General features: G+C 57.8%; 199 protein-coding genes, 6 tRNA genes, 1 pseudogene, 1 riboswitch and 2 other annotated features. Of the genes and pseudogenes, 80 read left to right on the top strand and 126 right to left on the bottom strand.

The genetic code is table 11. The features are described 5' to 3' along the window. The first annotated feature begins 964 nt into the window (after positions 1–964). Together H8S45_RS07275 and H8S45_RS07280 are read left to right on the top strand one after the other, a co-directional pair. A complete protein-coding gene (locus H8S45_RS07275) occupies positions 965–1609 on the top strand; it encodes a hypothetical protein (protein ID WP_054326500.1) in 645 nt (214 codons plus the stop codon). Positions 1610–1637: 28 nt separating this feature from the next. Next, positions 1638–1874 (top strand): hypothetical protein, encoded by a 237-nt coding sequence (locus H8S45_RS07280; RefSeq protein ID WP_054326499.1) that lies wholly within the window; start codon positions 1638–1640, stop codon positions 1872–1874. 1004 nt (positions 1875–2878) lie between these two features. Here H8S45_RS07280 and H8S45_RS07285 read toward each other — a convergent pair. The 27 genes from H8S45_RS07285 to H8S45_RS07415 all read right to left on the bottom strand — a co-directional run bounded on the left by H8S45_RS07285 (position 2879) and on the right by H8S45_RS07415 (position 35039). Further along, positions 2879–4369: a PP2C family protein-serine/threonine phosphatase gene (locus H8S45_RS07285; protein WP_054326498.1), complete on the bottom strand. Its 1491-nt coding sequence runs from the start codon at positions 4367–4369 to the stop codon at positions 2879–2881. 15 nt (positions 4370–4384) lie between these two features. After that, positions 4385–6550: an ATP-binding protein gene (locus H8S45_RS16260; RefSeq protein ID WP_054326497.1), complete on the bottom strand. Its 2166-nt coding sequence runs from the start codon at positions 6548–6550 to the stop codon at positions 4385–4387. Positions 6551–6564: 14 nt separating this feature from the next. Then, complete coding sequence (locus tag H8S45_RS07295) at positions 6565–6942, bottom strand: DUF4280 domain-containing protein (RefSeq protein WP_054326496.1); 378 nt, start codon at positions 6940–6942, stop codon at positions 6565–6567. Between the two features lie 11 nt (positions 6943–6953). Beyond that, positions 6954–8270 (bottom strand): DUF4255 domain-containing protein, encoded by a 1317-nt coding sequence (locus H8S45_RS07300; RefSeq protein ID WP_054326495.1) that lies wholly within the window; start codon positions 8268–8270, stop codon positions 6954–6956. A 20-nt stretch (positions 8271–8290) separates the two neighbouring features. After that, entirely contained in the window at positions 8291–10621 is a 2331-nt protein-coding gene (locus H8S45_RS07305; protein ID WP_054326494.1) for an MORN repeat-containing protein, read from the bottom strand. A 47-nt stretch (positions 10622–10668) separates the two neighbouring features. Next, entirely contained in the window at positions 10669–11085 is a 417-nt protein-coding gene (locus tag H8S45_RS07310) for a hypothetical protein (RefSeq protein WP_054326493.1), read from the bottom strand. Positions 11086–11100: 15 nt separating this feature from the next. After that, positions 11101–13683: a HAMP domain-containing protein gene (locus H8S45_RS16740; RefSeq protein ID WP_186949866.1), complete on the bottom strand. Its 2583-nt coding sequence runs from the start codon at positions 13681–13683 to the stop codon at positions 11101–11103. 4 nt (positions 13684–13687) lie between these two features. Then, positions 13688–14416 carry a hypothetical protein gene (locus H8S45_RS07320; RefSeq protein ID WP_147574061.1) on the bottom strand — a complete coding sequence of 243 codons (729 nt, stop codon included), beginning with the start codon at positions 14414–14416 and terminating at the stop codon, positions 13688–13690. 28 nt (positions 14417–14444) lie between these two features. Then, positions 14445–16226 carry an Ig-like domain-containing protein gene (locus H8S45_RS07325; RefSeq protein WP_147574060.1) on the bottom strand — a complete coding sequence of 594 codons (1782 nt, stop codon included), beginning with the start codon at positions 16224–16226 and terminating at the stop codon, positions 14445–14447. Further along, positions 16223–17320, bottom strand: a complete 1098-nt coding sequence (locus H8S45_RS07330) for a hypothetical protein (protein WP_054326486.1) — start codon at positions 17318–17320, stop codon at positions 16223–16225. Before H8S45_RS07330 ends, H8S45_RS07325 begins: the two co-directional genes overlap by 4 nt. A 29-nt stretch (positions 17321–17349) precedes the next feature. Beyond that, complete coding sequence (locus H8S45_RS07335; protein WP_186949868.1) at positions 17350–19407, bottom strand: baseplate J/gp47 family protein; 2058 nt, start codon at positions 19405–19407, stop codon at positions 17350–17352. Between the two features lie 30 nt (positions 19408–19437). Then, positions 19438–22329: a baseplate J/gp47 family protein gene (locus tag H8S45_RS16745; RefSeq protein ID WP_054326484.1), complete on the bottom strand. Its 2892-nt coding sequence runs from the start codon at positions 22327–22329 to the stop codon at positions 19438–19440. Next, complete coding sequence (locus H8S45_RS07345; protein WP_054326483.1) at positions 22326–22745, bottom strand: GPW/gp25 family protein; 420 nt, start codon at positions 22743–22745, stop codon at positions 22326–22328. Before H8S45_RS07345 ends, H8S45_RS16745 begins: the two co-directional genes overlap by 4 nt. A gap of 51 nt (positions 22746–22796) precedes the next feature. Further along, complete coding sequence (locus tag H8S45_RS07350; RefSeq protein WP_054326482.1) at positions 22797–23585, bottom strand: phage baseplate assembly protein V; 789 nt, start codon at positions 23583–23585, stop codon at positions 22797–22799. Next, complete coding sequence (locus H8S45_RS07355; protein ID WP_054326481.1) at positions 23582–24691, bottom strand: phage late control D family protein; 1110 nt, start codon at positions 24689–24691, stop codon at positions 23582–23584. Before H8S45_RS07355 ends, H8S45_RS07350 begins: the two co-directional genes overlap by 4 nt. A gap of 23 nt (positions 24692–24714) precedes the next feature. Continuing rightward, positions 24715–25452, bottom strand: coding sequence for a CIS tube protein (locus tag H8S45_RS07360; protein ID WP_054326480.1), 738 nt, complete (start codon positions 25450–25452; stop codon positions 24715–24717). Between the two features lie 18 nt (positions 25453–25470). Beyond that, on the bottom strand, positions 25471–28731 hold the full coding sequence (locus tag H8S45_RS07365; protein ID WP_186949870.1) for a hypothetical protein: 3261 nt from the start codon (positions 28729–28731) through the stop codon (positions 25471–25473). Next, positions 28731–29186 carry a phage tail protein gene (locus tag H8S45_RS07370; protein WP_054326477.1) on the bottom strand — a complete coding sequence of 152 codons (456 nt, stop codon included), beginning with the start codon at positions 29184–29186 and terminating at the stop codon, positions 28731–28733. Before H8S45_RS07370 ends, H8S45_RS07365 begins: the two co-directional genes overlap by 1 nt. A 1-nt stretch (position 29187) precedes the next feature. Continuing rightward, complete coding sequence (locus tag H8S45_RS07375) at positions 29188–29673, bottom strand: phage tail protein (RefSeq protein WP_054326476.1); 486 nt, start codon at positions 29671–29673, stop codon at positions 29188–29190. A 20-nt stretch (positions 29674–29693) separates the two neighbouring features. Continuing rightward, on the bottom strand, positions 29694–29873 hold the full coding sequence (locus tag H8S45_RS07380) for a DUF6760 family protein (RefSeq protein ID WP_054326475.1): 180 nt from the start codon (positions 29871–29873) through the stop codon (positions 29694–29696). A 5-nt stretch (positions 29874–29878) separates the two neighbouring features. Then, positions 29879–30238: a hypothetical protein gene (locus tag H8S45_RS07385; protein WP_054326474.1), complete on the bottom strand. Its 360-nt coding sequence runs from the start codon at positions 30236–30238 to the stop codon at positions 29879–29881. Positions 30239–30363: 125 nt separating this feature from the next. Then, positions 30364–30843 carry a phage tail protein gene (locus tag H8S45_RS07390; protein ID WP_054326473.1) on the bottom strand — a complete coding sequence of 160 codons (480 nt, stop codon included), beginning with the start codon at positions 30841–30843 and terminating at the stop codon, positions 30364–30366. Positions 30844–30878: 35 nt separating this feature from the next. Next, positions 30879–32651 (bottom strand): phage tail sheath family protein, encoded by a 1773-nt coding sequence (locus tag H8S45_RS07395; RefSeq protein ID WP_107631779.1) that lies wholly within the window; start codon positions 32649–32651, stop codon positions 30879–30881. 166 nt (positions 32652–32817) lie between these two features. Next, a complete protein-coding gene (locus tag H8S45_RS07400; RefSeq protein WP_107631778.1) occupies positions 32818–33213 on the bottom strand; it encodes a hypothetical protein in 396 nt (131 codons plus the stop codon). Further along, on the bottom strand, positions 33200–33619 hold the full coding sequence (locus tag H8S45_RS07405) for a hypothetical protein (RefSeq protein ID WP_054326471.1): 420 nt from the start codon (positions 33617–33619) through the stop codon (positions 33200–33202). The genes H8S45_RS07400 and H8S45_RS07405 overlap by 14 nt, the downstream gene beginning before the upstream one ends. After that, positions 33606–34652 carry a hypothetical protein gene (locus H8S45_RS07410; protein WP_054326470.1) on the bottom strand — a complete coding sequence of 349 codons (1047 nt, stop codon included), beginning with the start codon at positions 34650–34652 and terminating at the stop codon, positions 33606–33608. Before H8S45_RS07410 ends, H8S45_RS07405 begins: the two co-directional genes overlap by 14 nt. 24 nt (positions 34653–34676) lie before the next feature. Then, a complete protein-coding gene (locus H8S45_RS07415) occupies positions 34677–35039 on the bottom strand; it encodes a response regulator (RefSeq protein ID WP_054326469.1) in 363 nt (120 codons plus the stop codon). A 286-nt stretch (positions 35040–35325) separates the two neighbouring features. On the opposite strand from H8S45_RS07415, the gene H8S45_RS07420 reads away from it, so the two are divergent. Further along, positions 35326–38358: an eCIS core domain-containing protein gene (locus tag H8S45_RS07420; protein WP_186949872.1), complete on the top strand. Its 3033-nt coding sequence runs from the start codon at positions 35326–35328 to the stop codon at positions 38356–38358. Between the two features lie 91 nt (positions 38359–38449). Then, positions 38450–38935 carry a hypothetical protein gene (locus H8S45_RS07425; RefSeq protein ID WP_054326464.1) on the top strand — a complete coding sequence of 162 codons (486 nt, stop codon included), beginning with the start codon at positions 38450–38452 and terminating at the stop codon, positions 38933–38935. A 66-nt stretch (positions 38936–39001) separates the two neighbouring features. Here H8S45_RS07425 and H8S45_RS07430 read toward each other — a convergent pair whose 3' ends face one another. Next, positions 39002–39745: a LytR/AlgR family response regulator transcription factor gene (locus H8S45_RS07430; RefSeq protein ID WP_147574053.1), complete on the bottom strand. Its 744-nt coding sequence runs from the start codon at positions 39743–39745 to the stop codon at positions 39002–39004. A 1-nt stretch (position 39746) separates the two neighbouring features. Further along, positions 39747–40460, bottom strand: a complete 714-nt coding sequence (locus H8S45_RS07435) for a LytR/AlgR family response regulator transcription factor (RefSeq protein ID WP_186949874.1) — start codon at positions 40458–40460, stop codon at positions 39747–39749. A 151-nt stretch (positions 40461–40611) separates the two neighbouring features. Here H8S45_RS07435 and H8S45_RS07440 point away from each other — a divergent pair, with 151 nt between their 5' ends. The 7 genes from H8S45_RS07440 (at position 40612) to H8S45_RS07470 (ending at position 50594) form a co-directional block, all read left to right on the top strand. Then, positions 40612–41394 (top strand): response regulator, encoded by a 783-nt coding sequence (locus H8S45_RS07440; protein WP_054326461.1) that lies wholly within the window; start codon positions 40612–40614, stop codon positions 41392–41394. 66 nt (positions 41395–41460) lie between these two features. Then, a complete protein-coding gene (locus H8S45_RS07445) occupies positions 41461–41907 on the top strand; it encodes a LytR/AlgR family response regulator transcription factor (RefSeq protein WP_054326460.1) in 447 nt (148 codons plus the stop codon). Positions 41908–41939: 32 nt separating this feature from the next. Next, complete coding sequence (locus H8S45_RS07450; protein WP_054326459.1) at positions 41940–42245, top strand: STAS domain-containing protein; 306 nt, start codon at positions 41940–41942, stop codon at positions 42243–42245. 94 nt (positions 42246–42339) lie between these two features. Next, the gene (locus H8S45_RS07455) at positions 42340–46605 is read left to right on the top strand and encodes a non-ribosomal peptide synthetase (protein WP_186949876.1); all 4266 of its coding nucleotides are present in this window, start codon (positions 42340–42342) and stop codon (positions 46603–46605) included. Between the two features lie 29 nt (positions 46606–46634). Then, positions 46635–48110, top strand: coding sequence for a PP2C family protein-serine/threonine phosphatase (locus tag H8S45_RS07460; RefSeq protein ID WP_186949878.1), 1476 nt, complete (start codon positions 46635–46637; stop codon positions 48108–48110). Further along, positions 48107–48517 carry an ATP-binding protein gene (locus H8S45_RS07465; protein ID WP_107631769.1) on the top strand — a complete coding sequence of 137 codons (411 nt, stop codon included), beginning with the start codon at positions 48107–48109 and terminating at the stop codon, positions 48515–48517. The genes H8S45_RS07460 and H8S45_RS07465 overlap by 4 nt, the downstream gene beginning before the upstream one ends. Before the next feature lie 157 nt (positions 48518–48674). Next, a complete protein-coding gene (locus tag H8S45_RS07470; RefSeq protein ID WP_159068186.1) occupies positions 48675–50594 on the top strand; it encodes a sensor histidine kinase in 1920 nt (639 codons plus the stop codon). A 65-nt stretch (positions 50595–50659) separates the two neighbouring features. On the opposite strand, the gene rbsK is transcribed toward H8S45_RS07470, so the two are convergent. From rbsK to H8S45_RS07550, 16 genes are all read right to left on the bottom strand, one after another. After that, positions 50660–51676 (bottom strand): ribokinase, encoded by a 1017-nt coding sequence (gene rbsK, locus H8S45_RS07475; RefSeq protein WP_147574050.1) that lies wholly within the window; start codon positions 51674–51676, stop codon positions 50660–50662. Positions 51677–51700: 24 nt separating this feature from the next. Continuing rightward, on the bottom strand, positions 51701–52708 hold the full coding sequence (locus tag H8S45_RS07480) for a Gfo/Idh/MocA family protein (RefSeq protein ID WP_207724472.1): 1008 nt from the start codon (positions 52706–52708) through the stop codon (positions 51701–51703). A 43-nt stretch (positions 52709–52751) separates the two neighbouring features. Continuing rightward, on the bottom strand, positions 52752–53633 hold the full coding sequence (locus H8S45_RS07485; RefSeq protein ID WP_243182413.1) for a sugar phosphate isomerase/epimerase family protein: 882 nt from the start codon (positions 53631–53633) through the stop codon (positions 52752–52754). A gap of 14 nt (positions 53634–53647) precedes the next feature. After that, positions 53648–54595 (bottom strand): Gfo/Idh/MocA family protein, encoded by a 948-nt coding sequence (locus tag H8S45_RS07490; RefSeq protein WP_054326452.1) that lies wholly within the window; start codon positions 54593–54595, stop codon positions 53648–53650. Continuing rightward, complete coding sequence (locus H8S45_RS07495; protein WP_243182414.1) at positions 54588–55505, bottom strand: dihydrodipicolinate synthase family protein; 918 nt, start codon at positions 55503–55505, stop codon at positions 54588–54590. Before H8S45_RS07495 ends, H8S45_RS07490 begins: the two co-directional genes overlap by 8 nt. A 107-nt stretch (positions 55506–55612) precedes the next feature. Continuing rightward, a complete protein-coding gene (locus tag H8S45_RS07500; protein ID WP_054326450.1) occupies positions 55613–56380 on the bottom strand; it encodes a sugar phosphate isomerase/epimerase family protein in 768 nt (255 codons plus the stop codon). Positions 56381–56570: 190 nt separating this feature from the next. Next, complete coding sequence (locus H8S45_RS07505) at positions 56571–57605, bottom strand: TRAP transporter substrate-binding protein (RefSeq protein ID WP_054326449.1); 1035 nt, start codon at positions 57603–57605, stop codon at positions 56571–56573. Between the two features lie 91 nt (positions 57606–57696). Further along, positions 57697–59013 carry a TRAP transporter large permease gene (locus H8S45_RS07510; protein ID WP_054326448.1) on the bottom strand — a complete coding sequence of 439 codons (1317 nt, stop codon included), beginning with the start codon at positions 59011–59013 and terminating at the stop codon, positions 57697–57699. Positions 59014–59028: 15 nt separating this feature from the next. After that, positions 59029–59523: a TRAP transporter small permease gene (locus tag H8S45_RS07515; protein ID WP_107631763.1), complete on the bottom strand. Its 495-nt coding sequence runs from the start codon at positions 59521–59523 to the stop codon at positions 59029–59031. Positions 59524–59550: 27 nt separating this feature from the next. After that, complete coding sequence (locus tag H8S45_RS07520) at positions 59551–60516, bottom strand: sugar phosphate isomerase/epimerase family protein (RefSeq protein ID WP_054326446.1); 966 nt, start codon at positions 60514–60516, stop codon at positions 59551–59553. 36 nt (positions 60517–60552) lie between these two features. Beyond that, positions 60553–61653: a Gfo/Idh/MocA family protein gene (locus H8S45_RS07525; protein WP_054326445.1), complete on the bottom strand. Its 1101-nt coding sequence runs from the start codon at positions 61651–61653 to the stop codon at positions 60553–60555. A 24-nt stretch (positions 61654–61677) separates the two neighbouring features. Next, positions 61678–62616 carry an ROK family protein gene (locus tag H8S45_RS07530; protein ID WP_107631762.1) on the bottom strand — a complete coding sequence of 313 codons (939 nt, stop codon included), beginning with the start codon at positions 62614–62616 and terminating at the stop codon, positions 61678–61680. A gap of 4 nt (positions 62617–62620) precedes the next feature. Continuing rightward, positions 62621–63187 (bottom strand): SIS domain-containing protein, encoded by a 567-nt coding sequence (locus H8S45_RS07535; RefSeq protein ID WP_054326444.1) that lies wholly within the window; start codon positions 63185–63187, stop codon positions 62621–62623. A 16-nt stretch (positions 63188–63203) separates the two neighbouring features. After that, positions 63204–63647, bottom strand: a complete 444-nt coding sequence (locus H8S45_RS07540) for a cupin domain-containing protein (RefSeq protein ID WP_054326443.1) — start codon at positions 63645–63647, stop codon at positions 63204–63206. A gap of 14 nt (positions 63648–63661) precedes the next feature. Further along, on the bottom strand, positions 63662–64696 hold the full coding sequence (locus tag H8S45_RS07545; protein WP_054326442.1) for a zinc-dependent alcohol dehydrogenase: 1035 nt from the start codon (positions 64694–64696) through the stop codon (positions 63662–63664). Positions 64697–64713: 17 nt separating this feature from the next. Then, a complete protein-coding gene (locus H8S45_RS07550; RefSeq protein ID WP_054326441.1) occupies positions 64714–65547 on the bottom strand; it encodes a sugar phosphate isomerase/epimerase family protein in 834 nt (277 codons plus the stop codon). Between the two features lie 400 nt (positions 65548–65947). Here H8S45_RS07550 and H8S45_RS07555 point away from each other — a divergent pair, with 400 nt between their 5' ends. After that, positions 65948–66859 carry a LysR family transcriptional regulator gene (locus H8S45_RS07555; protein WP_107631760.1) on the top strand — a complete coding sequence of 304 codons (912 nt, stop codon included), beginning with the start codon at positions 65948–65950 and terminating at the stop codon, positions 66857–66859. A gap of 98 nt (positions 66860–66957) precedes the next feature. On the opposite strand, the gene H8S45_RS07560 is transcribed toward H8S45_RS07555, so the two are convergent. The 5 genes from H8S45_RS07560 to H8S45_RS07580 all read right to left on the bottom strand — a co-directional run bounded on the left by H8S45_RS07560 (position 66958) and on the right by H8S45_RS07580 (position 74840). Beyond that, entirely contained in the window at positions 66958–68172 is a 1215-nt protein-coding gene (locus H8S45_RS07560; RefSeq protein ID WP_054326439.1) for an FprA family A-type flavoprotein, read from the bottom strand. Between the two features lie 24 nt (positions 68173–68196). Beyond that, positions 68197–70107, bottom strand: a complete 1911-nt coding sequence (locus H8S45_RS07565) for an acyl-CoA dehydrogenase family protein (protein ID WP_082396848.1) — start codon at positions 70105–70107, stop codon at positions 68197–68199. Between the two features lie 478 nt (positions 70108–70585). Continuing rightward, complete coding sequence (locus H8S45_RS07570) at positions 70586–72328, bottom strand: ABC transporter ATP-binding protein (protein WP_054326438.1); 1743 nt, start codon at positions 72326–72328, stop codon at positions 70586–70588. 1 nt (position 72329) lies between these two features. Next, a complete protein-coding gene (locus tag H8S45_RS07575) occupies positions 72330–74132 on the bottom strand; it encodes an ABC transporter ATP-binding protein (RefSeq protein WP_186949880.1) in 1803 nt (600 codons plus the stop codon). An 81-nt stretch (positions 74133–74213) separates the two neighbouring features. Then, positions 74214–74840 carry a TetR/AcrR family transcriptional regulator gene (locus tag H8S45_RS07580; RefSeq protein WP_054326437.1) on the bottom strand — a complete coding sequence of 209 codons (627 nt, stop codon included), beginning with the start codon at positions 74838–74840 and terminating at the stop codon, positions 74214–74216. Positions 74841–75051: 211 nt separating this feature from the next. Here H8S45_RS07580 and H8S45_RS07585 point away from each other — a divergent pair, with 211 nt between their 5' ends. Beyond that, positions 75052–75297: a heavy-metal-associated domain-containing protein gene (locus H8S45_RS07585; RefSeq protein WP_107631755.1), complete on the top strand. Its 246-nt coding sequence runs from the start codon at positions 75052–75054 to the stop codon at positions 75295–75297. 205 nt (positions 75298–75502) lie between these two features. On the opposite strand, the gene H8S45_RS16575 is transcribed toward H8S45_RS07585, so the two are convergent. Beyond that, positions 75503–75856: a branched-chain amino acid transporter permease gene (locus H8S45_RS16575; RefSeq protein WP_082396847.1), complete on the bottom strand. Its 354-nt coding sequence runs from the start codon at positions 75854–75856 to the stop codon at positions 75503–75505. 138 nt (positions 75857–75994) lie between these two features. On the opposite strand from H8S45_RS16575, the gene H8S45_RS07595 reads away from it, so the two are divergent. The 4 genes from H8S45_RS07595 (at position 75995) to H8S45_RS07610 (ending at position 79498) form a co-directional block, all read left to right on the top strand. Then, positions 75995–76615: a P-loop NTPase family protein gene (locus H8S45_RS07595; RefSeq protein WP_054326436.1), complete on the top strand. Its 621-nt coding sequence runs from the start codon at positions 75995–75997 to the stop codon at positions 76613–76615. Further along, a complete protein-coding gene (locus H8S45_RS07600) occupies positions 76608–77948 on the top strand; it encodes an FtsK/SpoIIIE domain-containing protein (protein WP_054326435.1) in 1341 nt (446 codons plus the stop codon). Before H8S45_RS07595 ends, H8S45_RS07600 begins: the two co-directional genes overlap by 8 nt. Further along, a complete protein-coding gene (locus H8S45_RS07605; RefSeq protein WP_054326434.1) occupies positions 77949–78167 on the top strand; it encodes a helix-turn-helix domain-containing protein in 219 nt (72 codons plus the stop codon). 155 nt (positions 78168–78322) lie between these two features. Further along, positions 78323–79498: a tyrosine-type recombinase/integrase gene (locus H8S45_RS07610; RefSeq protein WP_186949882.1), complete on the top strand. Its 1176-nt coding sequence runs from the start codon at positions 78323–78325 to the stop codon at positions 79496–79498. Between the two features lie 112 nt (positions 79499–79610). Here H8S45_RS07610 and H8S45_RS07615 read toward each other — a convergent pair. From H8S45_RS07615 to H8S45_RS07670, 12 genes are all read right to left on the bottom strand, one after another. Further along, positions 79611–79701 (bottom strand) — tRNA-Ser (locus H8S45_RS07615). A gap of 258 nt (positions 79702–79959) precedes the next feature. Next, on the bottom strand, positions 79960–80586 hold the full coding sequence (locus H8S45_RS07620; protein WP_054326432.1) for a cytidylate kinase-like family protein: 627 nt from the start codon (positions 80584–80586) through the stop codon (positions 79960–79962). 13 nt (positions 80587–80599) lie between these two features. Then, positions 80600–81307, bottom strand: a complete 708-nt coding sequence (locus H8S45_RS07625) for an ABC transporter ATP-binding protein (protein ID WP_054326431.1) — start codon at positions 81305–81307, stop codon at positions 80600–80602. Positions 81308–81322: 15 nt separating this feature from the next. Further along, on the bottom strand, positions 81323–82081 hold the full coding sequence (locus tag H8S45_RS07630) for an ABC transporter ATP-binding protein (protein ID WP_107631714.1): 759 nt from the start codon (positions 82079–82081) through the stop codon (positions 81323–81325). Between the two features lies 1 nt (position 82082). Then, a complete protein-coding gene (locus H8S45_RS07635) occupies positions 82083–83159 on the bottom strand; it encodes a branched-chain amino acid ABC transporter permease (protein WP_054326430.1) in 1077 nt (358 codons plus the stop codon). A gap of 15 nt (positions 83160–83174) precedes the next feature. After that, positions 83175–84056, bottom strand: a complete 882-nt coding sequence (locus tag H8S45_RS07640) for a branched-chain amino acid ABC transporter permease (protein WP_054326506.1) — start codon at positions 84054–84056, stop codon at positions 83175–83177. Positions 84057–84272: 216 nt separating this feature from the next. Continuing rightward, positions 84273–85460: an ABC transporter substrate-binding protein gene (locus tag H8S45_RS07645; protein WP_054326429.1), complete on the bottom strand. Its 1188-nt coding sequence runs from the start codon at positions 85458–85460 to the stop codon at positions 84273–84275. Positions 85461–85832: 372 nt separating this feature from the next. After that, positions 85833–87758 (bottom strand): ABC transporter ATP-binding protein, encoded by a 1926-nt coding sequence (locus tag H8S45_RS07650; RefSeq protein WP_186949884.1) that lies wholly within the window; start codon positions 87756–87758, stop codon positions 85833–85835. Then, a complete protein-coding gene (locus H8S45_RS07655) occupies positions 87758–89488 on the bottom strand; it encodes an ABC transporter ATP-binding protein (protein ID WP_186949886.1) in 1731 nt (576 codons plus the stop codon). Before H8S45_RS07655 ends, H8S45_RS07650 begins: the two co-directional genes overlap by 1 nt. Beyond that, positions 89485–89943: a MarR family winged helix-turn-helix transcriptional regulator gene (locus H8S45_RS07660; protein ID WP_054326427.1), complete on the bottom strand. Its 459-nt coding sequence runs from the start codon at positions 89941–89943 to the stop codon at positions 89485–89487. Before H8S45_RS07660 ends, H8S45_RS07655 begins: the two co-directional genes overlap by 4 nt. A 142-nt stretch (positions 89944–90085) precedes the next feature. Next, positions 90086–90592 carry an HD domain-containing protein gene (locus tag H8S45_RS07665; RefSeq protein WP_054326426.1) on the bottom strand — a complete coding sequence of 169 codons (507 nt, stop codon included), beginning with the start codon at positions 90590–90592 and terminating at the stop codon, positions 90086–90088. Positions 90593–90594: 2 nt separating this feature from the next. Next, a complete protein-coding gene (locus H8S45_RS07670; RefSeq protein WP_054326425.1) occupies positions 90595–90903 on the bottom strand; it encodes an MGMT family protein in 309 nt (102 codons plus the stop codon). A gap of 225 nt (positions 90904–91128) precedes the next feature. Here H8S45_RS07670 and gdhA point away from each other — a divergent pair, with 225 nt between their 5' ends. The 6 genes from gdhA (at position 91129) to H8S45_RS07700 (ending at position 96013) form a co-directional block, all read left to right on the top strand. Further along, entirely contained in the window at positions 91129–92472 is a 1344-nt protein-coding gene (gdhA, locus tag H8S45_RS07675) for an NADP-specific glutamate dehydrogenase (RefSeq protein WP_054326424.1), read from the top strand. A gap of 153 nt (positions 92473–92625) precedes the next feature. Next, positions 92626–93588 (top strand): helix-turn-helix transcriptional regulator, encoded by a 963-nt coding sequence (locus H8S45_RS07680; RefSeq protein WP_054326423.1) that lies wholly within the window; start codon positions 92626–92628, stop codon positions 93586–93588. A 5-nt stretch (positions 93589–93593) separates the two neighbouring features. Beyond that, positions 93594–94283: a zinc ribbon domain-containing protein gene (locus tag H8S45_RS16285; protein WP_054326422.1), complete on the top strand. Its 690-nt coding sequence runs from the start codon at positions 93594–93596 to the stop codon at positions 94281–94283. Then, complete coding sequence (locus H8S45_RS07690) at positions 94283–94633, top strand: VOC family protein (RefSeq protein WP_054326421.1); 351 nt, start codon at positions 94283–94285, stop codon at positions 94631–94633. Before H8S45_RS16285 ends, H8S45_RS07690 begins: the two co-directional genes overlap by 1 nt. Before the next feature lie 115 nt (positions 94634–94748). Next, on the top strand, positions 94749–95588 hold the full coding sequence (locus H8S45_RS07695; protein WP_107631712.1) for an AraC family ligand binding domain-containing protein: 840 nt from the start codon (positions 94749–94751) through the stop codon (positions 95586–95588). 2 nt (positions 95589–95590) lie between these two features. Further along, on the top strand, positions 95591–96013 hold the full coding sequence (locus H8S45_RS07700) for a DUF2000 domain-containing protein (protein WP_054326420.1): 423 nt from the start codon (positions 95591–95593) through the stop codon (positions 96011–96013). A 72-nt stretch (positions 96014–96085) separates the two neighbouring features. Here H8S45_RS07700 and H8S45_RS07705 read toward each other — a convergent pair whose 3' ends face one another. Together H8S45_RS07705 and H8S45_RS07710 are read right to left on the bottom strand one after the other, a co-directional pair. After that, the gene (locus H8S45_RS07705; RefSeq protein ID WP_054326419.1) at positions 96086–96973 is read right to left on the bottom strand and encodes an AraC family transcriptional regulator; all 888 of its coding nucleotides are present in this window, start codon (positions 96971–96973) and stop codon (positions 96086–96088) included. A gap of 96 nt (positions 96974–97069) precedes the next feature. Then, positions 97070–97519: a hypothetical protein gene (locus H8S45_RS07710; RefSeq protein WP_107631710.1), complete on the bottom strand. Its 450-nt coding sequence runs from the start codon at positions 97517–97519 to the stop codon at positions 97070–97072. 236 nt (positions 97520–97755) lie between these two features. On the opposite strand from H8S45_RS07710, the gene H8S45_RS07715 reads away from it, so the two are divergent. The 10 genes from H8S45_RS07715 to ispF all read left to right on the top strand — a co-directional run bounded on the left by H8S45_RS07715 (position 97756) and on the right by ispF (position 106785). Then, positions 97756–98823: a zinc-dependent alcohol dehydrogenase gene (locus H8S45_RS07715; protein WP_054326417.1), complete on the top strand. Its 1068-nt coding sequence runs from the start codon at positions 97756–97758 to the stop codon at positions 98821–98823. A 369-nt stretch (positions 98824–99192) separates the two neighbouring features. Continuing rightward, positions 99193–100044 (top strand): transketolase, encoded by an 852-nt coding sequence (locus H8S45_RS07720; RefSeq protein WP_054326416.1) that lies wholly within the window; start codon positions 99193–99195, stop codon positions 100042–100044. 2 nt (positions 100045–100046) lie between these two features. After that, positions 100047–101000, top strand: coding sequence for a transketolase family protein (locus H8S45_RS07725; protein ID WP_054326415.1), 954 nt, complete (start codon positions 100047–100049; stop codon positions 100998–101000). Between the two features lie 104 nt (positions 101001–101104). After that, a complete protein-coding gene (locus H8S45_RS07730; protein ID WP_054326414.1) occupies positions 101105–102505 on the top strand; it encodes an MFS transporter in 1401 nt (466 codons plus the stop codon). A 40-nt stretch (positions 102506–102545) separates the two neighbouring features. After that, on the top strand, positions 102546–103565 hold the full coding sequence (locus H8S45_RS07735) for a zinc-dependent alcohol dehydrogenase (protein WP_159068179.1): 1020 nt from the start codon (positions 102546–102548) through the stop codon (positions 103563–103565). A 161-nt stretch (positions 103566–103726) separates the two neighbouring features. Beyond that, positions 103727–104467 carry a M23 family metallopeptidase gene (locus H8S45_RS07740; RefSeq protein ID WP_054326411.1) on the top strand — a complete coding sequence of 247 codons (741 nt, stop codon included), beginning with the start codon at positions 103727–103729 and terminating at the stop codon, positions 104465–104467. Then, positions 104468–105019 carry a zinc metalloprotease gene (locus H8S45_RS07745; protein ID WP_107631706.1) on the top strand — a complete coding sequence of 184 codons (552 nt, stop codon included), beginning with the start codon at positions 104468–104470 and terminating at the stop codon, positions 105017–105019. Between the two features lie 46 nt (positions 105020–105065). After that, entirely contained in the window at positions 105066–105545 is a 480-nt protein-coding gene (locus H8S45_RS07750; protein ID WP_054326409.1) for a CarD family transcriptional regulator, read from the top strand. Positions 105546–105592: 47 nt separating this feature from the next. Then, complete coding sequence (gene ispD, locus H8S45_RS07755) at positions 105593–106309, top strand: 2-C-methyl-D-erythritol 4-phosphate cytidylyltransferase (RefSeq protein WP_054326408.1); 717 nt, start codon at positions 105593–105595, stop codon at positions 106307–106309. 2 nt (positions 106310–106311) lie between these two features. Then, complete coding sequence (gene ispF / locus H8S45_RS07760; protein WP_054326407.1) at positions 106312–106785, top strand: 2-C-methyl-D-erythritol 2,4-cyclodiphosphate synthase; 474 nt, start codon at positions 106312–106314, stop codon at positions 106783–106785. A 12-nt stretch (positions 106786–106797) separates the two neighbouring features. Here ispF and H8S45_RS07765 read toward each other — a convergent pair whose 3' ends face one another. From H8S45_RS07765 to H8S45_RS07775, 3 genes are read right to left on the bottom strand one after another with little or no spacing between them, the layout of a single operon-like run. Then, positions 106798–108189: an MATE family efflux transporter gene (locus H8S45_RS07765; RefSeq protein ID WP_147573990.1), complete on the bottom strand. Its 1392-nt coding sequence runs from the start codon at positions 108187–108189 to the stop codon at positions 106798–106800. Then, entirely contained in the window at positions 108186–108950 is a 765-nt protein-coding gene (gene udp / locus H8S45_RS07770) for a uridine phosphorylase (RefSeq protein ID WP_054326406.1), read from the bottom strand. The genes H8S45_RS07765 and udp overlap by 4 nt, the downstream gene beginning before the upstream one ends. After that, entirely contained in the window at positions 108944–109138 is a 195-nt protein-coding gene (locus H8S45_RS07775) for a DUF951 domain-containing protein (RefSeq protein ID WP_107631704.1), read from the bottom strand. The genes udp and H8S45_RS07775 overlap by 7 nt, the downstream gene beginning before the upstream one ends. Before the next feature lie 142 nt (positions 109139–109280). Here H8S45_RS07775 and H8S45_RS07780 point away from each other — a divergent pair, with 142 nt between their 5' ends. Then, positions 109281–110219: a S1 RNA-binding domain-containing protein gene (locus H8S45_RS07780; RefSeq protein ID WP_054326405.1), complete on the top strand. Its 939-nt coding sequence runs from the start codon at positions 109281–109283 to the stop codon at positions 110217–110219. A 43-nt stretch (positions 110220–110262) separates the two neighbouring features. Here the strand turns inward: H8S45_RS07780 and H8S45_RS07785 are convergent, their stop codons facing one another. Next, on the bottom strand, positions 110263–111507 hold the full coding sequence (locus H8S45_RS07785; RefSeq protein WP_054326404.1) for a replication-associated recombination protein A: 1245 nt from the start codon (positions 111505–111507) through the stop codon (positions 110263–110265). Positions 111508–111675: 168 nt separating this feature from the next. On the opposite strand from H8S45_RS07785, the gene hisC reads away from it, so the two are divergent. Then, positions 111676–112731: a histidinol-phosphate transaminase gene (gene hisC / locus H8S45_RS07790; protein WP_186949889.1), complete on the top strand. Its 1056-nt coding sequence runs from the start codon at positions 111676–111678 to the stop codon at positions 112729–112731. A 74-nt stretch (positions 112732–112805) separates the two neighbouring features. On the opposite strand, the gene H8S45_RS07795 is transcribed toward hisC, so the two are convergent. The 6 genes from H8S45_RS07795 to H8S45_RS07820 form a co-directional block, all read right to left on the bottom strand. Continuing rightward, positions 112806–113450 (bottom strand): pentapeptide repeat-containing protein, encoded by a 645-nt coding sequence (locus H8S45_RS07795; RefSeq protein WP_054326402.1) that lies wholly within the window; start codon positions 113448–113450, stop codon positions 112806–112808. Continuing rightward, positions 113447–113713 (bottom strand): metal-sensing transcriptional repressor, encoded by a 267-nt coding sequence (locus H8S45_RS07800; protein ID WP_107631701.1) that lies wholly within the window; start codon positions 113711–113713, stop codon positions 113447–113449. The genes H8S45_RS07795 and H8S45_RS07800 overlap by 4 nt, the downstream gene beginning before the upstream one ends. Continuing rightward, on the bottom strand, positions 113710–116232 hold the full coding sequence (locus tag H8S45_RS07805; protein WP_186949891.1) for a heavy metal translocating P-type ATPase: 2523 nt from the start codon (positions 116230–116232) through the stop codon (positions 113710–113712). Before H8S45_RS07805 ends, H8S45_RS07800 begins: the two co-directional genes overlap by 4 nt. A 208-nt stretch (positions 116233–116440) precedes the next feature. Beyond that, a complete protein-coding gene (locus tag H8S45_RS07810) occupies positions 116441–116872 on the bottom strand; it encodes a hypothetical protein (protein ID WP_186949893.1) in 432 nt (143 codons plus the stop codon). Between the two features lie 89 nt (positions 116873–116961). Further along, on the bottom strand, positions 116962–118176 hold the full coding sequence (locus H8S45_RS07815; RefSeq protein ID WP_186949895.1) for a tyrosine-type recombinase/integrase: 1215 nt from the start codon (positions 118174–118176) through the stop codon (positions 116962–116964). Between the two features lie 58 nt (positions 118177–118234). Beyond that, positions 118235–118420 (bottom strand): helix-turn-helix domain-containing protein, encoded by a 186-nt coding sequence (locus tag H8S45_RS07820; protein WP_107631379.1) that lies wholly within the window; start codon positions 118418–118420, stop codon positions 118235–118237. Positions 118421–118569: 149 nt separating this feature from the next. Between H8S45_RS07820 and H8S45_RS07825 the strand changes: the two genes are divergently transcribed. Further along, complete coding sequence (locus H8S45_RS07825) at positions 118570–119757, top strand: CAP and S-layer homology domain-containing protein (RefSeq protein ID WP_107631380.1); 1188 nt, start codon at positions 118570–118572, stop codon at positions 119755–119757. A gap of 49 nt (positions 119758–119806) precedes the next feature. On the opposite strand, the gene H8S45_RS07830 is transcribed toward H8S45_RS07825, so the two are convergent. The 8 genes from H8S45_RS07830 to H8S45_RS07865 form a co-directional block, all read right to left on the bottom strand. After that, entirely contained in the window at positions 119807–124198 is a 4392-nt protein-coding gene (locus H8S45_RS07830; protein ID WP_186949897.1) for an isopeptide-forming domain-containing fimbrial protein, read from the bottom strand. A gap of 188 nt (positions 124199–124386) precedes the next feature. After that, complete coding sequence (locus tag H8S45_RS07835; RefSeq protein WP_242977881.1) at positions 124387–125268, bottom strand: phosphoadenosine phosphosulfate reductase family protein; 882 nt, start codon at positions 125266–125268, stop codon at positions 124387–124389. A 2-nt stretch (positions 125269–125270) separates the two neighbouring features. Continuing rightward, positions 125271–125462, bottom strand: coding sequence for a hypothetical protein (locus tag H8S45_RS07840; protein ID WP_107631382.1), 192 nt, complete (start codon positions 125460–125462; stop codon positions 125271–125273). 208 nt (positions 125463–125670) lie between these two features. Continuing rightward, entirely contained in the window at positions 125671–126075 is a 405-nt protein-coding gene (locus H8S45_RS16750; RefSeq protein WP_159068136.1) for an RNA polymerase sigma factor, read from the bottom strand. Between the two features lie 301 nt (positions 126076–126376). Further along, positions 126377–126757: a hypothetical protein gene (locus H8S45_RS07850; protein WP_107631384.1), complete on the bottom strand. Its 381-nt coding sequence runs from the start codon at positions 126755–126757 to the stop codon at positions 126377–126379. 3 nt (positions 126758–126760) lie between these two features. Beyond that, the gene (locus tag H8S45_RS07855) at positions 126761–127864 is read right to left on the bottom strand and encodes a DUF4367 domain-containing protein (protein WP_107631385.1); all 1104 of its coding nucleotides are present in this window, start codon (positions 127862–127864) and stop codon (positions 126761–126763) included. Positions 127865–127938: 74 nt separating this feature from the next. After that, on the bottom strand, positions 127939–128433 hold the full coding sequence (locus tag H8S45_RS07860; RefSeq protein ID WP_159068137.1) for an RNA polymerase sigma factor: 495 nt from the start codon (positions 128431–128433) through the stop codon (positions 127939–127941). Between the two features lie 23 nt (positions 128434–128456). Continuing rightward, positions 128457–128810, bottom strand: a complete 354-nt coding sequence (locus tag H8S45_RS07865) for a helix-turn-helix domain-containing protein (RefSeq protein ID WP_107631387.1) — start codon at positions 128808–128810, stop codon at positions 128457–128459. Positions 128811–129352: 542 nt separating this feature from the next. On the opposite strand from H8S45_RS07865, the gene H8S45_RS07870 reads away from it, so the two are divergent. The 3 genes from H8S45_RS07870 to H8S45_RS07880 are packed head-to-tail and all read left to right on the top strand — an operon-like array spanning position 129353 to position 131056. Beyond that, a complete protein-coding gene (locus H8S45_RS07870) occupies positions 129353–129961 on the top strand; it encodes a hypothetical protein (RefSeq protein ID WP_107631388.1) in 609 nt (202 codons plus the stop codon). Between the two features lie 48 nt (positions 129962–130009). After that, positions 130010–130624, top strand: a complete 615-nt coding sequence (locus tag H8S45_RS07875) for a hypothetical protein (protein ID WP_107631389.1) — start codon at positions 130010–130012, stop codon at positions 130622–130624. A 12-nt stretch (positions 130625–130636) separates the two neighbouring features. Next, positions 130637–131056 carry a hypothetical protein gene (locus H8S45_RS07880; RefSeq protein ID WP_159068138.1) on the top strand — a complete coding sequence of 140 codons (420 nt, stop codon included), beginning with the start codon at positions 130637–130639 and terminating at the stop codon, positions 131054–131056. 108 nt (positions 131057–131164) lie between these two features. On the opposite strand, the gene H8S45_RS07885 is transcribed toward H8S45_RS07880, so the two are convergent. The 16 genes from H8S45_RS07885 to H8S45_RS07960 all read right to left on the bottom strand — a co-directional run bounded on the left by H8S45_RS07885 (position 131165) and on the right by H8S45_RS07960 (position 146270). Further along, a complete protein-coding gene (locus tag H8S45_RS07885) occupies positions 131165–132076 on the bottom strand; it encodes a conjugal transfer protein (RefSeq protein ID WP_107631390.1) in 912 nt (303 codons plus the stop codon). Between the two features lie 24 nt (positions 132077–132100). Next, a complete protein-coding gene (locus tag H8S45_RS07890) occupies positions 132101–133099 on the bottom strand; it encodes a bifunctional lytic transglycosylase/C40 family peptidase (protein WP_107631391.1) in 999 nt (332 codons plus the stop codon). Beyond that, positions 133096–135357, bottom strand: a complete 2262-nt coding sequence (locus H8S45_RS16295) for a CD3337/EF1877 family mobilome membrane protein (protein WP_242977883.1) — start codon at positions 135355–135357, stop codon at positions 133096–133098. The genes H8S45_RS07890 and H8S45_RS16295 overlap by 4 nt, the downstream gene beginning before the upstream one ends. Beyond that, a complete protein-coding gene (gene tcpF, locus H8S45_RS07900; protein WP_107631392.1) occupies positions 135354–137801 on the bottom strand; it encodes a conjugal transfer ATPase TcpF in 2448 nt (815 codons plus the stop codon). Before tcpF ends, H8S45_RS16295 begins: the two co-directional genes overlap by 4 nt. Then, a complete protein-coding gene (locus H8S45_RS07905; protein ID WP_107631393.1) occupies positions 137785–138180 on the bottom strand; it encodes a conjugal transfer protein in 396 nt (131 codons plus the stop codon). The genes tcpF and H8S45_RS07905 overlap by 17 nt, the downstream gene beginning before the upstream one ends. 176 nt (positions 138181–138356) lie before the next feature. Next, on the bottom strand, positions 138357–138851 hold the full coding sequence (locus tag H8S45_RS07910; RefSeq protein WP_107631394.1) for an antirestriction protein ArdA: 495 nt from the start codon (positions 138849–138851) through the stop codon (positions 138357–138359). Positions 138852–138914: 63 nt separating this feature from the next. Further along, on the bottom strand, positions 138915–139136 hold the full coding sequence (locus H8S45_RS07915) for a hypothetical protein (RefSeq protein ID WP_107631395.1): 222 nt from the start codon (positions 139134–139136) through the stop codon (positions 138915–138917). A 61-nt stretch (positions 139137–139197) separates the two neighbouring features. Beyond that, positions 139198–139509, bottom strand: a complete 312-nt coding sequence (locus tag H8S45_RS07920; protein WP_107631396.1) for a type II toxin-antitoxin system RelE/ParE family toxin — start codon at positions 139507–139509, stop codon at positions 139198–139200. Next, positions 139499–139759, bottom strand: coding sequence for a type II toxin-antitoxin system Phd/YefM family antitoxin (locus H8S45_RS07925; RefSeq protein ID WP_107631397.1), 261 nt, complete (start codon positions 139757–139759; stop codon positions 139499–139501). Before H8S45_RS07925 ends, H8S45_RS07920 begins: the two co-directional genes overlap by 11 nt. A 59-nt stretch (positions 139760–139818) precedes the next feature. Then, positions 139819–141012 (bottom strand): replication initiation factor domain-containing protein, encoded by a 1194-nt coding sequence (locus tag H8S45_RS07930; RefSeq protein ID WP_107631398.1) that lies wholly within the window; start codon positions 141010–141012, stop codon positions 139819–139821. A 128-nt stretch (positions 141013–141140) separates the two neighbouring features. Beyond that, positions 141141–141317: a hypothetical protein gene (locus H8S45_RS07935; RefSeq protein ID WP_159068139.1), complete on the bottom strand. Its 177-nt coding sequence runs from the start codon at positions 141315–141317 to the stop codon at positions 141141–141143. Then, a complete protein-coding gene (locus H8S45_RS07940) occupies positions 141301–142680 on the bottom strand; it encodes an FtsK/SpoIIIE domain-containing protein (RefSeq protein WP_107631399.1) in 1380 nt (459 codons plus the stop codon). Before H8S45_RS07940 ends, H8S45_RS07935 begins: the two co-directional genes overlap by 17 nt. Positions 142681–142685: 5 nt before the next feature. Beyond that, positions 142686–143084, bottom strand: coding sequence for a YdcP family protein (locus H8S45_RS07945; protein WP_107631400.1), 399 nt, complete (start codon positions 143082–143084; stop codon positions 142686–142688). 19 nt (positions 143085–143103) lie between these two features. After that, positions 143104–143427 (bottom strand): YdcP family protein, encoded by a 324-nt coding sequence (locus H8S45_RS07950; protein ID WP_107632167.1) that lies wholly within the window; start codon positions 143425–143427, stop codon positions 143104–143106. Positions 143428–143462: 35 nt separating this feature from the next. Beyond that, the gene (locus H8S45_RS07955) at positions 143463–144527 is read right to left on the bottom strand and encodes a DNA cytosine methyltransferase (protein ID WP_186949899.1); all 1065 of its coding nucleotides are present in this window, start codon (positions 144525–144527) and stop codon (positions 143463–143465) included. 861 nt (positions 144528–145388) lie between these two features. After that, positions 145389–146270 carry an aldose 1-epimerase family protein gene (locus H8S45_RS07960; RefSeq protein WP_054326399.1) on the bottom strand — a complete coding sequence of 294 codons (882 nt, stop codon included), beginning with the start codon at positions 146268–146270 and terminating at the stop codon, positions 145389–145391. A gap of 748 nt (positions 146271–147018) precedes the next feature. Here H8S45_RS07960 and H8S45_RS07965 point away from each other — a divergent pair. After that, entirely contained in the window at positions 147019–148341 is a 1323-nt protein-coding gene (locus H8S45_RS07965) for a collagen-like protein (RefSeq protein ID WP_242977986.1), read from the top strand. An 87-nt stretch (positions 148342–148428) separates the two neighbouring features. Here H8S45_RS07965 and H8S45_RS07970 read toward each other — a convergent pair whose 3' ends face one another. After that, a complete protein-coding gene (locus H8S45_RS07970) occupies positions 148429–149034 on the bottom strand; it encodes a sugar O-acetyltransferase (protein WP_054326396.1) in 606 nt (201 codons plus the stop codon). Between the two features lie 44 nt (positions 149035–149078). Continuing rightward, the gene (gene metK, locus H8S45_RS07975; RefSeq protein WP_186949904.1) at positions 149079–150263 is read right to left on the bottom strand and encodes a methionine adenosyltransferase; all 1185 of its coding nucleotides are present in this window, start codon (positions 150261–150263) and stop codon (positions 149079–149081) included. 79 nt (positions 150264–150342) lie between these two features. Continuing rightward, positions 150343–150446, bottom strand: a riboswitch (SAM riboswitch). 283 nt (positions 150447–150729) lie between these two features. On the opposite strand from metK, the gene H8S45_RS07980 reads away from it, so the two are divergent. From H8S45_RS07980 to H8S45_RS08000, 5 genes are all read left to right on the top strand, one after another. Next, positions 150730–153693 carry an acyl-CoA dehydratase activase gene (locus H8S45_RS07980; protein WP_082396829.1) on the top strand — a complete coding sequence of 988 codons (2964 nt, stop codon included), beginning with the start codon at positions 150730–150732 and terminating at the stop codon, positions 153691–153693. Beyond that, positions 153668–154936 (top strand): 2-hydroxyacyl-CoA dehydratase, encoded by a 1269-nt coding sequence (locus H8S45_RS07985; protein WP_242977929.1) that lies wholly within the window; start codon positions 153668–153670, stop codon positions 154934–154936. Before H8S45_RS07980 ends, H8S45_RS07985 begins: the two co-directional genes overlap by 26 nt. 173 nt (positions 154937–155109) lie before the next feature. Further along, on the top strand, positions 155110–155355 hold the full coding sequence (locus tag H8S45_RS07990) for a FeoA family protein (RefSeq protein WP_107631696.1): 246 nt from the start codon (positions 155110–155112) through the stop codon (positions 155353–155355). Next, positions 155352–156530, top strand: coding sequence for a FeoB small GTPase domain-containing protein (locus H8S45_RS07995; RefSeq protein WP_186949905.1), 1179 nt, complete (start codon positions 155352–155354; stop codon positions 156528–156530). Before H8S45_RS07990 ends, H8S45_RS07995 begins: the two co-directional genes overlap by 4 nt. Positions 156531–156608: 78 nt before the next feature. Next, a complete protein-coding gene (locus H8S45_RS08000; protein WP_147573986.1) occupies positions 156609–157079 on the top strand; it encodes a low molecular weight protein-tyrosine-phosphatase in 471 nt (156 codons plus the stop codon). A gap of 36 nt (positions 157080–157115) precedes the next feature. Here H8S45_RS08000 and H8S45_RS08005 read toward each other — a convergent pair whose 3' ends face one another. Continuing rightward, positions 157116–157832 carry a FadR/GntR family transcriptional regulator gene (locus H8S45_RS08005; protein ID WP_147573985.1) on the bottom strand — a complete coding sequence of 239 codons (717 nt, stop codon included), beginning with the start codon at positions 157830–157832 and terminating at the stop codon, positions 157116–157118. 259 nt (positions 157833–158091) lie between these two features. On the opposite strand from H8S45_RS08005, the gene ilvD reads away from it, so the two are divergent. After that, a complete protein-coding gene (gene ilvD / locus H8S45_RS08010; protein WP_054326390.1) occupies positions 158092–159807 on the top strand; it encodes a dihydroxy-acid dehydratase in 1716 nt (571 codons plus the stop codon). Between the two features lie 357 nt (positions 159808–160164). Here ilvD and H8S45_RS08015 read toward each other — a convergent pair whose 3' ends face one another. Both H8S45_RS08015 and H8S45_RS08020 read right to left on the bottom strand, forming a co-directional pair. After that, the gene (locus tag H8S45_RS08015; RefSeq protein ID WP_147573984.1) at positions 160165–160827 is read right to left on the bottom strand and encodes a formate/nitrite transporter family protein; all 663 of its coding nucleotides are present in this window, start codon (positions 160825–160827) and stop codon (positions 160165–160167) included. A gap of 89 nt (positions 160828–160916) precedes the next feature. After that, positions 160917–161543 carry a GNAT family N-acetyltransferase gene (locus tag H8S45_RS08020; RefSeq protein WP_107631693.1) on the bottom strand — a complete coding sequence of 209 codons (627 nt, stop codon included), beginning with the start codon at positions 161541–161543 and terminating at the stop codon, positions 160917–160919. An 87-nt stretch (positions 161544–161630) separates the two neighbouring features. Between H8S45_RS08020 and H8S45_RS08025 the strand changes: the two genes are divergently transcribed. From H8S45_RS08025 to H8S45_RS08035, 3 genes are all read left to right on the top strand, one after another. Further along, positions 161631–162437 carry a MerR family transcriptional regulator gene (locus H8S45_RS08025; protein ID WP_054326387.1) on the top strand — a complete coding sequence of 269 codons (807 nt, stop codon included), beginning with the start codon at positions 161631–161633 and terminating at the stop codon, positions 162435–162437. Positions 162438–162701: 264 nt separating this feature from the next. After that, a complete protein-coding gene (locus tag H8S45_RS08030) occupies positions 162702–163226 on the top strand; it encodes an adenine phosphoribosyltransferase (RefSeq protein WP_054326386.1) in 525 nt (174 codons plus the stop codon). 40 nt (positions 163227–163266) lie between these two features. Then, positions 163267–164628, top strand: coding sequence for an NCS2 family permease (locus H8S45_RS08035; RefSeq protein ID WP_054326385.1), 1362 nt, complete (start codon positions 163267–163269; stop codon positions 164626–164628). Positions 164629–164737: 109 nt separating this feature from the next. On the opposite strand, the gene H8S45_RS08040 is transcribed toward H8S45_RS08035, so the two are convergent. Next, positions 164738–166360 (bottom strand): recombinase family protein, encoded by a 1623-nt coding sequence (locus H8S45_RS08040; RefSeq protein ID WP_186949907.1) that lies wholly within the window; start codon positions 166358–166360, stop codon positions 164738–164740. A 426-nt stretch (positions 166361–166786) separates the two neighbouring features. On the opposite strand from H8S45_RS08040, the pseudogene H8S45_RS08045 reads away from it, so the two are divergent. Continuing rightward, positions 166787–167623: pseudogene (locus tag H8S45_RS08045) on the top strand (nucleoside recognition domain-containing protein); the annotation flags it as partial. Positions 167624–167681: 58 nt separating this feature from the next. Here the strand turns inward: H8S45_RS08045 and H8S45_RS08050 are convergent. Further along, complete coding sequence (locus H8S45_RS08050) at positions 167682–167909, bottom strand: helix-turn-helix transcriptional regulator (protein ID WP_054326381.1); 228 nt, start codon at positions 167907–167909, stop codon at positions 167682–167684. 255 nt (positions 167910–168164) lie between these two features. Between H8S45_RS08050 and H8S45_RS08055 the strand changes: the two genes are divergently transcribed. Beyond that, positions 168165–170585, top strand: coding sequence for an ATP-dependent helicase (locus tag H8S45_RS08055; RefSeq protein WP_186949910.1), 2421 nt, complete (start codon positions 168165–168167; stop codon positions 170583–170585). 47 nt (positions 170586–170632) lie between these two features. Here the strand turns inward: H8S45_RS08055 and H8S45_RS08060 are convergent, their stop codons facing one another. After that, positions 170633–170875 (bottom strand): helix-turn-helix domain-containing protein, encoded by a 243-nt coding sequence (locus H8S45_RS08060; RefSeq protein WP_082396823.1) that lies wholly within the window; start codon positions 170873–170875, stop codon positions 170633–170635. 131 nt (positions 170876–171006) lie between these two features. Between H8S45_RS08060 and H8S45_RS08065 the strand changes: the two genes are divergently transcribed. After that, the gene (locus tag H8S45_RS08065; protein WP_147573983.1) at positions 171007–171546 is read left to right on the top strand and encodes a hypothetical protein; all 540 of its coding nucleotides are present in this window, start codon (positions 171007–171009) and stop codon (positions 171544–171546) included. A 33-nt stretch (positions 171547–171579) separates the two neighbouring features. Here H8S45_RS08065 and H8S45_RS08070 read toward each other — a convergent pair whose 3' ends face one another. The 7 genes from H8S45_RS08070 to H8S45_RS08100 form a co-directional block, all read right to left on the bottom strand. After that, the gene (locus H8S45_RS08070; protein ID WP_242977925.1) at positions 171580–172287 is read right to left on the bottom strand and encodes a sigma-70 family RNA polymerase sigma factor; all 708 of its coding nucleotides are present in this window, start codon (positions 172285–172287) and stop codon (positions 171580–171582) included. After that, the gene (spoIIAB, locus tag H8S45_RS08075) at positions 172284–172721 is read right to left on the bottom strand and encodes an anti-sigma F factor (protein ID WP_054326378.1); all 438 of its coding nucleotides are present in this window, start codon (positions 172719–172721) and stop codon (positions 172284–172286) included. Before spoIIAB ends, H8S45_RS08070 begins: the two co-directional genes overlap by 4 nt. Position 172722: 1 nt before the next feature. Continuing rightward, positions 172723–173040, bottom strand: a complete 318-nt coding sequence (locus H8S45_RS08080) for an anti-sigma factor antagonist (RefSeq protein WP_054326377.1) — start codon at positions 173038–173040, stop codon at positions 172723–172725. A gap of 81 nt (positions 173041–173121) precedes the next feature. Continuing rightward, complete coding sequence (locus tag H8S45_RS08085) at positions 173122–174429, bottom strand: bifunctional folylpolyglutamate synthase/dihydrofolate synthase (protein WP_054326376.1); 1308 nt, start codon at positions 174427–174429, stop codon at positions 173122–173124. Further along, entirely contained in the window at positions 174395–175090 is a 696-nt protein-coding gene (locus tag H8S45_RS08090; protein WP_054326375.1) for a CatA-like O-acetyltransferase, read from the bottom strand. The genes H8S45_RS08085 and H8S45_RS08090 overlap by 35 nt, the downstream gene beginning before the upstream one ends. Beyond that, positions 175071–175532, bottom strand: coding sequence for a hypothetical protein (locus H8S45_RS08095; RefSeq protein ID WP_054326374.1), 462 nt, complete (start codon positions 175530–175532; stop codon positions 175071–175073). The genes H8S45_RS08090 and H8S45_RS08095 overlap by 20 nt, the downstream gene beginning before the upstream one ends. A 97-nt stretch (positions 175533–175629) precedes the next feature. After that, the gene (locus tag H8S45_RS08100; RefSeq protein ID WP_054326373.1) at positions 175630–178251 is read right to left on the bottom strand and encodes a valine--tRNA ligase; all 2622 of its coding nucleotides are present in this window, start codon (positions 178249–178251) and stop codon (positions 175630–175632) included. A 52-nt stretch (positions 178252–178303) separates the two neighbouring features. Next, positions 178304–178517, bottom strand: a binding site (T-box leader). Between the two features lie 142 nt (positions 178518–178659). Then, positions 178660–178899, top strand: a binding site (T-box leader). A gap of 66 nt (positions 178900–178965) precedes the next feature. Here H8S45_RS08100 and pheS point away from each other — a divergent pair. From pheS to H8S45_RS08180, 17 genes are all read left to right on the top strand, one after another. Continuing rightward, a complete protein-coding gene (gene pheS / locus H8S45_RS08105; protein WP_107631687.1) occupies positions 178966–179985 on the top strand; it encodes a phenylalanine--tRNA ligase subunit alpha in 1020 nt (339 codons plus the stop codon). A 328-nt stretch (positions 179986–180313) separates the two neighbouring features. Continuing rightward, positions 180314–182722: a phenylalanine--tRNA ligase subunit beta gene (gene pheT / locus H8S45_RS08110; RefSeq protein WP_186949912.1), complete on the top strand. Its 2409-nt coding sequence runs from the start codon at positions 180314–180316 to the stop codon at positions 182720–182722. A gap of 264 nt (positions 182723–182986) precedes the next feature. Beyond that, positions 182987–183232 (top strand): IreB family regulatory phosphoprotein, encoded by a 246-nt coding sequence (locus H8S45_RS08115; RefSeq protein WP_031475480.1) that lies wholly within the window; start codon positions 182987–182989, stop codon positions 183230–183232. 301 nt (positions 183233–183533) lie between these two features. Next, positions 183534–185474, top strand: a complete 1941-nt coding sequence (locus H8S45_RS08120) for a YgiQ family radical SAM protein (protein ID WP_054326372.1) — start codon at positions 183534–183536, stop codon at positions 185472–185474. 63 nt (positions 185475–185537) lie between these two features. Then, entirely contained in the window at positions 185538–185849 is a 312-nt protein-coding gene (locus tag H8S45_RS08125) for a hypothetical protein (RefSeq protein WP_054326371.1), read from the top strand. A 399-nt stretch (positions 185850–186248) separates the two neighbouring features. Continuing rightward, entirely contained in the window at positions 186249–187115 is an 867-nt protein-coding gene (locus H8S45_RS08130; protein WP_054326370.1) for a class I SAM-dependent methyltransferase, read from the top strand. A gap of 78 nt (positions 187116–187193) precedes the next feature. Beyond that, positions 187194–187322: a hypothetical protein gene (locus tag H8S45_RS16580; protein WP_256435195.1), complete on the top strand. Its 129-nt coding sequence runs from the start codon at positions 187194–187196 to the stop codon at positions 187320–187322. A gap of 22 nt (positions 187323–187344) precedes the next feature. Then, complete coding sequence (locus H8S45_RS08135; protein ID WP_054326369.1) at positions 187345–188193, top strand: energy-coupling factor transporter ATPase; 849 nt, start codon at positions 187345–187347, stop codon at positions 188191–188193. A gap of 60 nt (positions 188194–188253) precedes the next feature. After that, the gene (locus H8S45_RS08140) at positions 188254–189123 is read left to right on the top strand and encodes an energy-coupling factor transporter ATPase (protein WP_054326368.1); all 870 of its coding nucleotides are present in this window, start codon (positions 188254–188256) and stop codon (positions 189121–189123) included. Continuing rightward, positions 189123–189935 carry an energy-coupling factor transporter transmembrane component T family protein gene (locus tag H8S45_RS08145; protein ID WP_054326367.1) on the top strand — a complete coding sequence of 271 codons (813 nt, stop codon included), beginning with the start codon at positions 189123–189125 and terminating at the stop codon, positions 189933–189935. Before H8S45_RS08140 ends, H8S45_RS08145 begins: the two co-directional genes overlap by 1 nt. Beyond that, entirely contained in the window at positions 189932–190702 is a 771-nt protein-coding gene (gene truA / locus H8S45_RS08150; protein WP_186949914.1) for a tRNA pseudouridine(38-40) synthase TruA, read from the top strand. Before H8S45_RS08145 ends, truA begins: the two co-directional genes overlap by 4 nt. Positions 190703–190800: 98 nt before the next feature. Further along, positions 190801–192063, top strand: a complete 1263-nt coding sequence (locus H8S45_RS08155; protein WP_186949916.1) for a DUF5711 family protein — start codon at positions 190801–190803, stop codon at positions 192061–192063. After that, positions 192053–192670 carry a CvpA family protein gene (locus H8S45_RS08160; RefSeq protein ID WP_186949918.1) on the top strand — a complete coding sequence of 206 codons (618 nt, stop codon included), beginning with the start codon at positions 192053–192055 and terminating at the stop codon, positions 192668–192670. The genes H8S45_RS08155 and H8S45_RS08160 overlap by 11 nt, the downstream gene beginning before the upstream one ends. A gap of 36 nt (positions 192671–192706) precedes the next feature. Beyond that, positions 192707–195007 (top strand): ATP-dependent Clp protease ATP-binding subunit, encoded by a 2301-nt coding sequence (locus H8S45_RS08165; RefSeq protein WP_186949920.1) that lies wholly within the window; start codon positions 192707–192709, stop codon positions 195005–195007. A gap of 154 nt (positions 195008–195161) precedes the next feature. Beyond that, positions 195162–195716, top strand: a complete 555-nt coding sequence (locus tag H8S45_RS08170; RefSeq protein WP_054326363.1) for a hypothetical protein — start codon at positions 195162–195164, stop codon at positions 195714–195716. Between the two features lie 173 nt (positions 195717–195889). Beyond that, complete coding sequence (locus H8S45_RS08175; RefSeq protein ID WP_054326362.1) at positions 195890–196387, top strand: RNA polymerase sigma factor; 498 nt, start codon at positions 195890–195892, stop codon at positions 196385–196387. A gap of 3 nt (positions 196388–196390) precedes the next feature. Continuing rightward, the gene (locus H8S45_RS08180) at positions 196391–197785 is read left to right on the top strand and encodes a DUF4179 domain-containing protein (protein ID WP_054326361.1); all 1395 of its coding nucleotides are present in this window, start codon (positions 196391–196393) and stop codon (positions 197783–197785) included. A gap of 99 nt (positions 197786–197884) precedes the next feature. On the opposite strand, the gene H8S45_RS08185 is transcribed toward H8S45_RS08180, so the two are convergent. Both H8S45_RS08185 and H8S45_RS08190 read right to left on the bottom strand, forming a co-directional pair. Beyond that, the gene (locus H8S45_RS08185) at positions 197885–199531 is read right to left on the bottom strand and encodes a recombinase family protein (RefSeq protein ID WP_054326360.1); all 1647 of its coding nucleotides are present in this window, start codon (positions 199529–199531) and stop codon (positions 197885–197887) included. A gap of 56 nt (positions 199532–199587) precedes the next feature. Then, the gene (locus H8S45_RS08190; protein ID WP_054326359.1) at positions 199588–199806 is read right to left on the bottom strand and encodes a hypothetical protein; all 219 of its coding nucleotides are present in this window, start codon (positions 199804–199806) and stop codon (positions 199588–199590) included. 319 nt (positions 199807–200125) lie between these two features. Between H8S45_RS08190 and H8S45_RS08195 the strand changes: the two genes are divergently transcribed. The 5 genes from H8S45_RS08195 to H8S45_RS08215 all read left to right on the top strand — a co-directional run bounded on the left by H8S45_RS08195 (position 200126) and on the right by H8S45_RS08215 (position 204100). Next, a complete protein-coding gene (locus tag H8S45_RS08195; protein ID WP_054326358.1) occupies positions 200126–200767 on the top strand; it encodes a TetR/AcrR family transcriptional regulator in 642 nt (213 codons plus the stop codon). Positions 200768–200859: 92 nt separating this feature from the next. Further along, entirely contained in the window at positions 200860–202107 is a 1248-nt protein-coding gene (locus H8S45_RS08200) for an MFS transporter (RefSeq protein ID WP_054326357.1), read from the top strand. A 247-nt stretch (positions 202108–202354) separates the two neighbouring features. Further along, entirely contained in the window at positions 202355–202813 is a 459-nt protein-coding gene (locus tag H8S45_RS08205; RefSeq protein WP_054326356.1) for an RNA polymerase sigma factor, read from the top strand. After that, positions 202785–202988 (top strand): helix-turn-helix domain-containing protein, encoded by a 204-nt coding sequence (locus H8S45_RS08210; RefSeq protein WP_054326355.1) that lies wholly within the window; start codon positions 202785–202787, stop codon positions 202986–202988. Before H8S45_RS08205 ends, H8S45_RS08210 begins: the two co-directional genes overlap by 29 nt. Before the next feature lie 323 nt (positions 202989–203311). After that, a complete protein-coding gene (locus H8S45_RS08215) occupies positions 203312–204100 on the top strand; it encodes a PD-(D/E)XK nuclease domain-containing protein (RefSeq protein ID WP_186949922.1) in 789 nt (262 codons plus the stop codon). A 193-nt stretch (positions 204101–204293) separates the two neighbouring features. On the opposite strand, the gene H8S45_RS08220 is transcribed toward H8S45_RS08215, so the two are convergent. The 9 genes from H8S45_RS08220 to H8S45_RS08260 form a co-directional block, all read right to left on the bottom strand. Next, positions 204294–205328 (bottom strand): galactitol-1-phosphate 5-dehydrogenase, encoded by a 1035-nt coding sequence (locus H8S45_RS08220; protein ID WP_107631678.1) that lies wholly within the window; start codon positions 205326–205328, stop codon positions 204294–204296. Between the two features lie 17 nt (positions 205329–205345). Beyond that, positions 205346–206167, bottom strand: coding sequence for a sugar phosphate isomerase/epimerase family protein (locus tag H8S45_RS08225; protein ID WP_107631677.1), 822 nt, complete (start codon positions 206165–206167; stop codon positions 205346–205348). A gap of 15 nt (positions 206168–206182) precedes the next feature. Beyond that, positions 206183–207163, bottom strand: coding sequence for an ABC transporter permease (locus H8S45_RS08230; protein ID WP_107631676.1), 981 nt, complete (start codon positions 207161–207163; stop codon positions 206183–206185). Positions 207164–207173: 10 nt separating this feature from the next. Further along, positions 207174–208160 (bottom strand): ABC transporter permease, encoded by a 987-nt coding sequence (locus tag H8S45_RS08235; protein ID WP_054326351.1) that lies wholly within the window; start codon positions 208158–208160, stop codon positions 207174–207176. Beyond that, positions 208157–209683, bottom strand: a complete 1527-nt coding sequence (locus tag H8S45_RS08240; protein ID WP_186949924.1) for a sugar ABC transporter ATP-binding protein — start codon at positions 209681–209683, stop codon at positions 208157–208159. The genes H8S45_RS08235 and H8S45_RS08240 overlap by 4 nt, the downstream gene beginning before the upstream one ends. A 76-nt stretch (positions 209684–209759) precedes the next feature. Next, positions 209760–210764: an ABC transporter substrate-binding protein gene (locus H8S45_RS08245; protein WP_082396816.1), complete on the bottom strand. Its 1005-nt coding sequence runs from the start codon at positions 210762–210764 to the stop codon at positions 209760–209762. Positions 210765–210861: 97 nt separating this feature from the next. Continuing rightward, a complete protein-coding gene (locus tag H8S45_RS08250) occupies positions 210862–212460 on the bottom strand; it encodes a response regulator transcription factor (protein WP_186949927.1) in 1599 nt (532 codons plus the stop codon). After that, positions 212457–214196, bottom strand: a complete 1740-nt coding sequence (locus tag H8S45_RS08255) for a cache domain-containing sensor histidine kinase (RefSeq protein WP_054326348.1) — start codon at positions 214194–214196, stop codon at positions 212457–212459. The genes H8S45_RS08250 and H8S45_RS08255 overlap by 4 nt, the downstream gene beginning before the upstream one ends. Before the next feature lie 76 nt (positions 214197–214272). Further along, the gene (locus H8S45_RS08260; protein WP_054326347.1) at positions 214273–215010 is read right to left on the bottom strand and encodes a cyclase family protein; all 738 of its coding nucleotides are present in this window, start codon (positions 215008–215010) and stop codon (positions 214273–214275) included. 227 nt (positions 215011–215237) lie between these two features. On the opposite strand from H8S45_RS08260, the gene H8S45_RS08265 reads away from it, so the two are divergent. From H8S45_RS08265 to H8S45_RS08290, 6 genes are all read left to right on the top strand, one after another. Then, positions 215238–215311 (top strand) — tRNA-Gly (locus H8S45_RS08265). Positions 215312–215344: 33 nt separating this feature from the next. Further along, positions 215345–215421 (top strand) — tRNA-Arg (locus tag H8S45_RS08270). Positions 215422–215448: 27 nt separating this feature from the next. Continuing rightward, positions 215449–215525, top strand: a tRNA-His gene (locus H8S45_RS08275). A gap of 78 nt (positions 215526–215603) precedes the next feature. Then, a tRNA-Gln gene (locus H8S45_RS08280) sits at positions 215604–215678 on the top strand. Between the two features lie 14 nt (positions 215679–215692). Continuing rightward, positions 215693–215768: transfer RNA gene (locus tag H8S45_RS08285), tRNA-Lys, on the top strand. 58 nt (positions 215769–215826) lie between these two features. After that, entirely contained in the window at positions 215827–216159 is a 333-nt protein-coding gene (locus H8S45_RS08290) for a hypothetical protein (protein WP_147574522.1), read from the top strand. Positions 216160–216264: 105 nt separating this feature from the next. Here H8S45_RS08290 and H8S45_RS08295 read toward each other — a convergent pair. Further along, positions 216265–217543: hypothetical protein (locus H8S45_RS08295; RefSeq protein WP_186949929.1), on the bottom strand; the 1279-nt coding region annotated here is incomplete at its 5' end.

Consider the following 217543-nt stretch of genomic DNA (forward strand, 5'->3'; position numbering starts at 1 on the left):
TTACGAGGAGATCGAGCCCTGCCTCCGCGAGCCCCTCAGCGACGGCTGGAAGAGCGTGCATGAGCTCCCCAGACGCGGCCTCTTTATTGATTGACCCTTTCTCTTTTCTTCTTTTTTCTCAATATGCCGCTGTAACTGGCCTTGGCCGACACGGTGGTATACTCCTCATATCCCTCCGTGGATAACAGCAAAAAGGGACGTTCTGCAGAACGTCCCTTTTTAGTTATTATGTCTACTGCCGACCTGCAACCCACATGCTATCATACTTTTCCGACCGTTAGTTACCCTCCTCTCAACTGTTTTATTGATTCTCAGTTAAGGCTCGGTTGTTTTTGAAATTCAGCTTTCCCATAATTACAGATAAGCCGCTTACGAGCTTTATACTGAAATCGGGAAAAAACCTATTATCAATTTTTCCCATATACGGCTACATAGGTATTTTGATCTTCCTCAGCATGCTGATCAATTATATCTGGCAAAGCGCGGAAAAAGGCATGCTCCTTCCGCTGGGCGAAAATCCCTGCGGCTGCCGGCTGCCCCCATACGTCCCTCGCATCTTTGCAAAATCAATATTTCGTCTAATCCTCTCCACCGCGCACAACGGAACGCGCCCGTTTCCCGTCTAACTTTCCCTGCCTATTGTGGGACGGGCGAAAAACGCTATAATTTGTATGATTTTACATAGAAAAACAAAATATCGATTTCGACTTCTTTAACGCCGTAGTGCTGGCTCTGTCGGGCTGCTACAGTGTGCTGGCGGCTCTTTTCGATCCGGATACCGCCATCTCCATATTCGGCACCGCCTACTGGTTCCCCCCAGATCGCTGCAGGGCTTTTTGTTGCCCAGCGGCCGGCCGGACAGTTCTGGTGCATCTTTTTCCTGCGACGCGGTTTCCATCCTGAGTTCTACCGCAGGCTATGTGATCGGGTCCTGGTTTTCCCCTTTGACACCGCGAATCCCGGCATGCTTTGCGTGCGCAACCTGGGCATCATACTGGGGACAGTCTTTGCGGTGCGCTTCCGGACTCCCCGCTTCCAGCACCTGTGGCGCGCCGAAAGGGTACCTTGGACACCGCTGGCCATGACGGTGTTCATGCTGGAGCTGATGATCCTCGCCATGACCACCTATCCCGAGCTAATCTTCTACCGCAGGGGCGAGCATATCAATCTGCTGCACGTATGCGCAGTCAGCGGCGCGGTGCTGTTCATGCTGGTGATTTGCCTGAGTCGGGTAAAGGCCTCTGCGGACCACGCCAAGGAACATGAGGTCCAACTGGCCATGTCCGAACGGTATTACGCCGAACTTACGACCCAGCCGCAGGGAAACCGCATCCGGCTTCACGATTTACGCCACCATGTCAACGTCTTGAGCGGCCTGTGCAGCCAGGGCGATATGGCGGGGAGCGTTTCCTATATCGCGGGAATAGAGCAGTCCATTCCACCCTCCCGCTACCGACACTATTGCCTCAGCGGCGCGGTGAACGCGCTGCAAAAAGCACTGGGAGCGATGGAAAAGCAGCCGCATGCTACCGCGCCTCCGCGGGCGACCGCCGTACCATACAACGAAATGCGGCGGCAATATTGCAAAGTCCCCTTTACGCTGTCATAAAATACAAAGCAAGCAGCGGAGAAACGCTTTGTTTCACGCAGTATCCAAGCAACAGCGGCTGGATGATTACCTCAAGGCGCTGGATATGGCGAGCAAATATATGGACGAACTGTGTCGGGAGGACGCAGGGAGCGACGCACTGCCAGCATGGCTGCGGAGCTACAGCGGCAAACTGGAAGAACTGTTCGGAAGCTATATTGTGGACCCTTACGCCGTGATCGGCGGAAAGATTATTGCGCCCCCTGTGGAGGGATGCGGCGTATGATTACGGCTCCGCCGACTAGTACCGCAGTACTCTGTCCGCCGCCGGGATCGTATTCAGCGACATATACATAGATGCGATTTCACCATCTCCCGCAATCTGGAAGGGTGGGGGACGTGCTGGCCATGGATGTGTGCCTGACCAACGAAAGCGTCATGGATATCGAATACGCGGTTCCCGAAAGCTATCATTCACACAGCTTTGCAGCCGCCGTCTTGCCTGGAACAGTTTTACCACCGAGTTCACCCGACACAGCACCATATAGGGGACCACTGGCTTGCTGATGATATCCATGCCCCCATCTCGTAGGCGGCTTTCATGGAGGCGTCCGGCTCGGCTGTAATGAGGAACACAGGAAGCGTTTCCAGCAGGGCCAATCCTCCTCTTTCAGCCCCCGCAGGGCTTCCAGGCCGTTGTTATCCGGCCTGAACACATGCAGCAGCACCGCGCACGAATGGCCACGCCCCCGCAAGATGGCCTGCAGTCCGGAGCGGCCGTTGTCCGCCTCCTCGCTGGCATACTATTGTGAGAATAAATGCTGCAGTATCCCTCAGTTGATTTCGTCATCGTCAATAATCAGAATGGTATTCATATCAGATGCACACGCAGACAGCTGATTAATACGTTCCATGTAGCGTTTCCTCCTGTTCCAGACATCCAGCACAGGATGGAGCCTTACAGCCGCCGCTCTGCTGGGGACGCGAGGCGTGCTGCACCGGATGTTGAAAAATTTATCGCTGTAAAGTTATTTTTGTTATACCATTACCGTCCGGCAAATTTCAAGCGGGGCCGCCCGCATGGACGGCATATCGGCGCCGGATACGGCGTTACGGCTCAGAAAGTCATCAATCTGCGGGGCGCGGACGCGATCAGTACCGGCGCGTTGCCGCCGTTGTCCCTCCCGCCTGTTATCTCACATGCAAAAGCACCGTCCGACTCCTTTGTCGGGCGGTGCTTTCACACCATAGGAAGGCTTCAAGCCGCAAGGCCCCGCACGCCATATCGGTTCAGCTCAGGAAGCACACAATGGTGATCGTGTCCCGCTCCTTCCCCGGTTTGAAGGTGATGTAATCCGCATTGTCTCGGATGAAGCTGACCGCGTTTCCCGCCGGCTCCGCGTCCGCGGACTCCATCGGATCCACGCCGTCCAGCACCGCCGTTACACGAATATTGACCATCTGCGCATCCGGCGCTACGCCGCACTCCACCATCACATGACTGTCCGGCTCCGCCCTGCGGCAGCAGAGCGCAAACACCTCGTCCACCACGACCGCTTCGCGCGCATAGTGCCGCTTGTCGATGCCGTTATCTTCGAACTGCTTTTTGAGGAACGCGGTCACCTCGCCTGCACACTCCGGCCGTGCGGGTACGTCGCAGTGCGCCAGCTCCTTATCGCCCTTGCAGAACAGCAGGGTAAGCAGGGCAAAGCCGCCGTTGTCCCGTCCGCTGCTACAGTGCGCCAGCGCGTGATCGGCCACAAAGCGCAGCAGTTCGCCGCTGTCCAGATTTTTGCTGCGGCTGGTATTGAGGTCGGCGCGCAGGCGCTGCCCGCCATAGGCCTCGCCCGTCCGGTCAGGCAGGTCGGTCAGCCCCGCTGTGTTCAGGAAGATGCGGTCCCCCTGCTTGAAGCGCAGCTCCTGCGAGCGGTAAGACACGTTCTCGTTCATGCCCAGCGGCGCATAGACCGGCGCCTCCAGCCACTCATAGCGGTCCTCGTTGCGCATGAACAGCGGCTGTTGCTGCCCCGCGTTGACATAGGTAAAGCGCCCGTCCGCCGTGCTGAGCGTGGCCACCAGCGCGTTCAGGCTGAACTGGCTGCCCAGGTCGTACAGCTGGGTGTTCACGTCCGCCATCGTTTCCTCCAGCGAGCGCCCCTGCCGCAGGCGGCTGCGGATGGTCGTCTGTGCGATGACCATGAACAGCGCTTCCGCCACGCCGCCGCCCGGCGTCTGCCCCAGCACGATGCACAGCAGGCCGGGATCGATAAAGAAATAGTCGTAAAAGCGGCAGTCCCGCCCCATGCCCTGCTCGATCAGGCCGCTCACCTCAAAGTGCGCGCGGCTGGGGATATCGGGCAGCACCTGCGGCAGGGCGGACGCGCAGATCTCCTCCGCCATGCTGCGGCGCGCGCGCTCCTCAGCCTCCTGTGCGGCCGAGCGGCAGGCCTGTTCCAGCCGGTCATCCTCCCGCTCGGCCAGTCGCTGCACAGCCTGCGCCAGCGCGCCGACTGCACCGCCGCGTCCGGTCAGATCGGGCGGGAGCGCGTCCTCCTCGTCCGCGGCGCATCGTTCGACCGCTTCGCGCAGGTCGTCCAAACCGTCGTCCGCCCCGTCCCGCAGCAGACGCAGAGCCCACGCCGCCAGCACAGCGCCCACAGCCGCCATTCCGACACAGGCCGCGACCAACCCTGCAGACGGCCGCACCGCCGCCAGCAGCAGGATATCCACGGTGGTCGCTGCCAGCACGCCAGCCAGTATGTTGCGTTGTTGCTTGTTCATCTTGCATCCTCTCCGTTACGGGGCCTGTTCCCCCTCGTCTGTCAGCAGGTCGGCATACTCGCGCAGCTCCTCCCGCACGACGACGATGTCGTTTTTCTTCATTTCGCCCACCGCGGCGCGCAGCAGGTGCCGCATGCCGATCGGTCTGTCCTCGCCCGCCGCCATGAACGCGGCCGACAGCACGATATTCTTGATATGCCCGCCGGACAGCTCGAACTTCTCCGCCAGAAAGCCCCAGTCGATATCCCCGGCCAGCGGGGTGGCGGAGGGCATCATGCGCCGGTAGATATCCTCGCGCATACGGCGGTCCGGAAAGGGGAAATTCACCACATAGGTGATGCGGCGCATGAACGCCTCGTCGATGTTGCCGATCAGGTTGGTCGCCAGGATGCACACCCCGTCGTACTCCTCGATCTGCTGCAGCAGGTACGCAACCTCGACGTTGGCGTTGCGGTCGTGCGAGTCCTTCACCTCACTGCGCTTGCCGAACAGCGCGTCGCATTCGTCAAAAAACAGGATGCAGTTGGAGTTCTTCGCCTCGGCGAACACCGCCTGCAGGTTTTTCTCGGTCTCGCCGATGTATTTGCTGACGATCTGCGAAATGTTGATCTTGTACATCTCCATGTTGAGCTGGCGCGCGATGATCTGCGCGCACATGGTCTTGCCCGTGCCGGGCGCGCCCGCAAACAGGATGGACAGTCCGCGGCCATAGGCGACCTTTTTTTCAAAACCCCACTGATGATACACGCGGTAGCGGTAGCGGATATGCCCGCAGGCCTGCTGTATCAGCCGCTTCTGCGCGGAGGGCAGCACCACGTCGTCCCAGGTATACGCCGCCGGCACGCGGTGCGCCAGATCGCCCAGCTTATGCACCACCTGCCGGTAGCAGGCGGCATGCAGCCGCGCGCCGTCCAGCAGTTCCTGCCCGTCCAGCGCCGCCATTCCCGCCGCCTGGCGGCAGGCCTGTCGGATCTGCTGTGGGGAGAAATGGAACTTGGCCGCCAGCTCCTCGGCGGTCACGTCGGGCGCCAGGCGGCTGTCCCGCAGGTGGGTGCGGAACAGTTCGAGCCGCTCGCTCTCGGTCAGCGGCGGCAGTTCCAGATCGACGGTCAGCCGCTGCACCCGCGCCCGCACCGGCAGGCGCGACAGCAGGAACAGGCGTTCCCTGCCGGTTTCCATAGCGCAGAGCGCGTCCACTAACTGCTGCGGTGCGGCGATCCGGTCGCCTGCCTCGTTTTCCCGATCCAGATGGTAAAAGCACAGATAGGCGTCCAGCAGGCAGGCCGCGAGCGCGGCCTCCCCGGCGCGCGCGCGCCAGTCCTCCCCTTCCAGATCGGCGAACACGCCGCGCTGCCGGTGCCGCGCCAGCAGGTGCTTGATCTGGAACAGCTTACCGCTGCCCGCCCCGCCGGACAGGCAGAGTACGCAGGGCAGGCGCTCCTCCATCATGCGGTCCAGCCGCCGCGCAACCTCCCCCTGCACGATGAGCGGGCCGTCTGGGCGGCCCGCCGCCCCGTCGAACACCGTCAATCCCTGCCGGCCCGCGATCGTCCCACCGGAAAGGTATTCCAGCGTCAGCGGCTGCAGCACAAGCTCGCCCCGCGCCAGCGCGTCCGGCTCGAACAGGCGGGAAAACCGCCCCTGCCAGGCGAATCGCGCCAGATACTGCTCCATATCGCCGCCCTTAGGCAGGAAAAGCTGCACCGCCAGCGCGACACCCGGGCTTTTGCGGGTCATATCGTCTTGCAAGTAGGCGAGCAGCTTTTCATATTTGCGGTCGAGCACAGCCGCGTACGCCAATATCACGCAGTTCTGCTCGAACGCATCCAGACCGCAGCGCTCGAACAGACGCAGCAGCGGGATATCCGCTCCGCCCTTGCGCCCCAGCCGCAGGGCGATCGCCGCCTGCGCCTCCCCAATCTGAGCGCTCTCCTCCGGCTCCAGTTCCTCCTCCAGCCCCATCTGGGCGGATCGGGCGAGCTGGTGCTCGAACTCCTCGCGCGTCACCACCAGCCCGAGCATGTTTTTCATCTCGCTCGCTGGGCCGAGCCATTGATGGTGCGCGTAAAAATAGTACAGCCGCAGGTCGAGCCACACGAACAGGTCGCGCATCAGCGCCCATTGGCTGTCATACCCCGCGCCGGTCGTCAGGTCGACCGGCCGGATTTCCTCCGCCCGCATCGCGTCTCCTCCTTTTACGGTGTTTTGACCGTCACCGCTGGCGTCATCGTCACCTGAATCACGCCGCCGTACTGGCACATCAGCTTGCTCGCGTTATTGAGCAGTGTTTTACCGCAGACCGCGACGGTCGGCGCGCCGGGCGTCCACGGCGCGACGGTTACCGGTATGCAGGCGCTGGGCGTCAGCACACCCAGCGCAGCGGCGGTCGCCGCCGCGACCGCCGGATTGGCCGGGCAGGAACACATACCGAAGGTCGTGCATTTGTTGTCCATAATGGTCGCCGCGGGCATGCTGCCCATCATGACCGTCTGCTGAGAAACGACCGGCAGCACCATCGGCACGGTGCCGAACGAACAGGTGCATACCGCTGTATTGACGACTGGATTTGCCATGCTTTTTCTCCTTATTCAAACCGCAGGATGACTGCCTGCTCCCCGTCCGTGACGGGCTCAGCGTACTGTATGCTGCCGCCGCAGAACACGGCCAGCCGTGCCGCCTCGCGCAGCATCATGCTGAGGCGGCCCTGCCCGTCCGTGCGATACTGCTGCGCGGGCAGGAGCGCCCTGCCGCGCGTGTGCGCGTGCGCCAACGGCGCGGCCAGACGGCCTTCCTCTCCCTCGACCGCCTGCAGGTGAACCAGCTCGGGCGCCTCTTTCTCCTCAAGCAGGAATACGCCCGGCACGGGCAGCGTGTCCGCCCCGCCCCGGCAGAACAGGCGCAGCGTCTGCGCGCCCTGCTCCGCCTTATCCTGCGCCAGCTTGAGCGGCGCGGACTCGGCCGCCGCCAGCCAGACCGGCTGGTCCGCCAGCGGCTTCCCGCCGCGCGTGACAGTCAGGCGCACCGTGGCCGCGTCCTTGCCAAAGGGATAGCCCAGCCCTGGCTTGAGGTCGGCGCTGCCCTCCCACACCGCATCGGGCTGGATCTCCATGACCAGCTCCTCGGTCTGGAAGCCGCGCAGGCTGACCGACAGGGTATGCCGACCGGCCGGCAGATCGGTCCAGACCCGATAACCGCCCTGCTTTGCCTGCGGCTGGCTGGGCGCGCCATCCACGCGGAACAGCGCGCCGCTGTTTTCGACCGGCGTACCCAAAAATCCGTCCCGCAGCCGCAGCACCGCGCTCACGCGGCGCTGCACTTGGCCCTCGTGCGCCTCCGGATCGATCGCGACCTTGAAATCGGTGACGCGCGCGATGCGGCGCTGCCGACGGGAGGCGATCGTCACGCCGGTGACCATGAGTACGAAAGACAGCTTGTATTCCTTGGAGGTGTTGTTCCAAATCTTGAGCAGCTGTTCGAGCGGCACCTTCTCCACCGCCAGATGGAGCTGCGCGCGCTCCTCCGCGAGCGAGCCGGCCAGGTACCGCTGCGGCACGACCGGATTGTCCCGCAGGGTCTGGATCGCCGCACCGATAATGCGGTGCTGGTCGGCCTGCCGGAGCTGCGCCGGCGCTTTGGAATGGGCGGTCGCCAGATAGCGCAGGGTATACTGCGCCGCCGTGCGGCGCTGGGTGTTCTGGTCCATCTGGTAATAGCCGCTCGTCATGTTCTGATTTTCTTCCTCGATATGATACAGGTACAGCGTTAGCTGGTTGTTCTCGCTCTCATGTGGAGAGCACAGCGCGATTAGCTCGCGGTTGCCCAGCGGCTCGGGGGTCAGGCTGTCGCGCAGCAGCTCCACCACTGCGTTGCCCGCCTCGACGATGGCAGTATAATCAGCCAAGCCCGTTCACTTCCTTTCCGTTATTGTGCGGATGTATCGTACAGCGGAAGCAGCGCCTCCGCCAGCCAGTCCTGCGTGCGCGATACCCAGCCGCCGGTCAGCTCGTTGAGCGTATTGGCCTGCCGGGTGAACACGCCGACCGCCTGATAGAGCGCGGTCTGGCTGTCCGCGCGCGCGGAGAGCGCTTCGTACCATCCCGCCTTGCTGCCCGTACCCATCGCATAGGCGCCCGCCGCGTCCGACGCCGCGGACGCGGCCTGCTCATAGGTGGACCGCGCGCTGTTTACACCGCTATATGCCGCCGTAAGATCGGCCAGCGCCGTTTTAAGCGCCAGCGTGCGCGCGTCGTCCGCCGCGCTGTCAGCACTGTCCGCATCGCCGCCGGCCTGCGCATAAGCGGCGGCCACCAGCGCCAGATCGTTGACCTGTAGCGTCGTCGGGTCGAACAGCACAGACAGCCCGCTCAGGTCGTACAGCGCGGGATCGCCGCCGCCCGCAGCGGCCGCCTCCATCGCAGCCTTGGCCATTTCGGTGGTGCAGACGCTGATCTGACCGTTTAGCTCAGTCTGGCGGCTCTGCAGCGCGGATACCGCGTCCGCACTACCCGTGCCGCTCGCCTGCGCGTTCTGCGCGTCGCGCAGCAGCTCCTGCGTGCGCGTCAGACTGCCCTCGAGCGCGGCGCGCTGCTCCGCGTTCTCCCAATAGTCCAACATCGCCTCGACCGCGCGCGCCGCGTCCGACGCGGTCGCGCAGCCGGAAAACGCGCCGCTCACGTCCGCCTGGCCGTAATACGGGTTTTCCGCGTTCTGCTGCACCGCGCCGGTGCCGTTCATCCGGTCGAGCGACGCCAGGAACGCCTCGAGTTGTGCCTGCTCCTTGGCCGCGGCCTCCGCTTCCGCCGCAGCGTCCGCATCCGACGCGGCTGGCAGGGCGGTGGCCAGCGCCCAGCGCACCAGCACGGCCTGGTCGTTTTTGCGCAGCACCTCGGCGTTGCAGCCGTCCAGCGCATAGACCTCGCTGGCATACGAGCCTGTGGACAGGTTCACGCCGTCGGTCTTGCTGTACTGCCGCGTGCTTACCGCGGGAGCCGGCCATCCATCCAGCGTCACGTTCGCCTGCCCCGGCAGCAGAGCAAAGCGGGATTCGCGCGGCGCGGACAGGTAGACCGTATGCACCGCCGGCTCGCTGTCCGCGGTCTGGTAGCTGCACAGCGCGGACAGGCCGATGGCGGGCGAGCTGATGACAAAGCCGCCGCTTACCTTGTCGTAGTCGGCCGTGCCGCTCTCGCCGAGCGCCTCGCGGAACTCCTCCGCGGTCAGCGTCACCAGCCAGGCGCCGTCCACGGTGCCGTTCGCCATCCGGCCGACATAGGCGGTCTTGCCGCTCTGGGTGTACAGGGTGCCGAAGCCCATGGGGACCGTGCCGTCCGCCTCGCCGTCGTAATACAGCCGTCCCGCCTTGTACCATTGGATTGAGCCGTCGGGCGCGCCGTCCGCAAATACCGCGTCGATCCGCTCGTTTTCCGCCGGATACAGGCTGCCCTCGCCGCTATACAGTCCCTGCGCGAAGCCGCCCTCGTATAGCTTGACGCCCTGCTCGTCGTATGCCGTCCCCTGGCCCTCATACAGGCCGTCCGCGAACGCACCTTTGTACTGCACGCCGCTGTTTGCGTAATACGCCATACCCTCGCCGGACTGTACGCCGCCGGCAAAGCCTCCCTCGTACAGCAGCACGCCGTCCTGATACAGCGTCCCTTCTCCCTCATACAGGCCGTCCGCAAACTCGCCCTCGTACAGCAGGAGCCCCGCCTCATAGGCCGTGCCTTTGCCCTCGCGGCGGCCGTCCGCGAACGCGCCCTCGTAAAGGAGCAGCCCCGCCTCGTCGTATTCCCTGCCCTGGCCCTGCAGCAGGCCGTCCTCCAGCCGTCCCTCATACAGGGGGAGGGTTTTCTCCGCATCCGAATAGACGACCACACGGCCGGTCCAGTTTTCGATGCGGTTGTCCCCCACATAAAAATGCGCGGTAAAGAAATGGCTCAGGAGGAACGGCCACGCCACGAAATACGCCAGCAGCGCCAGCACGATCACGCCGACCGCCAGCGTGAGCAAAAACTTTTTGGAAATGAACAGCCGTCCGGTCTCCACATAATCGCCGCGCGAGGTCGGCTTTTTGGCGATCGCAGCGGCGGACTGCAGCGAGTCCGCCGCCACCTTGGTCGCCTGCCGCGAAAAATTGGTGAGCCGTTTGAGACGCGCCCACAGCCCCACCAGACGGCGGGTGAAAAACGCACGGATCGTACGGAAAAATATCCCGAAAGACCGCAGCAGTTGTGTCAGCAAATGGCTCAGCAAAATGTGTTCCTCCTCAGGCGTGTACCCCTGTTACACGTCATACTCTCTCAGATGCTCAAAACGGAATAATGGACCAGCAGCCACAACGCGGCCAGCGCCAGTACCACCGCCGCCGCAAGCCCTGCCGCCCGCAACAGCAGCCTGCGCCGGTAATCCGGCGGGGTGTAAAGCGTCTGCTCCGGCGAGCGGCGGACATAGCCGTCCGCGCAGATGTACGGCCGCGCGCCCTCGTCCGGCGCGTCCCATGCCGCGTCGTCCTCCAGCTCCTCCGGCTGCCTGCCCGCGCGACGGCGCGCGGCATCGCGTCCCGCTCCGTCGATCGCGCTGTTGGCCCTGCCGGCCAGCCGGCTGATTTCACCGATCAGGCTGGTCTTGCGCCGCAGCTTTGCCGTCTCGCCCGCGGCGCGGTTTTTGACCGTGGATTCGATCTGTTTGCGGATGATGTCAAGCTGTGTCAAGCCCATCGCGCAGCCCTCCCGTCATATTCCATATTCCAGGCTGACCTCCTGCTCCGGCCGGCTGGCCAGCCGGTCAGCCAGATAGAGATAATAGCGCGCCCCGCCATCGCCCGGGTGGTCGTGCACCAGCTCGAGGAAGATGCGCTTGGCGGCGGCAAAATCATGGCTATACAGCGCGAACACACCCTGCGAAAACTGCCGGCCGGTCGTCTCTTTGCCGCGGCGCACGCCGTACGGGTCGCCGTCGAATATCTCGTAAACACGGAGCAGCTCGTCCCCCTGGCGGCTCTTGCCCATATAGCGGCTGCCATAGCCCGCCGCACCGGCGATCACGTTCTCCGTACACAGGATGCCCGCGTCCAGCCGCCCTGCCAAGCCGATCAGGTGGCGCGCGGTGGTAAAGCTGGCGGAGATCGTGGCCGGCTCCATCTGGTTCTCGTCGCCGACGACGCCGATCATCACCTCGCCCACGTCCAGCGCAATACGCAGCGTAACCGTCGGCAGGCCGTCGATCGCGCGCTGCTCGTTGAGCGAGAGCACCTCCTGCTGCACAGCTACCGCCGTGCTGACCGCGTCAGCCTCGCCGCCATCCAGCACCACGTCATAGCCATTGTAGGCGAAGTTGAACACCGTTCCACCCTTGCGCGCCACGATTGCGGCCGTGCGCTCGATCACCTCGTTGATGCTTTCAAACAAGGCGCGTGTGGCGTTGTCGTATACCCGTCCTGGGAACTCGAACCATACCTGCATCGCGGACATGCGCCGCGATGCGAACGTGCGCTTGTCAACCTCCAAAACCGAGTCCTTGCCCAGCAGGGCGAGCACGCGCTCGGGTACGAACCGCAGATAGGCGCGGATCACCCCCGCAAGGTTGTCCTCCTGCCGCTGCATGGCGCGCGCCATGCTGTTGAACGACGCGGCCAGCCCTTCCAGCTCGTCTCCGGTGGAAAGCGAAAGCCGCGCGGCCGTGTTCCCGCCGGACAACCGCTCCATCGCACGGCTGACGCAGCCCAGCCCGCGGCCGACCAACAACAGCACGATCACCGCCGCCGCCCAAAGCAGCGCGATACCCGCCCACAGGCCGGATATGACACGCGCTGTGTTATCCTCCAGCCGCGCGGCCAGCGCGCCGCCCGCCGCTGTCAGGAAAACCGCTTTCCCCTCCCGATACAGGCAGAGGCAGAACGCCTCCCCCTCCTGCGAGAAAGCGCTGCCGTTTAACACAGCCTGCCGCGCCAGCGCTTCGGAAAAGCCCGGCGAAAGCGCCGCCCTGCTCCCCGCCGGCAGCGCGCCGCCGCACACTATCCAGCCGCCCCCGCTCTGTTCGTATACCGCGGCCGTTACCGCCGCATAATCGCCCGAGGACAGGGCGCTCAGGCTGTTCTCGATCTGCGCGGGCAGTTCTTCGTCCGGCGCGCCGCTGTCCGCCGCTATCACCGCGGCGCCTGCCAGCACGCTTTCCACCTCTCGCACCAGATTGCCGCGCACCATCGGCCCGACCATCAGGCCGCCGGCCAGCGTGCCGGCCGCCAGCGCACACACGGCCAGTACGCCGCCCGCGCCGACCGCCAACGGCAGGAAGCTGTGCCGCCGGCCGCACAGCAGGTACCAGACCAGCGCCGTTGCCAGCAGCCAGCCGAGCAGCAGGCCGGCCAGTATCGCAATGCTGGCCGCGTCCGAGCGGTACAGCAGGCCGTTCAGCGAATCCACGCGGCTCTCGGTCACCCGTTCAAGCGTGCGCCCGTCCCGCAGCAGCAGCACGCTGCCATCCCCGCCGAACGACAGACTGTTCAGCCCGTCCAGCGTCGCGCTGCGCCCAAGGTCGAACACCTCCGCGCACGCCGTCCCGGCAAGGTCGCAATAAAACACCTTTAGGCTGGCGCTGTCTATGTAAAAAAGACCCGTGCCAACCTGTGTCAAATATGCCACTATGCAGTTGTCCAGGGAAAAGTCCACGCTCCTCCCGTCCAGCTCGAGCCACCCCGCGCCGCCGAGCGCGGCCGTCGCGTCCGCCAGCACCGCGGCCGCGGACGCGACGCGGGCGGGCAGAAGCTCGCCTTGCTGCAGGCCACTTCCCGCGCCGCAGCGGTATATCTGCGCCATGCCGTCATCCACCAGCACAAACTGCACCGCGCCGTCCTGCTCGCTGAAACCGGACAGGAACGTACCCTGCCCTGTCGCCGCGCCCGTGCAGGGATACACGAGCAGGCGCTCCGCTTCTCCGTCCGTCGGGATGCGGTAAACGGACAGGTTCTGCGATGCGCTGTCCGCCCGCTCATATACGCCGAGCCAAACCGCCCCGTCCGCCGCCGGATACAGGCCCGCGACCGTGCAGTCCACCGCTGAAACCGGCAGCTGTACGGTCCGCTCGCCCGTCCGCCGTCCGTCCAGCGTGCCGGTCGTCAGGCGGAAAGCGTCGTCCGTCCGGCTGACCACCGCGGCCGATCCTTCCCCGGCCGACGCAGCCAGATACCGTTCGGTCCCCCAGCCGTTGACCAGCACGGACAGGCAGTCCGCCGCGAGCGGCTGGAAGAACAGCGCCAGCACAAACGCGGCCAATATGCCGATGATGATGAATGATATCTTGTTTCGTGCCGCACCCACAGTTTTACCTCCGGTTTCGTCTGAACGCCCTCTTTATGTTTTTCCACAGGAACGCAAACCAGCGCTTGAACGCATTTTTTTGATCGAGCGCCTCGTATTCCACAGTAATATCCTCCACCGCCCGATGCCAGCCTGCGTACAGCGGAACGATGGACGGGAAATCCCCCCGTTCCAGCCGGCGGCAGAACGCGCGCTCCGCGTCCCCCTGCCGGAAGCGGGGCGCCAGTATCTTGCGCGCGTGGTCGGAGGCCAGCAGTGCCAGCTCGCGCGCGTTCATCGCCTCCATCGGGTGTATGCGAAAGCGCAGGGCGATGCGTTTTTCCCTCGCGTCCACCCGCACGTTATCCGCCAGCAGCGCCGCACAGCCGACCGCTGGCGGCAGGTCCGCCAACAGCAGCGCCTGGTGCAGGAGCTGCTCGGCAAAGGCCAGCCGGTCGCGCCAAGACCAATCCGCGCCGCGGTAAAAAACCCGATCGATCGGCACGCCGCCGCAGGGCCGGAATACCGCGGTCAGGCTCTCCTCCGCCAGAAAAGCCTCGCAAAAGGCCGGGCAGTCCTTTATCTCGGAGAAAAGCCGCGCATAGATGGGCAGCCACGCCCCCTCATAGATATTGAGCAGGCGCACAGGGGTTTCGCGCTCCGTGATATCCACAGCCTCTGCAAAGGCATAATCGTCTCCCGCCTCCAACACGCGGACGATCTTATACCGCCCGCGCACCATCACCGTTTCCATGCGCGCCCTCCTTTCCCGTTATCCTGCTTTATTCCACGATGACGAACGCGCTCGCCGTCACGCTCTCGTCCACGCCCGCGGTGGCGATGATCTCATAGGTACCCGCCAGTTCGGGCGCCTGATAGATGCCGTTGCGGTCGATCGCGCCGCCATTCTCCTCGCGCACCTGCCAGCGCACGCTTTTATCCTCGCTGCCTACCACGTCGGCCTCGAAGCGCAGCGTGCCGCGGCAGCTCACGCGCGAGAACTCCGGCGTGACGCTGATGCTCACCTTGCGCTGCGCCAGGATACGGCTGGTGTCCCGCTCGGGCTTCTGTGCGAAGTAATGCACGGTCAGGCGGTTGCCGTCCACGCTGTCGTGGAGCCACAGGCCGATGCGCATGGTGCCGCGCTCCGGATAGACCAGCGCCGCGGCCTCCGCCCAGGGCGGCGCGGCCGGCGCGTTCTTACCCTTGAATACCTCGCTGCTGCCGTACAGCAGGACGGTTTCATCGCCGCTCGCCTTGTCCTCAAATTCCACGCTCAGGCGAATATCCACCGCGCCCGGCCCCAGCCCGTGCGCGATCTCGTCCGAATACACGCGGCTGTTGACGCGGATGCCGCCCGGTAGGGTCAGGTCCACCGTGCCGTGCGCGACCGCGTAGTCATACTGCTCCGGAGAGGGGATGCCGAAGTCAAAATGCAGCGCTCCGGTCGCTGCCTGATAGACCGCCTTCACATCCGGCTTCTGCCAGTATTCCAGGCTGCGCACCGAGGTCGTGACCGCCTGCGGCCCGCCTCCCCCGCCGGTCTGCCCTGCCTGACGGCCGAGCGCCTGCCCGAACGGCAGATCAGTCACGCCGCTCAGAAACACGCCGCCCGCGGAGTTGATCAGCTCGAGCTTTGCCAGGTAGATCGGGATATCGCGGCCGAGCAGGCGACGGTCCAGATTGTCTGCCGTGCGCACGCGCGCGTCCAGGTCCGCCTGGTCACTGCACAGATGTACTCCGGCCTCGACCTCGATGTAGTTCTTATACCGGTGGCTGCCCAGCTCGAGATCAAGCTCGCCGCCGGAGGGGAACAGCTTGCTGTCCACATCGCGGAGCTGACGGGCGCGGAGTGTGAAAGCTGCCGTGTATACGCGGCGCTTTTCCTCCGGACTTTCGCTGAATTCCATGCACACACGGCCGTTCTCGCTTTCGACGAACGCGCTCTCGCCGTCCAGCCGGAAATGGACGGGCGGCGTTTTTTCGTTCTTGACCACCAGCATCTGTACCTCGAACTCCTGCCCGCCGCACACGTTGGACGGCACGCTCAGCACGAGCGTCAATTCGTTCGAGGCGTACAGCACGGTCACATTTTCGCGGCCGGCGGCTTCCAGCAGCTCCTGGTAGGCGGGCGACTGGGCGGTCAGGTACACGCGGCAGCCCTCGCGCGTCATATTGAACTGCCGGCTCTCGCCTGTATCTGCACCCACCGCGTTGACCGGCTCGATATCGGTCTCGTCATAGGCCATGCAGAGGTATCCTGTGCTCTGCCCGAGGAGCGACTCCTGCCCCTCGATCATCTGCAGCTTGCGCAGCATGGGTTCTTCGAGCATGATCATGCGCCCCTGATAGTCCAGCGCCATGCCACTCTCAATCAGCAGGGTTGTATCGTCGCTCGCCGCCACGCCGAGGCCGCACACCACGCCCGCGCCGAAGCGCAGCCGGTTGAACAGCTGGGTTTTGCTGCGGTTATAGCGCTGCTCGATCTCAAAATCACGCACGGTCAACAGCTTTCCATAAAAATACCGGTTGCGTTCCATGGGGAAAAAATCAGCATTGCTCATGTTGTCGCTCCTCCGATCGTTGTATCATAATGAATCGTGACGTTTTCGTCTATCACCGCAGGGACATAGCTGCCCACGCGCGAGTTGATGCCCAAGTAGGTATGCCAGTCAAGCTGCACGCACTGCTTAAGCAGCACCAGTTCGAGCGACATTCCCGCTGGGATCAGCCCCTGCATCCGCACCAAAAACCATTCCATCCGGTCGCGGCTGGCAAAGGCGTCCTCGTTCAGCAGGACGAAAAAGCGGTAGGGATCGTCGCCGTACAGCCTGCGGTACAGCACGGGGTTGCGGCACTCTGCCCGATTGGGGTCCACCATGAAATGCTCGATGATGAGCGGCTCCCGTCCGGTCAGGCGGTGTACGCTGCGCCGCACGCCCGCCACGGTGTACAGGGCTTCAAAGTCGTCCAGCGCGGTACGGATGCGCGCGCGCGCGTCCTTTTCCCCCTGTTCCACGCACACCCACTGCGCCAGACAGCCCAGCATCGCATCCGAAGCGCCCGCCGCGTCGAGCTGCCGGGGCAGGGCCTCCACCGCGTCCTCCATATCCTGAAGCATGCTGTTATAAATGGAAAGGTAACGCTGGGTGAAGTCGTCCCCCCGATAGATCGACGGCAGGTAGTCGATCATATGGTCGCCGCCCATGCGCAGGTGCAGCGCCGTGACAGAAGGCGCGCACGCGCCGGTCGCCGTCAGTTCGAAAGCGACCCACAGGTAGCGGCCGGCGCCGGAAAGCCAGCAGTCCGTGCCAGGCGGCTCGGGCGCGCCGTAGCAGCGCCGCAGCAGCGGCAGGGGATCGTCCTCCCCGGGCGCGTCAAAGGCGGCCTGCAGCGCCTCCCACGCGGCCCAGTCCGGCGCGTCCGCGCAGCGGGTATAGATGCGCAGCCCGCAGTCCTGCGGCAGCACGGCGTCCACGATCAGCCGGCTCCAGGCAAAGCCCTTCTCCCCGCTGTCCACGGGCGGCAGGCAGAACGCACCCGCGTGGTGCGGGGGTGGCAGCACCAGCGCGTCGCCCTCGCACGCCACATGGCGGAACAGCCCATTCTGCCACTGCTCGCGGCAGCATAATGTCATAAGATCCTTGATGGCGCTCATGTTTTCCCTCCTTTACGGGAGACCGGCGGCTATATGCGGCCGATCTCCACCTCCGCGCGCCGCAGCACGGCAACCCCGTCCGGTGGCACACGGATATCGCCCGCCGCGGTCTGGTACGCGTCCGGTCCCGCGCCGCGCAGCTCCAGCCTCTGCACCTCCAGCACGCCGGACAGCTTCTGCACCAGTGCCAGCATGTCGCTCCACCGCACCGGTGCGCCGATATCCGCACGCGCGGCCGACAGACGCGCTTCCAGCGCGTCCTCCACCGTGCGGCGGTCCAGCGTGCCGTTGGTACGCAACTGTACCGTGACATCCACGTCCACATACCGCGGGCCGATCGCCTGTGTGCGCACGCCGATCGTCCGGCGCTGCCCCAGCCGACGGGCCACCGCCGCCAGAAAACGCGTGTCCGGCGCGGGCCGCTTCTCCTCTGAGGCCGGAATCACGACCACCGTCACCATCGCGCGCCCGCGCGCGCCCACAGGCGCCTGCGGGTCATAATCCGGCAGCGCCTTGGCCGCCGCGACGCGCAGGCCTGGTGTGCGCCGCGCCTGCTCCTCATAATCGCCGGCAGACAGGCATTTCCCTGTATGGCAAAGCTGCCGCAGCAGCCGCTGCCCCGCCTCGGCCAAGGATTCCGCGTCCCGCCCGCCGCAGGCGGCGGTGTTGCCGGCCGGCTGGCCGCCGTCCTCGAAATACAAGCCCGCGTCCGCCGGTATATTGCCCATGCCGCACTGGGACACCGTCAGATCCATCACCAGCACCGAGCCCTTGCCCGGCACAACCATCGCGCCGTATCGCCCATTGCCGAAAGAAACCGTCTCCCGCACCGGATCGTAGGTGAACGCCCGGTCGCGCGGGCCGCAGGCATACAGGTCATCCACACAGTGCCACACCGCAGGACGGACCGCACCGTCCGGTTCGAGCGTCTGGCACAGCAGGCGGAAGCGCTGCGGCAGCACGGTCTGGCCGTCCAGATTCAGGTACAGTTCCTCCCCCGGCCGGCCCACGGTATCGAACAGCAGATCGTGTACCCGAACCGGATCCAGGCAGACCACTAACACATTGTCCGCCCCATCCATGGCTGCGGCCTGAGCATCAAGCAGCAGGGTACGTCCCTTCGCCACATTCTCCTCCTCATACTGTTCGAGCTGGGTCAGCCCCTGCGCCGTGCGCAGGAACACGGCCAGCTCTGCCGTGCGCGCGAGCGCGTCCTCCAGCGTGACCCGCTGCCCCGCGCCCGCTTCCATGGTGAACCAGTGGCTACGGGCGCGGGTCTGCTGCTGCGCCGCCTGATACCGGCGGTCGGACACGCCGCACAGGCGCGGCTGCTCCTCGCAGCCCGCACGAATGAGCGTCAGCCGCAGCCAGCGCAGGCCGTCCGCATCCGCGGGCCAGTCCACGGGCGCGGCCAAGCGCACATAACCGCTCCGGCTGAACGCATAGGTTTCATCGGAGAGCGGCCGCACCTGCGCCGCCCCCTCAAAGGTCCACGCGATGTCCCGCGGCGGATCCTGCCCCGCGTCGAACGGGTTGCGAGCCGCGCCCTGCGGCGGCGTTACGTCGAACCACAGCCGCAGCGTCCCGCCCGTCTCGCCGGAAAAGCCCAGCCGCAGCGCGCTGCCGCTCTGTCCGCTGAACAGAAAGGGCCGCAGCTCCATGCTGCCGGACAGCAGATCAGCCGCGTCCGTGGCGCGCCCCTCCTGCTCGATCTGCACGCGCTCGAGCGTCGTACGGCGCGCCATAATCGGCTCGAGCAGTTCAAAGCACACCTCCTGCCGGCTGGTCAGGCGGCTGAACGCGGGCCGCGCCTGCGTGTCCGCCGCCTCCAGCGCGCAGACCGCGGGCTGCGGCGGCGTGGGGCACACCCCGGCCAGCGCCAGCAGCCCCCGCCGCAGGGAGGGCGTGAGCTGGTCCATCTGGTATTGCTGCATCTCCTTATACCAGGCCATCAGCTCCAAAAGCGTGATGCCCGGGTCGTGCGCATTGTGGTCGGTCCACTGCGGACACAGCCACGGCAGGCGGCCGACCGCCTCGTGCATGATAGCCTCAAAGCGCTGGTCGTCCAGCTCGCGCGGGATCAGCACAGGCCGTCCCTCCTTTCCTGGTCAGTTTTTCTATCGCACCCGTACATAATGTACACCGCTGCGCACTACTGCATACGGGAAATCCGCATCATGCTCTAATGGGACGAGCCGCGCGCGGCCGTCCTCGTCAAACGCGCCCTCGGCCAGTATCCGGTCGATCGTATGCACGCCCGGCGTATCGCGTACCACGCGCCACAGCTCGTCCGTGCGGATCTGGCTGCCGATCCGGCGCTGCCGCCAGGTATCGCCGATCAGCGTTTCGATCCGGCGAATGATCTCCCGCTGGATCTCCGCCGCGCAGTCTATCTCCTCCAGTTCGACCGCGATGCGCGTGCTCACGGTGATCACGGTCGCCGGACAGACGTGCAGCCTGCCCTCAGCGGTCAGGCAACAACTGCACCGCTCCGCAAGGAAGGCATAGATGCGGTCGCACAGCCGATCGGCGGCGGGTCCGTCGTCCACGCCGGTCACGACCACGGTCACATGCCCGGGCGCGCGGGCGCCCTTTTCGTCCCGTCCGGAAAAGCATTTCACATGCAGCACCTGCGGGAAAGCCTCGAGTACCAGCTCTTCAAAATCGCTCGCGCCTGCCGCGCGGCCGCGGTGGCGCAGGCGCTTGTTGCCGACCGCCTCGATCCGTTCCTGTGGGAAGCGGTCGGTGCCGCCGCCCATCGGCGTGATGTTGACTACACCGCTGATGCGGGGCAGCGCGCCGACCAGCGCGTTCACCCGCCCCGCTGGTACATTGCCGCGCGCGCCGCCGCCGCTGACATAGCGGACGCAGACCGTGCGGTCGCCCGGGGCAGGCACGCGGCCGCGCCGCCCGTCGCCGAAGGACACCGTCCCCGCATACGGGTCAAGCACGAACGCGCGCGCGTCCGGTGCGGCCAGCGCCAAGTCGTCCACCTGCCGCCACCGCACCCAGCAGTGCGTCAGCACGCTGTCCGCCCATTCCAGACGCACGTCCTCGGGCTGTTGCTCAGCGAGGCGCTGCGCATCCGCCAGCGGCAGTGCGCCCGCCTCGTCCACCCATACCTCGCAGGTGGCCACGGGCGTGCGCAGGAGCGTAATCGTCTTGCCCGCGTCATAGGGCGCGGTGTTGAAATACAGAGCCTGCTCCCGCTGAAGCTGCCGCGCCGTGACCGTGTTCAGCCGCACCGCGGCGATGCACGGCTCCGGCCCCTGGAAGCCCGAGCTGCGGCTGACGCGCAGCCAGCAGCCCTCCGCCCCGAACAGGGAAACGCGCGGCAGGCGCTCAGGCAAGTACAGCATCACCTGTCCGGTGTGGTGCAGGTTGCCCGTCAGGTCAACGGCCGCGACCGCCTCGAACCGCTCGCCCGTGCAGCACTCCCAGACCAGCTTGTCGGTCAGCGGCACGCGGCCGACGACCTCGAACAGCAGGGAAAGCGGCATCGCGTGCGGCGAATGGTCAAACCGCAGGTACATGGCGCGCGGCGCCGACTCCATCGGCTCGAGCGCGGGCAGGTGCAGGTCGGTGATGCGGTCCGCGCCCTCGGCTACCGTGCGGCGGCCGTTGTTCTCCGCACCGCACTGTTCTGCGGGTACGAGCGCGTCGTACGCCCAGGACAGTTCGGCTCCACGCACGAACGGCACGATCCAGCGTGCATAATCGGAAAAGCGGTTTTCCACCTCGGCCACGCGGGCGCGGATATACAGGCCCGTCTCGGCGTTGACCTCGCACGGCGCGATGTCGTCCGGCACAGTGAAGCGGGTCTCGAGTACGCCGTCCCGCTTGCAGGAAAATGGATTCCTGTCGCCCTCGGTCTCCAGCCGCCGCCATCCGCCGCCGTTGTAATACTCCCACACCACGGCGGAGATATAGGCGTTGTCCGGCTTGCGCTCGACCGCGCCCCTTTTATCAATGATCGCCTGCGTAAAGTTATAGTGCGGCGGCTGCTCAGGCGGTTCCTCCGCAATCGGCGCGATATCCAGCCGCAGGTTGGCCGTTGCGCCGCGCTTGGTCAGCACCGTGTCCGACCGGATATAGAACAACGCGTATGGCATGGGCCGCTGGCCGAAGCAATAGCCGCCCTCCGGCAGCGCGATGGGCAGGTCGCCGCAAAACAGCGTATCCGCCCGGCAGCGCGCCAGCGGTGCGGAACGCAGGAGGGCGCCCTCGATAGTCAACGCCGCGTCCGGCCGGCCGGTGCAGCAGATGCACCGCCTGCCCGCCTCGTCCGCGTCGATCGACAGGCTGCTGTGCTTTTCCAGCACCAGCCTGCCGTTTTCCGCGCGCACCGTGTCGAACGGCAGGCTTTCACCCGCGTGCATATAGCTCCACTGTAGCGCGGCCAGCTTCTTTGCGCTCTCCTCTTCCAGATAGCGCGCGCTCTGCCGCAGCTCCAGCTCCACCGTACACGGGCAGTCCAGCCGCAGCATGTCCGGCTGGCTGAGCCAGAAGCGGTGGCGCTGCAGGTTATCTCCACAAGGGGTGAAAAACCGCTGCGGCCGCGTCAGGTCGGTCTTTTCCAGCCAGTCCGCCACACCATCCGCATAGTAGATATCCAGCAGGCGCGCTGGGGTGGCCTCGATGGCACGCTCGGTCTCATAAACGATATTGTCGCCCTGTCCGTCCGGCGTGAACACCTGCGTACCCGCCGGCACGGCCACCGGCTCCTCCACCGTTTCATGCACGGTGAACTGCAACGTGCCGGCGGCAGACGCGGGCGCGGGCGGACGGAAGCCGATCAGGTTGAGGAATTCGGTATACAGCTTTTCCGGTACGGAATTCATACGGTCAACCGTCTGCTCGAACATGCGGCAGAACAGCTCGGCCAGCGCCGCGCCCGGGTCGTCCTGCGCGTCCTCAAAGCGCCACTCCGGCGTGTAAGCCGCAGCCAGCGACCGGACCTGCCGCCGCAGAGTGTCCAGCGTGCGCGGGTCCAGCAAGGGGGTGTTCACAGCGCATTACCCCCTTCCGATCCTTCCGTCAGATAAAACGGATAAACATGGTTATAGCGATTGTTGGTGCTGCGCACCGTATAGCTGACCTCTACCACGATCGCGCCGGTCAGCCGGTTCAACTCGCGGCAGGCCACCTCCACGTCCACAATGCGGGGCTCCTGCAGCAAAAGCTGCTCGCGCACCTCATAGGAGATGCTCTGCATCATGGAACTGGAGGCGGCGGCAAAGGTATATTCGATCACGTTGGAACCAAAGCCGGGCCGCATCACGCGCTCGCCCTGCACGGTATTCAGGATGATGCCGATGGCCTCGCGAATATCCTCCTCCTGCCCGACCATAGCGAATTTGCCTGTGCGCGGGTCCACCTGCAGGGGGAATTTCAGGCCCCGTCCCAAAAACTCTTTGCCGTTCACTTGCTTCCACTCCTTTCCGCAGCCCGCGCCGTGCGGGGGGCCCGCCCACTCTCAGTTGATATTGACCATCAGGCCCTTGACGGTCGTGTTGCCGCTGGCCGTCAGCTCAAGCGTGCCGTTCGACTTGACCGCGGCCTGCGAGCCGCCCTCGAGCGTCAGCCCGGCAGAGGCCTTGGCCTCGATGTTCGCGCCCTGCACAGCTACCTTGCTCTCGCCCTTGGCCGTGATGTTGCCGGCCTCCTCTATCGTGAGCGCGGCCTTCCCCGCAGACAGCTCGATCTTTTTCGCCGCCTGTAGGGTGATACCGCCTTCCTTCAGGTCCATCAGCAGAGCGTTTTGGCTCTCCTTGTCCCGTAGTTCGACCTTCTGCGCCTCGTCGTCCAGCACCAGCGTCGCGCCCGAGGGCATGGTCAGCGTGACCTTGTGCTTTTCCTCCTCATCGTGCATCAGCAGTTCAATTCCGGAGGGGGTACGCAGCGCGTAGTCCTGCACCTTTCCGTCCGCGATGGTGTACGGTGGCTTGACCTCGGTCGTCCACAGCCGTCCGATCACAACCGGCCGGTGTGGATCCCCGTCCAGATAATCCAGCAGAACCAGGTCGTCCACCCGTGGGAACCAGAAAAAGCCGTACTCCATGCCGCCCGCCGCCGCCGTCACATAGCACCAGTCGGTTTCCTCGGTGTTTTCCGATCCGACCGGCAGGCATTTAACACGGTTGAATTTCTCCGGATCGGTCACATTGGTCACCTTGGCGAGTGTCGGCCCGCGGCGGTCCATTTCCCGCCGCAGCCCCGCGCCGCTTTCCCGAAAGAGCGAATCCAACTGTTCCACTATGCTCATTTGGTTTTCGCTCCTTTCACCTCAAACGTGGTGGAATACCCCTCGCTGTCAAACCGGTGCTTGACGCGGCTGATAAAATAGCCGCCGTTCGTGCTGCTGTCCAGCCCGTCGATCTCGATATACCGGCCTGGGATAAGCTCGGGGATGCCGATGCACGCCCCCTCGCCCGATACCAGCCCCATCGCAATGCTGTTAAGCCGGTTCTGGGCTATCAGCTCGCACTCCTCCTGGGTGCGGGCGTATTCGCTGTATTCGCGCAGCACGGCCGACTGCAGGGCGGGCGCCAGCTTTGCCGCGGACTGCTCCGCCGCGCCGCCGATCGTGACCGTATCCGCCGTACCCTTGATAGGCTTCTGGTTGACGTCCCGTCCCCAAACCTCGACCCTGCCGACCTGATGCGCCAGCGAAACGCGTTTGGTAAAGCTGCGCAGACCCGCGCCCACCGCCAGCTTGATCAGCGGCTTGGTGTCCGACGCCACGTCGTCAAAAATCAGTTCCCCGTCCACGGCAAACAGACTCGCCCCGTACCGCTGTGCCAGCAGGTTCAAAAAGCTCCAGTCGTCGATCTGCTCCTTGATGATGGGCGTTTTCAGCTTCTGGAAACCGGAGAGCAGCCCGACCGTCGCTCTTTTGGCATAGCCCTTGGCCACGCTTTTGCCCAAAATGTCCTCCACCAGGTTTTTGGCCTGCTGCTGGCCCGCGTACAGCGGCTCGCGCATACTCATCAGGTACCCCAGGCCGTCGATGCCGGTGATCTCAATGCGCGGCCCTTCGTTGCCGTTATACACAAAGGAATACTCGTCGATATAGCCGTAAAAGATCTCCTCCATCTTGACATAGCCGCCCCTGACGGCCAGTTTGGCTCCGGCCTTGACCGACTTGTCAAAGTCGTTCTTCCACTTGCTCGCTTCGGCCTTGTACTGGCTGTCCACGGTGAAAGAGCAGCCGCCCGCGCTTCCGTCCGCGTTCAGCTCCACCTCAAGGTTGAGGATAGGGATCTCGCGGCTGGAATAGGTAGTGCTGCCGATGGTGACCTCCAGGGCGGGCGTTATGAAATTGACGTATTTCTGCTGAAGCGCCTCGTAGGTATAGGTCGCTTTGTCCAAAGCCGTCCGCCTCCTTCCGTCCCTCAGTCGATCGCCGGCAGGACCAGCCGCTCGCCCGAGCGCAGCCTGCGCGGGTTGGCCAGGCCGTTGGCCGACGCGATCGTGCGCCACTGCTCGGGCTGCCCGTATTCCTTGACCGCCATCGCCCACAGGGAGTCCCCCTGCACGACCGTGCGGTACTTGGTGGTGTCCGGCGATTCAAACGGGTGCATTTTTGCGTCTTCCAGCAGGTTGGTCACCTGATGGAACACGCATTCCATCGTCGCCCGCACCGGCATGCCTTTTTCGTTGAATTTGGTAAAGGTCTGCGTACACTGCGCCAAGTATCCGTAAAACTGCAGCGACGACCATTCCAGCTTGAGCGGCGGGATGGAATGGATGGAGGTATCAAAGCGCATCAGGTTGTAGATTTCCTGGGTGTAATCGCGCACGTCAAGCATCTTCGCCGCGGAGGGCAGCAGGCTGTTGCCGGCAAACTTGGCCTTGTCGATCGGCGAGCCGCCCACCTCCGCCCCGGCGGACATGGTATCGAAAAACAACGTAAAGCTCAGCGTTTCGGAGTCGCCAGACGGCACCTGCGATTCCTGCCCGTTCGCGCCGAACGCGTTTTCCTTGGTCATGTTCACGCTGCGCGACTGCACATATTGCTCCGGATTATAGAGTACGGTGATTTTTTTCCCCTTTTCATCGCCTGCTGTCACTGTGATCGTCATTTTTTCCAACGGCATCAGGATATTGGGGTTGGGTACGCCAACGAACATCGTCCGGCTCCTTTCTGCTTATTTTCCGCTGCGCCGCAGCTCGCGCCGCAGCCGCTCCTCGATCATGCGGTACACCTTGTCCGCCGCGCGGCGCAGCTCGCTGTCGCTCAGGCGGGCGGGGGCTGCAGGACGCTGCATTTCCAGCTGCCGGTTCTCTCGGAATATGACCGGCGCGGCTTTCGGCATCGCGCCCGGCGCGGTCCATTCGATCTGCCCCGGCTGCGTCCCCGCCGTCTGCTGCTGCGCCGCTGAAAAGCGGTGCGTGTTCTGGCTGTCCGCGCGGGGCGGCTGCTGCAGGAAGCGCTGCGCCCATTCGGGCAGCGCGCCGGTCTGGGGCGGCGTTTCACGACCCGTTTTCTGCTCCACCGCCTGTATGGGCAGGTAGGACAGCTCGTTTCCGTCCGCCGCCGCGGACTGGACAGACGCAGCCTGCGGCTGTACCAAGGCGTTGGACAGCGGCGCCATCAGGCGCGCCGCCGCGATCTGATTCGCCGGCAGCGTCCGCACCAGCGTGGTCTGTAGCGGCTGTATAGGATGTGCCGGCAGGCGGCTCGCCAGATGGCGCAGTACTGTGCGCGGCCGTTCCACCGTCCGCCCCTGCCTGTGCGCGGCTGTCCTGCGTGACGCGGCCTGCGCCGCGGCCGGCAGCGCCGCTCTCTCAGCCCTGTACATCAGATTGGTATCCGTCTGCAAAACGCCCTCCGCGCCGCCCGTGACAGGTCGCGCAGACCGCCGTTCCTCCGCTTTGCCGCGTCCGTCCGGTATCTGGAAAGGCTCGGCTGCTTCCGCCAGTACGGTATGGGACGCCGCCGTTATATTATTCCGTCCCTCCGTGAGCGCGGCGCGGGTGGATGCGACGGCGGTCCATTCTCCGTCCGCCTCTGCCGATTCCCATACCGTCTGCGCCCGTTCCTTCCGCCATGTCAGCGGCTCAGGCAGATCCATCTCTGTTATTGGCGCCGGCCGCAGGCTGTCAGGCACGGCCTGCGGCGATTTCCCGCCGACCGCTTGTGGTACCGCCTGCGCCGGCCATTCTGCTGTGCGGTTGCTCGACGGTACGGCGGTATTCGCGCCGGCAGGCTTGCGCCCGACGGCTGACGACTCGGCCCGACGGTCTTTTCCGGCTTCCTGTCCAGCTGTCTGTTCGTCTAACGCGAAACGCGCTTCCCTCTGCTTTGCCGCCTGCTGTCCCGACCGGATATGCGGTTTTTCCGGATCTGCCGCAGCTTTCCGATAGAGCAGCGGCTCCGCAGGAAGCGCCGCCGCTTCTGTCGACGTGTCAGGCGTGTGCTGAGCTGCCCTTGCCCGCGGCGTACTGTCCTGTCCCGTGAAATCAGTTTCAGAAGTCGTCTGTGCTTCCCCTGTCTGCATTTCAGGGGGCTGGGCCTTCTCCGGTATCGCAATCTCTGCCGCCTGTTGCGCGACCCACGTCTCTGTTTCCGACTGGGGCGGCGCATCCCTTCCCTGTGATGGGTGCGCGTCGGGAACGGCCATGCTGTGCGGTTCATCCCCTCCGCGCGCAAAACGCCCGTCATCCGTTCCCCGCGAAAGCAGGGGACGTTCCCGTCCCTCTACGCGGTGCAGCAGCGCTTCCTGCGGCAGAGCCGCCTGCGGCGCTTCTGCGCCCGGCAGGGCCTTTTCGGCCGCGGTCAGGTCATGGGCTGCGTATCCTGCCAGCATTGTTTGCAGCGCCGCCACGTCGGATTGCCCTGTCTGGGCCGATCCCCTGTCCGTTTTGAGCGCTTTCCGGCCGGCATCCGGTTCGCCGCGAGCGGCGGTCCGGTTATCTGCATCTGCCGTCGGACCAGCCTGCGCCGGCCTTGCATCCTTTTCTCCAGAAAACACTTCGTATTTCCGTTGCCCCTGCGCTTCGGCGCGGTGCAGCAGCGCTTCCGGCGGCAGAGCCGCCGCGTCGGATTGCACTGCCTGAGCCGCGACCGTACCCGCTTTGAACGGCCTTGCGTCCGACAGAATATCCGCGCCGTCTGCCGCGCGGTGCAGACCCGCGTTTTGCGGCGATGCTGCAGCGGATTGTTCCGTCTGGGCCGCTGCCGTATCCGTTTGACGTGCCGCGCGGGCGGTATCCACAGCGGCATCCGGCTTACCGGATTCCGCAGCTACCCGGCTTTCCTTATGTACCACGCCCGTCCGCGCCGGCTTGCTGTCCATTTTTTCGGACAACGCCGTATGGTCCCGTTCTTCTGTGCCGCCGCCCGCACCGTTTTCTTCCCGCTGCACCGACCGCCGCACGGCCTGTTCGACCGCGCGGTCCAGCCGCTGCACCATCCGGCGCACAGCGCCGCCCGTCTCCTGCGCGGCGGCATGCGGATGGGTCAGCGTCTGCTCTTGTGCAAGCACGCCGCTCGGGATCGCTTCGGCTTCCGCCTGCTCCAGCGCGCGCTGTCTACATAAGCGGAGCTGGTCCGGCAGCAGGATGCTCCCGCCGAGGGGCTGTCCTTTCTCCGCGCCCCTTACCCCTTTGGAGGCGGTAAAGCCCGGATGCTCTGCCTGCCAGCGGGGCGACCAACCTTCCCCTGCTGGGGCGGCTGTGCTCCACGAAACCGGCGTGAGCGGGGTAATCGCCCATCCGGTCTGTCCGTACGCTGCGGTCTGCCGCGCGCGGCCCGCCCCTGCACGGCGCGCCTGCCGCACTGCTGCGGCGGCCTGCATGCCGATGGGCGCGCGGAACGGCTTTCCGGCGGCGGCCGTGCGGCCCGCCTGCGGCGTATCTGTCAATTTACCCTCCGGTCGCGCGGCCTGCCGCGCGTTTTCCGCAGCCGCAACCGCCTGAACGGCAACAGCCAGCGACCTCTCCCGCGTGGACAGGAGGGTATCCGCCGCGTGCGTCTGTGCGGCTCCTGCCGCCCTGTGCCGTGCCGCGCGCGTTTCCTCCCGCGGCAGCTCAAGCCGCACGTTTACATGCGCCTGCGCGGGCGCGGCCTCGCTGACGCGACGCTCGAGCAGGTAGACCCGTTCCAAAATACGCGCCACCGCCTGCGCCTGCCGTTTATCCGCCTGCCGCCGCTCCTTCTTGAGCGTTTCCAGCACAACCTTGAGGTCTACGTCCAGATGCAGCTCCCGCTCCGGCGCATGGGCGAGGACAGGCTCGCCCTCCTCCAGCAGCGCGAGCGGCTCCTCGCGGTACAGTCCGGTCTGCCAGGCGCTGCGGGTGCGGATCTCGTCACCGAACGCAAGCGACAACAGCCCAAATAGAGACAGGCCCAGCCTGTCCCTTTTCGCTACCGCCATATCCGTTTTTGTTACGGCAATTGAATCCATCAGCAGCACCCATTGTATATCAGTTCAATCCGGCTGACCGCCAGCGCGGCCTGGTTGCTGTCCAGCGACGGCCCCACATACTTCTGCAGGTACGCGCCCACGATCGACCAGGTGCGCTGGGGCGTACCGAAGCTGTCCTTGAGGATGACCGTCCCCGCCAGCGGGATGGACATGCCCAGGTTGCACATGTTCATCAGCAGCGAGACCGAGTCCACGCTGGTCACCGTACCCTGCTCGAGTACGAGCACCTGCGGCTTGTTCTGCTTGAAAAAGAACCGCGGGTAATTCAGCCCGCCTTCGTTGAAAATCTCATACTCGACCTCCATATCCAGGCCGGATACCGAGGTGAACTTCCCTTCCAGCACAGCGCCTGTACCAATCAGCATCACCTCAAAATAAGCGCCCGACAAATACGCCATGCCGCAGTACACCTCCTTGCTGGGCGGTTTGGTCATATCATCCCGACTGGGGTGGCTCGTGCGTGATGCGCTCCATGCCGGTGATGGCAAAGGTAAGGCTTTCCGAAAGCACCTCGCTGCGCCCGCCGTCCATCGGCGTCAGCTCGTAGCCGATGGGCAACGCGTCCCTGAGCGACCAGGTCACGCCGCGGTTGCCCTTGTCGTCCAGCGCCACGATGTTGAGCGTGCGCCGCAGCCCCGCGCCCTTCGGCCCTGCCTCCGGCCCTGCGGCCGCGGAGAAAAGCCAGTCCAGAAAGTCGTTATCCCCCACCACGCCCTTGGTCAGCGTGACCGGCTCAAAGCGCGTCAGCACAGGGATATAGTCCTGCACGCCACGGTTGTCGTTACCCGAGCGCGCCTGCACGGTGTCAACCGTCATTTTCACGCCGGAAAAATGCGTGAACGCCGCCACGGCCACGCCGCCGCTCTCCACCTCCACCAGGAAGCGGAAAGCCTTAAAGGGTTCTTGATAGGTGACGCCCATCTTGCTTTCCCTCCCTGCTTTCAGCGGAATTCAAAGGTATTCTGCTCGGTATTACTGAGCTTTTTGTTCACAGCCGAGACCTCCCTGCACCACCGGCGGCGTTCCAGATGGTTCAGGCGCATGACCTCGTCTCGGGACCAGTGCAGGTAGTACGACAGGAACGTCATCTCCTGATATATGCGCTCCTGCGGGTACAGCACCAGTCCTAGCTCAACAAAAAATCCAGCGGCACCTCAACCTCTTGGTTGCAGTGTGGGCAGGTCACCTTGTAAACTGGCAGCTCGGACATATTGATGCGCTGGTACAGATCCTGCAGATAGGCGAGATCCATGGTGAACAGGTTCTCGATCACCCGCGTGTTGATGCTGCTGAGCGTACCCAGCCGCGTGATGACGCGCGAGAGCAGGATGATGGTTAGGTAGCCGGAATTCTGCTGCACGCGTGGGTCGCGCAGGGGCAGGATCTCGTCCGCCGCAGTCGCCAGGCGCATGGTGCCGCGCCGGTGTACGTCGCCGTTCTGGTCCACATAGCCGCGCGGCAGTTCAAACTCAAATTCAGTCTCCATGTAGCTTCTCCTTTCGCTTCAAAGGGGTCGGAAGTGCACGGGCGCTTGACGGGAAGCGGCCTCCCGTGCGCTTCCGGCCGCCCCGGCGGAAAGCCGGGGCGCAGGCCGAAAACAGAGCGCTGCTATCAGATCGTGGAGGGCTCGCCCGCTACGCCGCCCGGCGTGTGCTCGAGGCCCTCATGGCACAACTCGAGCGACTGGATGGCGACCTCGCCGCCCATGCCGTTCAGGTCGGGCACGGTGTAGCCCACCGGCCACGCGTTGATCAGGTTCCAGGACGGGCCGGGGTTGCCCGCGTCGTCGATCAGAGTGATAGTCACGTTGTGGCGTATCATGCCGGTCGGGGGCGCGGTGTTGGTCGGCGCGACCGCGTATACCCAGTCGAGGAAGTCGGAATCATCGGACACGCCCCAGCGCAGGGTGACGTTGCCGAACTTGGTCAGTCCCGCGAGCTTGCGCGGGGTGTTGCGCAGGTCGTCGCCCTCGCGGTATTCGACCGCATCGACCGAGGAACTCATGCCCGAAACCTCGGAAAAGCCCGCGCGGCTGATGCCGTCGATCTCGACCTGGTATCGGAATACTCTATATGGATAGTTGATTGCCATTTATGTTCGTCCTTTCTGCCAACAGTGGGCTTTATTTATTCGCCGGTCGCGGTCTTCTGCGTGATGCGGAAGATCACGAATTCAGCGGGCTTGACCGGCGCGATACCGATCTGGCAGATCAGGCGGCCGTTGTCGATATCATCCTGCGTCATGGTTGTCGGGCCGCACTCCACGAAGAACGCCTGCTCCGGACTGGAGCCGGCCAGCGCGCCGTCGCGCCAGCAGGTCGCAAGGAAGGTCTCGATCGTGCGGGTCACGCGGCTCCACAGCGTTTCGCTGTTGGGCTCGAATACCACCCAGTTGGTGTTCGCCTTGATCGACTCCTCGATGAAGATGAACAGGCGGCGCACGTTGAGGTACTTCCACAGCCCGTTCGAGCTGATCGTGCGCGCCCCCCATACGCGGATGCCCTGGCCGGGCAGCGCGCGGATCAGGTTGACACCGATCGGATTGAGGATATCCTGCTCACCCACGTTGTAATTGCAGGACAGGCCAGTGCAGCCGCGGACGACCTCGTTCGCAGGGGCCTTATGCACGCCGCGGCTGTTGTCGCTGCGGGCGTAGACGCCTGCCATCGCGCCGGAGGGCGGGAAGTAATCCGCGCGTTTGGCGCCCGCGTCAAACATCTGCAGCCATGGATGGTACATCGCTGCGTAGGTCGAGTCGTACATATCGCGGAAGGTAGCCACGTCGTTCGTCTTTTTCAGGTCCATCGGCACGTCGAGGATGGCAAAGCAGCTCTTGCGGTTCTCGCAGAAGCTGATCAGCGCCGCCTGTACCTCGGGCGCGGTCACGCCGGGGATCGCCAGCACGGATACCACGCCGTTCTCCTGGAACGCCTGCAGGCCGGTGCGGCGGCCCGGGCCGTCGTCCGCACCGATGTACGCGTCCGGTGTGACGCTCTGTACCGATCCGTCGCTGCCGCCCTGTAGGGTCAGCACCATTTCGTCCCCCGCGCCGCCGCATAGCTCATACGGCGTGATGCCGGCCGCCTTGGCTGGCGCTGCGGACGCTTCCTTTTTCTCCTTGCCCTCTTCCTTGGCCGCCGGCGCGGGCGCCGCCGCCTTGACCGGCACGACCTCCACGCGGATCAGGTCGCTCTTGGCGGTCTTGACCGGCGCATAGTTAAGCGCCTCGGGCTTGAGGGACAGGTTTTCAAAGACCTCCACCGTATCGTCCAGGCGGGCGGTGATGGTGATTTCGCAGGTACGGATGTACTTGTCCGTGCCGACCTTGGTATCCGCCACGGCCAGCGCGCAAGGCGCGTCCAGGGTGACGACCCTGTCGAGCACGCTCTTGATGGTCGCGTAGGCGGCGGTCTTGCCGTCGAACAGTTCGACCACGTCTCCGGTATTGAACCCGTCCGCGTTCTTGAGCGTCAGGTCCGCGCCGCTCGCCGCGAGCACCTGGGTCTTGGCCTTGCTGGAGGCCGCGACAGTCACGCGCATCTTTTCCGCCCAGGCGCCCGGGTTAGCCGCAGTGATGCGCAGCGCGCCGGTCGTCAGGGCAGCAGCTTTTGCGTCGCCCGGCACGGCGCGCATGATGTAGGCGCGCGCGCCGCCGTTCATGAAGAACTGCTCGACCGCATAAGGCAGATAGCGTGCGTCGCCATAGCCCGCCTTGCTCAGATAGCCGCCGTATATGCGCGTGTAGTCGGCAAAGCTGGTAACCAGCTGCGGCTGGCCGATCGTAGGGCCGCGCTCCGCCAGGCCGACAAAACCCGCCGTGCTGGTGCTGACGCCCTGCATCGGGGTCGCACCCGAGTCATACTCCTCCACATACACACCTGGGGATAAATATTCTGCCATGTTTTTGCTTCACGCCATTGTAGTTGGCTGGGGGCCGGTCGTGAAGCTCCCCTCCTTTCTAAATTGTACTGGGTCTGCTTCTATTATTTTCGCGGACGTTTGAGAAATAAACCAGGCCTCGGGTCGCCCGGTTTATTTCTCAAACCCGATCCCGCACAAAAAACGGTCAGCCGCGGCAGGCGTTCTGGAACGCGCCCCAATAGCGCGCCATCACCGCCGCGCTGTATTCGAGCGCCTCTGCCAGCCGCTCGCGCGCGCTGTAAGGGTCGCCCAAGTCGGCGCGGATGCGGAAAACCGGTGTTTCACCCTGCAGGAACATCGCGCCGCGCGTCAGCGCGCCGTTCGCTTCGCCACAGGCTTCGAGCGCCGCCGCCCATTCGCGCGCGGCCATAGGATAACGGCTGTAGATCAACACCTCGCCCCGCCTGCACCGGCAGGCAAGCTCCCACACCATCACGCCCTCGCGAAAACGGAAGCGCGTCCATACGCCGCTCTGCTCCCACGGCACGCCGCTGTCGCGCAGCAGCGCTTCCAGCAGCCTGCGGCATTCATCCTCCTGCAAAGGAGACACCTCCCTGTCCGGCCAGCCCGTCGGGCGCGGCCGGTGCGGCCTGCACCGCGGGCAGCGCCGCCCAGTCGGGTGGAGCGGACGCCGCGGCGGGCGCCGTTTTGATATCCTTGGGCGCTGTCCGCACCGCGTCGGGCGGCGGTAGCGCCGTGACCGGCTCGATCCGTCTGTCCTGTCCCGCCAGCAGGGCGAGCAGAGCGCTGTTGCCCATCTGTGCGGAGAGCGCCAGCACCATCGCGGCGGGCAGGCGCGTCAGCGGCACGCCTGCCTGCACGGCCTCCAGCGCGATTCGCAGAGTCTGCTGTTCGCTTTGCGCCGCGCGGCGGCGCTGCTTGTCCTCCCGCACCTGCTGGGAATGGTGCGCCGACGTTCTGGCGGCGTTCTGTTCATTCTGCTGCATGGCCGTCCTCCCCGTCCTGCGGTGGCCTGGGCGCGCTGCCGTTCGGCTGATCCGGTGGCTCGGGCGGCGTTTCGGCCTGTTCGACCGCCTGTACCAACTCGTCGGTAAAGCTGGGGGCTTCAAATAAGGTAAGGGCTTCGGTCGCGCGGTCCGCGATCAGCCGCAGCTTGTTGATAAATTCGTTGCGCATCTGTGCTTTTTTGCCGATCATCGCCTGCACGCGCACATAGGCGTTTTGCAATAACTGCCGCTCCCCGTCGTCGCCGCTCTCGCGCAGGCGGGCGCTGTACTGCCCTGCCAGCGCGCGTTCGCGGCTGTCGTCCAGGAACGGGTACATCCTGCGCAGCGCCTGTGCGCCGCCGCCCGCGCCCATATCGCTTTTTCCGGCCGCGAGGTCGGCCATGGATTCCACCATCTGCCGTGCGTCCGCGAGCGTATCGACCACCAAGCCGACCGCGCTGTCCGCAAAGCCGCGGTTGAACACCACGCTGTCCGGCCCGTGTCCGGGGATGACGCGCTGCTGCGAGCCGCCCTCGAACAGGCGGCGCTGCTGCTCCCTGACCGGCTGGGACTGCCCGACCGTACGCTTCAGGCAGGAAACCAGCATCATCTTGCCCGTCCCCGCCATCACCGCGCCGGCCAGCGTGCCGCGCTGGAACGCCGTTTCGGAAAAACGTCGCACCATGTCCTGGTTATCCGACCAGCGCATCTGATACAGGTCTTTAGCGTTGGTCGGGTTGGGCTTCTGCGCGTCCCGCACTGGTCCGGTTTGCTGTTCCGCCCACTGCGGCGGCTGCGCGGCCTGCTCCGTGCGGGTAAAACCGCCGGCGCTCTCCCCAGCCAGCGCCGCCGCGTGGCGGCGGCCAATCTCGTCAAAGGTCTGCCGGAAGTCTTCGGTAATATGGTACAGCGGGTCGCGGTGGGAGAAAAACTCGCTGCCCGCCGCCCAGGCGAGCTGGCGGCGCGTGTCTTTCTCCGTAACCGGCGGCACGGCCGCCTGCGCCTGCCTGCGTTTTACCCAAGCGTGCTGCAAGACCAGCCCTCCCCGTACTTTTCCTCAAAACCGTTCCAGCGCCAGGCGCATGCTGCGCGCCACGTGGCGGAACTCCACCGGCCGCAGGATAAAATCCGCAAAATGCAGGTGCAGCCCCTGTATGGCATACTGCGTGGTATCGTCCATCAGGATGATACGGCAGGCGCGGTCGCGTTCCTGCAGCGCGCGGGCGGCCAAAAAGCCCGCACTGCTGCCGAAACCGATATAGGCGATCTGTATTGCCCCAGGCGCCTGTCGGGACAGCTCCTGCGGCGTGCTGATGCACACCACGGCCGCTGGCAGGCTGCGCAGCCTGCAATACTGTTCGATCCATTCGCACAGCCGGGCCTGTTCCTCCGCCTGTGCGGTGCATACCGCCAGCTTCATTGATGCACGCCCCCACCAGTTGTCGTCTGATATCCTGACCTGTTTTGCGCAGGCTCCCGCCTCCGCTGTTTTGATTGTACCTGAAAAGAAATCCGGTTTTAAGCGATTGCGCACAAACGGCCCGAAAGTGTAACAACATGCAAACCGCCCGTAGATTCCGCTATGCTATAATGACAATAGCATGATACGCCGTTCGGCACGTTTCGACCGTTCCCGCACCGTGCCATGCCACGCGGCGGGAGTACCGCCGCATGAGACCCCATCGACCGAGAAAAGGGTGACGTTTATGCAAACCTATCAGAAGAAAGCCAAGCCTTCCGCTTGCACCGTGCCGCGCAGCCGCCCCGCGGCCGCCCACGCGCCGCAGCAGCCCCCCCTGCGCGGGATGAGCGACCTGTCTCCGGTCGAGCATGCCGGACGGCCGGTTGACCTGCCCGCGGCGATCCAGTCCAAAATGGAGAGCGCTTTCGGCGCGGACCTGTCCGGCGTCAAGCTGTATGAGAGCCAGGCGGTCGCGGATGCGGGTGCGGACGCGCTGGCGCAGGGCAGCCACATCGCCTTTGCGCCCGGCCAGCTCGACCTGGTTTCCATGCGCGGGCAGGCGCTGCTCGGACATGAGCTGAGCCACGTTGTCAGCCAGGCGCGTGGCGAGGTGCGCGGCTCCGGCCTGCTGGAAAACCATGCGCTCGAAGCCCGCGCCGACCGCGAGGGCATGATGGCGGCCATGGGCCAGAGCATCTATCCTGGCGCCACAGCAAGCCCCGGTGCGTCAGCCGCAGTCGCTGCGGCAGGGGCCACAGGACCAGTGCAGGCGCGGCGCAGGCGCAAACGGCAGGATCCTGTCGTTTACGGCCCTGAAAACCGCCCCTCCGCGACCGACCGCCGGCTGGGCGCAAACGACATCGAGGGGGACTCTCTGGGTGGCAACGCGCTGGATGCCGGTCTCGCGGCGACTGACCAATTCAACGAATTCAGCTCGACCGTGGAAACCCTTGCCTCCCAGCGGGATAACGGCAGCTATGTGCTTGGCAGGTTCGGTGCAAAAGCGGGTGCTGTCAATGACAGCGATTTTATGGGGCATGCCGCAGCGATCGGCAGTATAATCGGCACGACGAAAAACACGGTCGATACGGCCAAGGATATCAAGGATACCATCACCGACCAGAATGCAGGGACAGCAGAAAAAGCAGCGTCGCTTACCAGCAGCGTCGCCTCCTGGGGTTCGGACGCGCTCGGCACAGCCAAAAACCTGACCGGTCAGATCATCCAGAACGAGGCGGTAAAAGAGGCCGTCGGCAGCCAGCTCGAAGCGCACGGCAGCTACTTCCAGATGATCGCCGGCACGGCGAATGCGGCAAAGGCCACAATCCACGGCCACGAGGCCACCGGCGACCGCCTGGCCGCCGAGCGGGCGGGCCGCATACTCGCCTCGGATTCCTCGCAGCGCGCCGCTTCCGGCGACGCGGAAAAGATCAAAAACGATAAGCTGCTGCGCAGCATGGCGACCAACGCCCGCAACGCCGCCAAGGTCCGCAAGGCGGAAAGCGTGCAGGAGGGCGTGAACGCCGGCATGGACATCGTCAACGGCGGGCTCGGCCTGATTCCCGGCGTCGGCAATCTTGCTGCGATGGGTGGCTCTGCCGTGAAGACGGTTGTCAACACTGGGATGGAGGCCCATGTGGATCAAAAGCGTAAGGAAGCACGCGAAAAGAACCTGGATAACCTGTCGCTGCGCGCATCGCTGGAGAAAAAGCTCGGCATGCGCGACGACCTGCCGGAAAAGAAAAAGAACGAGATCCGCCACCGCGCCAAGCATATCGCCAACCAGATCACCTCGGGAGAGCGCGGTGCGACGACCAACAAGGTTGCAGGCATGCACAAAACGCAAAATGATGTGACGGCCCTTAACCAGCTATCCTCCCAAGATAACGAGGAAGGTCAGCGCGCCCGCAAAATCGTTAACGTCATGGGGATCGGCACCAATTCCAAGGGCGAGATGCTCGATACCGATGCGGCTTCCGCACAGGTCAACGCGGACTTTGCGCGGGGCGGCTCCGTGGAGGAGCAGATCGGCGCGGCCGACGCACACCAGTTTGAAAAGGAACATACCGTTCAGGCTGAACTCAAGCGGCAACAGGCATCCGCCGAGGCAAAAAAGCAGAAAAAGGCGGCTAAACTGGCAAAAAAGGAGCAGAAAAAAGCCGCACTCGAACACTTTAACAGTCTGTCTGAGGAGAACCGGCAGAACATCCGCGCGGCCAACAAGCGCCGCAAGGAGGAGAAAAAGAATCTGATTAAGGACAAGGGCATCAAGTGGTATGAGTTTCAAAAGAAAAAAGAAGCCCGGCTGGAATACGACATCGCGCACCGCGTAGGCGATGAATACGGCGGACACGACACCTCCGAAAAGGAAGCCCAGCTCAATGAGCTGCGCGAGCAGCGCGCAGCCAGGCAGGCCGGCAAGGAAAATAAAAAACAGTTAAAAGCCGCCCGCAAGGAAGCCCGCAAGGAGGATAAGGCTTACCAGAACCAGCGCGACGAACAGCGCAAGCTGGCCGGTATCAAGTGGTACGAGTTCAAAAAGAAAAAGGAATTCAACAATGAATACGACTACGCCATGGGTACCAAGGAGCGTCCGGACGCCAATGCGCCCGAGGGCAGTGCAACCGCGAATGCCAATAAGCCCTGGTACAAGCGTGCAGGCGATCACATAAAGAACAAATGGTATTCCATGCGCCGTAAGCATCAGCGCGCCCGCGACAGCTTTGTCAATGAAGAGGAGGACTTCAAGCAGCTCAGCGGCTGGCGCAAGGCAAAGCTGATTGTGCAAAACCCGCTAGCCTTTCTGAAATCCAAAACTCAAAAGGGCCGCGCGGCAACCGCCAAACGCAACGCCGAGGCCGCGGCGGACAGTCAGATGCTGGAGCAGCTCATGAATAACCCTGATTCTGTCGGTGAGGACGGCTCGGTTTCGCTGCCGCACAATTCCAATGTATCTGCGGACGCGCTGCAAGCCGCCAAGGCCAACCTGAAGCCAGTGGACGCCTCCCAGCTCTCCACCAGCAACAAGCGCCGCCGCATCACCAGCGGAACGCACGCGATCGATGAGATCCGGCAGGCGCGGGAGCAGGCTGAAAGCAGCGCCGCCCCTGAACAGGCGCCGCCGGAGGCGGCTCCCTCCGACGCATCCGAGCAGTATGACCCGCATATGATGTCTGTTTCCGCTAAGGTGAAGCGGTACAACACACCGGACGGCGTGAAAGCGCCGGTCCGCGAGGAGGAACTTGCGCCCTGGTACCGCAAAAAGGCCAAAAAATAAGCAGGCGGGGCGCTTATCCCGTGATACCGCGCCCTCCTGCGTGCAAACCATGCTATAATAGCACCACCCTCATACCGAAAGGACCTGACTTATGGAACGATCCAAACAGATCATGGATGCGCTCGAAGCGCTGCTGCGCGAGCAGGGCTTTGATGTCCAGCCGGACGGCCGTCTGGACGAACATCCCGGCGTCAACATGCTGATCCCATTGCAGGAGGACGGCACCGAACTGGTATTTGCCGAGCTGCACTTCATCACAGGCCCGCAGGGCTTTGATGTGATTCAGCTCTACACCACGCTGGTGGGCGAGCTGCAGCCGCAGGCCGCGGCCGAGACCGCCAAAGCCATCGCCGTGTGGAATCAGGATCTTCTGCTCGGCGCTTTCGCTTTGCGGGATGACAGACAGCTCTACCACCGCTACTGCCTGACCGTGCCGCGTTCGCTCGCCCCCGGGCAGGCGGCGGCGCTGGCGCTGGACGCGTTTTCGTTCATCCTTGGCCAGATCGCCGAGTACCACGGGGACGCGCTGCTGCTCGCCTCCGGCACCACCTTTGAAGCGCTATGCGCGATGGACTGACCGCGCGCACGCAGGCATGAAAAAGGGAACGGCCCTGCCGGACCGTTCCCCCTCTATCTTTCCCATTCAGAACATACCGGCCGCGCCGCCGTTTTTCCAGTTGCGCAGGAACAGCCAGTCCATGAATTTCCGGCGCGTCGCCGCCGCGTCCGAGGAGCCGATCGGCACCAGGTCGCCGTTATCCATCACAAAATCTCGTTTTTCCATGCGCAAGATGTGTCGCTGGTTGACCAGAAAGCTCCTGTGGCAGCGCAGAAAGCTTTCGCTTGCGATCTCCTCCTCCAGCGCGTTCATGCCGCGCGGGGTCTGGACTACGCGCCCGGCGGTGTGGATAAACGAAGTGTGCCGCCTGATCTCTATGTATAAAATATCCCGCAGCAAAATTTCTATTTCGTCCCATTCCGAGCGCACGTTGATCGTACGGAAATATTCCCGCTTTTCCTGTAGGCACCAGTCCAGCGCCGCGTCCAGATCCCGCTGGGCCACCGGCTTGACCAGATAGTCCGAAGCCTGCAGCTCATAGCTGGCGATACCGTGCTCCACGCTGGTGGTGACGAACAGCAGGGCGCATTCGCTGTCCTGCGCGCGCAGACGGCGGGCGGCCTCCATCCCGTCCGGACCATCCATATAAATATCCATCAGGATGATGTCCCACCGGCCCGGCCGGAACAGGTCGAGGAATGCCGCGCCGCTTTCCAACAGCTCGATCTCCCACGCTACGCCCTTGCGGCGGCCGTAGTTTTTCAGCAGACGCGCCATCTGCAGGCGCTCTTCTTCCAGGTCGTCGCATATGGCGACCGATATCCGCATGTTATCCCTCCTCCGCGCCGCGCGCCCGCCGGTAAACGGCCAGCGCCTCCTGCACCTGCCGGAGCCTGCCGCGCGCGACCGATATCACCCTGTCGTTGCACATGATAAGCTCCCCGCCGGACACCCGTCGGACCGCCCCCAGATGCACCACAAAGCTTTTCTGCACCCGCAGGAAGGGCGGCTGTGGCAGCGACTCCTCCAGCGCGGACAGCGCGCAGTTCACCTGTAGCGCTCCGCCGGCACGGTAGAGGACGCTGCTGCGTCCGGCCGCCTCGGCATAGAACAACTGATACAGCGGGATATGCACGCGCCTGTGCTGCGCGGGAAGGTCGAGCCAGCCCAGCCCTTTCTGCCAAAAGCTGAAGCAGCGTTCCATCGCGGCGTCCAGTCCGCTGTAGGTAACCGGCTTAGGCACAAGCGCGTTCGGATGGCACTGGTATACGTCGATCGCCGTGCGGTCGTCCTCAGCCAGCAACACCAAGCCGCAGTCCGGATACGCCGCGCGCACCGCCTGCAGGCAGGCAATATCCTGCCGGGCAAGCCCTGCGCTGTCCACCAGGAGCAGCGCGCACCCGTCCGCATCCAAGGCGGCGGGCGCCCCGCTTTCCATCGCGAGCTGCAGCTCGACGCAGATTTCCTCCGCCCAGGCGCGCAGGAACGCGCTGACCCTTTGGGCGGTCTTCTCTTCATTCGTATAAACGGCAAATCGTACCATTTTCCCCATGCCGCATTCAACCCCGCTGTTTTTGGTTTTCCCCCTGTTGGGTTTATCTTACCACAGTTTGCACGCGAAGTGGCGATTTCTGTCGTGAACAGGAATTTTTTCTTGTTCCGCGCCCGCACGGCATGCCCAAGGAGAAACGCACATGAATTTTTTAGCGATCGACGACGACCCCCTGTGTCTGGACGACCTCCGTCTCACTTTGGCGGAAGCCGCCCCCGACTGCTGCTGCGCCTGCTTTTCTTCCCCTGCACAGGCGCTGGCGTATGCCCAAACCCATCCGATCGACGCCGCTTTTCTGGATATTGAGATGGGCGATGTGAGCGGGCTGGCGCTGGCCAAGCAGCTCAAGGACCTGCAGCCTGACCTGCACGTCATTTTCGTGACCGGCTATGAAAAATATGCGGTATCCGCCTTTGCCCTGCACGCCAGCGGCTATCTGCTCAAGCCGGTGGATACAGACGAGCTGAAGCGGGAACTGACCTTTTTATACGGCGATATCCCCGCCCCGCATGCCATACGGGTGCAGACCTTCGGCGGGTTTGAGGTATGGGTGAACGGCGCCCCCCTCGCATTCAGCCGCGCCAAGGCCAAGGAACTGTTCGCCTGCCTGATCGACCGCCGCGGCGCGGGGCTGACCACACGGGAGGCGTGCAGCCTGCTGTGGGAGGACGGCGTTTACAATATCGCGCGCAAAAACTATTTCCAGACCATTGTACACGACCTGCGCAGCACGCTCAGGCAGGCCGGCATCGAGCATATCCTGGTCAAAAGCCACAACAGCATCTCTGTCCGCGCCGACGAGTTCGACTGCGACAGCTACCGCTTTCTCGATGGGGAGCCGCAGGCGGTCAACAGCTACCGCCACAACTATCTGCCGAGCTATAGCTGGGCGGAATTTTCCGTAGGCAAAATGGAAGGCCTGTGATTGGCCCGTTGTCCTTTTGTTGTCCTTATCGGAGTATACTGTAAACTGACAAAGGAGGTAAACGCCATGGATATCCCCGCCGCGGTCCGCGGCTCGCCCGTTCCGTTGTGCATGCATGCCAACTCGCCTGTCCGGCAGCGCGGTGGGCGGCCATCCCCGCGGAAAGCAGCCCGCACCATCACGCTGCGCAGCTGCGGTGAAGCGCAGGTGCTTCCTGTCGAACAGATCGTGTACGCGGAGGTGTTCGACCACGAGCTGCATATCCATACCGCAGACGGCAGCACCTATTGCGGCAGGGGACATCTTTCCGCGCTGGAGCAGCGGCTTTCCAGCTGCGATTTTCTGCGCTGCCACCGGAGCTATCTGGTACACCTGCCCTATGTCGCCGGACTGCGCCGGTACCGGATCACCCTGTCCGGCGGCGCAGCGCTCCCCGTAAGCAAGCAAAATTACCTGCTGATCCAACGGGCGCTTGCCGCCTACCGGCTGCGGGCAGGCCGCCCCCATCCCTGACAGATACCATTTGGAAAAGGAGTTATATCATTATGAACATCAGCAAAAGCACCGAAAACGGCCAGACCGTCCTCAAGCTGAATGGGCGCCTGGACACCACCACCGCTCCGGATTTCCAGGATACCCTGCTCGGTGAGATCAAGACCGGCAAGAGCATCCTGCTGGACTTTTCCGAGCTGGCCTACGTCAGCAGCGCTGGACTGCGCTCCCTGCTCACCGGACAGAAGGCGGTCGCCGCGGGCGGCCAGACGATGACCCTGCGCCATGTTTCGGACGAGATCATGGAGGTGTTCGATATGACCGGCTTTTCCGATATCCTGACAATTGAATCCGCCTGACAGCACGCATGCTGTCGGGCTTACTGGCGGCTGTCTGCATCTACGGACAGCCGTTCCGCTATCCGAGTATCGAAAGATTGGAGATTTGGCATCTATGGACATCCACCACAACCGCATCCCATTGACCCGACCGCAGCATCAGATCTGGCTTGCAAGCGAAAGCTGTCCGGACAAGGCGCTGTATACCGAATCCGTACTGCTGACCTTTGACAACGCCCCCGCCCCCGCGCAGCTTGACCGCGCGCTCAACCGCCTGGTGCAGACGACCGAAACCCTCCGCCTCCGCGTGACGCGCGGCAAGGACGGGCCGCTACAGTACGACGCGGGCTACACGCCTTTCGCCTGCCGCGTGATCCCACTTTCCGGCGAGGAGGAGCTTACCGCCGTATTCAATGAGCAGTCGCGCTACTGCTTTGACCTGTACGACAGCGCGCTGTTCAACGCGGTCATCTACACCCTGCCCGGCAAAACCGCGCTGCTGCTGCGCGTACACCATATTGTGGCGGACAGTTACGCCATGGCGGCTGTGTACAGCCGCCTGCTGGCGATTTGCGCTGGCGAGGATCCCCAGCCGTTCGTCTCCTTCCTGTCCCGCGCGGCGGCGGCCGGCGCGGATGTGGAAGAGGAGCGCTTGGCAGACCGCGGCTTCTGGCAGGATTACCTCAGCGGGGCCGAGACCGGCCGACTGCCCCATCCCATGCCCGACCAGTCCGGCCACCGGCTCGTGTGGTCGTCGCACACGGTCGGGAAGGAACGCTCCGACCGGTTGCGCGCCTTTGCCGCGCAGCAGAACGTTACGCCATACTGCATATTTTTCGCCGCGTATGCGGTCTATCTGTCGCGCATGCTGGGTACGGAGGATGTCGTCATCATCACCCCCCGCCTCAACCGCGGCACGGATGAAGACCGTAATGCCGCGGGCATGTACACGCTCGCGGTTCCAGTGCGCCTGCATATCGCGCCGGACGCCAGCTTTGCCGCGCTGTGTCAGGAGGTGCAGGCGCAGAACCGGCTGGCGGCGGCACACAAGGGCTACGGCCTGTCCGAAATCATGGGCGACCTGTCCCGCACGGGCATGGCGGGCGCGCTGTCGCACTTTACTCTATCCTACCAAAACTTTACCCTGCCGCTGCACGGGCTTCCCGTGCGGTGCGCGATGCACTTCGGCGGCGCTATGACCAACCTGCTCACCCTGCACGTCCTTGACTGGAGCGGCATGGGCGATTACCAATTCCGGCTCGACTACCGCGCCTCTTATTACACACCGCATGAGATCACACAGATCGCGCAAATGCTGCGCGCCATTCTCGATCAAGGCATGGGGGACTGCACCCTGCCCTGCCGCTCCATCGAGCTGCTGACCGACGAGGACAAATTCTGCCAGCGCGCGCTGCTCTCCGGTCCAGTGCTGCCGGTTGACCCGAACGATACCATCATCACCCGCTTCCGCGCGCAGGCGGCGCTTCATCCGGACCGGCGCGCCCTGTCCGGCAAAGGCCCCAGCTACACCTTCCGCGAGCTGGACGAGGCCTCTGACCGTGTCGCGCGCAACCTGATCGCCGCCGGTGTGCAGCCGCAGTCCTATGTGGCGTTCCTGCTGCCGCGCACCACTGCGCTGCCCGTGATGCTGCTGGGTATTCTCAAGGCGGGCGCGGCCTATGTGCCGATCGACTGCTCCTATCCCGAAGAACGCATCCGCTTTATCCTGTCGGACAGTAAGGCCGGCCTGCTGGTCACGGAGGCGGACATCACGGGCGCCGGCTGTCCGGTTATTGCGCCCAGCCCGCTGTTTGACCCGCCGCAGCAGCCGGACGCACCGCTGCCCGCGGTCGGCCAAGACTGGCTGTGCTATATCATCTATACCTCGGGTACGACCGGCAAGCCCAAGGGCGTCATGATCGAGCACCGCGGCATCGTCAACTTCATGCAGCCGGACAACAATGAATTCAACCGCGATATCTGCGCGAACGGCAAAGGCATCGTGGCGGTCGGCTCGGTCTGCTTTGATATTTCCATGTTCGAGCTGTTCTCCACCCTGCTCAACGGCATACCCGTCGTATTCGCGGACGAGGAGGGGATGAACAATCCGGATGCGCTCGCGCAGTACATAACGGAGAACGGCGCCAACATCCTGCACTGCACGCCCTCCCGCCTGCTCGCCTATCTGGAGGAGCCCTCGTTCCGCGAGGCCATGCGCAGCGTGGATATCGTGCTCGCGGCCGGCGAGGCCTTTACCCAGCCCCTGCTGGACGCGCTGCACAGGGCCACCCCCGCGCGCCTGTATAACGGCTACGGCCCGACCGAAATCACCATCGGCGCGACGGTCGGCCGCATTCGGGAGCGTATCACCATCGGCTCGACCATCGCCGGGGCGCGCATCTACCTGCTGGATAAGGACCGCCGCATCGTACCGCTCGGCGCAACCGGCGAGATCGCCGTGGCGGGCTACGGCGTGGCGCGCGGCTATCTCGGCCGTCCCGACCTGACCGCGGAACGCTTCATCGAGCTGCGCGACGGTCCGATCAACGATCGGGTATACCTCACCGGCGACTATGGCTATGCCCTGCCCAACGGCAGCCTCGCCTACTGCGGCCGCAACGACGAACAGGTCAAGCTGCGCGGGCTGCGCATCGAGCTGAAGGAGGTCGAGCGCTGCATCGAGTCCTTCCCCTGCATCCGCCAGTGCGCCGCGCTCGTCCGCACGATCGACGGGCGGGAGCACCTCTGCTGCTTCTACTCCGCCGCCGAACCCTGCGATGTGGACGAGCTGAAGCAATACGCCGGCGGCTTCCTGACACGCTACATGGTACCCGACCTGTTCGTGTATCTGCCCGATCTGCCGCATACCTCAAACGGCAAGATCGACAAGCGTGCGCTGGCCAATCAGGCGATCCATGTGGAGCGCACCTACATCCCGCCGCGCAACGCGCGTGAGCGGACCATGTGCCGCATCTTTTCGCAGGTGCTGAACCTGCCCGAAGAAGAGATCGGCGCGACCGACAGCTTCTTCGATTTGGGCGGCACCTCGCTGCAGGCGGCACAGATCGTGCTGCTGGCCAAGCATGAGGGCTTCGAGCTGGAATACGGCCGGGTGTTTGACCATCCCACCGTGCGCGATCTGGTACAGTGCTGCGATCTAGACGGCGGCGACCTGCCCGAGCCTGTCCTTTCGGAAGCGGGCAGCCTGCCCTGCACCCAGCAGGAAGCAGCTCTCCTGCGCGACGCGCTTTGCCGCAACCGCAATTACCGCAAAGGCCTGCACCCGCTCGGCACCGTGCTGCTCACCGGCGCGACCGGCTTTCTCGGCATCCATGTGCTGTACGAGCTGCTCACTACAGGCTATAACAAGATCTACTGTATGGTGCGCCCCAAAAACAACCTGACGCCGGAAAAGCGTCTCAAGGGCTCGCTTTTCTACTATTTCGAAAACAACTTTGCCGAAGCCTTTGGCCACCGTCTGTTCGCGGTGGACGGCGACCTGATGCGCGAGAATATCGCCAGCCTGCCGGACGGCGTCAAGATCGACACGGTCATCCACTGCGCGGCGGACGTCAGCCACTTCGGCGTCGGCAACCGCATCCGCCAGACCAATGTGGACGGCGTGCGCAACGTGATCGCGTTCTGCAAACAGCATGACGCCGCGCTCATCCACATCTCCACGCTCAGCGTGGGCGGCTTTATCGAGCGCGAAATGGCCGAGATCGGCGTATCCCTCAGCGAGCAACGCCTGTGGGTGCGGCAAGACCTGTCCAACGACTACCTGGAAAGCAAATTCACGGCCGAAAAGCTCATCCTGCTCGAAACCGCGAACGGCCTGCGCGCCAAGATCATGCGCGTGGGCAACCTGCAGGGGCGCATCACGGACGGCGAGTTCCAAATGAACCGCGCCACCAACGGCTTTACCAAGCTGCTGCAGTCCATCGTCCGCACCGGACTCTGCCCGCAGTCCATGGCGTGCAGCTGGATCAATTTCTCTCCGGTGGACGCGGTCGCCCGCGCAATCTGCCGTCTGGCGGGCAGCGCGGAGGAATACACCGTGTTCCATATCTTCGACAGCAATGACCTGCCGGTCAGCAAACTGCTCACGCACATTTCCGCGCTTGGCTATCCGGTTCGCGCGGTGGACGACAGGGAGTTCGACGAATTCATGCTGCACGCCGCCGAGGACCCTGCGTTCAACGGCGCGCTGGACGGCTTCCTGACCCGCGTGACCGGCGGTCGCCATCTGATCGAAACGCCCTGCGAAAGCGGCTTCTCCATCCGCGCGCTCGAGCAGGAGGGGTTCCTCTGGCCCGAGATCTCGGACGAATACCTATCCGCATATCTGACCGGACTAGATACACTGGGCGCGTTCCAGTAAAAATCCCCCCATGACAGGAGGAATCATCCATGCAAGTTGAATTTTCCGTGACGCTGCTGTGGTCGCTGGCGAACAATCTGTCCTTTTGGGCGGCGGCTCTGCTCACCAACAGCACGCTGACCCGCCGCCGGAACGCGGGACAGACCTTCCTCGGCTGGGTCCTGTTCGCGGCGCTGCACCTTGTCACATGCGTCGCCAGCTACTCCATCAATATTACGGACGACAACATCAATTTTTTGAGCATGCTGGTGCTCATGCCGGCAGCGGCGGTGGTGCTGTATGCCGACGAACGCGCGGCACGCGTGTTCACCTCGGTCATGGGTACACTGATCGCCAACGTGACCACGTTCTTCTTCTGCGGCACCACGCTTAGCTTTATCGACAATACCCCCAATCCGTACAATATGCGCACGGTCGGCATTTTCCTCTGCATCAAGGCGTTCTGGTTCACGGTGATGTTCTTTGCCTACCGCCGCTTTGTCAGCAAGATCGTGCAGCAGGTCATCTCGGTGCTGGGAAAGCAGCTGAAAAACTATGTACCCATTCCAGTCTACTGCTTTGTCGCGTTTGCGATCGTCAACCGGCTGACCAACACCCTCGGCATCCTGCCCGGCCTACCGGATACCCGTGTATATTTTATCATTTTTTATTTGATTATTTGCTCGGTATTCGTTATCCTGTATTATGAGATCTTTTCCACCGCGCTGTGGTCCTCCCGCGCGCTCAAGACCGAGGCGGAGCTGAACGTTGCCAGCAACATCCAGCGCGATATGCTGCCCAATATCTTCCCCGCCTTTCCGGACCGGAACGAGTTTGACGTTTACGCCACTATGGATCCTGCCAAGGAGGTCGGCGGCGACTTTTACGACTTTTTTATGATCGACCAGACCCATCTTGCCATCGTCATTGCGGATGTGTCGGGCAAGGGCGTGCCGGCCGCGCTGTTCATGGTGATCGCCAAGACCATCATCCGCAACCAGGCGCAGTCCAGCCTGTCGCCGGCGGAGATCTTCACCCGCGCCAACGAGCAGCTTTGCGAAAACAACGGCGAGGGGCTGTTCGTCACCGCCTATCTCGGCATCCTCGACCTGCGCACCGGCGTGCTGACCTATGCTAACGCGGGCCACAACCCGCCCTTGATCCAGCAGGAGGGCGGCCGCTTTGAATGGCTCAGGTTGCGCCCTGGCTTCGTACTCGCCGGCATGGAGGGCATGCGCTATAAGGAATTCCAGGTCACCCTGAAGCCGGGCGACTGCCTGTTCCTGTATACGGACGGTGTGACCGAGGCGACCAACGCCGCGCTTGAGCTGTACGGCGAAAAACGGCTGGAGGCCGCGCTCAACGCCGACGCCGCGAAAGGGCTCGTCCCCGACCAGCTGCTGCCTTACGCCAAATCCCAGGTGGATCTGTTCGTCTCCGGCGCGCCGCAGGCGGATGACATCACCATGCTGGGGCTGCGGTTCTGTGAGTACATGCCGTCCAATTCCAAGGAGGAGACACTATGAAAACGATTACCGTACCAGCACTAACCGAACAGCTCGATACGGTGCTGGAATTTGTACAGGGCGAGCTTGACCAGATCAATTGTTCGACCAAAATCTGCAACCAGATTGCGATCGCGGTAGAGGAAATTTTCGTCAACATCGCCCACTACGCCTACCGGCCCGACGTGGGCGACGCAACCATCCGCTGCCAGGTCAGCACACAGGGCCAGCCGCAGATCACAATTGAATTTCTGGATTCCGGCAAACCCTATGACCCGCTGAAAAACGACGAGCCGGACACCACCCTCCCCGCGGAGGAGCGCCGCATCGGCGGCCTGGGCATCTTCATGGTCAAACGGCTGATGGATACCGTCCAATATGAATACAGGGACGGAAAAAACATCCTGACCCTGCAAAAACTCGTATAGCACTACCGCGAAGCCTCCGCCGGTTTACCGTGCGGAGGCCTCGCCATGTGGGGATGGACCGCATATGCCGCTGCATTCCGCTATTCCCAGCCGAACGCATACGGCGCGCCTGTCCCCCGCGTATTCCTTTATCCTGCTTTTCCGGAGGTATCCCGTCTTGAAAAGAATCGTATTCGCCGTATTGACAACGCTGATTATCCTGACCGCCTTTTCCCCCGTGCTGCTCACCTATGTCTCCCCCATGGAGGACGCCTCCTATAATCTTTCGATCATCGGGGAGGACGGCCAGCCGTGGCAGGGCAACAAGGGCTGGACAGTGTACACCTGTACGGAGGGGGCGGTGAAGGAGCTGACGCCCACTGGCTACGGCGCCTATTATGGGCTGGACTATCCGGGGCAGACGTTCTATTTTTCCCGCCGGCTGACCGAGGAACTCGACAGCCCGACCCTGCGCATCGGCGCAGCAAACCGCACCTTCAGCGTGTTCCTGGACGACGAGCTGATCTACACCGACTGTCCGGAACTGGACAACCGCATCGGCTATCTTACGCTCCCCATGCTGGAGGCGGACCGCTTTGAACCGCTGGTTGTGTCCCTTCCCGCGGGCTATGCGGGAAAAACGCTCACCATCGCGCAGTCCACCTATGCCGTGGGCAGCGACGCCCCCGGCTCGGACGCCGATGTGTTCCCCGCAGATATCACACTCTATTGCGGCTACGCCTATGAAAGCGGGCTGATCGCCCAGACCGCCCGCCATATAATCCCCGCGGCCCTGCTCTTCTCAGCAGGGGTTTTCATGCTGATTATCTTCATTTGGAACGCCTCCTCCGGCCGACTGGACGCCAGCCTGCCGCTGCTTGCACAGCTTTCCTTTGCCCTGATGCTCCGCGAGATCGTGCAGGCGCCGTTCTTTTTCTACTATTTCGGCGTCCTGCCGATCGACCTGACCGCGCTTTGTCTGTATGTGTCGGCCTCCCTGCTGCTCGGCCTGCTCGTCTGCCCGCTTTCCGGCTGGCTGCGCTGGACGATGCTGACCGTCGCGCTGCTGCAGTTCGGCGTCGTCTGCTATAATACGGTCTGCGAATATCAGGGGACGGTGCATGCGCTGCTTTGCGCCAAAGCGACGGTATTCGCCCTTTTGCTGGCCTTTCTTCTGGCGCTACTGGCCTGGCGGCGCGGCTCGGCTTTCCACCGGCAGTTTTGCCTGCTCGTACTGACCGGCGGCGCAATCGCCGCCCTGTTCCTGCTGCTCGGCCCGCGTTTTTTTCCAGAACTACAGCGGGCCGACGGCGCGCAGGCCACCGCGCTTTCCCTGCTGCTCGTCCTGATGCCGCTGTGTTTTGTTGCAGCCCTGATCGCTCTGGCCGTCCAGACTGTCAAAGGCCTGGTGCGCCGCCGGTCGGAGACCTCCATCCTGCTCGCCAAGGAGCAGTTCGCCCGCGCCAGCTACGACACCCTGCGCGCACAGACCGAGCAGACCATGGAGCTGCGCCACGACATGCGCCACCATCTGACCGTGCTGCGCGCCTTGTTGCGAAAGCAGGATTATACGCAGGCGCAGGAATATGTGGACGGCCTCATTTCCCAGAGCAGATCGATTACACCGGTCGTCCGCTGCGGCAATCAAATGCTGGATATCATCCTCAACGGAACGCTGGCGGCGGCCTTGCGCGACAAGGTTCGGGTGGAGGTCGTTCACGCGGCGGCGCCCGCCTCGCTCCCTCTGTCCGACCCCGACCTTGCTTCGCTGGTGATGAACGTGATGGAGAACGCCGTGCATGCCGCGTGCAGCTCGCCGGTCGGCGAGCGCTTCATCCGGCTCGATATCCGCACCAAGGATAATTTCCTCGTTTTCTGCTGCTGCAACAGCGCGCCGCTGTCCGAACCCGCCGCGGGATCGAAAAAGAGCGGTCCGCTCTCTTCCCACGGCTATGGCCTGAAGATTATCGACCGCATTCTCAAGCAGGCTGGCGGTTTCTGCCGGATTGAGACCGGCCGCGGCCAATTCCAGCTCACCTTTGGTCTTCCCTTGCGCTGCCCTGAAAAAACGGCGGCGCATAAAATGCAGCAAGGCTAACGGATAAGGCCGGCAGCTTTTCGCGCGGATGCGTGAAAAACTGCCGGCCTTTCCACTTTCCTCCCCTATTTCGTCGAGGTTCCTGACCGTTCCAGCATGTCCAGTATATTCGTATCGATCCCACGGCAGCCCTTTTCCACGATCAGCGCTTTCACCTCTGTGATTGTCGGCAGGCTTGGCATCGCGCCCATGCGGGATACCGTGATCGCCGCCGTATGGCTGGCAAACGCCAGCGCCTGCCGCTCATCCAGCCCCGCAGTGAGCCCCGTGCAGAACGCGGCGACAAACGAATCCCCCGCCGCGGTCGTGTCGATGATCTTATCCATATGGACGGACGGGGTATAAACCGTGCCGTTTTGGTTGACGCAGACCGAGCCGTTCGCGCCCAGCGTAACGATCAGGTTTTTCACCCCGCGCTGCATAAAATAGCGTGCGGCCCTGTGCATATCCTCCCGATTGATGCCATTGCCAACAGCGATCTGCTGTCCGGACATCAGCGTCGCCTCATGCTCATTGGGGGATAGATAGGTCACATGGCCAAGCAGCGTATCCGACAGCGCCGCAGCGGGCGCTGGGTTGAGCATAACGGGTACGCCGGCCTCATAGGCCCATGCGGCCACGGACTCTACCACCTCCATGGGCAGTTCAAGCTGCAGCATCACAAGGTCATAGTCCGCAACGCGGGCTTTCAGCCAGGCGATCTCCTCCACAGTCAAGGTAAAGTTCGCCCCGGGGCAGACAGTGATCCGGTTTTTTGCGTCGTTTTCGCTCACTTCAAGCGTAATGTGCGCAACCCCCGTCGCCTCGGCCGGATCGGTCAGCACCCTGGAAACATCCACACCCGCAGCAGATGCCGTTTCGAGCAGCGTTTTGCCGAAGCCGTCCCGACCGACCTTGCCGACCATAGCGACCTCCGCCCCCAATCGGGCGCACTGGACCGCCTGATTGCTGCCCTTGCCGCCCGGGGCGGTGGTGAATTTCATGCCGATGATGGTTTCCCCCTCACGCGGCGCACGTTTCGTAGACGCCACCAGATCCATCATGATGCTGCCTACCACCAGAATATGAGGAATTTTTCCCATGTCTTTCTCCTTGTCTCCCGCTTTTCAGAATCGTCCGCCCAGCGTTTCCTTTGCGCCGCTGTATGCCGCCTTGGCATTCATTTCGTCCAGAATCGTCCGTGCCGCGAGCATCTCTTTCAGCGAGGCCCGCGGACGTGCGCTATTTGCATAGTCCGCAAGCGTAGTACGGGCGAAGATCGCGTAATAGGGATCGCTGTCCGTGTTCAACGCGATATGCGCCGGCACCGCACCGAAGGTACGCAGCTCCAAATCGTTGTCCGCAAGGATGTAGTAACCATTTTCAGTCACGATCGTCCAGCGGTTTTCACGCTTGGCACCGTCCGACATGGGATAGGCATAGCCGCTCTCGATCAGCAGGGACGCGCCCGTATCCAGCCGCAGCATGGAGGAGGCATAGGTCTCGATAGCATATTCCGAGGTGTATTGGTAGACCGAGGACAACATCTCCGCGCCTTGGCTGCCAGTCAGGTAGAGCGCCATGTCGATGAAATGCACGCCGAGATTGGTCATACAGCCGCCTCCCGCAGTCTCCTGTGACAGCATCCAGCGCGAGGTCGCAAGGTAGCGCGACGGTGGTCCCGCCACGAATTTGTAGGACATATGCACAATTTTACCGGAAAGATACCGGTTTTTCAAGTCGTTTACCGTGTCGCTGTACCGCCAGACGAATGGAATCGCGCAGAACGCATTTTTGCGCTCGGCGGCATTGTACAGTGTCTCCACCTCGCGGCGGTCAAGCCCTACGGGCTTCTCCATTGTAAACGGGATTCCCGCCTCGATCAGCTCGGAGGCGACCGCATGCATCCGGTAGTGCGGGGCAAAGGCAAAGACGAAGTCCGGCTTCACTTCATGTAGCATCTGCCGGTGATCGGTGTAGGCTGGACAACCGTAGGGCGCGGCAATGCGGGCGGCAATGCCCGCGTCACCATCGCTCACACCCACGACCCAGTTCTCCGGCAAGCCGGGCAGATAGAGCGGTACATGCCAGTGGCTCACGCCCAATAGGGCGATCTTCATGGTTTGATTAATCATAGCACATTCCCTCCAATGCTGTTGGGCATTTTGGAATAAATTTTCACAGCTCGATGCCGCGCAGGTATTCCAGCGACCGCTTCATACCGATGGATGCGTCCGGAATATCATCCGGATGCCACCGGCGCTCATATTCGAGGGACAGCCAGCCGTCATAACCGCGCGCTTTGACCGCGCGCAGGATCTCCGGCCACGGTATAACCCCCTCGCCCACGATGCGCGTATACACATTGCGTTCGGATTCGTCCGGCCGCGCTACATTGGAAGAGGAAAACGCCACACCTTCTTTGAATACCAGATCCTTCACATGCATGTATGCCACATACTGCTGCTGTAGGGGAAGCGCTTCTTCATATCCTTCGTTTCCGGTAAAGGTCAGGTTTGCCTGATCGTACAGGATACGGACTGCCGGATGGTCAATTTCCCTGATAAGCGACGCGCTTTCTTTCGCCGAAACCGCCATTGTATTAAAATGGTTCTCAATCACCAGCGTCACGCCTTTTTCTGCTGCTGCATCGCCCAGCTCGCACATGGATTCGATCAGTCTGGCGCGGCGCTCCGCTAATTTCTCCGTATCCCCAGCGGCCAGATTACCGCCGTAAATGCGGATGTACTTTGTACCCAACTGATCGCAATAACCCATCACCTTTTTGATAGCGGCGATTTCGCGCTGGCGGACCGGTTCGTCCAGCGAATTGAAATAGGAGTTATATGGCGTCAGGCAGATGATCTGGATGTTGTTCTGCTCTGCACACCGCCTGACCTCGGCCAAAGTATTTTCATTGCAGTCACATGGTAGCCCAGAGCGGTAATCATTCTGTACAACAATCTCGACACCGTCTGCGCCGATGCGATGCAGCAGTTCGATCGCCTCGCAAACAGTGTATTCCGGTGTACCCATGGTATGTCCGGCAATTTTGAACATAGCGGCTCCATCCTTTAATCCATCGCCGGCAGCCCGGCGGCACGCAGGATGCGGTCGAGCAATTCGTGGGTCTTGTAGGCGTCCGCCGCATCGGTAAGCGGGGTTTTGCCGTCGCGCACACAATCGAGGAAATGACGGATTGCATTCGTAAAGCCCAGTTTATCCTCGGACTTGGCCCAGCCCATAGCGAGCGGGGTCATTGCAGTCTTATGCTGTTCCTCCGCATCCGTCACTGTCACACTGTCCGGCATTTTAATAAACGCCGAGCGGTTATTCCCATGCAGTTCAATGGTTTCCTCCCACTGGCCCGAGCAGCGGGCCGCGATCAGCATACCCGAAGCGCCGTTCTCGAATTCCAGTTGAGCGGTCGTAAACGTCTCATAATACGGATCCGTGAACTTGGTCAGCGCATTGACGTCCTTGACCTCACCGCCGTAGTAGCGCATCAGATCGACCATGTGGATCGCGTTTTCCAATGTGGCGCGGTACTCGGTCGCCGGACGGTTTTTCTGTGCGATGATCACCTCCGGAGACCCTTCCCCATAAACCGCCTTGGCTTTTTGGCAGACCGGCGCGTAACGGCGGTTAAAGCCGATCATTAGTTTATTGCCCGTTTTAGCCGCCGCCTCTGCAATGCGTGCCGCATCCTTTAATGTGGTTGCCATGGGTTTTTCACTGTATACATCGATGCCCTGCTCGAGCAGGAAAGAGATCTGCTCCGCATGGCACTGTTTGGGCGTCAACACGAAGGCGCAGTCCAGGCCGAGCGACACGAACGCTTCCAGAGTAGCGACCGCCTGCTGCGCACCGCAGAGACGTTGCGCATGCTGCGCGTTTTCCAGCTTGCCTGCCATCAGCCCGACAAACTCCACATCGTCAAACCGCGGCAGTACGGGAAGAAAGTTGTTCTTTGAAACATAGCCGACGCCGATTACACCAACTCGCAGCTTTTTCTCAGCCATTGATATCCTCCTCCTTATAGTACTCTTCCAGCACGCGCTCGAGCAACGCGTATTCTCCGTCCGTCAGTTTGCGCAGCGGCCCGCGGCAGGTGTCATTTTCAATGATGCCGCGCAGCTTGAGCAGCGCTTTAAGCGCCGGAATGCCCGGGACTGCCGCCAGTTCGCGGTCGGTCCTGACAATCTGCTGCTGCGTCCTGCGCGCGCCTTCCATATCGCCCTCACGGTACTGGCGGTACAGGCGATTGAACCGTTCGTGGAAGATCGCCCCCGGGCCGGTCACCGTGCCAACACCGCCTGTCATCAGGCACGGGAGGAACAGGCTGTCGCAGCCGATCAGCAGGTCTGGGATGCGCTCGCTGCACAGCAGATAATCCTCAATGCGCATCAGGTCAGGGCAACTGTATTTGATGCCCGCAACATTTTCGTATTTTTCCATCAGCCTGCCCAGCAGTTCGGGTTTGACGTCGCTCGTTGTGCAGCCGGGAATGTTATAGATATAAACCGGATAATCCGGCGGTACGCTCTCGACCACCGCGCTGTAATAGCCAAGCAGGGATGCCTCGTCCATAGGAAAGAATGCCGGCGACATCACGCCCACGCCATCCGCGCCGATTCTGACCGCGTGCCGCACATGAGAGATAGTCTCCGCAGTCGTCATGCTACCGCACTGGATGAATACCGGAATGCGCTTTGCCACGGTTTCCACCATAATTTCCGCTGCCGTTTCGCGCTCCTCCCCGCTGAGCAGAAGGCTCTCCCCGTTGGTGCCGTTCGGATACAGGCAGTCCACCCCCGCCTGCACCAGATATTCCGTAAAGCCCGCCAGTGAGCGCTCATCCATTGATCCATCTTCGTGCATCGGCGTAATAGTCGGAATAACCACGCCGGATAATCTTTTTTCGTACATCATACTCTCCTTTTCCGTTATCTGCACCGCTTCAGCCCATAGCTCCGCTACGTCCCGCCGCCTGCTTCCAGGCCTTTCCCAGTGCGCTGGCCGCCTTTTGTCAAGTCCTGCTATTTTTCCAGCACCTCCATGACCTGCCGGCATGCCTTATGCCAGTTTTCGGGGATATCGGCTTCAATGGTCAGCGTGCCGTCATAGCCCGCCCGCTCCAGGCTGTCAAGAAACACACGGTAATCATAACCGTCCCTCACAGAAGGATAGTTTCTTTCCGGATAGGAAAGCGGATAATCCATGTGGATATGATGAATATACGGCAAATAGGTTTGCAAATCCTGAAACGGCTCTCCGGCCGCTACCATATGCCGAAGATCCGCCATGGTAAAAAGGTTGTTTATTTTTACTTTTTCTATCAGCTGCACCGCTTGTACAACTGTATTGATATAGTTTGAATATTTCGGTCCCAGCGGCTCCAGAATCAGTTCCTGATGATTTTCCTCCGCTTTACGCGCCATCAGGCGCAGCGCTTCTATGAACGCCTCTTCTTTCGGGCGTTCTGACGCCGTCCGTATCCAGCGCGCCTTGCCGTTCCCCAGGATAAGGGTACGGATACCAAGCCTCGCCGTTTTTCCACAAGCCTCTTCCAGATATGGCTCCAGCGATTCGGGTTTAAATCCCTCCTCGAAAAACAGCGGCTCTGCCACCGGCAGCAGGCGGGAACCAATCTGTATCGGCACGCCGGTTTTTATGCTCTTTTGCAATTCATCCAGTGCTTCCCCGCTTAGATCCGCGATCTCGGGGACATCCAATTCTGCGAAATCATATCCCGCCTCTGCAATCGGCAGATAGTCTTTTATTTTGCCAAACCCACCTATTTTCATAGCAGCACCTATCCTTTCCGCATCCTGGAAACTCCAAGCCGGACGTTCCGGCCATTTCCCAGGCATAAAAATCATTTTTATTCAAACGGCCCTCATTCCTTCTCTTTTCTCAGCTTTTAAGATGAGTACAGAGCCGAAACGAGGGCCGCTATTCAGTTAACCGCTACCACATTCCATCCAGCGGCACGAATTAGTATTTTTCGCGGGTCGCAACGAGCAGCTCGTACAGTGCTTTCTGGCCATCGCTCGCCTTGGATAAAAACGCATCGACAACAGGCTGCGTCTTTGCCTGGAACGCTTCCTTGTCTGCTTCCAGGATCTCAACGCCATTTTCCTCCATGACCTTCAGGCCTTCCTCGGTGGCTGCCGGCCAGATCTCGTTATTCCACTGATCGGCAAACTTCTCGCCGGCTTCGAGGAGCGCTTCCTGATTTTCTGCCGAAAGGTTGTCGAACCATACCTTGCTGACGAAAACCGGATCCGGAATGGTAAAGTGCTCGGTCAGCGTGAAGTACTTGCACAGCTCATACCAGCTATTGGCGGCGATGACGGAGGGTGTGTGATCCAGACCGTCGATGGTACCCTGCTGCAGGGCGGTGTAGATCTCGCTGGAAGCCATGGGGGTGCCAATCGCGCCCATCGCGTTTACGGTATCCGCCAGAACAGCATCCTCCATGCAGCGCAGCTTCAGGCCTTTGAGGTCGTCAACCGTGTTCACGGCATGTTTCTGGTTCAGCACGCTGCGGCTGCCGATGTCCGTCCATGCGATGATCTTGAAGCCGTTTTCCTCCGCATTGGCCTCCAGCACCGCTTTTACCTCGTCATCCATAACGGTGTTCACGGCCTGGCTTCCGTCCTCCCACAGATACGGCAGGGAGAACACCGACCACATATCGTTGAAAGCGGACAGATCGGTGGCGGCGCATTCGGTCATCTCTATGGTGCCTGCCTTCAGCCCCTCAAAAGTCGCGGCCTTGTCGCCCAACTGGGAGGAGGGATAGAACTCCATTTTCAGCCGGCCCTCCGAGCACTCCTCGATCAGCTCAGCCAACACATTGGCACCATCCGCCTGCGTGCCGGTAGCGGGAAAGGTGACGGAATATTTTACCGTAATTGCACTGCTGGAACCATCGGAGGCAGGGGTTTGGCCGGAGCCGCCGCAGGCGGTGAGCATTGTCGTCATTGCCAGAACGCAGGCCAGGGCCAGAGTGAACTTCTTTTTCATGGTAAATCTCCTTTTCAATCAATAGTATAGTATGGTTGGTTTGGTAAGCATACAGATATTTCCCGGCGTTTACGTCCGCCAGAGAGCAGGATTAAATCGCCATGCCGAGGAAGGAGGGGAGCCCAAGAACCAGAAACGGGATATATGTAATCAGAAGCAGGCAGAGCACTTCGGCTATCATATAGGGAATGGTACCCTTAATTGCTTTTTCAACCGGAATACCGGCAATCTTGGAGGTGATGAACAGGCAATAACCCAAGGGCGGCGTGATGTTGCCGATGGTCAGGTTAAAGGCCATGATAATGCCGAAGTGAATCAGGCTGATGCCCATGGACGCCGCTACCGGCGCCAGGATGGGAGCCAGGATGATAACCGAAGCGCCGCCATCCATAAACATGCCCATGATGAGCAGCAGGATGTTGACCAGAAGCAGGAACATGTACTTGTTATCGATAATTGAGAGGATCAGGTCGTTCACAATCACAGGCATCTGCAGCGCGGTAAGGCCGTAGCTGAAAACCTTGGCGCAGGCGATGATCAGCAGCAGCGGGGCCGCGCTGTTGACACCCTGCAACAGGATCGGTCCAATCTCACGAATCTTGAGCGTTTTGGTGATGAACAGGCTAACCAGAAGCGCGTATACAACCGAAATCGCGCCGGCCTCGGTAGGGGTCATGATACCGCCCATAATGCCTCCAACAACGATCAGCGGCATACCCAGCGGCAACAGTCCGTCAATGATAGTCCGCTTGATCTCGCCCGCGGACAGGTGTTCCGTGCGCTTCGGGAAATGGACCACACGGTCGCGCAGCAGCACCACAAGCATCAGGATCAGGCCGCACAGGATGCCTGGCACGACGCCGCCCATAAACATCGAGCCGACCGAGACGCCGACCGCGGTCGCGTAGACCACCATGATAATGCTCGGCGGGATGATCGGTCCGCAGGTGGAGGCACTGGCAATTACGCCCGCGGCCTCCTGGGCCGAGTACCCCTCCTTGACCATGGCAGGGATCAGGATACCTCCCATGCAGGACGAGCATGCCTGCGCGGAGCCGGTAATGCCGCCGAAAAACATGCTGGATACGATGCCTGCGTGGGCAAGGCTGCCGGGCAGCCGGCCGATCAGCAGCATGGCAAAGCGGATGAGCTTTTCCGTGATGCCGCCTCGGTTCATGATCTCGCCAGCAAGCATAAAGAACGGGATTGCCAGCAGAGGCAGACTGCCAATGCCATTAAATATGGAGTTTGAAACGGCAAGGGTTGCGATGGGGGTATTGGTCGTCACGCCAAGCGCAACCAGGCTGAGCGTGCCGGTAAACAGCAGGGAAACATACACCGGAATGCCTGCCAGAATAAAGACAAAAGTCAGGATGACCAGCAGGGCGATAATTAAGCCTACACTCACAGGGGTTCGCCTCCTTTATTCTTGTTCAGTCGCGGGGTCATCGACGGTGCGGCTCTTGATCGTGCGCAGATACTCGTAGATCATCAGAGCAAAGCCTATCGGGATCGATACATAATAGTACATTCTGGGAATGCGCAGCGTGGTACTCAGCATGGTACCGGCGGCGGTATACTGTGCGGTCCAGATGAGCAAGAGCACCAGGAAAACAATGGTAATCGCCAGGAAGACCGACCGCAGCGCAATGCGCACCGCCTTGCTTTTTGGTTTGTTGACCAGCATTGTGAATTCGGTATGTCCGTTGGTGCGAACCGCTCGGGCGCTGCCGAACATGCCCATGGCCACCAGCAGGGCCTGATTGACCTCATCCGCCCACAGGAAGCCGGTTTGGAAAATATAACGCGCAATAACAGTGGCCGTTGCAATGCAGACGATAGCGGTCAGCGTTGCACCGCAGACGATGTTCTCAAGCCATCGGATAATCGTATCGATGCTGTTAAATAACTTTTTCATACTTTCTCTCCTATAGGCACTGTTTTGTTATGCCCACCACATTCCGGATGTTTCCGCAAAGATCGCGCAGCTTTTCACCATGTCCACCGCGTGCTGCAAACCTTCCAGCCGGTTGATCAGGCTGTCCTCATGCTCAATGCTGATCGTTCCGTCATATCCGGTCTTCCGCAGCTCGGAAAAAATATCTTTCCAGTACTTCGCGTCATTCCCGTAGCCTATCGTTCGGAAGATCCAGGAGCGGTGCGTCTCGTCGCTATAATGCTTTGTGTCCAGAACGCCGTTGCGCGCGGTGTTGTACCGGTCGATGCACACATCCTTCGCGTGTACATGGTAGATCATTCCCGCAAAGGCCCGAATCACGGCCACCGGCTCCATCCCCTGCCAGAGCAGGTGGCTGGGGTCGAAGTTGACGCCGATCTCCGGCCCGACCGCTTCCCGCAGACGTTTCAGCGTATCCACGTTGTAGACACTGAAGCCGGGATGCAGCTCCAGCGCGATTTTGCTTACGCCGCAGTCCTTTGCACTCTGAGCGAAGCTTTTCCAATACGGGATCAGGACCTTGTCCCACTGATATTTGAGAATATCCAGATTATCGTCCGGCCACGCACAGGTCACCCAGTTGGGATATCGGGACGCTTCGCAGTCCCCGGGGCAGCCGGAAAAGCAGGTGATGGTATCGACCCCCAGCTTTTCTGCCAGGCGGACGGTGTTGCACATATCCTCATGATACTCTTCCGCCTTCGCCGGATCGGGATGCACCGGATTGCCGTGACAGGAAAGCGCGCTGATCGTCAGACCGGAGGCTTGGAGGGTCTGCTGAAATTCCTCCAGCGCCTCGGGAGAGGCAAGCAGGCGTTCCGGCGCGACATGCGCCTTGCCGGCGAATCCGCCACAGCCGGGTTCTATCTGCTCAATCCCCATTTCCCGAAATATTTTTAACGCATCTTCCAGCGGCCTGTCCTGCAGTACATTTGCCACAACGCCTATTTTCAATCCATATTCCTCCTTCCCTTGTTCATCATATGCTTATCAGACAACAACCCACTTGCCGCTGTGGGCGCTCTCATACAATGCGTCGCAGATCTTCATCATATGAAGACCGTCCTCAAAGGTCGCAAAGGGGTTTTCCGGTGCTTCGCCGCGAATAGCCCCATAAATCGCTGTGAAATTCTGCTTGAAAGCATCGGGGAAGCCCTCCGCGTGGCCGCCCGGATATCCGATGACAGCGGCCGTCGCACGGTCTACCAGGGAGGGGTCCTTGGTCAACAGCCCGTTGGGACCGTCCCGATGGCCGATCAGCAGATCGTTGACCCGCTCGTTATCCCATTCCAGCGACTGCCTGGTGCCGGCCACCTGTAGCACGGTCTGATTCTTCTTGCCAGAGAATACTGCAGAAAACGTGGCGGTGCCGACAGCCCCGCCGTCGAACCGGAGCAGGACGCAGGAGAAATCCTCCGTATCAATGTCCACATCTTTTGGACCCTGCTCCGTCATTTGCGTGCGCTGTGGATAAACGGTTTTAAATTCCGCGAAAACCTCGGTCACCTGCTGGCCGGTGACGTATTCGGCCAGATCAATCCAGTGGGAGCCTAGGTCTGCGGTGGCCCGTGTCTTGCCGCACTGGTCGGACAGCAGCTTCCAGCTGAAATCCGTCTTGTACTGCAGCCAGTCCTGCAGATAGCCGCCCTGGATATGATAAATTTCACCGAGCTCTCCGTCCAGCGCCATGCGCCGCATCCGGTAGGGGATGGGGTAATAGCGGTTGTGGAAGTTCAATGCGCCGATCACGCCGCTCTTGCGGACCGCATCGACCATTTTCTGCGCCTCTTCCGCGTTTCGCGCCATGGGCTTCTCGCAGACGACATGAATACCCCGCTCTATGGCTGCCATGGCAATCGCCATGTGGGTGCTGTTGGGCGTGCAGATGTGAATGCAGTCAGGCTTGCAGGCATCCATCATTTCCACATAATCCGCGTAGCCCGCGGGAACGCCCAGCCGTTCGGCCTTTTCCTTTGCGCCAAACGAATCCGCAATGGCCACAACGTCCACATGGGGGATTCGCCTGAGCGCTTCCACATGGGCAAACCCGATAAAGCCCATGCCGACTACCGCTGCTTTTAAGCGTTTCATATGCTTCCTCCCTGTTTATCGTACTTATACTGCGATTGCAACCGCGCCCATCAGAGCGGCTTCATAGCCAAGGGCGGTCGGCAGGATCGGCACGTCTTTCATCTGTGCAAAGGTATACCGTTCCATAGACCGGCGAATGCCCGGCATGAGCAGGTCCAGCGAAGCCGATACCCCGCCGCCGATAATGACCGCTTCCGGATCAAGAATATTCGTGTAATAGGAAATGCCCTTGCCGAGATACTCGCCGACCTGCTGGAAAATCGCTGCGGCGGTCTCATTACCGTTTTTCGCCAGCTTCGCACAGGAAGCGCCCGAAGGGCTCTCTCCCAGCCGGTCGAAAGCCGCCCGGAAAGCCGCGTCCTGCCGCGTCCGCTCCTCGATCAGCCGGTTCAGGGCCGTTCCGGAACCATGCGCTTCCAGACAGCCCTGCTCTCCGCAGGGGCAGCCGCAGGGCTTTTGGTATTCCACCTTGAGATGGCCGAACTCACCGGCATAGCCATGTGCGCCGCGAATCAGCCGTCCATCGCTGACGACCGCACCGCCTACGCCAGTGGAAACGGTCATCCACCCGAAGCTGGAAAACCGCTTCCCCAGCCCGAAGCGCACCTCTCCCACGGCGCAGGCGTTTACGTCATTTTCGCACACAACCCTGGCAATCCGGAGCTTTTTGGAAAGATACGCCCTCACGGGTATCTGGCTCCAGCCCGCGTAAACCGCCCGAAGCAGAACCCCTTCCCCGCGCTCCACAATGCCGGGAAGGTTGACCCCGATGCCGGCAATCTGTTCCATACGCAGGCCGCGTTTTTCTGCAAACCGGCAGAGGATTTCGCAGCATACATCCAGATGCCGCAGGCAGTCTCCGGTTTCGGTGGGAAACTGCTGTTTTTCATAAATTTTTCCGGCGTCGTCCGCAAGGGCGACAATGGTTTTGGTACCGCCGATATCAAAAGCCCCAATGTACATAGGCTTATCCCTGTGCGTTCTGGATGGCACGCTTCATATCCTGCGAGATGGCGTGCTCCAAAATCAGGTGGATGTCCTCCACCACGCCGTAGTTCTTTGAGGGGAGCACAATGGAAAGGTCGGACAGCCCGATCAGACTGCCGTTGTAATCGCCTACAATGCAAATCGTTTTAGCGCCGGCCGCCTTTGCATACTTTTGCGCCTCCACCAGATTGCCGGAGCTGCCGGAGACGGACAGAGAAATCACTAGGTCGCCTTCTTCCAGAAAATTTTTCAACTGCTCTACCATGGTCTGGTCATAGGCGTTGTCGTTGCCATAGGCGGTGAAAATAGAGGAGTGGTCAGAGGGGGCAAAGATCTTCAGCCGCTTGGAGTCCCCAATGTTGATGCCCTTGCCAAAGTCACAGACCCAGTGAGAGGCCGCGGCCGCGCTGCCGCCGTTGCCCAGCACGAACACACGTCTGCCGTTCTCGCGCGCCTCCTCCAGACAGGCCTCCAGCTTTTCAATGTCAGACCGGTCGATCGCTCCCAGCGTGCGCTGGAGCTCATCGCTGTAATTATCAAAAAACATGTTGCTTTACCCCCGCTTATTCGGCATGTTCGCCGTCATATGCGCTCTTGTCGTCATCCAGAACGTCATAGCCCGCCCGCATGTACAGGTCGAGCTGCGGCGGCGTCGCGATACCGAGCGTTACGAAAGGCTCTGTGTTTCCTGCGGGGTTGCGGGTGCCGTGCAGTACGCCGGGAGGCGCGAACACAATATCGCCGGCCTTGCAGGGGATCCACTTGTCATAGAGATAGCACTCGCCCTCGCCGGAATGAATAATCAAAATTTCTTCCGAAATAGGGTGCTTATGCGGTGCGAACTCTTTGCCGGGCTCATGGAAGCCGACCGCGATATTGGTGTTTTTGCATCCCATCTTGGGGTTCAGCGCGAAGTGAACCACATGGCCGTTGGGCATGGTCCAGGTTTCGCCGCCGCTGATGCTGAACTTGCCGCCATACTTCTGAACATATTCTTTCTTTGTCATCTCCGATATCTCCTTTATGAAAACTGAATCACTGCTTTGATGGCCGCGCCGCTTCTGGCGTCGGCAAAGGCCTGAAGGGCATCCTTATACTCGTAAACCGAAATGAGCTTCCGCAGATCGTCTTTCATCTGGACCACCTTTTCCACCACAGCCGAGGTTCCATCCGTTTTCAGCTGCGGCGCGGGACCCTTGGAGCCGATAATGGTCAATTCTTTTCGCATAATAGGCAGCGGCTCAAATCCATCAATGCCGCCGAAATACACACTGGGAACAACAATCTTACCACCGGTGCGGGCAGCGGCCATGGCGTCTTTCAGAACAGGAGGCGCTCCAGTCGCTTCGATGACGATATCGACGCCATCCTTCGCGGTCATCTCTTTAACCTGCTCCATCCAGGCGGGTTCGGATGTGTCTATCACATCCAGCAGGCCGGTCTTGCGCACCTGCTCCAGGCGCAGCTTGCTGCGGTCCGCGCCGATCACCGTACCCGCGCCCATGGTCTTGAGGATCATGGCGGCCACCAGGCCGATGGCGCCCAGACCGATCACCAACACGCTGTCGCCGGGCTGGATATTTGCTTTCATTGCCACATGGTAAGCACAGTTGGCCGGCTCCAGAATGGAAGCGGTGATATCGTCCAGTTCGTCAGGGATGGGGCTGAGGAAGCTGTACGCATCCGTGTTGGTCACCAGCGTTTGCTCCGTGAAGCCGCCGGGCAGAAGGGCGTCATTCAGGCTCTTACAGTAGTTCTGCATGCCGTTGCGGCAGAACCAGCACCGGCCGCAGCCCTTGACCAGCTCGCTGGCGACGCGCATCCCTTTTTTCAGGCCGTTGGCGCCGTTGCCCACCTCCGTGATAACGCCGGAAAACTCATGTCCAAAATAGTGCTCGCCGGAGAGGTCCCGCCTGCCGTTATACAGTGCCAAGTCGCTTCCACAGATGCCGCAGGCCTTTATGTCTACCCGAACGGTGCTGTCCGTGATTGCCGGGCGTTCATCGGTTTCCCGCATTTCCAACCGGCTGGGAGCCAGTAATCTGATTGTTCGCATTGCTATCGTACCTTTCTTCATCGATTAAACGCAGCCCGAGCCGTTTCGATGCCAATCTGCATCTGTCGGTCCGCTTCTTCCACGGTGTCGAACCATAGCTTCCATGGGTACAGGCCGAACACCTCGAACGAGCAGTACTTGTCAAAGCCCGCTTCCTGCAGAGCGCCCGCGACAGCCTTGAAATCAAAGTGTCCGGTGCCGGGCGCGTGGCGGTTGGAGTCTGCCAAGTGCAAATTCTGCAGCGCATATCCGTATTTCCGCACAGACTCGACAGGGTCGGCTTCCTCAATGTTCAGATGATAGGTGTCCGCCATGGTGCGCACATGAGGATGATCGACCTGCTGCACAAATTCGGTCGCCTGCTGCATCGTGTTCAGGAAGTTGGTCTCGTAGCGGTTGATCGCCTCGACCGCAAGGTAAACCTCCTTGCTTGCGGCGTATTCGCCCGCCTGGCGGATCACCTCCGCCATACATTTGACGGCTTCCTCGCGGTCGGTATCATCGTCCAGATGGCGGGTAGCGCCGCCGCTGCCGATGATGACGGTCGCGGCCTCCATATCAGCGGCGACATCAACCACCTTGCACAGATAATCCGCGCATTTGGCGTTGAGCGTCCGGTCCGCTGTGGCCAGCTTGACGCTTCCATCAAAAATGTAGTGGAGGGCGCTGCATGCAAGGCCCGCGTCACGGATCCAGCCCTTAACCTCGCGGCGGCGTTCCGGTGTGCTCTCTACGGGCAGATGCAGCGCTGCGGTCAGCTCCACTGCATCAAACCCAATCTTTGCGGCTCTGTTGATGGTATCATGCAGGTCATGCATGCCATAGACCGCCGTACACATGCTAAACTTCATAAATAGGCTCCTTTGGGATCTCATCAGTATCGTCTGTATGGGTCTGTGCTTCGATAGAAAAAAACTATTAAAAATTGTTGATCGTTTGAATCGAAATACATGCGAAGAATGGATTGGATTTTTTCACAGTACATTCGTGATTTCTAACAAAAGCTTTTGTTTATCTTCACCAATAGTGTAGCATGGTGATAGCGGACAAGTAAAATACTAACAAATTATTTTTTAATAGTTTGCGCTTATAACAGAGGAAAGCGCGCAATTCCCCATCGTTCGCTTTGTTGATTTTCAACATTTTATTAGTGTCTCATCCATTGACATTGCAGCACAGTGCATGTATAATAAGAAAAAACTAACAAAAAGCCCTGCGTAAGTTTTACTTTTATGATAGGGAGGATGCTCTATGACGCTGAACCAACTGCTGTATTTTCAGAAAATTGCCGCAATGGGCAATATGGGAAAAGCCGCAAAAGCGCTTCACATTTCCCAGCCCAGTTTGAGCGTCTCCATCTCCAACCTGGAAAAAGAGCTGAATCTCTCCCTGTTTCATCGAAACGGACACAATTTAGAGCTTTCCGCCGAAGGAGAGCAGCTTCTGGCGCATGCGGAAGCCATTTTAGCGGATTTACAGGCCGCGCAGCTACATATGCAGTCGCTCTCCGCCAATCGGGATATCCTGATCCGCATCGGCTGCATTTCACCGGTTTTATGGGAACACCTGCCGCGGATGGTCCGCGCGTTCCTGTCCAGGCCGGAAAACAGAAAAATGAAAGTCGAATTCATCACGGACAACACAGTTCCTCTGATTGCAAAGCTGCGGGATGGGTATTGCGATTTTCTCATTTGCTCGGCTTCCGACGAGGACGGTCTGTGTCAGACCGAGTTGATTGCGGAGCCCTTTGTGCTGCTCTGTCCGCCTGACGCCTATGTGCCGCAAAGCTGGGAAGACCTGTTTGCCTGCAGTGTGATCGGCTTTCAGAAACAGACCGCTGCGTATTATGAAATTTACGATATGCTCAAGCCCTATGGAATCGAGCCGGTTTATGGCCATATCGCCCCCGATGAGGCAAGCATCGCCAGTCTGGTCGCCCACGGCTTCGGTTATGGCATTTGTCCCCACGTGTCCCTTCTAAAGAATTACAACGTGCAAATCGCGCCCTTACCCCTCCCTAATAAGGGAATGGTGCGCCGGATTTACGTCACCCAACTGGCCAGCCGCCCACCGGTGGGCGCGGCCCAACGCTTCCTGAAATATCTGATGGCGTCGGCCGGACCAGACAAACAGGAAGCTCCGTTTACCGGAGCCCTGCTGTGAAAAAAGCGCCGTCCCATCGGTCATAACCGATGGGACGGCGCTTTTTAGGGGGATGTGCTGATATTTTTCTGTATGCTGGGCCGCGGCACACGTCCCGTTTACTGATTGACGGATTCCACGATGGCATCCGCAAGGGCACCCAGCTCCGCCGCTTTATCCGGCAGCAGCGCGGAGGCCATGGACAGCCGCTCGTTGAGCACGGTCATATTCTTGAGTTCCTCATCGATGAATTTCTGCATCAGGTCGCCCGACTTGACCGCCCACGAACCGTTTTCGATGATCGCAAAGGTGCGGTTCTGCAGGTTAAGCGCCTTCATATCCATCAGGTAGTTGTGCATGACCGGATAGATACCAAGATTATAGGTCACAGAGGCCAGCACGATATGGCTCAGCCGGAAGGTTTCGGAAATCAGCTGTGAAACATGGGTGTTGGATACATCGTACAGCCAGACGTTGCTCACGCCCTTTTCACACAGCTTGCCTGCCAGCGCCTGCGCCGCGGCTTCCGTATTGCCGTACATCGAGGCGTAAGCGATCATGACGCCCTTTTCCTCCGGCTCGTAGCGGCTCCAGTGGTCGTACTTGTCGATAAAGTACATCAGGTCCTTGCGCCAGACCGGACCGTGCAGCGGGCAGATGAATTTGATCTGATCCAGGATGCCCGCCGCCTTTTTGAGCAGCATCTGGACATGCGGGCCGTATTTTCCCACGATGTTGGTCAGGTAGCGGCGGGCGTCGTCGATCCAGTCGCGGTCGAAGTTGACCTCGTCCGCGAACAGCTTGCCGTCCAGTGCGCCGAACGAGCCGAACGCATCCGCCGAGAACAGCACGCCGTTTGTGGTGTCAAAGGTGACCATGGCCTCGGGCCAATGCACCATGGGCGCCGCGACAAAGGTCACAACATGCCTGCCGAAGCTCTGGGTGTCACCTTCCTTGACCTCGATCAGCTCATGGCCGTCGATGTCAAAGCCGAACTGGCGCATGAACATGAACGCCTTTTCGGTCGAGATCACCTTGACCGACGGATAGCGGAGCAGGATCTCCTCGACAGAAGCGCCGTGGTCTGGTTCCATGTGGTTGACGACCAGGTAATCCAGTGTCCGCCCGTCCAGCAGATGCTCCACGTTTTCAAGGAGCTGGCGGCAGGCCGACCAGTCTACCGTGTCGAACAGCACGGTCTTCTCATCCAGCAGCAGGTAGGCGTTGTAGGACACGCCGCGCGGGATGGGAAAGATGTTTTCAAACAGGGCGAGACGATGATCGTTCGCACCGACCCAGTAGAGATCGTCCGTTACATTGCGCACGCAGTACATATATTCTCCTCCTTATTCTTCCAGTCAGGCTTCAATGAACATATCCTTGCCTTCGCCGCACTCCGGACACACCCATTCCTCGGGCAGCTTTTCGAACAGCGTACCGGGGGCGACCTCCGCGTCCTCGTCGCCCAGTTCGGGGACGTATTCGTAGCCGCAGCCGCCGCAGACATAGCGCTTGCCAATCGGCTCGGGCTTGGGTACAGGCGGGCGTTTCATTTTGACCATGGGCGGGGCGGGTTGCTTTTCGCCGGTATCGAGCGCAGCGGTCAGCAGCGGCAGGATCTCGTTGACATCGCCCACGATACCGTAGTCGCAGTTTTTGAAGATCGGCGCATTGCCGTTCTTGTTGATTGCTACAATGGTCGAGGCATCCTTGATACCCTTAAGGTGCTGGATCGCGCCCGAGATACCGCAGGCAATATACAGGTTGCCCTTGAATTTCTGGCCGGACATGCCGACATAGCGGTCCAGCGGTACATATTTGAGCGTCTCCGCCACTGGGCGTGAGGAGCCGACCGCCGCGCCCGCGGCGCGCGCCAGATCCTCGACCAGCTTCATGTTCTCCCTGCTGCCAATGCCCTGTCCGGCGGAGACCACACGCTCCGCCTGCGTGATCGGAGTATCGATTGAAATGCCGACGGTGAAGTCGTGTCCGTCCTTCTGCAGCGCCGCCACTAGCGCCGCCACCTTCTCTTCCGGCGAGCCTTCCTTGAGTATGTTGTGCTTGCGCACGCCCGTGACCGGCGCGGGCTTCTTGGGCCGGCTGGAGGTGCCGCCCTCGCTCTTGGGCGGCCTGCCCAGGATGTTGGACGCGATCACGACGCGCTGGATCTCGTTGGTGCCTTCATAGATGGTGGTGATCTTGGCGTCGCGGTACATGCGTTCCACATCCATGCCCTTGAGGAAGCCCGTGCCGCCGAAGATCTGCAGCGCGTCGTTGGTGACCTCGAGCGAGATGTCGGACGCATACATCTTGGCCATCGCTGCCTCCATCGCATACGGCTCGTGCGCTTCCTTCAGTTCAGCCGCGGAGTAGACCAGCATCCGCGCGCAGCGCAGCTTGGTCGCCATATCCGCGATCTTGAACGAGATCGCCTGCTGGAAGCCGATCGGCTTGTCGAACTGCACGCGCTCCTTGGCGTAATCCACCGCCGCTTCATACGCGCCCTGCGCGATGCCAAGCGCCTGCGATGCGATGCCGATGCGCCCACCATCCAGCGTCGCCATCGCAATCTTGAAGCCCTGCCCCTCCTTGCCGAGCAGGTTCTCCTTGGGTACTTTCACATCGTTGAAGATCAGCTCTGCGGTGGACGAGGAGCGGATGCCCATTTTGTCATAATGGTCGCCAAAGCTAAAGCCTTCCCACCCCTTTTCGACGATAAAGGCCGAAATGCCGCGGGTACCGATATCCGGCGTGGTGACCGCGAACACCACATAGGTATCCGCCTTGGGCGCGTTAGTGATGAAGATCTTGCCGCCGTTGAGCAGATAATGGTCGCCCTTATCGATCGCGGTCGTCTCGGTGCCGCCCGCGTCAGAACCGGCATTCGGTTCGGTCAGGCCGAACGCGGCGATCTTTTCGCCCTTTGCCAGCGGAACCAGATATTTCTGCTTCTGCTCCTCGGTGCCGAATGCGAAGATCGGCCACGAGCCGAGCGACACATGGGCGGACAGGATAACGCCCGTGCCGCCGTCCACGCGCGACAGTTCCTCAACCGCGATTGCGTAGCTCAGCACATCCTGTCCGGCGCCGCCGTATTCCTTGGGATAAGGCAACCCCATATATCCGAGCTTGCCCATTTTCCGGACGGCTTCTGCCGGAAATTCATTCTCCTTGTCCATGAGGAAGGCCTGCGGCTTGACCTCTTTTTCCGCGAAAGCGCGGATCTCAGCGCGCAGCTTTTCATGCGCGTCAGTGGTATGGAACAACATGGGGAAACCTCCTTATTTGATCCTTCTTGTGTTGCAAATGTTTTGTTATGCATATAGTATACCATTTTCATATTTTTTCTTGCAATGCCACTTTTGTACGAATCAAATGCCTTCTTTTTGCGTTTCTATCCAATCATATGCGCAATATATCCAAACAAAATATACTTTTTATGTGTGTTTTAGCATTTGTGGCTCCCGCCCGCAATCCCATTCGTTTTACGGGCAAAAACTTGCTCCCCACTGCCGTTCCAGAAGCTGGGAGCCTTATCGACCGTTTGCCCTCTTACATTTCCGGTTTTTTTCTCCGGTCGTGTTTTTCGTAATATTCTTTTTTTCGACATACCTTTTCCGCTCCGCGCCTTTTATCAGCAGCGGCATGGATGAGACGTCCCGCTCGCACTGGATTCCCACCGAGAAATGGTAAGCGTCTTTCGACTGGTCCTGCGCCAGCGCCTGGTGCCGGAAAAAGCCGGTCGGCTCAGGCGAGCCGCCACTGTGCGCTTTCCTGCTGCAGCTCCACCATGCGCCGGTACAGGCCTCCCTCGGCCATCAGCTGCGCGGGCGAGCCCTGCTGCGCCACGCGGCCGTTTTCCAGCACCACGATATGGTCGGCTCCGGCCACGGTGCGCATCCGGTGGGCGATGACCAGCACGGTCTTGCCGGCCAGCAGGCGGGAGAGCGCCCCCTGCACCCTGGTTTCGTTTTCCACGTCCAGGCTGGCGGTCGCCTCGTCCAGCAGCACGATGGGCGCGTCCTTGAGCAGCGCCCGGGCGATCGAGATGCGCTGCCGCTCGCCGCCCGAGAGACGGGCGCCGTTCTCCCCGATGGGGGTATGGTATCCGTTCGGCATTTTGCGGACGAATTCATCGCAGTTGGCGGCTCTGGCTGCGGCCAGCACCTCCTTATCGGTCGCACCGCGCCGGCCGAGACGGATATTTTCCAGCACCGTATCGTCGAACAGCACCACGTCCTGAAACACCATCGAGTAATCCGTTAGCAGCACCTCCGGCTCCACGGTGGCGATATCCACGCCGCCCACCTTGACTGCGCCCTCGGCAGCGTCCCACAAACGGGCAGCCAGCCGTGCGCAGGTGCTCTTGCCCGAGCCGGAGGGACCCACCAGCGCGGTCACCTCGCCCTCTTTTGCTGTAAAGCACACGTCGTGCAGCACCTTTTTCTCGTCGTAGGCAAACTCCACATGCTCGAATACAATGTCGTGTCCGTTGGGCTGAAACGCCGCCGCACCTTCTGCCACGGGCATGTCCTGAATCTCCATCATGCGGTCGGCGGAGACCTGGGAAACGAACATCTCCGCGATCAGCGCCAAGCTCTGGTCGAACGGCGCATAGATGCGGGTGATGACCAGCAGGAACAGGAACAGCAGCATAAAGTCGATGCGGCCGGAGAGAATCAGCTCCGCGCCCACGAGGATGGTCGTCGCCACACCAAGGCGCATAATCACGCTGGCCGCGTTCACCAAAAGGCCGGTGGATAATTCGCCGCGGATCGTGACCCGCTCATGTTCGTCGATCTTCTGCCCCAATTCTGCGAGGTAACGCGCCTGCTGGTTGGCGGCGCGGATCTCGCGGATGTTCTCCAGCGCCTCCTGCATCCCATCCGCCACGCGGACGGCGGCTTTTTTCGTCCGCTCGGCGCTGCGTCCCGCGAGCCTGCGGCTGCCGAACAGCAGGCCAAACGCCGCCGGCACCCCCCACAGGCAGGCGGCCGCCAGCCGCCAGTCATATACAAACAGGCATACGGCCGCGACCCCTGTGGAGATGTACGCGCCGTACAGATACCCCAGCACATGCGACCAGACGTGCTCCATGCGGTTCACGTCCCCCATAAGGGTCTCGGTCAGGTCGGCCAGATCCCGCTTGCCGAAATAGCCCAACGGAAGCTTGCGCAGGCGCTCCGCCAGACTGAGGCGGGTGGCCTTGACCTCGTTGTACACCAGGCCGTAGGTGGCGCGATACTGCTGCAAATGGGTCGCAAAGGACAGTAGGAGGAACAGCAGCACCCCCGTGATGAAAAGCGCCGCGTTGGGCAGCGGCTCCCCCTCGGTCAGCGCCCCCATAAAGCCGTCCATCAGCAGGTACAAGATGCTGATGCCTCCCAGAACGATCAGGTTGACGATGACCGTCCAGAAGGTGCCTTTTTTGACAGTTTGCACACCTTGAGCGGTCAGGGCGTATTTGCGCTGAAACTTTTTGCCAAACATGTTACTCTGCCTCCCTTTCGCTGGTGATCTTCCACTGGACCGCCGTGTTATAGTCCGCCCACATTCTGGCGTACAGCCCCGTGGCGGCGACCAGCTCCTCATGCGTGCCTTGCTCCGCGATGCGCCCTTCCTCCAGCACAATGATCTTATCCGCCCCCACGACGGTGGACAGGCGATGGGCGATCATGATGACGGTCCGGTCCCTGGTCAGCGCGGTGAGGGCCTTCTGGATCCGCACCTCGTTTTCGGGATCGGCAAAGGCGGTGGCCTCATCCAGCACCACGATGGGCGCATCCTTCAGGATCGCCCTTGCCAGCGCAATGCGCTGGGCCTCGCCGCCCGAAAGATAGGTCCCGTCCGAACCGATTCGGGTATCCAGCCCGTTCGGCAGCTTTTGCAGAATATCTCCGCATTGCGCTGCCGCAAGCGCGGCTTCCACCTGTTCCCGCGCGGCTTCCGGACGGGCGGCGCGGACATTTTCCAGAATGGAGGTCTTAAACAGGCGGCTGTTCTGGAAAACGAACGCGACCTGCTCCATCAACGTGTGCGGGTCAATCTGCCGCACGTCCACACCGCCGACCTCCACCACGCCCGACGACGCATCCCAGAAGCGGGGGATCAGGCTGGCGGCTGTGGTCTTGCCCCCGCCCGAAGGACCAACCAGCGCGACCGTCTGCCCTGGCTCCACTGTGAAGGAAACATGGGACAGCGCGGGCGTTTCCGCACCATCATAGGTAAAGCTGACGTCCCGAAACGCCACCCGACTGCCGCAGGGCGTCCGCGGATGCTGTGGCGACTGCAGGCTGGGGGCGCACATGACCTTATCGATACGGCTCAGCGCAGCGCTCGCCAGCATCATCCCCGAGGCGGCAAACATGATCTTGGCCAGCGCGGTGGAGATGATAGCCGAAAACACCGCGTAAAAGGCAAAATTGGTGATAAAACCGGCCAGACTGCCTGCGGCCAGCGCGCTGGGCGCGAGGAACAGCGCCGCGGGTACCAAAAACACGAACGCGCCCTCGGTGAAGGTCAGGTTTACGGACTGGGGTACTCGGCACACATCCGCCTGGTAGTACTCGGCCTTGGTGCTGTAATCCTCGATCGCCTGCTGGAAAGCCTTGAACGAATAGACCGTCTGCTGGAATATCTTGACCACCGGAATGCCGCGCACATACTCAGTACCCGCCTTGCTGATACGGTCCAGCGCGGCCTGATACTCCGCCATAATTTTGGCGTTTTTGCCGCCCATCATGGAAAACATGGCGATCACTGAGATCACCGCGGCCAGCAGGCAGGCGGCTCCCATCCGCCAATCAAAGGCGACCATCAGCGCCAGCATGCTCACAAACAGGGCGATCGTTCCGATGATATCCGCCAGGTTGTGCGCCAGCAGCGTTTCGGTATCGGCCGCCGCCGCATCCAGCCGGCCGCGGATCAGACCGGACGCATTGGCGTCGAAAAAGCCCAGCGGCGCTTTCATCATATGGGCCATGCCCCGCTTGCGGATGTTGGCCGCGGTGCGAAACGCCGCCAGGTGGGTACACATCAGCCCCGCAAAATACAGGACGATGCCGCCCACCGCAAAGGCAAACGCCAGCCAGCCCCAGCGGGTAACGTTTTGCGCCCGCGTCCAGTCCGGTGCGGCGGCGATCAGATCGCGGGCGGCCAGCCAGATGCAGATGTACGGCGCCATGCTCAGTAGCATGGATACAGCCGACAGTGCCAGCCCCAGAAAGGTCAGCCCCTTTCGGCTGCCCGCATAGTCTAGCAGGATGGCCAGATCGCTCTTCTTTTTGTTTTTCATCTAAATAACCTCCTTTTGGTTAGCTTTTGCTAACTTTATGTCAAAACAACAGGGAATACGATGCCGCATTCCCTACTGTGTTCAACCAAACGAAAGCTCAAACAGACGCTCCCATCCGCCGGTGTAAAACGCCCGCAGCTGCTGCACATCCCGCAGCGCCTGGTCGTGCGGCATATCGTGGACCACTACCTCAAAAATGCTGTTGAACATGCCGCTGGCAATGATATGGCACAGGGAGCGATCCAACGGCGGAACCTCCTGCCCCGCGCGGCGCAGAACCTCGATATACTCGAGGGTTGCCTCGACCTCCACCTCCACCATGTTATGGACAAAGTTCTCATAGCTGGTGCCTTCCGCCCCGCACAGCAGCAGCTTTACCGGCTCCCGATGCTGGCAGATGTAGTCCACCATCCAGGTGAGATAGGCGCCGGATTCCTTCCCCACATGCGCCGGCTGCTCGGTCTCAGGCAACTCGGCAAAGGAAAGCTGCGCCTCCATGAACCGGCCCATCAGGGCGGCAGCGTGCGGCTCCACGATCGAAGCGAACAGTGCCTCCTTGCTGGAAAAGTAACCGTAAAAGGCGCCGGTGGTCACGCCGGCGTTCTTGACAATCTGCCGCAGCGAAGCGCCCTGAAACCCCTTGTCCAGAAATTCAGCCAGCGCGGCCTGTTCGATGTTCTCCAATGTGGTGGTGGCTCCCTCTTCCATTTCGCTGCACCTCACAATAACACTGTTATATAACATCGTTATTGTACTACGCGGCTTTGCATTTGTCAACCGGAAAACCATATTTTTGGCGCACCGGCCAAAAAGTCGACGGGAAGCGATATGCGACTCAACTGGTGCTTGCATTCCGGACAAATTTATAGTATCCTTTGGTTAGTTGACGCTAACCAATTATAAAGAGGAGGACATCCATATGTGGAAATACACGGTACAGGTCAGTGGGATGATGTGCGGGATGTGCGAGGCCCATGTCAACGATGCGGTCCGCAAAGCCTGCCCCGTAAAAAAAGTGCGTTCCTCTCACAGCAAGGGAGAAACGGAAATCCTCACCCCGGAAGAACTGGACGAGCAAGCCCTGCGGAACGCTATCTGCTCTACGGGTTATGAGGCGGGCGAAATCCGCAAAGAGCCCTACAAAAAACGGGGCCTGTTCGGCTAAACGCAATATATGAGGATTATGCCAGGCCGTGGAATATCCCCTATACCAATTAAAATACGTACGTTCTCTTCCATCGTGTCTCACCTTTTTGGGTCAGGTCCCTTTCAAGCGCCTTGCGGAAAAACCACAAAAACAAGCGGACAGACGACTACACAGCCCATCCAGGCGTTAGAATCAACCGCTATCGGTATGTTTTACTCGAAAATCACTTAAAAACCATCTGCACAAGCAGCATATAGCAGACGGTCCCGCCCGTGAGGGAGAGAAGCATCTGCTTTTTCCAAAGGTGCAATCCCACAACCACAGCCGCCGCAATCAGCTCCGGCAAACCGTGGTTCCCGCCAAAGACAGAGACATCTCTAAGGCAGTAAACCACCACAAGCTCTACCGATCCGGCAAAAACCAGCAGGCTCATGACCATCGGATATACAAAGCTGAACCCCGAAACGTTCATGTAGATGCCGTAGGCCAATCCCCAAAACCAAAATCCCGCAAAAATCGGGATGGTATATGGGAATACACATTTTAGCGCGTTTAAAACGATATTGCGTTCCCTCATGGCACCCCTCTTGAAATTATATAATAAACATACGGAAGCGCGCAGGAAAACCGCGATTATATTCAAAAAGGCGGCAAATGGTCGGATACCGAAAAAGCCGAAACGGTTGTGCCAGATAGCTTTGAAGAGTTTGGGCACATGCCGCTGCCGCAGAGCGAGAAAGCCCCCGAGATGACCACTCTGCTTGAAGACATTGCCGCCGGAAAGACAACTTCGCAGATCATCCGTGAAAATCCCAAGCTGGCGTTCCGGGTGAAGGAAATCGACATGCTACGGCAGACGCTGCTGTCCGAGAAATATGCCGAGCAGAACCGCATCGTGGAAACGCAATATCTTTATGGTGCGACCGGTACCGGCAAAACAAGCGGCATTTATCGGCGGCACGATCCGCGCGACATCTACCGCGTGACCAACTACCGGAACGGACGCGGCGTTTCTTTCGACGATTACCACGGACAGGACGTGATCGTATTTGAGGAATTTGCGTCGCAAATCCCCATCGAAGAAATGCTCAACCTGCTGGACATTTACCCGCTCATGCTGCCCGCCCGGTACAGCGACAAAGTCGCGTGCTACACCAAGGTATATATCACCTCGAACCTGCCGCTCGGCCGCCAATATCAAGCGGTGCAGCAGTATCACCCTGAAACATGGAAAGCCTTTCTGCGCCGCATCCGCACCTTCACCGAGTACCGCGAGAACGGCGCACCAATCACCCGACCCATCAGCGAATGGAGGTGGATGCTGGAAGATGGATAACCGAAAACGCAATCTGCTGGAACAGGAAACGCAGCGCAGGTATCTGCTGCTTCTGTTTCAAACTGGCCTCAAGGAGATCTGGACAGACCAGTACCGTCTGAAGGTATTGGTGCTCTATCTGCTCACCGTGCTTCTGTTCAGCATCATCCGCCCGTGGGATCTTGCGTACAGCGGACCAGATATTTTCGATGCAGTCAGCCGGATCGCGTTCAGCCTTTGCTTTCCGTTTCTCGTGTTCGGCGGTCTGGCTGTGCTCATTCTGTGGGCGGGTACGCCTTCCAAGGCGAAAAGCATCCAGAACAATTTGCAGCGTATCGGACTGGTCAACCACGCAGGTGAAACACCGTTGCTGGTTGCCGTCCGAACAGAGGAATCGGACGATATGCACAGCCGCATGACCGTTCTCGAGTTTCTGGCCTGCGGCGTTCCCAAGTCCGTATGGGAGGACAAGCGCGCCGATATTGAAACCGCGCTGAACATCCACATTGCAGACATCCGCGAAAGCGACGGCAAGCGTCGCATCCAGCTGTACACCGTTCCCGCCACGGACGAGCTGCCCAAGCTGCTGCCGTGGAAAGACGCCTATCTACGAGATGCGTTTCCCGCCTGCAAGTTAGTGCTCGGCGAAAGTCTGCTCGGGCCGGTGACGCTCGACCTCAACCTCATCCCGCATGTGCTGCTGGGCGGCGGCACGGGTTCGGGTAAGTCTGTGCTACTCAAGCTGATGCTGATGCAATGCCTCAAGCAGCCCAATATACAGGTTACGATCGCGGACTTCAAGGGCGGTGTGGACTTTGGCAGCCCATGGCGCAAGCATCCAAACTGCAAACTGATTCTCGACCGCGAGACGCTGCTTTGCTATCTGGATGACGTGACCGAAAAGCTGGAACAGCGCAAGGATATACTTGGCAAAGTCGAGCGCCGAGACATCTACGACTACAACCGGCATGAGCCGATTCCAATGGATCGGATCGTATTCGCAGTAGACGAGGTCGCCGAAATTCTGGACAAGACCGGCCTGACCAAAGAGGAAAAGGAACAGGTCGCCCGCATAGAAAACCGGCTGTCTACCATCGCCCGACAAGGGCGTGCGTTCGGCATTCACCTGTTCCTCTCCACCCAGCGACCGGATGCCAATATCCTTTCCGGCCAAATCAAGAACAACATCGGTTACCGCATCTGCGGACGCGCAGATCATGTGCTTTCCTCGATCATTCTGGACAACACGGATGCCAGCGACAAGATTCTGCACGACGCCCAAGGCCGTTTCCTCACAGGTGACGGCACAGTATTTCAAGCCTACTGGTTCGACGACACAAAGAAGATGTTTTGAATGGATAAACTGACCTATAACGCGCCGGAGCTGGCGCTGCTGCTCGGCATTAGCCGCAGCGCGGCCTATAACCTGATGCACCGCGCAGATTTCCCGTCCTTCCGCATCGGCAAACTACTGCTCGTCAAACAGGACAAACTCACCGAATGGCTGGACGCGCAGGGCAAAACCACCCACGGCTACCAGCCGCCGTACCTGTTCCCAGAAAGCGGCTGTTAAGCCTACACACAAACCCACATTGGCACACGATAAGGCGGGGCTGCCCTGCAATGGGCAGCCCCATTTTTGTACCGCAAGCAGCGCCCAATCCTCGCAGCCTGTGATATAATAGAAGCACCTAAATTGTATGTGCCGGAAAGGAGCATCCAGCAACTATGGCACGCAAAAGTAAAAAACGCGAAGCCGGCAGCGGCACGATATACAAGCGGAAAGACGGCCGCTGGCAGGGGCAATATGTGTCCGGCCGCGACCCTATAACGGGCAAGCTGCTCCGTCATTCCGTCTATGGCAAAACGCAGAAAGAGGTTGCCACCAAACTGCGCGAGGCAACCGCAAACATTGACCGCGGCACCTATCAGGAGCCGAGCCAGATCACCATTGCGGCCTACGCGCAGGAATACTTCTCGATCTGCGCAGTCAATCTGGCGCACAGCACGCAGGTGACCTATCAAAAGATTCTGGAAAACCATATTCTTCCCGCGCTCGGCAAGGTCAAGCTGACCGATCTGACCCATCGACAGGTACAGCAGTTTGTCACTTCATTGTCGGTCAAAAAGAAGCTGTCCGCCAAAACCGTCCGCAACATCCATGGCATCCTGCACAACATGCTGGAATCCGCCATCCGCGACGAGCTGTTACTCCGTAATGTATCCGAGCGCTGCTCACTGCCGCGCGTGACCCAGCATCAGGTACGCGCGATCACGACCGCTAAGCTCAACCAGTTCTTGCGGGCAATCGACGGCAAGCAGTTCCGCAACATTTTCTTTATCGACATTTTCTCCGGCCTGCGCCTGTCCGAGATTCTTGGCCTGCGCTGGGAGGAGGTTGATTTCGACCACGATTGCATTTATGTCCGCCAGCAGCTGCAGCAGAAGCAGGTCAAGGGCGATTTCGGCTACTTTCTCGCGCCGCCCAAGGAAGGCAAGCAGCGCAAGGTGATCCTCGCGCAGAACGCCATGCGGGTCTTGTGGCATCAACGGGCAAAGCAGAATGAGCAGCAGCTGGCAGCTGGCGCACTTTGGGACAACAGCTTCCATCTGGTGTTCACGAACGATTTTGGACAACCGCTTAATCGGCGCACCGTGTACAAGCACCTCAAACGCATCCTGCTGGACTGCGGCATGGGCAATTATACCTTCCATTCCCTGCGGCATTCATTTGCGACGATCTCGCTGGAAAATGGGGACGACATCAAGACAATGCAGACGAATCTGGGGCATTACGCCGCCTCGTTCACACTGAAGACCTATGCCCATGTAAGTGACCAGATGCAGCGGAACAGCGCGGCACGGATGGATGCGCTGATTGCTTCCCTGCCAAAAGCAAAATAATCCTGATGCACTCAGGATTACACTCAAAATTTTCATTCCTCTAAAAATATTCGTGTTTTCCGTTAAAAAACAGCAAAAACCGCACTTTATCTTTCGATAAAGTGCGGTAATCTGGCGGAGAGTCAGGGATTTGAACCCTGGAGACGCTCATCACGCCTACACGATTTCCAATCGTGCGCCTTCGACCACTCAGCCAACTCTCCATAGTCTGCTGCTCTCACAGAGGACGAGATATATTATATCCTATATCCTTGCTTTCGTCAAGCCTTTTTTCTCTTTTTTGCAATTGTCATGCGCAACAGCAGTACCCCCAACAGAAAAGCCTTATGCATCTTTTCACGGATGCACAAGGCTTTTTTAGAATCTCATAGCATTCGGCCGCACGACGCTGCACGAAAACGGATATACTGAACCGCCCAGGGTGGCTTGCAATCCGCGTCATTCCGCCACAACCTGCAGCCTTATTTCTGGAATTGGGAACGCACCTGCATATACTGCACAATTTCTTCCACCACGCCGTCGAAGCCCAGCACACCGCTGTTGAGCGACAGATCGTAATTGCGCGCGTCATACCAGTCGCTTCCCGTGTGGTGCTTGTAATACTTGGCGCGGTATTCGTCGATCTCTGCGATTTTTCTGGCCACCGCATCCTCCGGCATCGAATCTATTTTCATAGCCTCCTGCAGGCAGAACGCCGCGTCCGCGTGGACGAACACCCGAACCACGTCCGGCCGCCCCTTGAGGATATAGTCCGCGCAGCGCCCGATCAGCACGCACGGCCCCTGATCGGCCAGCTTGCAGATGATTTTCGCCTGATAGTCGAACAGCGCGTTGTCACGCAGATAGGCCTTGGAGGAGTCATTGATTACGCTTGTATCTCCTTTATAGCGGCTGCGCAGGCGGGTCAAAAAGTCGGGCTTGAGCCGTTCGTCTGAAAACAGCATGGCATTGATACCGCTGTCCTCGGAGGCCATCGTGATAATCTCCCGATTATAGTACGGGATATCCAGCTTGTTCGCCAGCATTTTGCCGACCGTTTTGCCGCCCGACCCATACTGGCGGGCGATCGTGATAATATACGGCTTCATTCGCGCTTCCCCCTTACTCTCCCAAATAGGCTTTCTTGATGGAATCATCGTTCAGCAGATCAGACGCCTTGCCGGATTTTACGATCCTTCCGGTTTCCAGCACATAGGCGCGGTCCGCGATCGAGAGCGCTTTTTTCGCGTTCTGCTCAACAAGCAGGACGGTCGTCCCCGCGGCAGACACCTCCTGAATGATTTTGAACACCTCGCCCACAAACAACGGCGACAGGCCCATGGATGGCTCGTCGAGCAGCAGGATGCGCGGCTTTGCCATCAGCGCGCGGCCCATGGCAAGCATTTGCTGCTCGCCGCCGGACAGCGTGCCTGCCGCCTGGTTTTTGCGCTCCTCCAAGCGCGGGAAGCGCTTGTAGACCTCCGCCAGAGATGCCTCAACCTCGCCTTTCGGTCGGGTATAGGCGCCCATTCGCAGGTTTTCACGCACGGTCAGACCCGCAAATACCCGCCGGCCCTCCGGCACATGGCTCATCCCCAGCCGGACGATCTCATGCCCGGGCTTTCTGGTGATGTTTTTGCCCTCAAACGTCACCGTGCCGCTTTTGGCGGGCAACAGTCCGGTGACGGTATGCAGCGTCGTAGTTTTACCCGCGCCGTTCGCGCCGATCAGCGCGACGACCTCACCCTCGTTTACCGTAAAGGAAACGTCGCGCAGCGCGTGGATCAGGCCGTAGTACACATTGATATCCTTTACTTCCAGCATTGCCATACTTCGTTTCCCTCCTTATTCGCCAAGGTAGGCCGTGACGACCTCCGGATTTTTCAGCACCTCGCCCGGCGTCCCCTCGGCCAGCAAACGGCCGAAGTTGAGTACATACAGGTATTCACAGATGCCGGAAACCAGCTTCATGTCGTGCTCGATCAGCAGCACGGTCACGCCGAAGCGCTTACGGACGACCTCGATCGTCTCCATCAGCTCGGCGGTCTCGTTCGGGTTCATGCCCGCCGCCGGCTCATCAAGCAGCAGCAGCTTGGGATTGGTCGCCAGCGCGCGGGCGATCTCCAGCTTGCGCTGTTTGCCGTACGGCAGGTTCGCCGCCTGGTAATCCGCCACGCTTTCCAGCCCGAACACGCCCAGCAGCTCCATCGCGCGTTCATTCATGGCGCGTTCCTTTTTGCGGTAGGAGCCGACATGGAACAGGCTTTCCGCTAACGAATAGGTGATCTCGTTATGCAGGCCGGTCTTTACGTTGTCCAGCACGGTCAGCTTGGAAAACAGGCGGATGTTCTGGAACGTGCGCGCCACGCCCATTTTGCAGATATCGTGCGGCTTTTTCCCGATCAGGTTCTGCCCGTCCAGCCGGATGCCGCCATCCGTCGGGCGGTACACGCCGGTCAGCATGTTGAACACAGTGGTTTTGCCCGCGCCGTTCGGACCGATCAGGCCTACCAGCCCGCCCTCCTCTATTTTCATGGAAAGCTCGTCAACAGCGCGCAGGCCGCCGAACGAAATCCCCAGCGAAGTCACTTCAAGCATTGCCATATCACGCGCCCTCCTTCCCGTTCTTTTCCAGCTTGCTCATCTGCTTCATACCGCGCTTTTCCAGCAGCCGCGCCTTAAGCGGCGAGTTGTTGAACAGCATCATCACAATCAACAGGATCGCATAGATCAGCATGCGGTATTCGCCGACCTCACGCAGCACCTCGGGCAGGATCGTCAGCAGCGACGCGGCGATGATCGAGCCCCAGATATTGCCCAGCCCGCCGAGCACGACGAAAACAAGAATCAGAATCGAGGTGTTGAAATCAAATTTAGCCGCGGTAATGGTAGTGTAGTTCATGCCGTACAGCGTGCCGGCCATACCAGCGAATGCTGCCGAAATGACGAACGCCATCAGCTTATACCGCGTGGTCGAAATGCCGATCGAATCCGCGGCAATCTTGTTATCGCGCACGGACATGATCGCGCGGCCCGCGCGGCTGTTAATCAGGTTCAAAATCAGGAACAGCGTGATCAGCACAAGCACAAAGCCGGTGGTGAGGGTCGACAGTCGGGATACGCCGGACACGCCCATCGGCCCGTTGATGATCATTTCCCCACCTTCCGCCAGCTCAAACCGCTGCTCGAGCAGGCTGAAGTGCAGTCCCGTGCTGTCCAGGCCGATATACAGCACATTGATGATATTTTTTATAATCTCGCCAAATGCGAGTGTGACGATCGCCAGATAGTCTCCCTTGAGACGCAGCACCGGCACGCCCACGATCACGCCCGCGACCGCAGCGCAGATACCGCCCACAAGGATCGCGACCGCCAGCCGGAGCGGCGCGGACGGGATCGCTTCCGCCAGGCAGGTCGTCGTCACGACGCCCGCGAACGCGCCGACCGACATAAAGCCCGCGTGGCCGAGCGACAACTCGCCCAGGATACCCACAGTCAGGTTGAGCGAAACCGCCATGATGACATACGCGCAGATCGGCACAAGCAGGCTTTCCAGCAAGCTGGAGATATTGCCCGTCGCCACCATCACCTGCAGGTAGATGTAGCCGGCGATCACAATGCCGAAGGACAGCAGCGTATCGCGTCCGGCCTTAGAGGCCGCATATTTCTTGAACTTTTTCATCGCAGCGCCGCCCCCTTAAACCTTTTCGCTCACGCGTTTGCCGAGCAGCCCGTCCGGCTTGACCAGCAGCACGAGGATCAGCACCGCGAATACGATCGCGTTGGAAAGCTGGGTTGAAATATATGCGCCCGCGAAAATCTCGATCACGCCCAGCAGGATGCCGCCGACAAACGCGCCCGGGATCGAGCCGATGCCGCCGAACACTGCCGCGGTGAACGCTTTAATGCCGGGCATCGAGCCGGTCGTCGGCATCAGCGTCGGATAGGCCGAACACAGCAGTACACCCGCGATCGCGGCCAGGCCGGAACCGATGGCGAACGTCAGCGAGATCGTCGTGTTCACATTAATGCCCATCAGCTGCGCCGCGCCCTTGTCCTCGGAAACTGCACGCATCGCCGTACCCATTTTGCTCTTGTTGGTAAACAGGGTCAGCACGATCATGATAACAATGCAAGCAAGCACCGTGACCAGCGTGACCGGCGTGACCGTAAGCTGTCCGTCAAACAACTGGAACGGGCTGCCCTTTACGACCGAGGTAAAGCTTTTCTGCCCCGAGCCCCAGATCAGCAGCGCCGCGTTCTGCAGGAAATAGGAAACGCCGATCGCCGTAATCAGCACCGCCAGTGACGGCGCCATGCGCAACGGCTTATAGGCCAGCCGTTCGATCACAACGCCAAGCGCTGTGCAGACAACGACCGCGAGCAGTACGCCCGCCGGAGCGGGCCAGCCCAGATAGGTCGTGGCGCAGAAGCACATATATCCGCCCACCATGATCACATCGCCGTGGGCAAAGTTTAGCATCTTCGCAATACCGTAGACCATGGTATAGCCCAGCGCGATGATCGCATAGATGCTGCCCAGACTCACGCCGTTGATCAGATGATTCAGGAAACCCATCATTCGGAACACCTCAAATCTCTTTTATTTCTCTTTTTGCTTGTGGGTTGGGGCAAGGGCTCGGCAAGCGGCGTCGAGCCGTCGCCCCACCCCATAACGCGGTGAATACCGTGGAATAGACGCAAAGGAGGGCCGTAGCGTTCTGCTGCAGCGCCCTCCTTCGTTCTTTCGTTCAACTGTTTTCAGCGGTCCGTTACCCGAACGCGCCGAAGGCTTTTACATGCCTACATACGCGCCGTTTTCAATAATCATGCCCTTCGGGCTCTTGGATACCGCACCGTTGGAATCCCAGGTGATACCCGCGCCGTCGCCGGTCAGGCCCTCGAACGTGATGGTCGGGAACGTCTCGATCATCTTGTCGCAAAGGTCGGAAGCAGACATATCCGGCGTGCATTCCGCTTCCTCAAGCGCCTGCTTGTAAGCGTAGATGCAGTCATATGCGTCAGCCGCGAACTGGTTCGGGGTCTCGCCGTACTTTTCCTTATACTTGGTCACGAAGTTTACGGTCTTTTCATCGGTCGCATCCGCATTGAACGGGGTCAGCAGCATAACGCCCTCTGCCAGCGTGGTATCGAAATTCTCGACAGTCAGGATGCCATCCATACCGTCCACGCCAAAGAACTTGGGCGTATAGCCCATCGCGTTCGCCTGGGTCAGGATCAGGGACGCCGGGGTGTAATAAATCGGCAGGAACAGCAGGTCAGCGCCGGCGCTCTTGCACGCGTTCAACTGCACCGAAAAGTCGTTCTGCGTCTCCGTCGTAAACGCCTGTTCGGTCACTATCTCAAGGCCCTTTGACTCTGCTTCAGCCTTGAACTGCTCCAGAATACCGGTGGAATACACGTCGTCGCTCTTATAAATAACGCCAATCTTGGTGCCGAGCTGCTGATCCGCGATATACTCCGCGGAAGCCATGCCCTGATTCGGGTCGGAGAAACACATCTGGAACACAACGTCGTTGCCCTCTATATTGGCCGGAGAGGAAGCCGACGGGGTCAGCGCGAAAATGTGATCCTCCTCGTGCAGCGGCGCGATCGCTTCGCCCGGCTTGGAGGTTACCGCGCCGAGGGAAAGCTGGATGCCCTCGTCCTTGAGCGCGTTGTACGCACTGACAGCCTTTTCCGTGTTGTGTTCATCATCCTCGAAAATGACCTTGATCTGAATATCCCCGCCTTCCGCGTTGATCTCCTCCGCCGCAAGCTCGGCGCCGTTCTTGACCGCGTTGCCGTAAATCGCCGCTTCTCCGGTCAGCGGCGCGGTGCCGCCGATCAAAAACGCGGTTGCTGCAGCATCCGTGTTATCCTGCCCGTCGCCCGCGCCCTGCGTATCGGTATTGCCGCCGCAGCCCGCCAGCGCTGTTACCAGCATCGAGCCGACCAGAAGCATGCTCAGACTTTTCTTCATGGTTATCTTCTCCTTTACAAACCTAATCCCTCGCCCTTTCCGATGTGAAATCATTCGGGCGCTTGGATTATTTTTTCTTATTATACTACTCTTTCTACGATTTGGCAGACTTTTTTTCGCCTTTTGAGCAATTTCGGGCAAACTACCTATTATCTTTTCGTAAGAATTGCAAAATTTGTGCTTTCTTCCGAAAAACATTTGTCCGCGGTGCAAGGAATCATGCAACCGATTTCAGTGGCGCAGCCCTTTCTTCATGTTCGGCCCCCTTTTGCCCGAGTGCAGAGAAAAAGGCAGGCCGCGGATGCGGCCTGCCTGCCAAGGTGTCCGGCTCCGGCGGACGCTCCCTCCGCCGCCCTGGAACAGGGCCGCCGTTTATTCCAGTTCGAACGCGCCGGTATAGAGCTGGTAATACTTTCCATGCTCGGCAATCAGCTGCGCATGGTTGCCGCGCTCGATGATATGGCCCAGCTCAAGCACCATAATCACGTCCGCGTTCTGCACAGTCGACAGGCGGTGTGCGATCACAAACACGGTGCGGCCGTACATCAGGCCGTCCATACCCGCCTGCACGATGGACTCGGTGCGGGTATCGATGCTGCTGGTCGCTTCGTCCAGGATCATAACCGGCGGATCAGCCACCGCCGCGCGCGCAATGGACAAAAGCTGGCGCTGACCCTGTGACAGGCTGCCTCCGTCCCCGTCAATCACCGTATCATAGCCGTCCGGCAGACGACGGATGAAGTCGTCCGCGCCCGCAAGCTGCGCCGCGGCTTCGATCTCCTGGTCGGTCGCCTCCAGATTGCCGTACCGGATGTTGTCGCGGATCGTACCGGTAAACAGGTTAGTGTCCTGCAGAACGATGCCAAGCGAGCGGCGCAAGTCCGCCTTTTTGATTTTGTTGATGTTGATTCCATCGTACCGGATCTTGCCGTCCGCCAGATCGTAAAAGCGGTTGATCAGGTTGGTAATCGTGGTCTTACCCGCGCCGGTCGCGCCGACAAAAGCCACCTTCTGCCCCGGCTCGGCGTACAGCGTGATATCATGCAGCACGATCTTCTCCGGATTATAGCCGAAATCCACGTCGAAAAACCGAACGTCGCCCCGTACCTGCTGGTAGGTGGTCGTACCGTCCTCATGCGGATGCTTCCACGCCCAAATGTTGGTTTTTTCCGGCGTTTCCACCAGTTCGCCGTTTTTATCGTATTTGGCGTTGACCAGGGTGACATATCCGTCGTCCGTTTCCGGCGCCTCATCCATCAGCTCGAAAATACGCTCTGCGCCGGCCAGCGCCATGACAATGGAGTTGAACTGCTGCGAAATCTGTGTAACCGGCTGGGTAAACGATTTGGTCAGCTGCAGGAAGCTGGCGATCACGCCGATGGTGATGCTGCTTCCAACCACACCGGACAGCGCCAGCGTGCCGCCGACCACGGCCACCAGCACATACAGCAGGTTGCCAATGTTCATCATGATCGGCATGAGGATGTTGGCAAAGGTGTTCGCGTTCTTCGCATTTTCCCGCAGCTCATCGTTGAGCGCGTCGAACTGCTCCTTGCACTTATCCTCATGGCAGAACACCTTGACAACCTTCTGCCCGTTGATCATTTCCTCGATATAGCCGTTAACCTTGCCAAGCGAGGTCTGCTGCTCCAAAAAGTATTTTGCCGACTGCCCGCCGATCCGCTTGACCACCACCAGCATCACGGCGACGCCTGCCAGCACGAACAACGTCAGCCACACATTGGTCGCCAGCATGGCGATAAACACCGCGATGATCGTCATTATGGAGGAGAACATCTGCGGGACGGACTGGCTGAGCATCTGCTGCAGCGTGTCTGTATCATTGGTAAAATGGCTCATCAGGTCGCCGTGGGTATGGGTGTCAAAATAGCGGATGGGCAGGGTCTGCATACGCCCGAACATCTCGTCGCGCACCTTTTTCAAAATGCCCTGCGAAATGGCCACCATCAGCCAGTTATACAGGAAGGTGGAAACAATGCCTGTCAGATAGATCAGGCCCATCAGCAGGATGGCATGTATCAGGCCGGTGAATACGGGCGCGGCTTCCAGCAGCAGCGGCGCGATATAATCGTCGATCAGCACGCGCAGGAACATCGAACCCGCTACGTTCACAACTGCGGAGATCAGAATGCACACCAGAACCACGCCGAACTGAACCGCGTAGCCATCCCTGATATAGTATAGCAGCCGGCCCAGCGTCTTTTTCGGATTTTTGCTGCGTTTACCGCCGGCCATCTGTCCCCGGCGGCCAGGGCCGCCCATTGCGGGTCTTGCCATTATTCCTCGCCCCCTTTGTTCATTTGCTGCTTATAGATCTCCTGGTAAATCGGGTTGCCCGCGAGCAGCTCCTCATGTGTGCCGACCGCCTGGATCGCGCCGCCGTCCAGAATAACGATCTGGTCCGCGTCCTGCACGGACGAGACGCGCTGCGCGATAATCAGCTTGGTCGTACCCGGGAGCTCCTCCGCGAACGCCTTGCGGATCAGCGCGTCGGTCTTGGTGTCGACCGCGCTGGTCGAGTCGTCCAGAATGAGTACCTTGGGCTTTTTCAGCAGCGCGCGGGCAATGCACAGACGCTGCTTCTGGCCGCCAGATACGTTGGTGCCACCCTGCTCGATATAGGTATCGTATTTCCCCGGCATCTGCTGGATGAATTCATCCGCCTGCGCCAGACGGCACACGTGCTCAAGCTCCTCGTCGCTCGCGTGCTCGTTGCCCCAGCGCAGGTTCTCCTTGATCGTGCCAGAGAACAGCACATTCTTCTGCAGCACCATGGCGACCTGCTCGCGCAGCGCTTCAATGTCATAATCGCGCACATCCACGCCGCCCACCTTAACCGAGCCGGTCGTGACATCGTACAGGCGCGGGATCAGCTGTACCAGCGTAGACTTGGCCGAGCCGGTGCCGCCCAGGACTCCGATGGTCTGCCCCGCCTTGATGTGGAGGTCCACGCCGCGCAGGGCAAGCTTACGCGCATCGCCCTTGTAGCTGAAATTGACGTTATCGAAATCGATATCCCCGTTTTTTACCGCAGTCACCGGCTGCGCCGGATTATGGAGGTCAGGCTGCTCCTCCAGCACTTCGACGATGCGCTCCGCGCTCGCCTTAGACATGGTAATCATGACGAATACCATCGCGACCATCATCAGGCTCATCAATATCTGCATCGCGTAGGAAAACAGGCTGGTCAGCTCGCCGGTCGTCATGCTGCCGCCGACGATCAGCCGCGCGCCGAACCAGGAAATCAGCAGCATGCAGGCATACATGCAGAACTGCATGAGCGGTGAAACGCCCGCCATAATCTTCTGCGCCTTGGAAAACGCCTTGTAAAGCCGTCCGGAAACGTTTTGAAACTTTTCGGTTTCATATTCCTCACGCACATAGGCCTTGACCACACGGATGCCGCGCACGTTTTCCTGCACGACCGTGTTCATCTGGTCGTAGATCTTGAACACACGCTCGAAGATCGGCCCGACAAACTTCATCAGCAGGCCCATGCCCACCGCCAAAACAGGAAGCACGCCCAGGAAAATCAGCGCCAGCTCGCCGTTGATCTGAAACGCCATGATCAGCGCGAACACCAGCATGACCGGACAGCGCACCGCGATGCGCGTACACATCTGGAACGAGTTCTGCACATTGGTCACGTCGGTCGTCAAGCGGGTGACGATCGAGCCGGTCGAAAACTTATCGATGTTGGAAAAGGAAAAATCCTGCACCGCATAATACATGTCGTGCCGCAGGTTGCGGGCGAAGCCGGTGGAGGCGCGCGCCGCATAGGTGCCTGCCGCCGCGCCGAACACCAGCGCCAGCGCCGCGCACGCCACGAGGATGGCTCCGTATTTCCAGATCTCTCCCATATTTTGCGCATCAATGCCCTTATCAATCAGAAGCGCCATTACTGCGGGGATAACGACCTCCATCACAACCTCGAGCACCACAAAAAACGGCGTGAGCAGCGCATCCTTTTTGAACTCGCGCACGCTTTGTAACAGCCTCTTTATCATTCTTGTCCCTCCGAAGCCCTGCGTTGATAGTTTTCCAGATTCGCGCGGATCCTGCCGCACACGCGGAACCAGGCGTCCATGTCCTCCTCGCTGATGCCGGCACGCATCAGCGTCTCTGTGTCGCGGAACTTCTTTTTGATCCGCGCATCGAGCGCCAACGCTTTGTCAGTCAGCACCAGCCGTTTGAGCCGCCCGTCCTGCGGCACCGGCTCGCGCCGCAGCAGCCCGTGCTGCTCCATGAGCTGCAAAATGCCGGTCGCAGTCGAACGCCGGAAGCGGAACTGAGTCTCCACATCCTTTTGGAAGCGGTCGCCGTCTGCAACCAGCAGGTAATGAATAATCATCCCCTGCATACCGGTCACCTTGCTGAATTCCTCGCCCGATTGGCACGCCATCTGCCGCTTGAACAGATTGTTCAGCATGCCGAGCTCGCCGCAGATCGTTTGCTCCTGCATTAATTGTTAGCCTCCTTACTGTTAGCTTACTAACACAGTATACACCGATTCGTTGTGTTGTCAACAGATTTCACAAAAAGTTCAAAAAGGGCGTTCCCTCTGCCAAACGGAACGCCATTTCTTCTCTGTAATTTATGCACTTTTACGGCTTATACGGCTTTTCTAGATACATTTTCTGTAAAAATGAACGGCCAGTCTCTGTACGGAACACCCGTTCCCCCGCCGTTCCACAGGCCTCCGGCGGCAGGGCGCTTTCATATGCGTTGACCAGAAAATCCGCCTCAAGCAGGATGCGGAAGGCAAGATCCTCCGAAGCGTCGAAACTGTGATGATGCGCGATCAGCCAAGCAATTTTCTCCGCCTGCGCCGCCGAAGCGCCGGCCTGCGCGAGCAGCGGCGCGGCGACCGCCGGCCCCTCCAGCTCCTGCCACTTCCCGCCGGAAGAGCCGTGCTTGCGCTCCGCTTCGTGAATGCCGATATCATGCAGGAGAGCCGCAGCCTCCAGAATATTCTGTTCTTCCTCCCCCAGGCCCTCGCTTCGTCCTAACAGGCGGCAGAACGCATATACTTTCATAAAATGCTGCACCCGACGCGCGTCCCCCGCATCATAGGCGACTGCCAGCGCCGCCAGCTTTTCCAGATCGATCATCGTCAAGCTCCCTCCCAGCGGAACCGCTCCATATCCACCCGCCCGTCGGCGGTAAACTCTATCCCGTCCGCCTCCAGCATTGCGCGCTGTATATCCGCGCCGCCGAATGCAAAAGCTGGAGAGGTACGGCCCTCTTTGGTCACCACGCGGTAGCATGGTATTCCTTCCGGATCCGGATTCGCGTGCAGCGCATAGCCGACCACCCGCGCCCAGCGCGGATTGCCCGCCAGCAGCGCAATCTGGCCGTAAGTCGCGACCGTGCCGCGCGGGATGCGCCGGACGACCGCATAAATTTTGTCAAAACTGTTCATTTTGCAAGTCGCACCCCCTCGCGCTTCATTATATCAGGTAAATCTGACAATTTCCATCCCCATTCCACAAGTAAAAAATGTATATTTTTAACACGCTAAATTGTTGCACACATTCGCAAAATACTATATAATAATTACACACTACAGCATGTATGTAAGTTATTCCGCACTTTTCCCTGATTATTGGAAAGAGGCTGCGGCAGAAATGTAAGGAGGACAAATCAAATGGCACTTACCAACACTTACCTCAAGCGCGTATACGAAACCGTGCAGAAGCGCAACCCGAACGAGCCGGAATTTCAGCAGGCGGTTCTTGAAGTACTCGAAAGCTTCGAGCCGGTCGTAGAGGCGCGTCCGGAGTTGGAGAAGAACGGCATCATCGACCGTATCGTCGAGCCGGAGCGCATGGTAATGTTCCGTGTTCCGTGGGTGGATGACGAGGGCAAGGTTCAGGTCAACCGCGGCTTCCGCGTGCAGTTCAACTCCGCAATCGGCCCCTACAAGGGCGGTCTGCGCTTCCATCCGTCTGTCAACGCGTCGGTCATCAAGTTCCTCGGCTTTGAGCAGTGCTTCAAGAATAGCCTGACCGGCCTGCCCATGGGCGGCGGTAAGGGCGGCTCGGACTTCGATCCCAAGGGCAAGTCCGATGCGGAAGTCATGCGTTTCTGCCAGTCCTTCATCACCGAGCTGTCCAAGCACATCGGCCAGTTCACCGACGTACCGGCGGGCGATATCGGCGTCGGCGGCCGCGAAATCGGCTTTATGTACGGCCAGTACAAGCGCCTGCGCAACGAGTTCACCGGCGTACTCACCGGCAAGGGCCTGTCCTACGGCGGCTCGCTCGCGCGCACCGAGGCGACCGGCTACGGCCTGTGCTACTATATGAAGGAAATGCTCGCTTACAAGGGTACCTCGTTTGAGGGCAAGACGGTCGCCATCTCCGGCTCGGGCAACGTGGCGATCTACGCCTGCCAGAAGGCGACCGAGCTGGGCGCCAAGGTCGTTACCGTGTCGGATTCCAATGGCTTCATCTACGACCCCAACGGCATTAACCTCGATGTCGTCAAGGACATCAAGGAGGTCAAGCGCGGTCGCATCAAGGAATACGCGGACCGCGTGCCGGGCAGCACCTACACCGAGGGCCAGCGCCCGTGGAGCGTCAAGTGCGACGTCGCGCTGCCCTGCGCAACCCAGAATGAGATCAGCGGCGACGACGCCAAGGCCCTGATTGCGAACGGCTGCAAATTCGTGGCCGAGGGCGCGAACATGCCGTCCACGCCGGAGGCTGTGGAGGCGTTCCTGGCAAACGGCATCTTCTTCGGTCCTGCCAAGGCGGCCAACGCAGGCGGCGTCGCCACCTCCGGCCTGGAGATGAGCCAGAACTCGCTGCGCCTGTCCTGGACCTTCGAGGAGGTTGATCAGCGTCTGCACGATATTATGGTCAACATTTTCAAGACCTGCATTCAGTCCGCTGAAAAGTACGGCCACAAGGACAACCTTGTCATGGGTGCGAACATCGGCGGCTTTGAGAAGATCGCGGACGCCATGCTCGCTCAGGGCGTTTGCTAAATCTCCTCTTTCTTCCGCCAACTGAACAGAAAAGGCTTCGGAACATCGTTCCGAAGCCTTTTTTCTCTTTGCCAGCCTGTCCGCGTGTTCTTTCCAAAAACCGGCCATACTTTGTCCGCTTTTTGTGCTATACTACTGGTGAGGGGTGAAGCCATGCAAAGCGGACGCTTGTTTGAGATCTTATATATCCTTTTGGAGCGCGGTGGCGCGACCATACCTGATCTTGCCTGCCAGTTGGAGGTATCTGAGCGCACCATCCGCCGCGATATTGACGCGCTCTCCGCGGCGGGCGTGCCGGTTTACGCGGCGCGCGGGCGGCGGGGCGGCGTGCGCCTGATGGACGGCTTCGTGCTGTCCAAATCCCTGCTGTCCGCGCGCGAGCAGGACGAAATCCTGTACGCCCTGCAAACCCTTCGCGCCACCGGAGCCGTGCAGGATGGCGCTCTGCTCACTCGCCTGTCCGCCCTGTTCCGGCGCGAGGCCGTGAGCTGGATCGACGCGGATTTCTCCGATTGGGGCGACTCCGGCGAGCGGCGCGCGCTGTTCGAGCTGCTCAAGTCGTCTATCCTGGAGCGTCGGGTGCTGGCCTTTGACTATTACGGGCAGAATGGTGCTGCGGCGCGGCGCACCGTGGAACCGGTCAAGCTGCGGTTCAAGGGAATTTCGTGGTACCTACAGGCATGGTGTCGGGATCGACGCTCTTTCCGCACCTTCAAGCTGTCGCGCATGGAGCGTATCGCACTGCTGGACGAGCGCTTCGCGCCGCACGGAGACCCGCCCCCGCTGGACGGGAATCAGGCTGTATCCGTGCCGACCACCCGCATCGCCGTCCGCTTTTCCCCCGCCGTGGCATTCCGCGTATATGATGAATTTGAACGCGCCTGCATCTCCCCGCAGCCGGACGGATCCCTGCTGGTGCGGACCGAATGGCCGGTAGGTGCCTGGGGTGCCGGTTATCTGCTGTCCTATGGCTCGCATGCCGAAATCCTGTCCCCGCCCGCACTGCGCCGCCACATCGCGGCGGAAGCAAAAAAAATCGCCGCGCTTTATCCAAATGCGGACGCGCCCTGTCCGGTATCCGATGCTACAATGGAGCCATCAAAACCGAAAGGATGAACGCTATGCTGCAATATGAAACCGTATCCCTGCCCGCCCGAACGCTGGTTGGGCTGAAATGCCGCACAGGGAACGCCGATCCCGCCTGCGCGCAGAAGATCGGCGGCCTGTGGGAGCAGTTCATGCGCGCCGGCCTGATGGCCGGACGGGAAGGCGCGCCCTGCTACGGTCTATATACCAATTACGGCTGGGACGACGAGAGCTACGACGCGGTCGTGGCCTGCGAAAGTGAAGCTTGCCCCGCGGGGTGCGTACCAATCGAGATACCGGCGGGCGAATACGCTAAATTCCATTTTCACGGTGATATCCGCGCGATGCCGATGCAGGCATGGGGCGAAATCTGGTCCCTGCCCCTGCCGCGCGCCTACGGCGTGGACTTTGAGGAATACCGCAATTACGAGGACGGGCAGGCGGATATCGATATTTACGTCGGTCTGGCGGACATCTGCCAGTCCTGCGGCATGCCGATGACCAGGCCCGCCGACCGTGGCACCGAAGCGGATGGCACGCAAAGCTGCACCTACTGCACCTACTGCTACCAGAACGGCGCGTTCACCTACGACGCAACCATGGAAGAGCAGATAGAGCACAACCTCAACTGCGCACCCGAGCTGTACACCGACCGCGAGCGCGCGAGAGAGCAGATGCGGGAATATTTCCCCACTCTTACGCGCTGGAAAGGGGAAACGGAGTAGTGAAAGGCTATGACAACTTTTTCCTGCCCGTCGATGATCTGGACGCGGCGAAACGGTTTTACGGCGGCGCGCTCGGGTTGGATCTGAAATTCGACTTTTCCGACAGCGGGATGTCCGCCTACCGTGTCGGGCAGGAGGAGCCGGCCATTATCCTCAAGGACAAGTGCCGCTTCCCAGTCCAGAAGCCCGTAACCTGGTTTGAAGTCAGCGATGTCAAGGCACAGTACCGTCGGATGCGCGCGGACGGCATCGCATTCCTTTCCGAACCGTTCCATATGCGGACCGGCTGGACCGCTGAATTTGAGGACCCGTTCGGCAACCGACTGGGCATCACCAATTATCTGCAATAATACAGCGCGCCGCTGCAAGCAGCGGCGCGCTTTGCTTGGCGGAGTGTAATATACTGCAAGAATTTTGGCGCGCGGTATGCTATACTGTCTGCAGACTATGAAAGGAGGCCGCGTCATGCCGGATGAATCCCGTACCGTCTGCTACGACCAGGTGCTCGGCATAGAAGCTTATCACCTGCAGGGCGTCGTGCAGAAATTCCCCAACCACTTCCACGAGTATTATGTCATCGGCTTCATCGAAAGCGGCGGGCGCCATCTGTGGTGCGGGGGACAGGAATACGATATATCGGCCGGCGACCTTGTGCTTTTCAATCCGCACGACTGCCACTGCTGCGCCCCTGTAAGCGGCGAACCGCTGGACTACCGCGCGGTCAACATCCCACCCGACGTTATGTGCCGTGCCGCAAGGGAGATCACCGGCAGGGAGCAGCCGCCCCGTTTCACGCGCAACCTTTTGCCGCAGAGCGAGCTCATGCACGCCCTCCGTGCCCTGTACGACGCGCTTGTGCGCGATGCGCCCGCGCTGGAAAAGCAGGAGGCGTTCTATTATCTCCTCGAACCGCTTCTGTCCGGCTGCACCCTGCCGCCAGCCGGAGTGGAGCCGCCGCCCGCGCAGAACAGCCAGATCCAGATGCTCTGCGCCTATATGGAGCAGCATTACGCGGACAGCATCACGCTCGACAGCCTGGTTTCCATGACAGATTTCGGCAAATCCTACCTACTGCGCCTGTTCGCGCGGCAGGTTGGCGTTTCTCCCTACCGGTATCTGCAGAATATCCGGCTCAGCCGCGCCAAGGAGCTGCTCGAGCAGGGCGTTCCTCCGGCCGACGCCGCGTGTCTGACCGGCTACGCCGACCAGAGCCATTTCACGCACTATTTTAAGGAGTTCATCGGGCTTACGCCCGGGCAATACCAAAAAATCTTTACCGGAAACGATATGCAGAAGGAGCGGTAATCATGGATACGCAAACAGAAAAATGTGTGCTGGTGATCGACGGGACGCTGCCGCTGGGCCTGATCGCCAATACGGCAGCCATACTAGGCATCACGCTGGGCAAGCATCTGCCGCAAGCGGTGGGACCGGATGTTCGCGACAAAAGCGGCCGCGCCCACCTCGGCATCACCGCCCTCCCCGTACCCATCCTGCGGGCAGACCGGCAGACGCTACGCGCGCTTCGCCGGAAACTGTACGAGCCGTGCTTCGCCGGCTTGATCGCCGTGGATTTCTCCGACCTCGCACAAGGCTGCGGAACCTACAGCGAGTTCACCCGTAAGGCCGCGGCTTCCCCCGAGGAGGAGCTGTCCTATTTCGGCATCGGCATCTGCGGCGCGAAAAAGCTGGTCGGCCGGCTGACCGGCAACCTGCCGCTACTGCGCTGAAGCCCTCCATGACACAACGCCGCCCGCCGTTTCCGCACAAGACAAGGAAACAGCGGGCGGCCGCTTTCTGTTTTAATGGAATTTTGCCCGATAATCCCCCGGCGACATCCCTTCCTGCTCATGGAACAGCCGGATCAGCACCTTGCCGGATGGCAGGCCGACATGCATCGCGATTCGCTCCAGCGAATCGTTTGTCGTCCGCAGGTACTTTTTCGCATATTCCATGCGGATCACGCTGACCGTATGCGCAAACGAGCGGCCGAACATTTCCTGAAACAGGCGGTTGACGTGGCGCGGCGTCACGTTTAACTGCTGGGCTACCATGTCTATCGTCAGCTCATCCGCATAATTGGAGTGTATGTACTTCGATGCTTCCAGCGCGATATTCTTATAGCCGAGCGGCGTTTTCACGTCCGAAACCACCGAAGTCGTCTGCCGCAGCAGGTTGAGGACGAACAGGTAATATAAAATGCCGATCTGGCTAGCCCATCCGATCTTCCTGTCCTGTATCTGCTTGTGTATATCCGCAAGAAGCGCCTGCTGCGAAACCGCGCGCGGCAGGTAAATATATTTATTGGTATCCGCTTTATCCAACGCTTTGGCGATTTCCCGATACTCAAGCTCCGCGTCGATCGACGAATTGCCGCTTTTCGGAATAATATCAAAGATCATTGTGAAATACACCGCGGGCTTTTCCGGCATATAGCGCAGCCGGTGCAGATGGTTCTTGCCCAGCAGCACCATGCTGTTTTCATATAATGGCAGGCTGTCCTGTCCGCAAACCACATTGGCTTCCCCTTCTATGCCGTAGAAAATCTCATACAGGTCGTGCTGATGTTCAAATACCGGTATGATCTGGCTCATCTGCTCCGCATAGTAAAGAACAAAATCAAAAGCGCCGAAAGGAATAGTCGTAATATGATTATGATATATCTGTTGATTGCGGTACTCTGCCAGCAAAGCGATCTTTCCTCCTTTTTCTCTCCTGTTATCAGCCCTCATTCTCATAATGCAAAAAACACAGGTTATTTGTTATTTTTGCATAGTAATTTTATTTTACAGGATTTCGCTGTGCTTTGCAATAGCGGCATGCAGCTCACGCCGGTTGGACACATGGCGCAGCAGGACGCTGGAACGGGCGTCCCCTCCATCCAGGAACAGCACGCGGCTGAGCAGCATTTTTTTGAGCTGGGCATGCGGCAGGCTGAAGCGCTTTTCGCCCACATGGCCGAACGTGCGCCGGTCGGTGACCAGAACGCACGAATTCTGCGTCAGATACAGGGTATGTGCTGCGCTCGCCATCATCCACATGGAAAGCACGCTCGACAGCAGGACCGCCGCGTGATAGCCGGAAAACAGCCGCCCCGCAGCAAACGAAACCGCGGCGAATGCAAAATAGCCGCACATGGTCGGGATGGAATTGAACAAAGCCACATCCTCCACCTGCTCGCCAGGCTCCAACTGGTCAGCCAGCTCATCCACCATCTTCCGGTATCGCGTCGTCATATAACACACCCGTTTCTCCTGTTTTTTTCATTATAACATGGGATACCACACTTGTCAGGGGCGTTTGCTATAGAAAAAAACGCGAAATTTTCTATTCCCCAAAAGGGACATGTTTCCCGCGAAAATGTCTGAAATATAAATTGACTTTGACTGAAATGCTTGGTATTGATTAATATAGCGCTGTGTACAGCGTTCGGAATTCTATACTTTACATAAGGCAAAGGAGGCAGTTTGTGATGAAGACATTATGCGGCGTATTGGTTGGCGACATGAAAGATCCCAACCCAGAAACACGCGGCAAGGTAGCCCTGGTGGATATCCCATTCCCTGCCATGGGACCGCAGGATGTCCGGATTAAGGTCGCGTATTGCGCGATCTGCGGCTCGGACCCGCACTGTGTTGCCGGCTGTTTCGGCCAGCCGAAAGGCTCCACCGAGCCGATCCCGCTCGGCCACGAGATTTCCGGCGTCGTCGTTGAATTAGGGCCGGAGGCCAACCACAAGGGCCTGAAGGTCGGCGACCGCGTGGCGGGCAATTTCCTGCGGTTCTGCGGCGGGTGCTATTATTGCCAGAACGGACAGCAGCAGTTCTGCGTCAACGCGCAGCAGTACAACCGCCCCGGCTACGCGCCCGAACTGATCTGGCACGAGGACCAGGTCTACAAGCTGCCTGATTCGGTCAGCCTGAAAGAAGGCTGCCTGCTCGAACCCATGTCGATCATCGTGCGCATGATGGACAAGGCGCAGATGAAGGTCGGCATGCGCGTCTGTGTCTGTGGCGGCGGCCCGATCGGCCTGCTGGCCCTGCAGACCTTCAAGCTGTACGGCGCGACCGACCTGACCATGATCGAGCCGATCGCGGACCGGCGCGCGCTGGCTTCCGAGCTTGGCGCGGACCATTTGATCGACCCCGCTTCCCAGGATGTTGTGCAGGCCGCGATGGAACTGACGGGCGGCCTGGGCTATGACGTTGTTCTGGACTGCTCCGGCTCGGTGCGCGCGGTCACCTCGCTGCCTGATATCACCGCCAACTGCGGCATGCTGATCTACGGCGCCCAGTATCCGAACGAGTACGAACTGCCCTTCAACATCTCGAAATACTGCTACTTCAAGGAGATAACGGTGACCGGCGTAATGGTCGCCCCCTATGCGTATCCGCGCGCGCTGCAGCTCCTGCCGCGCCTCAACCTCAAGTGCCTGACTGAAACGGTGTTCGACCTGGATGACGGCGTGGCCGCGTTTGATGCGCAGCTGACCGGAAAATACCCCAAAATCCTTATCAAGTGCAATCCCGACCTCGAGTAATTTTTCCTGAAAACGGCCGGAGGCCTCGTCCTCCGGCCGTTTTTTCTCGCCTTCTCAGGGCAGGACCGCAAAATCCGATATGTGCAAAAAGCACACCCGTTTTTTGTAAACATTTCACAATATTCCAACTCTATACCGCTTATTTTGGACACAAAATACAATTTCATGTCCGTAAAACCAGACGACAGACACTAAAAACCGTCGTATGATACTTATACACAAGGGGAGCGTCGAATCCGTATTGTCATTTTTCACAAAACGCAGTCGCAAAATACGATAATTCAACCATATCGTTATTTTTATGTCAATATAATTGTGAAAAAGTTCACACTTCCCCTGCGCGTATTCAACATTCAAGGAGGTATTGTGATGGCAGACAAACAGGAAGTAAAGCGCTTAAACGACTTGGCGTATGAAATGCGCACAAAGCTGATCAATCTATGCGGCGTATACGAGGGTGCCGTACATATCGGCGGCGACCTGTCGATGACCGACCTGCTGATCGGTCTGTTCCACCACGGGCTGAACGTTGACCCGACCGACATCAAAAATCCGAGGCGCGACCGCTTCGTCCTTTCCAAGGGGCATGGCGCGGTGTGCATGTATATCGCGATGGCGCTGCGCGGCTTTTTCGATTATGACGAGATCGTGCGCACCTATGGCCAGATGGACAGCGCCTACGGCATGCACCCCTGCAAGGTACATCTGCCGGGCGTGGAATGCTCCTCCGGCTCGCTGGGACAGGGCCTATCCATGGCGGTCGGCATGGCCATCTCCGCCAAGGTCAAAAAGGAAAGCCACCGCGTCGTCTGCATGCTGGGGGATGGCGAGAGCTGCGAGGGCTCGGTCTGGGAGGCCGCGATGTCGGCGCGCTCCTACGAGCTGGGCAACCTTGTCGCGGTCATTGACCGCAACAAGCAGATGATGTGCAGCTATACCGAGGAAATCACCTGCATGGAGCCGTATGCCGACAAATGGAAAGCGTTCGGCTGGAACGTGATCGAGATTGATGGACACGACATGAACGCCATCGTCGACGCGCTGGACAGCCTTCCGCCCGTGACCTCCCTGCGTCCGACGGCGATTGTGGCGCACACCACCAAGGGCAAGGGCGTGGACTTCATGGAAAAGGTGATCGGCTGGCATGCCGGCAGCCTGAACAAGGAAGACTGGGACCAGGCGCTCAAGGATCTGGCAAAGAACTACGGTAAGGAGGCATAAAGATGGCTGGCTCATTTAACTTTGGAGAATGGATTTCCGCGCGCAGCGTGATCGGGGACACCCTGGATGAGATCGGCAAAACCAATGAAAAGCTGTTCGTCTGCACGCCCGATGTCGGCATGAACCTCAAGCGTTTCCGCGAGCATTATCCAAACCGGTATATCGACGTCGGCATCGCGGAGCAGAACTGCGTGGGCGTTGCGGCCGGCCTTGCGCTCGAGGGCAACATTCCGGTCATCATGGGCATGCTCCCGTTCCTGTCCATGCGCTCATGCGAGCAGGTCCGCACCGCGGTCTGCTATCAGAACCTGCCGGTCCGCATCATCGGTACGGGCGGCGGCCTGACCTCGGGTGGCGGCTCGACCCACAACGCGATGGAGGATATCGCGATCCTCAAGAGCATGGTCAACATGACTGTGCTGTCCATCGGCGACCCGAACATGATCCGCGACATCCTGCACCTGTCCATGGACTATGCCGGCCCAATGTACATCCGTCTGGCGCAGGGCAAGAAGGACCGTCAGCTTTATGAGCCGGGTACGATTGAATACAAGATCGGCGGCAGCGTGACCGCGCGCGACGGCAAGGATTTCACCATCCTTGCGCATGGCGAAATGGTAGGCGAAGCGCTTGATGTGGCGGAGGAGCTTGCGAAAGAGGGGATCGACGTCCGCGTGATCGACATGTATTCCATCAAGCCCTTCGACGAGGCGGCCGTCCGCAAGGCGGTTGAGGAGACGGGCAACCTGGTCGTCTGGGAGGACCATCTGATGAGCGGCGGCCTGGCCAGCACGCTGTCCGACTTCTTCACGGACAACCACATCCAGCCCAAGTCGTTCCGCCGGTTCGGCATCCCGCAGGTCTACGCGGGCTTCGGCAGCGGGGAGGAGCTGCGCCGCAAATACGGCTACGCCGCGGAAGACATCGCCGCCTATATCCGCTCGGCCGCGAAGTAACCCTGTCCCTCGGCGCATCCTGTTCCTGCGGAGCCGGCCGGAATCCGTTTCCGCAGGGGCAGGCTGTTTATCCAACAACACGGAGATAAGAAAGGGGATTTTTCATGAGCACACAAACGACCGCAACCTCATCCGCTGCCGCAGTGAATGAGTATACCAAGCTGAATATCCCTCGCAAAATAGGCTACGCCTGCGGCGACTTTGCCTGCAATATGAGCTGGACGTTGGTCGGCTCCTACCTGGTATTCTTCCTGACCGATATTGCGCTGATTAACGCAACGACGGTCGGTTTGCTGATTTTCATTTCGAAGTTCTGGGACGCGGTCAACGACCCCATCGTCGGCTCGCTGGCTGACCACACGCGCACCCGCTGGGGGCGGTACCGTCCCTGGGTCATGTTCTCCTTTATCCCAATGCTGATTTTCAACGTGCTGACGTTCACCACCAATCTGGAATGGTCGGAAACCGCCCGTACTTGGTGGGGGCTCGGCATGTACTTCATCCTCGTACTGGTCTATACGATGGTGAATGTTACTTACTCCGCGATGCCCGCCATGATGACCCGCGATACCGAAACGCGCAGCGCGCTTTCCAGCTACCGCATGACCGGAGCGTTCCTCGCCATGACCGTACTGTCCTATGCGACGCTCCGCGTCGTCAACGCGATGGGCGGCGGCGCGACCGGTTACCGCAACGCGGCGATTGTGTTCTCCCTGCTCGCAGTACCATTCTTTATTATCACGGTCGCTTCCTCCAAGGAGGTCGTCACAATCGACGACACCAAGACCGAAAAGGTTTCCTTTATCAAGCAGTTCAAGGTGCTCAAAGGCAACTGGCCGGTTATCCAGCTTGCCATCGCCTACCTCGGCTGGGGCATCATCCAGGGCGGCATGACGTTCCGCCTGTACTTCTGCACCTATAACGCCGGCGACGAGCTGCTCTATGCGAACACACAGACCCTATGGTCGGTCATGGGCATGGTGGGCGCGTTCTCAGTCAGCTATCTTGTCACCCGCGTCAAGAACAAGGGGACACTGGGCGGTGTTTCCTTTACGCTGATCGCCATCTGCTCGATCATCTCGCAGTTCCTGCCGATCACCACCTCGGGCGGCCAGATCATCTATTATGTGATGATGGGCGGCGTGGGTCTCGGCTCCGGCATGATGCTGGGCAATGTGTTCGGCATGATGCCCGACACCGCCGAGTATACCTACCACAAGTGCGGCGTTTACTGCGCCGGCTTCCTGTCCACATTCATTAACTTCATGCTCAAGGTCGGCCAGGCGGTTTCGATCGCGGGCGCTGCGGCCCTACTCGACGCACTGGGCTATGTGGCGGGCGCGCAGCAGAATGCAACCGTGCTGTTCGCCATGAACTTCGGCTCGCATATGTTCATCGGCCTCTGCTCGATCGTATGTGCGATTGCACTGTTCGCATACAAGCTGGATAAGGCCACTTATGATAAAATTGTCGCCGACCTGCGTGAGCGCGGTATGGCGAACTGAGTACCTGTCACACGGATTTTCTGAAAGGAGTGTCTATATCATGGCAACAATGAAGCAGCTCTGGTGGGTGGATTGGGACCAGATCGAACTGCGCGAGGTCGAAATCCCGCAGGTCAAGCCCAACGAGGTCAAGGTCAAGGTCGCATACGCCGCGCTTTGCGCGACCGACGTGCATCAGGTGACGATGGGCGTCATGAACAGCAAGCCCCCCGCCCCGCTCGGACACGAGGCCTCCGGCACGATCGTCGAACTGGGCGAGCAAGCTGCCGCCGCCGGCTATAAGGTGGGCGACAAGGTTACGATGTTCCCCGTTTCCCACTGCGGCGAATGCGAATGGTGCAAAAAGGGCATGACGCAGTACTGCATCAATTCCAAACCCACCGGCGCTTTCGCGGAATATGTCGTCACGGATGTCAAAACGATCTACAAGCTGCCGGACAACGTTGAGCTGCGTGATTACGCGATCGTGGAGCCGACCAACTGCTGTCTGCGCGCCATGGACCTTGCCCCCATCCGCCACGGCGCGACCGTATGCGTCGCCGGCGTCGGCGGCATCGGCTCAATCATGCTCAACCAGATCCTGCTCTCGGGTGCGGCTCGCATCACAGTCATCGATCCGGTACCCGAAAAACGCGAGCTGGCGCTCTCCATGGGCGCGCAGTACGCGATCGATCCCTTTAACGAGGACGCGGTCGCCCGCGCCATGGAAATCACCGACGGACTGGGCTTCGACTATGTGTTCGAGATGTCGGGCTCCCCCAAGGCTTCCGAAACGCCGCTCAAGATCCTGGCCCGCTGCGGGACCGCGGTTTACTTCGCGGTATTCCCGCCCAAATTCGAGATGCCGCTTAACCTGCATGACCTGTACATGAAGGAGGGCCGCATCCAGACCGTATTCACCACGACCACGATCATGAACCGCTCCATCAACATGATCGAGCGCATGCAGACCGACAAGATCATCGGCAAGATTATGCCGCTGAGCGAGGCGGTGGAGAGCTTCGAGGTATTCAAAACATCCAAATACCCGAAAATCCTGCTCGACTGCAGCAAACCGTAAGCCATCCTCTTTCTTTCACAATCTACAAGCTTCCGGCAGCGGAGGTGCGTCCAGCGTACGCGCCTCCGCTGCCGGACTTTCTTTGTATAGCATATGGCCGCGCAGTCATATTCCTGTCCCCTTTCTCATACCCTTTCATCAGAGGAAAGGAGGCGGCGAACATGACAGGAAGACGTCCGGCGCGCAAACGCGCCGGCAGCGGAAAAGGGCTGCTGCTCGTGGTGGTACTCATTCTCGCCGCGGGAATCATCAAATATGCGGACGCGCCCCTCGCCGTTTCCGCGCGCGAAAAAGCGGCGACGGCGCTGGCCGGACTGCCGGGCGCGGACCGTATCCTTGCCGTGTTCGGCGGGGATGATACGGTGCAGGATGTCAGCGAGGTATTCGGCGCACAGCCGGACAGCCAGGAGAAGGAGCCAGACTATGCCGTATCCTCCGGCGGCGCGGACGACATCCTGGGGCGGGAAAAAACGTTGTTCCCCGATACGGTCGACCAGACCGTCTATCCGATGGAATTCGAACACATCCTGCCCGCCGAAGGCACATTGACTTCGGACTTCGGCAGCCGTCTCAGCCCGACCACAGGACAGCCGGGCTTTCATTACGGCTTGGACATCGCAGCGGATGAAGGCGTCCGGATCGGCGCCTTTGCGGATGGGACGGTGCGCGAGATCGGGGAGTCGAGCTACGGCAATTATCTAATTGTAGACCACGACGACGGCTTTTCCACGCTTTACGCGCACTGCAGCAGCATCTCGGCCAAGGTGGGCGATTCGGTAAGCTGCGGGGAGGAAATCGCACGCGTCGGCCAGACCGGCAACGCGACCGGCCCGCACCTGCACCTTGAGCTGTGGAAGGATGGCGCCGCCCTTGACCCATCCGATTACCTGACCGAGCTTTAAGTGAAAAGGCTTGAGGTCCGCGACGGGTTCCTCGTGCTGCTGGCCGCGCTCTGGTGTGTGGACGAAACCAATACCCTGCCGCTGTTCCTGCTTGCCGCGGCCATACACGAGCTGGGGCATGTGCTGGTGCTGTCCCTTGCGGGCGGTCGGGTGCTTCGGCTGACGCTTACCGCCTGCGGCGCCGTGCTTCGCTGCACCCTGCCAGAGGGCCGCTGCGCTCGCGCCGCAGTCTGTCTTGCCGGTCCGGCGGCCAGCTTTGCGCTTACCGCCTTCGCCGGAGAGCTTGGGCTTTACCGCCTTGCGGGCGCAAGCATGTTGCTCGGCGCGTTTAACCTGCTCCCCATGCCGCCGCTCGACGGCGGCATGGCGCTTTGCCACCTCGCCGGCGGCCGGTTCCCATTCGCGCGCGGCGCGCTTTCGCTGGCTGTCATGGCCGGACTTCTCACCACAGGCTGCTGGCTGTGGCGGCAGGGCGGCGGTGCCTGGCTGCTGCTCATCGGCGCACTGATCAGCGCCCAAACAATGAAAAACCTTGCCAAAACCACCGAATAGGTGTAAGATAAAAATACCATCAGAGGTTTGCTGGAACGGAGGCTACATGTTTCACATCGGCGATCAGATCGTACACCCTCTGCACGGCGCAGGCGTAATCGAAGATATTGTCGAGCGCACCATTGACGGTACGCCCGCGCAGTATTATGCGCTCCGCCCCGCGTTCGGCGACACGCAGCTCTTTATTCCGGTCGATTCCTGCGAAAAGCTCGGGATACGTCCGGTATGCTCCAGAGCGCAGGCCGAGGCTTTCCTGCACAAGCTGGACGACGTTGCGCGCAGCGAGGATAAGGGTTGGAACCAGCGCTATCGGGAAAATATGCTGCATATCCGTTCGGGCGACCTGCTCGAGGTCGCGCAGGTCGTCAAAAACCTTGCGGAGCGGGACCGCGAACGCGGCCTGTCCACTGGGGAAAAGAAGATGCTCGCTTCCGCCAAGCAGATCCTGGCCTCCGAGCTGGCTTTTTCGCTCGGCATTTCCCCCGAGGAGGCTGGGAACCTCATCCGTCAAAGATTATGTATCTGAGCAAAGGCTTTGCATTGCTGCAAAGCCTTTTTTAAGGAGCGTATGCCATGTTTGGAAAACGGAAGAAAAAAGCCGTACCCGCCGCGGTCTGCGCGGTGATTGTCGCCGCCGGCTCGTCCCGCCGTATGGGCGGGGAAAACAAGTTGCTGCTGCCGCTCGGGGACGTCCCCGTGCTGGCGCATACGCTGGCCGCGTTTGAAAAATGCGCCGATGTGCGCGATATCGTGCTGGTGTGCCGCGAGCAGGATATCGTCCCCTATACCGAGCTTGCGCGGACGTTTGGCATCTCCAAGCTGCGCACGGTCACGCGCGGCGGGGGTAGCAGGACCGCCTCCGTCCTGGCCGGCGTCAACGCCGCGCCGGAGGATACGGCGCTTGTGGCCGTGCATGACGGCGCGCGGCCGCTCGTCTCCGAGGCGGTCATCTCCGAGGCGGTCTATGCGGCCGCTGCGCACGGCGCGGCCGCGCCGGTCGTTCCGGTCAAGGACAGCATCAAGCGCATCGAGAACGGCGTCATCGCGGCCGACGTGCCGCGCGACACCCTTGCGGCCGTGCAGACACCGCAGGTATTCGCGCGCCCGCTGCTTCTGCGCGCGCTGAACGAGGCTGCGCGTCAGGGACAGGCCTATACCGACGACTGCGCCGCAGTCGAAGCGCTCGGCCAGCCCGTATACGCCACCCACGGAAGCTATGAAAACATCAAGATCACGACGCCCGAGGATATCGCGGTCGCCGAGGCGTTGCTGCAAAAGGAGGAAATCTGAACATGCGGATCGGGCACGGTTACGACGTACACCGGCTGGAACAGGGGCGCAGGTGCATCATCGGCGGCGTGGATATCCCGCACAGGACGGGACTCGCGGGGCATTCGGATGCGGATGTCCTCACCCACGCGGTGATGGACGCGCTGCTCGGCGCGCTCGCGCTCGGCGATATCGGCAGGCATTTTCCGGATACCGACCCGCGTTACGCGGGCGCGGACAGCCTCGCGCTGCTGCGTCAGGTAGCCGCGTTGCTGCGGGAGCGCGGCTGGCAGCTGGGCAACCTGGACGCGACTGTACTCGCCCAGGCCCCGCGGCTCGCGCCGCACATCCCACAGATGCGTGAAAACCTGGCCGCGGCCATTGGCTGCGAAACGGACCGGATCTCGGTCAAGGCCACAACCGAGGAAGGGCTTGGCTTTACCGGAACGGAGCAGGGCATCGCCGCGCACTGTGTATGCCTGCTGGAACCGGAATAAAAAGCGTGGAGCCTATGGCTCCACGCTTTTTTGCTGCATATTGCGCGTAATCCGGCGGAAACGGAAGAAAAACAGGACCGTGGTCGTCGCCGCGGCAAGGAAATCCGCCACCGGCTCCGCAAGGAACACCGCGAACAGCTTATCCTCAAAGAAGCGCGGCAGAATCAGGATCAGTGGGATCAGAAGGATGATCTTGCGCTCCAGCGCAAGGAACAAGGATATTTTCGCCTCCCCCAGAGCGACGAACGACTGCTGGAACCCCCACTGGAACGCCGCAGTAAAGCCCACCGCCATATAAATCCGCAGCGCCCACGCGGTCATCTCGACCAGTTCCGGCTTGTGGTTGAACAGGTATACCACCGTCCGCGGGGAAAGCTGTACCACCACCCAGACGCAGCACACAAACACCGCGCCGATCAGCACGCTGTACCGGATAACCTCCTTCATCCGCTTACTGTTCCCCGCGCCGTAATTGAAGCTCAGTATGGGCTGCGCACCCTGCATCAGCCCCAGCAGCGGCATCTGCATCATCTGCATGACCGAGGTGAGGATGGTCATGGCGCCGACCGCGAGGTCGCCGCCGTACTTTTGCAGGGAGACGTTGAACGTCACCGTCAGCAGGCTTTCTGTCGACTGCATGACAAAGGGCGACGCGCCCAGTGCGACCGCGGGCCAGAGCAGGCGCCTGTCCAGCCGGAAAAAGGCCTTTTTCAGCCGCAGCTCGCTGGAAGGGCCTACCAAAAACCGGACTACCCACAGCGCGGACACCGCCTGCGAAATCACGGTCGCGACCGCCGCGCCGCGCACCCCCATGCCGAACAGGAAAATGAACACCGGATCGAGCACAACGTTGAGCACCGCACCGATCAGCACCGTCTTCATCGCCACGCCGGATTTGCCCTGCGCGGTGATAAAGCCGTTCAGCCCCAGCGCGGTCATGACGAAGATGGTACCCAGAACGTAAATGTTGAGATACTGCATCGCATAGGGCAGCGTGTCTGCGGACGCGCCGAACAATACAAGGAGCGGCTCCTGGAACAGCAGGAACACCGCCGTCAGCACGACCGCGAGCGCCCACAGCGCGGCCGTACAGGTGCCGAGCGTGCGCTCGGCTTTTTCGTGCTCGCCCGCACCCATGGCAATGGAGGCGCGCGGCGCGCCGCCCATGCCGATCAGCGCCGCGAACGCCGCAATCAGTGTGATAACCGGAAAGGTCACGCCCATGCCGGTCAGCGCGAGCGCCCCCTCGTCCGGTATGCGGCCGATGTAGATGCGGTCCACGATATTATACAAAAGGTTGACCACCTGCGCGCAGATCGTCGGCAGCGCCAGGCGGACGAGCAGCGGGCCGACCGGATCTCGTCCCAGGTCGGCCTCGCGCGTATCGTTTTTTTTCTTGTTCATGCCTGCGCTCCGTCCTCCCGAATGAGGATACGCAGCGCCTCGACCGCCGCACGGACACCGCGCTCGGACGCATCGGGCGGAATATTGGGCGCCTCGTCGTTATCCGCGTTCCACAGGACGTTGAGTACCGCGCCGCATCGCACATGCAGCACCTGCGCCACAATGAACAGCGCCGCGGTCTCCATTTCGCTCGTCAGCGCGCCTGCGGCCTTCCACGCCTTCCATTTGGCGAGCAGTTCCTCCGCAACAGGCTGCTGCGCGGGCCGTATCTCACCGTAAAAGCTGTCCTTGGACTGGATCACGCCGATATGATGGGTGAGGCCGAGCCGCACCGCCGCCTCCCGCAGTGCGGCAACAACCGAGAAATCCGCCGCCGCTGGGAACTCGATGGGCAGGTATTCGCGGCTCGTTCCCTCCTGCCGGATGGCCGCGGTTGCGATCACGATATCGCCGCCGCACACCTCGTCCACGATGCCGCCCGATGTCCCCACGCGGATGAACGTGTCCGCGCCGCACTCGACCAGCTCCTCCAGCGCGATCGCGGCGGACGGGCCGCCGATGCCGGTCGAGCATACCGCGACGGATACGCCGTCCAGTCTGCCCGTCCACAACGTATATTCGCGGTTCTGCGCGATCTGCTTCGGCTCCTCAAAATAGCGCGCGATCTTGCCGCAGCGACCCGGGTCGCCCGGCAGGATGACATACCGGCCGATATCCCCCTTTTGAATCTGAATATGCATCTGTTTTCCATCGATCAGCATACAATCGTCCCCTCCCGTTCTATGGTACGTATATTTTTTTCCGCCTTGCTGCGCGGCAGCATGACCTCATGCCCGCAGCCCAGGCATTTGAGCTTGAAATCCATGCCGGTGCGTAGCACCCTCCATTGCTTGGAGCCGCAGGGATGCGGCTTCTTCATGGTCAGGACATCATTGACCTGTACATCCACGCAATCACTCCTCCCATATGCCGCGGGGCTATCCCTCCGCGGCGGCTTATCGATTCCTCTTTATAATCATACCACATCCGCGGTGCTATTCCCAGCCGTTTTTTCATATAGTAAGGCAGACCCCAAAGGAGGCTCGGCTTTTATGAAAACAAGCGAATCCTATCTGCCCGAGGGCAGTTACGCCGCACTTCCCGCTGTGCGGCAGGCGTTTGAATCGGTCGACGGACTGCGCCGTGCACAGGACGAGGGCATGATCCTGGAGGCGGTCACACAGCGATGCACCGCCGCGCACGACCTGTTGTTCGATTTTGGCTTCGCGCAGGGCATCATGCCGCGCTCATGCTGCGCGCTCGGCGTTGCGGAGGGGGACACCAGGGAAATCGCCATCCTGTCCCGCGTCGGCAAGCCCACCTGTTTTGTCATCACGGAGCTGGACGAAAGCACCGCGCCGCCGACCGTCTGGCTTTCCCGCACGATCGCCCAGCAGCGGGCGCAGGACCATTTGCTCGCATCGCTCCGGCCGGGCGACGTGATCCCCGCCAGGGTGACCCACCTGGAGCCGTTCGGCGCGTTCGTGGATATCGGCTGCGGCGTGGCCTCGCTGATCGGCATAGAGAACCTTTCGGTTTCCCGCATTTTCCATCCGCACGACCGGTTGCGGGTGGGACAGCACATCTATGCAGCCGTGCGCGCGGTTGACCGCGACGCGCGGCGCATTTCGCTTACCCATCGGGAGCTGCTTGGCACCTGGGAGCAGAACGCCGCCCTTTTCTCCCCCGGCGAAACCGTACGCGGCGTGGTGCGGTCGGTGGAACCTTACGGCGTGTTCATCGAGCTTGCGCCCAACCTTTCCGGCCTGGCGGAGCCGCGCGGCGACCTGTCCGCAGGCACGGTGGTTTCCGTGTATATCAAATCCATCCTGCCCCAGCGCATGAAGATCAAGCTGACCGTGATCGATGTGCTCGCCTGCCGCGAGCCGCCCCCGCCGCCGCGGTATTTCATCACCGACGGGCATATCAGCCAGTGGGTCTACACGCCGGACTGCTGCGACCGGAAATACATTGCGACGGAATTTGAATAACAGCCAGCGGGAGGGGGGCGGCCTCTCCCGCTGGTTCTGTCCGCTACCCTTTTATTTTCTCCCAATACGCCTTGGCCGCCTGCTCGGTCTTGTTGGGTCCGTACTCATAATACCGCGCGCCTTTCAGCTCGTCCGGCAGATATTGCTGCGCGGTCCAATGGTGCGGGAAGTCGTGCGGATACCGGTAGGTCAGTCCGCGTCCCAGCTTGGCCGCGCCGCCGTAATGCGCGTCCCTGATATGCGCGGGGATGTCGCCGGTCCGGCCTGCGCGGACATCTGCAAGAGCCGCTTCCATCCCCATCAGCGCACTGTTCGATTTCGGCGCGGTCGCCATAAGCACAGCCGCCTCAGCCAGCGGAATCCGCGCCTCCGGCAGTCCAAGCTGGAACGCGCTGTCCACACACGCCTTAACGATGGCCACGCACTGCGGATAGGCCAGCCCCACATCCTCGCTCGCGATGACCAGCATGCGCCGCGCGGCGGAGATCATGTCCCCTGCCTCCAGCAGACGCGCGAGGTAATGCAGCGCCGCGTCCGGATCCGACCCGCGGATGGACTTCTGTAGCGCGGACAGGATATCATAGTGGCTATCCCCATCGCGGTCGTACCGCATATGCGAGCGCTGGGCGGCCTGCTCCGCATCTGCAAGGGTGACACCGCTTTCCCCCGCGCCCAGAACAAGCAGTTCAACCGCGCCCAGTGCCTTGCGCACATCGCCGCCGACCGCCTGCGCGATGTGCGCGGCTACTCCGTCCTCGACAGGGATGTCCCGCTCCCCGATGGCGAGCGCAAGCGCCCGCTCGACCGCGCGCTTCATATCCGTCGGACCGACCGGCTTGAACTCGAATACCGTGCAGCGACTGAGGATCGCGTTGTAAATATAAAAATACGGATTCTCGGTCGTGGACGCGACCAGCGTCATTTTACCCGTTTCTATGAACTCAAGAAGGCTCTGCTGCTGCTTTTTGTTGAAATACTGGATCTCGTCCAGATAAACCAGCGCGCCATTGGGGGCGAGGAAGGTGTCCAGCTCGTCGATGATGGCCTTGATATCCGCGATGCCCGCAGTCGTGGCGTTCAGGTGATACAGCTTGCGGTCGGTCTGCTTTGCGATGATGGACGCAACCGTGGTCTTGCCCACGCCGGACGGGCCGTAAAAGATCAGGTTGGGGATATTTCCGCTCTCGATCACGCGGCGCAGCAAGCCGTTCGGACCGAGCAAGTGCCGCTGGCCGACCACGTCGTCCAGCGTCTGCGGGCGCAGCTTATCGGCTAAGGGTTGGTACATGGCGTTCTTTTCCTCCATCCAGTCAGGTTTACAGGGGATGCGGGCGTATGCATTTCTATATGTGTTGATTATACCACACCTGGCAGTCCAACACAAACAGGGCTTGACTTTTTTGCTTTACTGTGATAAACTGTCCGCAGTCAACAAACTGCAACAGGAGAGTGCCTTATGGACAAGCCTTTTCTCGATAAGCTCCGCAAAATCGACCCCTATGTGCCGGGCGAGCAGCCACAGGCCGCCGATATCATCAAGCTGAACGCCAATGAGAACCCGTATCCGCCCGCGCCGTGCGTACAGGAAATCCTGCGCCGCTTCGACGCCGCCCAGCTCGCCCTCTATCCGGACGCAAACGGCAAGGCGCTCAAGTCCACGCTAGCCGGACGCTTCGGCGTAAAACCCGCGCAGGTGTTCCTCGGAAACGGCTCAGACGATGTGCTTGCGCTTGCCTTTCAGGCGTTTTTCTGCTCGGACCGGCCGGTCCTTTATCCGGATATCACCTATTCGTTCTATCCGGTCTGGTGCAATCTGTTCCGCATCCCTTACGAAACCGTGCCGCTGGACGGGGATTTCCGTGTGCGCGTCCGCGGCTACGACCAGCCGAACGGCGGCGTTATCCTTCCCAATCCAAACGCGCCGACCGGACGCGGCGTAACGCTGGATTTCCTTGAGGATCTTTTGCAGCATAACCAGGACTGCGTGGTTATCATCGACGAGGCCTATGTCGACTTCGGCGCGCAAAGCGCCGTACCCCTGCTCGGCAAATACGAAAACCTGCTGGTCGTGCAGACCATGAGCAAATCCCGCTCTCTCGCGGGTATGCGCATCGGCTACGCACTTGGCTCAGAGGTGCTGATCTCCACGCTCGAAGCGGTCAAAAACTCCTACAATTCCTATACAATGGATGTGCTCGCGCTCGCGGCGGGGCAAGCCTCGGTCGAGGATGAGCGGTATTTTCAGGAGACCTGCCGGCGGGTGGCGGAGACGCGCGACCGTTCGGCCGCAGCGCTGCGCGGGCTGGGCTTTACCGTCCTCCCCTCCCTGACCAACTTCCTGTTCGTCACGCACCCCAAAAAGGAAGCGCCGGTCATTTTTGAATATCTGCGGCAAAAAAATATCTATATTCGCTATTTCAGGCTGCCGCGCATCGAAAATTATTTGCGCATTACGATCGGCACGGACGAACAGATGGACCGGCTGCTCGACGCGCTGCAAGCATTTCTGTAAGGCGGCGCGGATATGCCGCCTTCATCCATGCTGTCAAAAAACTCGTGCCGCGGAATCCCGCGGCACAAGTTTTCCTATTCTTTTATCACCAGCCCCAAACGCTTTGCCAGCATGGCCGCCTGCTCCGCTGTCACAATCGCGCCGCGCAGCTCGGCATTGGTGTCCGAAACCACAAGCCCGTCCAGCTCACAGCCGGTCAGGTCGAGCCCCGCGAGCGGCGTGTGCAGGAAGCTGGCTTCCCGCAGGCGTGTTTTGTCCAGGCTCAGCCGCTTCCAGGTGCATTCGTGAAACGCAGCATGGCTGAGGTCGCAATCGGAAAAGGCCACCTCGCGCAGGCGCGCGCGGTCAAACGTCGCATAGGCGAGCGCACAGGCCGCGAACGCGGCCTGCCGCCATCCGGTTTCGGCAAAGCCCGCCCCCACCGCCTTGCAGTCCTCAAAGACCGTGCGCTCCCAGAAAGCGTCCCGCCAGCCGCTGTTCGACAGCTCGCAGCGCCGGAACACGACGTTGCCCAAATCCGCACGCTCCCAGCGGCATCCGGTCAGCCGGCAATTCTCAAACAACACGCTGCGCAGCCGCAGCCCCTCATAGCATGTGCCGGACAGATCCGCGCCGCAGAGATGCAGCCCCTCAACCGTCCGCTCCTCCTGCTCGGCCCATGCGAACCGTTCCGCCGCGTCCGGCACAGGTGCAAGCGATTCGGGCAGCCGCACGGTCATGACCGGTCGAGCAGCTTGATGATCTCGTCGATCTTTTTCTCGCGCGCCTGCTCGTCGCCCGTTTCAAACGCCTCCTGCACGCAGCCGGACAGGTGCGCGTGCAGCACCTCACGCTGTGCCTTGTGTACCAGTGATTCGACCGCCTGCAGTTGGGTGACGATATCCATGCAGTAGCGGTCGCACTCGATCATTTTCAGCACGCCGTCGAGCTGTCCCCGCGCGGTACGCAGGAGCGGCTCCACCTTTTTTCTGTCAGCCCTCATGCAAAGCCGACCACCTTATAGCCGGCCTGTTCCACCGCCTCGGTCAGCTTGGCCTCGTCCGGTATCACGTCGCCCTGCAGGGTAGCCGTACCGCTCTTCAGGTCCACCTCGACGGCCACGCCTGGGAACACCTCCAGCGCCTTTTTGACGTGCGCGACACAATGCTCGCACATCATTCCCTCGATCTTGATCACCTTTTTCATTTTTGCTTCCTCCTTTGGCAATACGAAATATTGATCCGGCTCGACCGCCGGCTTAGGGGTACTTTGGAAAAACTTGAGCCGCAGCGCGTTGGACACCACGCAGACCGAACTCAGGCTCATGGCCGCCGCGCCGATCATGGGGCTGAGGCCGATATGCAGTGGCAGCCACAGCACGCCCGCCGCGATCGGGATGCCAATGCAGTTATAGAAAAACGCCCAGAACAGGTTCTGCCGGATATTCCGCATGGTGCGGCGCGACAGACGTATCGCATCGACCGCGTCCATCAGGTCGCTTTTCATCAGCACCACATCTGCGGAGGAAATCGCAACGTCCGTCCCCGCGCCGATCGCGATGCCCACGTCCGCGCGGGCGAGCGCCGGTGCGTCGTTGATGCCGTCGCCGATCATGGCGACCTTGCGGCCCTGTTCCTGCTTTTCGCGTACCACGCGCTCCTTATCCTGCGGCAGCACCTCGGCGACAACATCCCTGACGCCCAGCTCGCCCGCAATCGAACGAGCGGTCGCCTGGTTATCACCCGTCAGGAGCGTGACCTCGATATTCAGCCGCTGCAGCGCTTCGACCGCCGCACGGCTGGTCGGCTTGAGGACGTCCGCCACGGCAAAAATGCCAACCACCTGCCGGTTTGCTGCAAAATACAGCGGTGTTTTTCCCGCCGCGGCAAGCGCCTCGCCCATTTGCTGCGCGGACCGAGACAGCGCAAGCCCGTTTGCCAGCAGCATGCGGCGGTTGCCCGCCATGCAGGGTACCCCGTCGATGCGGGCGCGCACGCCCTGCCCTTCCACCATCTCGAAGTCCGTCGCCGTGCGTTCCCGCACCCTGCGCTCCCGCGCATACCGCACGACCGCGTCCGCAAGCGGATGGTCGCTTTTCGCTTCGATCGATAAGGCGAGAGAGAGCAGGTCGTCCGGCTCCACGCCAAAGGATTTGACATCGGTCACGACCGGACGCCCCTGCGTCACCGTGCCGGTTTTGTCCAGAATCACACTGTTTACGTTATGCAGGTTCTCCAGCGCCTCGGCCGACTGGAACAGCACGCCGTTCTTCGCACCCACGCCCGTGCCGACCATGATGGCGACCGGCGTTGCCAGCCCCAGCGCACAGGGGCAGGATATAACCAGCACCGCGATCGCGCGGGTGAGCGCGAAGCTGGGCGTTTCGCCATACATCAGCCAGACGATGGCGGTAAGCAGCGCAATCCCCATCACGACCGGCACGAACACGCCCGCGACCTTATCCGCCAGCTTGGCGATCGGCGCCTTGGAGGCGCCCGCCTCCTCGACCAGCCGGATGATCTGCGACAGCGTGGTGTCATCGCCCACGCGGGCGGCTTTCATCACAAAATAGCCGCTCTTGGATACCGTCGCGCCGATAACAGCGTCTCCCGTATGCTTTTCGACCGGCATGCTCTCGCCGGTGATCGCGCTTTCGTCCAGGAAAGCGTTCCCTTCCGTGATCTCGCCATCCACCGGAACGGACTGCCCGCCGCGCACGACCACCAGATCGCCCACGCACACCTCCTCGATCGGGACGGAAACCTCCTGCCCGCCGCGCAGCACATTTGCCGTCTGCGGCCGCAGGTCCATGAGCGCGGCGATGGCCTCGCCGGTCTTGCGCTTGGCACGCGCTTCAAAGAATTTGCCAAGCGTAACAAGCGTCAGGATCATGCCTGCGGACTCAAAGTACAGGTCGTGCGCATAGGTGTGTACCGTATGCATATCGCCCGCCGCGCACGCATAGCCGATCTGAAACAGAGCATAAACGCCGTACACCAGCGCCGCGCCCGAACCAACCGCGATCAGCGCGTCCATGGTCGGCGCGCGATGGAGCAGCGTCTTAAAACCGTTGATGTAGTATTTGCGGTTGATAAAAACGATGGGCAGGGTGAGGAGGAACTGCACCAGCGCAAGCGCGAACGCATTCTCCGTGCCGCTGACGAACGCGGGCAGCGGCAGGCCGAGCATCGGCCCCATGGAGAACACCATTAAAATAATCAGGAATACCGCGGAAACGACGATACGCGTTTTCATTTCCCTGAGCTCGTCGTTCGCTTTCGGATCCTGCACGGGCGCGGCCTGCTGCTTCCCGTCGTCCGCCGCCGCAGTATAGCCGCCGGACTCTACCGCATGGATGATCTTCTGCGCATCGCATACGGTTTCGTCATACTGCACGGCCATGCTGCCCGCGAGCAGGTTGACCTGCACCTCGGAAACGCCCGGCACCGCCGAAACACTTTTTTCCACATGCGCCGAACAAGCTGCGCAGCTCATGCCGCCGACGCGGAATCTTTGCTTCATATCTGGATCTCCCATCTTCATGCCCCTCCCCCAGGAGGGGGTGTGTTCTATGGTCAGTATACGGCAACCGGACCATTTTGTCAAGTAGTTTGCGCAATGGAAAATTCAGATATGCAAACCGGCTCCGGTATGAGCCGGAGCCGGTTGAAAGCGTATATATTCGGATAGTGCAACGCGGGGCATCCGCCGCAGGCGGGCAACCGAGCGTTTAGATACCGCCGCCGGATAAATTATATTGGTCGGTTATATCCCTGTTGTTTTTATCATAAAACGTTATTTCGCTTCGATCCACATGTTTTTCCTGCGCCTGATCGCTGATCTCTGTATAAAGCAAAAAATGATCTTTTTGTTCCGGCGTATATAATTCATAGCGCTCACCGCCGATTAAAGCTGTGGCTTTGCAAATTCGGGCCGTGATATCCCTGCCCGCAAACAAAAAATACTTTTTCCCACCGCTTTCAATAATGCCGTCCCTAAAATGTCCGCCACCATACGACATGCGGGCTATCCTATACCGGCCAAACACACTTTTTTCCAAAGCCACGCTGCCGAAATCCAAATCTTCGCCAATCTCCATCAGGCAGTAGGTTTTATCGCCAATATTCACGCTGTCATACAGCGCAATATAGGGGGAAACCAACGGTTTCTCCCCTTTTCACTCAAAATCCCCTATTTTTGCGGCTCTTGAGGTACTTTGCAGATGGTATACACCATTGTTACACCAATCCGCTACATGGCTTCAAGCAGCCTTTCCGCCTCGGCCCTCTCACTTTCAAGCGCATGGATATAGGTATTATAAGTGGTTGAAATATTCGCATGCCCCATCCACTTGCTTACCACGCTGATCGCAACGCCCGCTTTTAATGCGCGGGTCGCAAATGTGTGCCTGAGCTGATGGATTGTCAGCGGCTTGTCGATACCAGCGTGCTTTAACATACGGGCCAGCAGGCGGTGTATCCGTTCGTTGTTCAAAGGCGTATTGTTTTTTGAACTCGCTACATTGTCACTTGTAATACCATACTTTTTATAAATGGCTTTCAGATTTTTCAGCGCTTGTACAGCCTTACTATTTAATGGGACGGTGCGTTTACCGCTTTCTGTTTTTGTGCTTTTTACATGGTTAATATGCCTGGAACCGCTTTTACCCTGTCCGCGGTCTTTGATCCGCGCCAAATTCCTGCTTACTGTCACTGTTTTCCGCTTAAAGTCTATATCAGACCATTTGAGAGCAAGCACCTCGCCGCACCGCAGGCCGGTATGGACGATAAATATAATCAAATTGGCATGGGTCAGTACCGGCCGGCCGTTTTTGTTTTTCAAATTTGCGGTTTCTTCCAGCCTGCAGACTTCTTCATCTTCCAGCACAAGGATTTTCCTGGGCGGCTTGAAAAGCCCCTTTTTCAGCATAACCACATTATTTACAGGATTTTTGGCTATATCACCCTCTGTATAAGCGTACCGGAACACCTCGGCAAGCAGCGCACGGATTTTCTTTACGACTGTGTAGGAATACTGGCCGCTTTTTGTGTTCAGAAGCCTTTGAATATCAGCCGCTTTTATACTTCCAAGCTGGCAATATCCCAATACTGGTTCGATATGGTTTCTGTAAACTGCTTCGTACTGGTCAAAGGTGCTGCGCTCTACGGCATGGAACTTAAATGTATAAAGCCATTTCTCCATATACTCCCTGAAAAAGACTTTTTTACATTCAGAAATACCGCGCGCTGCATCCCGCTTCAACTCCCGCAGCCTGCGCTTTACTTCAGCTTCGGTTTTTCCATACAGGTACCGCGGTTTGGACATTGCTTCATCACGGTATTTTGCAACCCAGCGGCCGTCTTTCCGCTGGTAGATACTTCCCTCCCCATAACTACGGCTTTTCTGCTTTTTATCTGTTGTACTCATATTTATCCGCTCCTGTTCAGCAAAGGCGGCAGCGTACAACAACTAACATAGTTATTATACGCCATGCAGCCCTTTCAAAGCAACGCCCATGCCCCAATCAGTAGAAAATTTCACGTCCCTTGTTCCGTTCAAACCACCGGTCAAGCTCTTTTTCGCTTATCAGATAGTCCCTGCCCACTTTTACTACCGGCAGGACGCCGGAACGCAGCAACTGCCCCAGCTTGCTTTTTCCAAACGGGAATATTTCCAGCAAATCATCCTGTGTTAAAACCTTATAATCCATAGCTTTACAAACCCTCCTGTTCCTGCCTTGGATTGATATAGCATAATTCCTTTATTTTTGTGCGCTATGCCCGCTGTCTGAACAGACAGCAGCATGATATAATGAAACCGTAATAACCGTTTCTGTTTTCCATTGTGGGGTATGACTTTATGAAAAAACAAATCGTTTCTATCCTGTGTGCGGCGGCTGTCACCTGTTCGGCTGGGGCCGCCAGTGTTTCAGACCTTTCAGACGTCCGGCCTTCGGACTGGTATTATGACGCGGTCAACCATGTTTTTGAAAACGGCCTGATGAATGGCACATCAGATACGGCTTTCAGCCCGAACGCCACCACCAGCCGCGGCATGATCGTGACCATCCTGTACCGGCTGGCGGGAACACCCGATATGCCGGAAAGCAGCTGGGGCTATCCGTATGCGGATGTAGATGCAGCAGCGTATTATGGCACGCCGGTTTACTGGGCTCGTATGAATTCCCTTGTCACTGGATACAGTGACGAACAGTTTGGCCCGAATGACGCTGTTACCCGTGAGCAGCTGGCGGCCATCCTGTACCGATACGCGGACAGTCTGGGTCTTGATACGGATACTGGCTTCATACCGGATAAATACTACGATTTTTCGGACTATCAAACAGTCTCCCGTTACGCTTCGCAGGCCATGAACTGGTGCGTCAACAAGGGTATTATCAACGGCTCGGACGGAAAGCTGAACCCGCAGGGGACAGCCACCCGCGCCGAAGCCGCAACAATGCTGATGAACGCGGAAAGCATTTTACAGGCTGGAAGCGGAACGGAGACGCCGGACAAAACGCCCGCACCAGAGGACAATACCGGCAATGAGCCGGCCGGCGATCACGAAACCGTCACGGATGAAACCAGCCAGCGCCCAACCGGAAAATCAGCAGTAGACGAATACGGCGGTTATTGGGACTATGACCTCGCGAACGCCACATTCGATGCGATCAACGGCCTGCGCGAGCAGAACGGCTTAGACCGTCTTGCGTACTCTTTGCAGGTGCAGGAATGGGCGGATATTCGTTCCCGCGAGCTTTGGATAGTGGATGAACGGGACGGGGATATTTCGCATACCCGTCCAGATGGTTCAATGTTTGCAACCGTAGGAAAAGGCTGCAATACCGAAAATGCGCTGTTAGGTATACTCCCCATAGATGCGCAGGAAAACTTAAACAAATGGTACGCTTCCCCTGGACATAGAGAAAACATGTTGAATACACGTTCCAAAACAGCAGCAGTCTCCCTCTATGTGCAGGGCGAAAAGGTTTACGCTGTCCAGCTTTTCAATATCCTTTCCGCGGAAGAACTGAACCAGTTATGACATTGGAAATCCCCCGTTTGGAACGGGGGATTTCCTTTGCCCTGGACTATCAAATCCAGTATTCTTTGCCGTCTGTATCCAGCACATAGTCGTGCTCGTGCGAAACCTCAGTCACGATGCTTACAGACGAACCGCTTACATCAGGATAGCTTTGGATATGCCCGCTGAAGCCGGAGGTATCAGGGGCGGTATCGCGGCCGGTAAGCTGGCAGATCAGCTTCGCAAACGTCAGACGGGATACATTACCGCTCAGCCCCGCGCTGTTTCCCGTGACATACCGTACCAGCGTGTTAAGCTGGCCGTCCGTCGCCCAAATCCGCAGATACCCTTTTTCCGTAATCTCGTAATTTACTTCGTAATCTGTATCTTCGGTCATTTGCGTCGTATCGAACGAGCTTTGCGGCAGTACGCCGATGGAAACGAAATACTTCGCTTCTTCCGCGATATTGTACTCGTAATCCGGTACGGTCACAGTGCCGCGGTCCAGCCATGTGTTGCCGCCGTTTGAAATCAGGCGGTACGCTACGGTACACGCTTCCTGCAAAGAGATACGGTCCGAGGGACGCCAAAGCCCGTCCTCATACCCGTTGAATAGCTGGTAGTGGATACCTGTGAGCGGGTCAAGAACCGAACTGACAATCGCAATTTCAGGAGCTTTACCCACAGCATTTCCGTTATCACCCTCACCGGCTGCATAGTTGACATAGGTTTTCCCGCCCGCATCAGGCTTGAATTGAACGGTAAGCACAACCGTATGCACCTGTCCTGGTGCAATATCGCCCAGTTCCAAGGTGAAAACCTTATTGGCGAAGCTCCATTGATCGCTCAGGACGCCATCCACATAAACATTGTTTTGTAAAACAGGCGTCAGCATGGAGGTGTCCAGCGTATCTTTCAGCACAACGTTTTCCCATGTTTCGGAGCTGTTGTTGCCTGCCGTTATCGTGAAAGTTGCCGTCTGCTTTTCTTTCGATGCACCTCTGCTTACATCAACTACCGTCTTGTCCACGTCCTTTGCTACATAAAAGCCGGCAGGGCCAGCAGGATTTTTGTCCATCTCCGGCACGGTCACTCCACCGTCAGCCGCGGTATCGCCGCCGTTGTCGCCGGTCACATCCACGCTGTTTTGCAGCGTCGTACCGGCTGCGTTATCCATTACCTGGACTTCAAACGACACCACCACGCTTTCACCCGCAGCGAGATCGCCAACCAGTACAGACAGCGCGCTTCCGTTTAGCTTATACAGCGCCGACCTGTTATCGATATACACGCCGCCCACCAGTTTAACGCCTGCGGGAAGCGTGTCGTACACCACGACATTTTTCCAGGGTGCGGTTGCATGGTTGCCGTTCTTCACCGTGATCTCATAGGCGAACGTACCGCCTACCTCCGCTTCGGTCACACTTGCAGTTTTGTTCACAATCGGGTCCGCTTCGCCCCCGTCAATCTGTACACCGGCGTCCGGCAGGGGCGTTTGTTTATCACCGTCTGTCAGGATTGCAGTATTGACGATATATGCGCCCTGCATCCCCTCGTCTATGGTCACATCAAAGGTGTAAACGGCCTGTGTGTCCGGCGCAATCGCGTAGGGCGTAAGCGTCAGGGTACGGGCCGCGGAATCATAGGAATATTCCGTGGTCGCCCGCCCGTCTTTCCGGACGTTGCCTGCAAAGGTTACGCCGTCCGGCAGGGCGTCGGTCACAGACGCGCCCGTCCAGTCCGCCGTTGCAAGCGCGCTGTTTTCCAGCGTGACAGAATATGTGACCGTATCGCCCACGCGCGCCGTCGTCCGGTTTGCGGACTTTGCGCCCGCGTGTCCATCCGCCGCGCCGTCCTCTATGGTCACGCCATCGTCCGTACCCTCTGCATCTGGTGTGTTGCTGCCGGATGCAGCCGCCGTGTTCTCAATCGTCATGCCATAAGCAGTGCTGTTCACCAGCACATCAAAGCAAATGGTCTTTGTCTGGCTGGGTGCGATGCTGTCCAGCGGGACAGTCAGCGTATGGGCCGTATTATCAAACTGATAAGCCGCCGCATACCCGTCTACCGTGACATTACCCGAAAAAGTCAGGCCGTCAGGGACGGTATCCCGCATTACCACGTCGCGGATATTGACCTGCGCGCCCGCGCCGTTGGACACCTGCACCGTGTAGGTCAACCGGTCGCCCACTTTTGCCACCGGCGTATTGACTGACTTCACGACCGACAGGTCGGTGCGGCCGTCCGCGATCACAACGCCATCATCCTTATCCTGTACCGGCTCGGTGTTATCCGAAGTCAGGGTGGCAAGGTTCTGGATGGTACTGTTATAGGCGTCCCCGTTCACCGTCGCGGCGAAAGAAACCGTCTGGCTGGCGTCAGGGTCAATACTGCCAACATGCACGGTCAGCAGGCGGGCCGCTTCGTCATAGGTGTAACCGCTTGTCGGGCGGCCATCCAGCATAACCGAACCGTACTCGAACGTCAGGCCGGAAGGGATACTGTCAGAAACGGCCGCATTTTCCATCGGCACCGTTGCCGTTTCACTGTTTGAGAGCGTCAGGGTATAGATGATCTTATCGCCTACGCTGGCGGAGGACTTGTCCGCCGTCTTTTCGATACTGGGGCGGGCTTTGCCGTCACCCACTGCAATACCCTCGTCTGTGTCCTCAACATCTGGAATATTGTCGCCTGTCATAACTGCCGTGTTGTAAACCATCTTGCCATAGGCTGTATCATTCACGGCCGCCGAGAACGTGACAACCTTTTCCGTCGCCGGTTCAATGCTGCCCAGCGGCACGGTTAGGATGCGTGTTTCATTATCGAAAGAATACCTTGCCGCTGCGCCGTCCACCTGCACGCTGCCATCCACGAAATCAAGTCCGGCGGGGATAACGTCGGTCATGGCCGCGCCCTCGATCTTGTAGACCGCACCCTCCGCATTGCCATGCGTGACCGTATAGGTGAGCTTGTCGCCAACCATGGCAGAGGGCTTGTCCGCTGTCTTGGTGACATAGGGCGCGGTATCGCCTTTATTGATATGCACGCCGTCGTCCGTGTCCTCATACTTGCCGGTCTCGCTGCCGTTCCCGTCCTCCACGGTGCCGTTTTTACCCTGGGCAACAGCGGTGTTGAAGATTGTCTGGTTGTACATATCCGCATTGACCGCGGCTTTGAATGTTACCGTTACCGTCTGTCCCGCGGCAATGTCACCCAACTTGACGGTAAGCTGGCTATTTTCAAACGAGTGCTGCGCCGCCTTGTTATCTGCGTACACGCTGCCATCTATGAATGTCAGCCCATTCGGTAGTGTATCCGTAAGCACGACCTCTTTCCACGCGGAAGAAGCCGCTTTATCATTGGATAACTTCACGGTGTAAGTCAGGGTATCGCCCACGTTGGCGGTTTTGACATTCGCTGTTTTTTCGATGGAGGGGATTGCATCCCCGTTCGTGTATTGATAGGTGATCGTGCGGATATAGCCGCGGTACTCATAGGCGGGAATGGCCCTGGGCGAAGTCTCGGCCCTGCCTGCCGTCGTGACAGTCTCGGCCAGTTCCCTGCCGCCGGAGTCCACAAACTTCTCGATGATGATGTTATATTTGCCGTCATGGTAAGACAGGCCATGCCATTCTTCCGCGCTGTGCGGAACGGTAGCTTCCATCAGGCCGCAGTAGCCCCAATGCTTTTCCGCCAGATCGTTGTACGGGCATTTCACGCCCAATTCTTTCAGCTTGTCCAGTGTAACGCTGCGGTTTATCATACCGTTTACCAGCCGCACGACTTCGGCTCGGCTGATTGGTTCGTCCGGCCGGAAAGTGCCGTCTGGATAGCCCTCCGCCCAGCCTGCACCCGCAGCGGCATTGATATAGCTGTACGCCCAATGACCGGCCGGAACATCCTCAAAGATGTTGCCGCCCTTGTAGTCCAGTCCGGCAAAGCGCGCGGCCATGACTGCAAACTCGGCGCGGGTAACAGGTGCGTCCGGCTCGAATCTGTGTTCATTCGTACCGTCTACAATGCCAATATTATACAGCGTTTCCACTTCCTTGTAGAACCAGCGGCCGGTTTTTACGTCGTCAAACGTATTGTTTGACATGCGCCGTTCAAACGCCGGATATTCGCTGTCATAGAGGCGGTAAAACACCGCTGCGGCTTCCGCGCGGGTCATGGACGCATCCGCGCGCACGCTTTCGTCTGGATAGCCGATAATATACGTCAGGTCCTTGTGGGAGTAGATATATTCGACACTTTCCGTGTAATCGGTGTAGGTGTAGTTTGCTATCTTCTGCGGATGCCGTTCCTCATGCGTGACACGGTACGTTTCCGGTTCGGTGATTGCTTTTCCGTTCTCCGCGTCAAGAAACTTTGCGGTGACCTCGGCAAGCGTACTGGCGTTATCCTGCGCGGCAAACGCCGTGGCCGGAAGCGCCGGTACTGAAAAGAGCAGGGCCAGCCACATAGATATGGCCCGTTTCAAGTGTTTTTTCAAAAATGCCATTTTCCCATCCCTTTCTGTTCTGGTCTCGTTTCGGGCTTGCTGCATGGGCACCCCATGCGCGGAACAGCACATGGGAACCACCCCCTTTTTTCAAATTTGGCTTATCTATGACAAAACCGCGTGGAAGCCCACGCGGTACAAGCTGGGCTTTATCCGTGAAAGCCCTCGATTTTCATTTGCCCGTCTATATTCCGGTCCTGCATCCACCAGCGGAATACATCCTCGCCGGTCGTCCCTGCCCGCCATGAACCGTCCAGTTTACCGCGCGCCGCACGTTCTGACAGCATCCGGTCAAATGCGCGGATGTAGGCGCGCTGATACGTTGGGTACCGCCCAAACTCAAAAAAGCGCTTCCGCCGCCCTGCCATGGGGCAGCCGACACAGCCGACACGATGAAAACCGTAGCCATACAGCGGATTGACGGTGATCCTCTCCGCTCGGATATAGGACCATACATCATAGTCCGTCCAATCTACGATAGGGTTGCAGACCCGTTTCGCCTGTATTTTGCAGTTTTCAAACAGGCGGCGGGTATCCGTGTTATCGTTATTAATAATGACCTTTTTGCTTATATCATGCGGCACGCTTTCGTAGACACCGCGATTGTTCCGGCGCTTGACGCTTTCAGACCAGCGGACGCCGGTCACGATCATGCGTCCGACGCCGCCCGTTTCTTTCAGGACCGCACAACAGTAACGCACTGTCCTTGTAGGCGGCATGAGCTTTTGCGGGATAAGCGTCCACATATTGACCGGTACGCCCTTGTAAACCGGATAATTGACAGTGCATTTCACTCCCGCAAGTTCCAGGCGCCGAAACGTATCCCGCACATGGTACATGGTTTCCGGCGCGTCCACGCTGGTATGATTGTGCATGACCTCGTATCGGATACCGGAAGCGGCGGCAAGGTGCAGGCATACGTCTGAATCCTTGCCGCCGCTCGTGGCAATTACCAGAGGCTGGCCGTAATATGTTTCACTCATTTGCGCTGCCAGACGCAAACGGTCTACCGCTTTGTGCGTCAGGTCCATGACTACCGCCTGCGGTTATAAAACTCTTTCGGCCTGGGCGGTATTTCCGACCAGAAGATACACGCCCCGTAAAGCTCATGCCGGAAGCTGTCCCTGCCAAGGTACAACTGCACGTCCATTTTGCCGTTTGGGTACAGGCACAGGACCTTGGAATACTGTTCCGGCAGTTTCTTATTTACACTAACCCATTTCATTTGATTTCCCTCATTAAATCGTTATGGAACAGGAAAGGCCGGAGTGGGAACAGGGCGCCCCCCGTTTCCGCTTCCGGCCTTTCCTGTATTTACCTGCAATTATTTTATGCAATCATATATATCATCAACTGCCTTTCGACGGGGAGAAAAACTCCCTCTACTTATAAGGTCACTTACACGGCAAATGCGAATACCCTGAACAGGGAAATTAGAAATATTTTCGCATGGCTTTCAGGCCGCGCTGGATAGACGCCTGTACCGCACGGCAGGTAACGGCTTCTTCTGCGGCGATATCCTGTACCGACTGTCCCAGCAAATAATGTGCTTCAATACGGCGTCCCTGAGCATCCGGCAAAGCATTAAGGGCGTGGCATAATTTTTGGTATTCTTCCATCAGCACAAGGCATTGCTCCGGTGACAGTTCATGCAAAGAAATAAATCGTTCGGTATTCGTTGATGCATCCAGAGAAATGACTTTGTTGCGTTTCATGCGCCGGCTGTATACGGATTCATACCGCTTACCTGCACAAAGCTCTGCGGCAATTTCCTCCGAAACATTAATCAATTCATCTGTTATGTACCAGTAATAATAGTCCTTTAAGTTGATTTCCACCTTTTTATCCTCCATTTCGATTGTTTGTTGAATCGAAATGAAGCGGGTGGGCCGCGGCAATGAAACCAAGAGCTATAAATACTTGTTGCGCTGCTGCTGAATACAGATAATTTATGCAGCCTATCGAATAGAACGCATAAGGACAAAAAGTAGCACAATAAAAAAACAGGAGTTAACGCATTGTCGCAATAGATAAGGAAAAGATTATCTTATTGATACCTCCACGCTGTTTACCTAAAAATAAAGCGCCCAGAGAGTTAACCTCTCTGGGCGCTTATAAATTTTACTTGACAATTAGCAATCAGAACGTAATTGTATTTGTTTTGATCTGCTTTGTGTAACCATCAGCATAGAACGTAACATTTGCATAATAGCGATGACCCTTGGTAGCGGGCACGGCGCAGCTATCCTGATACTCAATCCCCGAAGACATGGGGCCGGCATAAATTTTGTTGCTGCCTGTCGTTACATCATACAGCTTAATGGATTTAATGCCAAGCTGGCTGTTGATAGTGTTGGTCTTTACATAAAAATCCAAATACAGGGTAGACGACGTAGCACTAAGCGATGCTTCCGTTTTCCTAAATTCTTTGCTTTCATATACCGCAGCCTGTGCGCTAAAAGACAACGCACATACGACCAGTAAAAGAACCGAAACCATTCTCTTAATCTTGTTTTTCATTTTTTAATTCCTTTCGTAAACGGAATCCACGATCTGTTTCATTTTTTCAACCGATACTGGGCCGCCGAACGAAACCTCACGATTTCCTATGAGCGCCACAGCATATACATTCTCCAAATTATGCATGATGTACCAATCGATGTCTCCTACCGTATAGGTTATTACCGGCCTGTCGTCCTTTTCGAATACTCCGTTGCTGGCTCCTGTCATCATCATAGCGTCAACCGAAAAAACATATTCGCTTTCAGGGTTTGTGTAATAGGCAGAGAAATCCGTTGTATTGTCTCTATAATCTTTGGTTACGCGAACCTCTGCCTGAACAAATCCCTCTGGAAAGACGGTCGGAAAAAGCTTTTCCGAAACGCCAAATGCCTCAGCCGTTTCAATGATATCGCTATTGACGATATAGATATATTCCATCGTATGGGCTTGATTCCATTCAGAAGATTCTTTTTCCAAACCCAAAGCGGCAACATCTGTATCTGGTATGTTGGCAAATTGGGACTCTGATTCGGCTGCCGGAAGCGGAAGTGGGTTCTCGTTCGAACCAAGCGTCGCATTCTGGTCGTATAATGGCTGTTTTTCCTGCGGAATCTCCGTATAGGTTCCGCGATCGTATTCCGGCATGCCGGTACGATTCTGCGATGAGCCATCAGGATAGTAAACGATATTTCCATCTTCGGATGTTTCAAAATCAGATTTACGGAAAAATCCGAAAGTTTCTTCACCCCATTTTGCGGCATAACTGAACATGCTATGTCCAAAAGCTGCTATACACATAGCATTTAAGATTATAATTACCGCAGCAACTACGACCAAGCGGTACCCCCATCGTTTCCGGCGAGAGTTCTTGGCTGTTTTTGCAGACTGAGCTTTCTTCTTTTCATCCAGTCTCGCAATCAGCAGCGCATGTTTACTGCGAAAACGATCTAAAGAGGCTTCCACATCAATTGGTTCTTTCGGTTTGGCAGCATCACCTAAAGCATCTAAATACTCATGGAATATCTTTTCATCAAAATTAGATTCATCCATTTGATTTACTTTTGCTTTCAGTTCTGCTAAATGCTCATGGTCCGGTAAGGAGTTATTCTGTCTGGGGTTCTCCATCCCATAGCACCTCCCATATTTTCTTTCATCTGAATAACACGGAAACACAAAAAATTGTGACGGACATTTTTCTATCAGCCTAATTTTTTTCGTTCCCGTTCCATGAGTTTAGCGCAACGCTTTTTCGCTCTATGCATCTGCGCACGAGTCGCATCATAGGAGCGGCCAAGCCTTTTAGCAATTTCCTCATATTCCATGCGTTCTTCATACCGCCAAGTGAGGAGTTGACGATCTTCCGGTTTCAAATCCTTTGGTAACGAATCTTGAAAAGAAACCATATCCTGCTGTTCCGCAGCGATTTGCGGGACCTCATCTAAAGATACTTCATTATGACTTTTCTGTTCACGCAATTCGTTATATGATTGATTCCGCACTACTGTAACAAGCCATGCAAAGATATTGGTATGGTTTTGAAGGTTGTCCTGTTCTGTAAGTAAAATGAGGAACGCTTCATGTACTATTTCCTCCGCTAATGCATCGCTTTTGACAATGGACTTTGCATAACCGAAAAGGTCTAAATAATATTTGCCATACAGATCATCAAAATAAGACTTGTTTTGATTATCCAAAATCCAGTTCCCCCCTTAAATGCTTATGTAGATTCGCCGCTTTGAAGTGCTTGAATTTGTTTCACCAGCAAAACAATCTGTTCCAAGACTCCAACATCAAATTGCTTGGCCGCAAGTATCCCCAAAAGCTGATTAAGATGCGCAACTTTAACTGTATTAGGCAGGTTTGCACCTACAATACTGTTGGCATCGGCTCCCAATGCATAGCAGATCGACAGCAATGCAGGCAAACTGACTACCGTACCTCTTTCTACATTACTGATATGCTGCACAGAAAGACCTGTTTTCTCAGCAAGCTTGGACTGTGACCAACCTTTTTGTTCCCTGAACAGGCTGATGTTTCGACCGATTTCTGCATAGTCAACCGTAAATTCCATAGATGTGTTCATCCTTTCGAGCGTCGAAACAATTTTAAAATAGTCTCGCTCGGCGGAAAACAATCTATACCAATAATACTATTATTGCAGTTCTATTTTACGGCGTTTTTCAAAAATTTTCAATAAAATAAAATTTAAGCCTGTTTTGCGTAACCCATCCAATTAAATAACACATAAATCGACTATTTGTGACGAAAAATTCAAAAAAATATTTCTGGAGAAATTTAAGTTTTTCGTCACAAATGAGGATAACTTGGTGTTATTTAGATAGAGGGGGAGAAAACATTCATTATCTTTTCGAGCGTCAAGAAAGATTATCTAAATATTCTCCCTCTCTACGTTAGAGAATAAAGTTCCAGATTTTTTGTTGGCGCGAAAATACTTGGAACAATTCTTAATACCTACAGAAAGAAGGGATATTTTAATTCAAAAAGCTAAACATTTGATCGCAAAAACGAGAGTTAAAGTAGTATGAATTTTATTTAAGAGTCTAGTTCATTTTGCAACTCAATTCTCTATTGTCAAAACGGGAGGCTCGTAACATGAAGCAGATAAAAGATATGTTTTTAATTCGCAAAGCAATGTCATTTATATTAATTCTATCCCTATTAACCGTCCCTGCTTTTGCCGCTACAAATACTAAAAGCGCCAATTTTAGTTGTAATAGCACACCACCGTCGGGATTTAATCTTTTTCACCCGACTACAGGATCGATCACTGGCACCTATAATTCTGCCTCTACAACCGTTTCCACTAAGGTTAACTTCAGCTATACCACAGCAGCAGTGTCTAAAATCAATGCATACAATACTTCTAAAAAGTATACTGGTATTGATATAAAGGATGTCGGGAATTCTTTCCATGCGTATTCGGTTACAAGTACCGCGCCAAATATTAAAACAGACATTGAAACGAATAGTGGCCATGACTATTACAATGAAGCCGAAATTGTCATATTTGGCTCTTTAACTGCTGGAAAAACCTATAGCATGACAGCTTCCTGGACCGACTATCGCAAGGGTTTTCTCAGCAACGTATTTAGAGTACATGCCGAGCTGAGCGAAAAAGGTGTTTCAGATTATAACGTTATTGCGGGAGGCTATAAACAATTGGCCGATCTATCTTATGGTAAAACCGCAGGGTATCCTTGAACTGTTCAACTAACTTATCACGCTTAGACAGAAACGGAGGTTTTATTCATGAAAAAGTTTTGGGGATTAAGTATTGTTGCGCTATTGCTTTGTCCAACTATACTATTTGGCAGCTTCGCAAGTGCAGATAGCACCTCTCCCATAATACAGCCGCAAAATATCCAAACTCGTAATCAATTGGCAGAATACGTTGATAACATAAATAATATCAATCACACAATAGATCAAACAGTGGAATCCTCTTCCCACATTGCGGCTACTATTACTTTTTCCCAATACCTCTCTTTTGATGAACTGCAAACTTATATCAGCAATTATGATGTTGAATTACAACAAATTCAACTCAGGGGTATAATGGAAGATGGCACACGAGTAACTATCGCAACGCTTACCGATAAGGGTATGGAATATACCGAGAATTTGATGTATACTCAAGCGGCAGAACAAAACTTTAATCTGGTTGGGATTACAGATGTATACGCATACATTTCTCCTAATCAAATTGATGAATTATCAAATGATAATTTAACATATCTGGTCGATACCTCGGGAAACGATTCTGGTAATGGAATTACAGCCGTAAATGACGAGAGTGGAGCGACTTCGTCTTCGGTATTCCCGAAATCCTTAACTTGGGAGCTTGAAGAACTGGGTTTGCTGTAAAAAGGTAGCATCATGCGGACAAAAATTATCATAGGCTTAGTAATTCTTGTTTTTATCTTTTCCGGATACTGGTTATTGAGTCCCGTCGAATATCAGGTTCCTCCTGAATATGATTGCTTGCATATTTCTGTTTCCGGTGCGCCAGCATTTGAAATCAGCGATCCTGATACAGTAGAATCTCTAGTTGAAGCTATTAACTCTACTACCTACAGGAAACGAATGCAGCGTATTACAGATGCTCCAGAGAACTTAGCGGCAGTAATTCAACTCGTAGATCGTGATACAAACACATCCGTGGTCGATGTAATTGTCCTGTCGACATATGAAGGGAATCATTCTTTTGGAATATCTGATGGGGACAAGGATTTGATAGCGGTTTCCCCTGATCTGTTAGAAACCTGTATTGATTCTCTGATAGACAGGGTTCAATAAGCACCGGTTCTACAAAGCCCTTAACCGAATCGCATGCTAACGTAACGTCAGACAAGCAACACATCTGCCTTATGATATGCAGATGTGTTGCTTGCTGTTTTTATTTTGTTATACGAATGAACGGTTTATTTTCCAATTGCCGCTCGCTTTTTCAAGCTGCAGCTTGAACTGAGAAACCAGCGTCATACCCGTGCGCCGGTCAAGGTACTGCACCGCTGTATCGGCCGTCACAGTATCGTCCTGTCTGGTGTAGACCGGATTTACCAGCCCCGCGAATACATAGCTTTCATTTTCAATCACCGGCAGTACGCCGCCGCTTGCATAGTAAGAAAGCTCCTGCCCGCTGGCCGCAGGATACAGCTTGAAAAACGCAGTCAAAAACTCCGTGATCTCGGCGCTTTCCTGCGCGGATACCGTGCCGTCCGGCTCGGCTACTTTGGGTGCATAGCCGGACTTTGCAGGCTTGCCCGTTATCGTCGGGTTCCGGATAATCACCATATCGCCCGAATCATCTGCATAAACGCAAACCTCGTATGCAGATGTTACAAGCCTGCTTTCCGTCCCATCCGTAATATCCTGCGATACCGTAAAGATAACGGAATACGCGCTGTCCCCAGCTTGTTCCACAGACCAGACCTGTACATCCTGTACCTTAGAGGATACCGGTATGTCGCTGCGCACCGTATCCGCGTTCAGTGCCTGCAGCCCGTCCGTGAGGTAGTATTTCAGGTTTTCCGTCCGTTGCTCTATTGCAGCCGCAGATTTTTCCCACGAGTAATATACCCTGGCAAAGTTGGTTGTAAAGCTCTCGATTGCATTTGTGTCCGTGACTTCCGCCTGCACCACCGTCGTTTCATGGACGGTGTGCGTATCCACCGCGGTAAAATCCTTATACACCGCGAAAGCAAACGCGCAGACAAGCAGCGCCCACAGCGCGGTCACCACCGGCCGCCGCGTCCCGATATGCAGGACGCGCGGCTTTTTTTCTTCTGCCTGCTTTTTGTCTCTATTCTGGAACATATCATTTCCCTGCCTTTCTTAAATTCATTGCCTTACCCGTCCGGCGCAGACGAGATGCGCCTGCCAATAGGCGCCCGTCAAATCCGCGTAACCGATCGGATTGCCCGCATGGTACATCCGGTTACCGCCAGCATAAATTCCAACATGCGTGATATAATCCCCGCAGTGGTACGTCCCCTGAAAGAACACCAGATCGCCCGGCTTTGCATCCTCAAACGGGATGTGCTGGGCCGCGTCATACTGCGCCTGCGCGGTGCGCGGCAGCGTGATACCCACCGTACCGAAGCACCATTGCGTCAGGCCGGAGCAGTCAAAGGAGGAGGCGGGAGACGCGCCGCCATAGACATAAGCCCACCCCTGGTACTTTAACGCTTCATTCATAATGGCCTGCACGGCCGCATCATCAAAGTGCGCGGCATACAAATACTGCGATACCAGCCGGACATAAAACATATTGCCGTAGTTATACCGCCAGCCGCCGTTTTCCGCTACCGAAATTTCATTCTCATAAGGTACGCGCACCCCGCCGGACTTTTCCTCCGCGAAAGCCTGTGCCAACTGGAAGCTGTACCTGCCGCCGCGTGCCGCAGCATAATCCAGAAAGCCGCCGCCGTAGTTGTACGCCTGTATCGCGCTGTCCAGATCACAGCCGAGCCGGTCTGCTTTAGCGAGCAGTTCTGCAAAATACCTGCACCCCTGACGGATAGAGCTTTCCGCATCCAGCGAGTTCGGGGGCAGCCCCATGGATTCCGAGGATTGCATCACATCCTCCAGCATGCCGCCGGATTCCACCTGCATGATCGCCAGCAGGACGTTTACATACTCGGATATCCCGTACTGCGCCGCGTACCGTTCCACCATCGGCCTGTATGCCAGCACCTCCGCAGACAGGTCTGCGCCGCCATAATAAACGCCGCCCCCGCCGTTGTCGTCAGATGCAAACAGGATGGCAGCCAGCAGGGGCAGGCAGAAAAGGGCGGCGAGCATCCCTGCAAATGGCAGCGCCAGATATTTCAGCTTCATTTGCCCCCGCCTTTCTCCGCGCCGCCTGCGCGGCTTTCAGGAGAAGCGCCCTTTTTCCCCTGTGTTATCCGGCCGGCCTTGTTGTACGCCTCCTGCCTGTGCGGGGGCGCAGCTTTCATCCGCGCGGCGGGCTTTACTGCGGGCCGTGATACAACGGGCCTGTCCTGCTCCGGTGCGGACGCTTTTCCCTGTCCCGCCGCGGGCTTGTCCGGCGTATCCCGCCGCACCGCAGGACGGTCCGCGGCAGGCGCAGGGGGATGGCCTGTGCGGGCGGGCGCCGCCGCCCGTTCCTGTGCTTTCCCCGTCAGCCGCCGCACCGCACCGCTGGCTTTCCCCTCCACTGGAATAACCGCCGGCCGCTCATGCGGTCCTGTCTCGGGTTGGCGTGCGGCATGTCCCGCAGCAGTCGCCTTTTGCTGGTTATCCTCTGCTGCCGGCCGCGCCTGTCTGGGTGGAGCGGGGGGCTGGGCCTGTACCCCTGGCGCCTGCCCCGTCTGGGAAACATCAGGCACAATGGCCGGCCTTTCATGCGTCTGCGGCGCTGTCTGCCGCTTTGCCGGTTCCGACTGTGCGGGTACTTCCGTCCCGCCATACGCTGCGCCCTGTCCCGCAATACGGCTTTCACGGGCTGCGCCGTCCGGCCTGTCCGGCTGTCCGGCAGGGGAGGCCGGACCGCTGCCCTGCGGCGGCATACCCGTCCCGCCCGCTGCCCCTTTTACAGGCGGTTCCGGCAGCGTCGGTTCGGTATTTCCCGTCCACGCCCTGGCACTGTCCGGCCGGTTCCTCCGTCCGCCGCTGTACCGGCTGCCCGCTGTGTATCCGGCATGGCCGTTTTGCTTACCGCCGCTTTCATTGGCCCTGCCCGCCGCACGCATCGTCCGGTTGAGCCTGTGGAGCTGGTGGTACAGGAACATCCGCGGGCGGTGCATGATATACCGCCCCATGCCGCGCGCGCCGTCGTCATGCAGGGAAAACATGCTGAGCAGATCGCCCAGTTTGAAATAGACGCCCGCGAACACGACCACCTGCAAAAATGCGATAATAAAGAACGGGTAACCGCTGGAAATCCGGTACAGCATGGAAGAAATGCTGAAAGCAATTGTAATGACCAGCGTAATGCCCGCCCTTGCAAATATGGTATTGAACAGCTTGATAACCGCCCTGCGGCCTGTCCCCTCAAACGTCGGCGCCATGCTCAAAACAAACGCTGCGGGCAGGAACATGGCATAGATGATAAAAAGCACCTGCGAAAAGAGCATCATACCGGTAAGCAGGAACACGAAAAACGAAATACCGATATTGAACAGGAACAGGAAAAACACCGTTCCCAGCCGGTTCACCGCTTTCGTGACCGTGAGGTTGGTGTTCCCGTTGTCCTCGATCTCGGCTTTTACGGCGTTTTCTCTGCTTTCTCCGTTGTTTTCACTGGGGCTGGCTGAAATCAGGCTTTCAACACGGTCCGCGCCGATCATGTCCGTATCCGTATCCCCGAATTGCAGGAGCAGCCACGGTTGCTTTACCTGGATGGAAAACAGGCTGTCCCGTATCAGGGAGACGCTGTCCCCGCCGCTGTTATCCGTATCCGGCATGACGATTTTTGTCCCCACGGAAAGGCTCGCCGTACTGATATCCTCGGAAAACTCGTTGAGCCGCCTGACACAGTCCGGCGCATAGGCGATCAACGCGCCGGACAGGACAAAGACCAGCACCATATTGAGCGCCGCACGCACGGCTTTGGTCGTCTCGCGCCTGATAATGCCCGTGTATGCAGCATACGCACCCACAATCAGGATAATCAGCAGGAGGAAGCCCGCGTAAAACCCATCCGAGGAAAGCCCGCTGGGCGAGATACCTGCGATAGCCTGGATATTCCGGCCAACTGCATCCGCCGCATCCGAAATAAAGTCGAGGCTGTACGCTTCCTGCACCAGATAGCCGGACGCGCTGGACAGATACAGGTTTATCGTCCAGATAAAATTCGTGATGCAGTACAGGCCGTACATGACCTGCCTGCCGATACCGTCTATCCAGTTCCACGGCAGCCAGTCCCACCCGTTGTCTACATAAAAATCAAGCTGGTAATTTTCCAGAGGGTAGCGGCTGTACTCGTGCGCTGCGTCCACGGTATCCTCCACCAGCCCTGCCGCGCCCGCGGACGGGCAGAGCGCCGCAAACAGTAAAACGGCGGCCACAAGGAGCAAAACACCCGTGGCGGCCGTCTTTCTGAATAATGCCTTATCCGCTTTTTTGCATGTCATACTCCCACCCCTGCTTTCAGCGGCGGTCTGGTGTCAAAGCTGTGGAACAGGTCTGCAAATATCGGATGGAATTGCACGACGCCCACATGCCCGTATAAGTCCTGCATCAGGCATTGGCCGTTTTCCAAATTCCGCAGCCGCTTTTGACTGTTTTCATCCCCGGTATCCAGGCCGAAAAACTCCAGTGTCTTTTTAATCTCCGCGATATCCGTACTGCGGAACGCGAATTTCAGGCCGATGTTGTTTTTCAGGCTTTCGTCCGCAAGGTCCGCCGCGTTCTGCGTCACAAAATAGACCGCCGCGTTCATGGCGCGGCCCGCGCGCACCAGCTTGTTTGCCAGCGTCTTGCCCTGCGCCACGTTCAGGAACGACCATGCTTCATCAAGGTCTACAATCTTGAATACGCTTCGGTCCATATGGATAAAGTCCAGCGCAAAGGTGCTGATAACGATAAGCATAGCGACAGATAAAAGCTCCATCGTCGTATATTCTTCAAAGCGCGTGTCCCTGTCCGGCAGCACCAGACCGGCCACCTGTACGATATTAAGCTGTTTTTCAAGGCTGATAGAACGCTTTACATCACCTGCAGAAAACAGCAAATGCGCAAAATCGTAGTCCGTGAAGCTCTCGATATGGTCTGCGATACTCACCGCAAGCGGCGAGCCCTCCCTGCGTAATTCCTCAATGACACAGAGCAGGCCGCGCCGCCCGCTGTTCGTCACCGTGCGCACCGCCCGCCGCAGGACAGGGAAGCGCCCGCCGTCCCGCGAAGAAATACCGGTTAAGAACGTAAGAATATCTATCGCAAGGCTTTCCGCGTCCTTGGGGCGGCGCATGATGACATAGGGGTCCAGCATACCCCTGTTCTGCCCGTCCGAACACAGGTTTACAATGTTGACCTCGTCCGCGATCTCCGGCAGGTCGTGCTTCCAGTTCCCACGCTCGGCTTTCGGGTCTACAATGAGCGCCCGCGCACCGTTCAGCACTGCGTAGTACACCAGCAGGTTATTGGCAAAGCTCTTGCCGCCGCCGAGCGAGCCGAGGAACGCCGCGGACAGTGCGTTTGTAACCGAGCCTTTCACGCCCTGGCTGGCAAGCGCGGGCTGCAAATACACGTTCCGGCCGGTATCCACGCCATAGCCGATATAGATACCGTCCTTTTCGCCCAGCATTTGCGCCGCGCCGAAGCCGAGGCCGGCAAGAAAGTCGCTCGTCACATACTGGATATAATCATTCATATACCGCCTGCCCGCAGGGATAAACTCATGGTGCAGGCCGGCCATATCGCCCACCGGACGCACTAACTTGACGTTCATATCGTCATAGAAGTCCCGTACCGCATCGCACCGGCGCTTGAGTTCTTCCGCGTCCGGCGCGGTGACGCGCACCACATAGGACAGCTTGTACATGGCCTCCCTGCTTTGCCCAAGTTCGGTTTCCAGTTCGTTTACGCTGTCCAGCGCTTCCGCGACCGTTGTGCCGGTCTCGTCCCCGCTTTCCCATGCGTGGCTGTCCAAATCTTTCAGTTCTTTCTTTTTGTTCCGCACCGTGGACAGGGCTTTCCTGTTGGCGATAATCTCAACGTTCATAGACGTATCCACCGGAAAGGAAAACTGCTGCTGCTGGTAATAGAAAATCTCGGACGACGGGAAATCCAGTTCCCCGACCACATCTGAGACGGTAAAACAGGCGGCAAAGGTTTCCGCATCCTCCCGCACGATACGCAGGTAACGCCCGTGTTCTTCCATGAGGCAGCGTGCGGGCTTGATCAGGTCGTACCGCTTGACGATGGTTTCCCCCTTTAACTTCTTTTTTGGCAATTGGAAGCTGTAACCCTCATACGCGGCGCCGCTCTTTCCGTACAGGTGTTCGAGCAGATAGCCGAAATCGTTTTTATCCAGCCGCCGCACCTTGAAGCGGCGGGAAATCCTGCTTTCCAGCAATTTTTCCATCTTCTGATACCGCAGGATTTCATCATCCGGCATGGACATGAAATCACCCATCAGGGTATGGTTTACATCCCGCAGGAAACCGGAAAAGATATTCGCCGCCTGACGGCCAATATTCCCGCTGTCCTGTTCGTTGAGCAGCAGCTTGAAGCCGATATAAAACCGGTAGTCCGCCTGATTTTCCCCGATCATGGAGATAAGCGCTTCGGTCTGGCCGTCTATGCGCCGCAGGGCGGCCCCGCGCAGCTTGCCGGAAGCGTGCGTTCCGGAACGCTCCTGCGCTGCACGGATACTGGATTCCGTGCTGATCTGCAAGGCGTGTATCCTGCCGTCCCTGTTCTGCGCGATAAGCTGACGGAACGCATCGTGTACCGCTTCTTTCTGCTCCACGCTTAAAAACGAGTAATTATAGGGGATAAGCTCATAGTAAGCGAAGCATTCCCCGTCATGGTTCCACACAAGGTTGTTTTCAATATATTTAATCGGATACTGCATGAATGACCTCACTCCTTACCGTGGTGATCTCGGGCCTGATATGCACCCGCTTCAACTTGACCGGCTTGCCAGCAAAGGTCTGTTTGGGGCGCAGCAGATAGGCCGTATAGGACCTGACAAAGCGGAACGGCTTTTTGCCGTCCCATGTTTTCCGGCTCATAAACCATGTGATACCGGCGGGGACGCCAAAATATTTAAGCAGCGCGCCGTCTATCATGGAAAGCGGCGGCAGCCCGCCCAGCGCCAGCACCGCAAATTCGCACGCGACAAACCATGCCATTTGCGAAAAGGTGATGGGGAACGGCAGGCGCAGGTCGTTGATCGCGTAAATGACCTTTTCCACAGACCATATGCTGCTGTAACTGCGTATTTTCTTCAAAACAAATCCACTCCAATCTGAAATCATCAAGGTAAAAGGGGGCGGGGAACGAGGCCCGCGCCGCCCGCGTCTTTCCCCGCCCCCTGCGTCCGGTTATGGATAACCGCCATGCAGTTACCCACAGCCGGACGCACCCCCACTCCATTCTCGCGGCGCCGCCGCAGAAAGGAAAGCGTTTAGCGTATGATCTCGAAAACACCGTCCCGCGTCTCGACAAACGTCCCCCCAAAGAATAAGTCCCGCCCATAGGCTTCATAGTCTATATAGTTTTGCAGATGCGCCGGTATCTCACCGAACGCGCCTTCCTCCACCATTTGACGCGCCACATCCGCCATATCCTCACAGCCGGACCACAGGATAATATCGTCTGCATGGTCGCACAAATCCTCGATGCTCCCAAAATAACTTTGCAGTTCTTTCAGGTTGTCTTGGATATACTCCGGCAAATCCTCCACCATTTCACACAGGCGGTTGACTTCTTCGATAGGCGTGTACTCGTCGATATCAAAGGGCAGCTCGTAGTCATGGATGGCGTATTCTTCATAAAATTCGTTCAGGCCGATGCGCTCCGCCATTTCGTCATAGTCTATGGGCGGTTCAAACCACGCGCCTACCAGTTCACCCTCGTTGTATTTGCCGAGGTTCGCCACATACACCCGCATTTCCTCCATAGTAAGATCGCCTCCTGTCATGCAGGCATAAAAAAACGGCCGGTCCATTTCCGAAACCAGCCGTTACGCGCCAATAATCTGATTAAACAGGGTAAGCAGCACATCCTTGACGCCCGCCGCGTTGAATACAAGGCCGACCGCGATCAACGACACGACCAGAAAACCGATCAGCTTGGTAAACTCACGCTTGAAGCCGAGATAAATGCCGATCACCACGATAGCCATAAGCACAAGCGACTGGGCGTTCGTGAGAAACCAGTTGTACAGGTTAACGCCGAAATTCATTGGTTATATCCCTCCAATCAAAAATGCAGCCCTGGAACAGGGCTGCATGCAAAGTTTTCGTTCAAAGCAGTTTTTCGTAGTCTCTCCCGCCATAGAAAAAACGCAGGATAAACACGGTACTTATGCTTTGGACAACTTTATAAATCATCACATAGTTTTTTATAACAGCACGCCGGTATCCCAGCGCTTTAAGCCGGATATCCCTGCACGGTTCATACATTTCCGGCATTTCCGCTAATCTGGCATAGCACGAATCCACTTCATCCACAAAATCCACCGCGGCGGACGGGCTGCCTAATTCCTTTACCATATAGTTCAGGATTTCATCCAAATCCTGACCGGCAAGGCGCGTGCTTTCCACTTTATAACCCATACTTCGCCCTCAAATCTTTTAGGGCTTGACGTGCATCGCCCGTGGCGCCTGCGCGGATTTCCTCCTCAGCCTGCGCCAGTTTCGTATACACATCCATTAAATACATTTTTTCTTCATAGGCCTTCATCCCCATAATCACCATATCGCCATATCCGTTTTTGGTGATATAAACCGGCTCGGTGGATTCATTGCACATTTTTGAAATTTCGGTGGTGTTTTTCAAATCACGAATCGGTATAATACGCGGCATAAAAAACAACTCCTTTCGTGCCATAATTATACCACAACGCATTTCCCGCTGCAAGTGCGTTACATGATAACCACCTCCCTGATTTCCCGAAGCTGCTGTTCTATGATCTTGCGGTGCTTTTCGGACAACTCCGTACCCGCGATCATTTCCTCCATGACGTTTGTACCGCCTTTGCGGTCTAATTCGAGCAGCATCTTCCATGACGGCGCCACCTGATGGGAAAGCCAGTTCAGCGTTTTTTGCAGGGTGTACGGTTCGGGCTTTGCCGTTAATTTCAGCCGGTCACGGCGTCCGCCAATGAACACCGCCCACATGCTGTTCAGCGGCCAGTCCTCACGCGCCCTGCGGTTATCCCTGTCCACAATCCGCATATACCGGTTGATGATGCCGAACGCGGTGCGTTCCGCATCCTCATAGCTGACAAGATCATACACCGCGAAATAAGCGCGCTCGTTTTTCAGCCGTATCTCAAAGCGGTTTTTGACCTCGGTATCCTCCAGCGGCGTACCGCTTCTGGCAAGCTGCTCGTAGTCCTTTTCATAAATGCAGAAATACAGGTCTGAATCAAACGCCCCAGCGTACAGCGTATGCCCCATGCCGGCGGCGTTTTCTTCCTCATGCCCGCTGATGAACAGCCCTGAACGGTACATGCGGAATTTGCGGAACACCGTGATACATTCGCCGGCGTCGCATTTGCGCATCAGGCAGGGGATATCCAGCAGCCGTACACGGTCATTCAGGGCAAGGTCAATGCGCTTGAACACGCAGTCCTCGTCCAGACAGCGGCGGAAAAAGGAATACCAGTCCCGACCCTGTCCATAGAGAAAGGCTTCCATCTGGCGGCAGCCTTTCCCTTTCAGTTCAAGCAGCACGCCCTTGCTTTCATCCGGCGAGGTATACACGGTGATATCCCCGTGATAAAAGCGGCTGGTGTAGGTGTATGCGCCGCGCGCTTCCTGCGCCATATACTGCATTTTTATCATCAGGATACGCTCGACGACATACCGTACATCCATCGTCTTAAAACGGATGCGTACATAATCGATCAGCAGGAACAGCGCGTCCGGCGCGATAATGTCAAACGCACGCTCTATCCTGCGGCGCACTTCCTTTGTGACAGGTACCCGCCCATTTTCCACGCGGCTCAAATGTTCTGCGGACAGCCCTGCAAGCGCGGCAAATTCCTTTTGCGGGATATGCAGGCTTTCCCTGCGCTGCTTATAACCGTTTTCCTGCCCATTTGTCCGGTTCATTTCACATCCCCTTTGCGTCTTGATTGGAACTTTGGAAAATCAAATTTGGCGGAGAGCCTTGAAAGGCAGACGCGGCAAGGGGTTTTGCCTGTTTTCGGACAGGTGATCTTCCGATTTGTACCCCCCTGTTAGATACAGGGGGGTCCGGCATGCGGGCGCGGCTGCGCCGCGCCCGCCATCCGCCCGTGCCGCGCTGGCGGCTTTACGCGCTGCACGCCGCGCGCGGCACGGCGGGAGGTGCGGGCAGGCGTAACATTTCCGTCCTTATCCCTTGCTGGCAGCGCCAGTTCAATCCGGCTTTTCATCGGAAACCACTCCCTCCGTCAGCGCGCCGATCTCCCGCAGGAAATCATACCCTTTTGGCACGATTGGCGTATAAAACTCGGTAATCACACCTTTTCCCGTATCTGCGTATCCACGGCCCTTGACGTTCTTGAAGAAAAACTCTTTTCCGGCTTCGCCAAACATCATGCTGTACCCCAGTTCGGACATACGCCCCAGCGCCACACGGAAATTAAACTGGTCGCGGATACCGTCCCCAAGATACTTTGCGTCTGGACGCTGGCAGGCGAGTATCAGGAAATACCCTGCCTGCCGCCCCAGCATGACGATCTGCCTGAGCTTGTTTAGCACGTCCTCGCGTTCGCGGACGTTCAGCATTTCCATGAACGCAACGTATTCGTCGAATATCAGGAAATGCGGCTCCAGACCGAGGCAGGCGTAGTTCCCGCCGGTCCTGTACCCCTGCATGGATTTCATGCTTTCGCTGCGCTGCATCATCCCGTCACAAAACCGGCTGACACAAGCCGCGATATCCTCCTTGCGGTAATATACCTCCGGCGTCACAGTGGACAGGTCCGCCAAATCTGCATTTTTCGGGTCCAGGACATAAAGCGCGGCTTTGGCCTGCAAAAGCGCCTGGATAAGCGTCAGGATAAAATACGTCTTGCCGCCGCCCGTACCGCCTGCAATCAGCATGTGCGGGAGTGTGTCATACTCCCACCAGACATTCTTCATCAGGCGCAGCCTGCCGCCCTCGGCTTTCACTTTGGAGATCGGGATACGGTTTGCCGCCATATCATAAAGAAGCGTATACTCGATAAAGCCGTCCTGCAGCTCGCGGCTGACGAGTTCGCAGTACAGGCCGCTTTCCAGCCTGTTTTCCAGATGCAGGAGCGGCTCCTGATATTTCCCCAGTGTGATTTCCACCCAAAAATGCAAAAGCCCGTTCTCCATGCGGTAATACATCCGCGGAAAACGGGCTGCTTTCGGTTTTGCATCCGTGCCGGATAAATCCTTAAAAAAACTCTCCCGCCTTGTCCGTCCGGCCTGCTCATACCACTGGTTCTCAAGTACCATGCGCGCCAGCTTTTGACGGTGTATGAGTTGACGGACCGTATCAGGGAACAGGCGGTACGCCATAACGGGCGCGGCAGCCCCCGCCAGAAGCGCCGCGATACCGCTGAACAGCAGGCAGGGGACGTTCCAATCCTGCCCGACGATATCCGGTATGGACAGGCTGCGCCAGTCTGTCCGCAGGATGCCTTTCAGGTTCAGCAGTACGAACACCGCCAGCGCCACAGGGAGCGCCGCACAGCAGGCGGACCGGAACACGAGGTCTTTATCCGCCGGACGGATGCGTTTGCCGCGGTACCGGAAACGCTTCACAGGGCTTACGCTTTCTTATCCGGCTGGGCGTCCCTGCGCGGCTGGGCGGGCTGGCCGCTACCCTGTGCGCCGTCACGCTTCGCCAGCACAATATCGTCCGCCTTGATATACCAGTCCACATCCGCATGATTGCCGAACGTCACATGCGCGATTGTGTTCACGACAGGGTTTACCATATCGACTTCGGCATTGTACGCATAATCGCGCAGCGGTACGCTCGCGGGGATGCTTACCTGAATCATACGGCCCTGCGTCCGGCTTTTCAGGTCATAGGTGCGTTCCCTGATTACATCGGAGGGCGTGCCGTCCCCGTTCTGCTCCCGCACCTCGCGCCGCAAGGCGGAGAAAAGCAGCGTGCCAAAGGTTTCTTCCTTTTCAATGGTAATACCGTTTGCCAGTCTCATAAACTTCACCTTTCCTTTCTTACGCCTTAATCATGTCGTCTGCATGGAGGATATAATCAGTAAAGCCGCGGCCGCCTACCACATAGCCCTCCGCGGTGATACGCGGGTTTACCAGCTTTACCGGCTCCATGAAACCAAACTTTTTTTCACCTGCTTTGCCGGGGAGAATGACTTCAATATCATCCGCTGGCTGGATACTGGAAAACAGCTTATAACGCCGCCGGACCACGGCGACCTGCTGATTGTTCCGCTGGGTGTCCCCGCGCCCCAGCTCAAGCGCGCTGCCAAATTCCAGTTTCCCGAAAGTTGTTTCCATGTTGGGGACCACATATTTCAATTCCATAAAAATCCTCACTTTCTGTTATCCTGATGCCTGGTTTACCGCATTACTTCCGCAATACCCGCCATGATATATTCCGCGCAGGGCAGGGCGATTGCGTTGCCGAGCGCGAAACAGCGGGCATGGCTACTGACCTTTTCACCTTTGCAGCCGTATGCCGTCCAGCCCTCCGGCAGGCCCATGAGCCGTTCACATTCCAAGGGCGTAAGGTCACGGACGAAACCGTCCTGCTCTTTCCCCTCATACCAGAACGCAAACGGCTGGCCTACACTGGCAAGCAGAGTTGGGAAGGGTTCGCCGTTTTTGCCGAAGCACGCGCGGAAGCCCCTCTGGTCTCCCCGCTTTGCCATTGACCGCATCCGCCGGAGCTGGAAGGGGAGCACGACGGGTATCTGCCGCCCTGCTTCAAAAGCAGGTATCCGATCTCCGGCGGCGGCGGGCAGCCGGCTTTCGCCGCAAGACGCAGGAAACGGGAACATACCGCGGGGCTTAAATAATACTTCCGCGGCGCGTCCGCCTGCAAAATCCGCCACGACGAACACCCGCCGCCGACGCTGCGAAAGGGCGGGTTCTCCCCAATACTGGGCGTCCATGAGCCGCCAAGCGGTATCAGCCCGTCCCCCTCGCACCATTCCGGCGTGCGCCCAGATACCGCTGTCAGGCACTGGAACTTCGGTATCTGTGAAAGCGCGGAGCACGGCTGCAAAATCCAGCCGGTCATTTGAAGAAAAAGCTCCCGCGACGTTTTCCCAGACAGCGAAAGCTGGATACCGGTTATCTGTTGCATTTCTCATTTCCTCAATAATACGCATGGCCTGATAGAACAGGCCGGATTTACTGCCCGCCAGACCGGTACGGTTGCCGATCTGCGACAGGTTTTGGCACGGTGAGCCAAACGTAACGATATCCACGGGCGGTATTTTGCCGCCGTCTATCTGCGTAATGTCCCCTAAATGGAGCATGTCAGGGAAATGCCGCTTTGTGATGGAAACCGGCGCTTTTGCGATCTCGCTTGCCCACACGGGGACAATGCCGCAGTGCGACGCGGCAAGCGGAAAGACGCCGATACCGTCAAAGAGGCTGCCGAGCCTAAGTGCGGACACGGGCTGGTCCCCTGCGGCCATAATCCCTGCCGTTATTCCGCTTCGGGGATTTGCCGCGAATACGGGACAGGCAATCGCAATGTTCGTCTGGGTCTAAATTTGCCCCGCAGCAGGGGCAGGTGTGATAATACATGGGCGTCTCCTTTCCGTCTGGTTAATTTATTCGTGTATCTGCATAGACACGCTGGGCGGCGGTCTGGCAGGGGGAACAACGGGTTTCGGGCATAAAAATAACCGCGCTGTCAGCGCGGCTCGGTAAGGTATCTGATGGTGCATGCTTCGTTCCTTTCTATGGAAATGGGAAAAGCCGGTCCCTGTTTCCAAAGACCGGCTTTCCGATACGTTTTCTTATTTATACTTTTGATGTGTTAGTTGTTAACTGCCGTCCTGTTTTTTGACACCTGTTTTTACACCAGAATTCTTAATTGGGGGCATTTTGAAGCAGGCTGGAACACGTCTGTTTGGCAATCTGTTATTTCCTGCATTTTAGACCAGAAAGCTAAATTGTTCGGGGATTTCAACCTCTGACGTGACAATTAAGTTACAGGACGCCCGAAAGTTGCTATAAGCTGTTTCCGCTGAAACCTTGGAGAGAGAACACCTCCGTTTTTCTCCCTCTGTTATAGAATTTTGAGATATGTTCTGTCAGGTTGGCCATATCCGGTTGAATCGGATATGAGAGGTAGGCGTCTGCCACTTTGCAGGCAACTGCTAAAAGCAGAACCGCTATCGCCCCTATTATCAAGCCTTTTCTTTTCCCCATCTAACCCTCGCCTCGCTTTGCCGCAGCACAATCACGATCCTATCAAGCCGCACCGCCGTATGCTGTGCCTGCACGCGCAGCACTCATGCCACTCCACCTCAGTCGGTTATTGTTGTGGAGAACGAAAGCGTTTCTTCCTGCCCGGGCTGCAGGACGCGCACGCCCACCTTGTTTTCGATCGCGTGATCCAGATAGCCGCCATCCGGCAGGGTACTCCAGGGCTCAAGGCAGACAAACGGCACGTCAAAATCCTTATAAGGGCTCCATAGTGCAAAGTACGGAAAGTCCGAAAAGTCCATGGTCACCCGCTTGTCATTTTTCCGGCAAACAATCGAGGTGCGCCGTACCGGCAAATCATCCAGGATCATCGCGTCCGCGCGGAATGTCTCCCTGCCGATTGGCAGACAGCCGTCCACGAGCGGCAGGTCGCCATGCTCCCTGCTCAGCATTACGTTTTCATCCGTGATTACCGGATGCAGCGCCTGCACCCCTTCGAATTCCACAGCGTAATCCGTGATCTGCTCCCCCGTCTTCCAGCACAACGTATAGGCGTCATGCCCACCGACCTCGTAGTACATCGGCGTATCACTCTGGTTGCGGACCGCATGCTCCTTTTTCAGCGTCGCGCCCTCCAGCGTATAGCGCACCGTACAGGCAAAGTCCCACGGATACATTTTTTTCGTATATTCGCTCTGTTGCAGCAGGAACTCCACGCAGGTATCGCCCACGCGGTTCGCACGCCATTCCAGATCGCGGCCAAAGCCATGCTGTGTGATTTCATACGCCGTACCGCTGACTGTATAGGTCTTATCCTTGAGCCGCCCCACAATTGGGAACAGGATCGGCGCATGGCGCTTCCATGCAGCCGGATCGGCCTGCCAGATATATTCCGTACCGTCCTTTTTGCTATAAAAGCTGGTCAGCTCCGCGCCCATTTCGTTAACCGTCACCTTGAACCGTTTGTTTTCCAATACCTGCATATTCATTCTCCTTCCCGATGGTTGAATACCATCAGCGTACCTCTTTTATGAAGGAAAGTCAATACGCACCCGCGCGTATCCGCACATTTATGAGCCCATGGGCCGAATAGGCTGAATTGCGGTGTTATCAGCAAACAGGATGCGAGAGCAAAGCTGTCAGGGCCGGAATAGAATGATAATGCTTGGAGGCGCGTTGTTCTCCAGAATAAAATGCCGTACGCATAATATGGTTACCTCCAAGTCTGAGAATCTATTCAAGCGAAGGTTGACTATTATGAATTGTTATGGATATAAATCCTGCTGCCCCTCCATGTCAAGCGAAGATCATTTCATTCCGGGGCCACAAGGTCCGCAGGGGCCGCAAGGACCACAGGGGCCACGGGGGGAACGCGGACCTCAGGGAGCCCGCGGTGAAAAGGGTGAAATGGGCTGCCCTGGTCCTGTTGGTCCAAGAGGAATGATGGGGCTTCAAGGGCCGCGAGGGCCACAAGGTGTCCGTGGTGATATGGGGCCAAAGGGTGATCCAGGTGCTGTCGGACCGCAGGGGCCGCGCGGCAATCCGGGTCCCATGGGCCCGCAGGGTGACAGGGGTCCGGCCGGCCCGAAAGGAGACGCCGGTCCTGTAGGGCCAGCAGGCCCCAAAGGGGATAAAGGTGAACCTGGCGAACGTGGGCCAGCCGGAGAACAAGGCCCGATGGGTGAACAAGGCTTTGCTGGGGAAAGAGGCCCACAAGGCCCGCAAGGGGATATGGGCTGTCCCGGTCCGCAAGGCGAACAAGGGCCGCAAGGTGAACAGGGTCCACAGGGCGAGCGAGGGCTACAGGGCGAAAAGGGTGATACCGGTCCGCAGGGCGCAACCGGTGCTACACCCACCGTAACCGTTGGAACGGTAACTGCCGGTGATACAGCGGGCGTTTTGGCAAATGAAACCGATACCGGCATATCTCTGGATTTCGTCCTTCCCGCCGGCCCTGCCGGTCCACAGGGCGCAAAGGGTGAGGCTGGTGAAAAGGGCGATACCGGTCCGCAGGGCGCAACCGGCGCTACGCCCACCGTAACCGTTGGAACGGTAACTGCCGGTGATACAGCGGGCGTTTTGGCAAATGAGACCGATACCGGCATATCTCTGGATTTCGTCCTCCCCGCCGGCCCTGCCGGTCCACAGGGCGCAAAGGGTGAGGCTGGTGAAAAGGGCGATACCGGTCCGCAAGGCGCAACCGGTGCTACGCCCACCGTAACCGTTGGAACGGTAACTGCCGGTGATACAGCGGGCGTTTTGGCAAATGAGACCGACACCGGCATATCTCTGGATTTCGTCCTTCCCGCCGGCCCTGCCGGTCCGCAGGGCGTAAAAGGTGAGGCTGGTGAAAAGGGCGATACCGGTCCGCAAGGCGCAACCGGTGCTACGCCCACCGTAACCGTTGGAACGGTAACTGCCGGTGATACAGCGGGCGTTTTGGCAAATGAAACCGATACCGGCATATCTCTGGATTTCGTCCTCCCCGCCGGCCCTGCCGGTCCGCAGGGCGCAAAGGGCGAGGCTGGTGAAAAGGGCGATACCGGTCCTGCACCAGCCATTGAAATAGCAGAGGACACCGTCACCTCTTATAAATTGCGTTTTAAAACCTCCGCGCAGGATATTGTGAGCCCCAATTTGCGTGGCACCTCCATCACGTATAATGCCGACCTGTCCAAAGCCGGCAGTACGACGGAAGTTCCTCTTGACGCGCTAACTTTGTCAGCGGAGTATGTTTCAGCCGATGCAATACGGTTATCGATCCGCCCAAAAGAGACCGGCACTTCAGTGCTGGCAGATATACGCCGCGTCAGCATCTACGACGGAGGTGTATTTGATATTCAAACGAATGACAATACGACCATTACTACGCGTATGGTGCTGGACGATACGCTTTTCAGCCACTCTCGCGAAATGCACTGGATGAACATTCGGATTCAGAACCCATCTACCGGCCTGTGGTCCATGTGTGTAGTACGCACCTTCTGTTCGCTGAATGGAAGTCGCACTTCGATTTGCGTTGACTGGCTATATACAGGCGTATCTTTTAAGTAAGGCAAGTAGAGCCGTGAAATCAGGCGGCTCTACTGGTTGAAACAAAAAGCTCTGCCAGTATGTTGGCAGAGCTTTTTGTTTTTCCTACTAAAGCAGTTCCATCTTGGAGTCCGCTTCGGTGATGGGGCGCAGCGGTCTGCACGGCACGCCGACAGCAAGGTAGCCCGCTGGAATATCCTTTGTCACCACACTGCCCGCGCCGATGACCGCTCCATCACCAATCGTCACACCGCCCAGCACCACAGCGTTCGCTGCGATCCAAACATCGTTTCCAATATGGATATCTTCTGCATATTCGGACATGGAAACATGCCCATCCGGATAGCGCATGCTGGTACGTTCCGCTGCAATCAGCGGGTGGTTGGTCGCCATGAGTGAAACGTTCGGTCCAAGCATCACATTATCGCCGATATAAATGCGCGCGTCATCCATCACGGTTAGGTTAAAATTGCAGAAAAAGTTTTCCCCAATAAAGGTATGCGAACCATAGTTGAACTGAATCGGCCCCTGAAAATAATATTTTTCCCCGATCGCGCCGATAAACTCACGCACGACCGGCAGCCGCGCCGCATCATACTCGTCCATCTGATTGAACCGCTGGCACAGGATATGCGCCTTATGCTTGATATCCCGCAGTTCCCTAGTACGCGCGTCGAACAGCTTGCCCGCAAAAATCTTTTCCTCTTCCGTCATCTGTTACCGCCTCCAAAACAGTCCTTTTGTCTGCGGCCGCCCGTTCAGTCGAACGCCTTTTTCAGCTCCTCCGCCTTATCGGTCTGCTCCCACTTGACGCCCAGCTCCTCGCGCCCCATGTGGCCATAGGCGGCGAGCTGCTTGTAGATCGGCCGGCGCAGGTCAAGCGTTTCGATCAGTGCCGCCGGACGCAGGTCGAACACGCGGCGCACGGCCTCGGCCAGCCGGCCCTCGTCAACCACACCCGTTCCGAACGTTTCCACCATGATGGATACCGGCTCCGCTACGCCGATCGCATAGGCCAACTGTAGCTCGCAGCGCCGCGCCAGCCCCGCTGCGACGATATTCTTCGCTACCCAGCGCGCGGCATACGCCGCGGAACGGTCCACCTTGGTCGGGTCCTTGCCGGAGAACGCGCCGCCGCCGTGCCTGCCGATGCCGCCGTAGGTATCGACGATGATCTTCCGTCCGGTCAGGCCGGAGTCTCCCTGCGGGCCGCCGATGACAAAGCGGCCAGTCGGGTTGATATAGTATCTGGTGTTTTCATCCAGCAGATGACTCGGGATGACCGGACGGATCACCTGCTCAACCATGTCCTTGCGGATTTGCTGGAGGGACACCTCGGGGCTGTGCTGGGTGGAAAGCACAACGGTATCGACCCGCACCGGCTGCCCATCTTCATCATATTCGACCGTGACCTGGCTTTTGCCATCCGGCCGGAGGTAGTCGAACATGCCGTTCTTGCGCACCTCGGCCAGACGCTTGGCCAGCTTATGCGCCAGCGAGATGGGCAGCGGCATCAGCTCGGGTGTTTCATCGCACGCGTAGCCGAACATCATCCCCTGGTCGCCCGCGCCGATGGCGAGGTCCGCGTCAGCCGCGCCCGCTTTGCGCTCCAGCGAGCTATCCACGCCCAGAGCGATGTCGGGCGACTGCTCATCGATCGAGGTCAGCACCGCGCAGGTGTCGCAGTCAAAGCCGTACTTGGCGCGGTCGTAGCCGATCTCCCGAATCGTGTCGCGCACGACCCTGGGGATATCCACATAGCAGGTCGTGGAGATCTCGCCCATGACCTGTACCATGCCGGTCGTGCAGGTCGTTTCGCAGGCCACGCGCGCGTACGGGTCGCTCGTTAAGATTTCGTTAAGGATTGCGTCCGAAATCTGGTCGCAGATCTTGTCCGGATGCCCCTCCGTGACGGATTCCGATGTAAAAAAATGATGTGCCATAGCGATTTTATTCCTTTCTGCATTTTTCGGGAGAGCAACAAAAAACGCTCCCTTTTGGGAGCGAAAAGTGCGTTTTGCCCCCTCATCTTTCGTGTTCATACGCCGGATTTGGCACCTTACGCATGGATTTGCGCAGGTTGCCGGGTTTCACAGGGCCGTTCCCTCCACCGCTCTCGATAAGGAAATTTATTCATTTACGCAGTCTATTTTATATAAAAATACGCGCTTTGTCAAGGCGTATTTTCGGCAGCCCCGCACCTTTACAGTGGATTGACATTTCTCCCATGCGCGTATATATTAAATAAGTAAGATTGCGGTCTTGCGGCGGCTTTCCCCCATTTATACCAGTTCAGGAAAGCATTTCCCAGCGAAAACCCCTGTTTTCTGCAACGCAGAACGCATCTTGCCGCAATTTTCCATGCGTCTTGCGGCGCATTGTTTTTTACACGGGAGAAAAAGGATACTTATGAATGTAAACGTAGGAATCGACATCGGCTCGACGACCGTTAAGATCGTTGTCGTGCGCGATGGGGAGATTATCCACAAACATTATGAGCGCCACTTTTCCAAGGTGCGCGAAAAGGCTGTCGAGCTTGTGACAAATGCCCGCAGCCTGATCGGTGAGGACGCCGTTATCCACTGCGCGATCACCGGCTCGGCTGGCCTCGGCGTTGCCAAGGCGTCGGGTATCGACTTTGTGCAGGAGGTATTCGCCACCCGCAAGGCGGTCGGCGTCCATGTCCCGCAGGCCGACGTGGTTATCGAGCTGGGCGGCGAGGATGCGAAGATCGTTTTCCTGACCGGCCAGCTGGAGGAGCGCATGAACGGCTCCTGCGCCGGCGGCACGGGCGCTTTCATCGACCAAATGGCGATCCTGCTTGACGTGACGCCCACCGAACTGGACGAACTGGCGCAGGGCGCGGAGCGTATCTATACTATCGCTTCCCGCTGCGGTGTGTTCGCCAAGTCGGATATCCAGCCGCTGCTCAATGAGGGCGCACGCAAGGAGGATGTTGCCGCCTCCATTTTCCAGGCGGTCGTTAACCAGACGGTCGCGGGGCTTGCGCAGGGGCGCGAGATCAAGGGGGACGTCCTCTTCCTCGGCGGTCCGCTGTTTTTCTTCAAATGCCTGCAGCGACAATTCCAGAAAACCCTGCAGCTCGACGACGACCATGCGCATTTTCCGGCGCTCGCCCCCTATGCTATCGCGGCGGGCGCGGCGGAATATGCCAAAGACACCCGCTCCACCTATTCCGTCGATTCCCTGCTGGAAGCGCTGGAAAAGGCCGCGGCCGCGCCTCTGGTGGCCCAATACTTGCCGCCGCTGTTTGAAAACGATGAGCAATACCAGGCCTTCAAGCGCCGCCACGGGGTACACGACGTAATGACGGAAAACGTGACCGTTTATCAGGGCGACGCTTATCTGGGCATCGATTGCGGTTCAACAACTACCAAATTGGTATTAATCGGTGAAGACCATCAGATCCTGTTCCACCATTACCAGTCCAATAAGGGCAATCCGGCCGACGTGATCCGCGAGCAGCTCACCAAGCTCTATGAGCTGTGCGGCGACCGCGTGCATATCGTGTCCAGCGCAGTCACGGGCTACGGCGAGGCGCTCATCCAGAACGCCTTCGGCGTGGATTTCGGCCTGGTCGAAACGGTCGCGCACTTCCGCGCGGCGCGCCACTTCTGTCCGGACGTGGACTTCATCATCGATATCGGCGGGCAGGATATCAAATGCTTCAAGATCCGCAACAAATGCATTGATAATATTTCGCTCAACGAGGCCTGCTCGTCCGGCTGCGGCTCGTTCATCGAAACCTTTGCCCGCTCGATGGGCTATTCAATCGAGGAATTCTGCAAGCTCGGCCTGTTCGCCCAGCACCCGATCGACCTTGGCTCGCGCTGCACGGTATTCATGAACTCGTCGGTCAAGCAGGCGCAGAAGGACGGCGCGGGCATCGACGCGATCTCGGCCGGCCTGTCGGTTTCGGTCGTCAAAAACGCGCTGTACAAGGTCATCCGCGCTCACTCGCCGGATGACCTCGGCCAGCACATCGTGGTGCAGGGCGGCACCTTCCTCAACGACGCCATCCTACGCTCGTTCGAGCAGGAGATCGGCCGCGACGTGACCCGTCCCGCGATCTCCGGCCTGATGGGCGCATACGGCGCCGCGCTGCACGCCAAGGACAACCGTCCCGCTAAAACCACGCTGATTGGCATGGACGTGCTTTCCCATTTCCGCCACACGGTCAAATCCGCGCGCTGCGGCCTGTGCGAGAACCACTGCAGCCTGACGGTCAACGATTTCGGCGGCGGGCGGCGGTTCATCTCGGGCAACCGCTGCGAACGGCCGCTCGGCGGCACAAAGAAGGCCGAGCTGCCCAACCTGTATAAATGGAAGCTCGAAAAGCTCAAGAGCATGGGCGAGCCGAGCGGTAAGCCCATGCCGAATGGCACAATCGGCATCCCGTTCGGCCTGAATATGTATGAGCTGCTGCCGTTCTGGACCACATTCCTGCGCGCGCTCGGCTTTGAAACCGTACTGTCCGACGTATCCACGCGCGATATGTATATGCGCGGGCAGCACTCCATCCCGTCGGACACGGTCTGCTATCCGGCCAAGCTGATGCACGGGCATATCGAAAACCTGCTCGACAAGGGTGTGGACGCGATTTTCTATCCCTGCATGACCTATAACATCGACGAGGGCCGCGCCACCAACTGCTACAACTGTCCGGTTGTGGCCTATTATCCCGAGCTGCTCAAGGCCAACGTGAGCGCGCTGCAGGACTTTGACTTTATGATGCCGTATTTTGAACTGACCGAACCCAAGCGCTTTGTCCAGCAGGCGGTCAAGTACTTTTGCGGGAAATACCCCAGACTGAAGAAAAAGCAGGTGGCCGCTGCGTCCCAGGCCGCGTATCAGGCGCTGGCGGACTATTATGCACAGATCCGCATCGAGGGGCAGAAGGCCATCGCCTACGCGGACACGCACGGGCTGGATATCGCGGTCATCGCAGGCCGGCCGTACCACGTCGATCCTGAGATCAACCACGGCATCGACCAGCTCATTGCTTCATTCAACATGGTTATCGTGTCCGAGGACGCGGTCTGGCAGCTTGCCAAGGTACCGGAGGTCCATGTGCTCAACCAGTGGACCTACCATTCCCGCATGTACGGCGCGGCGAAGTATGTCACACGCAAGGAAAACGCGCAGCTCATCCAGCTCGTATCGTTCGGCTGTGGCATCGATGCGATCACAACGGACGAAATGCGCGCTATTTGTGAAGACGGCGGCAAAATCTATACACAGCTTAAAATTGACGAGATCAGCAACCTGGGCGCGGCCAAAATCCGCATCCGCAGCATGCTGGCCGCAGTAGAGGAGGGCAGAAAGCTTGCAGAACAACAACATATCAGCTAACCCTCCGGAGCGGCCGCGGTTCACTGAGGAAATGCGCAAGGATTATACCATCCTGGTACCCAACATGCTGCCAGTCCAGCTCGGCTTGATGTGCCGCCTGATGAAAAACTACGGCTACAACATGGAGCTGCTGCATACCGAAGGCCCGAACATCGCGGAGCAGGGTCTGCGCAACGTGCATAACGACACCTGCTATCCGGCCCTGCTGGTCATCGGCCAGCTGCTGGACGCGATCGAATCCGGCAAGTATGACATCCATAAGGTCGCGCTCATTCTACCGCAGACGGGCGGCGGCTGCCGCGCCTCCAACTATATCCATTTGCTGCGCAAGGCGCTGGATAAAAACGGATACGGGTTTATTCCCGTCATATCGCTCAACTTCGCTGGACTCGAGGCGGACATCAACCCCGGCTTCAAGCTGACCAAAACTATGGTCATGCAGATCGCCTACGCGCTGCTGATCGGCGATCTGATCATGATGGTCGCCAACCAGTGCCGCCCTTATGAATGCGTTCCCGGCTCGACCGATAAGGCGATCGACATCTGCATGAGCGCGGTCACCTCGCGCTTTACCAGCGACCGCATCATCCGCTACGGCGAAGTCAAGCACCTGTACCGGTATGTGCTGCAGGTTTTCGGCAAGATCAAGCTGGACAAATCGCAAAAAAAGAAGATGGTCGGCATCGTGGGCGAGATTTATGTCAAATTCTCCCCGCTCGGCAACAACCAGTTGGAAGCGTTTTTGCTCTCCGAGGGCTGCGAGCCTGTCCTCCCCGGCCTGATGGACTTCTGTATGTACTCAGTCTACAACTCGGTCATCGACCATGAGCTATACGGCCGCTCGGGGGCGCGCGCCGCGACCTATAAGGTGATTTACCAGTTCCTGCTCAGCAAGCAGGCGGATATCATCCGCCTGATGAAGCGGGACGGCAACTTCCGCCCGCCCATGCCGTTTGAAGAGGTGCGCAAAAAAGCGCTCGACATCATCGGGCCGGGCGTAAAAATGGGCGAAGGCTGGCTGCTGCCCGCCGAGATGGTCGAGTTGATTACCGAGGGCGTGACCAATATCGTTTGCACCCAGCCGTTCGGCTGCCTGCCCAACCACATTGCCGGCAAAGGGATGATCCGAAAAATCCGAGAACTGTATCCGCAGGCGAACATCGTCGCGGTCGATTACGACCCCGGCGCGTCAAAAATAAACCAAGAGAACCGCATCAAGCTGATGCTATCCTCCGCCGAATAACCCTGATACGACCGAAAAATGCCGCTGACGCGGCGTTTTTCTTTTTTGCGCTCCGCTGCGGCGCGGGGTTTTGCCGCGCTCCGGATGTCACGCCGCCCTCCCGCCGCATAGCATGAAGTAACCGCCCTTTCCCTGCGGAAAGCGCGGCCAAATCCTAAATAGGGAATGATAGCATGAACCATGAAACCTTTTTCCCGCTGCCCGACCTGCCGGAAGGGATGGGCGCGCGCGTGCGCACGTTACACCTCTCGGGCGGAATGCGCCGCCGCCTGCAGGATCTCGGCCTGGTTGACGGGACGCGGGTGACCTGCATACAGCGCGCCGCCGCGGGTGATCCCACCGCCTACCTGATCCGCGGCGCGGTCATCGCCCTGCGGAAAAGCGACGCCGCACAGATCGAAGTCGGGGTGGTCCCTTGAGGCAGCGCACCGGAGCGCCGGTGGTCGCGCTGGCCGGCAACCCGAACGTAGGCAAATCGACGGTGTTCAACGCGCTCACCGGCAGCCGCCAGCACACTGGGAACTGGAGCGGCAAAACCGTTGCAAACGCATACGGCGTGATGCGCTGCGGCGATACAGGCCTGACGCTGGTCGACCTGCCCGGTACTTATTCCCTGCGCGCCCGCTCCTCTGAGGAGCGCGTTGCCCGCGATTTCCTCGCCTCCGGCGATGCGGACGCAGCCATCCTTGTTGCGGACGCGACCTGCCTGGAACGCAATCTGATTTTGGTCCTGCAGGTACTCGAGGTCATGCCGAACGCCGTACTCTGCCTCAATCTGATGGATGAAGCGCGCAAAAAGCGTATCCGAATCAACACCGAAGCCCTGCAGCGCGAGCTGGGCATTCCAGTCGTCCCCTGCGCTGCGCGGCGCGGACGCGGCCTGCCGCAGCTCACGCAGGCGGTATGCTGCGTGCTGGAAAACGATGCGTCCGGTCCGGTCGCTGCGATCCGCTATCCGGATGTGATCGAAAACGCGCTGCAGCGGGTGGGCGGTACACGCGGCGAAGCGCTTGCCACGCTCGCGCTGCACCCGCCCGGCGGCCTGACCGGACAGCAATTCGACGACATGGTAACCGCCGCGGCCGCGCTGCGCGCGGAGGAGATCGCCCTCACCTGTGTCCAGGTACCGGAGGCTGCCTGCGCCCGCGACCGGCAGCTCGACCGCATCCTGATGAGCCGCCGCCTGGGAATCCCGCTCATGCTCCTCCTGCTCGCCCTGGTCTTTTATATCACCCTGTTCGGCGCAAATGTGCCAAGCGAATGGCTCGGCACGCACCTGCTGGGCCTGACCGCGCCGATCGCGGCCGGCTTGTCCGCGCTCGGGCTTCCTCCCTTTGTTGTTTCCATGCTGGCCGATGGCGTATGGCGCGTGCTGGCGACCGTCGTATCTGTCATGCTGCCGCCCATGGCGATCTTCTTCCCATTGTTCACGCTGCTGGAGGATGCCGGCTATCTGCCGCGCGTGGCCTTCCAGCTCGACCATGCGTTCCAGCGGGCGCACGCCTGCGGCAAGCAAAGCCTAAGCATGTGCTTATGGAAAAAGTGTATGCGGCCGCAGCCGCTTGACAGGCGCGGCGCCATCGCGTATATTTGATTATAACAAAAAGTTAGCAATATCTGCACTTAACAAAGAGGTTCAAGGCCTTTAATCAGATCTCAGGAGTTATAAAGAATGACAAAAATATTATTCGTGTGCCACGGCAATATCTGCCGCAGCCCCATGGCCGAGTTCGTAATGAACGACCTGCTGCAGCGCGCCGGCCTGTCCGGCTGCGCGCAAGTCGCTTCCGCTGCTGTGAGTGCGGAGGAGCTCGGCAATCCCGTCTACCCGCCAGCGCGCCGCAAGCTGGCCGAGCACGGGATACGATGTGACGGAAAAACCGCCCGCCTGCTGCAGGCGGCGGACTACCAGACCTACGACCTTCTGATCGGCATGGACCGCCGCAACCTCGAGGCGATGCGCCGCATCTGCGGCAGCGATCCTGACCATAAACTGTGCCTGCTGCTTGATTTCACCGCCCAGCCCCGCGATGTTGCCGATCCCTGGTACACCCGCGACTTTGAGCAGACCTGGCTGGATATCACAGCCGGCTGCACCGCCCTGCTCCAGACATGCTTCAGCGCGCAGACGGGACCTCTATAACCACACCCACGCCAGCCAAAGAGCGGCGGTAAAAACTTACCGCCGCTCTTTTGTATCCCCTGTTTGCCCATCCCGTGCCAGCAGCCCGCGCAGGCGGTTCCGGTTATAGACCAGGTGCAGCGTCATTGCATCCTCTGCGGCAATCGGGTCGTTTGCACGGACAGCCTCCACGATGGCACGATGCGAGCTGATCGTTTCTTCCTTCAGGCGTGCGTCCGTCAGGTCGATAAACAGATCGATCGCCCCCAGAATGATCGGCTCCAGATTCGGAATCACCACATTGCCGCTCAGCTTGCCGAGCTTGGCATGGAACGCGGCGTCCTCCTGCGTGTGCCGCGCGCCGGCAGCATACCGCTGCTCGACGGCCAGCGCCAGCGCGGCCAGCTCGTCCGCCTGCGCGGGGGTAGCGCGCAGCGCGGCCAACGCGGCAACACGGGGCTCGAGCATCATGCGGAACTCCACCAAGTCGGCAGCCAGCTTCTGTTTATCACGGATAAAAGTGAAGCCCAGCGGATCGTCCGATACGCCGGTGTTCCCGCTGACGAACACCCCCGCCCCCTGCCGCGCCTCCAGGATATTGCGCGAGGACAGCATGCGCACCGCTTCCCGCAGCGTGCTGCGCCCCACTCCCAGCAGGCCGGACAGTTCCCTTTCGTTGGGCAGCCGGTCCCCCTGCTCCAGCCCTCTGTCCACGATATATGCGATCAGCGCGTCCGCTGTCTGGCCGGCCAGCGACCGGTTATCCTCCGCCATGGTGCCGCCTCCTTTCCTGTCTCTATTGTATCCCAACCGACCGGCGCGCGCAAGCACTTCCCAGCATTTCCTCCCCAAATCATCAGATATATTCCATCTTCTTTATTTTTTGTTTGTGTTATTTTCCCGATTTTTTGTTTTAATTATTGACTTGTCCTACTGGAAGCGCCTATAATAAGCTTAAAGTCATCAGATGAATTTGATGGGTGCGTAAAACAATCAGGCAAAACACGTTTGAGAGAAAAGGAGCGGAACTGGTATGATAAGTCAGGAGATTCGCAAGCTCGCGCCGGAGCAGGACCCGCTGCGCATGGGCATGGGCTGGACGGTGGAGGATCTGTCCAAGCCCCAGATCATGATCGAGAGCACATTCGGCGACAGCCACCCGGGCAGCGCTCATCTGCTTGAGCTGGTTGACCGCGCGGCGGATGGCGTCAAGCAGGCGGGCGGCCGGCCCGCCCGCTATTTTGCCACGGATATCTGCGACGGTATGGCGCAGGGGCATGACGGCATCAACTATTCGCTCGCCTCGCGTGACACGATCTGCAGCATGATCGAGATACACGCGGGCGCGACGCCGTTTGACGGCGGTATTTTTGTGGCCTCCTGTGACAAGGCGGTACCCGCGCACCTGATGGGGATCGGCCGCGTCAATATGCCTTCCATCCTGGTCACGGGCGGCGTCATGGATGCGGGTCCCGACCTGCTGACGCTCGAACAGATCGGCAAATACAGCGCCATGTGCCAGCGCGGCGAGATCACCGAGGAACAGCTCACCTATTACAAGCAGCACGCCTGCCCCTCCTGCGGCGCGTGCTCGTTCATGGGTACCGCCTCCACCATGCAGGTCATGGGCGAGGCGCTCGGCCTGATGCTGCCCGGTTCGGCGCTCATGCCCGCCACCTGCGAGGACCTGCGCGACGTTGCGCGCCGCGCGGGCGAGCAGGTCATGCGTCTTGCGCAAGCCGGTCTCAAGCCGCGCGATATCGTCACGCGCGAGTCGTTCGAGAACGCCATCATGGTGCATGCGGCGATCTCCGGCTCCACCAACTCGCTCATCCATATGCCTGCGATTGCGCATGAGTTCGGCATCGAGCTGGACGCCGAGCTGTTTGACCGCATGCACCGCGGCGCGCATTATCTGCTCGATATCCGTCCGGCGGGCAAGTGGCCGGCGCAGTATTTCTATTACGCGGGCGGCGTGCCGCGCATCATGGAGGAGATCAAGTCCATGCTGCACCTCGACGCGATGACCGTCACCGGCAAAACGCTGGGCGAAAACCTGGAAGAGTTGCGCGCCAACGGCTTCTATGACAAGTGCGACGAATACTGCGCCGCGCACGGCGTGACCCGCGACGACGTTATTCACCCATTTGACAAGGCGATCGGCACGGACGGCGCGATCGCGATTCTTAAGGGCAACCTCGCGCCCGAAGGGGCGGTCATCAAGCATACGGCCTGCCCCAAGGAGATGTTCCAGGCGACGCTGCGCGCCCGCCCATTCGACAGCGAGGAAGAGGCGATCGACGCGGTCCTGACCCACAAAATCCAGCCCGGCGACGCGGTGTTCATCCGCTACGAAGGCCCCAAGGGCTCCGGCATGCCTGAAATGTTCTACACCTCGGAGGCGATTTCGTCCGACAAGGAGCTTGGTCGCTCGATCGCCCTGATCACGGACGGACGCTTCTCCGGCGCGTCCACCGGCCCGTCCATCGGCCACGTTTCGCCCGAGGCGGCCAGCGGCGGCCCGATCGCGCTGGTCGAGGAGGGCGACCTTATCCGCATCGATATCCCCGCGCGCGTGCTTGCGATCGTCGGTGTGAACGGCGAGGAAAAAACGCCCGCCGAAATGGAGGCAATCCTGGCCACGCGCCGCGCCAAGTGGCAGCCGAAGCCGGCGAAATACACCTCCGGCGTGCTCAAGATCTTCTCCGAGCACGCGGTATCCCCCATGCAGGGCGGTTACATGAAATAACGCGCAAACAGGCTTTCCCAACCGCCTGCGGCGACCAGCCGCAGGCGGTTTTCCTGTCCGCGCGGCAATGTTAAGCACGCTTAAAATGTTCGCTAAGCCTTCGCAAGAGCCGTTGAACCGCGTGCTATGCTCTGCAAATTTATGCTGAAAAAGTTTATCTATAACTATCGCGATCAAGGCTTGTACTTTAAGCCTTACTGTGATTATACCTACTTATTCGTCTGATACACGCTCGAAACAATCCGCAATGTCCCGATTCCGTCCTATAAAAACGGCCGGCCTGCTATATAGTATCCTTAAAAGCGCTCCGGCACGGTCCCTGCGTGTCGAAGCGCTTTTTCGTGTTATTATGTGGAGTTATGCCGCGTCCTGCAGCTTCTGTGCGGCGCGGTATCCCTCCGCCACAACGACCGAACCTGCCGAATTACCCAGTACCATGACCGCCATGGACAGCCACGCCTGCCCGCTGTCCCACACGCCGGCCAGCGAATAATAAAACATATTGGCAACACAGTGCTCAAAGCCGGAAAGGATGAACACTGCAACGGCCAAAAATACCGCAGCGTATTTGCCCAGCGCAAGCTCAAAAACGCCAAACCCATTCACGCCAATGTACATCAGCACGCCGCAGAACACCGCTAGGATAAAAACGCTGACCGGCTCGTCCTGCAGCTTTACCGCACTCAACTCAGCCGCGCGTCCAACCAGATTTGCCGCTGCGCGCGTCTGCCGAAGCAGCAGCGCTGTGCCGAATGCGCCCGCAAAATTTCCCGCAAGCGTCAGCAGCAGCTTCGCGGCATAGTCGTGTCCGCCGCGGAACAGATACCCGATCTTGCCGGTATACAGCCACAGCCGCATGGAAACCACAAAAAACAATCCGATGCTGAACAGCGAAGCGCCGACCACCTTGCTGTCCACCGATAAATATACCGTCCCGCCAACCGAGATCATCATGCCGGCCAAAACGCCGGACAGCAGTATCCCCATATACGCCCTTGCACCGCCTGTTTTCTTATCCATATCCGTCGTCCCTTTTCTCTGTTTCGTTTTTTATTCATGCTAACCTTTTCGAAAGCAAATAAATTCAGGTAAAATCAAAATTTATGATTTTATACCGCCATATCATAAAGATAAAATTCCAATTCGCCTTTTTGTCCTTTCATATGGACAAGGTGTTTGTACTGCTGTTGGCGTACCATGCCCTGATGCTCATAAAATCCGAAATTACAGCTTGTATCGGTATAAAGATAGAAATCGCTAATACTCCGGCTTTCCATATAGGCTAATAAACAGCGGAACAGCATTTTCCCGATCCCAAGCCCTCTATATTCGGGGGACAGGGCAAACAGGGCAAGCTCCCCTTTATAGTCTTTGCTGCACTGTCTTAAGAGCCGGTTGTCTATATCGTCCACATTCTTATAGAAATTCAGTATTTCACGCCCCTCTTTAGAAATCAGCAATCCGCATAATGCGGATATTTGGCGCAGGCGATATTTCGGCGGACAGTGATGTTTTTCTATATCCTTTCCCAAAATCAGTCCCACAGGAACACCGTTGACTTCCGCAACTCGCGTATAGGTCTGATTTGTCAAACAGGTTGCAAGATAGACTTTTGCAAGCTTACGAGCTGTCTTTGGGGTTGCAAATCTGTCATAATTCCATGTTTTTCTTATCACATCTTCCAATGCTGGTACATCTTCTTTCTTTAACTCTCTTAATTTTATGTTATTTTCCATATCCGGTCAAACCCCTTTCCTTTTGCTTTCATTTGGCATATACTTATCATAAACTATACAGTAAGTGTAATGTCAACGAGGTAATTTATGGAAAATAAAACCATACGGCTTACAACCGCACAGTTCGCAGAATTACACAATGTCAATAAAAGGACGTTGCATTATTACGATTATATCGGTTTGTTTTCTCCACGCTACAAGGGGGAGAACGGATATCGATATTATGACTATTCACAGAGCATAGATTTTGAATATATCCGTATGCTGAAAGAACTCAATCTGAGCATTGCGGAGATCAAAGCATTTATCCATTCCTTTGACGAACAGAAATTCCTTGAAATTGTTTCTGTCAAGCAACGGGAAATTGATGCGGAAATCCGAAAGCTGAAAGCGGTCAAGTCTGTTCTAAGCCAGAAAAAAGAACATCTTTTACTTTGCCAGCAAATCAGCGATATCCATATAGAAATAGTTTATCTGAAAAAAGAATATCTGTTGACCGTCCCTTATGAATTTGAGGAGGATAACCTTATCAAAGTCTTTACATATGTTCAAAGTATCTGGCCGCCAGAACAGTATCGCTCAGGCGTAGGGAGCTATATCTCTCTATATAAGCTTCAGGAGGGACAATTTGACAAATATGACGGCTTATATACGGTGATAATGGAACATAAAAAGCAAAGCGGTTTTATGATAAGGCCAAAGGGAGCGTATCTGTGCGGCTATCTAAAAGGTGGATGGGACAGACTTCCTGAATTATATAAAAAAATGCTAAATTATGCCAACGAACACAATCTACAGCTTACAGGATATTCCTTTGAGCGCGAGCTTACAGACTATATGATTGCCAACGAAAAAGAATACATGACGCAGGTTCTGATTAAGATTGCAGATTAGACTTGATACATATTATATCAAATCAAAATGTGTCTGACAAACCATACGCTGTGCAACCCCTGCCGCCCAATCTGACATATAAAAATAAAAACGGATATCTTGTCGTATTTCGGCAAATAAAGCTCTTGTAAAGTGCGAAAGATTTGTTACAATTAATTTGTATGCGGCGCGGTCGTGGCATTCGGGCGCGCGTCCGCCGCAGACAGGGGGAAACCAGCCACAAAAACCGCGGGCCGCACCGCCCGCACCAAAGAAGGAGGAAGCATGAGCAAAATAGAACCGTATATCACCAGCATTCCGGATTTTCCCGAACCGGGCGTGATCTTCCGCGACATCACCACCGCCATCGGCAGCGCGGACGGTCTGCAGCTTTCGGTCGACGAGATGGCCGCGCTGCTCGAGGGGGAGCCGTTCGATGTGGTCGCGGGTCTGGAATCCCGCGGCTTCCTGTTCGGTATGCCAATCGCGTACAAACTGCACAAGCCGTTCATCCCCATCCGCAAGGAGGGCAAGCTGCCCCGCGAGACAGTCGGGGCGACCTACAGCCTAGAGTACGGCACCGCCACAATCGAGGTCCATAAGGACGATATCAAGCCCGGCATGCGTGTCGTCCTGATCGACGACCTGATCGCGACCGGCGGCACGCTGGAGGCGGCGGCGCATCTGTTGGAGCAGCTCGGCGCAAAGGTCGTCAAGATCGTCTGCCTGCTGGAGCTGAAGGGCCTGCATGGGCGCGACCGTCTGAAAGACTATCCGCTGGCGACCGTCGTATCCTACGACGGCAAATAAGAAAGGGAAACCAGAGAAAGAAAAGGGGCTGAAAAACAAAATGTTGGAAAGAGTATTCAAGCTGTCCGATAATAAGACCACCGTCCGGACCGAGGTCATGGCCGGCGTCACCACGTTTATGACCATGGCGTATATCCTCGCGGTCAATCCAAGCATTCTCGGTTCGACCGGCATGGACCCGACCGCCGTCCTGCTCGCTACCGCGCTGGCTTCGTTCATCGGCACGGTGTGCATGGCGCTGATGGCCAACCTGCCGTTTGCCCTGTCCGCCGGCATGGGCTTGAACGCTTTTATGGCGTATACGGTCGTTGCCGGTTACGGCTACAGCTGGCAGGTCGCGCTGCTCGCCGTCTTTGTCGAGGGTCTGATCTTTGTCGTCCTCTCGCTGACCAATGTGCGCGAGGCGATCTTCAATGCGATCCCGCTGACGCTCAAACGCGGCGTTTCCGTGGGCATCGGCCTGTTCATCGCCTTTATCGGCCTACAGAACGCGGGGCTGTCCGTGGATTCCTCCACGCTCGTTACCATCACCAGCTTTACGGATAACTTCCATACCGCTGGCATCTGCGCGCTGCTCGCGCTGGTCGGCCTGTTTATCACCGCCGTGCTGTATATCCATCAGGTCAAGGGCGCTATCCTGTTCGGCATCCTGCTGACCTGGATCATTGGCATGGCCTGTCAGGGGGTCGGCCTGTATGTTCCAGACGCGGAAGCGGGCTTCTACTCCCTGTTCCCCGCGTTTGGCATGACCGATTTCACCAAGCTCGGCCTGACGTTCGGCCAGTGCTTCAACGTGGACTTCAGCACGGTCGGCATCATCAATTTTATCGTTGTGATCTTCTCGTTCCTGTTTGTAGATATCTTCGATACCCTGGGTACGCTGATCGGCGTTGCCACCAAGGCGGATATGCTGGATAAGGATGGTAAGCTGCCCCGCATCAAGCCCGCCCTGCTGTCCGACGCAATTGCGACCTCCGCCGGCGCGGTACTCGGCACCTCGACCACGACGACGTTCGTCGAATCCGCCTCCGGCGTTGCGGTCGGCGGCCGTACCGGCCTGACCGCCCTCGTCACCGCCGGCCTGTTCCTGGTATCCACCCTGTTCGCGCCGATTTTCACCGCGATCCCCTCGTTCGCCACCGCGCCCGCGCTCATCATGGTCGGCTTCCTGATGGTTGGCACGGTGACGGAAATCCGCTTCGATCTGGACAACCTGACCGATGCCATTCCGGCTTACCTCGCCATTCTTTCGATGCCGCTGTTCTACAGCATCTCCGAGGGCATCTCCATGGGCATTATCTCCTATGTGCTGCTCAACCTGGCGGCCGGCAAGGGGAAAAAGGTCGCGCCGCTGATGTATGTACTGGCGGTCCTGTTTATCCTCAAATATATTTTCCTCTGATACATTCGGGAAATGGAACGGGCGTCCGGCGTTGAGCCGGACGCCCGTTTTGCGTATCCCCGATTCAATAGAAAGCGGGACGTATCCGATCTTCATCGGCATGCCCCGCTTATTCAATCCATTCCACTTCACAGGGCTCGGGCAGAAAACGGAAAGAGATCGAGAGCTTCTGCCGTTTGGCCCTACCCCTTTCTGTTTTTTCGTATGTACCTTGCCCTACTTCGATCCGCCCGATCAGTTCAAAGAGCAACGGCGGCGTCAACTCGTCGATATCCTTATACTGGCGGATCAGGGCGCGCAGATGCTCCTGCTGCTGCCACAGGCCCGCATCTCCGGCATCCGGCTGCAACGCATCGCGCTGTTTTTGCAGCTGGGCCGTTTTCTGTTCGTATCTTTCGAGCAGCGGATAGAAATTTGTCCCTCCTATCCTGCCCGCTGAACGATCCTCATAAAGCTGTGCGACCAGGCGCTGCATACGGGCCAGTTCCTGATCCAGCCACTCCCGCTCGCGTCCGGCTTCCTGTTCCCGCTCGGCCAACCGCAGGCGGCGGTTCAGGCGTTCAAACAGGTCGTCGCATTCCTTCTCGGACAGACAGGCATACCGGCGCACCGCCTCCAGCACGCAGCGATACAGGCTCTCATACGCGATAAAATGATTAGAGCAGGCCGATGTGCCGTGCAGCTTGTATGCGCCGCAGGCCAGATTCGCGGCCGAACCCTTTTTCCGCGTACCGACCGTGGACATGGCCTTGCCGCAGTCCATACAAAACGCCAGGCCCGAAAAGAGATTTTCAAACGTCCCTTTCCGGCCACAGCGGCGGGACGCGCGCTGGTGCTGTACCGTCTCAAAGGTCTGCACCGAGACCAGCGGCTCATGCCGTTCCGGTACAACGATCCATTCCTCCGGCTGCTTTTCCCGCGTTTTCTTACTCTTGAAGCTGATCTTATCCGTCTTCCCCTGCGCGATACAGCCCAGATAGACCGTATCCCGCAGGATCCGGCTGACACCGCCCGCAGTCCATTCCTTGTGCTTTGAGTAGCAGTCCGGATTCAGCTCAGGATGCGCCTGGCAGCGGTATAATGCGGGCGGCGGTTCCCCGCGCTCACCCAGCCTCCGCGCGATCTCCGCCGGACGGGAGCCCGCCGCCGCCCAAATAAAGATCTGCCGCACGATCTGCGCCGCATACCCGTCCGGAATCAGATGGTTTTTATCCCTGGGGTCTTTTTGATACCCATAGGGTGCGAAATTCCCGACGAATTTCCCTTCCTGCATTTTCGCGCGCAAGGCGCTGCGGATTTTCCGGCTGGTATCGCGCGCATACATCTCATTGACAACATTGCGGAACGGCGCCATATCGGTATCCGCCCGCGCGGTATCGAGCCCGTCATTGACCGCGATCAGACGCACGCCGTGTTCTGGGAACACCAGCTCTATATATCGTCCGATCTGGATATAATCGCGCCCCAAGCGGGACAGGTCCTTGACCAGCACGATGTCGAACCGGTGCTGCTCCATATCGCGCAGCATGTCCTGAAAGCGAGGGCGGTCGAAGTTCGTCCCCGGCCACCCGTCGTCTACATACTCGTCCGCCATAGAGAAGCCTTGCCGTGCGGCATACTCCCGCAGCAGGGCACGCTGGTTATGGATGCTCTCGCTCTCACCCCGGTTGGCGTCATCGCGGCTCAGCCGCAGATATAGTACCGCCCGGTTGGCGGCAATACGATCATGCAAGCGAGCCTCCTCCCTTCGTTTTCCGCCTGCGAACGGTCACGACCGCTTATGTAGCTGTTTTCTCCATTTCAAATTGTGCGGCGATCACGTTCTCCAGCAACTCCAGTAAGGTACTGCTGTGCTGTGCCGGACGCGCTTTGGGCTTGGAGTCAGTCATGCGCATACCTCCTTTTTGCATCCTTTTACTCGTACAGGTTCTTACATATCTATAATATGTATATAACACCTTCCTGATTACGGTTTTCCGCGGCAAACACAGCATTTCCCGCACTTTCTCCGCCTCTTTGCCCCAAAATAACGCTCGATGCCGTGCATGCTGGCGCTTGAGCTTGTGGCGGACTGCCTTTTTCCTGCCGGAGTGAGTCAAGCTCCTCCTTTTCACTATATAAAAAAACGAACAAAAAGTTCGCATCCACTTTTTCCCCAAGCATGTGCATGGGGTTTGGATGCAACGCCTGCGGTGTTGTCGGCTGCCGCATCATCGACTCCCCGCGCGAGCGTCTGATCGCCATGCTCACCAACTCGTTCGCCCCCTGCAACGGGCGCTTCCCGCTGCTGATCTTCCTCTGCTCGGTCTTTTTTGCCGGCAGCGCCGCCGGCGGCTCCCTGCTGCTGACCACGGTCATCGCAGGCAGCGTGCTGCTCACGCTCGCCGCCTCCCGCCTGCTCTCCGCGACGATACTGAAAGGGGTGCCCTCCTCCTTCACCCTCGAGCTGCCCCCCTACCGTGCGCCGCAGATCGGCAGGGTCATCCTGCGCAGTATATTCGACCGCACCCTGTTCGTCCTGGGTCGGGCGGCAGCGGTCGCCGCGCCCGCTGGGCTGGTGATCTGGCTGCTCGCCAATATCACGGTCGGCGGCATTCCGGTTTTCAGCCATCTGACTGCTTTCCTCGACCCCTTTGCGCGGCTGCTCGGCCTGGATGGAGTCATCCTGCTGGCTTTCGTGCTGGGCTTCCCCGCCAACGAGCTGGTCATGCCGCTGATCGTGATGGGCTATCTGGCAACCGGTACGCTTGCGGACATCGCAGACCTTGCCTCGTTCCATACCCTGTTGCTCGCCAACGGCTGGACGCTGACAACCGCGCTCTGCACGCTGTTCTTTGCCGTTGCACACTGGCCTTGCTCCACCACCTGCCTGACGATCTGGAAGGAATGCCGCAGCGTCAAATGGACGCTTGCCGCCATCGCCCTGCCCACAGTTTTCGGCTGTGCGCTGTGCTTTATCGTGCATACCGCGAGCCTTTTGCTGGGCTTTGCCTGAAAAAAACCGCCCTGTCCAGGGCGGTTTTTTTATCGGCGTTTTGGTCCGCGCCAGCATATCAATCGCGGAATTCCAGCAGCTTATACGCAGGGAGCTCCAGCGCGTCCGCGATATCGAACAGGGTATCCATTGACGCACCTGCTGTCGCGCCCTCGATTTTCGCGATCGTGGACCGGTCCACATCGATTACCTCCGCCAGTCCTTCCTGCGTGAAATGCCGGTCCTTCCGGTAGTATGCGACATTAAGCCCGAGCTTCCTGTATTTATCGGAATGCCTGAAATCCATTCTTATCACCTCATGGTAATAAGTCTACCCATGTAATGCCCCGATAAAAATATCATGCTATTCTACTTTTGTGCGTTTACACTCACCATTTGTTGAGTTAAACTCCACAAATGCCTATTTTTATTCCACAAAAATACAAGAAAGGAGATTTTATCATCCTGCGGCACTCCCGCAGGGTCGGAACGGGAACATTTGTTTTCCCTCTGTTTTTATGCTATACTGGTTTTGTATCTCCATCATGAAACGAGGAAACCTATGGAACCGACCAAATTCGACCTGAAGTACGCGTCCATACGGCGCGCCATTATAGAGCAGCGCTTTTCTTCCCTGAACGAAAAGCAGCGCGAGGCGGTATTTGCCACCGAGGGGCCGCTGCTTATCCTTGCGGGCGCGGGTAGCGGCAAAACCACCGTGCTCATCAACCGCATCATCAATATCCTGCGCTTTGGCGAGGGGCTGGACAGCTCCTATGCGCCTGCAGGCGCCACCGAGGAGGACCTGCTGTTCCTCACCGAATACCTGACCGCCCCCCAGCCGGAAAATCGGGAACACGCGGAGCGGCTGTGCGCCATGCATCCGGCAAAGCCGTGGGAGGTCATCGCGATCACGTTCACCAACAAGGCCGCGCGCGAGCTGCACGAGCGCCTGCAGGCCGCGCTGGGAGATGAAGAATCCGCCTCCGCCGTCTGGGCCTATACGTTCCATACCGCCTGCCTGCGCATCCTGCGGCGCCATGTCGACCTGCTCGGCTTTGAGACCGCTTTCACCATCTATGACGAGGACGATAAAAAGCGCGTCGTCACGAACGTGATGAAATCGCTCAACCTGGATACCAAAACGTTCGACCCGCGCACCGTCATGAGTATGATCAGCCGCGCCAAGGACAAGCTGATGACCCCTAGGCAGTTCCGCGCGGACGGGGCGGGCGACTACTTCCGCGAAAAGGTCGCGGAGGTGTACCAGCTTTACGAAAAAGAAATGAAAAAGGCCTGTGCGCTTGATTTCGACGACATTATCATGAAAACCGTCCTCCTGCTGCAGAGCAATCCGGATGTGCTGGAATACTACCAGCGCAAATTCCGCTATGTGCTGGTGGACGAGTATCAGGACACCAACTACGCCCAGTATGTGCTGACCAGCCTGCTGGCGGGCTATTACGAGAACATCTGCGTTGTCGGGGACGACGACCAATCCATTTACAAATTCCGGGGAGCCACCATTACCAATATTCTCGAATTTGAAAAGCAGTTCAAGGACGCGAAAACCATCCGTCTGGAACAGAACTACCGTTCGACCGGCAATATCCTGAACGCCGCCAACGAGGTCATCCGCAACAATGTCGGCCGCAAGGGCAAGGAGCTGTGGACCGACCACGGCGACGGCGCCAAGATCCACCTGCACCGCTCGGACAGCCAGGAGGGCGAGGCCGCCTACATCGCGGATACCATCCGCGAGGGAGTGGAGCAGGGACTTCGCTGGGGTGATTTCGCGGTGCTTTACCGCAACAACGTCCTGTCGGACAATATCGCGGCCGCGTTCATCCGCGCGGGCATCCCCTACCGTGTGTACAAGGGACGCGACTTCTTCTCGCGCGCCGAGGTGCGCGATATGTTCGCTTACCTGTGGGTGCTGGAAAATCCGGCGGACGAGCTGCGCCTGCGCCGCATCATCAATGTACCCGCGCGCAAGATCGGCGACAAATCGGTTGAAACGGCGGCACAGCTCGCTGTGGAAAACGGCGTGACGCTGTACGAAACGGTGTGCCACGCGTCGGACTATCCCGCCCTGTCCCGCGGCGCGGCGGCAATGGAAAAATTCGGCGAAATGATGGAAAACCTGCGGAAGCAGAAGGAGTTCCTCTCCCTTTCCGAGCTGTACGACGGGCTGCTCGACCAGACCGGCTATCTCGCCGCGTTGGAAGCCAGGGGCGGCGCGGAGGAGCAGAGCCGTATCGAGCATATCGAAGAGCTTAAATCCTACATCGTCAGCTATGAAAACGACCATGACGACGCTTCTCTTGCGGGCTTCCTTGAGGAAATGGCGCTGTACACAGACGCCGACCAGTCCGGCGAGGAGGAGGACGCGGTCCTGATGATGACCATGCACTCGGCCAAGGGGCTGGAATTTCCGGTCGTATTCCTCGCGGGCATGGAGGACGGCCTGTTTCCCGGCTTCCGCGCGATGGAGCGCGACGAGGATATGGAGGAGGAGCGCCGCCTGTGCTACGTTGCGGTGACGCGCGCCAAGGAGCAGTTGTACCTGACTTGTGCCGAACGGCGCATGCTGTACGGCCGCACTCAATACGCGCATCCCTCCCGCTTTATCGACGAGATGCCGCGCGAGCTGCTCGACAGCAACATTGTGGAGCGCCGCATGTTCCAGCAGGTCACCCAGCCCGCCCCCGGGCTGTCCCGCGCGCAGGTCGCGCGGGCGCGTTATGTTTCCCCTGCCGCGGCCGCCCCCTCCTTTGCCGCTCCCGCGGCACAGCCGGCCGGTTCCCCCCTGCCCGATTTCTCCGCCGGCTGCCGCGTACGCCACAAGGCATTCGGCGATGGGATGGTCGTTTCGGTCAAGCCCATGGGCGGCGACGCGCTGCTCGAAATCGCCTTCGACCAGAAAGGCACCAAGCGGTTAATGGCAAAATCGGCCGCGCAATTTATGGAAAAACTGATATAAGGCTGGAAAAAGAGGACGGACGCGATGCGCCCGCCCTCTTTCTTTTACTAAAATTCAATAAAGTCAAATGCCACGTTCCTTTCGATCACCTGTATCAATTCGTGTGGCTCCATATCCAATGCAAATGCTATTTTAAAAATCGTATCAAGCGTCGGACTGCGCAACCCCCTCTCAATCTTACTGTAGTGCGTGCGGTCAAGAGCAGCCAAACCGCTCAGTTGTTCCTGCGTCAACCCTTTTTTCCGCCGCAGCCCCTGTATTGTTTTACCAACAGCCTTGGTATCCAGCATGAATGTACCCTCCTACTGTTTTCCATAATAGCAAGAGCTCATTTTGTTTTTGGGGTCAATTGACCTCAACCAGAAACTGTGATATAGTTTAGGTAGTAATCCAAAATCAAAACACAGAAAGGGCGAAAAAGATGAAAAAAGTATTATCACTGTTATTCTCGGGTGTCATAACGTTTTCCCTGTGTGCATGTGGACAGGGGAACTCCAGCGGTTCCCCCACAGACGAGGATCTAAACAATGCGGCTGGCAACCTCTATCTGGCTGAGGTGGCGATCGATTCTGCCGCATCACTTCTACTGGAGAACTGGACGACAACAGGAAGTGTCATGAACTGTTATTTTGATGAAAGCGCATACGAAGAGTTAAATAGCGGTTCTCTCAAAGACCGCGCCCAAAGCGTCCATGATTTCCGCAGCTACGCCAAAGATGTTATGGACGATGCCAAAACACTGCTTGGCACAGAAGGCACCGGCGACTTTTATGATGCAGCAAAAAACTACTATCTAGCTGTCAACGATTATTACAGCCTGATCTCTGCTTATCCCAGCGGCTACTCCAGGCTGACCTACTCCAGCGCCATTTCCGAAAAGAAGGGTGAATGCCAATCCGCTTTCAACGAACTGACCTTTTACACATCTGCGGATTCTGTGGAAGCAACTGAATCAGAATAACCCAAGCGGGCTGTCCCTCAACGGACAGCCCGCCTATTCCATCAGCTTTTCCCGCAGCGCCTGGATCGCCCGTTTTTCAATCCGCGACACCTGCACCTGCGATACTCCGATGATCCTGGACACCTGCTGCTGTGTCAGGTCGCGCGAGAAACGCAGCGCCAGCACCTGCCGGTCGCGATCCGGCAGCGTCCTCAGCGCCTCGCCCAAGGACAAATACAGGCAGGCACGCTCCTCCATGCCCTCGTCGCCTACAATATCGCCCAGCCGCCCGCCGCCGGATAGCTCGCGTTCAAAGGAGTCCACGGCTACGTCCGCCTGCTCGCATGCAGCAACCTCTTCCACGGTCAGACCGGCGGCTTCCGCCAGCTCGGACACGGTTGGCGAACGACCGGTTCTGCTTTCCAGCTCGCTTTGGATGCGCCGCACCCGCACCGACCGCTCCTTGACCGACCTGCTGACCTTGACCGCGCCGTCGTCCCGCAGGAAGCGTCGGATCTCGCCCGCGATCTTGGGTACCGCATAGGTGGAAAATTCGTTGCCCAGCGCTGGGTCAAAGCCGCGAACCGCCTTGATAAAGCCCACGCAGGCGAGCTGGTACAGATCGTCCGGTTCGGCGCCGCGCCCATAGTAACGCCGCGCGATCGACCAAATCAACCCGCTGTTTTCCTCGATCAGCCGAGCTTCCGCGCCGCGGTCGCCCGCGGCGGCCTGTTCCAGCAGGCCGCGCATGCTGGTCGTCACGCGCCGCGCTCCTTAAGTACCTTGACCATGGTCACCATCGTCCCCTTGCCGGGCGTGGAGCGCACGCGCAGCTTATCCGTAAAGGTTTCCATGATGGTGAAGCCCATGCCGCTGCGCGTATCGTCGCCGGTCGTGAACATGGGCTGGCGCGCCTGCTCGACGTTCTCTATGCCGCGGCCGGCGTCCTTTACCTTTAGCTCCAGCACCCGCCCTTCCAGCAGGCGCACCGCGACCGTGATAAAGCCGGCCTTATCCGCGTAGCCGTGTACGATCGCGTTTGTGACCGCCTCGCTCACCACGGTTTTGATATCGCCCAGCTCCTCCATCGTGGGATCGAGCTGCGCCACGAACGCGCCTACCGACTGCCGCGCGAACGCCTCATTGACCGAGCGGCTTTCAAATTTCAGGCTCATTTTGTTAACGACAGCGCGCATCTTATTCCCCCCTCTCAAAAATCATAACCTGCGGCAGTCCCGCGGCCTCGAACACGCGCATGGGCTGCGGCGGCGCGCCCCGCACGATAAATTCATAGCCGCTGCGCGCGCAGGTACGGTGCAGGTGCAGCACGACCGCCAATCCCGAACTGTCCATGAACGTCAGTCCGGACAGGTTGAGGATCAGCTTTTCGCAGGGGTAAAGCACAAGCAGGTCCTCCGCCTGCTCGATAGCCGCACGCGCCGCATGGTGGTCCAGCTCGCCGGAAAGCGAGATCATCAGCGTACCGTCCCGCTCGGCCTGTGTGATATGCAGCATATATATTCACCTCGTTTGTTCTCCCAAAAAGAAAAAGGCCTGTACCCTTGTACAAGCCTTATATTACCAATATTTAACTGTTTATTCTGCCGTTTTTTGTCGCGTCCGCAGGATTTTTTCGGCCTCTCCAACCAGAAACAGCGAGCCGCACACCAGAATGCAGTCCTCCTGCGAGGCATTCCCCAGCGCCGCGGCCAGCGCACGCTCTACCGTATGGCAGTCATATACCTCGGCGCAGCCCTGCTCCGCCAGCGCGGCAACCGTCTGTTCGTTCAGGGAACGGTCCTCCGTATCCGGCGCGCAGGCATAGAACACGTCCGCGCGCCGCGCCATCCGCCGGACGCAGACCTCGTACTCCTTATCCCGCACCATGCCCATGACCACATGCAGGCGGCGCATTTTGAGAAGCTCGTCCACCGTGCGGCAGAGCGCCTCTATCCCCGCCTCATTGTGCGCCCCGTCGAGCAGGACGAGCGGCTGGTCCACCACGCGCTCCAGGCGGCCCTGCATGCGCGCCCGCGCCAGGCCGCGCACCGCGGCCTCCACCGGTATCTCCCAGCCGCGCAACCGCAGAGCGTCCACAGTGCGCAGCGCGGTCATCGCGTTCTGTAGTTGGTGGCGGCCGGGCATGGCGACAGTGTATCCCTGCCCCCGGCAGACAAAGGCCGAACCGTCGATACCGCAGCGCAGCAGGCGGCATTCGCGCTCTCCCTCATACCACACCGCACCCAGCGCTTCGCACGCATGGTGGATCACGACCTGCGCTTCCTCCGGCTGGCCGTCTGCGCACACCACAGCGGATGCCGGCTTGATGATCGCGGCCTTTTCCCCCGCGATCTCGGCCACCGTATCGCCCAGCACCGCCATGTGGTCGCGTGAAATCGGGGTGATGACGCTGACCTCGGTCGTCCGCACCACATTGGTTGCGTCGCACCGGCCGCCCAGCCCGGTTTCCAGCACCACAATGTCGCAGCCCTGTTCCGCGAAATACCGGAACCCCAGTGCGGTGGTGAACTCAAATTCGCCGATCGTTTCCCCAGCCGGCAGGGACAGGCCTTTCGCCGCAGCCGCCACCTCTCCGGACAGCCGTGTGAGATCGCCGTCCGATATCAGCGCGCCGTTTACGCGGATGCGCTCATGGAACTGCACCAGATATGGCGAAGTATACAGCCCCACCCGATAGCCCGCAGCCTGCAGGATCGACGCCGTCATGCACGCGGTCGAGCCCTTGCCGTTCGTACCTGCGATATGGACGAAGCGCAGCCCGTCCTGCGGGTCCCCCAGCGCCGCGCACAGCGCGCGGATGCGGTGCAGCCCCGGCCTGCCGGTAAAGCGGCCGAGGGCGTGGATGTAGTCAATTGCTGTTTTGGGCGTTCCGCTCTGCATCATAACCGTACTGTTTCCCATCCTTTCCGTTTTCCGCTACCATTCGGATCTGTTTGTCCAGCTCCCTGTAAAACGCGGCGATATGTATTCCGTCCACCAATGCATGATGGCACAGCAGAGAAACCGGCAGCAGGGTCCTCTGCTCCCGTGTGAAATATCTGCCCCATGTGATGCGCGGATTGCTGTCCGCAGGCTGCGGCACCGGCTGCACCAACGCGGTGTAAGTCAGCCACGGCAGCGTAGATACAAAAAAGCACGCCTCCGCATCCTCTTCGCTCTCGCCCAGCGAGCGGGCGGTGGCCGCCCGCTCCTGCACTCGCGCCGCATAGGACAGGAAGTCCCCAAAAGCCATCCCGCTGTCCAGTGTACAGTAGCAGTATGTGCCATCTTCCAGCGCAACAGTATGCGATGTCATACACCTGTCAAATTCGATGATCTTGTCCCCACGAATCCGCTGGCGCAGCTGCGGCACCGCGTTTGCCGCACGGGCCGCACAATAGCAGACCGTTAGGAAAAACGGTATCCTCTCTCGCTCCATCCGTTGCATCAGCAATGTAATATCCACCTCCGCCGTCAAGCCTACATAGGGATAGGCAAGGCCGCGGAAATACGCAAAATGCTGGATGCGCGGATAGTTCTCCATATCAATCCATCGGTAGCCCAATCGTTTCCGCCTCCTCTCTGTGAATACGCGCTGTCCACGAGGATATGCGCCTGCCGTTTCGGAACGACACCCCAACGTTTTCATACGTCTGCCCGTCGAGCTGGCGCAGCGTTTCCGTACCGCTGTATCCGTCCTCCGTGGAGCGGTATATTGATACGATGCACGGGCCGACGATCTCAAATGTGCCGCGCAGCGTCCCCAGCGCGGGGTTGTACGATTCCCAACAAAGCGTGTCTGGCGTTTCCGTACGCGCGATGCGGTAGCTGTTGGAAAACTGAACCGGCGGGTCGGACCGCACGGTGAGCGTGCCTGCCAGCGTCCATTCGGATGCCGTGCGCCGCACCTGCACCTCTCCCATTAACAGGAACGACCGCCCCTCCGCATCATAGTAGGTGCCGCTGGCCCTCCATACTGTTGTTTGGAAAAAATAAGTATGCTCCATGCCTTTGTCTCCGGACTCCGTTTTATTCAGTATTATAACACACTTTTACAAAAAGAAAAGGAGGAAGCGCGGCTTCCTCCTTTTTCCTCTGTTCGTTTTATCCCAGCGCGGCGATAGACTCCTCGAGCTTGGCGAGGTGCTCGCGCAGCTTTTCCGCCTTCTCCCGCTCGACCGCGACGATCTTTTCCGGCGCCTTTTGGGTAAAGCTCGGATTATCCAGCTTTTTCATCACAAACGCGATGTCATCCTCGACCTTGGCCTTCTCCTTTTCGAGGCGCGTGCGCTCGGCGGCGAAGTCGATCAGGTCACCCATCGGCATATAGAGCTGCGCGTCGCCCGTGACGACACTTGCCATTTTGGCCGCGTCCGCGGGTACTGCGTCCACCAGCTCGATCGCGGAGGCATAGGCCAGCTTGGGGAAGAAGCCCGCACCGGCGGCGAAGGTATCGCGCTTCTCGGTCAGGATCAGCACCTTGGCCTTTTTGGAGGGCGGCACGTTCATCTCGCTGCGGCGGTTGCGGATCGCGCGCACCGCGTCCATCAGGGTCTCCATCTGCGCTTCCTCTTCCGCAAAGCGCAATGTTTCGTCATACTGCGGCCATTGAGACACCATCACCGACGGCCCCTCGTGCGGCAGCGCCTGCCAGATGGTTTCGGTGATGAACGGCATGAACGGATGCAACAGCTGCATCGCGCCCGACAACACATAGCATAGCACCTGCTGCACTTTCTCGTCGCCCGCCTGCAAGCGGGTCTTGGCGATCTCAATATACCAGTCGCAGAAGTTATCCCAGATGAAGTCGTTCAGCTTCGCGGCGGCCAGGCCCAACTCATACTGGTCGATGTTGCGGGTGACCTCGGCCACCAGCGTGTTATATTTGGAGACGATCCACTTGTCCTCAAGCGCGAGGTCGGCGGGCAGCGACGCCGCCTTGTCCCTGCCAATCGTCAGGTTCATCTGGATGAAGCGGGACGCATTCCAGATCTTGTTGCAGAAGTTGCGGCTCGCCTCGACGCGCTCGGTCGAGAAGCGCATGTCATTGCCGGGGCTGTTGCCGGTCGCGAGCGTGAAGCGCAGCGCGTCCGCGCCATACTGGTCGATGACCTCCAGCGGGTCGATGCCATTACCGAGCGATTTGGACATCTTGCGGCCCTGCGCATCGCGCACCAGACCGTGGATATACACGGTCTCGAACGGCGTCTCGCCCATATGCTCGACGCCCGAAAAGATCATGCGCGCCACCCAGAAGAAGATGATATCGTACCCCGTGACCAGCGTGGAAGTCGGGTAGAAGTAGTCAAGCTCCGGCGTTTTTTCCGGCCAGCCGAGCGTGGAGAACGGCCACAGCGCGGACGAGAACCAGGTATCCAGCACGTCCTCCTCCTGGCGGACGTTTTTGCTGCCGCACTTCGGGCAGACGTGGACGTCTTCCTTGGAGACGGTCATTTCGCCGCAGTCGTCGCAGTAAAACGCCGGAATGCGGTGGCCCCACCAGAGCTGACGCGAGATGCACCAGTCATGCACGTTCTCCATCCAGCGCAGGTAGGTCTTGGCGAAGCGGTCCGGCACGAACCTGGTCTTGCCCTCGTGTACCACGTCCATTGCGGGCTTCGCCAGCGGCGCCATCTTGACGAACCACTGCGCGGAGGTCATCGGCTCAACGGTCGTGCCGCAGCGGTAGCAGGTGCCGACGTTGTGCTCGTGGTCCTCGGTTTTGACAAGGTAGCCGCCCTCCTCGAGGTCACGGATAACCGCCTTGCGGCATTCGTAGCGGTCCATCCCCTCGTACTTGCCGCCGTTTTCGTTGACGGTCGCATCCTCGTTGAACACGAGGATCTGCTCAAGGTTGTGGCGCTGGCCCATCTCGAAGTCGTTCGGGTCATGGCATGGCGTGACCTTGACGCAGCCCGTGCCGAATTCCATATCGACGTACTCATCGCCGAAGATCGGGATCTCACGGTTCATGATTGGCAGGATGCAGGTCTTGCCGATCAGATGCTGATAGCGCTCGTCGTTCGGGTTGACGGCCACGCCGGTGTCGCCCATAAAGGTTTCCGGACGGGTGGTGGCGACCACCAGGTCGCCTGAGCCGTCCGCCAGCGGGTAACGGATGTGCCACAGCTTGCCCGGCTGGGTTTCGTACTCAACCTCGGCGTCCGAAAGCGCGGTCGCACAGTGCGGACACCAGTTGATAATGCGGTGTCCCTTGTAGATCAGGCCCTTATCATACAGGTTGACGAACACCTCGCGCACGGCCTTGGAGCAGCCCTCGTCCATGGTGAAGCGCTCGCGTTCCCAGTCGCAGGAGGAGCCGAGCTTTTTGAGCTGGCTGATGATGCGGTTGCCGTACTGGTGCTTCCAGTCCCACACGCGCTCGAGGAACTTCTCGCGGCCAAGGTCATAGCGGGTCTTGCCCTCCTCCTTGCGGAGCGTCTCCTCCACCTTGATCTGGGTGGCGATGCCCGCGTGGTCGGTGCCGGGCATCCACAGCGCCTCATAGCCCTGCATACGCTTGGTGCGGATGAGAATGTCCTGCAGCGTTTCATCGAACGCATGGCCCATGTGGAGCTGGCCGGTCACGTTCGGAGGCGGGATAACGATGGTGTAGGGTTTCTTGTCCGGATTGACCTCGGCGTGGAAAAAGCCGGAATCGTTCCAGAAGCTGTACAGCTTGTCCTCGACCGATTTCGGGTCGTAGGTCTTTGGCAGTTCGCTCATTGGTCTGTCTCCTTTTCGGTTTGATTGCGGAAAACAAAAAGGCACGCTGTCCGTACAGGACGAAGCGTGCTCCGTGGTACCACCTGAATTCGCGGCAATGCCGCCGCGCACTCGTTTGCCCGTAACGTGGGCGGGACGGGACAGCCTACTGGCATTCGGCCTCCTGCTCCAAAGCGACTTTCTTCCCTCCGCCCAAGGGCTTGCACCGACCGCCCTCTCTCTGCAGCGCGCGAAGCGGGAATACTCCTCTTTTTCATCGCATTTTGCATATCAACTTTAACAGTATATCCAAAAACCACAGATTTGTCAAGCGGCGCGGCACCCCCTCTTTCCTGCCTGTCAAAAAAAACATGCCTTCCACTTGCAATCCCCCGAAAGATGTGGTTTAATATTACTGTCTATGAATACCAAACTGCGATGAACAGGGAAAGTAACGCCATCCCCCTCTTTTCAGAGAAGGCGGCCTTTGGCTGCAAGCCGCCCAAAGAGACATGACGCGAAGTTCCCCTGCGAGCACCGGCGCTGAACGGCTTTTCCAGTAGGCGCAGGCGGGTTGACGCCCCGTTACCGGCGTTCAATGAGCGCCCGGCTCCGGCTGGGAATCAGGGTGGTACCACGGAAGCTGCTTTTATGCCTTTCGTCCCTAATTCATGGGACGAAAGGCTTTTATTTTGTCCCAAACGCTGATTTTTCATATAAAAAGGAGAGGCAACCATGAAAGAAAAGCTGCAAGGCATCCTGCAGGCCGCAAAGGAACAGCTTGCCGCCGCCGCGGACCCGCGCGCGCTTGACGAAGCGCGCGTCAAGTTCCTTGGCAAAAAAGGAGAGCTGACCGCGCTCCTCAAGGGCATGAAGGACGTTGCCGCAGAGGAACGCCCGGCCGTAGGCCAGCTCATCAACGACGTGCGCGCCGAGATCGAAACCATAATCGAAAAGCAGAAGCTGGTCATTGAGCAGGCCGCGCTCGCGCACAAGCTGGAGGCCGAAACAATCGACGTGACCCTGCCGGGCGAGGAGGTCGTGATCGGCAAAAAGCATCCGCTCAACATCGTGCTGGATGAGTTCAAGGAAATTTTCCTCGGCCTGGGCTTCTCGATCGCAGAAGGTCCGGAGGTCGAGCTTGACCACTACAATTTCGAAGCACTCAACATCCCCAAGGACCATCCTGCGCGCGACACGCAGGACACCTTCTATATCTCGGACAACGTGGTGCTGCGCACGCAGACCTCCCCGATGCAGGTGCGCACGATGGAGAAGAAAAAGCCGCCCATCCGCATCATCGCGCCCGGCCGTGTGTACCGCTCGGATGCGGTGGACGCGACCCACTCCCCGCTGTTCCACCAGATCGAGGGGCTGGTCGTCGATAAGGGCATCCGCATGTCGGACCTCAAGGGTATCCTCGAGCTGTTCGCCAAAAAGCTGTACGGCGAGGACACGGTCGTCCGTTTCCGCCCGCACCACTTCCCGTTCACCGAGCCGTCGGCGGAAATGGACATCCAGTGCTACCGCTGCCACGGCGAAGGCTGCCCGCTCTGCAAAGGCGAGGGCTGGATCGAGATCCTCGGCTGCGGCATGGTACACCCCAAGGTACTTGAGATGAGCGGTATCGATCCGGAGGAATACTCAGGCTACGCGTTCGGCATCGGCCTGGAGCGCATGGTCATGGGCCGCTTCAAGATCGACGACATCCGCCTGTTCTATGAAAACGACGTGCGGTTTTTGGAACAATTTTAACGCGCTCGCGTGCTTATAAGGGACTTCACAAGTCCCTTATATACGAAAACCGGTCCCGAAGGAACCGGTCTTCGACACCCGAACGTCGCCGCCCAGGGCGGCTGGGTCGGGGTGTCAAAGATCAGGCATGTCCTCACTTTTGACGGGCGCGCCATGCGCGCATAAAACAGAAAACCGCGAGCATGTATCAGGGTTTTGATACCAGAGCGGAGAAAAGTTTCGCCCGTCGGAACCTTTCGCAGCCTAGAACGCGTCCGAACCATGGTTCGGCGCGTCCCCCTCGATTGAAACCGTGGTTTCAATCGAAAAATTTCAAGGAGGAATTTTTGTGAAACTGCCGCTTTCCTGGCTTTCGGATTATACCGATATTTCCGGCGTCACGCCCAAGGAGTATGACGCACGGCTTACCATGTCCGGCTCCAAGGTCGAGGAGGTTTTCTACCTCGGCGCGGAGATCGAAAACGTCGTGACCGGCAAGGTGCTGTCGGTCATTGACCATCCGGACTCCGACCATCTCAAAATCTGCCAGCTCGACGTGGGGCAGGGCGAGCCTGTCCAGATCGTCACCGGCGCGCCCAACGTGACCCCCGATTCGGTGGGTGAGGTCTGCCCTGTCGCGCTGCACAAGTCCACCCTGCCCGGCGGGGTCAAGATCACCAGAGGCAAGCTGCGCGGCGAGGTCTCCAACGGCATGATGTGCTCGTTCCAGGAGCTGGGCCTGACCCACGGCTGCGTACCCTATGCGTGCGAGAACGGCATCCTGTTTCTGCCCGCGGGTACTCCGGTGGGCGAGGATATCAAAAAGGTACTCGGCCTGGACGAATATGTCGCGGATTTTGAGATCACCTCCAACCGTCCGGACTGTCTGAGCGTTATCGGCCTGGCGCGTGAGACCGCCGCTACCTTTGACCGCCCGTTCGCAGTCAAGTCCCCCCTGGTCAAGGGCGTGGGCGATGATATCAACAAGCATATGTCGGTCGAGGTCAAGGATCCTGACCTGTGTCCGCGCTACACCGCACGTCTGGTGCGCAACATCAAGATTGAGCCCTCGCCCGTGTGGATGCGCGAGCGCCTGCATGCCTCCGGTGTGCGGCCGATCAACAACATCGTCGATATTACCAACTACGTCATGCTCGAGTATGGCCAGCCCATGCACGCGTTCGACTATTCCTGCCTGTCGGACGGCAAGATCGTCGTGCGCCGCGCGCGTAACGGCGAGTCCATCCAGACCCTGGACGGCCAGGACCACGATCTGACCGACAAAATGCTCGCCATCTGCGACAACGACAAGCCGGTCGCGGTCGCGGGCGTGATGGGCGGCGCGAACTCCGAGATCGAGGACGACACCAAGACCGTTGTGTTCGAGTCCGCGTGCTTCCACGGCGCGACCGTCCGCGTGACCGCCAAGGCGCTCGGCATGCGCACCGAGGCGTCCGGCCGCTTTGAAAAGGGCCTCGACCCCCGCATGACGCTCGACACGGTCAACCGCGCCTGCGAGCTGGTCGAACAGCTCGGCGCGGGCGAGGTCATCGACGGCATCATCGACGTGGACAACTCCGACCCCAACCCCAAGCGTCTACCCTTTGAACCGGATAAAATGAACGGCCTGCTCGGCCTGTCCCTGTCCGATGCGGAGCAGCAGGCTTACCTCGAGAAGCTGGGCTTCACAGTCGAAAGCGGCGAGGTCATCGTGCCGAGCTTCCGCACGGACATCGCGCGCATGTGCGACCTCGCGGAGGAAGTCGCGCGCATGTACGGCTACGACAAGATCCCGACCACGCTGTATGCCGGCGAGATGGTGCAGGGCGAATACACGCCCAGGCAGCAGGCCGAGCGCGCCGCGGCGCTGGTCTGCCGCGAGGCGGGCTTTGACGAAGCCATGAGCCACTCGTTCATCTCCCCGAAGTTCTATGACATGATTGGCTGGGCCGAGGACGACCCACGCCGCATCTCTACCACGATTTTGAACCCGCTCGGTGAGGATTTCAGCGTCATGCGCACGACCGTGCTGCCCTCGATGCTGGAATCGCTTGCGCACAACCACGCGCACCGCAACCCGACTGCGTCGCTCTACGAGCTGGGCACAATCTATACCCCGTCCATCAAGGACGGCAAGGCCGATCCGGACGTGCTCCCGCACGAGGAAAAGGTGCTGACGCTTGGCTCGTACGGCCGTCTATCCTTCTTCCAGCTCAAGGGCGTGATCGAGGCGTTGTGCCGTGAGCTCAACATTAAGGGCGTGCAGTTCGTGCCGGAGAAGGCGAACCCGTCCTATCACCCGGGCCGCTGCGCAAACGTGCTGATCGGCGGCGAGCAGGTCGGTGTATTCGGCACCGTGCATCCCACGGTCGCAGACCGCTACGGCTTGTCCGGCGAGGTGCTGGCGGCTGAGCTGCGCATGGATGCGCTGTTCGCATCCATTGATCCCAGCAAGCTGTACCACCCGCTGCCCAAGTTCCCTGCGTCGACCCGTGACATCGCGGTGCTGGTGGACGATGCCATTCCAGCGGCCTCTATGCAGGCTGCGATCGAAAAGGCTGCCGGCACGATCCTCGAGTCGGTCAAGCTGTTCGACGTGTATAAGGGCAAGGGCATCCCGGAGGGCAAAAAATCCGTGGCCTACTCGCTGTCCATGCGCGCGCCCGACCGCACGCTGACCGACGAGGAGTGCGACAAGGCGATGAAGAACGCGCTGGCGGCACTCGAAAAGTCGTTCGGCGCGGTCCTGCGCAGCTGATAACAGACCGGTTTTCCGGAAGCGGGCGGTATAACCGCCCGCTTTCTGTTTGGGTTCGCATGCCCCCGCTGTGCAGGGGGAGCTTTTCCCAGACTTCCCTGACGGTAACCAATCCTGCCACAGTACGGCTTGCGAACCGCACTGTGGCAGGGTTGGAAAAAGATTTCGCCCCCATTTCGGCCGATAAGGGCTTTACTTTTCCGTTGTTTTGTATTATGCTGTTTATAGCAAAAACCAACCGGTAGGATCGGAAAGGAGACAGACATGCTTGACGGCACAAGAAAATTCAGCCTTGTAGACGAGTCCAACAAGGAGATGAAGCGCACGCTGACCGCAGTATATGACGCGCTGAAGGAGAAGGGTTATAACCCGATCAACCAGATCGTAGGCTATCTCCTCTCCGAGGACCCGACGTACATCACCAACCACAATAACGCGCGCAGCCTGATCTGCAAGATCGACCGCGACGAGCTGATGCAGGAGCTGGTGCAGTTCTACCTCGATAACTGAGGCGGGGCTTGACAAACGGCGCAGGACCGTTATAATGAAAAGTAGCAAAGGGCAGTCCGGCAAAGACGGTTGACCCTAAGTATCTATCATTTCAAAAAATGACCGTACCCGGGGCAAGTGGGCGGTCATTTTTTTATGGTCTTGACGATTTCAAGAAGGCGCAGCATCAAAATAATCTGCCGCACACTCTCCATAAAACCACCTTCTCTGCAGGAGCGTGGCCAACCGCTTTTTCGTCTTTCCGGACCGCTTACTTCTATGGTATACGTCTTTTCACGCTTTGCAAAGCGAAAGGGTATTTATGAACGGTTTTCTCCCGATTTCCAAACAGGATATGCAGGATCGCGGCTGGTTCTACTGCGATTTCCTGCTCGTCACCGGCGATGCCTATGTCGATCATCCCTCGTTCGGCACCGCGATCATTTCTCGTGTGCTCGAGGACGCGGGCTACAGAGTCGCCATCCTCAGCCAGCCGGATTTCCGCGACGAGCGCGACTTCCTCGCCATGGGCCGGCCGCGTTACGCGGTACTTATCAACGGCGGCAATATCGACTCCATGGTCGCGCACTACACCGCAGCCAAAAAGCGTCGTTCGGACGACGCCTACACCCCCGGCGGCAGGGCGGGCAAGCGCCCCGACCGCGCGGTGACCGTTTACGCCATGCTTGCGCGGCGCGCATTTCCGGAGGTGCCGGTCTACCTCGGCGGCATCGAGGCCAGCCTGCGCCGCTTTGCACACTATGACTACTGGGCCGACCGCGTGATGCCCTCCATTTTGGAGTCCACGGGCGCGGACGGGCTGATGTACGGCATGAGCGAGCGCTCGGTGCTCGAGCTGGCGCGCAACCTGAAGCACGGCAAAAAGGGCGCGGACGCCTGCGTGGGTGTGCGCGGCACGGCCTATCTGGCGCACGATGTGGAGGGACTGGCGTTCGACGCGGTCGAATGCCCCTCCTACGAGGATGTGTGCGCACGCAAGGCGGACTACGCCCGCTCGGTCAAAACGCAGTACGACGAGCAGGACCATGTGCGCGGCAAGGCGATTTTACAGCGCCACGGCAGGCGCGTGATGATCCAGAACCCGCCCTCCCTCCCGCTGACCACCACGGAGATGGACCATGTGTACGCCCTGCCCTATATGCGCGCCTACCACCCGTCCTATGAGACGCTGGGCGGCGTACCCGCGATTCAGGAGGTGCAGTTCTCCATCATCCACAACCGCGGCTGCTTCGGCGCGTGCAACTTCTGCGCGCTCGCCTTCCATCAGGGACGGTACATCCAGGCACGCAGCCATGAAAGCGTGATCGCGGAAGCCAAACAGATCGTGCAGATGCCCGGCTTCAAGGGCTACCTCCACGACGTCGGCGGGCCGACCGCGAATTTCCGCTTCCCCGCTTGCAAGCAGCAGGAGGAACACGGCCTGTGCAAAAACAAGCGCTGCCTGTTTCCGTCCGCGTGCCAAAACCTCGAAGCCGACCACACGGATTACCTGAGTCTGCTGCGCGCGCTGCGCCAGCTCAACGGCGTTAAAAAGGTATTCGTGCGCAGCGGCCTGCGCTATGACTACATGATGGCCGACCATAACGACGCGTTTTTCCGCGAGCTGGTTGAGCACCATATCTCGGGTCAGCTCAAGGTTGCGCCCGAACACATGAGCGATAACGCATTGTATTATATGGGCAAACCATCATTTTCTGTATACGAACAGTTCCGCGAGCGGTACGCCCGCATCAACCAGAAGCTGGGCCGCAAGCAGTATCTGGTCCCCTATCTAATGAGCTCCCACCCGGGCGCGACACTGGACGACGCGATCCTGCTGGCGGAATACCTGAACAGAGTCGGCTATATGCCCGAGCAGGTGCAGGACTTTTACCCCACCCCGGGTACGCTCTCGACCGCGATGTACTACACCGGACTTGACCCGCGCACGATGCAGCCGGTCTATGTGGCCAAAACACCCGAGGAAAAGGCCATGCAGCGCGCGCTGCTCCAGTGGCGGCGGCCGGACAAGCGGCCGATCGTGCTGGCGGCGCTTAAAAAGGCCGGGCGCGAGGATCTGATCGGCTACGGCAAGGGCTGTCTGATCCGCCCGCACCGCGGCGAGCAGCCGCCCACGGCGGCGAAAAAGCCATCCGCCCCGGCGAAAAAGGCCGCGGCCGGCCGCGCGCCGGCCCGCACAGGGATGGGCCGCCCCTCCGCACCCAAAAAGAAAGGCTGGGCCAAGGCCAAGCGCAAAAAATAAATCCACACCGGCCGTTGACAAACGGCCGGTGTTTCCCTGGCAAACATCATCCTCGCCCCCATCATGATCCTTTCGCTGGATTGGGGCGTGGCCGGAGCCGCCACCGCCACCGTGATCGGCAGCATCTGCGCCTGCGTCTTTTACCTGTGCTACTTCCTGCGCGGAGTGGTCAATTTCTTGGTCGTCTGCACCACGGTGAGGCGCGCGGTTCTGACCGCGGCCTACTACTTCGCTGCGGACCGCATCATCTCGGTGTTCATCAATGACGCAGACGTGATCCAAGCGGGCGTACCCATGTTGCGCGCGCTGATGCTGTCCATGCCTGTACTCCGCATCCTGTTCGTGCTGCAGGCTATGGGACGCGCGGCCGCGTAGCTGGCGCTGGCAGGCAGCCGGCAAGGCTTCGTATTCGTCCCCTGTCTGTTCCTGTTCAACGCCCTGTTCGGGCTGGACGGCATTATCTTTACCCAGCCGATCGCCGACCTGTTCTCCGTGGTCATGTCGGTGGTGATGTTCATAACCATCACTCGCAAGCTGACGCGGCAGGCGCAGACCGCCTGACTCCGCCGCCCCGCCTTTCTCAAAACCGGACTGCGGCCGCAGTCCGGTTTGCTTTTCCGGCGCTTCGGACGGCGTACACAGTCTGCTTTCGCCGTTTTTCATAAAAACCCGCCCCTTCGGTGGGATTTCTTTTGCATTGCGCCGCCCGCTTTTTGGTGTTAAAATAGATACTGATAAATTGTGTAAATCTCTCACAGAACGAGGAATGTGTTTATGTGGATTGCGGACAATTGGAAAGATTACGCTGTGCTTGACTGCGGCGGCGGCGAAAAGGCCGAACGCTGGGGCACTCAAGTGCTGGTGCGGCCGGACCCGCAGGCCATCTGGCCGCGCGAGGCGTCCTGCCGCGCGTGGGACAGGCCCAACGCCATCTACCACCGTTCGAACGCGGGCGGCGGCAGGTGGGAAATCCGCAGCCTGCCCGAGCAGTGGGCCATCCGCTACCGTGAGCTGACGTTCCAGCTCAAGCCCATGAGCTTCAAGCATACCGGCCTGTTCCCCGAGCAGGCCGCCAACTGGGATTTCATTGACCGCATGGTGCGGAACGCGGGCCGGCCGGTAAGCGTACTCAACCTGTTCGCCTACACGGGCGGCGCAACGCTCGCGGCAGCGGCAGCGGGCGCGTCGGTCTGCCATGTGGACGCTTCCAAGGGGATGGTCCAGTGGGCGCGCGAAAACGCTGCCTCCTCTGGCCTTTCCGACCGCCCGATCCGCTGGATCGTGGACGACTGCAAAAAGTTCGTCCAGCGCGAGATCCGGCGCGGCCGCAAATACGACGCGGTCATCATGGACCCGCCGAGTTACGGACGCGGCCCCTCGGGCGAGACCTGGAAGATCGAGGAGGACGTGGCCGAGTTTGTCGCAATGACGATGAACGTATTGTCGGATAAGCCGCTGTTCGTACTGATCTCCAGCTATTCCACCGGACTGGCTCCGTCCGTCATGGCCTATCTGCTCGGCATCACGGCGGCCAAACGCACCGCGGGGCGCATCGAGGCGCAGGAGCTTGGCCTGCCGGTCGAGTCGACCGGACTGGTATTGCCGTGCGGGTCGAGCGCGCGGTTTATTGCGGCGGAATAACGGATACGGCTGTATCCAGCGTGTAAAATGCAGGGTACGGCACGAACTGCTTTCTGATGGAGGAAGGTGGGAAAACTAATGCTGCAAAGTTTGCTTTTTAATTTGTTTATGTATCTCCCTGATATCCTTTTCCTGATTCTGTTGTATTTTGTCGTCAAAAAAGCGGTCAAGGACGCGATTGACGAGTCCAACCGACCGAAATTCTGATTGTTTTAAGGATGAAAAAGCTATGTCCGAGATCATCAAAACAGAAAACCTGCAATACGCCTATCCCGCGGAGGAGGGACAGCTTTCCGTACCTGTTCTGAAGGGCGTGGACCTTTCGATCAAGCGCGGCGAATTCGTCGCCGTGCTGGGGCATAACGGCTCGGGCAAGTCCACCCTCGCGGGCTGCTTCAACGCCATCCGTCTGCCGACGGGCGGCGTGTGCTATGTCGATATGATGGACACGCGGGACGAGAGCAACACCTATGAGGTGCGAAAGACCGTCTCCATGGTGTTCCAGAATCCGGACAACCAGCTTGTCGCCACGGTCGTGGAGGAGGACGTTGCGTTCGCGCTCGAAAACATGGGCGTGCCGCCCGCCGAAATCCGCAAACGGGTGGACGAAGCGCTCCGCGCGGTCGGCATGTACGAATACCGCAAGCAGGCGCCGCACCGCCTGTCCGGCGGACAGAAGCAGCGTGTGGCCATCGCGGGCGTGATCGCCATGATGCCGCGCTGCGTGGTGCTTGACGAGCCCACCGCCATGCTCGACCCCCAGGGGCGGCGCGAGGTCATGGCGGTCGTGCGTGAGCTGAACCGCCAGTACGGCATCACGGTCATCCTGATCACGCACCACATGGACGAGGCCGTGCAGGCGCAGCGCGTGGTGGTCATGCATCAGGGGAACGTGCTGATGGACGGTACGCCGCGCGAGATATTTACGCAGGTGGACACGCTGCGCGCCGCGTCGCTCACCGTGCCGCAGACCATTGAGGTGCTGCACAGCCTCAACCGGCAGGACGGCGAAGCCTTGCCGATCGACGCGCTTTCCATCGGTGAATGCGCGGATATCCTGGAGCAGTATCTGGCATAGCGGCCAGAAGTGCCGCGCGCCTTTCACCCCGCACATCAATCCATATGGGAGGAGAACCCATTGTCAACGATTCTTGAAACACGGGGCCTGACCTACGTTTACGGGGCAGGCACCCCCTTTGAGCGCACCGCGCTCGACCATGTTGACCTGAAAATACAAAAGGGCGAGATCCTTGGCGTGATCGGCCACACCGGTTCGGGCAAGTCCACTCTGATCCAGCATTTTAACGGCCTTCTCAAGCCCGCCTCAGGCGAGGTGTTGCTGGATGGACAGCCCATCTGGAACGAAAAGGGCAAATGCGCGCGCGAAACCCGTTTCCGCGTCGGCCTGGTGTTCCAGTATCCGGAATACCAGCTTTTCGAGGAGACGATCGCCCGGGATATCGCTTACGGCCCGACCAACATGAAACTGCCGCAGGATGAGATCGACGAACGCGTGCGTGAATCCATGGATGCGGTTGGACTGGACGCAAGCCTTGCCAGCCAGTCTCCATTTGCGCTGTCCGGCGGCCAGAAGCGCCGCGTCGCCATCGCGGGCGTAATTGCCATGCGTCCGGACGTGCTTGTGCTGGACGAGCCGACCGCCGGCCTCGACCCTGCCGGACGGGATGAGATCCTCAGCCTTGTCAAGCGGTACCACGACCAGTCCGGCGCGACCGTGCTAATCGTTTCGCACTCCATGGAGGACATCGCCCGGCTGGCCAACCGCCTGCTCGTGATGAACCACGCGAAGATCCTGTTCTGCGACACCCCGCGCGAGGTATTCTCCCACGCGGAGGAGATCGTCGCGGCCGGTCTCGACATCCCCATGATTACCAAGGTCATGCTCGAGCTGAAAAAACGCGGACATGCCGTGGACACCTCGGTATTCACCGTCGCGCAGGCCTTGGAAGCGCTGCGTGCCTGCAAGCGGAAGGAGGCGGCGCACTGATGCTCAAGGACATTACCATCGGCCAGTTTTTCCCCGGCGACAGCGCGGTACACCGGCTTGATCCACGGGTTAAGATCGTATTGACAATCGTGTTCATCATCGCGCTGTTTCTGGCGGGCGGTCCGGTTTCCTATGCGGCCGTGATTGCTTTCCTTGCCGTGGTCATCGGCATTTCCGGCATTTCCCCCCGTCTTGTCGTGCGCGGGCTTCGGCCGGTCCTGTTCATCATCGCGTTCACCGCGGTGCTAAACCTGTTCTACACGCCCAGCGCCACGGGCGAATATCTGTGGCAGTGGGGCTTCCTGCATATCTCCTGGGAGGGCGTCAAGGTCGCGTTCTTCATGGTGCTGCGCCTGATGCTGCTCATCATCGCGACCTCCATGCTGACTTATACCACCTCCCCCATCCAGTTGACCGACGGACTGGAGCGCCTGCTCTCGCCGCTGAAAAAGCTGCACGCGCCCGTACATGAGCTTTCCATGATGATGTCGATCGCGCTGCGCTTCATCCCGACGCTGATCGAGGAGACCGAAAAGATCATTTCCGCCCAGAAAGCGCGCGGCGCGGATTTTGACTCCGGCAATCTAATCCAGCGCGCCAAGGCAATGATCCCCATTCTGGTGCCGCTGTTCATCTCGGCGTTCCGCCGCGCGGATGAGCTGGCCACTGCGATGGAGTGCCGCCTGTACCGCGGCGACGTGGGGCGCACGCGCATGAAGCAGCTCCATATTGAACGCGTGGATATCTGTGCGTGCGTTATTTTCGCGGTTGTAATCGGCGCGGTGATCGCGCTGGGGCGGTACGGCCTATGAACATCGCGCTTATCCTCTCTTACGACGGGACGAACTACAACGGCTGGCAGGTACAGAAAAACGGTCCCTCCATCCAGGAGAGCATGGAAACCGCAGTCTTCCGTCTGCTCGGCCAGAAGGCGCATGTTTCCGGCGTGGGGCGCACGGACTCCGGCGTGCATGCGCGCCGGTATGTCGCAAGCTTTCGGGCGAACTGCACCATCCCGATGGCGCGCCTGCCCTATGCGCTGAACAGCTTCCTGCCCGATGATATCGCGGTTTCCGGCGCTGCCGCCGTTCCGGAGTCGTTCGACGCCCGCTTTGACTGCACCAAAAAGGAATATGCGTACTATATCTATCCCTCGGCCCTGCGCGACCCGTTCCATGCCCGCTACGCCTACCGATACCACTACCCGCTCGACCTTGCGAAAATGCAGCAGGGCGCGCAGCGCTTTGTCGGCAGGCAGGACTTTGCTGCCGTGCGCAGCCAGGGTACGCCGGTCAAAAGCACGGTGCGCACCGTGTTCTGGTGCGAGGTTGAGCCGGTGGGCGAGCTCATCCGCATCCGCGTCTGCGGCGACGGGTTCCTGTACAACATGGTGCGCGCCATCGCAGGCACGCTGGCCTATGTGGGCGGCGGGAAGCTGACGCCGGACGACGTCACCGCGATCCTGCGGTCGGGCGACCGAGAGCAGGCCGGTCCCACCCTGCCCGCGAACGGGCTGTTCATGAACCGCCTGTGGTACGAGCATACCCCCGCGCTCGACCCGTTCCAGCTCGGAAGCTGAACCCGTTTTTATGCGGCCCGTTCCATATATGCACGATAATTTAATTTTTATTCACATTTTTATCCCCAAAACGCGATACAATGAGGAGGCGGAAGCATTTGACCCAAAAGACCAGAAAGACAAAACAAAATATCATCCGCTTCCCGTCCTCCAAAAAAGAACGGCGCAGGCTGCTGCTCGAAAGCAAGGATATCCGCGTGCGCATTGTCGCCACGCTGCGCACCGCCTGCGGCTGGCTGCTTGTGATCGCGGTTTTCCTGTTCCTGCTTTCCAATTACCGGCTTTTCACGCCCGCTTCCATCCAAAGCCTTGCCAGCTACGCAATCGCGGGCCTGCGGGAGCATGAGGGCGACGCGACCACAATCGCCTATGAAAACGGCTCGTTTTCCGATGCGGCGCTGTTTGAATCCGGTCTGGCCTATGCGGACAGCGATTCCCTGTTCCTTGCCAAGCCCGGCGGCCTGGTAACGCTGCGGCAGACGCTCGGCTATACCGCCCCCGTGGTGGAGGCCTGCGACGATTACGTCCTCGCCTTTGACCGCGGCGGCACGAAAGCCGTGCTGACCAATTCGGTCTCCGCTGCTGCGGAGCTGGAGCTGACCTCCCCGATCATCACCGGCAGCATTGCCGAAAACGGCCATTTCGCGCTCGTTACAGACGAGCAGGGCTACCGCACCGCGGCGGCCGTATATGATACCAGCGGCAAAGAGGTTTTCAAATACCAATCCTCGGAATACTATATCGTATCGGCCGCGCTCTCGCCGGATGGCAAAACGCTCGCCGCGCTGGCCTTCCGGCAGGACGGGGTCATGCTCGACTCCCACCTGCTGCTTTACACCGTTTCCAGCGGCGAGCTGGCTGCGGATGCGGTGCTGGAGGGGACGCTCGGCATCGACGTCCGCTTCCTGTCCAACGGCACAGCCGCCATCCTGGCGGATGACGGGCTTTACCTGGCCGACCGGAAAGGCGGGGCCGAGCATGTACTGACCTTTGTTTCCAGCGACCTGCTCGCCTTTTCCATGCAGAACGGCGCGGTGGTGCTCGCCACCCGCTCCTATTCCGGCGGTGCGCGCAGCGACCTGTATACCGTACAGGAGGACGGCGTACTGAACGGCCCCTTCTCCCTGCCCGAGGAGCCGTCCGCGGTCTCCCTGTCAAACGCGGGCTTTGCCGTGCTCACCTCCTCCGGCGTATCGGTATATGACAGCAGCGCCGCCCCGCTCTGGCATAACAGCGAGGCTGTCGGCGCGCGCCGCGTGCTGCTGACGGACGACGGCACCCTGTTCGCCCTGTACGCCAAAAACACGCGGCTGTTTACCGCGCATTCTGAACAATCCGAGGATATCTCCCATGCAAGCTGATCTATTGTTAGACCTGCTCAAGGGGCTGCTCAACCTGCCGGACCTCGTCATTCTCGCAGTGGTGCTGATCTGTATGGCTCTGGGCTTCCGGCGCGGCTTCTTCGGCTCGCTGTACGGCCTGGTCGGCAAGCTCATTGCCCTGGCCGCGGCGTTCTTTGCCGCGCGCGCCGCCGCCCCGATTGTTGCCAAGTGGGTCGTAACCCCCATTGTGGGCGATATTTTTCAAAACCAGGCCGCGCTGGGCGAGGCCGCCGGTCTGCTCGACGGACTGCGCCAGACCGTGACCGAGGCCGCGACCAGCATGGCCGAAAGCATCGCTTTTCTGCTGCTGCTTCTGCTGTGCGCGATCCTGTTCGGCTGGATCATCAGCTTTGCGGCCAAAAGCCTGCACTTTATCGCCCACCTGACGCCGCTCGGCATTCTGGATTCGCTCGCCGGTGGCATTGTCGGCGCCGTGACCGGCCTTGTGCTGGTTGCCCTGCTGCTGCTCGGCATCGAGTGGTTTTTCCCCATCACCTACTCCTCGCTCGGCTGTCTTTCGCCTGAGCGGGTGTCAAATACCCTGCTGCTGGCAAAACTGATGGATATACTGCCGGTGGCGATCTAACCGCGCCCCCTACTTCCGAAAAGGAGATTTCACATTATGAACATGCCAATGTGCTCGCGATGCAAAAAAAATATCGCGGTCGTCTTCATCACCAAGATCGAAGGGCCGGACAAAACGACCCAGGAGGGCCTGTGCCTGAAATGCGCGCGCGAGCTGGGCGTCAAGCCGCTCGACAATATCATGGAGCAAATGGGCATCACCGAGGACGACCTCGAAGCCCTTTCGGGCGAGATCGGCTCGCTGTCCGACTTGAACGACCTGGTGCCTGCCGGCTCGGACGGGTCGGACGACGACGCGCCGCACGAAACCGACCCTGCGGCGCCGGTCCCGTCCTCCCCCGCTTCGCCTCTGCCGCCGCAGACGCCGCTGCGCGACAGCGCGCGTACGCGCACCCAGGCGCCCCCGCGCGAGGATAAAAAGCGCAAATACCTGAACAACTACTGTGAAAACCTGACGCGCAAGGCCGCCGAGGGCCGCATCGACCATATCGTCGGCCGCGACCGCGAAACCGACCGTGTGATCCAGATCCTCAACCGCCGCCAGAAGAACAACCCCTGCCTGATCGGCGAGCCCGGCGTGGGCAAAACCGCCGTGGCCGAAGGGCTGGCGGTGCGCATCAACGAGGGCAAGGTGCCGTTCAAGATGCGGAACAAGGAGATCCACCTGCTCGATCTGACCGCGCTCGTCGCGGGTACGCAGTTCCGCGGGCAGTTTGAGAGCCGCATGAAAGGCCTGATCGACGAGGTGAAAAAGCTCGGCAACATCATCCTGGTGATCGACGAGGTGCATAACATCGTCGGCGCGGGGGATTCCGAAGGCTCGATGAACGCGGCAAACATCCTCAAGCCCGCGCTCGCGCGCGGCGATATCCAGGTTATCGGCGCGACCACACTCAAGGAATACCGCAAGTATATTGAAAAGGACGCCGCGCTCGAGCGCCGCTTCCAGCCGGTGTATATCGGCGAGCCGTCGGTCGCGGAAACCACCGAAATCCTCAAGGGCATCCGCACCTATTACGAAACCTTCCACGGCGTGACCGTGTCCGACGAGATGTGCCGCCGCGCCGCCGAGATGAGCGAGCGCTATATCACCGACCGTTTCCTGCCTGACAAGGCCATTGACCTGATCGACGAAGCCTGCTCGCGCCTCAATCTGGACTCCCCGCAGCTTTCCGAAATCCCTGCGCTCCAGGCGGAGCTGGAAAGCCTGCAGACCCAGCTCGACCTGCTGACCCAGTCCAGCGCGCGCACCGAGCAGGAGGACACCTACGCCCGCATCGCCGCCTGCCGCCAGCGTCTGCTGCAGGTGGAGGGCCGGCTGCACGAGCTGCTGACCCAGCCCGCCCCAGCGGTTGACGAGCAGCTCCTCGCTTCGGTCATTGAGATCTGGACCGGCATTCCAGCCTCCAAGGTCGCGGCGCAGGAATCCGCGCGGCTGCGGGATATGGAGAGCCGTCTCAAATCACATGTGATCGGCCAGGACGAGGCCGTGGACGCGGTCTGCGCGTCCATCCGCCGCTCGCGCGCGGGCATCAGCCCCAAGCGCAAGCCCGCGTCTTTCCTGTTTGTCGGACCGACCGGCGTGGGCAAAACCGAGCTGGTCAAACAGCTCGCGCTCGACCTGTTCGATTCGCCGGACGCACTGGTGCGGCTGGATATGTCGGAATATATGGAAAAGCACACGGTTTCCCGCCTGATCGGTTCGCCCCCGGGCTATGTCGGCTATGACGAGGCCGGGCAGCTGACCGAAAAGATCCGCCGCCGCCCATACTCGGTCGTGCTGTTCGATGAGATCGAAAAAGCGCACCCCGATGTGCTCAACGCCCTGCTGCAGATCCTTGACGACGGCCGCCTGACCGACGCGCATGGCCGCGTGGTGAGCTTTGAAAACACGGTGATCGTCATGACCTCGAACGCCGGCTCCGCGACCGGCGGCACGCCCGCGGGCTTCGGCCGCACGGTCTCCCAGCAGAGCAAGGAGCGCGCGATGAAGGCGCTGGAGGATATCATGCGTCCTGAATTCCTCAACCGTATCGATGAGATCATTGCGTTCAACCAGCTCACAAACGCCGATTTCCGCCGCATCGCCACCATCATGCTGGGCGAGTTGCGCGATACCCTGGCGGGCAAGCAGCTTCGCCTGACCTGGGACGACACGCTGCTTGACTACCTGACCGAAAAGTCGTTCTCCATCAAGTTCGGCGCGCGCAACCTGCGCCGCCTGATCGAAAAGGAGATCGAGAACCCGCTTGCAACTGCGATCGTCACAGGCGAGCGCCCGCTTTCCGGCGCATACCTGCACGCTGGGAATGGGAGGATCATTCTGGAAACGATCTAACCTTCTCCTCTGCTTTTACCACAGCCGGACGAATATCGTCCGGCTGTTTTTTTGTAAAACATTTATGAATTACAGCATACAGACAGGGACAAACCGCCGTTCATAGAGTATAATAGTGTTCATTCAAACACCATATTCCATAAGGAGGACGCATATGAGCCAATTAAAGGATTTTATTCATATCCTTTCCGGACGCTTCAACAACGCACAACAGTTCCACCTGCTGCAGGAACAGGGTGTGACGGACTTCCCCTATGCCGAGCATGTCAACACCCCGTGCAACAACAAGATTTCGGGCCTGCCTGAGGATTTTTCAGGCGTGTTCCTCATTGAGGAAAGTTATTATACGATCAACGGCCATACCAACGCTTCGTCACACCTGTTTCTTTTCACCGAAGAGGCACACGGGATTTGCCTGACTTCATTCGATCTCCCCTCAGGCTGCAGCAAAACCAATTTCACCTATGAAAGCATGCAGCCGGTCGCCTATACGGCGCTACGCGCATCAGAAAAGTTCACGCCTGCGGTCTACCGTCTGAAGGATGGCGTTTGGGAGGGCGGCAGTGAAAGTATGTTCACCCCCACGCTCAAATTCAAACTGTTCGAGCGTTTTTCGGATGAATTACTTGAGGTATCTGAAGTTATGGAGATGAACGGCAAGCGTACTTTCGGGTATGACCAGCCTATCCTTTACCGTCGTGCACAATAAACAAAACCGCCTCTTTGGGGCGGTTTTTCCGTCAGCCGACACAGGAAAAACCAGGCCGGCCTATTTGCTCTCCCCACACAAGTACCGCGCCATAAAAAATCCCCCTGATCGGGAACATTCCCCCTCCCACACGCATCCTTATAATGTCCGGACAATGGAGACGAGGTGAAACGATGGAAATGATATTGACTGGTATGCAGGAGGATGCGCGCGAGCGTTTTGCCGCCGCAGTGACCGCACACCGGCACGCTATGTACCGCGCGGCGCGCGCCCTGCTCGACAGTGACGCGGACGCTGAGGACGCGGTCAGCGAAGCGACCTTACGCGCGTGGCAGGCATTCGGACGGCTGCGCGAGGAACGGGCGTTCAAGGGCTGGCTCATCAAGATCACGGTCAACTGCGCTTACGAGCATCTCCGCAAGGGCGCGCGCGTGACCTATACCGACGACCTCGAGCCGCTCGCGGGCGGCTCGGAGGATAAACACGACCTCGGCCTGTGGGACGCGGTCTGCCGTCTGCCGGAGGATCATCGGATCGCGACCGTGCTGTTCTATTACGAGGATATGACCACCGCCGAGATTGCCAAAACGCTCGGCGTGCGCGAAGGCACGGTGCGCAGCCGCCTTTCCCGCGCGAGGAACCGTCTGCGCATGCTGTTAAAGGAGGAATAGGGTATGACATTTGATGAAAAGCTGAAAGCGCGCGCCGCGCGGGAGGACTGCCCTACGCCCGACGGCTTTGACAGCCGTATGGACGCGCTGCTCGATACTCTGCCCGCGCGGACGGCACAGCCCGCAAAAAAGCGCCGCCCGCTCCGCATGGCTGTGTGCATCGCCGCAGCGGCCGCGCTGGTTGTAGGGGCTTCAGCGGCTGCACCCGCGATGCTGGAAATGACACGCAACGCAATCGATTACTTCAGCGGGAACCGCACTTCGGAATACGCCGCCCACCAGGAACGGTATAAGGCCTATAACGCGGCGGTCGACACAAGCCAGACCATAGACGGCATAACGCTGACTATTGATAACATCGCGGCTGACGACAGCTATATCAATATTTTCTATACTATGTCGAGCAAGGCTCCGCTGGAACAGACTGGTGACAGCAGCGACCCCGAAAGCTGGCGTGCCGCTTGGTCTGCGCCTGTATTCTGGGCGGCAGTTGATGGCAAGGAACTGGATACAACAGGCGCTATTTTGAACGAGGCCTATTTTGAGGACGACTGCACGCTCAAGGGCCTGCATCGGCTGCCGCTCAAGCAATCGCTCCCTGACCAGTTTAACCTGTTACTATATACCGGCGGCAGCATCAATGGCATGCAGGACGCAGATTTTAAATTCGCGCTTTCGGTCGATAAAAGCTCAGTGGGTAGCCTGACAGTCGAACCAGAGCAGGACTTTACCGTCCGTTTCTCCGGTACGGACGAGAGGGGCAACGCCTATACGGTAGACCGCACGCCGCGCGTCGAGCGCGTATCTATCTCCCCGCTCAGTTCGTCCATCACACTCAGCGAGCGCGTGTCCGGCGATGCTATGCCATGGGACAGCTTCGTCCTGCGTGACGACAAGGGCAATTACCTGCCCCTCATCAGCGTCGGACTAACCGCCAGCGGCTTAGGCCGGTCGGTGAATCAGTTTGAATTTATCGGTGCGGACGAGGACACCAAATCTATCACATTGATCCCGTTCATGTCCAGCTATCATGCCCACGAGGTCAAGGGTGCGCTCGATGCGCTTCCGCTGACCGACCAAGGCAAAAACGGCCTGACACTCGAAAGTCTGGAGGTCGGCGCGGCCAAGGCTGTTGCCATCTTCTCCACTCACGGCGCGACCTGGATGGAAAACGGCCAGTTTAATCTGACAGACGCGGCTGGGAACAGCCTGTCGTTGAACAATGACGCTTACTTTGACAGCTATACCGACCGTGAGACTGGGAATATCATCGCCACCCTGTACTACCCCGGCGCGGCCGAGGAAGAGCTTGCCAGGGTCGCCGGCGTGTCCTTCTGGCAGCCGGACGACGATATGGAGCTGCTCGAAGAGCAGGCCGTTACGATCGATCTGCAATAAAATCCATACGCAATAAAATCCATACGCAATAAAAGAGCCTCAAAGGGCGGCACTCATAAAACAGCATAGGAACGTTTTCGGGAAACGGCGTAGCTTCGGCTATGCCGTTTCTCCGTTTTGCAGGTCGTTCAACATGGCGGCGGGGAGTATTCCCACAAGGTCATAGGAAATATCAATCTGCTGTTCCCTATATCCCTTTGACTTATCCGGTGCGTGAACATACACCGCCTTTACCATGTCATTTAAGACAGTGGGCGTTAATTCTTCTAAGTCGAGATACTTCCGCACCTTGCCGATAAACCTGTCAATGTTTTCTGCCTGTTCTTCTTGCTGTATAATTTCTTCATTCAGTTGCAACAGCTTTTCCCGCAGTTCTTCCTGCTCCTGCTCGTAATCATCAGAGAGCATTTGAAATCTGCTGTCAGATAGTTTTCCGTTGGCATTATCCTCGTAAATACGTTTGAAAAGTCGGTCAAGTTCTTCTATGCGCCGTTCCGCCTGTGTTGCCTGCCGACGCTTTGCCGCAAGTTCTTTCCTTGCTTCGGCTTTCTGCTTTGCACCCATAGCCTTGCGGAATTGTTCTTCGTGGTTCGCAACACAAGCAATCGCCATTCTCATATGAGCGAGTACGCCCTGTTCCAACACCACAGCGCGGATAAAATGCGTTGGGCAAACCTCTTTCCCTTTGAGCCTTGAAGTAGAGCAGACAAAATAGTCTTGTCTTGCTTCAAAGTTCCTGCTTGTGCAGTAATACAGCTTTTCGCCGCAGTCGGCACAGCGCACAATACCGGAAAACATATTCGTCTTACCTGTCCTTGTCGGGCGGCGTTTGTTCTTGCGTAATTCCTGTACCCGCGCCCATGTGTCGGCGTCAATGATTGCTTCGTGGGTATTCTCAAACACAAGCCATTTTTCCTCTGGATTATAACAGGTTTTCTTGTTCTTGTAGGACTGCTTATAGGTTTTGAAGTTTACCGTATGCCCTTGATATTCTTGACGCTCCAAAATATCAGCTATGGTATCGCCCGTCCAGTTATAGGGATTGTCCGGCGGCGCGTTTCTCGTTGCCCTGCCTGTCTGCTGAAAATGGATTGTCGGCGTTATGACTTTATCCTCTTTCAAAATACGGGCAATCTGCGACGGTCCGTAACCGTCCAAACAAAGGGCGAATATCCGCTTGACTACTTCGGCGGCTTCTCCGTCCACAATCCAATGTTTTCTGTTATCCGGGTCTTTCATGTAACCATATGGCGGATTTGTGCAGAGATGTTCGCCCGCTTCTCCTTTGGACTTCATTACCGCGCGGATTTTCTTGCTTGTATCTTTGGCGTACCATTCGTTGATGATGTTCAAAAAGGGGGTAAAGTCGCTGTCCTGCTGGTTCGCGCTGTCTATGCCGTTATTGATAGCGATAAACCGCACGCCCTTTTCTACAAACAAGACTTCGGTATAAAATCCCACTTTCAGATAATCACGCCCAAGCCGCGACATATCCTTGACTATCAGTGTAGATACTTCGCCGTTTTCTATCTTCTCAATGAGTTCGCCCCAGCTCGGACGGTTGAAATTCGTACCTGAATATCCGTCGTCTACAAAGAATAGGGGATTTTTGAAGCCGTTTTCCTTTGCGTATTTACTTAAAATCGCCTTTTGATTTACAATGCTGTTGCTGTCGCCCTGTAATTCGTCGTCGCGTGATAAGCGACAATAGAGGGCGGTAAGTTTGTTGTCAGACTGCCTTAACATAAGTTTGCTCCTTTCGTTGGCGGGCAGTCTGCCATACAGGATTGTATGTGTTCATTTTATCGGCTCCCGTCCTTTTTATCAACTTCTTTCTGTAAATTTTCCTGTTCCATAAGGCGTAAAACTTTACTCGGCAATGACTTCTTCCCGTCATAGCTGCCTGTAAATCGGTAGAGCGTTTTCCCCGATTTTATAATGACTTCATGCTTCGGAAGTTCTTGATACAGGGGATTTTTCACGACGATTTGACCGTCTTTGATAACTCGTTTCTTTTCCATTCCTTTCCCGTCCTTTCGCATTTGATGAAGTGAAAAACTTCTTAGCAAGCATAGGAAAGGGGTACCCTTTCCGTAAAAATGCGCTGCATTTTGCTTGTTGGGAAGTTTCCCAAACCCTCTGTTTTTCCTTTCAATCCCTACTACACCGCATAGGACGATTTTGCCAAAGATTTATGAAAAAAATTTTGATTTTCTTTCTTTACTCATTGATACGGGAAAGTTTTAGAAATGCCAAATCAGCGGATAGGGAGCTATATTGACAGCGAAAGTAATTTGTGCTATTCTTTATACGGACCAACGGTCTGTAAGGAGGGATAGAGTGGCAAGGAACAAATATCCAGAAGAAACTGTCAGATTGATTTTAGATGTGGCTACCCGCCTATTCGCTGAAAAAGGTTATGACAGGACTTCTTTACAGGACATCATCAATGAAACCAAGCTTTCTAAAGGTGCCATTTATCATCATTTTGCGTCTAAAGAGGATATACTGGAAGCCATTTTCGACCGTATCGGAGAAGAAAATACGGCAGTATTAGCAAAAGTAAGAGATGATAAAGAAGTAAATGGTTTGGAAAAGCTTCGGAAGATTATCCGAACGGCGGTGTTCCATTCCAACCAAAGCCTTATGTTGACGATTACACCAAGTCTGTTAGACAACCCAAGATTTTTGGCTTTGCAAATCGGGCAAATTTATCAAATAGTGGCACCCAAATTTATTGAACCGATTTTAAAACAGGGTATGGAAGACGGCTCTATTCAAATTGAACACCCAAAAGAGGTGGCAGAAGCGATTATGATTTTAGCAAATACATGGCTCAATCCGTTGGTAAATCAAACGGACGCACATGGTATGCGGGAAAGATGTAATACGTTCAATCATCTGATGAAAGGTATTGGCATTGATGTTCTGTTAGATGAAGCTTTAATTGAAGCATATATTGGCTTTTGCAAGCAGCAGTAATGTTGTTAAAATAATCTGTCCTTTGCAGGGCAGTTTATTTTAAACCATATACAGACCGACGGTTGGTTTATAAAATATTGAGGAGGATTTATATGAAAGAAAAATCGACTCTTTTCAAACGTGATTTTACATTGGTTGTTATCGGGCAAATCATTTCGTTGTTTGGAAATGCAATTTTACGTTTTGCCCTGCCGCTTTATTTATTGCGGGAAACAGGTTCATCTGCTCTGTTTGGAATGGTAACTGCCTGTTCTTTTGCGCCAATGGTAGTATTGTCGATGATTGGCGGCGTATTAGCCGACAGAGTGAACAAGCGGAATATTATGGTCGGGCTGGACTTTTGTACAGCGGTATTGATACTGATTTTTTATCTTAGCTTAGGAAAGCTGCCAACGGTTCCGTTGTTCATTACTGTGTTAATGCTTCTGTATGGAATTTCCGGTACTTATCAGCCGTCTGTGCAGGCGAGTATCCCGTTATTAGTATCATCAGAAAAACTAATGGCAGGAAACGCAGTTATCAACCAAGTAAATACTCTTTCCGGTTTACTGGGACCTGTCATTGGCGGCATCATGTTTGGAATGTGGGGGATTTATCCTATTTTGATTTTAAGTATTGGCTGCTTTTCTTTTTCCGCAGTTATGGAAATCTTTATCCATATCCCACATGAAAAGCGTATAAGGGAAAGAGGTATTTTAACAGTTGTAGGAAATGACTTAAAGGAAAGTTACCAGTTCGTAAAAACTGAAAAACCGATTTTCTTTTCCGTCGTGTTTCTGATTTCTATTTTCAATCTAATATTAAGTTCGGTTATGATTGTTGGGACACCTATTTTGATTACACAGGTACTTAAAATGTCAGATACCATGTATGGCTTTACCCAAGGCGCACTTGCATTAGGTGGTTTGTGCAGTGGAATTTTAACAGCAGCGATAGCAGAAAAATTGAAGCTAAAAAGCTCTTATATTTTGCTTCTGGTTTGTGCAGCTTCCGTAGCATTGATGGGGATTTCGTTGATGTTTCATATTCCTGCAATCCTGTCTTATTGGGTTATTACACTAATGAGCTTTACTGCAATGGGAGCTTCTACGCTGTTTGTTGTGCAGATTTACACAATGGTACAAAAGCAGACGCCCCCGCAATTGGTTGGTAAAATCATGGCGGCGTTGATTTCCATAGCCATGTGTGGTCAACCCATAGGGCAGGCGATTTATGGTGTTTTGTTTGATATTTTTGAAAGCCGGACATGGATTGTATTGATTGTAGCAGCCGTTGCCGCTTTCTTGATTGCTCTTTACTCAAAGAAAATATTCAGCCAATTAGAGAACAGTAACGAATGAGAACATTCACTTTTTAAGGTCATAGCAATATAAAGGAGGTATCAATATGCTGCCCGTCTTTCCTATATTTTTGATTCAATCATCAAAAAAAGCCTTTCTTTCATCATGGGATACTCTGGCTATGATGATGAATACACATATCATTTTATATGCTTAAACAATTCATGTTTCCGAACGCCTATGCAGTTTTATTGCTGTATGGGCGTTTTCTGCAATAACCCCTATTGGGAAGAAAGGGGGTGAAACAATGAACGATTTAGAGCAATACAAAGAGCATATCGAATACACTTTTGCAGCCTTTTGTAAAGTTGTTCTCCGTAATGCTTCCATGTCCGCCTATCGGGATATTGGCAGACGGCAGAAACGGGAAATATCCCTTGATTATCTCATGGAGGAAAGGTATTACAATCCATCTACAACAGACAGTTATTTTGCGGAGCAAACAAGTTCGACGGAATTAATTGTGTGCGACGAGAGAATCGTAATAGAAAATGAACGATTGGCAAAAGTGTTTTCCGATTTACCCAAGTTGCGGCAGGAAGTTTTGGTACTGTATTTCTTCTTTGGATATACGGATAAGAAAATCGGAGAAAGGTATGGGAAAAGCCGCACGACAGTAAACTACTGGAAAATAGCAGCACTCAAACAGCTAAGAAAAGAAATGGAGAGATTGGAGCATGAGGAACAGGAAAATGATACCTTTTGAAATTATCGAAAAGGCAGTTGCAGGGGAACCGGAAGCGGTAGACGCAGTATTAAGACATTATACTGGACGTATCAAATACCTGTCTACTTATCATGGTAATATCAATGATGATATACAAGACCGACTGAAAGCACAGCTTATCAAAGCTGTCCTGCAATTCCGTTTTGACAGATAGTGAATAGCAAAGACAGAGAAAGCCGTCAAGGATAAAATGCACGCTTCGCGTCCTTGACGGTTTCCCTGTCTTTACTGTGGAGCAGACAAGAGGGCGCAATCGGATAAACCGCTTACGCCCTCAATCCATTATGTAATGTTACGCAGTAGAGGTTGATTTTACATTGATTTATGTGGTTTTACAGAGCATAAAAATCACCCATATGATATTTTATACTTATACGTTCAAAAAAGGCGTTCTACTGCGTAACAAAGATATTATCTTTGATTTTTGAGGTTTATTTGGTATACTATTTTCAAAACGTGCTAAAGGAGAATATAAAAATGGAAAGCATTGAGATTATAAAAATTCGTTTAACTGGAATTATTGGTTGTATTGACGAATATACATCTGAACCTACTATAACAGCTATTATTAAGTCTTTGTCAAAAGCGTTATCGGAAAATGAGTTTAATATAATCTTATTTAGCTGTAAAGAAATTGAAAAATGGTATCAAAAAAATATTTCCAATATATTGTCGAATGAATTTGTTTTAAATCATGATGTGCATAGAGAAAATATACATTTAATTAGAGAAATAATTAATAATCTTGAAACGAATCAAGATTGTTATAAACAAGAATTAAATTTATCAAAGAACTCCTCAAAATTGACAGGTTTAACGGATGCAGCAATTGGAAATATATTAAATAGATTTCATCAAGTAGTAATACAACTAAGAGATAGGTATGATAATCGAGAGACTTTAGATGTGGCTGATGAATATGATGTACAAGATTTGTTACATACTTTATTGACACTATATTGTGATGATATTCGTCCGGAAGAATGGACGCCTTCATATGCTGGTACATCTTCGAGACAAGATTTTTTGCTGAAAAATGAAAAAATTGTTATAGAAACAAAGAAAACACGAAAAGGACTCAATAATAAAGAATTAGCGAATGAGTTGATTATAGATATTGCTAGGTACAAAGCCCATCCTGATTGTAAAAAATTAGTGTGTTTTGTTTATGATCCTGATAGTCGAATAAAGAACCCCAGAGGGTTTGAAAATGACTTAAGTAAAGATGCAGACGATTTAAGTGTAATGGTGTATATTCGTCCATAATTGCAATAAGCAGAAAGAATACATTATTTTGTGTATTCTTTCTGCTTATTTTTTACCCTGTATGGCAGCTACCTTAATTTAGTTTATAGTTAATACTGTTTTATGCGTAGCTACCTAAAAGAGGCTCTTTTATTTTGCTGCCGCACAATATGAAAAAAAGAGAAGAAAAAGAAGAAGCATTCGGTATCCCACATTAAGGCTGTAGTACCACCTTAATCAGACCAGGTTCTGCCGCATGCAGCCTATCAAACCATTCCGCACCGTCTGCAAGCGGCACGGCCGCACTGATCAGACTGTCTACATCAACCATCCGGTGCGCAATCAAATCAAGACAGATATCGTATTCCCCTGATGACGCACAGCTCCCATATAATGTAATCTGCTGTGTAACGCATTTCTGCAGTGGCAGCTCTGCTTTACGCGCTACATTACCGACCATAACCACACTTCCCCCCAGGCGCACGCTGTCGATCGCGGTGTTCAACGTTTGTGAGATCCCAACCGCCTCAAAAGCGATATCCGCCCCGCGGCCGCCGCAGAGCGCACGGATTTCCGCAGCCGCATCCTCCCGCCCGGAGTGAATAACATGCGTTGCCCCCAATGCTTTGGCCAGTTCCAGCTTACGGTCATCCAAATCAACGACAACCAGTTCGGTTACGCCTGCGTTCCTAACCGCCTGCGTAAGCAGAAGCCCGATTGTTCCCGCGCCTATCACCACCGCTCTGTCCCCCATACGAATCGGCGCAACAGTGGACACGGCATGTACTGCAATGGACAGTGGCTCAACCATCGCAGCCTGCTCAAAGCTGACTGCATCCGGTATCCGGAATAAGGTTCTCGCCTTGATCGCTGCATATTCCGCCATTGCGCCCGCATTGGTATATTCGTCGCAGGAAACACCGAGTACCATCCGATTTTCACAAAGGTTGATCATACCATGCCGGCAATACCAGCAATTCCCGCAGAACACGGTAGAATCAAAGGTAACGCGATCGCCCACGGCAAAGCCTTTTACCGCGCGCCCCACCTGCTCGATCACACCGGCCGCTTCGTGTCCCATGATGATAGGAGGCTGCCGGCGTCCGCTCCCCCCGTCATACCCGTGTACATCGCTTCCACAAATCGCACACGCTTTGATATGTACCAGCACTTCATCTTCCGCAGGCACCGGCTTCGGAACCTCCTTGAGCTGAAGCTCATTATAAGCAGTCAATACCAGAGCTTTCATCTACCATACATCCCCTTTCACGCCTCATCCCAAGCCTGTTTGACAAAATGATAGGCGTCACGGATTCCTGCCAAGCCACAGCCGCTTGCTTCTTCAATACAGAGCCAGTTATCGAAGCCATGCCGCTTGATGTACTCGAAAAATGGCCGATTTGGCGTCACACCCGTTCCTATGGCCGCAGGGCAAAAGCGGCCGCGCTGCTCCATGTCGGTCACATGAATGGTTTCCAGGCGGTTTACGACAGATGGTACTACTTCGAGTGGATCTCCCCCAAAAGCAGTGATGTTCCCTGTATCAAAGTTCAGCCGGATATCTGTATCCTCTATCTGCCTGCAAATATCAAGGAAAACCGCCGGATCATATGTAAAGTCCACACGCGGCCATGCGCCCGGCTTGCCATGGTTCTCAAACACCAAGCCCACGCCATACTCTTTTCCTATTGGCGCAATGCGATGGAAATAATCCGATACCCATGCGATACCCTGCGCGCGATCCAGCTCCGGATGTGCCTGTCCCGCCAATATGCGCAGATAGCGAATATGCAGCTCTGAGGCAAGCGCAATATCCGCCTGCAGGTATAGGAATTCGCGCTCCCGCTGCACCGGATTTGGATTGGTAAAATCCGGATAGGTGGTCATCATCACAATCGGCATTCCGATTTCCTGCAGCTCCTGTTTCAAGGCGTTCAAATAGGTCGGTGTTCGGTTTTTGATGAACATAATGCTGATATCAATGCCGTCATAGCCGATTTCCTTTGCTTTGCGCGCCCACTGAGGCAAACTCATGCGCCCTGAACAAATCTCATCAAACAGCGAGACGGGCAAACAACTGATTTTCATACCGTTCTCCTTTTCTTATCCAGCGATTTCTGTACTACCGGTACCATTCGCCCGCGCGTGGGACTGCAGCATGACGACGAACAAGAGCAGCAGTCCGGTAATGATCGACTGCCACCATGAACTCAAGCTGCCTTGCAGATTAATCATGTTCGAAATCACACCAATGATAAATACGCCGATCGCCGTCCCCCCAAGGCCGCCGCGGCCGCCCGAAAGCAGGGTGCCACCAATCGCGGTCGCCGCAATCGCAGTCATTTCCCAACCGTCACATGTCACAGGCTGACCCGCACCTAAACGGGAAGCCAAAATCAATCCTGCCAGCCCTGCCAGCAAGCCATTTACCGTATAAACAGCGATCTTAATTTTTTCAGGTTGCAGCCCCATCATGCGGGCTGCTTCTTCATTCCCGCCCACTGCGTAAACATACCGTCCGGACCGTGTTCGGCGCGCAATATACAGCCCTGTAACCAGCAACAACACAAACAGCCATACCGGCGCCGGCACCCTCAACAGATAGCTTCGGGCAAACAATCGGAATGTTTCTGCCACACCTGTGTCCACACTGACCGAAACGCCCCCGTCTGTCATTACCAGAGCAATGCCGCGCGCCGCCATCATCATCCCCAGCGTAGCGATAAAGGGGGCGATTTGCAGCTTCGCAATAATGAGTCCGCTGAGCAGCCCCATCGCCGTACAGACCGCCAACGGCACCAGGATCATTATTGCAAGACTACCCTTTGGGCTTAGGACTGCCGCCAGAACACTGGACAGCGCCGCAAGCGAACCAACTGAAAGGTCTATGCCTCCCGTCAAAATAACAAAGGTCATACCAAGAGAAATAATGCCGATCATGCTGTTCTGATTCAGGATATTCGTCACATTTCCGTACGATGCAAATTCCGGAAACAGCAGAGCCGCAGCCAGTATAAGGGCCAGCAGCGCGAACACTACGCCGTGCTTCTTACAGAACGCATAAAACAAGTTCTTTTTTTTCATACGATCCCCCCTAACGGCGTTTTTCCCGCTGCAAATAAACTGCGAGAATAATAATAGCGGCTTTAAAAATGCGGGAATACGCAAACGGGATGTTGTTCATATTGACCATAATTGAAATCAGCTGTATGATTAAGGCTCCGAATATCGTCCCCATAATCCGCGCTTTGCCGCCGTTCATGGAGGTCCCCCCAATCGCAACGGCCGCGATCGCATCCATTTCTGCAAGCTGTCCAATCGCATTGGGATCTGCACAGCTTGCACGGGAGCATTCAAACAGACCTGCCATTCCCGCCAGCAGCGCACTGATCACATACACCGAGATCAACACCTGCGCCGTACGAATGCCCGATAATCTTGCGGCTTTCCCGTTTTCTCCAATTCCCTGCACATAATATCCAAATGTCGTCTTTTTAAGCAGGAATGCAATTATCCAGACAAACAGTATGGATACAAATAATTGTACCGGTACCAGGCCGCCAACGCGGTATAAGCCGATTTCCGTAAACGTATTTCCATAAAACACGATTGTGCCGCCGTTATTCATCAATTGTGCAATACCTCGTCCTGCAATATAAAGAATTAGGGTTACAATGATCGGCTGTATTTTAAAGCATGCTACCAGAACACCGTTGAACAATCCCAACACCAATGCCACAACAAGGGCGGCCAGCACGGCCATGCCAGTATCCGTTCCCAAAAGCGGTGTTTTCCCAGTCAGCACCAAACCGCTCGTAACGGCGGATATCGCCATGACCGACCCTACCGAGATATCAATCCCTCCGGAGGAGATCACCAGCACCATCCCCAACGAGGTCAGCATAGTTGGCAGTACCTGAATCGTCAGGTTCCACAGGGTTCCCATGGAAGCAAAATTGCGGGTAAATAGGATATTGAACATAACCAGCAGCAGGAATGCATATATTGTACCATATTTTCGTATGTTCTGTCCCCAGTCAATACAGGTATGCCCGTTTTTTGCAGCAATGCTGTCCATCATATGCAGGCTCCCCCTTCCTGCAGGATGTCTTGTGCAATCGTCCGCATGATGTTTCCTTCTGATAGCATATCGCTTTCCAGCTCCCCGATATTTTTCCCATCCCGTATAACTATCACACGGTGACAGTTGCGTACCAATTCCTCCAGCTCAGAAGAAATCAACAATACACTGATGCCCTGCCCAGCGATATCCTGAATCAGCGCCTCGATTTCTGCTTTCGCGCCGATATCGATCCCCCTTGTCGGCTCGTCCAGTATGATCAGCCGCGGCTCCATGCACAGCCAGCGCGCTAAAAGAACTTTCTGTTGATTACCGCCTGACAGGTTTCGGATCAACTGCTCCTGCCCTGGCGTTTTGATGGACAGGCTCTTGATATAACGATCTACAATGTCCTTCTGTCGGCCGACGTTTACCAGCCCCCGCCGTGCGATCCGCGGCAAAATCGCCATCGTCATGTTTTCCCGCACGGACATATGGGAAAAAATTCCTTCCGCTTTGCGATCTTCCGAGCAATAGGCAAATCCTTTTGCAATCGCATCCCGTGGAGCTTTCCAGCGCACCTCCTGCCCATTGACCGCCAGCGTCCCTGTATAATCCGGGTTATCTCCAAAAATCACCTTGGCAAGCTCGGTCCGCCCCGCGCCAAGCAGTCCGGCCAAGCCCACTATCTCTCCCTGCCGGATTCTCAGGCTCACCCCCCGCAACTTCTCCTTGTCTGTAATCCCATGGGCTTCCAGCACAGGTACTCCTCCTGTTCCCTGATAAACCCCGTTTTTCCTTCGCAACACGTCAGTCGCATCGCGTCCAATCATGCGGGACACTAGCTCCAGCTTACTCAATTCCGCCGCCGGACTTTCGCTGACAAGCTTTCCGTCTTTCAGAATCGTAACCGTATCACATATCTCAAACACCTCATCCAGACGATGGCTGATAAAAATAATTGCGATGCCTTTTTCTCTGAGTTTACGCATTTGCCGGAATAAAATCTCTACTTCCTTTTCATCCAAAGAGGAAGTCGGCTCATCCATTACAATCAGTTTGGCCTGCACCGAAATAGCACGAGCAATCGCCACCATCTGCTGCACTGCCGTTCCATAGCTGCAAAGCGGCTGGGTCACATCTGCCTCCACTCCCATTTCGCGCAGTATCCGCTCCGCTCTCTGGTTCACCTGTTTCCAGTCAATTCCTGTACGGTTCATAGGCTCCCGCCCAAGATGAATATTTTCCGCAATACTCAAATACGGAATCAGATTGATCTCCTGATAAATTGTACTGATACCGGCTCGCTGTGCCTCCAACGGGCTGTTGAACGAAACCTGCTGCCCGTCCAAGATAATTTCGCCCGTATCTTTCCGGTACAAGCCGGTCAGAATTTTCATCAAGGTGGACTTCCCTGCGCCATTTTCACCCATCAACGCATGGATCTCGCCCGCGCGCACTCGAAAATTCACATGATCCAATGCATGAACGCCCGGAAACTGCTTGTCAATCTGTCTCATTTCCAACAAATACATGGCTTCCATTCACTATCCCTCCTTTCATAGGGGAGAGGGGCGTTTCGCCCCTCTCCCGAACGCTATTTTAAGATGCATAAACGCATCAATACGCCTCGTCCAAGCATTCCTCTGCATTTTCAATCGTATATAGCTTACCTTCATTTTTAACGAACGCCGGTACCTCTTCACCCGCTTCCAATTGGTCAATAATCGCTAAAACACTGTCTCCAAAGCGCGGTTGACAGAGCACGCTCAATTCCATATCCCCATCAATGATCGCCTGCAAAGCATCTTTCTGCCCATCCATGCTGTAAATCTTGATGTCCTCGCCCGGTTTGAGTCCCGCAGCCTTGATCGCCTGTAAAGCACCGATAGCGTTATCGTCATTATGCGCAAATACCGCATCGATCTCATCCCCATAGGCCTGAATCAGGTTTTCCATCGCTTTTTGTGATTCCGCACGGTTGAAATTTCCAACCTGGGAGGCGATAATCTTTATATTGTCATAGTTGGCGATCTCCTCGGTGAACCCTTTATTGCGGTCGATCGTACTGGTGGCGCCCGGTGTTCCGGTCAGTTCCACAACATTGCAGCGTTCGTCGCCAAACTGCTCTTTCATATACTGGGCGCAGGTCTGCCCCTCCCAAATCAAATCGGCGCTGTTCAGTGTTGTATAATCCACGCCTGCCTCACCATTGATGCCGCGGTCAACCAGAATGACCGGAATACCGGCATCCATTGCGGATTTAAGCACGGGCGTCAAACCCTCGGACTCACGCGGAGATACGATCAGGTAATCCGGCTTTTGAGAAATAATATCCTCAATATCGGACATTTGTTTTGCCGTATCGTCCTGTGCGTCCGTATAAATATATTGGTATCCTCTTGCCTCTATTTTTTCTTTCATATCATTTGTTTGAACGACTTTCCAGTTGTTCTGGTTGCCGCACTGCGAAAAGGCTACCGTCAGCACCTCGCTTTCGCCGCTGTCCACTCCCACATCCGCATCTGGTACGGCCGTGTTCTCTGAATCGGTTGAACAACCTGTACCTGAGCCAATTAGCAGTACACTGGTTAGAAGCATTGCGAATAATCTGGTCTTTTTCATACGAAACCCTCCCGTTTTCTATTTTTCTCTTTTCTGAATGTGCTTTCATTATACCGATTGTTCCTATAGTGGTAAATCAACATATTTTTTTAATATTTCAAGATTTTTTCTGTTTTGCCGCCCCGTTTTCTTTCTGTCTCTGTCGATACTCCGTGGGCGAAAAATCCGTATTTTTCTTGAAGAGCGTACTAAAATAGTTGGGGTTGTCATATCCAACAGCCAGTGCAATTTCATAGGAGCGCTGATCGGAATATCGTAAAAGCTGCTTGGCCTTTTCCATGCGCAGGTCAGTCAGGTAACTGATAAACGATTTGCCGCATTCCTGCTTAAACAAAATACTGAAGTAACATGACGACATATTGACCGAAGCGGAAACGCTTTGCAGAGAAATGGAATGGTCGGTATAATTCTGCTCGATATACTGCCGCGCTTTTTCGATCAATGTATGATGCGCCGCGCCTTTTTTTCCATGTACATAGTCGCACACCTTCCCCAGCAGTTCACTGAGGCCGCTAATCTGCTTCTGCAGGCTGCCCGCCGTAATGATCATGCGGTATTCTTCCACAGGATCTTCAAACACCTCGGACAGATCGATCCCAAATTCTTTCAATGCGCCGGTGACCTGGCTGTACACCGATGCAATAAACATTTGGCCATACAGAATGGAATATCGTCCACTTTCTCGTATATTGTCTGTGATGAGACAAATATTCTGCTCAATCAGACCTTTATCAAAGGTGCGTATACAGTCGACAAAACGCGCTATATTAGCAGCAATCTGCGTTCCGTCATCCTGGCGTATTCGCTTCAGCTCCGCGTAATCCAAAAAGCTTGTCTCATCATAAAGGAAAGCATACTGCAGCACTTTTTGACAGTGGCCGTACATCGCCTGTAGCCCCCATACGTCTCCCGACACACCATCTGTAGCGCAAAGAAAGGGATACTCATTTTTCAAATCCACATTCTGGCGCAGCGCCCTGCAAACAGCCTGCATATGCTCTGCTGCCTGCTGGGCATTTCTTCCCGAAACAACGATTAGGACACGTCCCTCTGTCTGAAATTCTTCATAAAAAAACATGCGCTCTGCCGCACATTCTTCTACTTGCGCAGCGAACCGGCTAAAATATTTCTGTAGCTCCTGCTCAGTGAACGTATCCCGTGCAAACCGATAGCCCAAAATATCGATCATAATACAGGCATAGAACCGCTCCACAAGAATACCTGCCTGCGCAAGCGCAGCTTCCTCAGGCTGTTTATCCAAGTCAGCGTGCAGCAGGCAGGAAAGCAGTTCCGTGCGCTCCTGCTTTATATTTTCTTCCTGCCTTGCTTTATATTTTTCAAAAATCTCGTCCAACAGGCTCTCCATATAAGCCAAATCGATCGGCTTGAGTATGTAATCCTTTACGCCCAGCTTAATCGCACGTTTAGCATATTCAAATTCATCATAGCAGGTCAGCAATATCACGCAGATATCCGCCTGCTCCCGCAATACATTTTCCACCAATTCTAACCCATCCATAAACGGCATACAAATGTCGGTGATTAAAAGATCCGGCCTGTATTGCCGCGCCAGTTCCAGCGCCTGTTCCCCATCCTCCGCTGTTGCTATAACCTCCATTCCATGAGCCGCCCAAGGCACATTGTCCCGCAGTCCCTCTCGAATCAGATATTCGTCGTCTGCCAGCAATACCTTCACTCTGTTTCCTCCTCCCAGCGCATCGGCAAGGTAATGCGGAAGCAGCTTCCCTCCCCCTGCCGGCTTTCAAACGTCACACCGTACGGCTCTCCAAACAGAATACGAATCCTTTCGTTTACGTTCACCACACCATAACTCTCTGCGCGCGGGCCGCTTCCGTGCCGCAGCGTATTATTCAGTGCCGCAGAAGCCTCTTCTGTCATGCCCACGCCATTATCGATTACATCTATCACAATATTCTTTTCCATTGGCCGTACCCAAATTTTTAAATGACAACTCCCGCGTTTAGGCTTCATGCCATGGTAAATAGCATTTTCGATCAACGGCTGTAAGACCAGCTTGGGAATCAGACAGGAAGCGATCTCTTCTTTCAAATGTATCTCATGCGTGAACTTTCCTTTATACCGTATATTCTGTATAATCAGGTAATTGCCGGCATGCGCCAGCTCCTCACGCAGTGTAATAACCTCCCGCCCCCTGCTCAACCCAATTTTTAGGAACTGCGTCAAGGCCATTACCATGCGGACCGCACCATCCTTGTCTCCCGACCGCACCATCCAGATAATAGAATCCAGTGTATTATAGAGGAAATGCGGCTTGATCTGCGCCTGTAATGCCTTTAGTTCGGTCAGGCGAAGTTTCTTCTGATTTTCCACCTCATGTTCCATAAGAATATGTATAGTATTGAGCATCATGTTAAAGCGGTTGGTTAACGCGCCGATCTCATCGTCTCGTTCTGGAACGGCATGCACATTCAAGTCCCCCTGTTCCACCAAACGCATTTTTTCATCCAATTTTGTGATAGGGCAAACAATATACGCGGCGACTCGATAGGCCAGCAGCAGCGCAATTCCCATAACGCCAATTGAAACCAGGCTCACGATTTTGATAATCAAAAGAACGTTTTGCGCCAGTTCTCTGCCCGGCACGGTACATACCAGCTTCCATCCCGTCTGTAAAACCGGTTGTTCAATCCGCAGATCATGAAATATGGCATCTTTCCAGGAATAGGACGCATTTTGCCGGACCCTTTCCGACAATTGGGCAGCGGTCATATCCGCAGGGCCAATAATAGGCCGTCCATACGTATCCTGTATATATAAAAAACCACTTTCGCTGACTCTGGTATTCAGAAAAGAACTGACTTTTGCCGCTTCCAGTTCCACCACCACAATCCCGCGGTACTCTCCGCTCCCCAACTCCTTTACCGGCGTGACCGTAGTCAACAGCGTTTCTCCTGTTGTTACGGCAAATTGCGAACCTTGTTCAGGCGGCAGCCAAATAGTGTGTTCTGATTGCAGGGCTTTTTGGCAATACGGGTTGTCCATTGCTTTTTCATTTATAAAAGAGTAATACTGTGATTTTGCCGCCATACCATTATCTGCAAAAAAATACATAGCAAATATACTGCTGTTATACTGGTTCAGCTCCGAAAGGTATGCGTCCAGCTCAAAGCGATCGCTGAACTGCGCTTTATATTGTGGATATTCTGTACGCATGACCGACTGGACACCGGCTGACCGACTGATAATCCGCGACATGGATATCATATCTTCCAATAGGTTATCAACTTCATCCGCTGTTTTTTCTACGATCTGTTCGCTTGTCGTGACCGCCATTTCCATCACATGGCGATAGGACACAATGCAGGCTGCCGCGGCAACTGTTACGACAGAAATAAGGGAGAAAGCACCAAAGAATCGGAACAGACGTTTTTTCATGGATTGTTCATGCATTGCAGACTCCTCCCCGCAGAAAATAAAAACTGCCTGTCAAAAGAGCATCTTCTTATGTCAGGCAGCTTTTCATTGTTCAATTCCTCGGCACGAATGCAAACGGGCGGATTGGAGATCCTGAACCGTTTCTGATCTTCAGCGGTACAGCTATGAAGTAAGACCGCACCGGCAATTTATCCAGATTCTGCAGTTCCTCCATGATCAGGATATGATTGGGGAGCCAGTGCATATGGTGTCCATAGGATTCCATTTCCTCCCCAGCAATTACAGGAGTATCACAGGCGATCGTATCGCTTCCTACCGCCCGAACCCTGCGCTCCGCGAATAGCCGGACTGCATCTTCTGAAAGCCCGGGTTCATTTTTTGCATAGTACTTCCAATCGGCTCCGGCCGACCAGTAGCGGAACCAATGGAAATCCAGCAGAACGATCTCATCTTCCCCCGCTGCCGTTCCCATTTTCGCCTCAAGTGACAATATCTGATCCGCTGTGATCCTCTGACCAGGCTTGGCATCCAGTTGATACAAAGGGTATGTAACCGCCACGCCGCACAGATAGTCCGGCGGATAGGTTTCAATCGTACTTTCCATCATTGCGGATACCTGATGGGCGGGAGCATCAACATGCGCTCCAGTATGCTCTCCCAAAAACATTGTCTGGCAGTAATATCCATCATGCGCATGTGTGACTGTCGGATGGATGACCAGCGGGGGATGCGTCGGCCAGCGCGGGATATCATTTTCCAATACTGGCGACAAATCAACTACATTACAGGCTGAAACCGCTTCACGGATTGTATATAGAATATCTGACATAACCATTCCTCCTTTTTATAGCACTAATTATACCTTGTGTGTTGTGGAAAAGAATCCGATATTTTTTGAGTTCTTTCAAATAATTTTAATTTATTATAACATACCCTATTTTTTCTTTTCCATGGAAAGCCTTTCCTGACACAAGTACATTAGTTGGAAAAGATGCAGAAAATAGTATTGACAAAATCGCTGATTATTGGTATACTGTTTAAGCGTCAGAAAAACCCGCGGGTGTAGTTCAATGGTAGAATGTCAGCCTTCCAAGCTGAACACGTGGGTTCGATTCCCATCACCCGCTCCATTTTCTTTCCCATGCGCGGGCTGGAATTGATATGCGCCAGTAGCTCAGCCGGATAGAGCAACTGCCTTCTAAGCAGTAGGCCGGGGGTTCGAATCCCTCCTGGCGTGCCATCTCTCCAGTTGACTACAGTTTATATGGTGGGTATAGCTCAGTTGGTTAGAGCATCGGATTGTGGTTCCGAGGGTCGAGGGTTCGAGTCCCTTTACCCACCCCATATGAAACCATGTGACGCGCTGCTTGATGCAGCGCGTTATAAATATAAGGACCGGCTCCATGCAATCCAGCCGAATACAGGGGCGTCGCCAAGCGGTAAGGCATCGGCCTTTGACGCCGACATTCGCTGGTTCGAATCCAGCCGTCCCTGCCATTTCAACTTAACACGATCCAGTAGCTCAGTCGGCAGAGCACCTGCCTTTTAAGCAGGGTGTCCGGAGTTCGAATCTCCGCTGGATCACCAATTACGAAAAGCCCGCCCTGCGCGGGTTTTTTCATTTCATCAAGACGTGGCGCGGGTTTTGAGTGTTTTTGAAACGTATTTTTATTTTTCTAAACAAGCATCAAAAACGCCAAAAAACCAAGTCATGCAACACGAAAAAAGGGAGGCCGAAGCCTCCCCTTTCACTTGCTCGCCGCATTGGCTGCTTGCGTACATTGTCGTTCTTTGGTATAATTTGATTAAGGCGCAGCCGTGTCCGCGGTTGGCGGTTATTCCCACCGAACCCATAGAGGGGAGGTGGTGCTATGGTTACATACTCGGAGCTTTTTCAGCTTCTTATGTTGCTCGTGGCATTTGCCAGTCTGATTTTTCAGATATGCAAAAGAAAATGACCGCCCTCACGTCCAAATGAAGCGGTCAAATTCTTTGATCAAGTAGTTTGGGAGTAACCGTCAACCGGCTGCGCCCTTTTCTATGTTTAGTATACCTGCCTTAAGCGGAGTTGTCAAGAAAAGGGTTATTTCTTTTTTACAAGCCGGTAAAATCTGGCCGCCTCGGAGTATGTCATCCCTGCCGCCTGCAAATTTGCAATCACCTGCGCCTTTTTCCCTTGCGCTGTTGCGATCGGGTAAACCTTCCGGTAATCTTCTGCGGACATGCCGAATCGGCTGAATTTCCGCTGCGCCGCGTCGCTCATTTGCGTAAGGATAAAACTCGTCGGGTTGGAGTAGTCCACATCGAGGTCTTTCGGAATATACATCCCGTCGTTAATGATGTTCTCATCGATCAGGTGTTTCTGCTCTGCGGAAAGCCCGCTCTGCATCAGGTAGTCACGCTTCAGGGCATTCTGTTCGCCTGCCCCCAGATCGGGATTGTTGTCCTCTATCCGTTGGAACTCATAATAAGCGCGCGCATAATCCGCTGCCGGTACTTTGTCCGCAATTGCGGCATACTTTTCTTCCTGATTGTCGCTGATGCCGTTTATCACAAGGTTCTGTATGGTTTTCTGCTTCTGACTGTCGTTCAGATTATCGTCCGACATGATCTCGCTGACAATATCCGTCATATAGTCATATTTTTTGATACTCTTGTCGGTTTCTGCCTTTGCGTCCGAAATAGATTTTTGCGTTTGGTAAAGGGTATACGCCCATGATGGCACGCCATTCTGCTCCGCATCTTTCGCGCCTGCGATCCAGCCCTCAAGCTGATAGCCGTCGATCGTATCCATCCTGCCCATCGCATCGGCATAGTCATATACTTTCGATACCAGATCCTTTTTATCCTGATTGCTCATATTCTGGTATGCATCCGTATCAACAATCTTGTTCAACATATCGAATGATGCCTGTCCCCGACGGTTGGAATATTTCAGCCACTGTTCGGCAGTAAAATTATGCTCCTCGCCATTGACCTTATAGCTCTTTTGCGGCTTGCTCGGCAGCACTGCGGAATCCCCTGTCGCATTGTACAGCTCCCGCAGCGCGTTTTCCGCGCCGGAAGCGGACCTGTTCCCGATGTACCCAGGCGAAAGGAAGTTCTCGAACGCCCGCAGCACCCAGTTTTCCGTCCTGTCCGGCCTGCCCCACACATCCGTATACGCCGGCTGGTTCTGTGACAGGCCGGGGATTTTATTCGCCTGGCGCTGCAAAAACGTCTGCACGCTGTCAGGGACCCAGTTGTCTTTATCCGCATAGGTCGTGCGCCGCGTGTCGTCTATCGTGCGCGCGATCTGGCCGGACAGCGTCGGGACGACCTGCCCCGCATAGTTCTGCGCTATGTTTCCGGCGATCGCAAAG

The organism is Agathobaculum faecis, from assembly GCF_014287995.1.
In the GTDB taxonomy this organism is placed as follows: Bacteria; Bacillota; Clostridia; order Oscillospirales; family Butyricicoccaceae; genus Agathobaculum; species Agathobaculum ammoniilyticum.

Coding starts and splice junctions, on each gene's coding strand:
- H8S45_RS08115 (WP_031475480.1), top strand. CDS start 182,987: ATGCTTGACGGCACAAGAAAATTCAGCCTTGTAGACGAGTCCAACAAG.
- udp (WP_054326406.1), bottom strand. CDS start 108,950: ATGCTGATCGATGGAAAACAGATGCATATTCAGATTCAAAAGGGGGAT.
- H8S45_RS08005 (WP_147573985.1), bottom strand. CDS start 157,832: ATGGCGGAGGATAACCGGTCGCTGGCCGGCCAGACAGCGGACGCGCTG.
- H8S45_RS07835 (WP_242977881.1), bottom strand. CDS start 125,268: ATGGACCTGACGCACAAAGCGGTAGACCGTTTGCGTCTGGCAGCGCAA.
- H8S45_RS07840 (WP_107631382.1), bottom strand. CDS start 125,462: ATGAAATGGGTTAGTGTAAATAAGAAACTGCCGGAACAGTATTCCAAG.
- spoIIAB (WP_054326378.1), bottom strand. CDS start 172,721: ATGCGCGCTGTCGTTAACAAAATGAGCCTGAAATTTGAAAGCCGCTCG.
- H8S45_RS07990 (WP_107631696.1), top strand. CDS start 155,110: ATGAACCATGAAACCTTTTTCCCGCTGCCCGACCTGCCGGAAGGGATG.
- H8S45_RS07515 (WP_107631763.1), bottom strand. CDS start 59,523: ATGAAAAAGTTATTTAACAGCATCGATACGATTATCCGATGGCTTGAG.
- H8S45_RS07385 (WP_054326474.1), bottom strand. CDS start 30,238: ATGGAGACTGAATTTGAGTTTGAACTGCCGCGCGGCTATGTGGACCAG.
- H8S45_RS07655 (WP_186949886.1), bottom strand. CDS start 89,488: ATGATAAAGAGGCTGTTACAAAGCGTGCGCGAGTTCAAAAAGGATGCG.
- H8S45_RS07350 (WP_054326482.1), bottom strand. CDS start 23,585: ATGAGCATAGTGGAACAGTTGGATTCGCTCTTTCGGGAAAGCGGCGCG.
- ispD (WP_054326408.1), top strand. CDS start 105,593: ATGTTTGGAAAACGGAAGAAAAAAGCCGTACCCGCCGCGGTCTGCGCG.
- H8S45_RS08170 (WP_054326363.1), top strand. CDS start 195,162: ATGAGCCAATTAAAGGATTTTATTCATATCCTTTCCGGACGCTTCAAC.
- H8S45_RS07640 (WP_054326506.1), bottom strand. CDS start 84,056: ATGGGTTTCCTGAATCATCTGATCAACGGCGTGAGTCTGGGCAGCATC.
- H8S45_RS08025 (WP_054326387.1), top strand. CDS start 161,631: ATGGAAAATAAAACCATACGGCTTACAACCGCACAGTTCGCAGAATTA.
- H8S45_RS08200 (WP_054326357.1), top strand. CDS start 200,860: ATGAAAGAAAAATCGACTCTTTTCAAACGTGATTTTACATTGGTTGTT.
- ispF (WP_054326407.1), top strand. CDS start 106,312: ATGCGGATCGGGCACGGTTACGACGTACACCGGCTGGAACAGGGGCGC.
- H8S45_RS07660 (WP_054326427.1), bottom strand. CDS start 89,943: ATGCAGGAGCAAACGATCTGCGGCGAGCTCGGCATGCTGAACAATCTG.
- H8S45_RS08215 (WP_186949922.1), top strand. CDS start 203,312: ATGGAAAGCATTGAGATTATAAAAATTCGTTTAACTGGAATTATTGGT.
- H8S45_RS08130 (WP_054326370.1), top strand. CDS start 186,249: ATGTGGATTGCGGACAATTGGAAAGATTACGCTGTGCTTGACTGCGGC.
- pheS (WP_107631687.1), top strand. CDS start 178,966: ATGAAAGAAAAGCTGCAAGGCATCCTGCAGGCCGCAAAGGAACAGCTT.
- H8S45_RS08065 (WP_147573983.1), top strand. CDS start 171,007: ATGAAAAAAGTATTATCACTGTTATTCTCGGGTGTCATAACGTTTTCC.
- H8S45_RS07855 (WP_107631385.1), bottom strand. CDS start 127,864: ATGGAGAACCCCAGACAGAATAACTCCTTACCGGACCATGAGCATTTA.
- H8S45_RS07285 (WP_054326498.1), bottom strand. CDS start 4,369: ATGAACAAGCAACAACGCAACATACTGGCTGGCGTGCTGGCAGCGACC.
- H8S45_RS07970 (WP_054326396.1), bottom strand. CDS start 149,034: ATGACGGAAGAGGAAAAGATTTTTGCGGGCAAGCTGTTCGACGCGCGT.
- H8S45_RS07610 (WP_186949882.1), top strand. CDS start 78,323: ATGGCACGCAAAAGTAAAAAACGCGAAGCCGGCAGCGGCACGATATAC.
- H8S45_RS08100 (WP_054326373.1), bottom strand. CDS start 178,251: ATGAGCGAACTGCCAAAGACCTACGACCCGAAATCGGTCGAGGACAAG.
- H8S45_RS07330 (WP_054326486.1), bottom strand. CDS start 17,320: ATGAGCGCCATCAAGGATCTTATGACATTATGCTGCCGCGAGCAGTGG.
- H8S45_RS07825 (WP_107631380.1), top strand. CDS start 118,570: ATGAAAAAACAAATCGTTTCTATCCTGTGTGCGGCGGCTGTCACCTGT.
- H8S45_RS07830 (WP_186949897.1), bottom strand. CDS start 124,198: ATGTGGCTGGCCCTGCTCTTTTCAGTACCGGCGCTTCCGGCCACGGCG.
- H8S45_RS07750 (WP_054326409.1), top strand. CDS start 105,066: ATGTTTCACATCGGCGATCAGATCGTACACCCTCTGCACGGCGCAGGC.
- H8S45_RS07425 (WP_054326464.1), top strand. CDS start 38,450: ATGGAACGATCCAAACAGATCATGGATGCGCTCGAAGCGCTGCTGCGC.
- H8S45_RS07370 (WP_054326477.1), bottom strand. CDS start 29,186: ATGACCAAACCGCCCAGCAAGGAGGTGTACTGCGGCATGGCGTATTTG.
- H8S45_RS07555 (WP_107631760.1), top strand. CDS start 65,948: ATGACGCTGAACCAACTGCTGTATTTTCAGAAAATTGCCGCAATGGGC.
- H8S45_RS16285 (WP_054326422.1), top strand. CDS start 93,594: ATGCTGCAATATGAAACCGTATCCCTGCCCGCCCGAACGCTGGTTGGG.
- H8S45_RS08160 (WP_186949918.1), top strand. CDS start 192,053: ATGCAAGCTGATCTATTGTTAGACCTGCTCAAGGGGCTGCTCAACCTG.
- H8S45_RS07390 (WP_054326473.1), bottom strand. CDS start 30,843: ATGGCAATCAACTATCCATATAGAGTATTCCGATACCAGGTCGAGATC.
- metK (WP_186949904.1), bottom strand. CDS start 150,263: ATGGCACATCATTTTTTTACATCGGAATCCGTCACGGAGGGGCATCCG.
- H8S45_RS08180 (WP_054326361.1), top strand. CDS start 196,391: ATGACATTTGATGAAAAGCTGAAAGCGCGCGCCGCGCGGGAGGACTGC.
- H8S45_RS07495 (WP_243182414.1), bottom strand. CDS start 55,505: ATGATGTACGAAAAAAGATTATCCGGCGTGGTTATTCCGACTATTACG.
- H8S45_RS07945 (WP_107631400.1), bottom strand. CDS start 143,084: ATGAGACTGGCAAACGGTATTACCATTGAAAAGGAAGAAACCTTTGGC.
- H8S45_RS08210 (WP_054326355.1), top strand. CDS start 202,785: ATGAGGAACAGGAAAATGATACCTTTTGAAATTATCGAAAAGGCAGTT.
- H8S45_RS08255 (WP_054326348.1), bottom strand. CDS start 214,196: ATGCATGAACAATCCATGAAAAAACGTCTGTTCCGATTCTTTGGTGCT.
- H8S45_RS07455 (WP_186949876.1), top strand. CDS start 42,340: ATGGACATCCACCACAACCGCATCCCATTGACCCGACCGCAGCATCAG.
- H8S45_RS07310 (WP_054326493.1), bottom strand. CDS start 11,085: ATGGGCTTGACACAGCTTGACATCATCCGCAAACAGATCGAATCCACG.
- H8S45_RS07430 (WP_147574053.1), bottom strand. CDS start 39,745: ATGCGGATATCGGTCGCCATATGCGACGACCTGGAAGAAGAGCGCCTG.
- H8S45_RS07740 (WP_054326411.1), top strand. CDS start 103,727: ATGACAGGAAGACGTCCGGCGCGCAAACGCGCCGGCAGCGGAAAAGGG.
- H8S45_RS07950 (WP_107632167.1), bottom strand. CDS start 143,427: ATGGAATTGAAATATGTGGTCCCCAACATGGAAACAACTTTCGGGAAA.
- H8S45_RS07580 (WP_054326437.1), bottom strand. CDS start 74,840: ATGGAAGAGGGAGCCACCACCACATTGGAGAACATCGAACAGGCCGCG.
- H8S45_RS07545 (WP_054326442.1), bottom strand. CDS start 64,696: ATGCGAACAATCAGATTACTGGCTCCCAGCCGGTTGGAAATGCGGGAA.
- H8S45_RS07695 (WP_107631712.1), top strand. CDS start 94,749: ATGCCGGATGAATCCCGTACCGTCTGCTACGACCAGGTGCTCGGCATA.
- H8S45_RS08245 (WP_082396816.1), bottom strand. CDS start 210,764: ATGAAAAAGACCAGATTATTCGCAATGCTTCTAACCAGTGTACTGCTA.
- H8S45_RS07360 (WP_054326480.1), bottom strand. CDS start 25,452: ATGTTCGTTGGCGTACCCAACCCCAATATCCTGATGCCGTTGGAAAAA.
- H8S45_RS07570 (WP_054326438.1), bottom strand. CDS start 72,328: ATGTTTGGCAAAAAGTTTCAGCGCAAATACGCCCTGACCGCTCAAGGT.
- H8S45_RS07935 (WP_159068139.1), bottom strand. CDS start 141,317: ATGAAAAGCCGGATTGAACTGGCGCTGCCAGCAAGGGATAAGGACGGA.
- hisC (WP_186949889.1), top strand. CDS start 111,676: ATGGACAAGCCTTTTCTCGATAAGCTCCGCAAAATCGACCCCTATGTG.
- H8S45_RS08085 (WP_054326376.1), bottom strand. CDS start 174,429: ATGATGCAGAGCGGAACGCCCAAAACAGCAATTGACTACATCCACGCC.
- H8S45_RS07780 (WP_054326405.1), top strand. CDS start 109,281: ATGAAAACAAGCGAATCCTATCTGCCCGAGGGCAGTTACGCCGCACTT.
- H8S45_RS07875 (WP_107631389.1), top strand. CDS start 130,010: ATGAAAAAGTTTTGGGGATTAAGTATTGTTGCGCTATTGCTTTGTCCA.
- H8S45_RS07365 (WP_186949870.1), bottom strand. CDS start 28,731: ATGGATTCAATTGCCGTAACAAAAACGGATATGGCGGTAGCGAAAAGG.
- H8S45_RS16295 (WP_242977883.1), bottom strand. CDS start 135,357: ATGACATGCAAAAAAGCGGATAAGGCATTATTCAGAAAGACGGCCGCC.
- H8S45_RS08060 (WP_082396823.1), bottom strand. CDS start 170,875: ATGCTGGATACCAAGGCTGTTGGTAAAACAATACAGGGGCTGCGGCGG.
- H8S45_RS07375 (WP_054326476.1), bottom strand. CDS start 29,673: ATGGGCGTCACCTATCAAGAACCCTTTAAGGCTTTCCGCTTCCTGGTG.
- tcpF (WP_107631392.1), bottom strand. CDS start 137,801: ATGCAGTATCCGATTAAATATATTGAAAACAACCTTGTGTGGAACCAT.
- H8S45_RS07720 (WP_054326416.1), top strand. CDS start 99,193: ATGGCAGACAAACAGGAAGTAAAGCGCTTAAACGACTTGGCGTATGAA.
- H8S45_RS08230 (WP_107631676.1), bottom strand. CDS start 207,163: ATGAAAAAAAAGAACTTGTTTTATGCGTTCTGTAAGAAGCACGGCGTA.
- H8S45_RS08220 (WP_107631678.1), bottom strand. CDS start 205,328: ATGAAAGCTCTGGTATTGACTGCTTATAATGAGCTTCAGCTCAAGGAG.
- H8S45_RS08080 (WP_054326377.1), bottom strand. CDS start 173,040: ATGCTGCATATCACACAGGCCGAGCGGGACGGTACGCTGATGATCTCG.
- H8S45_RS07785 (WP_054326404.1), bottom strand. CDS start 111,507: ATGTACCAACCCTTAGCCGATAAGCTGCGCCCGCAGACGCTGGACGAC.
- rbsK (WP_147574050.1), bottom strand. CDS start 51,676: ATGGGAAAAATTCCTCATATTCTGGTGGTAGGCAGCATCATGATGGAT.
- H8S45_RS07450 (WP_054326459.1), top strand. CDS start 41,940: ATGAACATCAGCAAAAGCACCGAAAACGGCCAGACCGTCCTCAAGCTG.
- H8S45_RS07820 (WP_107631379.1), bottom strand. CDS start 118,420: ATGGATTATAAGGTTTTAACACAGGATGATTTGCTGGAAATATTCCCG.
- H8S45_RS07550 (WP_054326441.1), bottom strand. CDS start 65,547: ATGAAGTTTAGCATGTGTACGGCGGTCTATGGCATGCATGACCTGCAT.
- H8S45_RS07620 (WP_054326432.1), bottom strand. CDS start 80,586: ATGAAGCCGTATATTATCACGATCGCCCGCCAGTATGGGTCGGGCGGC.
- H8S45_RS07625 (WP_054326431.1), bottom strand. CDS start 81,307: ATGGCAATGCTGGAAGTAAAGGATATCAATGTGTACTACGGCCTGATC.
- H8S45_RS07880 (WP_159068138.1), top strand. CDS start 130,637: ATGCGGACAAAAATTATCATAGGCTTAGTAATTCTTGTTTTTATCTTT.
- H8S45_RS07490 (WP_054326452.1), bottom strand. CDS start 54,595: ATGGCTGAGAAAAAGCTGCGAGTTGGTGTAATCGGCGTCGGCTATGTT.
- H8S45_RS08135 (WP_054326369.1), top strand. CDS start 187,345: ATGTCCGAGATCATCAAAACAGAAAACCTGCAATACGCCTATCCCGCG.
- H8S45_RS07715 (WP_054326417.1), top strand. CDS start 97,756: ATGAAGACATTATGCGGCGTATTGGTTGGCGACATGAAAGATCCCAAC.
- H8S45_RS07480 (WP_207724472.1), bottom strand. CDS start 52,708: ATGATTAATCAAACCATGAAGATCGCCCTATTGGGCGTGAGCCACTGG.
- H8S45_RS08205 (WP_054326356.1), top strand. CDS start 202,355: ATGAACGATTTAGAGCAATACAAAGAGCATATCGAATACACTTTTGCA.
- H8S45_RS07530 (WP_107631762.1), bottom strand. CDS start 62,616: ATGTACATTGGGGCTTTTGATATCGGCGGTACCAAAACCATTGTCGCC.
- gdhA (WP_054326424.1), top strand. CDS start 91,129: ATGGCACTTACCAACACTTACCTCAAGCGCGTATACGAAACCGTGCAG.
- H8S45_RS07405 (WP_054326471.1), bottom strand. CDS start 33,619: ATGCAGCAGAATGAACAGAACGCCGCCAGAACGTCGGCGCACCATTCC.
- H8S45_RS08225 (WP_107631677.1), bottom strand. CDS start 206,167: ATGAAAATCAGTTGTTTGCCCGTCTCGCTGTTTGATGAGATTTGTTCA.
- H8S45_RS07650 (WP_186949884.1), bottom strand. CDS start 87,758: ATGGCAAGACCCGCAATGGGCGGCCCTGGCCGCCGGGGACAGATGGCC.
- H8S45_RS07930 (WP_107631398.1), bottom strand. CDS start 141,012: ATGAACCGGACAAATGGGCAGGAAAACGGTTATAAGCAGCGCAGGGAA.
- H8S45_RS07980 (WP_082396829.1), top strand. CDS start 150,730: ATGAATGTAAACGTAGGAATCGACATCGGCTCGACGACCGTTAAGATC.
- H8S45_RS07730 (WP_054326414.1), top strand. CDS start 101,105: ATGAGCACACAAACGACCGCAACCTCATCCGCTGCCGCAGTGAATGAG.
- H8S45_RS07865 (WP_107631387.1), bottom strand. CDS start 128,810: ATGGAATTTACGGTTGACTATGCAGAAATCGGTCGAAACATCAGCCTG.
- H8S45_RS07670 (WP_054326425.1), bottom strand. CDS start 90,903: ATGAACAGTTTTGACAAAATTTATGCGGTCGTCCGGCGCATCCCGCGC.
- H8S45_RS08260 (WP_054326347.1), bottom strand. CDS start 215,010: ATGTCAGATATTCTATATACAATCCGTGAAGCGGTTTCAGCCTGTAAT.
- H8S45_RS07435 (WP_186949874.1), bottom strand. CDS start 40,460: ATGGTACGATTTGCCGTTTATACGAATGAAGAGAAGACCGCCCAAAGG.
- H8S45_RS07850 (WP_107631384.1), bottom strand. CDS start 126,757: ATGAAAAACAAGATTAAGAGAATGGTTTCGGTTCTTTTACTGGTCGTA.
- H8S45_RS07535 (WP_054326444.1), bottom strand. CDS start 63,187: ATGTTTTTTGATAATTACAGCGATGAGCTCCAGCGCACGCTGGGAGCG.
- H8S45_RS08165 (WP_186949920.1), top strand. CDS start 192,707: ATGAACATGCCAATGTGCTCGCGATGCAAAAAAAATATCGCGGTCGTC.
- H8S45_RS08050 (WP_054326381.1), bottom strand. CDS start 167,909: ATGGATTTCAGGCATTCCGATAAATACAGGAAGCTCGGGCTTAATGTC.
- H8S45_RS07465 (WP_107631769.1), top strand. CDS start 48,107: ATGAAAACGATTACCGTACCAGCACTAACCGAACAGCTCGATACGGTG.
- H8S45_RS07965 (WP_242977986.1), top strand. CDS start 147,019: ATGGGCTGTCCCGGTCCGCAAGGCGAACAAGGGCCGCAAGGTGAACAG.
- H8S45_RS08095 (WP_054326374.1), bottom strand. CDS start 175,532: ATGGAGCATACTTATTTTTTCCAAACAACAGTATGGAGGGCCAGCGGC.
- H8S45_RS07605 (WP_054326434.1), top strand. CDS start 77,949: ATGGATAAACTGACCTATAACGCGCCGGAGCTGGCGCTGCTGCTCGGC.
- H8S45_RS07540 (WP_054326443.1), bottom strand. CDS start 63,647: ATGACAAAGAAAGAATATGTTCAGAAGTATGGCGGCAAGTTCAGCATC.
- H8S45_RS08175 (WP_054326362.1), top strand. CDS start 195,890: ATGGAAATGATATTGACTGGTATGCAGGAGGATGCGCGCGAGCGTTTT.
- H8S45_RS08240 (WP_186949924.1), bottom strand. CDS start 209,683: ATGGAAGCCATGTATTTGTTGGAAATGAGACAGATTGACAAGCAGTTT.
- H8S45_RS16260 (WP_054326497.1), bottom strand. CDS start 6,550: ATGCGGGCGGAGGAAATCCGGCCGGTCGACCTGACGACCGGCGCGGGG.
- H8S45_RS07885 (WP_107631390.1), bottom strand. CDS start 132,076: ATGTTCCAGAATAGAGACAAAAAGCAGGCAGAAGAAAAAAAGCCGCGC.
- H8S45_RS07275 (WP_054326500.1), top strand. CDS start 965: ATGCTTTGCGTGCGCAACCTGGGCATCATACTGGGGACAGTCTTTGCG.
- H8S45_RS16580 (WP_256435195.1), top strand. CDS start 187,194: ATGCTGCAAAGTTTGCTTTTTAATTTGTTTATGTATCTCCCTGATATC.
- H8S45_RS07710 (WP_107631710.1), bottom strand. CDS start 97,519: ATGACGACGCGATACCGGAAGATGGTGGATGAGCTGGCTGACCAGTTG.
- H8S45_RS07395 (WP_107631779.1), bottom strand. CDS start 32,651: ATGGCAGAATATTTATCCCCAGGTGTGTATGTGGAGGAGTATGACTCG.
- H8S45_RS08030 (WP_054326386.1), top strand. CDS start 162,702: ATGAGCAAAATAGAACCGTATATCACCAGCATTCCGGATTTTCCCGAA.
- H8S45_RS07295 (WP_054326496.1), bottom strand. CDS start 6,942: ATGGCAAATCCAGTCGTCAATACAGCGGTATGCACCTGTTCGTTCGGC.
- H8S45_RS07915 (WP_107631395.1), bottom strand. CDS start 139,136: ATGAATTTCGGCGTTAACCTGTACAACTGGTTTCTCACGAACGCCCAG.
- H8S45_RS07680 (WP_054326423.1), top strand. CDS start 92,626: ATGCAAAGCGGACGCTTGTTTGAGATCTTATATATCCTTTTGGAGCGC.
- H8S45_RS08235 (WP_054326351.1), bottom strand. CDS start 208,160: ATGATGGACAGCATTGCTGCAAAAAACGGGCATACCTGTATTGACTGG.
- H8S45_RS07890 (WP_107631391.1), bottom strand. CDS start 133,099: ATGAAGCTGAAATATCTGGCGCTGCCATTTGCAGGGATGCTCGCCGCC.
- H8S45_RS08145 (WP_054326367.1), top strand. CDS start 189,123: ATGCTCAAGGACATTACCATCGGCCAGTTTTTCCCCGGCGACAGCGCG.
- H8S45_RS07925 (WP_107631397.1), bottom strand. CDS start 139,759: ATGCCGCGTATTATACCGATTCGTGATTTGAAAAACACCACCGAAATT.
- H8S45_RS07960 (WP_054326399.1), bottom strand. CDS start 146,270: ATGCAGGTATTGGAAAACAAACGGTTCAAGGTGACGGTTAACGAAATG.
- H8S45_RS07560 (WP_054326439.1), bottom strand. CDS start 68,172: ATGTACTGCGTGCGCAATGTAACGGACGATCTCTACTGGGTCGGTGCG.
- H8S45_RS08015 (WP_147573984.1), bottom strand. CDS start 160,827: ATGGATAAGAAAACAGGCGGTGCAAGGGCGTATATGGGGATACTGCTG.
- H8S45_RS07595 (WP_054326436.1), top strand. CDS start 75,995: ATGCCGCTGCCGCAGAGCGAGAAAGCCCCCGAGATGACCACTCTGCTT.
- H8S45_RS07870 (WP_107631388.1), top strand. CDS start 129,353: ATGAAGCAGATAAAAGATATGTTTTTAATTCGCAAAGCAATGTCATTT.
- H8S45_RS07910 (WP_107631394.1), bottom strand. CDS start 138,851: ATGGAGGAAATGCGGGTGTATGTGGCGAACCTCGGCAAATACAACGAG.
- H8S45_RS07800 (WP_107631701.1), bottom strand. CDS start 113,713: ATGAGGGCTGACAGAAAAAAGGTGGAGCCGCTCCTGCGTACCGCGCGG.
- H8S45_RS07575 (WP_186949880.1), bottom strand. CDS start 74,132: ATGAAAAACAAAAAGAAGAGCGATCTGGCCATCCTGCTAGACTATGCG.
- H8S45_RS07565 (WP_082396848.1), bottom strand. CDS start 70,107: ATGTTGTTCCATACCACTGACGCGCATGAAAAGCTGCGCGCTGAGATC.
- H8S45_RS07805 (WP_186949891.1), bottom strand. CDS start 116,232: ATGAAGCAAAGATTCCGCGTCGGCGGCATGAGCTGCGCAGCTTGTTCG.
- H8S45_RS07665 (WP_054326426.1), bottom strand. CDS start 90,592: ATGATCGATCTGGAAAAGCTGGCGGCGCTGGCAGTCGCCTATGATGCG.
- H8S45_RS07600 (WP_054326435.1), top strand. CDS start 76,608: ATGGATAACCGAAAACGCAATCTGCTGGAACAGGAAACGCAGCGCAGG.
- H8S45_RS07460 (WP_186949878.1), top strand. CDS start 46,635: ATGCAAGTTGAATTTTCCGTGACGCTGCTGTGGTCGCTGGCGAACAAT.
- H8S45_RS08190 (WP_054326359.1), bottom strand. CDS start 199,806: ATGGAAAAGAAACGAGTTATCAAAGACGGTCAAATCGTCGTGAAAAAT.
- H8S45_RS07420 (WP_186949872.1), top strand. CDS start 35,326: ATGCAAACCTATCAGAAGAAAGCCAAGCCTTCCGCTTGCACCGTGCCG.
- H8S45_RS07635 (WP_054326430.1), bottom strand. CDS start 83,159: ATGAAAAAGTTCAAGAAATATGCGGCCTCTAAGGCCGGACGCGATACG.
- H8S45_RS07700 (WP_054326420.1), top strand. CDS start 95,591: ATGGATACGCAAACAGAAAAATGTGTGCTGGTGATCGACGGGACGCTG.
- H8S45_RS07320 (WP_147574061.1), bottom strand. CDS start 14,416: ATGGAAACGGTGATGGTGCGCGGGCGGTATAAGATCGTCCGCGTGTTG.
- H8S45_RS07645 (WP_054326429.1), bottom strand. CDS start 85,460: ATGAAGAAAAGTCTGAGCATGCTTCTGGTCGGCTCGATGCTGGTAACA.
- H8S45_RS07440 (WP_054326461.1), top strand. CDS start 40,612: ATGAATTTTTTAGCGATCGACGACGACCCCCTGTGTCTGGACGACCTC.
- H8S45_RS07525 (WP_054326445.1), bottom strand. CDS start 61,653: ATGAAACGCTTAAAAGCAGCGGTAGTCGGCATGGGCTTTATCGGGTTT.
- H8S45_RS07765 (WP_147573990.1), bottom strand. CDS start 108,189: ATGAACAAGAAAAAAAACGATACGCGCGAGGCCGACCTGGGACGAGAT.
- H8S45_RS07505 (WP_054326449.1), bottom strand. CDS start 57,605: ATGAAAAAGAAGTTCACTCTGGCCCTGGCCTGCGTTCTGGCAATGACG.
- H8S45_RS07920 (WP_107631396.1), bottom strand. CDS start 139,509: ATGGGTTATAAAGTGGAAAGCACGCGCCTTGCCGGTCAGGATTTGGAT.
- H8S45_RS07500 (WP_054326450.1), bottom strand. CDS start 56,380: ATGAAAATAGGTGGGTTTGGCAAAATAAAAGACTATCTGCCGATTGCA.
- truA (WP_186949914.1), top strand. CDS start 189,932: ATGAACATCGCGCTTATCCTCTCTTACGACGGGACGAACTACAACGGC.
- H8S45_RS07630 (WP_107631714.1), bottom strand. CDS start 82,081: ATGGCAATGCTTGAAGTGACTTCGCTGGGGATTTCGTTCGGCGGCCTG.
- H8S45_RS07795 (WP_054326402.1), bottom strand. CDS start 113,450: ATGACCGTGCGGCTGCCCGAATCGCTTGCACCTGTGCCGGACGCGGCG.
- H8S45_RS07445 (WP_054326460.1), top strand. CDS start 41,461: ATGGATATCCCCGCCGCGGTCCGCGGCTCGCCCGTTCCGTTGTGCATG.
- H8S45_RS07415 (WP_054326469.1), bottom strand. CDS start 35,039: ATGAAGCTGGCGGTATGCACCGCACAGGCGGAGGAACAGGCCCGGCTG.
- H8S45_RS07485 (WP_243182413.1), bottom strand. CDS start 53,633: ATGTTCAAAATTGCCGGACATACCATGGGTACACCGGAATACACTGTT.
- H8S45_RS07735 (WP_159068179.1), top strand. CDS start 102,546: ATGGCAACAATGAAGCAGCTCTGGTGGGTGGATTGGGACCAGATCGAA.
- H8S45_RS08020 (WP_107631693.1), bottom strand. CDS start 161,543: ATGGAAAATAACATAAAATTAAGAGAGTTAAAGAAAGAAGATGTACCA.
- H8S45_RS08000 (WP_147573986.1), top strand. CDS start 156,609: ATGACAAAAATATTATTCGTGTGCCACGGCAATATCTGCCGCAGCCCC.
- H8S45_RS07585 (WP_107631755.1), top strand. CDS start 75,052: ATGTGGAAATACACGGTACAGGTCAGTGGGATGATGTGCGGGATGTGC.
- H8S45_RS08120 (WP_054326372.1), top strand. CDS start 183,534: ATGAACGGTTTTCTCCCGATTTCCAAACAGGATATGCAGGATCGCGGC.
- H8S45_RS16575 (WP_082396847.1), bottom strand. CDS start 75,856: ATGAGGGAACGCAATATCGTTTTAAACGCGCTAAAATGTGTATTCCCA.
- H8S45_RS08035 (WP_054326385.1), top strand. CDS start 163,267: ATGTTGGAAAGAGTATTCAAGCTGTCCGATAATAAGACCACCGTCCGG.
- H8S45_RS08185 (WP_054326360.1), bottom strand. CDS start 199,531: ATGTTAAGGCAGTCTGACAACAAACTTACCGCCCTCTATTGTCGCTTA.
- ilvD (WP_054326390.1), top strand. CDS start 158,092: ATGATAAGTCAGGAGATTCGCAAGCTCGCGCCGGAGCAGGACCCGCTG.
- H8S45_RS08055 (WP_186949910.1), top strand. CDS start 168,165: ATGGAACCGACCAAATTCGACCTGAAGTACGCGTCCATACGGCGCGCC.
- H8S45_RS07725 (WP_054326415.1), top strand. CDS start 100,047: ATGGCTGGCTCATTTAACTTTGGAGAATGGATTTCCGCGCGCAGCGTG.
- H8S45_RS07325 (WP_147574060.1), bottom strand. CDS start 16,226: ATGAGCAATGCTGATTTTTTCCCCATGGAACGCAACCGGTATTTTTAT.
- H8S45_RS08125 (WP_054326371.1), top strand. CDS start 185,538: ATGATCCTTTCGCTGGATTGGGGCGTGGCCGGAGCCGCCACCGCCACC.